At 66.4% G+C, this 230,686-nt stretch carries 168 protein-coding genes and 1 tRNA gene (2 of these 169 cut by a window edge); 80 read left to right on the forward strand and 89 right to left on the reverse strand.

Features of this window, described 5'->3' with window-relative positions:
• The 21 genes from VT03_RS13365 to VT03_RS13470 form a co-directional block, all read left to right on the forward strand.
• Positions 1 to 207, forward strand: partial view of a phage portal protein gene (locus VT03_RS13365; RefSeq protein WP_075093432.1) — the 3' portion only. 1,242 nt of this gene lie to the left of the window's left edge; 207 of the gene's 1,449 nt are visible here — the last part of the coding sequence; its start codon lies beyond the left edge, outside the window; its stop codon occupies positions 205 to 207.
• Positions 204 to 1,508: a hypothetical protein gene (locus VT03_RS13370; RefSeq protein ID WP_075093433.1), complete on the forward strand. Its 1,305-nt coding sequence runs from the start codon at positions 204 to 206 to the stop codon at positions 1,506 to 1,508. Before VT03_RS13365 ends, VT03_RS13370 begins: the two co-directional genes overlap by 4 nt.
• A 109-nt stretch (positions 1,509 to 1,617) precedes the next feature.
• Positions 1,618 to 2,571 carry a major capsid protein gene (locus tag VT03_RS13375; protein WP_156514474.1) on the forward strand — a complete coding sequence of 318 codons (954 nt, stop codon included), beginning with the start codon at positions 1,618 to 1,620 and terminating at the stop codon, positions 2,569 to 2,571.
• A gap of 99 nt (positions 2,572 to 2,670) precedes the next feature.
• Positions 2,671 to 3,066 (forward strand): hypothetical protein, encoded by a 396-nt coding sequence (locus VT03_RS13380; protein WP_075093435.1) that lies wholly within the window; start codon positions 2,671 to 2,673, stop codon positions 3,064 to 3,066.
• An 86-nt stretch (positions 3,067 to 3,152) separates the two neighbouring features.
• Entirely contained in the window at positions 3,153 to 3,512 is a 360-nt protein-coding gene (locus tag VT03_RS13385; protein ID WP_075093436.1) for a hypothetical protein, read from the forward strand.
• Positions 3,512 to 3,970, forward strand: coding sequence for a hypothetical protein (locus tag VT03_RS13390; RefSeq protein ID WP_075093437.1), 459 nt, complete (start codon positions 3,512 to 3,514; stop codon positions 3,968 to 3,970). The genes VT03_RS13385 and VT03_RS13390 overlap by 1 nt, the downstream gene beginning before the upstream one ends.
• Positions 3,967 to 4,485: a hypothetical protein gene (locus VT03_RS13395; RefSeq protein ID WP_075093438.1), complete on the forward strand. Its 519-nt coding sequence runs from the start codon at positions 3,967 to 3,969 to the stop codon at positions 4,483 to 4,485. Before VT03_RS13390 ends, VT03_RS13395 begins: the two co-directional genes overlap by 4 nt.
• An 18-nt stretch (positions 4,486 to 4,503) precedes the next feature.
• Positions 4,504 to 5,031, forward strand: a complete 528-nt coding sequence (locus tag VT03_RS13400; RefSeq protein ID WP_075093439.1) for a hypothetical protein — start codon at positions 4,504 to 4,506, stop codon at positions 5,029 to 5,031.
• A 107-nt stretch (positions 5,032 to 5,138) separates the two neighbouring features.
• Positions 5,139 to 5,849, forward strand: a complete 711-nt coding sequence (locus tag VT03_RS13405; RefSeq protein ID WP_075093440.1) for a hypothetical protein — start codon at positions 5,139 to 5,141, stop codon at positions 5,847 to 5,849.
• Between the two features lie 60 nt (positions 5,850 to 5,909).
• Positions 5,910 to 7,544, forward strand: coding sequence for a hypothetical protein (locus VT03_RS13410; protein ID WP_075093441.1), 1,635 nt, complete (start codon positions 5,910 to 5,912; stop codon positions 7,542 to 7,544).
• A gap of 47 nt (positions 7,545 to 7,591) precedes the next feature.
• The gene (locus VT03_RS13415) at positions 7,592 to 7,909 is read left to right on the forward strand and encodes a hypothetical protein (protein ID WP_075093442.1); all 318 of its coding nucleotides are present in this window, start codon (positions 7,592 to 7,594) and stop codon (positions 7,907 to 7,909) included.
• Positions 7,906 to 8,721, forward strand: a complete 816-nt coding sequence (locus tag VT03_RS13420) for a hypothetical protein (protein ID WP_075093443.1) — start codon at positions 7,906 to 7,908, stop codon at positions 8,719 to 8,721. The genes VT03_RS13415 and VT03_RS13420 overlap by 4 nt, the downstream gene beginning before the upstream one ends.
• Positions 8,722 to 8,724: 3 nt before the next feature.
• The gene (locus VT03_RS13425; RefSeq protein ID WP_075093444.1) at positions 8,725 to 9,588 is read left to right on the forward strand and encodes a hypothetical protein; all 864 of its coding nucleotides are present in this window, start codon (positions 8,725 to 8,727) and stop codon (positions 9,586 to 9,588) included.
• A 110-nt stretch (positions 9,589 to 9,698) separates the two neighbouring features.
• Positions 9,699 to 11,003, forward strand: a complete 1,305-nt coding sequence (locus VT03_RS13430) for a hypothetical protein (RefSeq protein ID WP_156514475.1) — start codon at positions 9,699 to 9,701, stop codon at positions 11,001 to 11,003.
• 70 nt (positions 11,004 to 11,073) lie between these two features.
• Positions 11,074 to 11,433, forward strand: coding sequence for a hypothetical protein (locus VT03_RS13435; RefSeq protein WP_075093446.1), 360 nt, complete (start codon positions 11,074 to 11,076; stop codon positions 11,431 to 11,433).
• Between the two features lie 238 nt (positions 11,434 to 11,671).
• Positions 11,672 to 12,217, forward strand: a complete 546-nt coding sequence (locus VT03_RS13445) for a hypothetical protein (protein ID WP_075093448.1) — start codon at positions 11,672 to 11,674, stop codon at positions 12,215 to 12,217.
• A 7-nt stretch (positions 12,218 to 12,224) separates the two neighbouring features.
• Positions 12,225 to 12,551, forward strand: coding sequence for a hypothetical protein (locus VT03_RS13450; protein ID WP_075093449.1), 327 nt, complete (start codon positions 12,225 to 12,227; stop codon positions 12,549 to 12,551).
• A gap of 13 nt (positions 12,552 to 12,564) precedes the next feature.
• Positions 12,565 to 13,260: a hypothetical protein gene (locus VT03_RS13455; protein ID WP_075093450.1), complete on the forward strand. Its 696-nt coding sequence runs from the start codon at positions 12,565 to 12,567 to the stop codon at positions 13,258 to 13,260.
• Positions 13,257 to 13,700 carry a hypothetical protein gene (locus tag VT03_RS13460; RefSeq protein WP_075093451.1) on the forward strand — a complete coding sequence of 148 codons (444 nt, stop codon included), beginning with the start codon at positions 13,257 to 13,259 and terminating at the stop codon, positions 13,698 to 13,700. Before VT03_RS13455 ends, VT03_RS13460 begins: the two co-directional genes overlap by 4 nt.
• A gap of 188 nt (positions 13,701 to 13,888) precedes the next feature.
• Entirely contained in the window at positions 13,889 to 14,254 is a 366-nt protein-coding gene (locus VT03_RS13465; protein WP_075093452.1) for a hypothetical protein, read from the forward strand.
• A gap of 624 nt (positions 14,255 to 14,878) precedes the next feature.
• Complete coding sequence (locus VT03_RS13470) at positions 14,879 to 15,073, forward strand: hypothetical protein (protein ID WP_075093453.1); 195 nt, start codon at positions 14,879 to 14,881, stop codon at positions 15,071 to 15,073.
• 90 nt (positions 15,074 to 15,163) lie between these two features.
• Here VT03_RS13470 and VT03_RS13475 read toward each other — a convergent pair whose 3' ends face one another.
• Entirely contained in the window at positions 15,164 to 15,493 is a 330-nt protein-coding gene (locus VT03_RS13475; protein WP_075093454.1) for a hypothetical protein, read from the reverse strand.
• A 19-nt stretch (positions 15,494 to 15,512) separates the two neighbouring features.
• Complete coding sequence (locus tag VT03_RS33465) at positions 15,513 to 15,692, reverse strand: hypothetical protein (protein WP_156514476.1); 180 nt, start codon at positions 15,690 to 15,692, stop codon at positions 15,513 to 15,515.
• 418 nt (positions 15,693 to 16,110) lie between these two features.
• Here VT03_RS33465 and VT03_RS13480 point away from each other — a divergent pair, with 418 nt between their 5' ends.
• Positions 16,111 to 16,929, forward strand: coding sequence for a tyrosine-type recombinase/integrase (locus VT03_RS13480; RefSeq protein ID WP_197489320.1), 819 nt, complete (start codon positions 16,111 to 16,113; stop codon positions 16,927 to 16,929).
• A gap of 14 nt (positions 16,930 to 16,943) precedes the next feature.
• Here the strand turns inward: VT03_RS13480 and VT03_RS13485 are convergent.
• The 18 genes from VT03_RS13485 to VT03_RS13570 all read right to left on the reverse strand — a co-directional run bounded on the left by VT03_RS13485 (position 16,944) and on the right by VT03_RS13570 (position 39,259).
• Positions 16,944 to 17,016, reverse strand: a tRNA-Ile gene (locus tag VT03_RS13485).
• A 441-nt stretch (positions 17,017 to 17,457) separates the two neighbouring features.
• Entirely contained in the window at positions 17,458 to 18,750 is a 1,293-nt protein-coding gene (locus VT03_RS13490; RefSeq protein ID WP_075093456.1) for a hypothetical protein, read from the reverse strand.
• A gap of 753 nt (positions 18,751 to 19,503) precedes the next feature.
• Positions 19,504 to 20,181: a PAQR family membrane homeostasis protein TrhA gene (gene trhA, locus VT03_RS13500; protein ID WP_075093458.1), complete on the reverse strand. Its 678-nt coding sequence runs from the start codon at positions 20,179 to 20,181 to the stop codon at positions 19,504 to 19,506.
• Between the two features lie 410 nt (positions 20,182 to 20,591).
• Entirely contained in the window at positions 20,592 to 21,002 is a 411-nt protein-coding gene (locus tag VT03_RS13505; RefSeq protein WP_156514477.1) for a hypothetical protein, read from the reverse strand.
• Between the two features lie 629 nt (positions 21,003 to 21,631).
• A complete protein-coding gene (locus VT03_RS13510; RefSeq protein ID WP_075093460.1) occupies positions 21,632 to 22,081 on the reverse strand; it encodes a DNA polymerase ligase N-terminal domain-containing protein in 450 nt (149 codons plus the stop codon).
• Complete coding sequence (ruvX, locus tag VT03_RS13515) at positions 22,078 to 22,590, reverse strand: Holliday junction resolvase RuvX (RefSeq protein ID WP_082846182.1); 513 nt, start codon at positions 22,588 to 22,590, stop codon at positions 22,078 to 22,080. The genes VT03_RS13510 and ruvX overlap by 4 nt, the downstream gene beginning before the upstream one ends.
• Before the next feature lie 110 nt (positions 22,591 to 22,700).
• Positions 22,701 to 23,201 carry a hypothetical protein gene (locus tag VT03_RS13520; protein WP_075093461.1) on the reverse strand — a complete coding sequence of 167 codons (501 nt, stop codon included), beginning with the start codon at positions 23,199 to 23,201 and terminating at the stop codon, positions 22,701 to 22,703.
• Positions 23,202 to 23,596: 395 nt separating this feature from the next.
• Positions 23,597 to 24,898, reverse strand: a complete 1,302-nt coding sequence (locus tag VT03_RS13525; RefSeq protein WP_075093462.1) for a nucleoside permease — start codon at positions 24,896 to 24,898, stop codon at positions 23,597 to 23,599.
• Positions 24,899 to 25,116: 218 nt separating this feature from the next.
• On the reverse strand, positions 25,117 to 25,506 hold the full coding sequence (locus tag VT03_RS33470) for a hypothetical protein (protein WP_156514478.1): 390 nt from the start codon (positions 25,504 to 25,506) through the stop codon (positions 25,117 to 25,119).
• Between the two features lie 389 nt (positions 25,507 to 25,895).
• Complete coding sequence (locus VT03_RS13530; protein WP_075093463.1) at positions 25,896 to 27,512, reverse strand: hypothetical protein; 1,617 nt, start codon at positions 27,510 to 27,512, stop codon at positions 25,896 to 25,898.
• A 60-nt stretch (positions 27,513 to 27,572) separates the two neighbouring features.
• Positions 27,573 to 28,505, reverse strand: coding sequence for an ABC transporter ATP-binding protein (locus tag VT03_RS13535; protein ID WP_075093464.1), 933 nt, complete (start codon positions 28,503 to 28,505; stop codon positions 27,573 to 27,575).
• Entirely contained in the window at positions 28,502 to 28,948 is a 447-nt protein-coding gene (locus VT03_RS13540; protein WP_075093465.1) for a GntR family transcriptional regulator, read from the reverse strand. Before VT03_RS13540 ends, VT03_RS13535 begins: the two co-directional genes overlap by 4 nt.
• A 470-nt stretch (positions 28,949 to 29,418) precedes the next feature.
• A complete protein-coding gene (locus VT03_RS13545; RefSeq protein WP_075093466.1) occupies positions 29,419 to 32,283 on the reverse strand; it encodes a hypothetical protein in 2,865 nt (954 codons plus the stop codon).
• On the reverse strand, positions 32,280 to 35,099 hold the full coding sequence (locus tag VT03_RS13550; protein WP_075093467.1) for a hypothetical protein: 2,820 nt from the start codon (positions 35,097 to 35,099) through the stop codon (positions 32,280 to 32,282). The genes VT03_RS13545 and VT03_RS13550 overlap by 4 nt, the downstream gene beginning before the upstream one ends.
• Complete coding sequence (locus VT03_RS13555) at positions 35,096 to 35,830, reverse strand: hypothetical protein (protein WP_075093468.1); 735 nt, start codon at positions 35,828 to 35,830, stop codon at positions 35,096 to 35,098. Before VT03_RS13555 ends, VT03_RS13550 begins: the two co-directional genes overlap by 4 nt.
• A complete protein-coding gene (locus VT03_RS13560) occupies positions 35,827 to 36,990 on the reverse strand; it encodes an AAA family ATPase (RefSeq protein ID WP_075093469.1) in 1,164 nt (387 codons plus the stop codon). Before VT03_RS13560 ends, VT03_RS13555 begins: the two co-directional genes overlap by 4 nt.
• Complete coding sequence (locus tag VT03_RS13565) at positions 36,980 to 37,663, reverse strand: hypothetical protein (RefSeq protein ID WP_075093470.1); 684 nt, start codon at positions 37,661 to 37,663, stop codon at positions 36,980 to 36,982. The genes VT03_RS13560 and VT03_RS13565 overlap by 11 nt, the downstream gene beginning before the upstream one ends.
• 255 nt (positions 37,664 to 37,918) lie before the next feature.
• Positions 37,919 to 39,259, reverse strand: coding sequence for an IS4 family transposase (locus VT03_RS13570; RefSeq protein ID WP_255378414.1), 1,341 nt, complete (start codon positions 39,257 to 39,259; stop codon positions 37,919 to 37,921).
• A 531-nt stretch (positions 39,260 to 39,790) separates the two neighbouring features.
• Between VT03_RS13570 and VT03_RS13575 the strand changes: the two genes are divergently transcribed.
• The 4 genes from VT03_RS13575 to VT03_RS13590 all read left to right on the forward strand — a co-directional run bounded on the left by VT03_RS13575 (position 39,791) and on the right by VT03_RS13590 (position 45,090).
• Positions 39,791 to 40,918, forward strand: coding sequence for an acetyl-CoA C-acyltransferase (locus tag VT03_RS13575; protein ID WP_075093472.1), 1,128 nt, complete (start codon positions 39,791 to 39,793; stop codon positions 40,916 to 40,918).
• A gap of 72 nt (positions 40,919 to 40,990) precedes the next feature.
• Positions 40,991 to 42,895 (forward strand): AMP-binding protein, encoded by a 1,905-nt coding sequence (locus tag VT03_RS13580; RefSeq protein WP_082846183.1) that lies wholly within the window; start codon positions 40,991 to 40,993, stop codon positions 42,893 to 42,895.
• Positions 42,892 to 43,662 (forward strand): 3-hydroxybutyrate dehydrogenase, encoded by a 771-nt coding sequence (locus tag VT03_RS13585; RefSeq protein WP_075093474.1) that lies wholly within the window; start codon positions 42,892 to 42,894, stop codon positions 43,660 to 43,662. Before VT03_RS13580 ends, VT03_RS13585 begins: the two co-directional genes overlap by 4 nt.
• Before the next feature lie 444 nt (positions 43,663 to 44,106).
• A complete protein-coding gene (locus tag VT03_RS13590) occupies positions 44,107 to 45,090 on the forward strand; it encodes an ROK family protein (protein WP_197489321.1) in 984 nt (327 codons plus the stop codon).
• A 319-nt stretch (positions 45,091 to 45,409) separates the two neighbouring features.
• Here the strand turns inward: VT03_RS13590 and VT03_RS13595 are convergent, their stop codons facing one another.
• Both VT03_RS13595 and VT03_RS13600 read right to left on the reverse strand, forming a co-directional pair.
• Entirely contained in the window at positions 45,410 to 47,122 is a 1,713-nt protein-coding gene (locus VT03_RS13595) for a serine/threonine protein kinase (protein WP_075093476.1), read from the reverse strand.
• 169 nt (positions 47,123 to 47,291) lie between these two features.
• A complete protein-coding gene (locus tag VT03_RS13600; protein ID WP_075093477.1) occupies positions 47,292 to 54,524 on the reverse strand; it encodes a WD40 repeat domain-containing protein in 7,233 nt (2,410 codons plus the stop codon).
• 525 nt (positions 54,525 to 55,049) lie between these two features.
• Here VT03_RS13600 and VT03_RS13605 point away from each other — a divergent pair.
• The 9 genes from VT03_RS13605 to VT03_RS13645 all read left to right on the forward strand — a co-directional run bounded on the left by VT03_RS13605 (position 55,050) and on the right by VT03_RS13645 (position 66,615).
• Positions 55,050 to 56,351, forward strand: a complete 1,302-nt coding sequence (locus tag VT03_RS13605; RefSeq protein WP_075093478.1) for an efflux RND transporter periplasmic adaptor subunit — start codon at positions 55,050 to 55,052, stop codon at positions 56,349 to 56,351.
• 167 nt (positions 56,352 to 56,518) lie between these two features.
• Positions 56,519 to 57,235, forward strand: coding sequence for an ABC transporter ATP-binding protein (locus tag VT03_RS13610; RefSeq protein ID WP_075093479.1), 717 nt, complete (start codon positions 56,519 to 56,521; stop codon positions 57,233 to 57,235).
• On the forward strand, positions 57,232 to 58,386 hold the full coding sequence (locus VT03_RS13615) for an ABC transporter permease (RefSeq protein ID WP_075093480.1): 1,155 nt from the start codon (positions 57,232 to 57,234) through the stop codon (positions 58,384 to 58,386). The genes VT03_RS13610 and VT03_RS13615 overlap by 4 nt, the downstream gene beginning before the upstream one ends.
• A gap of 123 nt (positions 58,387 to 58,509) precedes the next feature.
• Positions 58,510 to 59,673, forward strand: coding sequence for an ABC transporter permease (locus tag VT03_RS13620; protein WP_075093481.1), 1,164 nt, complete (start codon positions 58,510 to 58,512; stop codon positions 59,671 to 59,673).
• A gap of 400 nt (positions 59,674 to 60,073) precedes the next feature.
• Entirely contained in the window at positions 60,074 to 61,534 is a 1,461-nt protein-coding gene (locus tag VT03_RS13625; protein WP_075093482.1) for an Nramp family divalent metal transporter, read from the forward strand.
• Between the two features lie 567 nt (positions 61,535 to 62,101).
• Complete coding sequence (locus VT03_RS13630; protein WP_075093483.1) at positions 62,102 to 63,460, forward strand: flavin monoamine oxidase family protein; 1,359 nt, start codon at positions 62,102 to 62,104, stop codon at positions 63,458 to 63,460.
• A gap of 53 nt (positions 63,461 to 63,513) precedes the next feature.
• Positions 63,514 to 64,407, forward strand: a complete 894-nt coding sequence (locus VT03_RS13635; RefSeq protein ID WP_075093484.1) for a hypothetical protein — start codon at positions 63,514 to 63,516, stop codon at positions 64,405 to 64,407.
• A 3-nt stretch (positions 64,408 to 64,410) separates the two neighbouring features.
• On the forward strand, positions 64,411 to 65,487 hold the full coding sequence (locus VT03_RS13640) for a heparan-alpha-glucosaminide N-acetyltransferase domain-containing protein (RefSeq protein WP_075093485.1): 1,077 nt from the start codon (positions 64,411 to 64,413) through the stop codon (positions 65,485 to 65,487).
• A 381-nt stretch (positions 65,488 to 65,868) separates the two neighbouring features.
• On the forward strand, positions 65,869 to 66,615 hold the full coding sequence (locus VT03_RS13645) for a DUF1028 domain-containing protein (RefSeq protein WP_075093486.1): 747 nt from the start codon (positions 65,869 to 65,871) through the stop codon (positions 66,613 to 66,615).
• A gap of 397 nt (positions 66,616 to 67,012) precedes the next feature.
• Here the strand turns inward: VT03_RS13645 and VT03_RS13650 are convergent, their stop codons facing one another.
• The 8 genes from VT03_RS13650 to VT03_RS13685 form a co-directional block, all read right to left on the reverse strand.
• Positions 67,013 to 67,615 (reverse strand): hypothetical protein, encoded by a 603-nt coding sequence (locus VT03_RS13650; RefSeq protein ID WP_075093487.1) that lies wholly within the window; start codon positions 67,613 to 67,615, stop codon positions 67,013 to 67,015.
• A gap of 101 nt (positions 67,616 to 67,716) precedes the next feature.
• The gene (locus VT03_RS13655) at positions 67,717 to 68,235 is read right to left on the reverse strand and encodes a GAF domain-containing protein (protein ID WP_075093488.1); all 519 of its coding nucleotides are present in this window, start codon (positions 68,233 to 68,235) and stop codon (positions 67,717 to 67,719) included.
• 192 nt (positions 68,236 to 68,427) lie between these two features.
• A complete protein-coding gene (locus VT03_RS13660; protein WP_075093489.1) occupies positions 68,428 to 69,117 on the reverse strand; it encodes a response regulator in 690 nt (229 codons plus the stop codon).
• On the reverse strand, positions 69,114 to 69,797 hold the full coding sequence (gene phoU, locus VT03_RS13665; RefSeq protein ID WP_075093490.1) for a phosphate signaling complex protein PhoU: 684 nt from the start codon (positions 69,795 to 69,797) through the stop codon (positions 69,114 to 69,116). Before phoU ends, VT03_RS13660 begins: the two co-directional genes overlap by 4 nt.
• Positions 69,798 to 69,967: 170 nt before the next feature.
• Positions 69,968 to 70,783, reverse strand: coding sequence for a phosphate ABC transporter ATP-binding protein PstB (pstB, locus tag VT03_RS13670; protein ID WP_075093491.1), 816 nt, complete (start codon positions 70,781 to 70,783; stop codon positions 69,968 to 69,970).
• A 96-nt stretch (positions 70,784 to 70,879) separates the two neighbouring features.
• A complete protein-coding gene (locus VT03_RS13675; RefSeq protein WP_231870656.1) occupies positions 70,880 to 71,890 on the reverse strand; it encodes a PstA family ABC transporter permease in 1,011 nt (336 codons plus the stop codon).
• Positions 71,891 to 71,982: 92 nt separating this feature from the next.
• Positions 71,983 to 73,005, reverse strand: a complete 1,023-nt coding sequence (gene pstC, locus VT03_RS13680) for a phosphate ABC transporter permease subunit PstC (protein WP_082846186.1) — start codon at positions 73,003 to 73,005, stop codon at positions 71,983 to 71,985.
• 223 nt (positions 73,006 to 73,228) lie between these two features.
• Entirely contained in the window at positions 73,229 to 74,272 is a 1,044-nt protein-coding gene (locus VT03_RS13685; RefSeq protein ID WP_082846187.1) for a PstS family phosphate ABC transporter substrate-binding protein, read from the reverse strand.
• Positions 74,273 to 74,986: 714 nt separating this feature from the next.
• Between VT03_RS13685 and VT03_RS13690 the strand changes: the two genes are divergently transcribed.
• From VT03_RS13690 to VT03_RS13700, 3 genes are all read left to right on the forward strand, one after another.
• The gene (locus VT03_RS13690; protein WP_075093492.1) at positions 74,987 to 77,254 is read left to right on the forward strand and encodes a tetratricopeptide repeat protein; all 2,268 of its coding nucleotides are present in this window, start codon (positions 74,987 to 74,989) and stop codon (positions 77,252 to 77,254) included.
• 233 nt (positions 77,255 to 77,487) lie between these two features.
• Positions 77,488 to 78,090, forward strand: a complete 603-nt coding sequence (locus VT03_RS13695; protein ID WP_075093493.1) for an anthranilate synthase component II — start codon at positions 77,488 to 77,490, stop codon at positions 78,088 to 78,090.
• A gap of 454 nt (positions 78,091 to 78,544) precedes the next feature.
• A complete protein-coding gene (locus tag VT03_RS13700) occupies positions 78,545 to 79,213 on the forward strand; it encodes a hypothetical protein (RefSeq protein ID WP_075093494.1) in 669 nt (222 codons plus the stop codon).
• A 503-nt stretch (positions 79,214 to 79,716) separates the two neighbouring features.
• Here the strand turns inward: VT03_RS13700 and VT03_RS13705 are convergent.
• Together VT03_RS13705 and VT03_RS13710 are read right to left on the reverse strand one after the other, a co-directional pair.
• A complete protein-coding gene (locus VT03_RS13705; RefSeq protein WP_075093495.1) occupies positions 79,717 to 80,685 on the reverse strand; it encodes a hypothetical protein in 969 nt (322 codons plus the stop codon).
• Positions 80,686 to 80,824: 139 nt separating this feature from the next.
• Positions 80,825 to 81,307, reverse strand: a complete 483-nt coding sequence (locus VT03_RS13710) for a GNAT family N-acetyltransferase (protein WP_075093496.1) — start codon at positions 81,305 to 81,307, stop codon at positions 80,825 to 80,827.
• A gap of 313 nt (positions 81,308 to 81,620) precedes the next feature.
• Here VT03_RS13710 and VT03_RS13715 point away from each other — a divergent pair, with 313 nt between their 5' ends.
• The 8 genes from VT03_RS13715 (at position 81,621) to VT03_RS13750 (ending at position 94,194) form a co-directional block, all read left to right on the forward strand.
• Complete coding sequence (locus VT03_RS13715; RefSeq protein WP_082846188.1) at positions 81,621 to 83,321, forward strand: CocE/NonD family hydrolase; 1,701 nt, start codon at positions 81,621 to 81,623, stop codon at positions 83,319 to 83,321.
• 113 nt (positions 83,322 to 83,434) lie between these two features.
• Complete coding sequence (locus tag VT03_RS13720; RefSeq protein WP_075093497.1) at positions 83,435 to 84,358, forward strand: DUF1559 domain-containing protein; 924 nt, start codon at positions 83,435 to 83,437, stop codon at positions 84,356 to 84,358.
• The gene (locus tag VT03_RS13725) at positions 84,355 to 85,011 is read left to right on the forward strand and encodes a HEAT repeat domain-containing protein (protein ID WP_075093498.1); all 657 of its coding nucleotides are present in this window, start codon (positions 84,355 to 84,357) and stop codon (positions 85,009 to 85,011) included. Before VT03_RS13720 ends, VT03_RS13725 begins: the two co-directional genes overlap by 4 nt.
• A gap of 115 nt (positions 85,012 to 85,126) precedes the next feature.
• On the forward strand, positions 85,127 to 86,104 hold the full coding sequence (locus tag VT03_RS13730; RefSeq protein WP_075093499.1) for an alpha/beta hydrolase family protein: 978 nt from the start codon (positions 85,127 to 85,129) through the stop codon (positions 86,102 to 86,104).
• A gap of 65 nt (positions 86,105 to 86,169) precedes the next feature.
• Positions 86,170 to 88,113 carry a hypothetical protein gene (locus VT03_RS13735; RefSeq protein ID WP_075097109.1) on the forward strand — a complete coding sequence of 648 codons (1,944 nt, stop codon included), beginning with the start codon at positions 86,170 to 86,172 and terminating at the stop codon, positions 88,111 to 88,113.
• 462 nt (positions 88,114 to 88,575) lie between these two features.
• Entirely contained in the window at positions 88,576 to 91,458 is a 2,883-nt protein-coding gene (locus tag VT03_RS13740; protein WP_075093500.1) for a DUF1549 domain-containing protein, read from the forward strand.
• Between the two features lie 361 nt (positions 91,459 to 91,819).
• Positions 91,820 to 93,109 carry a DUF1501 domain-containing protein gene (locus VT03_RS13745; RefSeq protein ID WP_075093501.1) on the forward strand — a complete coding sequence of 430 codons (1,290 nt, stop codon included), beginning with the start codon at positions 91,820 to 91,822 and terminating at the stop codon, positions 93,107 to 93,109.
• Positions 93,110 to 93,174: 65 nt separating this feature from the next.
• Entirely contained in the window at positions 93,175 to 94,194 is a 1,020-nt protein-coding gene (locus tag VT03_RS13750; protein WP_075093502.1) for a WD40 repeat domain-containing protein, read from the forward strand.
• Positions 94,195 to 94,423: 229 nt separating this feature from the next.
• On the opposite strand, the gene VT03_RS13755 is transcribed toward VT03_RS13750, so the two are convergent.
• Entirely contained in the window at positions 94,424 to 98,215 is a 3,792-nt protein-coding gene (locus tag VT03_RS13755; RefSeq protein WP_075093503.1) for a hypothetical protein, read from the reverse strand.
• Positions 98,216 to 98,471: 256 nt separating this feature from the next.
• Between VT03_RS13755 and VT03_RS13760 the strand changes: the two genes are divergently transcribed.
• The 3 genes from VT03_RS13760 (at position 98,472) to VT03_RS13770 (ending at position 100,964) form a co-directional block, all read left to right on the forward strand.
• Positions 98,472 to 99,116 carry a DUF1080 domain-containing protein gene (locus VT03_RS13760; RefSeq protein ID WP_082846191.1) on the forward strand — a complete coding sequence of 215 codons (645 nt, stop codon included), beginning with the start codon at positions 98,472 to 98,474 and terminating at the stop codon, positions 99,114 to 99,116.
• Between the two features lie 111 nt (positions 99,117 to 99,227).
• On the forward strand, positions 99,228 to 100,565 hold the full coding sequence (locus VT03_RS13765; protein WP_075093504.1) for a Tad domain-containing protein: 1,338 nt from the start codon (positions 99,228 to 99,230) through the stop codon (positions 100,563 to 100,565).
• Between the two features lie 162 nt (positions 100,566 to 100,727).
• The gene (locus tag VT03_RS13770) at positions 100,728 to 100,964 is read left to right on the forward strand and encodes a hypothetical protein (protein WP_075093505.1); all 237 of its coding nucleotides are present in this window, start codon (positions 100,728 to 100,730) and stop codon (positions 100,962 to 100,964) included.
• A 20-nt stretch (positions 100,965 to 100,984) separates the two neighbouring features.
• On the opposite strand, the gene VT03_RS13775 is transcribed toward VT03_RS13770, so the two are convergent.
• The 5 genes from VT03_RS13775 to VT03_RS13795 all read right to left on the reverse strand — a co-directional run bounded on the left by VT03_RS13775 (position 100,985) and on the right by VT03_RS13795 (position 105,260).
• Complete coding sequence (locus VT03_RS13775) at positions 100,985 to 101,509, reverse strand: hypothetical protein (protein ID WP_075093506.1); 525 nt, start codon at positions 101,507 to 101,509, stop codon at positions 100,985 to 100,987.
• Between the two features lie 40 nt (positions 101,510 to 101,549).
• Positions 101,550 to 101,924, reverse strand: a complete 375-nt coding sequence (locus tag VT03_RS13780; protein WP_075093507.1) for a VOC family protein — start codon at positions 101,922 to 101,924, stop codon at positions 101,550 to 101,552.
• Positions 101,925 to 101,998: 74 nt separating this feature from the next.
• Positions 101,999 to 102,490 carry a hypothetical protein gene (locus tag VT03_RS13785; RefSeq protein WP_075093508.1) on the reverse strand — a complete coding sequence of 164 codons (492 nt, stop codon included), beginning with the start codon at positions 102,488 to 102,490 and terminating at the stop codon, positions 101,999 to 102,001.
• Between the two features lie 154 nt (positions 102,491 to 102,644).
• Positions 102,645 to 104,111: an Ig-like domain-containing protein gene (locus VT03_RS13790; RefSeq protein WP_075093509.1), complete on the reverse strand. Its 1,467-nt coding sequence runs from the start codon at positions 104,109 to 104,111 to the stop codon at positions 102,645 to 102,647.
• 120 nt (positions 104,112 to 104,231) lie between these two features.
• A complete protein-coding gene (locus tag VT03_RS13795) occupies positions 104,232 to 105,260 on the reverse strand; it encodes a DUF1559 domain-containing protein (protein ID WP_075093510.1) in 1,029 nt (342 codons plus the stop codon).
• Positions 105,261 to 105,933: 673 nt separating this feature from the next.
• Between VT03_RS13795 and VT03_RS13800 the strand changes: the two genes are divergently transcribed.
• Positions 105,934 to 108,351: a DNA translocase FtsK gene (locus VT03_RS13800; RefSeq protein ID WP_075093511.1), complete on the forward strand. Its 2,418-nt coding sequence runs from the start codon at positions 105,934 to 105,936 to the stop codon at positions 108,349 to 108,351.
• Positions 108,352 to 108,698: 347 nt separating this feature from the next.
• Here VT03_RS13800 and VT03_RS13805 read toward each other — a convergent pair whose 3' ends face one another.
• Positions 108,699 to 109,979, reverse strand: a complete 1,281-nt coding sequence (locus VT03_RS13805; protein ID WP_075093512.1) for a hypothetical protein — start codon at positions 109,977 to 109,979, stop codon at positions 108,699 to 108,701.
• 253 nt (positions 109,980 to 110,232) lie between these two features.
• Positions 110,233 to 111,279 carry a DUF1559 domain-containing protein gene (locus tag VT03_RS13810; RefSeq protein ID WP_075093513.1) on the reverse strand — a complete coding sequence of 349 codons (1,047 nt, stop codon included), beginning with the start codon at positions 111,277 to 111,279 and terminating at the stop codon, positions 110,233 to 110,235.
• A 521-nt stretch (positions 111,280 to 111,800) separates the two neighbouring features.
• Here VT03_RS13810 and kdsA point away from each other — a divergent pair.
• On the forward strand, positions 111,801 to 112,640 hold the full coding sequence (gene kdsA / locus VT03_RS13815; protein WP_075093514.1) for a 3-deoxy-8-phosphooctulonate synthase: 840 nt from the start codon (positions 111,801 to 111,803) through the stop codon (positions 112,638 to 112,640).
• A gap of 3 nt (positions 112,641 to 112,643) precedes the next feature.
• Here the strand turns inward: kdsA and VT03_RS13820 are convergent, their stop codons facing one another.
• The 10 genes from VT03_RS13820 to VT03_RS13865 form a co-directional block, all read right to left on the reverse strand.
• Positions 112,644 to 113,063: a dual specificity protein phosphatase family protein gene (locus VT03_RS13820; protein WP_075097111.1), complete on the reverse strand. Its 420-nt coding sequence runs from the start codon at positions 113,061 to 113,063 to the stop codon at positions 112,644 to 112,646.
• Between the two features lie 28 nt (positions 113,064 to 113,091).
• On the reverse strand, positions 113,092 to 113,556 hold the full coding sequence (locus VT03_RS13825) for a hypothetical protein (protein WP_075093515.1): 465 nt from the start codon (positions 113,554 to 113,556) through the stop codon (positions 113,092 to 113,094).
• Between the two features lie 67 nt (positions 113,557 to 113,623).
• Complete coding sequence (locus VT03_RS13830; protein ID WP_075093516.1) at positions 113,624 to 114,175, reverse strand: hypothetical protein; 552 nt, start codon at positions 114,173 to 114,175, stop codon at positions 113,624 to 113,626.
• 113 nt (positions 114,176 to 114,288) lie between these two features.
• Complete coding sequence (locus VT03_RS13835) at positions 114,289 to 115,185, reverse strand: hypothetical protein (protein WP_075093517.1); 897 nt, start codon at positions 115,183 to 115,185, stop codon at positions 114,289 to 114,291.
• A 122-nt stretch (positions 115,186 to 115,307) separates the two neighbouring features.
• Positions 115,308 to 115,949, reverse strand: a complete 642-nt coding sequence (locus tag VT03_RS13840) for a hypothetical protein (RefSeq protein WP_075093518.1) — start codon at positions 115,947 to 115,949, stop codon at positions 115,308 to 115,310.
• Between the two features lie 59 nt (positions 115,950 to 116,008).
• Positions 116,009 to 116,248 carry a hypothetical protein gene (locus tag VT03_RS13845; RefSeq protein ID WP_075093519.1) on the reverse strand — a complete coding sequence of 80 codons (240 nt, stop codon included), beginning with the start codon at positions 116,246 to 116,248 and terminating at the stop codon, positions 116,009 to 116,011.
• Positions 116,249 to 116,367: 119 nt separating this feature from the next.
• Complete coding sequence (locus VT03_RS13850) at positions 116,368 to 116,847, reverse strand: SRPBCC family protein (protein ID WP_075093520.1); 480 nt, start codon at positions 116,845 to 116,847, stop codon at positions 116,368 to 116,370.
• Between the two features lie 23 nt (positions 116,848 to 116,870).
• Positions 116,871 to 117,671, reverse strand: coding sequence for a hypothetical protein (locus tag VT03_RS13855; RefSeq protein WP_075093521.1), 801 nt, complete (start codon positions 117,669 to 117,671; stop codon positions 116,871 to 116,873).
• Positions 117,672 to 117,759: 88 nt separating this feature from the next.
• Complete coding sequence (locus tag VT03_RS13860; protein ID WP_075093522.1) at positions 117,760 to 119,202, reverse strand: right-handed parallel beta-helix repeat-containing protein; 1,443 nt, start codon at positions 119,200 to 119,202, stop codon at positions 117,760 to 117,762.
• A gap of 467 nt (positions 119,203 to 119,669) precedes the next feature.
• A complete protein-coding gene (locus tag VT03_RS13865) occupies positions 119,670 to 120,656 on the reverse strand; it encodes an ROK family protein (RefSeq protein ID WP_075093523.1) in 987 nt (328 codons plus the stop codon).
• Positions 120,657 to 121,108: 452 nt separating this feature from the next.
• On the opposite strand from VT03_RS13865, the gene VT03_RS13870 reads away from it, so the two are divergent.
• Positions 121,109 to 121,336 (forward strand): carbon storage regulator, encoded by a 228-nt coding sequence (locus VT03_RS13870; protein WP_075097112.1) that lies wholly within the window; start codon positions 121,109 to 121,111, stop codon positions 121,334 to 121,336.
• Positions 121,337 to 121,372: 36 nt separating this feature from the next.
• Here VT03_RS13870 and epmA read toward each other — a convergent pair whose 3' ends face one another.
• Both epmA and VT03_RS13880 read right to left on the reverse strand, forming a co-directional pair.
• The gene (epmA, locus tag VT03_RS13875) at positions 121,373 to 122,449 is read right to left on the reverse strand and encodes an EF-P lysine aminoacylase EpmA (RefSeq protein WP_231870657.1); all 1,077 of its coding nucleotides are present in this window, start codon (positions 122,447 to 122,449) and stop codon (positions 121,373 to 121,375) included.
• A 484-nt stretch (positions 122,450 to 122,933) separates the two neighbouring features.
• The gene (locus VT03_RS13880; RefSeq protein ID WP_082846194.1) at positions 122,934 to 123,815 is read right to left on the reverse strand and encodes a flagellar biosynthetic protein FliO; all 882 of its coding nucleotides are present in this window, start codon (positions 123,813 to 123,815) and stop codon (positions 122,934 to 122,936) included.
• A 371-nt stretch (positions 123,816 to 124,186) separates the two neighbouring features.
• Here VT03_RS13880 and VT03_RS13885 point away from each other — a divergent pair, with 371 nt between their 5' ends.
• Complete coding sequence (locus VT03_RS13885; RefSeq protein ID WP_075093525.1) at positions 124,187 to 125,179, forward strand: tetratricopeptide repeat protein; 993 nt, start codon at positions 124,187 to 124,189, stop codon at positions 125,177 to 125,179.
• Between the two features lie 83 nt (positions 125,180 to 125,262).
• On the opposite strand, the gene VT03_RS13890 is transcribed toward VT03_RS13885, so the two are convergent.
• Together VT03_RS13890 and VT03_RS13895 are read right to left on the reverse strand one after the other, a co-directional pair.
• Positions 125,263 to 126,063: a class I SAM-dependent methyltransferase gene (locus VT03_RS13890; protein WP_075093526.1), complete on the reverse strand. Its 801-nt coding sequence runs from the start codon at positions 126,061 to 126,063 to the stop codon at positions 125,263 to 125,265.
• A gap of 71 nt (positions 126,064 to 126,134) precedes the next feature.
• Entirely contained in the window at positions 126,135 to 126,842 is a 708-nt protein-coding gene (locus tag VT03_RS13895; protein WP_075097114.1) for a DNA alkylation repair protein, read from the reverse strand.
• 1,561 nt (positions 126,843 to 128,403) lie between these two features.
• On the opposite strand from VT03_RS13895, the gene VT03_RS13900 reads away from it, so the two are divergent.
• The 6 genes from VT03_RS13900 to VT03_RS13925 all read left to right on the forward strand — a co-directional run bounded on the left by VT03_RS13900 (position 128,404) and on the right by VT03_RS13925 (position 134,080).
• Positions 128,404 to 129,735: an acyltransferase family protein gene (locus VT03_RS13900; RefSeq protein WP_197489322.1), complete on the forward strand. Its 1,332-nt coding sequence runs from the start codon at positions 128,404 to 128,406 to the stop codon at positions 129,733 to 129,735.
• A gap of 179 nt (positions 129,736 to 129,914) precedes the next feature.
• Positions 129,915 to 130,646, forward strand: a complete 732-nt coding sequence (locus tag VT03_RS13905) for a hypothetical protein (RefSeq protein ID WP_075093527.1) — start codon at positions 129,915 to 129,917, stop codon at positions 130,644 to 130,646.
• Positions 130,647 to 130,742: 96 nt separating this feature from the next.
• On the forward strand, positions 130,743 to 131,252 hold the full coding sequence (locus VT03_RS13910) for a hypothetical protein (protein ID WP_075093528.1): 510 nt from the start codon (positions 130,743 to 130,745) through the stop codon (positions 131,250 to 131,252).
• 175 nt (positions 131,253 to 131,427) lie between these two features.
• Entirely contained in the window at positions 131,428 to 131,964 is a 537-nt protein-coding gene (locus tag VT03_RS13915) for a hypothetical protein (RefSeq protein WP_075093529.1), read from the forward strand.
• Positions 131,961 to 132,836, forward strand: coding sequence for an SMC-Scp complex subunit ScpB (locus tag VT03_RS13920; protein WP_075093530.1), 876 nt, complete (start codon positions 131,961 to 131,963; stop codon positions 132,834 to 132,836). Before VT03_RS13915 ends, VT03_RS13920 begins: the two co-directional genes overlap by 4 nt.
• A 512-nt stretch (positions 132,837 to 133,348) precedes the next feature.
• A complete protein-coding gene (locus tag VT03_RS13925; RefSeq protein WP_075093531.1) occupies positions 133,349 to 134,080 on the forward strand; it encodes a YebC/PmpR family DNA-binding transcriptional regulator in 732 nt (243 codons plus the stop codon).
• 554 nt (positions 134,081 to 134,634) lie between these two features.
• On the opposite strand, the gene dnaK is transcribed toward VT03_RS13925, so the two are convergent.
• From dnaK to VT03_RS13940, 3 genes are all read right to left on the reverse strand, one after another.
• A complete protein-coding gene (gene dnaK, locus VT03_RS13930; protein WP_075093532.1) occupies positions 134,635 to 136,545 on the reverse strand; it encodes a molecular chaperone DnaK in 1,911 nt (636 codons plus the stop codon).
• A gap of 302 nt (positions 136,546 to 136,847) precedes the next feature.
• Complete coding sequence (locus VT03_RS13935; protein WP_082846196.1) at positions 136,848 to 138,395, reverse strand: DUF2314 domain-containing protein; 1,548 nt, start codon at positions 138,393 to 138,395, stop codon at positions 136,848 to 136,850.
• Between the two features lie 160 nt (positions 138,396 to 138,555).
• The gene (locus VT03_RS13940; protein ID WP_082846197.1) at positions 138,556 to 139,533 is read right to left on the reverse strand and encodes a carbohydrate kinase family protein; all 978 of its coding nucleotides are present in this window, start codon (positions 139,531 to 139,533) and stop codon (positions 138,556 to 138,558) included.
• Between the two features lie 492 nt (positions 139,534 to 140,025).
• Here VT03_RS13940 and VT03_RS13945 point away from each other — a divergent pair, with 492 nt between their 5' ends.
• A complete protein-coding gene (locus VT03_RS13945) occupies positions 140,026 to 140,475 on the forward strand; it encodes a hypothetical protein (protein WP_156514480.1) in 450 nt (149 codons plus the stop codon).
• Positions 140,476 to 140,535: 60 nt separating this feature from the next.
• Here VT03_RS13945 and VT03_RS13950 read toward each other — a convergent pair whose 3' ends face one another.
• Positions 140,536 to 141,609 (reverse strand): bifunctional methionine sulfoxide reductase B/A protein, encoded by a 1,074-nt coding sequence (locus VT03_RS13950; protein WP_082846779.1) that lies wholly within the window; start codon positions 141,607 to 141,609, stop codon positions 140,536 to 140,538.
• A gap of 607 nt (positions 141,610 to 142,216) precedes the next feature.
• Between VT03_RS13950 and VT03_RS13955 the strand changes: the two genes are divergently transcribed.
• A complete protein-coding gene (locus VT03_RS13955; protein WP_075093535.1) occupies positions 142,217 to 142,669 on the forward strand; it encodes a DUF2784 domain-containing protein in 453 nt (150 codons plus the stop codon).
• On the opposite strand, the gene VT03_RS13960 is transcribed toward VT03_RS13955, so the two are convergent.
• Positions 142,666 to 143,607 (reverse strand): YihY/virulence factor BrkB family protein, encoded by a 942-nt coding sequence (locus VT03_RS13960; protein ID WP_075093536.1) that lies wholly within the window; start codon positions 143,605 to 143,607, stop codon positions 142,666 to 142,668. The two genes, VT03_RS13955 and VT03_RS13960, sit on opposite strands and share 4 nt — an antisense overlap.
• A gap of 396 nt (positions 143,608 to 144,003) precedes the next feature.
• Complete coding sequence (locus tag VT03_RS13965; protein ID WP_075093537.1) at positions 144,004 to 144,429, reverse strand: VOC family protein; 426 nt, start codon at positions 144,427 to 144,429, stop codon at positions 144,004 to 144,006.
• A 221-nt stretch (positions 144,430 to 144,650) separates the two neighbouring features.
• Here VT03_RS13965 and VT03_RS13970 point away from each other — a divergent pair, with 221 nt between their 5' ends.
• Complete coding sequence (locus VT03_RS13970; protein ID WP_156514481.1) at positions 144,651 to 146,138, forward strand: tetratricopeptide repeat protein; 1,488 nt, start codon at positions 144,651 to 144,653, stop codon at positions 146,136 to 146,138.
• A 101-nt stretch (positions 146,139 to 146,239) separates the two neighbouring features.
• On the opposite strand, the gene VT03_RS13975 is transcribed toward VT03_RS13970, so the two are convergent.
• Together VT03_RS13975 and VT03_RS13980 are read right to left on the reverse strand one after the other, a co-directional pair.
• Positions 146,240 to 147,142 carry a sugar phosphate isomerase/epimerase family protein gene (locus VT03_RS13975; protein ID WP_075093539.1) on the reverse strand — a complete coding sequence of 301 codons (903 nt, stop codon included), beginning with the start codon at positions 147,140 to 147,142 and terminating at the stop codon, positions 146,240 to 146,242.
• Between the two features lie 221 nt (positions 147,143 to 147,363).
• Entirely contained in the window at positions 147,364 to 148,314 is a 951-nt protein-coding gene (locus VT03_RS13980; protein ID WP_075093540.1) for a hypothetical protein, read from the reverse strand.
• 498 nt (positions 148,315 to 148,812) lie between these two features.
• Here VT03_RS13980 and VT03_RS13985 point away from each other — a divergent pair, with 498 nt between their 5' ends.
• The 6 genes from VT03_RS13985 to VT03_RS14015 all read left to right on the forward strand — a co-directional run bounded on the left by VT03_RS13985 (position 148,813) and on the right by VT03_RS14015 (position 157,891).
• Positions 148,813 to 149,781, forward strand: coding sequence for an alpha/beta hydrolase family protein (locus VT03_RS13985; protein WP_075093541.1), 969 nt, complete (start codon positions 148,813 to 148,815; stop codon positions 149,779 to 149,781).
• A 98-nt stretch (positions 149,782 to 149,879) separates the two neighbouring features.
• Positions 149,880 to 150,434: an exonuclease gene (locus tag VT03_RS13990; RefSeq protein WP_075093542.1), complete on the forward strand. Its 555-nt coding sequence runs from the start codon at positions 149,880 to 149,882 to the stop codon at positions 150,432 to 150,434.
• 350 nt (positions 150,435 to 150,784) lie between these two features.
• Positions 150,785 to 151,375: an RNA polymerase sigma factor gene (locus tag VT03_RS13995; protein ID WP_075093543.1), complete on the forward strand. Its 591-nt coding sequence runs from the start codon at positions 150,785 to 150,787 to the stop codon at positions 151,373 to 151,375.
• Complete coding sequence (locus tag VT03_RS14000) at positions 151,365 to 152,999, forward strand: serine/threonine-protein kinase (protein WP_075093544.1); 1,635 nt, start codon at positions 151,365 to 151,367, stop codon at positions 152,997 to 152,999. Before VT03_RS13995 ends, VT03_RS14000 begins: the two co-directional genes overlap by 11 nt.
• Positions 153,000 to 153,096: 97 nt before the next feature.
• Positions 153,097 to 153,876 (forward strand): hypothetical protein, encoded by a 780-nt coding sequence (locus tag VT03_RS14005; protein WP_075093545.1) that lies wholly within the window; start codon positions 153,097 to 153,099, stop codon positions 153,874 to 153,876.
• Between the two features lie 1,561 nt (positions 153,877 to 155,437).
• Positions 155,438 to 157,891 (forward strand): hypothetical protein, encoded by a 2,454-nt coding sequence (locus VT03_RS14015; RefSeq protein ID WP_156514482.1) that lies wholly within the window; start codon positions 155,438 to 155,440, stop codon positions 157,889 to 157,891.
• 455 nt (positions 157,892 to 158,346) lie between these two features.
• Here the strand turns inward: VT03_RS14015 and VT03_RS14020 are convergent, their stop codons facing one another.
• The 7 genes from VT03_RS14020 to VT03_RS34200 all read right to left on the reverse strand — a co-directional run bounded on the left by VT03_RS14020 (position 158,347) and on the right by VT03_RS34200 (position 182,282).
• Positions 158,347 to 161,007, reverse strand: coding sequence for a fused MFS/spermidine synthase (locus VT03_RS14020; protein WP_075093548.1), 2,661 nt, complete (start codon positions 161,005 to 161,007; stop codon positions 158,347 to 158,349).
• 484 nt (positions 161,008 to 161,491) lie between these two features.
• The gene (locus tag VT03_RS14025; RefSeq protein ID WP_156514483.1) at positions 161,492 to 175,582 is read right to left on the reverse strand and encodes a beta strand repeat-containing protein; all 14,091 of its coding nucleotides are present in this window, start codon (positions 175,580 to 175,582) and stop codon (positions 161,492 to 161,494) included.
• Positions 175,583 to 176,021: 439 nt separating this feature from the next.
• The gene (locus VT03_RS14030; protein ID WP_075093550.1) at positions 176,022 to 176,567 is read right to left on the reverse strand and encodes a flavoprotein; all 546 of its coding nucleotides are present in this window, start codon (positions 176,565 to 176,567) and stop codon (positions 176,022 to 176,024) included.
• The gene (locus VT03_RS14035; protein ID WP_075093551.1) at positions 176,567 to 178,171 is read right to left on the reverse strand and encodes an amidophosphoribosyltransferase; all 1,605 of its coding nucleotides are present in this window, start codon (positions 178,169 to 178,171) and stop codon (positions 176,567 to 176,569) included. The genes VT03_RS14030 and VT03_RS14035 overlap by 1 nt, the downstream gene beginning before the upstream one ends.
• 605 nt (positions 178,172 to 178,776) lie before the next feature.
• Positions 178,777 to 180,324, reverse strand: coding sequence for a hypothetical protein (locus VT03_RS14040; RefSeq protein ID WP_075093552.1), 1,548 nt, complete (start codon positions 180,322 to 180,324; stop codon positions 178,777 to 178,779).
• Positions 180,321 to 181,613, reverse strand: a complete 1,293-nt coding sequence (locus VT03_RS14045) for a hypothetical protein (protein ID WP_075093553.1) — start codon at positions 181,611 to 181,613, stop codon at positions 180,321 to 180,323. The genes VT03_RS14040 and VT03_RS14045 overlap by 4 nt, the downstream gene beginning before the upstream one ends.
• 306 nt (positions 181,614 to 181,919) lie before the next feature.
• Positions 181,920 to 182,282, reverse strand: coding sequence for a hypothetical protein (locus VT03_RS34200; protein ID WP_075093554.1), 363 nt, complete (start codon positions 182,280 to 182,282; stop codon positions 181,920 to 181,922).
• A 668-nt stretch (positions 182,283 to 182,950) separates the two neighbouring features.
• On the opposite strand from VT03_RS34200, the gene VT03_RS14055 reads away from it, so the two are divergent.
• The 3 genes from VT03_RS14055 to VT03_RS14065 all read left to right on the forward strand — a co-directional run bounded on the left by VT03_RS14055 (position 182,951) and on the right by VT03_RS14065 (position 191,711).
• Entirely contained in the window at positions 182,951 to 183,796 is an 846-nt protein-coding gene (locus VT03_RS14055; protein WP_075093555.1) for a hypothetical protein, read from the forward strand.
• 502 nt (positions 183,797 to 184,298) lie between these two features.
• Positions 184,299 to 184,862, forward strand: a complete 564-nt coding sequence (locus VT03_RS14060) for a sigma-70 family RNA polymerase sigma factor (RefSeq protein WP_075093556.1) — start codon at positions 184,299 to 184,301, stop codon at positions 184,860 to 184,862.
• A gap of 126 nt (positions 184,863 to 184,988) precedes the next feature.
• A complete protein-coding gene (locus VT03_RS14065) occupies positions 184,989 to 191,711 on the forward strand; it encodes a WD40 repeat domain-containing serine/threonine protein kinase (protein ID WP_075093557.1) in 6,723 nt (2,240 codons plus the stop codon).
• 337 nt (positions 191,712 to 192,048) lie between these two features.
• On the opposite strand, the gene VT03_RS14070 is transcribed toward VT03_RS14065, so the two are convergent.
• A complete protein-coding gene (locus VT03_RS14070) occupies positions 192,049 to 193,503 on the reverse strand; it encodes a DUF1501 domain-containing protein (protein WP_075093558.1) in 1,455 nt (484 codons plus the stop codon).
• 719 nt (positions 193,504 to 194,222) lie between these two features.
• Here VT03_RS14070 and VT03_RS14075 point away from each other — a divergent pair.
• Positions 194,223 to 194,756, forward strand: a complete 534-nt coding sequence (locus VT03_RS14075; RefSeq protein ID WP_075097118.1) for a GrpB family protein — start codon at positions 194,223 to 194,225, stop codon at positions 194,754 to 194,756.
• Positions 194,757 to 195,996: 1,240 nt separating this feature from the next.
• Here the strand turns inward: VT03_RS14075 and VT03_RS14085 are convergent.
• The 6 genes from VT03_RS14085 to VT03_RS14110 all read right to left on the reverse strand — a co-directional run bounded on the left by VT03_RS14085 (position 195,997) and on the right by VT03_RS14110 (position 204,751).
• Positions 195,997 to 196,449: a DUF488 family protein gene (locus tag VT03_RS14085; RefSeq protein ID WP_075093560.1), complete on the reverse strand. Its 453-nt coding sequence runs from the start codon at positions 196,447 to 196,449 to the stop codon at positions 195,997 to 195,999.
• Positions 196,449 to 197,063 (reverse strand): DUF488 family protein, encoded by a 615-nt coding sequence (locus VT03_RS14090; RefSeq protein WP_075093561.1) that lies wholly within the window; start codon positions 197,061 to 197,063, stop codon positions 196,449 to 196,451. The genes VT03_RS14085 and VT03_RS14090 overlap by 1 nt, the downstream gene beginning before the upstream one ends.
• Positions 197,064 to 197,093: 30 nt before the next feature.
• Positions 197,094 to 199,106 carry an ATP-binding protein gene (locus tag VT03_RS14095; RefSeq protein ID WP_197489323.1) on the reverse strand — a complete coding sequence of 671 codons (2,013 nt, stop codon included), beginning with the start codon at positions 199,104 to 199,106 and terminating at the stop codon, positions 197,094 to 197,096.
• Positions 199,107 to 199,507: 401 nt separating this feature from the next.
• A complete protein-coding gene (locus VT03_RS14100; protein WP_075093563.1) occupies positions 199,508 to 201,490 on the reverse strand; it encodes a DUF2075 domain-containing protein in 1,983 nt (660 codons plus the stop codon).
• A 124-nt stretch (positions 201,491 to 201,614) separates the two neighbouring features.
• Positions 201,615 to 203,585, reverse strand: coding sequence for a protein kinase domain-containing protein (locus tag VT03_RS14105; protein WP_075093564.1), 1,971 nt, complete (start codon positions 203,583 to 203,585; stop codon positions 201,615 to 201,617).
• A 251-nt stretch (positions 203,586 to 203,836) separates the two neighbouring features.
• Positions 203,837 to 204,751 (reverse strand): alpha/beta hydrolase, encoded by a 915-nt coding sequence (locus tag VT03_RS14110; protein ID WP_075093565.1) that lies wholly within the window; start codon positions 204,749 to 204,751, stop codon positions 203,837 to 203,839.
• A 153-nt stretch (positions 204,752 to 204,904) separates the two neighbouring features.
• On the opposite strand from VT03_RS14110, the gene VT03_RS14115 reads away from it, so the two are divergent.
• Positions 204,905 to 205,408 carry a DinB family protein gene (locus VT03_RS14115; protein WP_075093566.1) on the forward strand — a complete coding sequence of 168 codons (504 nt, stop codon included), beginning with the start codon at positions 204,905 to 204,907 and terminating at the stop codon, positions 205,406 to 205,408.
• Positions 205,409 to 205,449: 41 nt separating this feature from the next.
• On the forward strand, positions 205,450 to 205,887 hold the full coding sequence (locus tag VT03_RS14120; RefSeq protein WP_075093567.1) for a GNAT family N-acetyltransferase: 438 nt from the start codon (positions 205,450 to 205,452) through the stop codon (positions 205,885 to 205,887).
• Positions 205,888 to 206,012: 125 nt separating this feature from the next.
• Here the strand turns inward: VT03_RS14120 and VT03_RS14125 are convergent, their stop codons facing one another.
• Entirely contained in the window at positions 206,013 to 207,674 is a 1,662-nt protein-coding gene (locus tag VT03_RS14125; RefSeq protein ID WP_075093568.1) for a sulfatase-like hydrolase/transferase, read from the reverse strand.
• 458 nt (positions 207,675 to 208,132) lie between these two features.
• Complete coding sequence (locus VT03_RS14130; protein WP_156514485.1) at positions 208,133 to 209,383, reverse strand: hypothetical protein; 1,251 nt, start codon at positions 209,381 to 209,383, stop codon at positions 208,133 to 208,135.
• A gap of 271 nt (positions 209,384 to 209,654) precedes the next feature.
• Between VT03_RS14130 and VT03_RS14135 the strand changes: the two genes are divergently transcribed.
• The gene (locus tag VT03_RS14135; protein ID WP_075093569.1) at positions 209,655 to 209,954 is read left to right on the forward strand and encodes a hypothetical protein; all 300 of its coding nucleotides are present in this window, start codon (positions 209,655 to 209,657) and stop codon (positions 209,952 to 209,954) included.
• 58 nt (positions 209,955 to 210,012) lie between these two features.
• On the opposite strand, the gene VT03_RS14140 is transcribed toward VT03_RS14135, so the two are convergent.
• The 3 genes from VT03_RS14140 to VT03_RS14150 form a co-directional block, all read right to left on the reverse strand.
• Entirely contained in the window at positions 210,013 to 210,567 is a 555-nt protein-coding gene (locus tag VT03_RS14140) for a hypothetical protein (RefSeq protein WP_075093570.1), read from the reverse strand.
• A 514-nt stretch (positions 210,568 to 211,081) separates the two neighbouring features.
• Positions 211,082 to 211,510, reverse strand: a complete 429-nt coding sequence (locus VT03_RS14145) for a hypothetical protein (RefSeq protein WP_156514486.1) — start codon at positions 211,508 to 211,510, stop codon at positions 211,082 to 211,084.
• 130 nt (positions 211,511 to 211,640) lie between these two features.
• Positions 211,641 to 212,639: a DUF1559 domain-containing protein gene (locus VT03_RS14150; protein WP_075093572.1), complete on the reverse strand. Its 999-nt coding sequence runs from the start codon at positions 212,637 to 212,639 to the stop codon at positions 211,641 to 211,643.
• Between the two features lie 517 nt (positions 212,640 to 213,156).
• Here VT03_RS14150 and VT03_RS14155 point away from each other — a divergent pair.
• Positions 213,157 to 214,509: an efflux RND transporter periplasmic adaptor subunit gene (locus VT03_RS14155; protein ID WP_075093573.1), complete on the forward strand. Its 1,353-nt coding sequence runs from the start codon at positions 213,157 to 213,159 to the stop codon at positions 214,507 to 214,509.
• Positions 214,510 to 214,524: 15 nt separating this feature from the next.
• A complete protein-coding gene (locus VT03_RS14160; RefSeq protein ID WP_075093574.1) occupies positions 214,525 to 217,956 on the forward strand; it encodes an efflux RND transporter permease subunit in 3,432 nt (1,143 codons plus the stop codon).
• Between the two features lie 420 nt (positions 217,957 to 218,376).
• On the opposite strand, the gene VT03_RS14165 is transcribed toward VT03_RS14160, so the two are convergent.
• Together VT03_RS14165 and VT03_RS14170 are read right to left on the reverse strand one after the other, a co-directional pair.
• Entirely contained in the window at positions 218,377 to 218,835 is a 459-nt protein-coding gene (locus tag VT03_RS14165) for a hypothetical protein (RefSeq protein WP_075093575.1), read from the reverse strand.
• 413 nt (positions 218,836 to 219,248) lie between these two features.
• The gene (locus tag VT03_RS14170; RefSeq protein WP_197489324.1) at positions 219,249 to 220,211 is read right to left on the reverse strand and encodes a metallophosphoesterase family protein; all 963 of its coding nucleotides are present in this window, start codon (positions 220,209 to 220,211) and stop codon (positions 219,249 to 219,251) included.
• Positions 220,212 to 220,759: 548 nt separating this feature from the next.
• Here VT03_RS14170 and VT03_RS14175 point away from each other — a divergent pair.
• Entirely contained in the window at positions 220,760 to 221,659 is a 900-nt protein-coding gene (locus tag VT03_RS14175) for an alpha/beta hydrolase (protein ID WP_075093576.1), read from the forward strand.
• Positions 221,660 to 221,662: 3 nt separating this feature from the next.
• Here VT03_RS14175 and VT03_RS14180 read toward each other — a convergent pair whose 3' ends face one another.
• The gene (locus VT03_RS14180; protein ID WP_075093577.1) at positions 221,663 to 222,322 is read right to left on the reverse strand and encodes a hypothetical protein; all 660 of its coding nucleotides are present in this window, start codon (positions 222,320 to 222,322) and stop codon (positions 221,663 to 221,665) included.
• Positions 222,323 to 222,533: 211 nt separating this feature from the next.
• Here VT03_RS14180 and VT03_RS14185 point away from each other — a divergent pair, with 211 nt between their 5' ends.
• Positions 222,534 to 223,085, forward strand: coding sequence for a dihydrofolate reductase family protein (locus VT03_RS14185; RefSeq protein ID WP_075093578.1), 552 nt, complete (start codon positions 222,534 to 222,536; stop codon positions 223,083 to 223,085).
• 330 nt (positions 223,086 to 223,415) lie between these two features.
• Here the strand turns inward: VT03_RS14185 and rfbD are convergent, their stop codons facing one another.
• The 3 genes from rfbD to dxr are packed head-to-tail and all read right to left on the reverse strand — an operon-like array spanning position 223,416 to position 227,505.
• Entirely contained in the window at positions 223,416 to 224,285 is an 870-nt protein-coding gene (gene rfbD, locus VT03_RS14190) for a dTDP-4-dehydrorhamnose reductase (RefSeq protein ID WP_075093579.1), read from the reverse strand.
• Between the two features lie 41 nt (positions 224,286 to 224,326).
• Entirely contained in the window at positions 224,327 to 226,330 is a 2,004-nt protein-coding gene (gene rseP / locus VT03_RS14195) for an RIP metalloprotease RseP (RefSeq protein WP_231870684.1), read from the reverse strand.
• Positions 226,318 to 227,505, reverse strand: coding sequence for a 1-deoxy-D-xylulose-5-phosphate reductoisomerase (gene dxr, locus VT03_RS14200; protein WP_075093581.1), 1,188 nt, complete (start codon positions 227,503 to 227,505; stop codon positions 226,318 to 226,320). Before dxr ends, rseP begins: the two co-directional genes overlap by 13 nt.
• Before the next feature lie 564 nt (positions 227,506 to 228,069).
• Between dxr and VT03_RS14205 the strand changes: the two genes are divergently transcribed.
• Entirely contained in the window at positions 228,070 to 229,221 is a 1,152-nt protein-coding gene (locus VT03_RS14205) for an aldose 1-epimerase family protein (protein WP_075093582.1), read from the forward strand.
• Between the two features lie 27 nt (positions 229,222 to 229,248).
• Here VT03_RS14205 and VT03_RS14210 read toward each other — a convergent pair whose 3' ends face one another.
• Both VT03_RS14210 and VT03_RS14215 read right to left on the reverse strand, forming a co-directional pair.
• On the reverse strand, positions 229,249 to 229,698 hold the full coding sequence (locus VT03_RS14210) for a hypothetical protein (protein WP_156514487.1): 450 nt from the start codon (positions 229,696 to 229,698) through the stop codon (positions 229,249 to 229,251).
• Positions 229,699 to 229,806: 108 nt separating this feature from the next.
• Positions 229,807 to 230,686 carry the 3' portion of a DUF1559 domain-containing protein gene (locus VT03_RS14215; protein ID WP_075093584.1) on the reverse strand. The gene runs 86 nt beyond the window's last position, so 880 of the gene's 966 nt are visible here — the last part of the coding sequence; the start codon falls outside the window, past its right edge; it ends in the stop codon at positions 229,807 to 229,809.

The following is a 230,686-nucleotide window of genomic DNA, read 5'->3' on the forward strand; positions in this document are numbered from 1 at the left end:
GCCGCAATCTCCGGTGGCCTGGGCAACCCCCAGGAGACCTGCCGCGAGATGGGGGGCGAGTTCGAGCACAACATCGACCAGATGGCTGCCGCCCTCGAGTACGCCGACGAGAAGTTGTCCCGCTTCGGCGTCCGTCTCCGCTGGGACAACCCCACGCCAATCAACGTCCTGCCCGTCGCTGAGCCCGTGGAAGCTCCCGAGTCATGACCACCGCCATTCCCGCCCGACCGCTCAACTTTCACCGCGGATCCCTCGCCAAGGGCCTCGCGGCGGGCGAGCTGCCGCGCGTCGAGCGGGACGGGGGGAACCAGGGGGCGGGGCTGATCCGCGGTTTCTCGCTCATCTCCCGCGGCGAAGCCCTCGGCCATCGCTTCTGGATCGATCAGACGATGGTGGGACAGGTCCATAACGCGACTCTCGAGGCGGGTGACAAGGGCCTCAAGGTGCGATTCACGCACCCCAGCCTCTCCGCAGATGGCCTCGGCACGTATCTCGGCCGCGCCGTCCGTCGGACGAAGGCCGAGGACGAAGCCTACGTTGACCAGGCATTCGCCGATCTCCACTTCAGCAAGACCGCCCACACCGCTCCCGATGGCGATCTCGCGTCGTACGTCATGGACCTGGCGGAGAACGAGCCCGATCAGTTCGGAGCCAGCATCGTCTTCCTGCACGACGGTAAGGCGGAAGAGGAGTTTGCGCTCGCCCACGGAGCGTTCTGGGACGAGGACCCGTACTACGGCCCGTTCCTGAACTTTGCGAAGTTCCAGTCCCCCGACCCGCTCAACGTCAACAACTACCCGCATTGCCGGCTGGCCGATCTCCACGGCGCCGACGTCGTCGACGAGCCCGCCGCCAACCCCGGGGGACTGTTCCACCGGAAGGCCTCCGCCGCCCACGAGGCGAATGCCCTCGCGGCCTTCGCTCTCGGTCTCAAGGGGGCCGAGCGCCCCACCCTGACCTCTCTGAACATGGATCCCGATCGGGTCCAGTCGTTCGTTTCCCGTTTCCTGGATCAGAACGGGCTCGTTCTGGCCCGAAAGGATGACTCCATGTCCACCGCCGCTTCCTCGACTCCTGCTGCTCCGGCTCCCGCGGCGGCCCCGCCGGCCGTCACCCCGCTCGCTGCTGGCACGCTCCCCACGACGGCGCCGGCCGCCGAGAAGCCGGCCGATACGGCCCCAGTGATGATCACCCGCGACCAGCTCGGAGCCTGGACGGCGGAGTTCGGCGCCGAGAACGCGGTGAACTGGCTGGCAGCCGGCCACGACCTGGGCGAGGCCCGCCGGCTCCACAACGCCGCTCTCCAAGAGCAGCTCGCCGCCTCCCGCAACGAGACGAAGGAGCTTCAGGAGCGTCTCGCCTCGGCTCGCGTCGGGGAAAAGGACGCCCTCTCCGCCGACGCTGAGTCGGTCGACAAGGAGAAGCCTAAGGCCGATCCGGACGCGTCCGCTGTCGATCGCCTGACGGCGGCGAACGAGGCGCGGCTCAATCGGACTGCCAAGAAGTAACTGCCGCCCCCCAATTCACGAGAGAGCGGGATCCCCTGCCAGAGGCTTCCCCTCGGTTCGACTGACTCGCCTCTGGCTCTCCATCGCGTTCCCTTCCTGAGGTTTCTCCATGGCTCGCCCCACTCTTCTCGATATGGCCAAACTGCGGGCCGACGACGGCGTCGTCGATCTGCTCGACGAGGCCATGATCGACGCCCCCGAGCTCCGGTACATCACCGGCATGCCGATCGTCGGCAGCTCGTTCAAGTCCCTCGTCCGGATCAAGCTCCCCCGGGTCGGATTCTCGAACGCCAACAACGGCGTCGATCCCGGCAAGTCGGAGTACAAGCTGCAGCAGTTCGAGTGCTTCCCGATCACCCCGCGGTTCGAGGTCCACGACGTCGTGGCTGTCGAGCATCCGAAGGGAGTCGCCGGGGCCCTCGCCGACGAAGCGGTCGCCATGACGTCGGCCGTCTTGCAGCACTTCGCCCGCTGCCTCTACTACGGCTTGGCGTATGACCCGAAGGGCTTCCCTGGCCTTAACGAGCTGATTCCCGACCGCAACGTCATTGACGCCGGCGGGACGGGCGATGCCCAGCAGACGAGCGTCTACCTGTTCCGCGTCAGCGAGCAGGACCTGCAGTTCGTCTACGGTCACAACGGCTCGATCAAGATGGGCGATCCCCGTGAGGAGACGCTCACCGGAGCCAACGGCAAGCCCATGAACGGCTGGGTCCAGACCATGATGGCCCACCTGGGCCTTATGACCCGCACGCCGCGGACGATGGTCAAGATCAAGGGCGTCAGCCTCCTGCATCCGCTGACCGACGCCCACCTCGGCGACGCGATGACGCGTTTCCCCGCCGGCCGCGGCCCCTCGGGGATCTGGCTGAACCGGATCGGGATGGAATCGCTGGTCCAGTCCCGGACCACAGAGCTGCTCCCCCGCCCGGCGATGCCGTCGGACTGGAACGGCACTCCGTTCCGCCTGACCGAGGCGATCGTCACCGGCGAAGAGGGAGTCATCCCGTCCCAGGATGACGAAGTCGACCTGTCGTTCAAGAACAGCGTCGTCGCCGAGTAAGCCCCGCGGCCGCCGCCCACTTCTGCGGCGCGAGATCCGGACCGGGAGGAGCGGTTCTCCTCCCTTTTCTTTCGCTCACACTCCTCACCCGAGGCTTTCATGTTGACCCGCAAAGACGCCCTGTTGTCGGTGTCGAAGGCGCTGCCCAACGGGGCCGCGACCATCGCCTCCGACCCGATCGACCTCGGAAAGGGCCCCAAGCTCTCCGATGGCGAGCTCCTCCTCGAGATCCCGGCCCTCGCGACCGGCCTCCTGCCGGACACGCAGACCGTGACCTACACGATCGAGTCCTGTGCCGACGCGGCGTTCGGCTCGGGAGTCGTCTCCCACGCCCAGGGGACCGTTCAGACGGGTGCCGGCGGCGCCGGCGCGGCGGCCACGAAGGTCCGCCACAAGCCCGCCTCCACGTCCCACCGTTACTGGCGGGCGAAGGCGATCAAGACCGGGGCGGCCAACGCCTCGGCCGCGTCGCTGACCCTCTCCTATGTGACCTGAGACACGGCTTCGGGCCGCGGGCGTCCTCGGCTCTTGAATTCCGCAGCCGAGAACTCACCCCGCGGTCCGAAGCCTGAGCCCTTCCCATGCTCGACGACCTCCTGGACGACGTGTTCGACGCTCTCGACGAGATCGAGAGCGTCTGCATCACCTACCGCCGGGGGAACCAGTCCGTCGATCTGCGGGCGGTCGTCGGGGAAACCCGGTCGATCGACGACACCGGAAAGGGCCAGGTCATCACCAGCCGGACTCGGGATTACCTGATCCGGACCGATGCTCTGGTTCTGAATGGCGAGCAGGTCGAACCGCGGACGCTCGACAAGATCGAGCAGGAGATCAACGGCGTCGCAACGACTTGGACGGTCCGGAATGACGATGCCGGCGAGTGCTTCCGGTATTCGGACCGCAGCCGGCGACGGCTGCGGATCCACACGCAGGAACGGTAATGCCTTCCCCCCTCATCCAGCTCCGAACGGCCGTCGCCGCCGCTCTCGCCGCCCAGGCGGAGAGCTGGGGGACGGAGTTCAGTGCGCGGGGGGTCATCAAGCCGACGAAGCCGGCAAAGGACTGCGACGAGCTCGAGCTCCTGGTCTGGTTCGACTTCGAAGGGGAGTCCCGCGAGACCTTCAGCAAATCGCAGATCCTGGAGACGGCCCGGATCAACGTCTCGATCGTCCAGCGGTTCGAGGGTGACGAGGCCTTCAATGGGCTCGTCGAGTTCTCGGAGAAGGTGATCGCCCACAACCTCGGTCCGGTCATCGTCGGGGGGATCGCCTACAAGCACGTCCACCCGGAGAACGAATGGCTCCAGCGATTCAATCCGCACCTGGTCCAGCAGGAAGGGGACCAGGTCGGGGGTGAGTTCGTCGCAATCGTCGCCCTCCCGTTCAAGAGGGTCATATGACCGAGCCGGGAACACGCGTCCGCGCGGCGATCGGGAACGTCGAGTTCTTCAACGACCGTCTGGAGAAGAAGCTCGACGCGGGCATCTTCCGCGCGGGGAACCACTTCGGCGGCTCGGTCCGCCTGCGGGCCCGCCGATCGATCCGGAAACCTCGCCGGAAGCGGCAATCCGAGCTGACCGAACGGGAGCGCCGTCGGATCAAGCGGCTGGAGCGAGAGACGAACCTCGAGTTCGGCGAGCGGGTGACGCTCCCGTTCAAACCGTCGAACCCGAACGAGCCGCCGCGCTCCGCGTCGCGGATCCTCCCCGACTCCATTTACTACGCCTGGGACAACGACAAAGGGTCGGTGTTCTGTGGCCCGATCGCCTTCAACTCCCGCCCGGGCGAGGCGACGGGGGCCCTCGAGAAGGGGGGGATGAGCCGCGGGAAGTACGTCGAAGCCCGCCCGTTCATGAAACCCGCGTTCGACGCCGCCCTGGCCGATGGCCTCGGCCGATTCAGCAACATCCTTTAGCCATCGGAGTCCTCCGCCATGCCCTTTCCCACTTCCGCTCCGACCCGTGCCGCGGTCAATCTCGGCGCCGAGTCGAAGGCCTATCGCAATACCGGCACGCTCGAAGCCGCGGTCTTCAGTCCGATCGTCAACGCCTCCGACATGAAGGTCGGCGAAGAGGCCGAAGACATCACGATCACCCGGAAGGGGGCCGGGCGGAACAAGGAGCACATCGGCGGCGGGGACGACTTCCCGCTCGATTTCACGCTCCGGAACGTCCGGAAGACGGTCGCCGAATCGGCCGAGGTCCTCGCCTTCCTGGCGGCCAAGCGGACCCGCGCTCCGATGGACCTGCTCGTCCTAGACGGCGACATCGCCGATGCCGCGTCGGTCGGCTGGCGTGGCGATTGGACCATCCTCTCGGTCATGCGGGACGAGACCGACCATCAGGACGCGAAGTACACGATCAAGGCGGTCCCGGCTCCCTCTCTGACCAATCCCGTCCGCCTGGTCTACGCCGATGGCGAGGGGGCGGTCGTCGACTACGAGGATGACCTGGGAGCGTAATCACCGTCGGCCCCGCCGCTCTCCGGAGCCGCGTCGGCCGGTGCCGCCGTTTCCCATCATTGCTCGAGCGTCGCGGTTCGCCGCGACAGGATCCTTACGAGAGTCTTATGGAAACCCATCCCGCCCTGCGGTTCGTCGATCGTGTCGGCCGCCAGTGGCACACGATCATCACCGCTCGCGAGGTCCTGCATCTGGAGCGACTGCTCAAGATCAAGATCCTCGACCTGATCGACACGGACAGCGAGACCTCGAAGCGGCTCGGTTACGCCGACCGCCTGGAGCTGCTGCTCGAGCTGATCCGCCCCCAGATGGCGGACAAGGTCTGGAAGAAGATGATCGTCCGCACAGAGAACGGACGGCAGGTCCGGAAGACGAAGCGTGTCCGCGGCGTGCAGGACCTGGAGTTCCTCGAGTCGCTCGGCTCGGAGGAAGTCTGCCAGGCGTGGATCGCCCTCTACGCGGGACTCGTCCATTTTGCCCAGCCCTCACAGGAAACTCTGGACAACCTGCAGAGGGCCGCGACGTTCGTCCAGACGGGGCTGAAGGAAGCGAACGAGGCGGCGGAGGCGAGGATCACGGCGGTCTTGGAGAGAGCCGCGGAGGAGATTTCCACGACCGGATGGTCGGGCTCCTCTGGGAGTATGCCGCTCTCTGCCGAGTCGAACCGTGGCGATACACCCTCCGCGAGCTCCAGGAGCCGGCCCTCCACCGAGCTCGACAGTCTGGCGACAGCATTCGGCTCGCCCGCGGAGGTGTGCCGGGAACCGTCCCCGCGGGCCCCGCAGCTCCCACCCGACTCCGTGACCGGTTCTCCATGAAGGACCTCGCAGGCCTGACGCCGCGCCGTCCCAAGCCCTGACGTTCCTCCCCTTCCCCCCATGCCCTCCGCCGCAGACATCGTCGCCGGCCGCGCAGCAGTCGAACTCGTCATCGACCGCAGCCAGCTCAAAACCGGCCTCGCGGCGGCGTCGCAGGACGTGAAGAAGGGCGTCGCGGGATCCACCACGCAGCTCTCGGCGCCCGCCGGAGCGGAAACGGTTGTCCTGCAGAAGGGCGTCGCGGACGTCAACGCCCAGACCGTCATCATGAAGAAGGAGATCGCCGCGGCTCACGCCGAGACGGTCATCATGAAGACGAGTTTTGACGCGTCCGCCCGCTCGGCAGGCCAGGTCGCTTCGAGCTCGAGCCGAGCCAAGGCCGAGGTCCAGCAGGCGGGAACTGCGGCGAGCACGACCCTCACGACAGGGTTCGACCAGGCGGCCCGGGCAGTCCAGAACATCGACAGGAACATGCGGGCGATCCGGTCCGGCATGATCGTTCAATCCATTGGCGTCGGCTTTCAGGACTTCGTGACCGTTCTGGCCAACGGAGGGAACATTTCGACGGCGATCGGCGCGATCAGCAACAACCTGATTCAGATGGCCAGCCTGATGAATCCCCTCTACGGTGGCTGGGTTGCGATCGGGATTGCCATCGGGCAAGGAGCCCTGGCGCTCTACAAGATGTATACCGCATCGGAGAACGGAGCCGAGGCCGCCAAGCGGCACCGCAAGGAGCTCGAGCAGGTCGCCCAGGCAGCGAAGGAGGTGCAGACGAACTCCGATCGCCGCTTCGATGCCTCCACCAATGCGATGCGGGCCGTCGATGACCAGGAGGATGCCGACAAGAAGATCAAGGAGCTGCAGGAAGACGAGCAATGGGGAGAGTGGGAATACAAACAAAAGACTCTTGACGCGGAAGATGCCTGGAGACGGCGGAACGGCAACCCCAGCGAGGAGAACGAGGCCGCCTATAAGGCCGCGGTCGATTCCGCGAACAAGTCGCTCCGAAAGCTGATGGAGACTCGATCGGCACTGGAAGCGGTGCGCGAGCGTCGAGAGAACCTGCCAGCCAAATCCGATGAGAAGATCAAGAAGGAAAAGGACGAGGCCGACAAGAAGGCGAAGTCCGACGCCGAGTCGATCCGACAGCAGACACAGTCTCACTGGGACAAAGCAGATGCGGAGCTGAAGAAAGTCGAAGAGCTGCGGGAGAGAGGAGACCTGACCGAGACGGAGGCGCTCCATGCCAGGGTCAAGATCCGGAAGGATCGGGATGAAGGCATTCGGCGAGATGCGGAGGCCGCGCCGGTCTACTGGAACGACGATCTGGCCAAGAGGGCGATGGAGCAGGGCATCTCACTCCAGGAGGCCCGCAACCAGGAGGCCCGTGGGGTCAAGCCGATCATCGTCCGCGCCGACGATGCGTCCATGACCAAAGAAATGAAGGAGCGGGCCAAGGCCTTCAACGGTCAGGAATTCCTCGGCGAGGACGGTTCGACGCAGGTCTACCGCTACATCGACAAGCAAGCGGCGCAGGACCAGAAGACGATCCGCGGGACGTTCAGCGGTTCGGCGCTGGGAGGCCTCGGCGGGAGTGCCGATCGCCAGCTCAAGGCGTCGGAGGCGACCGCCAAGAACACGTCCAAGATGCTTCAGAAGCTGGACAAGGTCGCTGGCCCCACGTGGGCGTGAGGCACCTACAAGGATTTGCGTTCCTCCCTCCTCCTTTCCCCCGTTCCATGATCGACCTCGCTCAGATCGGACAGACGGCCGGCCTCCGCGGCGTCTTCAGCCACGACACCTTCGAGAAGGACGTCGCGGACCGGGGCGAATACGTCATCACGGTCCCGCTCCGAACCTACGTGGGGCGCGGCACGGAACGGAAGGCCGTCCTCTCTGTCGGGGCGAGTCCCAAGCGTCCCGGACGCTTCTACTTCGCGACCGATGACCGGTTCCACAACCTGCCGGGCTTCGGCTGCGTCTGGCCATCGCCGGCCGCCATCGAGCAGGTCTCCGCCGTTACGATCCGCCAGGCTCCCGGGGAGGAATCCGCGTGAGCTGGTCCGTCGATCTCCACCAGGAGGGCTATCAGCCGAGCCGGGAACGGACGACGGCGAAGTTCTACGTTCACGGCGACGCCGATGACGCCTTCGCCGCCTACGCCGCGATCGGTGGGGCGGTCGCCTATCTCCTCACCAACGGCCACTGGCTCCAGGGGATCGAACTGGGCCCGCAGCTCGGCTTCTCGGATGGGGAGTGGTGGTGGGAGGCGACGGTTACCTGGGGCGTGCAGTCGAGCGCCAATACGACGACCGAGCCCGGCGCCGTTCCCACGCTGCGCGTCAGCACCAAGGGGGGCCGGCAGCACATCACGCAGTCCCTCGAGACGGTCGGCCAGTTCGCCGCTCCGGGACAGGGGATCTGGAATCACAACGGCGCGATTGGCGTGACGCGGAACGGGATCGAGGGGGTCGACATCGTCGTTCCCGCCTTCTCCTGGTCGCTGTCGGTCCGGGTGCCGAGCTCCGCCGTCACGACGGCCTACGTGCTGATGCTCGAGGAGCTGACTGGCGGTGTGAACAACGACACCTTCTGGGGACGTCCCGCCGGCTCGGTTCGCTTCGACGGAGCGGACCTGCAGGTCCGGGGCGAAGAGACGGAGATTGAATTCTCGTTCTCATCCGAGCGGAACGTCGAAGACCGCACGATCGGTGACATCACCGGCATTGAAAAAGAGGGCTGGGACTACCTCTGGGTCGAGTACGAGGAGGAGAAGGACACGACCGAGTCCGTCATGGTGCAAAAGCCGATTGTCGTGCGGGTGGAGCGGGTCTCCCCGCGGGTCGATCTCAATCTCCTGGGGCTCTGAGCGATGCCGTTCGAACGCGTTTCTCCCGGGTCGCCGCAGCGGATCCCCGCGCGGGACTGGAACGGCCTGATGGACATGGCACGCGCCTTCTCGTCGGGAGCTCTGGATCCGCCGACGCAGAGAATGTCGGGATCCTGGGGGCCGCGGGTACGGAATGCCACCGGCTCCGACCTCCCGGTCGGCAGCGTCCTGGCGATCACCGGCTCTTATCTCGACCCGTCTCAGAACCTGGGGGAGTTCCAGCGGAAGATCGTTCTCGTCGGTTCCTTGCCAGACTCCGACGCCCACGCCGGCAAGTTCGTCATCACAAAGGACGCCATCCCGGCCAGCAAGATGGGCGAGTGCATCGTCATGGGGGTGGCCCCTGTCCTGGTCGACAACGGGGACGGAGATTTCGCTGACGTTGCCACGGGACAGACGAGCTATCTGGCCCGCGGAACCACGGGAGCGAAAGTTCTTTGGGCCGACGATACGGAGTACGAGGAGGATCGCTTCTGGGCCCTGGTCGCGATCGGGGGTGGCGAGGAGTGCGAGTGCGTCCACGAGCTGGCCACGGCGGGGAGTCCCTCCGGAGGCTCGATCGGCCTGACGTATACGATCCAGGGGACCGCCGGCAGCCTGGTCACCGTCAACCACAACCACTCCGCGACGACCATCCGGGACGCGATCGTCGCCGGGAACAGCTCCAAGCTGACGAACGACAATCTCAAGGTCTACGGCGGTCCGCTGCCAATGGTATCGGTCTACATCCGATTCACGGCGGACCTCTCCGGCCTGTTCATCCCGGTGCCGTCCGTTTCCAACGCGCTCACGGGAACGAACGTCTCCCCGAAGTACGGCATTTTCCAGACGCCGGGGTGGGCATAGTGGGCCTTTGCTGTCATTGCCGGCGCCAGCCTCCCGTCACCACGGGGACCAGCCTCTGGCTCTACGATGCGACGAACCGGGCCGTTGTCTGGCGGCGCGCCGATCCGATCGTGGGGACGCACCGCAACCGCTCCTACTCCGCGGCTTACGCCGGGGAGTCGGGGCTGTTAAGCGGGAAAGCGTTTGTGGAGAGCTATGTCCCCATTCCCGGCTTCGGCGGTTCGGTCACCGCAGGGCCGGTCACCCTGAGCCAGCTCGACTACAACTCCCTCCCGCTTTATGCGGAGGAGGAGCCGATCGTCACGACGTCGGCGAACGCATCGTTTTTCGCTGCTCAGGGCAAAGTCTGGCTCCGGGACGTGGGGCCGTACCCGGGCACGAAATACGGGTTGACGGGGACCGGCCAGAAGACGCAAAAGGGGTGGTATTCGTCCGGCGGCAGCGCTGGCATGGGGGCGGCGTCCTTCGGGTGCATTACCTACTTCGACCCGGACGCCGCGGGGGCGAACGAATGGTTTTCCGAAAGCCCTCGGTTCATCGCCGAGCAGCTCCGCTACGAAACGCCGATCGCGCCGAAATTCGAGGCGGGCGGGCTCACGGTCTGGTTCCTGCGGACGCGAGCGGAAGGCGGGGCCCTGACGCAGTCCTATTACGACCTCTGGAACGCTCGGTTCGTCCCGGGATTGGCGGAGACCACAGACCACGACATCACGCGGACCTGGCAGATTCACGTCGCAGACGCCGCCGGCCCGGGGAACGAGACGTCTTGCCCCTGGATTCACAACAACACGGTTTACCACTTCAAGTACGAGTCCGGGACCCTGCACCTGAAGTCCTATGACGCGTACACGGGAGACCCGGTCGGGGACGTCGAATGCGACATCCCCGCGGCGATCAACCGCGGCTACCACGGCGGCGACGCCATCTGGACCCGAACGCCGGACGGAGACACGCTGTGCGCCCTGCGGGACGACGGCTCGACGATCAGCCTATTCCCGATCCCGGCGGGGGACATGGCCACGGAGCTCATCCTGACCGTCGCTGGCAGCGGCGGCAGTCGGATCATGGACTTCCCGTGGATGCAGGTCTGCCCCAACGGGGACTTTCTGTACTGGGCCCAGCAGTCGGGCGGAACGTGGGATCTGGTCCGGGTGGACAAGGACTTTGGCGAGGAGCGGTGGCGAAAGTCCATCCCTTACACCACGGCGCCGGGCTACACGACCTGCATCGGGGACGACGTCTACACCAACCTGATGGTTTCGAGCTCGGAGCATTCGGCGACGCACCTCGACATCGACGGGACCGTTCTCTGGCAGAGCCGTCCGACCACGGGGAGCGCGAACAACTACACGCTCCAGGCCGCCACGCAGTCATTTAGCGCTTACGTCCTGATGGCGGGGCATCTGCCGGCCTGATCTTGCTCGATCGTCAGTGCGGCACTGACGGTGGGGTCTGAATCAGACCGTCCCCGTCCAAACCCTCGCCGTGGTCCCCGCAAAACGCAATCAACGCTGGCGCCGCGGCTCGACGAACCGCCGGACTCACATTCTCCGCCAGCGGAAGAATGGCCCGGTCATCGACCTCTCGAACGTCACGGCCGCCCGGATGCAGCTCCGGTCGACCGCCGACGAATCCGGCGAGCTCCATCTCGACCTCTCCCTGGCCAACGGCAAGATCGCCATCACGGCGCTCGAGGGGAAACTCGTCATCACGGCGGCCGCCGCCGACACCGCCGGCGAAGAGTGGACGAAGGCTTACTACGACCTGGTCCTCACGTACGCGAACGGGGATCGCCTCACCTGGCTCGAGGGGGTCATCACGCTCACGCCCGGAATCACGGAGTGAGGCCGGCCAATGAGCGACCTCTATCCCGCGAATGAGCCCCCGAGCCTCTCGATCGCCGGCGAGGAGCCCTGCGTCGTCGTCGAAGACGACCGAGATCTCGATCGACGAGGAGGAGACGCCGATCGTCCTCTACGCCGAGGAGGAACCGCTCGTCCTGGAATCGAATCCCCCGGGCCCGCCCGGAATCCAGGGCCCCCCTGGAAGCGGAGCCAATTGGAACACTTTGGAGTGGTAGCACATGGCTGAAGTCGCATTTCACAAAGTCGCGGTCCTGCCGGGCGTCCTGGAGGCCAACGCCTTCTACCTTGTCGAGAACGGGGATTACGCCGAGACCTACGTCACGGACTCGACGGGCGAGGCCCGCGCGGTCGGCAACACGGCGATGATCCAGGCGATCGCCCCCGTCGCGGACACGCTCCAGATCGTGGCCGACATCGCCGCCCGGGACGCCTTGACGCCGGCGAGCAACATCTTCGTTCTCGTCCAGGACGCCAGCGACGATCCGACCGTGGCGACCGGCGCCGCCCTCTATGTCTGGGACAACGTCGGGGCGGACTGGATCAAGGTGACGGAATACGAATCGCTCGACGTCGTCGTCGCCTGGTCCTCGATCACCGGCAAACCGAGCAGCTCTGTCGCGGATATCGACGACGCGGTCACGAAGAAACACGCGCACGCCAACATGTCGACGCTCAACGGTCTGTCGGACTCCGGAGGCGTCCTGCAGTACGGCGGGAACCCGGTCGACGCACGCAAAATCGACTGGGACACGCTGAACTGGTGAGGGTGCCGTGGCCGAGTTTCGCGCCTGCAAGGTCGTTTCGTCTCTGCCCGGGACGCTCGTCGCCAACACGCTCTATCTCGTGCGGATCGGGACCGGGTTCCGGCCCTACGTCACGAACAGCTCGGGGACGATCGTCGCGTACCCCCTGGACCCGATCGCCTGGTCGGAACTGACGGGCAAGCCGGCATTCGGGAATGCCTCTCTCGCGGGGGCGTCTCCGCTCCAGTGCGGACGGCTCACTCTCCAGAGCGGCGTCGCGGTGACGACGGCGGACGTGACGGGCCAAAGCACCATCTACTTCACGCCCTCGCGGGAACGTCTTCAGCATCTATGACGGATCCGATTGGGTGCCGTATGTCTTCCCGGAGCTGAGCCGGTCGATTTCCGGGCTCACGTCCGGGAAGAATTACGACGTGTTCGGCTACGTCTCGGGGGGCTCTCCGGTCATTGACTTGGCCCCAGCCTGGACGAGCGACACGGGCCGCTCCGCGGCGCTCTCGCTCCTCAACGGAGTCTATGTGAACACCTCATCCTTCACGCCGGTCATGGCCGGGGGGACCGTGGCGGCGAATCGCGGAACGCTGCTGGGGACGATCCGGACCACGGGGACGAACACGACGGAGGACAGCTACACGCGTCGTTTCGTCGCCAGCTTTCACCATCCGGTCGCGAAGCTCCTCTACCGAGCGGACGGGACGAGCCACACCTACACCTCCAACACGATCCGGGGGTGGAACAACGCCGGCACGCACACGGTGGAATGGGTTTCTCCCGTCCCGATGCACGGGGTCATCCTGAACTTTAGCGCCGGCATGTTCCCCAGCGCGGCCGGGTCGTTTACGGCGCGTGTCGGTCTGGCGAACGTGACGACCGCACAATTTGCGTCGGTCGACTTTTACACCGGTGCGCCGGTGTCCGCGGGGGCCGCCCTCCCAACGGACCCGGGGAACGGCTATCGGGTCTACTACGTCACGGAAGCGGCCACCGGGACGAACAACACGACGTTCTACAGCTACGTCGTTCACGGGCTGGTGATGGTATGAGCGACTTCCCAACGACGGTGACGATCACCGCAGAGAATCTCCAATTCACCGGCCGGGCGAACGATCTGTCCCGCCGGCTGGTCGAGGCCGGAGTCGAGTTCGTGGGGCTCTCGCGGGACCGGATCGACTTCGCCGACGGCGTCTCCCAAGAGGCGCAGGACCTGGCGAACGGGATTCTTGCTGCCTGGGACTGGGACGCGCCGCCCGTGCCGGTCGAAGTCTCTCCGCTGCAGGCGGCCCTGGCCCTGCAGGCATTCGGACGCCTGGCGGACGTCGAGGCCGCGGTCGCCGCGGGCGGCCAGCTCGCCCAACTCGCCTGGCAACGGGCCAGCGTCTTCCGCCGGGACTCCCAGCTCCTGGTCGAGATCGCAGCCGCCGTCCCGGGACTGGCGAACCAGCTCGACGACATCTTCATAGCGGCGGCGCAGATCGCGGTTTGAGATTCAGGCCCGGGCTCGCTTCAGCGCTCCGTTGAGGTCCGTCTGCAGCTGGACCAGCCGGCCGAGGTCATCGGCCGCGGTCGCTGCCAGAGCGATTGATTCCTCGGCCCTTTCACTAGAATCTGAAACAGCCGATTCGACTTTCGATCGGCCTCTGTCCACTCTCTGCACTTTCCATCTGCACATCCATGCAGGATCGCTCCGTCCGACCGCGACACCTCGTCATCGACAATCACGGTCGGCCCGGCATCGTCATCGCACGCCGTGCGGGTCAGCCGAGCCGCAAGTGGCTCGACGAACAGTTCGATGCGCGCATGCGGGATCCAGTCCATCACATCTGGTGGAACGTCATGCCGCTTGACGGCGGCCTCGTCGTGGTCCCCGAGGGCCTCCTGCAAGTCGAACGAGAAGCAACGCTTGCCGACACCCTTCAAGCCGTGGCCGGCGGGAACGAGTCAGCCGTCAAGACGCTGATCGACTTATTCCCGGAGCTGGCCGACTATGCCCGGTCGCTGGCTGCGGGCAACGCCCCACACATCAAGGCTGAGCGTTGACGTCACGGAAAGATTCAAACGGGCTTTGTTCAGGTGCCGAGCATTCCGACGCTGCAGAAGTCTCGCATCGAAAGCTGCGCTGGCCGAACCAGTGACAGGTTTTTCACCCGTCAGATCTGGTCACAGTCATCGGTCCGACTTGTGGTGTTTCCGTCGCTGCACGCAAGATGTTGGAAGCTGAACAAACGGTCTTGCATCGTCTCGCCTCAGCGGTATCGTTGGGACGTCGATTGGATTGCGACAGCGATGGACGCTGCCACTGGCTCTGCTGATGTTCAGAGCCCCGCTTGGACGGATGCCATTCCCTTTCACCGGAGGACTCCTCCAGAGTCGTCATGCGCTGCGTTTCCGTGAAACTGTCGAAGCCGATCGCCGATGAGCCCATCACTCATTGGCGGACCAACCCGCGTCTCTGCCGAGGACTCGCATTCCTCTCGGCATTTGAGAACGCTCTCCGTTCCCGTCAGCTCCTTCCCGCTTCTTGATCGGGTCCCGCTGACCCAACCTGTGGCGCTCGCTCGCGCCGCCGCCGTTCCCTGCTGACTTCCGCCTGTGTCTCGCCGCGCGCACTTTGCCCGCGGTGCCACCCTTGGGCCTCCGTGCGCCCACGTCTGGAGATCCGTCATGCCTCAGAAGATCGATTCCGCCGGTCAGCCTTACTTCGAAGGCGACAACATCCGCATCACGGCCCGGGATCTCGCCTGGATCCGGGAGACCACCTTCCCGCCGCCGGCCGTGCTTCCCAAGGAAGCGGAGATCCGCTCGCGCACGCTACCGGCCGCTCGCTACCACGTCATCCAGTTCGGAAAGCGAGCGTGAGCCGTGCAGATCTTAATGGCCATCATGCTGCTCGGCTTCAACCGCAGCGAACCACATCAGCCCGAAGTGCGCGTGTTGCTGCAGACGTCATCACTCAACGAGCCGCCCAAGCTGCCGACGATGTTCCGCTTCGTTGTCCGCGATGCTGGGGACGGCGGAGCTTCGCTTCCGCCCCTCCGTCAACGATTGGTTCTCGGCAATCTGCTTCAGATAGTCGACGCCGGCGGCAATCGTCATCAGGACGGACACGGAGAAGTAGAGCGCCCCTCCGCCAATCACGAGGGAGCCGACGAGGGTATAGATCGGCCCACCTTCGTACGTCCCATAACCAACCATCATCCCGCCGATGACCTCAGCGAGAATTGTGAGCATGATCGCCGTGCTCACCTTGTCCTGATAGTGCTCTTCGGACTCGTTCATGTTGGCCCCCGGGAAGACGTCATTTGGAAGGACGAGACTTCTGCGCCAGGAACGAATCGAGTGACCGGCGGATCCACTCGGCCAGATCCCGCTCGTCCTGCGCTGCGGCTTCGTTCCAGCTCGCGAGTTGTTCCGGGGTGCAACGCACGCCTACGAACTCGCTGTACGTCACCGGTCGTGATGCTCGTTTCTTCGCCATGTGCGGAGTTTTGCGCCGTTCAACCGCGTTTATCAACGAACCTTGACATGACGTTTAACAGGGATAATCTGCGTTTAACGCGACCGGCGTGCAGAGCCGCTCACGTTCTCAACAGATTCACCGGGCTTCGGCCCATCTCCACGCCCCGGCGTATGGAAGTCTGCACCTTCCTGCGCCGGGGCGTTCCCGTTCACAGGACATAGACTTCCGCGGCCTACCGCGGACGCGGTTCGCCCACGCGCAAAAATAAGGCCCGGCTGTGCTGCGAACACTGCCGGGCCGGGGTTGGTCAAAATCCAGCGAAGGAATTGGACCCATGAATGAGGGTAAGGATGAGGGTATGCGCCGTCAAGATGGACGGCCAAGGACGACTGCGGATTCACAGGTCCCCAACGGGTCACGCCTCCCGCAGTCTGGTGTGTGGTTCGACGATGAGCTGGCAAAGGTGTTTCGGGTTGAGACGCAGTCCCTCCGCGAGTGGGTCTATCGAAATGGGATTCCGCACATCCCCGCGTTCCGAGGAATTCTCGTCGATGTCGCAAAGGCCGGCGGACGGCCAGTGACTGGCGAGGAGTTCGATCGGCTGGTGAATGAGGCGACGGCGTCTGATGCAAACAAAGCTGTTGCGGCATCCAGAGTCCGATTCTTGAGAGGGCTCTGGTGGAGTGGACTTCGCCTGAATGAGGCGGTGCGGTTGGACTGGGAAGATGACCTACACCTCTGCGTAGACATGTCGGGCGAGAAGCCGACGTTTCGGATTCGTAGCGAAGCCGACAAGGGGCGGAAGAACCGCCGCTTTCCCATGGCGCCCGAGTTCGCTGAGATGCTTTTGGCTGTCCCGCCGTCCGAAAGAGTAGGGCGGGTTCTGACCTTCCTGAGCCACGGCAAACGACCGCTGGCGATGGATCGCATCACTCGAGCAATCTCTGGTTTCGGAACCGCCGCCGGCATCGTTGTCGGCCGCGACACCGAAGGGGAGCCGGTCTACGCATCCGCGCATGATCTGCGCCGCTCGTTTGGAACGCGCTGGGCAAAGCGAGTGCTCCCGCCGGTCCTCAAACTACTCATGCGTCACTCCAGCATCGCGACCACGATGACCTACTACGTGGACATCGACACCGACGAAGCAACGGCGGCGCTCTACGACGCAATCGCCAAGGAGGCGCGGCCTGGGGACAAAAGTGGGGACACATCCCCTCGCCCCAAGAATCGGCGTGCACGCAAGTCGTTGCAGTGACAGAGAGTTTGAAATAGGGCCGCCGGGATTCGAACCCAGAACCAAGGGATTATGAGTCCCCTGCTCTAACCGTTGAGCTACGGCCCCGTGCCGGAGCGGTAGGCGTCCGGGAGCGGGCGATCATATCGTGCCGGGGGAGGGAGCGACACTTGGGCGAAGCCGGTTCACTGGATGCTGACTCGAACCACGTCCCTGCCGGCACGACGTCGCTCGCTCAAACCCAACGTTCCACGGCAGTCTGGGGTCAAGGGGGTCTCACCCCCTTGCCGCCGGAGGCACTTCTATGAGGAACCGTGGTACGTAACAGGTGTCCCCTTTGTGGAGTCAGCTATGAGGACTCCCTCAATCCACACCGCTTGCTTTGGAAGCCCCGCGGGTTACGTGACGGGGCATACGACACGTGGTCCGCGCTTGGACACGTTCTCCTTCAGATATCTCTCGACGACCAGGCCTCCGGCGGGCAAAGGGGCGTTGCCCCTCTGCACTCCCCACCAGGGGGCCCCCTGGACCCTGGTTGGCCCAACAACCTCAACGTATCGAGAACTGCAACGTCTGACTGGCCGTCTTGCCCGTCATCTCATCCTCGACCATCAGCTTCAACAGGTACGGCCCCGGCGTCAGCGTCGCCGGCAACTGAATCTTGTAACTGTTGTAGAAGTCGGTCCGGGGCGAACGGCTCAGGTCCTCCGTCGGCTCGAAAGAGAGGCGCTCGATGACCTGGTTCTGCTGCGACAGCCGCACAATCTCCACGGTCGACTTGAGGACCGTGCGGAAGTGCCCGTCCGCCACCGGCTCGCTCCCGAAATTGCGAACCTCCGAATAGATCAGCACCGGAACGCCCGCTTCGAACTCGTCCCGCGGGAATCGCTCGAACGTCCCGAAACCGTCAATGCGATGACAGAAGGCGACGTTCTTGAGCTCCATACGGGCCGTCGCCTGCAGGTGCCGCGCGGCGGTCTGGAACTGCGCGGCGGTCAGGGCGGTCCGCTCCGCCGGATCGGGGACCCGCGCGCGATCGAAGTACGTATCGAGCCCCCACAGCACCGAGTTCCAGAACTCCTGGTCGACCGGATCGATCCCCGGGATCGGTTTCTGGGCCTCGCTGGCCTGACCCGCGACCAGTTGCAGCAACCGCAGGTGAATGTGCCGCCGAACGTAGTCACGCTGCTGGTCGGGGCTCCCATCCGGGACCTGTGCAAGCGCTTCCGCCTCGAACAGAGTGATGACCCGCCGCAACTCGTCCGTGGTGTAACTCGAATTCGGATCGCTGGAGATCCGTGCCGCCGCACCGTCGGGCAGCGTGCCCATCTCGCCCGCCGCTCCCGGTCCTCCTGCCGCAAGGCTCATCCGACCGGTCGCGGAAGTCTGAACGACTCGCTCGGACGCCGAAGGGAGGTTTCCGCCGTAGGGGGGCGGGGTCAGGATGCCGGACTCGGCAATCTGGCGGGAGGGAGGTTCCAGGGGCTCCGCGGGACGAGCCGCATCCACGGTCTTCTTCCGCCCGATGAACTTCGTCGGATCCCAGTCCGAGAGACGCGGGGGGAACATCGGATCCAGGCCGGGCAAGCGGTGCGTCGGGGACGCAGGCCGCGCCTCCTCGCGCTGGACCATCGCCGTTTCGTCGGCCGCCACGGGAGTGACACGGCGGTCGGCGGCCACAGGAGCGTCATGGACCGCGTGAGCCGAGGCGCCGGTCTCCGGCGCGCGGTCGCCGAACGGTGAATCGCGGTCGGGCTCGACGCCCGATGGCTCGGTTCGTTTTGAGGTCTCACGTGGATCGGCGGCGGCGAGATCGGATCGCCGAACGGGCGGCTCGTCCACTGCGTCTCGGCTCCACGGAACGGAGTCGCCGTTGTCGGGCGAAGTCGCTTCGGTATCGACGGCCGTTTCGGGACTGGAGGGGCCACGCCGCTCTTCAGCGCTCGCGAGACGGATCTCCGGGGCCGAGGAGGAAACCGATCGCGAGGGCTCAGGCGCCTCGATTCCCGAGGAGGAATCGCCCGCCGCTGCCGGAGCGTTTCCCGACGACGCGGAGACCACCGGACGAGCAGGGGGCTCGTTCCGAGGAGCGGAGGGAGTGGGGGAGGCGGAAGAGCGCGAGGAGCCGGCCGGTCGGCTCTGCGTGAGTCCCTCCCGCTCCGACGGCGCGATCTTCGGCCGAGAGCGGCTGCGGGAAGCGGGCGCCGCCGGTTCGCGTTCCGCATCCTGAAGGGGCGGCTCGTCCGGGGACCGTGCAAGCTCTTCCCGATCGGGAGCGGCAAAGGTCGGCTTCGGTCGGAATCCCCCCCATCGCGCGCCGCTCCACGACGTGCAACCGGCCGTCAGGACGACCAGCAGCACGGCCAGGCAGCATCGATGGAGATGCCGGCGCATGGAAAAACCTTGCTCGGAACGCAGTGGGGACAGGAGATCAGGAAGGGAACGGGGGGCGGGGCGGACGGGAAGTCCGAATTGGGCCGGAAGAGTAGCCCGGCTCCCCGATTCGCCACAAGACCGAGATCGGGCCGGCGATTCCGCGGCGCAGGGGGCCGCGGCCAGGGAAAAACCTCGGTCCCGGCCGACTCAGCAAAACGCTCAGGCCGAAGGGGGCGTGACGTTGACGACGTACCAGAAGTGGAAGAGGAAGTGGCACGCGCTCCCCGTGATCGTGGCGAAGTGCCAGATCGCGTGGAAATAGATCTTCCGATGGTCGTTCAGCAGGAAATAGAGGCCGCCGGTGTAGGCAAAGGCCCCGACCAGGACGAGCAGGAGGCCGTGCCAGTGGGTCACCACGTAGAGGTGCGGCAAGGCCAGCAGCGGCGCCCATCCCAGGAGGACGAACAGCAGAACCCCCATGGTGCGGTCCGCGTTCCGGATCCGCTGCACGACGCCATAGAGCGCGACGAGCCAAATGCCGACCAGGAGTGCCCAGCCGAACGGCGTTGCCATATGGACCAGGCCGAACGGCGTGAAGCTTCCCGCGGTCAGCAGGAAGATGCAGACCTGATCCAGCATGCGGTAGAACCGCCGCCGTTCCGGATGCTCAAAGCTGTGCGAGAGAGTCGATGCCAGGTAGAGGCCGACCAGCGAGGCGGCGTAGACCGTGGCTCCAACGATGTTCACCAGCCCGCCGCTCTCGAAGGCGCGAGGGATGAGAACCGAGGCGCCGACGCACGCCAGAACGCAGCCGAATCCGTGGGTCCACTGATTCAGCATTTCCGCGGTCAGAGGACGGACGTTCCCCTGCACCGGAATCGACGCCGCGTTCGCCATAACCCGGCCTCCTTGCCGGCCTTCCTACTACCCCGATCACGGGGCCTGAGTACGAGCATTCTCGCTCGTGAAGAGATCGTCTTCGAAAGCGCCCATTCCTGATAGGCGAGCCTGCGAAGGGGCGGGGAAAGCGAACTTTCGTCAGTCGCTTTTCACACGATCGGCGGAGTCTGCCGTCCTCCCGCGGTCCCAACCAGTGAACAAATGCTTTTCGGCCGTTTTTGTCGGCCGACGCGTCGTTCCTGGCGGCCCGAAAACGGAAAAGCCCCGTCGCATCGCTTCGGGGCTTTTTTTGGAAACGGGAGTCTGCGTTGACGAGGACGGCTCCTGCGACGGGCCAGGCCTCACGCCCCCGTTGCCGCCGCACCGCCCATCACCGCACCGCACCGGTTGCCGGTTCAGAACCCGGACTAGGCCTGCGGCTGATAGGTGTAGACACCCTTCTCGTCGACGCGGAACTCCGGCTTCTTGTAGAGATTGAGATAAACAATCATCCCAAAGTTCTTGGAGTTGCTCTTGTAGCCGCTCGCCGTGACTTTATCGACGAGCTCCTGCTTGGTGAGTCCCTTTTTATGCTTGGAAAGGATCTCGATCAGCAGCGATTTCAGCGACCGCTGGCCGCGAATCCGCTTGGTGCCGGTCGCCGCCGCTTTGCGGCCGCGCCCCCGCTTCCCTTCCAGCTTGCCGATCTGCTTGTCCAGATCGCGAAGTTCCGAAACCAAAGACTGCCGGCGGCTCGTGAGATCACTGAGCAGCGCCCGCTGCTTCTCCAGCACGTTCTCCAGCTCTGCGACCGACATCCGATTCAGGGCTCTTGTCATTCTCAGCTCGCTTTCGTCGAAAGAATTTCAGTCGACACGGTCCTGGCAAACCACACCCACGGCTTGCTCCGATCGATTCACGCGCGTGCGAATGATCGACCTCCCACACGTGATGTCCGTCAGCCCTGTTCTTCGACCAGACACCATCATGCGGTCACGTGCCTCTATCCATCGAACCGTATCTCCTATCCATGAGCATTGCAATCAATTGAATCGCCCTGTGGACCAGATTCTAAGAGTTCTATAGGGACATGATCATTGCGTTAGCGGCGACAACAAATGGCAAATAATTTGTCGAGAGATGGAGCCTCGCGACAGGGCTTTCGAACGAATACAGGGGCGCCCGCCAGTGTCGCATTCTGCATCAACAATCCCCCCACGGAAGGTTCGCCGCATGGAAAAAGCCAGCATCCGGCGAGTTCCGATGTTCGCCGGACTTCCTCGCGATCGACTTCGGGGTCCCTGTGGCTTCGACCGCTTGGCGCGACAGGCGGCCTCGTCCGGAAACTCGCCAGAAGCAGGACAGTCCGAACTGCGTGATATCGATAGCGTGTAGACGCAATGTCGGTTTCGTTATCCGGGCGACCTCACAAGAGCCGAACCATCGATCCGCCGACACCGGGGATTTCCTAGTCTGGGGCGTTGCCGAGGCATCTGATCTGAAACCGCCATTGCGGTCCGCCGATCCGCGTCAACTCGACTCTTTCCCAGCGCGAGCCGGCGTCCTCGGCCAGCGTCCCCTCCAGGAGAATCGCGTCGAGCACGATCAGGTCGGCACTCATCTCCGACACGCCAGCGATCCCGGCCGCGACTCTCCGGACCGCACCGCGTCCACCCGAGACCGGGCCTTCGTAGTCCAGATAGATGCGGCGGTGAGGAGCGATCTCTTCCGCCGTCATGACATCATGCTGGCAGGGATCGTTCGGGAGCCGCCACGTTTTCAGCGTCTCCCCGTCCTCGACCAGGAGGTCCCAGTGAAGGAGGGGATGGTCGTGAAGCAGGACTGCGAATCGCCGCGGCGTGGACTCCGACCGATTCGGTTCGATAGAGCGTTCGACCTGCCGGCCCCCGTCGCTCATGGAACGTCGTCCACGGAGTCGGGCGGGACCGGAGGGACGCGGCGACGGTCGATGTACGTCTGCAGGATGATCTGCGCTGCGAGCTTGTCGAGGAGCTGCTTCCGCTTCTGCCGGGTCACGTCCATCAGGATCAGCTGCTCCTCGACGACAGCCGAGGTGCAGCGCTCGTCCTGGTAGTCGATCGGAAGGCCGGTCAACTGCTGAATCCACGCCGCGAACTTTTGGGCCCGGTGCGAGGACTCGCTCGCCCCGCCCCCCATGTGCAGCGGAAGCCCCACGACGCAGCCGACGACGCGATACTCCCGCGCCAGCTGCTGCAGCCGCGCCCCGTCGAGCTTGTCCGAGCGTCGCGAGTAGTTTTCGAGCGGGCTGGCGATCGTCTGCTCGTCGTTCGAGACCGCGATCCCCAGCCGCTTCTGTCCGTAGTCGATCCCCAGCAGCCGCCCGGCGGTGAGAAGTGGGGGATTCCCTTCAACGGGGAGCGGAGGGCAATCGGATTCGCCGGGCATGGGGCGGAGGCCGCTCGTTGTGTGAGGTTGTGGTGACGGTTCTGGCGGACGGTGGCAGCGAGGAATGCGAGAGCGGGAGGTCAGGCATCCGGATCATCGCTTAATGACGATCATCCCGGCTGGGCGGCGGCTTCGCCAGATTGCGGAGCGCCGTATCGCTCGATGAGGGGGCGGTTCCGCTCCAGGAATGCGTCACGCCAATAGTAGGCATCGAGCAGTCCGTCGACGGGACGGTTCATCTGGAGATAGGCCGCGTAGATCGCTTCGATCGTCGCGAGCCCGGCGGCGGGGTCGTCGAAGACCTTCGACACCCGCGGATACGCCGTCTGCCACGGGCCGAGGCTGCGGACGGGGACATCCTGCCAGGCCCGTTCCATGTCGGCTGCCCATCGCCACGTTCCGTCGAGGACGACGAGGCCGGTCGCGGCATCCTCGGGGGTCAGTTCAGGCCCGCCGATGCCGAGCCGGACATAGCCGTCCAGCGGCTCCGTGCCACGCTCGGGGAACTTCCAGAAGACGAACCCTTCCCGGTCTCGGAGGGGCTCGACGGAGCACTTGGAGCGGTTTTCTTTCGGGTGGACGACGATGATTGTGGAGGGGGGGCGGGGCATTCGCCGATTGTGGCGAACCGGGTGGTTGAAGACGAGAGTCCTGCCGTCTCAAACCGTGTCCTTGCCGGCACGGCTCTCATAGCTCAAACCCAACGTATCACGGCAGCTGGGGTCAAGGGGCCAGAAAACAACACAGGCCCCCTTGCCGCTGGAGGCACTTCAACGAGGAACCGTGGTAAACAGCGGATGTCCCCTTTGTGGCACCAGCGTTGAGGACTCCCTTACATCACACCGCTCGCTTTGTAATCCCCGCGGATTGGTAAGGGGGCATACGGCACGTTGTCCGCGCTTGGACACGCTCTCCTTCAGACGTCTCTCGACGGCCAGGCCTCCGGCGGGCAAGGGGCATTCTGCCCCCTGCACCCCCTGACCAGGGGAGCCCTGGACCCGATACATCAGTGCGGCGCCGGCGCAGGCTCGCCTGCCGATGCAATCTCCTTCGGCGGATGGAACGCCACCGCCAACAGAACCGCCGCCACCACAGCCAACCCCACCGGCACCAGGAACAGCTTCTGGTAGTCAATCCCCGCTTCCGTCTTCCACTTGTCCATCAGCGGGACAAACAACCCCTTCGCAGCCAGATCCCCAATCCCCAGGATCAGCAGGTTGAACAACCCCTGAGCACTCGCCCGCACATCCTTCGGGAACGCGGCATCAATGAAGATGTAGACCGTCGCAAAGAAGAACGCGTAACACACCCCGTGCAGCACCTGGACCGCAACAATCAGCGGACCGTTCGTGGGGAAGAACGCAAAGATCGCATAGCGGGCCGCGTGCCCCAGAATCCCCACGATCATCGTCGTCCGCCAGCCCAGCTTGGCCAGCACCGTCCCCAGGACCGCCATCGTCAGGATCTCGGCAACCTGCCCGATACTCATGATCGGCATGATCTGCTCAGCACTGAACCCGACCTGCGCCAGGAAGCCGAAGGCGGTCACGAAGTACCCGTTGTGGATCGTGGCATCGATGAAGGTCACGATGAACAGGACCAGCAGGAACGGATTGGCCAGCAGGCTGAACGCCTTCTTCCAGGCCAGGGTGTCCTCGCCCGTCGCGGCCGGCTTGGGAGGCGTGTGCGGAAGCGTCATGCAGAAGGCGGCCAGAACGAACGAGGCGATGCCGGCCACAATGAACACGTAAGCTTCCGCGCTCGCCAGATCCGCGCCGGTCTTCCCCTTGAGGATGAAGTACAGCGGCCAGGCAGCCAGGATCCAGCCGATCGTCCCACCCATCCGGACCGGACCGAAGTCCTTCGTCGGGTTGTCGAGGTTGGCGAAGGCGAGCGAGTTCGCGACGGAGATCGTCGGCACGTAGAACAGGGAGTGGACCAGCATCAGGGCGAAGAACGGCCAGAAGGACTTCGCGAAGAACAGGCCGATCAGCGCCGCGCCCCCGACGAGATGGCTGAACGCCAGGAACTTCTCGGCGGAGAAATTGCGGTCGGCGAACTGGTTCGAGAAGAAGATCCCGATGACCGAGGCGATCGCAAAACAGCTTCCGATGCCGAACTGCTCCCAACCGCCGAACTGCTCCCAACCGCCGAACTTAAGGCCTTCCCCCCCCATCAGGTGAAACAGCGGCGGCAGCCAGGCTCCCCAGATGAAGAACTCGAGGAGCATCATGACGGTCAGTTTCGTCCGGATGCCGGGCTGCGAAGGGGAATGCGAATAGGGAAGTTCAGCGAGATCGGTCGCCATGAGAGGGGCTGTCCACGTCGTGCAGAGCCGGAAATTGCGGTCGACCGCGCGTGGGACCGCAACAAGATGGCGGCCAAGCTAACCCGGCCCCGGAGGGGAAGCAAGCGAAGCATCGGCCGGGACGATTCCGTCGGCCAGAGGGCCCCGGAAACGAAAACAGCCACCACATCAGGAGATGCGGTGGCCGTGGAATCGGATCGAAAGCGATCGACTCAGGATTAACGAGGCGGAGCGGGCTGCGGGGCGGCAGCCGGCGGAGCGCCGTTCTGGACTTCCGCCGGCGGCGGCGGAGCGTTCTCCGGTCCGGCCGGCCCCATCGGATGGCCGTATCCCATCGGTGCGCCGTTCGCCTGGAGGCCGCAGCCCCCTTCACAGGCGGACGAGCCGCAGGCCGAGGTGCCGCAAGCCGACGTGCCACAGGCCGAAGCCCCGCAGGCACCCGTTCCACAGGCGGAACCGCACTGGTTCCATCCGGTGTTGCAATGGCTGTGGCAGGCCGTCGCACAGTGCGTCCGGCAACAGCGGCGGCGGTGCCGCGCAGAGGCTTCATCCGTGCAGAAGAGGGACACCATCAGGGCGGCGGTCAGCACCGCGGCGGTTCGCATCATGTCAGTCACTCCCGGGTCTCGAACAAATGGGGTCGGTCAACGCACGCCGACAGGCGCTCCGTCACCGGGGTCTGCGACCACAGACCCGACCCGCCCCGGAACAAATGCCGTTCCATCCTGCGCAAAATGACAATCCCTCAGAACCCGCTCAGATTGACCTGAACAGGGAGGCCCAGCGAGCATCGCGGCACGGCTCATTCCGCGACAATTTGCAGGGGGAAGGGACGCTCTCAATCGCCTCGGAGCCGGAACTTCCGACGCATCTCGTCACTCGCGCGCTTCGCATTGATGAAGCCGAGAGATCGAAGGCTGCGCGGTGTTCCGCCAACGTGCGCCGCGTCCGCTCAGAGTGCGGCTCTGGGCCCGCTCCGCACACCTTCATGAGCGTGCTATTTCTTCAACATCGACAGCGGCCGATATCTGGTCAGCGCCCAGTACCCCGTCAGCAGGGACAGCACATAGATGCTGCCCACAAACCACATCAGTGTGGGATAGGACGGCGAGAGAGAGACCCAGGAAAACTCTGAGGGGTTCCGATCGAGAAAGTGGCTGTTGTTGTAGACCTCGATCGGGTCGAGGGCCGGCAGGAAGCTGCTGAGCGTGGACTGGATCGTGAAGGCCACGAACGTCAGAAATCCGGCGGCCAGCGGCTGGCGGATGAGGCACGTGAGCGCCGCCGCGAGCGAGAACATCATACCGTGAAAGGGGACCATCACGGCGATGTGCGGCCAGTTCATGCTGTAGTAGTTCCCCCAGTTGGGCGAGTTCCAGGCGAGGGCGATCGACGGCCCGTCGAGAACGAGCAGCGTCACGAGCAGTCCGGTCAGGAACTTGACGGCAAACAGCTTCCAGGGGGCGATCGGCCGCGTCCGCCAGAACTCACCGATCCGCGGATCGATGTCGCTGGCAAACAGCCCGGCCCCGACCACCACGGACCACAGGGCTCCTATGGCCCAGCTGGTCTGCGAGAGATTGTCGCGAAACATCATGTGCGGCTGAACGAAAGCGATAGACGCCATTCCCGCCGCGAACAGGAGGCCGGGGATTGCCATCGGCAGCGCGTGGCGCCCCGCGAGCCAGGCGAGCGAGAGCGTCGGCAGGGGGAGCGGTCCCAGCCGCGGCAGCCACACGGGGCGGGCACGATCCGATCGACCCGCCTCTCCGTCTCGCGTGAGCGGCCGGATCGCGGCATAGCGGCGCACGGCCCAGACGGCCAGAAGGAACTGAAGTCCGGCGTTGGCCGCGAGAGTCGAGAGGATCCCGGTTCCGAGATCGAGATCGGTGTACGAGGCTCCGCCGACCTCGCCGTATCCATAGTGAATGATCCGGGTCACCGGCAGGACCGCCATCACGATCTCCGCGAGTCGCTGCGGGAGGTGGCGACCGAACTCGGGACGGAGGGCCGTCATGAGGAACCACCCGACCATCAGGACCGCACCCGCATAGCCGGCCCGCGCTTCGGAGCGGACGAAGGTCCCCAGCGTCGTGGCCAGGAGGTACAGCATCGAGACGGACGCGATCCGGATCACCAGGACTTCACCCAGGAGAGCGATGGCGGGAAGCGGGGCGAGGACGCCGCGCTCCGGCATCCGGACATAGGGGGCGTCGAGATCCGTGGCGCGCAGCGGCGCCTGCTGGACCCATCCGCCGGCAAGGCACGCCGCAATGACGAGCCCGCCGATGAGCATGGGGGCGACGAGCACGACCCAGCCCCCCATGACCCGGACGCGGCCCCGGACGAGGGGCGAGACCGGAAGGCCGTCGGCAAAGCTCCGCGTTCGGTCGGTCATCTCGCCGAGCGATGTCCGCATCGCGACGAGAATGGCGGCGACTTCGAAGCCCGCCAGGACCCCGCTGTAGTTCGCGACGGCGGCGTGGAAACGATGCCCGAGCTCATAGATAACGGAGTGCATCGCCCCCAGCACGATCCACAGTGTCGCCAGGGCGAACTGCAGGCGGCGCTCGTGGACTTCCTTGAGGACCAGCGATCGAGTCAGGGGAGACACGGCGGACTCCGGGTTAGCGCGGGATGCGGCGGTCGCGAATCGAACCTCGGCGTTCGAGGGCTACACGGGAACGGCGGCGGGCTCAGCGGGCGCGCTGGGACGCGGCCAGTTCTGAGGACGGCCGATGACGAAGGCTTCGAAGATCTCGTCGAGACTCAGGTCCTGGACCTCGGCATCGATGCCGCCCGCCCGCAGGTCGCGGATCCAGGGCTCGGCGTCGTCGAGCGTGACCGCGATCCGCTCTCCGTGCCGCGCCACGTCGAGGACGCGCTCGGGAGGCAGGGCCTCGGCGGTCTCGAGCGCGGCCGCGGAGACAAGGACTCGCTTGACCGCGCGCTGCACCTCTTCCGTGGGACCGGTCCGCACCAGCCGGCCGTCGTCGAGGATCGCGACCGCGTCGGCGACCGCCTCGACCTCCGAGAGCAGGTGCGAGCTGTAGAGGACCGTCCGGCCTTCGGCCTGGAGGTGCTCGATCAGGTCGCGGTTGAATTCCTTGCGGGCGATCGGATCGAGCCCCAGGGCGGGGTCGTCGAGGATCATGAGCCGGGGGCGATGCGCCAGGGCGAGCGCGAGCCCGAGCCGGACCGACTGTCCTTTCGAGAGATGCCGGATCCGGACGTCGCTGGGGAGCTCGAACCGCCCGAGGAGCGAGCGGTAGTGCGCTTCGTCCCACGTCGGATAGAACGGCGCGAGGAACCGGCCGATCTCGAAGGCGGTCATCCAGCCGTACATCGACTGGTCTTCGGCGAGGTACCCGACCTTCTGCCGAACGACGATCGGCTCCCGGGCGGGATCGTGGCCGAGGATCTCGACGCGGCCTTTCCGCGGTTCGATCAGGCCCATCAGAGTCCGGATGAGGGTCGTCTTCCCTGCTCCGTTGCGTCCGAGGAGGGCGAGGGTCTGGCCGGCGGGGATCTCCAGCGAGACCCCTTCGAGGACCGGTTTGCGGCCATAGCCCTGATCGAGCCCTGCGATGCGAATGACGGCGCTCATGGTCCTTCCGCTCCCTTTTTCTGACGAGGTGTGGCGGTCTCTTCGGCGGTGCCGTTCTGCCGGACGCGTTTCACGGATTCGGCGAACAGGCGTCCCAGTTCCCGTTCGCCGATCCCAAGCATCAGGCCGCGGCGGGTGAGGGTGTCGAGTTCCTGCTGGAACTCCTGGTGGTGTTCGGCGAGCTGGGCGGCGGTCGCGCCGCGGCGGAGCGGCAGGACGTAGGTCCCGTCTCCGTGCCGCATCTCGACGAGCCCTTCGGCGGCGAGCCGTTCGTAGACCCGCACGACGGTGTTGACGTTGACGGCCAGTTCGCGGGCGAGCTGGCGGACGGAGGGGAGCGGGGTTTCGGCCGGGAGGGTGCCGGCGAGGATCTGTGCGCGGACTTGCGCGTCGATCTGTCGCGAGACCGGAACCGACGATCCACGCTCGATGCGAATCAGCATGTCGTCACCCAAAGTGTTCACAGTACTATAACAGTTCTGTTTCGTCCGAGTCAATAGGTGGCCGAAGATTACTGAGAGTACGGGTGCGTTCGCGGGATGGTGGTCAGTTGTGCCGATGGAAGATCAACCGGGGTCCAGGGGCTCGCCCCTGGTGGGGAGTGCAGAGGGGCAACGCCCCTTTGCCCGCCGGAGGCCTGGCCGTCGAGAGATGTCTGAAGGAGTATGTGTCCAAGCGCGGACAAGGTGTCGTATGCCCCCTCACCAACCCGCGGGGATTTCGAAGCGAGCCGTGAGTCCTCAACGCCGTTACCGCAAAGCGGACATCCGTTGTGTACCACGGTTCCTCATCGAAGCGCCTCCGGCGGCAAGGGGGTGAGACCCCCTTGACCCCGGCGGCCGTGGCATGTTGGGTCTGAGCGAGCACAGTCGGGCCGGCAAGGACGTGCTCTGAGGCACCGGAATCAGACCCGTTACTCCCGGACCGTCCAGAGCTTGAGTCCCTGCGGCGTGCAGCAGGCGAACTCGTTCGGCCGGTTGGTGTGGATCATGGCGACCGGGGAAAACGCGACGGTTCCCCGGCTCCCCACCTTGTAGCTGTCGTCGGAGATTGAGAGCGGCACGAACTCGCCGCCCCCTGCGGTCCTGGTCCACAGGATGAGGCGGCCGTCCCGGAGAAAGACGCCGACAGGATCCGACAGCCCCAGTTCCAGCGGACGGGGACGGACCGCTTCGCGCGGCTTCAGGTCGAACAGCCGCGCGCCATCGGCCCAGAGCGCGGCGAGTCGCGGGACCGTGTGCGGCACGGTGCCGGTGATCTGCGTAATCGGAGCGGGGAGTTCGAAGGACTCCTGTTCCATCACCGCGGTCGCACTCGGGCCGAACCACCGGATCGCGTAGAGAAGCCGTCCGTGGCTGACGTAGGCTCCGGACTCCCGAACGGTGATCGCGGTATGCTTGACGATCCGGCCGAAGTCTTCGACGCGCCAGTCCAGCTTCCGGGTGAGAACTGGAACTCCATGGCCGTATCCATCGCACACGCGGATCTCCGACTGACCACCGAGCGACCACGTTAAGCGCGCAAAGGAGTCGACCGCCAGGTCGCCGACCTTCGCGAACCAGCCGGGCGTTTCGACGCGGAAATCGGCCAGCTGCGCCGGGCGGAGAATCGGGGGATCGTGTATCCCGCCGCAGTAGGTCAGGTGCACGCGCAACTGCGTCACCTCCTCCACGGTCATCAGAATCCGCTGGCCCTGTCCCGTTCCCGGGGGGAAGTGCCATTCCACCGAATCCGCGGCCGCAGAAGAGTCCCACCGTCCGTGCTGGAAGAGCAGGACCGAGTTCTTGTCGGTCTCCATCCACCCGGCGACGAAGTAGTGGGTCATCGTCCCCTTGAGAACCTGCCACTCCACCCCCGGCCGCAGGGGGATGACCCGCTGCCGCTGGAACGGCGATGCGGACGATCGGGCGTCGAGCGGTTCGGTTCGCTTCTTCGCGGTGGGCCGGAACCGGCGGCAATCCCGTCCCAGGAGCCGGTCCGAGGGAACGAGTCGCTCCACGGCGCGCAGCGCGGCGTCGACGTCTCCAAAGCGGGTTTCGAGGGCGCGGGCGGCGACGACCTGGACGCTCTCCTTCGCGGCCGCCTGAACGGAGGGATCGGGGTACTGGAGGGCGGTGTCGGGGATCCGCTGGAGAACGATCGCCTGGGCCGTGAGCGGCAGGCTTTCGTCCGACAGAGAAGCCACCAGACGCCCCGCCGTGTCGTGACGGCCCATCTCGGCCAGCCAGTCGAGCGATTGCCGGAGGCACTTCTCCGCCTGAGCCGAACCGGGCCAGCCCGCCTCCAGGGTCTGCAGCGCTTCATCGCGAACGTGAACCTTCTCGTCGAGCAGATGCGCCGCCCCGAGGAAGTCCAGACGGACCCGGCACTCCGTTACGGCGACCCGGTACTCCGTTTCGGCTTCGTCGGGTTCGTCCAGCCGCGCGAACAGGTCCCCCGCCTCGACGTGCCGCTTCTGCTCCCGGTAGATCTCGATCGCTTCCCGCAGGTGCCCGCCCCGCTCCAGGCAACGGGCGGCATCGATCGGCCGGTTGAGCTTGTCGCGATAGAGGACCGCCGCCTCGCGATGGAACTTTCCGTTCTCCAGCGCCCCGGCGGCGCTCAGGTCGTCCCCCAGGAGCCGGGAGAAGATGTAGGCGGCGCGGCGGTAGCGGCCGAGCCGGATCTCGCGCTCGGCGGCGGCGCGGTACTTGGCCATCAGCGCCGCCTGGAGGTCGAAGGGGATGTTCCAGACGTCGACGGGCCCCCCGCTGCTCAACCCTCCGAGGGCGAAGTCGACGAGGTGGGAGAACAGGGCGAAGCCCGGCGGCGCGATCCCCCGACCGAGGTCGCCGGTCATCGGGATCGAGAACCGCAGGGCATCGTCCGGATCGACGTCGAACTTCCGGAGGAGCCGCTGGATCGCCTTGGCCCGTTCCGAAAGGATCCGCGGCGTCAGCATCGCGGCCGCCGCCGCCGCCGAGACCGCCATCCCGCCGATCCCCTGCCCCAGCTTCTGCAGCATCCGGCCGAGGAACCCGCCCCCCAGTCCCATCCCTCCCGCGCCGCCAACGCCTCCGGCCCCCTTTCCCGCCATCCCTCCCGCGGCTCCGGCAGCGGCCTGCAGTCCCTTGCCGATGAGCCGCGCCAGCGCAGTCAGCGCGAGGGCCGGCAACGCCACGAGGGGCCGCAGGTCCGGGAGGAGTGACCGGCCGGGGAGCTTTTCGAGGTCATTCCCGTTCTGGCCGATGTCGCCGCCGTTCTTGCCGAGGATGTCGTCCAGCGTCGGCGGGACCGCGATCTCGATTGAATGCAGCCGGGCCTGAACCGGAAGGGCCGGCACCGCGCGGGACCAGTCGGCCTCCCGCGGCTGGGGGGCGCGGACCAGATCGCGGGCGCGAAGCCGCTCCTCCCGCTCGATGCGGGTCAGCCCCAGGGCCGGATGCCAGACGAGCGCGGCTGCTTGCTCCGGAAGGAGCCCGGCCCATTCGCCATCGGCCACGGGCGGCTCAATCCGGCTCTCGACGGGAACCCAGACGTGGTCCGCCGCGCGGCCGTATCGCGGACCGGGGAGACCGTCGGGAAAGGACGTCCCCTCAGGAAGAACCGCGAGCGCCGCGCGGACCTGCCGATCGGCCCGGGAGACCGGCAGCAGAAGAAACTCGACGGCGTCGAGCGGCACCCCCGCGCGGTCGAGTCGGTCGAGCCACACACCCGCATCATCCCCCGGCAGCAGAACCGCGGCGGCGGCACGCTGGACCCGATCGGCCAGGACGATGTGGAGTTGAAGCGGGGTCATGTCAGGGAACGCAGAAAGGGACGCAGCAGGCTCTGCAGGATGTCGTGATCGGTCACGGTCTGGACGTTCGGGCCGAGGAAGTATTCGTCCCCCCACCGTCGCCCGTCCGCGCACCAGCCGGAGACGCGGGACTCGCTGAGGACCAGGGTGAACTCGGGAATGCCGGCATCCGACGACCGGCAGTGCAGCAGGCCGCGGGAATCGAGCGTGGCGGTGCTGCCGTCCGGCCAGCGGGCCTCCGAGAGCGTGAACCCGGATCCCGCGGGGGTTCGATCGGTCTCAAAGGGGCGCTGGTTCCCGGAATCGAAGCCGGCACTCGCCCGCTGCATGTGAAGCTGCGAGGGGGCGAGCAGGGGGGGCATGAAGACCATGCTGTGCCCCTTGACGGAGACGAGCGCCAGCCGTCCCTCGGAGACGCCGATCGAGCGGTACCGCTTGTAGAGCGTCCGCTGCGGAATCTGTCGCCAGTATCCGTCGTTGAGGATCTTGTAGGGATCGCGGGCCTGCTTGTCCGGGCGGCCCATCTGCACCTCGTGGCACTGGAGCGGATCGCTGAGCCGCAGGACGTACCGCCGGGCGTTGAGCGAGGCCCCGGGATTGAGGACCACGAGGGATCCGTCCGGATTGGCCGCTTCGATCCGCGTGTCGTGGGAGAGAGGGAGCGAGATCTTACCCAGCGGCTGGAATCGCCCCTTCTCGTCCGGCACATGGAGCAGGACCTCCCCCGTCGAACAGACACCGACGAGCCCGCCGCGGGCCGGAGAGTCGAACAGGCAGGCCGACCGGCCGACCGGACTGGCGGGGGACAACGGAATCCGGTCCCAGACGACGCGTCCCGCCATCGCGGACGCGACGTCCCACCCCTCCGGCGACTTGTAGAACCGGCCGTGCTTCCAGGTCGCTCCCGGCGGAACCTTGGACGTATGGAGAATCTTTCCGTTCCCCGGATGGACGAGGTCGACGTCGGCGTAGCGGAGGGAGAGCAGGCCGTGGTGCCAGGCGACGCCGAGGACAGTTTCGATCGGAAGCTGGAGCCTGACGATGTTGTCGAGGGCTCCCTGGCCGACGTGGACTTCGAGGTACGACAGCTCCGCGTGCCGGGCCCGTCCCACGACCATCTGGAGGATGGTCGAGCCGGAATTGTACTGCCACCACACCAGGTCGCCGGGGGGCATCCGCCGCGTCACCTCCCGCCCGCCGAACCGCCGCGCGCCGTTTGGTTCCCGTTCCCAGAACAGGAGCCGCTGGTCGCCAGTGAGGATCGCGTACCGCCGCGGGGCGTCATCTCCCTCGGAGAGGGGGATCAGGTTCCGCCAGTTCGCCAGGTCCGACGGCAGACGCAGGGGGAACTCGGCAAGCCGGAGGATCGCCGGGAGCGCGGCGCCGTGGTCGTCGTCGAGGAGCTTGGGAGCGGGCTGACTGCCGCGGGACTCGAACAGCACCGACAGGTCGAGCCGGGCGTGGCGAAGGGTCCGGATACCGCGGAGCGAGCGGGAGAGCAGTTGAAAGTCCCCCTCCCGCGTCACGAGCCCCGCGTAACAGACCGGGAGCTGCTCGGCGAGCGCGCGGCGGAAGGCGTGGTCGGCGTGGACCTCCTCGCTGGTCAGGACAATGACCTCCGCCTCGGCGGACGCCGGGAGCTTCGCGACTTCCGGCAACGCCGAGCCCGGATGGAGCCGCGGGTCGAGCGCCGCGAGATGCTCCTCGAGGCCGGCCCGGGTCGTGAGGTCGACCGGAACCAGCTTGTCCCCCGCGGCCCGGAAGACCCGCGCCGTCCCGTCCCGCTCAGCCATCGCGGCGAGCGCCAGGGCGGCCGCGGTGACGTAGACCCGCGGCACGCCCCACATCCGCAGGCCGCTGTCGAGGAGCAGGATCCGGTCGCGGGGCGGATGCGTGGGGGGCGTTTCCCGGCGAAGGTACAGCGCCTCGTTCAGCGCGATGCGGGTCATCAGCGTGTCGTCGTCGTGCGCGAGCTCGCTGAGGAGCAGCCGGTCGAGTGGACCGCGGTTCGAGATGTCCGAGACACCGCCGAGCGGCAGCTCCTCGGGCTCCGCAAGCGGCCGCGGGAGCGAGACGACGGCGGTGAGATTCTTCGCCAGCCGCATCAGTCCGGCGAACTCGTCGACCTTCAGCAGCTCCTCGATCAGCCGCGTCACGGTCGGGGTCTCGGCGGGCTCCTCCGGCTCGACTTCCTCGGTCGGAAGAGGCCGCGGCACGCGGTCGAGCCCGGTCCGCAGCCGCTGCCGGATCGTCTCCTCGTCGACGCGGCGGAGGCCGTCGCACAGGCCGCGAAGCTCGATGCTCCACTGCCCGATGCTCTTGAGGAGCGGGCTCGGCGACTCGTGGGCCCGCATCCACCCGGCCGAGTCAAGCAGCGCCAGAATCTCCCGGGCCTGCTCCGACGTCGTCCGCACCGGATGCCGTTCGAGAACGGTCTCGATCAGGCTCACCTTCCCGGCCAGCGACGTCCGCAGCGCCGCCGGAAGCTGGTAGACCTTCCCGAGCTGACGAACCGCGTCATCGTGCCACTTCCCGGCGATCGTCCGCAGCCGCAGCGAGAGCGCCCGCTCCAGCTCGACGAGCTGTCCGGAGTCGCTGGGCCACGTCTCGCGGCAGGCGGCCAGCGCCAGCACAACCATGTCGAGAGGCGGGAAGCCGCGAGACTCGAAGGGACGCAGGACCGCCTGGATCTCCTGGCGAAAGGCGATCGTTCCGCCGCCGGTCCATTCAATGGCATCCGGCTCGCCCGCCCAGCGCCAGAAGGCGTCTTCGCTGGGGGCGAGATAACGGAGCGTTTCCGCGCTGACGTCGCTCATCGCCCCTCCTCCCGGCCCACGGCGTGATCGCCTGAGAGCCGGATCGCAGCGCGGGAGGCGGCGGCGAAGTCCTCACCGCGCAGGCGTTCCCACGCTCCGTCCGGAGCAAAGAGCGCGACGTCCCTCGGAGCGAGATCCAGAAGTCGAGCAACCGCCGCCGAGGGGAGCCGGGGGATGAGCCGCCAGCCAGCCGGGAGCGCAATGCCGTCCTGCTCCACGTACGGAGCGGACGGCAACGGGGGAAGCGGCGTGCCGCAAACGAAAACCCGATCGCCCCCATCCCGCGCGAACCGCCACCGCTCAAGCCGCACCCGCGGCGCCCCAACGGCGTACCGGGACCAATCGGCCCACGAAAAGAGTGCCGCGTTCGGAGTCGTCTCAACGTCCGACCGCTCGCAGCGGAGCGTCGCCGGCCGCAGCCGCGTCCCGGAAAACGCGCTGACCGGAAGTTCGACCGGGACCGCATCGCGGAGGGCGATCCACTTCGCCGCCGGCAACGTGCCGGCGCTGAGAAGGTTCCCCTCGGGACGCAACGCGCCGTCCGGCCCGATGTCGAACCGCACCGCGTTCGGAAGAGCGAGAAACTTCAGACGATCCGCGTCCGGCAGGTCGACACCGCAGAGCCAGAGCACACCCTCGACTTCGGCGACCTCAACACCGGGAACGAGCCGGCACCCCCCCAACGCGGGGAGCGCGGCGCGATCGATCCGCAGGGCCCATGTCGCCTTCACGTCTCGACTCCAAACTTGGCCCACAGGTCCTTCACGCGGCCGCCGAGCTGCTCGCGGAGCGCCGCATCCGTGACCCACTCCGTCCGTCCCGCCAGGACACCGAGCTGGTCCCGCAGGTAGGACCGGTCCGCCTCCGCCACGTTCTCCTGCGCCACGCGACTGGCGATCCGGTCGAGATCCCGCGCGAGCGCCTCCGCATCGGGAGCGCTGTTGGAATGCGAGAGCCGATGCCGCGGACCGGGAGCGTCCTGTGAGTGCTGCTCGATCGACTGCTGGACGAGCGCCGCGATGACTTCCCGCTGCTCGTCGGTGTCCCACGTGTGCTTGAGGACCCACACGTCCGACGGCTGGGCATCGGTCCGGCCGCACATGACGGCGCTCGCGGCAATAAGCCGCTGATACTTCACGGCCCGCCGGTCCGAGATCGGGATCCCGGCATGCCGCAGCCGGTGGACCAGCTCCACGTAGCACGGCCGGACCTCCGCGACATTCACGAGCCGCACCAGCGCCTGAAGCTCCCGGATGTCATCGGCCGAGATCAGCGTCTCCTCGGCAACAGGATGCGCATCGAGGTTCCAGCCGGCATGCAGGACATCGTGAAGCTGTTCCTGAGGAACGTTGTCGCACGGAACCCGGACGAGGAACCGGTCGAAGAGCGCCTTGAGCGCGTCCTCCTCGGGAAGATGATTGCTCGCCCCGATCGCCATCAGGAGCGGCAGCTTGCGGGTCTCACGCCCGCGGCGGAAGACCCGCTCGTTCAAGACCATCAGCAGACTGTTGAGGATGGCGCTGTTGGCGTTGAGCAGCTCGTCGAGAAAGACCAGCGAGGCTTCGGGCAGCATCCCCTCGGTGTTCGTCACCAGGTCGCCGTCCCGGAGCTTGCGGATATCGAACGGCCCGAACAGCTCGTTGGGTTCGGTGAACCGCGTCAGCAGGTAGTCGAAGACCCGCCCATGCAGCCGCTGGCCCAGCCGGTGGACGAGCGCACTCTTGGCGGTCCCCGGCGGCCCGAGCAGGAACAGGTGCTCTCCGCCGGCGAGACAGACCCCCATCAGGTCGATGATCTCATCCTTCCCGACGAACTCCGACTTCATCGGGGCCAAGACGCTCTCCACCAGCCGCCGGGCAATCGCCAGCCGCCGTTCGGTTTCATCGGACATCGGGAACCGGCTCCTTGGTAGGTTCTTGGGCGGTGTGTTCCGGGGATTCCAGTGGGAGGTGCGAGACGAGTTCCGGGTGAGCCCCGCCGGCAATGCGAATCGCCTCCCGGATCCGCGCGTCCACCAGCCGCGAACGGTCGCCGGCCGAGACGATCCGGTCAACGTACAGACTTCTCAGACAGGGATCGTGAACAATCGGTTCGATCGAGCCAATCGAGTCCAGCGGCATCCCGACCGAAGAGAGCGGCCACGCCCGTCCCCAGCGAAGGAGAACCTGCCCCAGCGGATCCCCTTCCGAGGCCGCCTTGGCGAGACGGTACAGGTCGGGCAGGAACCGGAAGACGAGGTCGACGGAATAGAGAATCGGGACCAGGGTCGCCGGCGGGCCCCCCGAAGGCATCGGAGCATTCTCCGCCAGATCGCGGGAGACCACCTCCTCGCCGAGATGGCGGTGAGCGAAGCACTGCGACGCCCGGTAGAACTGCCCGACGGCCCAGGTCAGGGCGGGCAGATGGAGAGCGGGGGGCGTTCCGGCCAGGTGGAGGCGGTAGTCCTGCTCGAACACCGCAATCCACGCGACCGCCTCCTGGATCTCCTTCCGCGACGGCGCGTCGGCGGGGCCGATGCCTCCGCGGCCGGTGAGGAAGACGGATTCGAAGTAGGAGCGAACCAAGATCGCGTTCTGACCTGCTTATAAGGAGTTGTTCGTGCCGCGTTCTCGTCGGACGGACAGTCTTTGTACAACCGATCGTGCGACAGCCACCAGAGACGAGCTGGACACCAGTTCGTCTCTGGTGCATTTGCCGAATGGCGGTAAGGACCGAGGACGATTCCGGTATCTCAACCCCGTCCTCGCCGGCACGACGCCGACAGCTCAAACCCAACGTGCGACGGCAGCCGGGGTCAAGGGGGTCTCACCCAATGCTGTTCATGATCGGGCTTGTAACGTGGTCCGAAGTCGTTGGAGTTGTTGGAGATCTTCTCGGGTGGCCGGTTGGATTTTCGGGGGGCCGGGCGGCCTGTCCTGCTTCGGTCTCGGCCACCGGCGGATCTGTTTCGGGCCGACTCGACCGTCCCTGTCCACCACGGCCTGACAAAGCTGGTCCCGCAAGGACGGCATGCGGCGGACGGGGCGGCCGTGGACGACTCGACGAAGCAGACGGCGGACGGCGTCCCGAGCTTTGGCGGCAGACCAGTTCGCCGGATGCGATCCCGAGGCGATCAGTTCCCGAGCCGTCAGCAGTTGCAGTAGCCAACTCGCCAGGACATGCCAGGTCTGCTCCGCCAGCGCGCCCTCCGGCGTGCGGCTCCGCAGCGTCTGATGGCAGAGCGTCTGCTTGAGCGAGCGATAGTGCAGCTCCAGGCCCCAGCGGAGCCGGTAGATCTCGGCGGCGTCCTCGTCGGACAGCGCCCTCTCGTCGTGGATGTTCGTGACCAGCGAGACCGGTCGTTTCTGATCGTCGCGAACGACGATCAGTCGCAACACGACGGGCGGCTGGTCGCGGCAGCGGGTGGGCCACAGCGAGACCGTCTGGCCTTCGGTCTCGACCGCCCAATCCAAGTCAGGACCGTCCAGGCCGGTCAGGAGCCGGATGTTTCCTCCCACCCGCAGGACGAAGTCGTGCCGGTTCCGGGTGAGCCAGCGGCACAGCTCAAAACTGATGAAGCCGGCGTCGGCGGTCAGCAGGGAGCGGGGCGGCAGGTTGTCCCGCATGTCGTCCAGCTGTCGCCGCTCGCTCTGTGTCCCCGGCCCCAGACGGAAGTCCCATGGCAAGCCGGTTCCGATGTGCAGGAGTGTCGTCTGGAAGACCTGCGGCGTGGTCCCCTCCTTGCCGGCGCAGCCCAAGGCCTGTTCGTTGGGCGTCGTGCGAGGGGCTTCGAAGCGGGAGCCATCGACGCCGAAGACCGCCCATCCCCGGACTCGCCAGTCGTCCAGATGCTCGGCGACGAACTGTCGCAGGCGCAGGAGGATCGGATCTCGCATCCGGGGGAGACCACGAACGCGGGCGGCCAGGAACCCGGAGAGCGAGTCGCCGATGGTCCAGGCGGGAAAGACTTCGCGGAGGATGTCGCAGGCGGCATCGAACTGCTCGCGGAGGGTCACCTGGGGCTGCCAGCTCATGATGGTGGAGACCCAGAAGATCTTCAGCGGGGTCCAGCCGGTGTTGCCGTGCGAAGAGAACCGGCTGAACCACTGTGGGGGAAAGACCGTGGCGATCGCCTCAATGAATTCGTGACGATACGATCGCCGCTGTGGCTTCCAAGCCATCTTCGAGCCTCCGTGCATCGGGCCTGTGTCGTAGAACAACACAACCGATGACGAGGCTCGAAGTCTTTTGCAATCCCACAGTTAACGCCAGTTCCGAGACAGAGTCGCGAACGGCGTTGGGTCTCACCCCCTTGCCGCCGGAGGCATTTTCGTTGAGGAACCGTGGGACACAACGGACGACCGATTTGTGGGACCGGCGTTGAGTATTCCTCCCTCGCTTGGTGACCCCGCGGGTTGTTGAGGGGGCATCCGGCACGTTGTCCGCGCTTGGACACTCGCTCCTTCAGAAAGTTCGAGACGAGACGGGCCTCCGGCGGGCAAGGAGGCGTTGCCCCCTTGCATCCCCCACCAGGGGTGACCCCCTGGACCCCGGTTGGGCTGCACGCTGGATCATCCGTTCGCCCTTGCCCGACCACCATCCAGCGAACGCACCCGCCGGGCCAGCGACGCTAAGACACACATTGACTACCCTCCAACCACGTGGCCGCCCCTCCGTGATGACAGTTCAGGGCCTCACTCCCAAGCGAAACCATGTCAGACCGCGTCTGGATCGTCTCCGCCAAACGAACTCCCCAGGGACGCTTCCTCGGCGCCCTCGCCAAAAAGACCGCCGTCGACCTCGGCGTCGCCGCCGCCAAAGCCGCCCTCGCCACGATTGAACCCCAACACATCGAATCGGTCATCGTCGGCAACGTCTTGGGGGCCGGCCTCGGCATGAACGTCGCCCGCCAGATCGGAATCCACTCCGGAATCCCCATCGAGGTTCCCGCCTTCACCGTCAACATGATGTGCGCTTCCGGCATGCAGGCGGTCATCCTGGCGGTCCAAGCGATCCGGGCCAGAACCGCCCGCGTCGTCCTCTGCGGCGGAACAGAATCCATGTCCAACGCCCCATTCCTCCTGAATGGAGCCCGCTCCGGATGGAAGTTCGGAGACGGCACCCTGATCGATTCCATCCAGCGCGACGGCCTGACCGATGCCTTCAGCGGCGAAGCGATGGGCCTCATCGGAGAACGCATCGCGGCACAATATGCTGTCTCCCGCGAACAGCAGGACGAGTTCGCCGCCCGCAGCCAGCAGCGCTACGCCGAAGCCCTCGCCCAGGGCCGCTACCGCGATGAGATCGCGGCCATCGACGGCCTCGACCGCGACGAGCCCCCCCGCCCCGAAACGAACGCCGCCGGCCTCGCCAAACTCCGGCCCTCCTTCAAACCCGACGGTACGGTCACCGCCGGCAACGCCTCGGGCATCAACGACGGCGCCGCCATGCTCGTCGTTTGCGATCCCGAATGGGGACAGGCTCACGATCTGACGCCGCTCGCCGTCATCACCGCCACCGCCTCGGTCGGCTGCGACCCGGCGCTGATGGGGATGGGCCCGGTCTACGCCACGCGCAAGGTCTCCCGCTCACCCGCGGAGTTCGACCACGTCGAGCTCAACGAAGCCTTCGCCGCGCAAGCCGTCGCCTGCGCGAAAGAACTGGAGCTCTCGGACGACCGCGTCAACCCGGACGGCGGAGCGATCGCCCTTGGACACCCGATCGGTGCCTCCGGCGCCCGGCTCATCGTCCACCTCGCCCATCGTCGACCGAAGAAGGGACTCGCGACTCTGTGCGTCGGAGGGGGCCAGGGCTGCGCCGTCGTCGTCGAACAACCCTGATGCCTCCGCGTCCACTACCGTTGACGTTCCCGAATATTCCCGAGTGAATGGCTCTGATCGAGGGAGATTCGCATGACTGGTTCCGGTTCCCGCTCCGACTGTTCAACGCCAGTCGACCAACCCTGGTTCGCTTCGTCCGAAAGGCTGGCCGCGGCCAACCTGACCTGGCTCATGCGGCAGGCCGGCGCCGCGTCCTACGGCGATCTGCACAAATGGTCGACGAAGAACCGAGCCGACTACTGGCGTCTCGCGATCGAGCGGCTGGGCTTGAAGTTCGACCAGCCGTTCACAAGCGTGCTCGAAACGCCCCAAGGAGTCGAACACCCGCGGTGGCTCTCCGGAGCCCGGTACAACATCGTCGACAGTTGCTTTCAGGCGGACCCCGCCGCCCCGGCGATCGTCCACCAGGCGGAAGGGAAACCGCTCCAGACGATGACCTACGGTGAGCTGGAGGCTCTGACCAATCGCGTCGCCGCCAGCCTGACGCAGCACGGATTCCGCCCCGGGGACGCCATCGCCACGATCCTCCCGATGACGGCGGAGTCGGTCGCGATCTACCTCGGGATCATCAAAGCGGGCTGCGCGGTGGTGGGCATCCCGGAAAGCTTTCGCCCGCGGGAGATCGCGGCCCGGCTCCGGATTGCGGGCGCCGCCGGAGTCTTCACCCAGGACGTCCTCGTCCGCGGCGGAAAGACCTCACCGCTCTATGCGACGGTCCAGGAAGCCGACGCGCCGCGTGCGATCGTCCTCCCAGCGGACGACGCGGTCCGCGTTCCCCTCCGCGAGGGGGACCTCAGCTGGTCCGAATTCCTCTCCGACACCGCAACCTTCCCCACGGTGATGCGCGGCCCGGACGACCTCGTCAACGTCCTGTTCTCGTCTGGAACGACCGGCGAACCGAAGGCGATTCCCTGGACGCAGACAACCCCGATCAAGTGCGGCGCGGACGCGCACTTTCACCACGATGTCCATCCGGGAGACGTCGTGATCTGGCCGACGAGCCTCGGCTGGATGATGGGCCCCTGGCTGATCTTCGCCAGCCTGCTGAACCGGGCCGCGATCGGCCTCTACTGCGGCTCGCCGACAAGCCGGGAGTTCGGTCGCTTCGTCCAGGACTCGCGGGCCACGCTGCTCGGCGTCGTCCCGACGCTCGTGAAAGCCTGGCGAAACTCCGGATGCCTGGAGGGACTCGACTGGAGCTCGATCCAGCTCTTCAGCTCCACGGGGGAATGCTCGGTCGTCGAGGACATGCGGTGGCTGATGGACCTCGCGGGGGACAAGCCCGTGATCGAGTATTGCGGCGGGACGGAGATCGGCGGCGGCTACATCACGAACACGATCGCCCGCCCCTGCCTCGCCGGAACGTTCAACACGCCGGCCCTGGGACTCGATCTCGAGATCCTCGATGAAGAGGGCCGCAGCGCCTTCCTTGGCGAACTGTTTCTTGTCCCCCCGTCGATCGGCATCTCGACGACGCTCCTCAACAAGGACCATCACGACGTCTACTACGCCGACGTCCCGGCTGGCCCCGAGGGGCAGTTGCTCCGCCGGCACGGGGACATGGTCGAGCGGCTGGGGCCGAGTCACTGGCGGGTGCTCGGCCGCGCGGACGACACGATGAACCTGAGCGGCATCAAGATCAGCTCGGTGGAGATCGAGCAGGTCCTGCAGACGGTCCCCGGTGTCGACGACATCGCCGCCGTCGCGGTCTCGCCGGACGGCGGGCCGAGCCGGCTCATCGTCTTCGCCGTCGTCGAACCCGCGCTGCGCGATCGTCCGAAGGAACTGCTGGACTCGCTGCAGCAGGCCCTCCGCAGCGACCTGAATCCGCTGTTCAAGATTCACGATCTCGTCTGTCTGGATGTGCTGCCGCGGACCGCTTCGAACAAGCTCCTGCGTCGGACGTTGCGCGACGGGTATGTTCCCCGCGACCCCGCTTCTTCCACCTCGTCCTCTATCGAGGCGTCTCGCTCATGACGATTGCTCGAACGATCCTGATCACCGGCGCCGGCGGCGGCCTGGGCCGCGGCATGGCGCTGTACCTCGCCCGGCAGGGGCACACGATCGTCGCGACCGACCTGCGGAAGGAGGCGACGGACGACGTCGTCTCGCAGATCCGTGGGCACGGGGGGAAGGCTGACGGGTATGCGCTCAACGTCACCTCCTCCGACAGCATTCGGCAGCTGGTCGTGGATCTGGGCGATCAGCCGGTCGATGTCGTCGTCAACAATGCCGGGCTGCAGCATGTGGCGGGGGTTGAGGAGTTTCCGGAAGAGAAGTGGGATCTGCTGATCGATGTCCTGCTCACCGGTCCGTTCCTGCTCACGCGGGCGCTGCTTCCCGGCATGCGGGCTCGCGGGTTCGGGCGGGTGGTTCATATCGGGTCGATTCATTCGCTGATCGCGTCCCCTTTCAAGTCGGCCTATACGGCGGCGAAGCATGCGCTGCTGGGACTATCGAAGGTCCTGGCGCTGGAGACGGCCGGGCACGACATCACGAGCAACACGATCTGTCCGGCTTATGTGCGGACTCCTCTGGTCGAGGCGCAGATTGCGGCCCAGGCGAAGACGCGTGGGATTCCGGAGGAGGAGGTGATTCAGAAAATCATGCTCGCGCCGATGCCGAAGCACACGTTCATCACGGTGGAGGAGATTGCGGCGGCGGTGGAGTACCTGATCAGTCCGCTGGCGAGGAACGTCACCGGTCAGACGATCACGATCGACGGCGGCTGGACGGCGCAATAGAGCGCACTTGCCGGCACGACTCTCATAGCTCAAACCCGATGTGCGACGGCCGCTGGGGACAAGGGGGTCTCACCCCCTTGCCGCCGGAGGCGCTTCCATGAGGAACCGTGGTAAGCAACGGACGTCCGCTTTGTGGAGCCGACGGTGAGTCCTCAACGCTCGCTATGCAATCGCCGCGGGTTGGTGAGGGGGCATACGGCACGTTGTCCGCGTTTGGACACACCCTCCTTTAGACATCTCTCGACGGCCAGGCCTCCGGCGGGCAAAGGGCATTCTGCCCCCTGCACCCCCTGACCAGGGTGCCCCTGGACCCGGTGATTTCCAGTGGGGTGGCGGTGTTCTTGCTCAACAGTCATTGCGTCACAGACCGCCGACAACGATCCTTCTCCCCTGCCGCACGGAGACGGCCACAACACCGCGATGAACGCCGATAAGGAACCAATAATGACCAACGTGCTGGCCGGAGTGGACCTGGGTGGAACCAGCGTCAAAATCGCCCTCGCCCATCGCGAAGGGAGCTTCCTCACCGAAGGCTCCATCCCCACCGAATCCCACCGCGGCCCCGAACGGACCATCGAACGCATCGGCGACCACCTCCAGCAACTGGCCGAAAAACACCAGGTCAAAATCGCCGGCATCGGCGTCGGCGTCCCCGGCCTCGTCGACATCCACAAAGGGATCACCCGCTTCCTCCCCAACCTCGAATCCCACTGGCGGAACATCCCCGTCGCCGACCTGCTCACCACCCGCATGGGCTGCCCCGTCCGGATCCTCAACGACGTCCGCACCGCCACCCTGGCGGAGCTGAAGTTCGGCCACGGCAAAGGGGCGCAGGACATCTCCATGGTCTTCATGGCCCTCGGCACCGGAATCGGCGGCGGAGTCGTGATCGACGGTCAGCTCCGCCTTGGCACCCTGGGAGCGGCCGGCGAGATCGGCCACCAGACGATGCTCCCGGACGGCCCGCAGTGCGGCTGCGGCAACCACGGCTGCCTCGAAGTCCTGGCCAGCGGCCCCTCGATCTCGGCCGAAGGGGTGCGGCTGATGCGGATCGGCCGGGCTCCGACGCTTTACGATCTCGTTGAAGGGGACTCCGACCGGGTCAACACCAAGACGATGGCCCAGGCGGCCGAGAAGGACCCCAGCATCCACGAGGCCATCCTGCGGGCGGCAAAGTACGTCGGGATCGCGGTGGCCAATATCGTGATGGTGCTCCATCCCGAACTGATCGTGCTGGGAGGGGGCGTGGCCGAGATGGGGGCCTTGCTGGTCGATAATGTCCGGTCCGAGATGGAGCGGCGGATTGTCGGTGTGATCCCGCTGGAGACGATCCGTGTTGAGCGATCGCAGCTTGGCGATAAGGCCGGCGTGACGGGGGCAGTGGTTCTGGCAGGATTGGCCGCAGACTCAACCAGTCTGGGAACCTAAGCACCGGGGTCCAGGGGGTCACCCCTGGTGGGGAGTGCAGAGGGGCAACGCCCCTTTGCCCGCCGGAGGCCTGGCCGTCGGGAGATGTCTGAACGAGGGTGTGTCCAAACGCGGACACCGTGCCGGATGCCCCTATATCAACCCGCGGGGAGTCCAGAGCGAGCGGGGAGTCCTCAACGCCGGTCCCACAAAGAGGACGTCCGTTGTGTCTCACGGTTCCTCATGGAAGCGCCTCCGGCGGCAAGGGGTTGCCCCCTTGACCCCGGCTGCCGTAGCACGTTGGGTTTGAGCTATCGAGTCGTGCCGGCAAGGACACGAGTTACCGGATCTTGATCTGCTCGACACTCCGCTGCCCGTCCGAAACATCGAGCAGAATCGATAGGGTCTGCCCCGCCTGGATGTTCAGGCTGTGCTGCCGGACCTCCTTCCCTCCGCGGCGAACCACGACCTCGTGCCGCCCCGGCGGAAGCGCAAGGCTCACCGACCGCTGCACGGCATGCGGCGCACTGTCGACCAGCAGCTCGACCCCCTGCAGATCCCCCTGCAGGTCGAGACGGACCTGCCCCGTCGTCGGAGCGGCCGGCGTCTCGCTCGCGGCCGCCTGGGGCCGGGCCGCCCCCGGGCCGGGCGACCGCAGGACGCTGCTGATGACAAAACTCAGGATCGCCACGGCGGTCAACGCCGCGGCGGACGAGTACAGCACGGCCGGCGAGGGCCACCGCGATGGGGCGGCGACGACGGCCCGCTTCTTCTTTCTCGTCGGGACCTCCATGAACGTCGGCAGCGAATCCGACTTGGGACGAGGTCCCTCGTCCACCTCCTCGGCCGCTCCGGAATCGACTCCCAAGTCCGCGTTGCCGGAAACCGGGGGCCCCGACTCGGACGAACGGCTCGGCTCCTTCCGCTTCCGCTGAACCTGCGTGACTTCCACCTGCGTCGCCAGCTCCTCCAGCTGCGGATCGGGTGCGCTCCGCTTCCCGGCCGTGACCACCACCCCCGCCTCCTTTCGGTCGAGCTTTCCGCGGAGCGCCGTGATCGCCGCCACGACCTCCGACATCGACCCCAGCCGCTGCTCCGGATCCTTGACCATCATCCGGTCGAGCAGCTCCTGAACGGGGGGCGGGACCGTGACGCCGGCCGCCTCGAACTTCGGAACGGGCGCGGTCGTATGCTGCAGGATGATCTCGATCGGGTTCGCGCCGCTGTAGGGGCGGGTTCCGGTGATGAGATAGAAGAGCGTGCAGCCCAGGCTGTAGATGTCGGCCCGGCCGTCGAGATCCCGCCGCCCGCGGGCCTGCTCGGGAGCGATGTAGTCCACCGTCCCCATCACGATCCCGGTGCGGGTCAGGTCGGTGTTCTGGACCGCCGAGGAGGTCGGGGCGCTCAGGAGCGCGAGGCCCAGGTCCAGCACCTTCACCATCCCCTTGTCGCTGATGAGGATGTTCGACGGCTTGACGTCCCGGTGGACGATCCCCGAGGTGTGGGCGTAATCGAGCCCCAGGGCCGCCTGCCCGAGGATCTTGAGGGCCACCTGCGGCTTGAGCGGGCCGCGGTCCTTGATGAGCTGGCTGCAGTTGACCCCCCGGACCAGCTCCATCGCCAGGTACATCTTCCCCCCTTCGTCCCCGGCGTCGAACGCCTTGACGATGTTGGGGTGGTCGAGCTGGGCGATGATCCGCACCTCCCGCCAGAACCGCTGGATGGCGATCGGATCCTTCTCGATGTCCGGCGAGATGACCTTGAGCGCCACCAGCCGGTCCATGTGCCGGTGCCGGGCGCGGAAGATCACGCTCATCCCGCCGCGGCCCAGGATGTCGAGAATCAGGTACGGGCCGAAGCAGAGCGAATCGATCTGCTGCCGCTCGATCGCCTTCTCCTGGAAGTGCGTGAGATGCCCTTCACGGACGAGCCCCTGGAGAAAGGGAGAGACCTCCTGCGCGGAGGCCTTCTGGAGGGCGGCCTCGAGGACCGGCTGGGCGAGGAATCCACGCTCGACGAGCGTTGCGCCCAGGCTGGAGACACGGCTTGACATGCTATGAAGAGGTTTCCCGATGGAGGCCCGCCGCTCCCGGTTCCGTCGCAGAACCTGGAGTGTCCGCCGCGCCCGCGCAGCGTTCCGTTCTCGAACCTGTTTCGCTCTGACGAAACGGCCCGGCTTCGTTATCCCTGACCCAGAAAGGGACGCCACTGTCGGCGGCCCTCTATCCCTCCGCCGGTTTCTTGCCGCGGGCCTTCTGGATCTTCTGCTTGTTGTTGTCTCCGTAGCCTCGCATGCGGTTCGCATCCGGAAGCGAGAGCTTCCAGACCCGCAGCACGTTCTCCTCGCCCATCGAGCACAGGTACTCCCGCGACTTGGAGAACGAGAGCCCCACGACCGGACCGAGGTGCGGCCGGAACATGAACGGGCCCGTCCCGCTCGCCAGGTGCCACAGGGCCACGTTGCCCCCGTCGTCCCCGGTGGCGACCCAGCCGCCGTCGGCCGAGACCGCGATCTCGGGGCGTCCGAAATGGACCGCGTTGATTCCCATCTCGAAGACCCGCTGCATCTTCTTGACGTCGACAACCGTGATCGCCGAGTCGGTCCGCGCGGCCACGAGGTCCGTCCCCGTGATCGGCCAGCCGGCCCGCACGAAGTCCTCCTGGATGAGCGGGTGGTCCGCCTCCGTCCGGGTCAGCATCTTCCGCCCCTCCCAGGTGGAGAACTGCCACCGCTGCTGCGCGATCCGGCCGTAGGTGATGAACTTCTGATTGCTGTCGAGGAAGAAGATCCGGGTCGGACCGGCGAACGCCTCGGGAGTGATCCAGGTCCGGTCGTGAGGAACGGTCTCGAGCACCGCCAGCTCCTTGAGCGTGGAGGGCTCCAGCTCAACCACCCGGTGCCGCTGCCGCTCGCGGATCGAGGCGATCAGCCGGCTGCCGTCCGGCGCGAACGCCATCGCGGAGACGAACGACTCGAACCCCTCGATCTTGGGCTTCTGCTCCCGGAGGCCCTGCCCGTCGAGGAGCGTCAGGAGTTCGGACGTCCCACCGACCACCCCCGGGCGGGCGAGCGCGGCCCGTGGTTCCTTGGGATCGGCATGCAGCGCCAGCAGGCAGCCGCGGGCCACCTCGCGGTGCTCCCCCGTGATGAGGTCGAAGGTGAAGATGTCCGGAAGGGTGTAGAGCGTCGACTCATTGGGAGTCAGGTCGAGGAACCCGACATTGAGCGAGCGGACCTGCGTCCACCGCCGCAGCCGCACGCGGGTCGCCACGTCCCACGCCTCCACCACTCCCTGGCTGATCCGCAGCTTCGCCTGCTCGTACTCCCGGAGGATCTTCTGCCGCGTCGCGTCGTCGGTGTCGTCGGGAATCTGCGGGGGCGTCTCCTCCCGTCCCGGGATCCCGGGCTGGATCGAGAGGACAGTCTTCCCGTCCGACGTGATGCACATCTTGACGGGACGGAACGCCTGCGGGCTGAAATTGTAAGCGGTCTTGATCGCCACGACCTGCTGCGCGGCGAGCGGCGCGGAGAGCCGCTCCTCCCCGATCGTCAGGTCGAGCGAGACGGGAGTGCCGGTCCCTTCCCCCTCCGCCTGGACCTGGACGTTCTCGACCTCCAGGGCGGCCTCGCTCGCCTCCGGCAGGGCGTTGAGCCGGTCCAGGAGCGACGACGTCATCGCCCGCAGCTCCTCGCGTCGCGTGGGATCGCTCTCCTTGCGGAGGGCTCCCACGGTCTCGTTGAGCTGGGACCCGATCGACGTCCGCATTGCCGTCTGCGGAGTTGAGGTCCTGGGGCCGCTCGAACCGAACAGGCTGATCGGCCGGTGGTCGTTGGGATCGATCGGCGGAACTTCGGTCCGCCGCAGCGGGGCCGCCGGCTTGATGGCGATCGCGGCCGCCTGGGACGTACTGACCCGCGAAGGCGGGGGCGGGGCGAGCGGATCGGTCGATGTCGACTCCGTCTCCGCCGGAGCGGGCCGCGCGATCTGGGCGGAGCTGACCGCGGAGCGGGTCCACCGCCGGAGAGAACCGGTCGAGTCGTACGACACGATCATGTTCTCCGCCGCCGGACTGACGTGCAGGAGGACCGGAGGAGCCTCATGGCCGAGGTACTGCTCCTGCTCGAACCCGGTGACGAGGTCCCACACGCGGATGATCTTGTCGTCCGCCGACGTGACGAGCCGCTCCCCGGCAGGGGTCTGGGCGATCGTCCGGACCGGCGAGCCGTGGACCAGGAGCTTTGCCGCGGGGAGCGGTTCCCCCGGCTTCAGGTCCTTGACCGACCACGCCGCGGCGGAGCCGTCGAGCGAGCTGGCAAAGAGCCGCGTCCCGTCGTTCGAGAACTCGACCGCCGAGACGCTCCCCTTGAGCTCCTCGGAACGGGTCACCTCCGCGCCGTTGACCAGATTCCAGACCCGCACCGCCCCGTGCTCGTCTCCCGTGACGAGGTAGTCTCCGCGGGGGGAGAAGTTGACCGCCGTGACTCCCTTGTCACTCACGTGCAGGGAGCGGATCGAGTTCACCTCGGTCGTCACGAGCCGCCCCGTCTCGGTGACGATCAGGAGCGCGGAGGTGCCGGCGATGCGAAAGACCGACCGGGCCGGTTCACTCGAGAACGCCTGGCTGACGTCGCCGCTCGCCGTATCGAGCAGCACCACGAGGCCGGTGCGGGTGGCGACGATCGACTGGTCCTGGGCGGCTGACAGCCAGGAGATTTCGCCGTCGACGGATCGCTGCCAGATCGCCTTGCCCGACAGGACGTCGACCAGCGAGATGGTGGACTTCCCGGCCTGCAGCGGGGAGCTCGTGACGACCCGCGTCGGCACGCCGGCGATCGTCGCGGTCCGCTGCACCCCGCCGGCGAGCTCCGCCGCCGTCGTGAAGGTTCCGCTGACCACATCCCCCCGGACGATCCCGTTGGGGGTCCCGGCCGAGGCCAGGAAGACATCGGCCGTGCCGGAGACGCTGAACAGCGACTGGACGGTCTTGGCGGTGAACTCCAGCGTCCGGCGGGCGTTGATCGGAAGCCGAGCGATCGACTCCCCGAGGACCGCCGTGACGTGGTACGGGTCCGCGAACGCCAGCGGGTCGCAGTTCGATTCCGGCAGCTCGTCGAGGAGCAGCCGCGCCGCCATGTCGACGATCAGCCCCCCGCCTGCCGCGGAGGCCAGGACGATCCGCGACGACGAGCGGTCGACGACGAGCTTCTTGAACCGCCGGTCGATGGTCCACGCCTGCGGCTTGGGATCGACAGCCCGCCGGTCCCACACGGTCACTTCCCCCGACGCCCCGACGGCGTACAGCTTGTCTTCGGCCGACTGGAACAGCGAGACGATGCTCCCCCGCGTCCCGGAGAAGAGCATCTCCGTCCGCTGCGGGGCGGTCAGGACGAGGTGGACCGTCCGGTCCTTGCCGCTCCAGAGGACCGATTGCTCCCGTTCGGCCGAGATGGCGGTCACCTCGCCGGCGGGGACCTCCAGGAAGGCGACCTGCGGCAGGGAAAGCACCTCGGCGTCCGCGGAGCGGTGTACCACCGCCATCCGCTGCTCCCCCCCCTGGACCGCGATGCCGGAGACCGGGGAGGCCATCGGGACGCGGACCGTCAGTCCCGTCCCCTCGGCGATCAGGCAGGCCCCCTTGTCCGTTCCGACGGCGAGCGTCCGGGAGGCGGTGTCGAACGAGAGCGACGTGATCGGCTCGCCGACCGCCGCGACGCGGGTCCGCTGGCGGGTCTCCCAGTTCCAGGCCCAGATCTCGCCCGAGGCGAACCCCATCACGACCTGCGGCTTCGCCGGATCGCGGACGATCTCGACCGGCGCGGAGTTGAAGTTTGTTTCCGAGTTGAAGGACTGCGCCGCGACGTTGGCCCGGAACAGCTCCCCGGTGCTGGCGATGGCGAACTGCTGCCCCGCGGGTCCGCCGCAGACCTCTTTCCACTGGCGGTTCGCGTTGGTGGCGGTCCCCTGCTGGGCCGCGCGGGACTGGACGACAAGTTTCCCCTGGGTCCGGACGACCGGGCGGCCGTTCGACAGGGCGACGATGTCGCCGCTCGCCATCGCGTCCGCCGACTGCCCCCCCTGGATCAGGAGCGCCCCCTGGCTCGACACGGCGGCGATGTTCCGTCCCTGCTCGACGAGCCGCGTCACCGCCCCCTTCCACGGCGCGGCGATCGGTTCGAGCGTCTTCCCCTGCGACGGACGGCGCTGGAGCGCGCCGTCGGCCGCCAGGATCACCTGCCCGTCCGGCGTCGACGCGCAGGCCGAGAACGCCCCCTTGGCGGCATCCGGCTTCAGAAGCCCCGACGCGAGGTCGAGGACTTCCATCTCTCCTTCGCCGCGGCAGCAGAAGAGCAGGTTCTCGCCCGGGACAAGGCACAGGTCCGCGATGGCGGTCGGCGGACCGGGGATCCATCGCCGCAGCCGGACCGGGGCCATCCGGTCGCCATCCGCCGCGCGAACGAGCAGCCGGCCCGACGCCGGGTCGCCGCGGTGCAGGTTCTCGACCGTCCCGCCGAACGCGAGGGTCTCGAGCAGGACGCCCGCCGGGGAGTAGGTCTTGATCTTCCCGGAGGTCGTCAGGACCGCCAGCCGCTGGGCGTCGAGCCATTCCAGGTCCCGGACCTCTTCATCGGCCTCGAACGACTTGGCTCCCCCCTGATCATTCAGCAGCGTCATGTGGACCTGCCGCGGCTCGTCGCTCCAGGCGATGCGGCGGTCGTCGCCGCTGATCGCCGCCGCGACGACCTTGGCCGAGACATCCGCCACCTTGAGGTCGGCCCCCTTGCGGCTGAGGAGCAGCAGCGCCCCTTCGGGCGTCGTCAGGAGGGCATGCGCCCCGTTGGCCGAAAGCTGTGCGGACTTGATCGTCTTGACTTCGAGCGGCAGCCGGGCCGGCGACGACTTTCCGGGGGTCCAGATCTCGACCTGGCCGTCCGCCAGGACGGAGACCATCTCCAGTCCGCTCGGTCCGTCGGCGAGGGCGATCGCCAGCCGCTTGCTGGTCTTCTCGGTCTGCCGGCCGATGACGTTACCGGTCTCGACATTGCGGACTTCAACCGGCCCGTCGGTCCCCGCGATGGCAAGCGCGCGTCCGTCGGAGCTCCAGGCAATGTCGAGCGGCTCGCCGACCGGCTTCTTCCAGTCCCACACCCGGCTGTTCGACAGGCGGTCGAGAACCCGGACATCGCCGTTGTCGAGCAGGTACGCGCCGGACTTGTCGCCGGGGCTCGCGGCAAAGGCCCGCACGCCCGATTCGGGAGCGGTCCATTCGGCCTTCGCGCCGTCGGAGAGGTCGAAGACGCCGGCCCGCCCATCCGCGGTCCCGGCCAGAAGCTGGCGGCCGTCCGGAGAGAACCGCAGCGCCGTGACGTCGCCCGACTCCGGAGTATTGATCGTGATCCCCGAGGCCGCACCGGCGGGAAGAAGCCGGATCCCCTTCCCCTGGTCGGCGACCGCGATCGTCCCGTCCGCGGGGGACATCGCGAGCGCGGTGAACTTCGGTCCCTGGCTGGCGACGCTCGGGAGCGTCGTGCTCCCCTCGACGATCAGCAGGCGGTTCCCCTCGATGGCGGCGAGCCGGCCCCGCTGGGAGACGACCGACTGCGGCGTGATCTCCAGCTCGACCGGCTTGGAGTCGGTGCTGAGGACCTGGAGCTGTCCCCCCGCCAGGGCGGCGATCAGCGACTCCCCTTCCGCACTCCAGGCAAGGTCTTCCACCTTGGCGGCGGTCTCGGTCGACGTCACGTCGACCCAGCGGTCCCCCTGCCGGGACCAGACCGAGATCGTGTTCTCGGAGGCCGCCGCCACGCTCTCGCCGACGGGGGACGCGACAAGGACCCGCACGGCCCCGCTGACCGCCCCGACGGGACGGATGTTCCGGCCGGTCGACGCCTGCCACTCCAGCACGCGGCCGTCGCTCCCCGCCGTGACGAACGCGTCCTGACCGGGGAGCTGCGCGATCAGGTTCGCCGCCGGGGTCTTGAGCGACTGCGGCGCGGCCGAGGGGACGCGGACCGTGAAGGGCCGCCCCTCGAACGGCAGCGCGACGAGCGAGTCCCCCTCCGGCGAAAGGCTGATCTGCCGGATCCCCTTCCCCTCCAGCATGGCGTCGAACAGCCCCCGTCCCTGGACGGTGTGGGTGGCGGAGATCGCCCCTTCGCGGGAGATCGTGGCGATCACGTCTCCCCGTCCGCTGGCGACGGCGGCCGCCGGCCGCTCCCCGGACCGGGCAACGCTCCGGACCTCGCGCCCGCCAACGACGGAGAAGACCGCGATCCGGTCGGGATGAATGATGCTGACGAGATCGCTCCCGCCGACCGTGACCGCCCCGTCCCCGGCAAGCCGTTCGGACTTCGTGATCGTCTCCAGCGGGAACTGCCACGTCCGGAGCCGCTGGTCTTCACCGGCGGAGTAGACTTCGGAGCCATCCTCCCGGAATGCGAGCCCCCGCATCGCCGACCAGTGGGCCGGGATCTTGGAGATCAGCTTGCGGGCTTCGATGTCCCAGGTGAGGAGATTTCCCGCCTGGTCCCCGCCGACGAGGAACTTGAGGTCCTTGCTGAGGAGCAGGTGCAGGATCGGCTCGCGGCCCCCTTCGAGCTTCCCGAGCCGCTCCAGCTTCTCGACTCCCCAGATTCCGATGTCGCCGTTCTGGTCGCCGATGAACACGACGCGGCCGTCCGGGCTGAGGGCCGCGATCGTCGCTCCCTCCTGGTTCTCGAGCGAGGTCATCATCCGCGGCCGGGCGATGCGCCACAGCCGGACAATCCCGTCCGCCCCCGCCGAGGCGAGCTGGCCGGAGGGCGGATTCATCCGTAGCGCGAGCACCGGCCCCGAGTGCCCCAGCAGCGGGTTGAGGTCGCCGCCTCGCGTCGCCTGGGCGGCAAATTCATCGAGTCCCAGCTTCGGACGGGCCAGCGACCAGAGCTGGACCTCGCCCGACGCCGCGCCGGTCGCTCCCCACAGGCTGTCCGGGTCATAGGCGACGCTCGTGATCGGCGAGGGCTGCCGCGGGATCTGCCGCGCGATCTGGCCCGAGGCGACGTCGAACAGCTCGACCTGATCGGGAGCCGAGCCGATGCCGACGAGGACATTTCCCTGGTCGGTGAAGCTGACTCCAGGAGGCTCGAACGGCGGAGGAGGGGTTTTCTCGACCGGCGCGCCATCGGGGCCGACGGCCGCCGCCATCGGAGCGGCCCCGCCGGTCATCGGGGCGGCCGCAGCCGGAGCGGCGGCGGGCGCGGTGGCCGGCGCCGCGGCCGCCGCCGGCGCTTTGGGCCCGGTCGTGACGATCGTCGGCTGCGCGGGGGCCGCCGCAGGAGGAGCGGAGCCGCCACACCCTGTCAGCCCGGCCCCTGTCAGCACGCAGGCTCCCAGCACGCACGCCGTCCGCGCGAGACTCCACGGCGCCGCAGGAACGAACGGTCGGCGCGAGTCGAAGGGAGGAATCGATCGCATGCTGTCTCTCCTGCCTGTCTCGCGGGGCGGTCTCTCGGGGCTGTCTCGCGGGATTTTCGACGCTCTTCCGAACGACGAGCCCGGATCCGGCCAGTCACATCGCCGAGGACGGAAAAGAGGAGAAACCCGTCCGGTCTCCGCGGACGACGGCGCGCCAACGCCGCCCGCGCGATGCGCCCGCAGCGGCCGCTCAAGGCAGGCTCGGCTGGCGCCCCTCGTCCTTCCCTTCTCCGCCGGCTTCGAAGTTCCGGACTCCGAAGTCCCGTACGCTACCCGACGTTCGGCGCGATGAGCAGATAGGGCGATTTGCTTTAACGCGTTCTTTGCGCCGCACTTGCAGGACGCAAACAATCGAGAAAAACCGCATCGGAGTTCTCGATTGCGATGTCCTTCGGCGCGAGGGGCCGGATAAGAGAAGGTGCCGGAAATTGGGGCTCACATTGAGAGCCGACTATGGTATAAGGTTGTATAGTTAATGCCCGTCGACTCGTGGCCGGGCCGTCCGTGACTCCGCGCTCCCCGAGCATGACTCCGACTCCCGTCGCCGACCCAGAGAAGCCGAAGGACCCGCTCAAATCGCTCCGCATCCAGCGGCGCGAAGAGCCACCCCGGCGCTCGCGCGGCTTCCCGTTCGTGCGAACAATCCTGATCCTCCTCGTTCTGGGAGGCGTAGGGTTCGCGGCTTATGTCGTGACGCAGAAGCCGGAGATGTTCCGCACCGGGGAATGGATCCCGGACGCGATCCGGACCAAGACCGAGGTGCGGGTCGCGAAGGTCATGGTCGAGACCGGCCGGTCCGCGGACGCGCTGGTCGTCGCGACCGGGTATCTCGAATCGTTCCGGCAGGCGAACATCGGGGCCAAGGCGGCGGGACGCGTGGAGTCGATCGGCGTCGAAGAGGGAACGCTGGTCAAAGGGGGCGAGGTGATCGCCGTCCTCGACCACAAGGACCTTGACGCGGCGCTCGTCGGAGCCAAGGCGGCCCTCGACCGGGCGCAGGCCGAGCTCGGAGAGCAGGACGTCGAGATCGCCCGCAGTAAGAAGGAACGGGACCGGATCTTCCGGGTCCGCGAATCGGGCGGAACGACCGAGGCGGAATACGACCGGGTCGATTTCCAGCACCGTCTGGCGGTGGCCAAGCGGGAGACCATGCAGGCGGCGGTCACCCAGGCGCAGGCCCGCGTCCAGGAAAACGAGCAGATGAAGGAGAACATGGTCGTCCGCGCCCCGTTCGACGGGACGGTCATCTCCAAGAACGCGGAAGTCGGCGAGTCGATCCTCCCCGGCGGCATGGGGGAAGCGTCGGGCCGCGGCTCGGTCGTGACGATCGCCGACCTCGCCCGCCTCGAAGTCGAATGCGACGTGAAGGAAGGCTACATCGGCCGGGTGACGCAGGGCTCGCCGGCGGAAGTCGCGGTCGACGCCGTCCCGGATCGCCGCTACACGGGGCGGGTCCGCAAGGTGATCCCGATGGGAGACCGGGCCCGGGCCACGATCAAGGTCAAAGTCGAGATCACGAACGCCGACGAGCGTCTCTTCCCCGAGATGAGCGCCACCGTCTACTTCCTTCCCGAGCCGGGCGAGAAGCCGGTGGAAGCCCACACTCGCCGCGTCTTCTGCGATTCGACCGCCCTGGTGACCGTCGGGAAGGACGAGTTCGTCTGGAGTTTCGACGCGGAGGGCCGGGTCAAGCGGATCGACGTCGTGACCGGGGCCGCGAAAGACGGCCGAACCGAGATCATCGACGGCCTGTCCGGCGGGGAGCGCGTCATCCTCAGCCCGTCGTCCGAACTGCAGGCCGGTCAGCAGGTCAAGCTGCGGGAGTGAGTCCCGGGGCCGCCGCTGCGGTGGCCGCCCGCCGCTCGCCCCGCAGACAAGACAGGGGCCGACGGGCCGAGCCGGGGCCAACCGGCTCTTTGCCAGAGAAAACTTAACCGGTTGCGAACACGCCCGGTTCAAAATCGCGATCCGATTGTCCCTACCAGGAGTCGAGAGTGGCCGAGCCGATCGTCGTCATCAAGGATCTCTACAAGGAGTTTCGACGTGAGCAGATCAAGATCCCGGTCCTGATGGGAATCAACCTCGAGATGCAGCGGGGAGAGTTCCTCTCCCTGATGGGTCCCTCGGGCTCCGGCAAGTCGACCCTCCTCAATCTGATCGCCGGCCTCGACAAGCCGACGTCGGGAACGATCTCGGTCGTCGGCGAAGACCTCGGCCGTCTCTCGGAAGGGGATCTCGCCGGCTGGCGGTCGCGGCACATCGGCTTCATCTTCCAGCTCTACAACCTGATCCCGGTCCTGACGGCGTACGAGAACGTCGAGCTCCCGCTGACGCTGACCAACCTGAGCCGCCGGGAGCGGGACGAGCAGGTCAAGACGGCCCTCGGCGTCGTCGGCCTCGGCGAGCGGATGGACCACTACCCGCGGCAGCTCTCCGGCGGACAGGAGCAGCGGGTCTCGATCGCCCGCGCCATCGCGACCGACCCGACGCTCCTCGTCGCCGACGAACCGACCGGGGACCTCGACGCCAAGTCGGCGGGTGAGATCCTCGACCTCCTGGGCCGGCTCAATTCCGAGTTCGAGAAAACGATCATCATGGTGACCCACGACCCCCACGCCGCCGAGCGCGCCTCGCGGCAGCTCCACCTGGAGAAGGGGATCCTGGTCAGCGACATCGCCCAGGACCGGAAGGGAGCGGGAGCAGCCGTATGAAGTCCTTGAAATACATCTGGCGGAACGTCACCCGCAACAAGCTCCGGACCAGCCTGACGATCCTCTCGATCGGCTTCAGCCTGGCGCTCATGACCGTGCTGCACGGCTACATGGCGATGCAGAGCGCCTGGGGGGACGAGGCCAAAAAACATAACCGGATCGTCGTCCTCAACATCCAGGGGTTCTCCGGAAAGCTCCCGATCGCCAACGTCGACAAGGTGCGGGAGATCGAAGGGGTCAAGGCCGCGGTTCCCTATGCCTGGTACGGCGGGAACTACAAGGAAGAGCAGATGCCGTTCGCGCAGTTCGCGACGGACGCGAACTACGTCATGAAGGTCTGGGACGAGTTCAAGATCGCCCCGGAAGAGCTCAAGGCGTGGCAGGAGGACCGGCAGGGGTGCGTCGTCGACCGCAAGCTCGCCGAGAAGCGGGGCTGGAAAATCGGCGACCGCATTCCGGTCCAGGGGACCTTCTACCAGTACGACCTCGACCTCACGCTCCGCGGCATGTTCGACGCGCCGCAGTACACCGACACCCTCTGGTTCCACTGGAAGTATCTCGACGAGGGGCTGAAGTCCAACAACGCCCGCGGCTCGGGGAACGCCGGAACGATCTTCGCCAAGATCGCGAGCGCCGGCACGATCCCGGACGTCATCAAGACGATCGACAGCCAGTTCGCCAGCTCCGACAACCCGACCCGGACGCAGACCGAGGCGGCCTTCGCCCAGATGTTCACCGACATGATGGGGAACATTCAGGCCTACATTCAGAACATCGGCCTGGCGGTCGTGTTCTCGCTGTCGCTGGTCGCCGCCAACGCGATGGCGATGTCGATGCGGGAGCGGACCACCGAGATCGCCGTCCTTAAGGCGATCGGCTTTCCCCGGTCGCGGGTCCTGGGAATGATCCTCGGGGAATCGATCCTGATCGCCTTCCTCGGCGGCGTCTTCGGCGTGACCCTCGGCTGCGGGGCCATCGAAGGCCTGCACAACATCAGCGCCCAGTTCTTCCCGTTCGGCATCGCCGACATGGCCGGTCCGTGGATCCTGGTCCTGCTGGGAGTCGGCGCGGGCATCGGTCTCGTCAGCGGGATCGTCCCCGGAGTCCGGGCCGCCCAGCTCTCGGTCGTCGACGGCCTGCGGCGCGTGTGAGCGAGGGACGCGAGGAACGAGGAGCCTGTCGGAATCCGCGTCTCCGGACGCGATCCACCGCGACAGACTCCCGCCTCTCCCTTCCCTGATCCTGAATCCCAGATCCTTACTCCTCCCCTCCCCATGATCCCCGTCAAATACAACATCCGAAACCTCCGCGTTCGCTGGATGACGACCCTGATGACGGTCATCGGAACCGGAATGGTCGTCTGGGCGATGGTGCTGACGTTCGGCCTCACCGAGGGGCTGGAGCACGCGCTGCGGATCAGCGGTCACCCGCTGGAGCTGATCGTCCTCCGCAAGGGGGCGAACGACGAGACGAGCAGCACGCTCACGCAGCAGCAGGCGCTGCAGCTGGCGGCTCTCGACGGCATCGCCCGCGACGACGCCGGCAAGGTCCTGTGCGCCAACGAGTTCGTCACGATCCTGACGAAGCCCCGCCGCAACAACGGCGGAACGACGAACCTCATCGTCCGCGGGGTTCAGGACGTCAGCCGGGAGCTCCGTCCGGACTTCCGCATCGTGCAGGGGCGGGACATCAAGCCGGGGGTCAACGAAGCGATCACGAGCGAGAACATGGCCCGCCGGTTCGAGAACCTCGGCCTCGGCGAGAAGCTGGAGATCAACAAGGTCGACTTCCAGATCGTCGGCTATTTCGAAGCGGGGGGGAGTTCGGCCGAGTCCGAGGTCTGGACCGACGTCCGGGACATCGCCGGCGCCCGCCGCTCGGACGAAGGGATCTCCTCGGTGACACTCCGGGCGACGGACGCGAAGACGCTCGACGCGCTTCAGAAACTGATCGAGACCGACGACCAGTTCAAGCTCAAGGCGGTGACGGAGACGAAGTACTTCGAGGACCAGATGAGCGCCGCCATCGCGATCAAGTTCGTCGGGTTCTTCATCGCCTTCTTCCTGACGTTCGGGGCGATGTTCGCCGCCGCCAACACGATGTTCGCCGCGGTCGCCAGCCGCGCCCGCGAGATCGGCACGCTGCGGGCCATCGGCTTCCGCCGGGCCAGCATCCTGATCTCGTTCCTCTTTGAGTCGATCCTGCTCTGCCTGATGGGGGGACTGCTCGGCTGCCTGGCGACGCTCCCGTTCAACGGCCTGTCGACCGGCACGGCGAACTGGGCCACCTTCAGCGAGATCACGTTCGCCTTCCGTTTCGGCCCCAAGGTCATCCTGCAGGGGATGCTGATGGCCGCCGCGATGGGCCTCGTCGGCGGCCTCTTCCCCGCGATCCGCGCCGTGCGGATGAACATCGTGACCGCCCTCCGTGAGCAGTAGGCGAGGTGCGCGCGTCTGGAGATTCGATAGGTCGTCCGGACACGGGAGGGCGAAGCTCCTGCTGAGCCGCGCAGGTTCCTGACCGCATCCAATCCGTCCTCCTCCCTCGCGCCGGTGACGTTCTTAAGAAGCCGCGCGATCCACGACGGGCGTTTACCGCGCCGTGCCGAGATGGCCATCGGACGCTTCCGCCACCGCCGCGGCTCGGCCGGAGCCTCGCCCTCCCGAGCGTTCCGTTCCGAGAACGGGACGCGGCCCTCGCTTCCCCCTCCGGGCCCGCTGTGCTCAACTCCGAGTCTGCGTTGTTGGCTTCCCAGTTGGGGGCGGTGGCTCCTGACCGCGGCGGAGCCCGATCGAGGCCGTGGCGGTTTCCGTTCTCTGTTCCAGCGGCAGTTCTCCGATGAATGACTCATCGCGGAGTGAAGCGACCGTGGCGGTCGATCACGGGTGTCTTCCGGCGTGGCGGACCGCCGATCTGCCGGAGCCGCTCCCCTTCTCGCTCGGGAACATCTTCCGGACGATTGGTCCGGGGGCGATCCTGCTGGCGGGGGCGATCGGCGGCGGCGAGTGGATCGTCGGGCCGATGATGGCGGTGAAGTACGGGACAAGCATCCTGTGGATCGCGACGGTCTCGATCTTCCTGCAGTCCCTCTTCAACATGGAGGCGATCCGTTACACGCTCTTCACCGGCGAGCCGATCCTGACGGGGGTGATGCGGCTGAAACCCGGCCCGCGAATGTGGGCCCCGTTCTATATCGCGATCGGCGCCGCGCAGCTCGCGACCCCGGCGATCGCCGCCGCCTGCGCGACGGTCCTGTTCGCCGCCTTTGCCGGGCGGATGCCCGAGGCTGCCGACACCCCGTGGCTCCGCGGGATCGGGATCGTTGTGATTCTCGTGAGCGCCCTGATTCTGGTGAGCGGCAAGTCGATCGAGCACGTCCTTGAAAAAGCCTCCTGGGCGATGCTCGTGTTCATCTTCGTGTTCCTGCTCGCCGTCAACGTGTGGTGCGTGCCGGGGCCGGTGTGGGCCAACACGATGCGGGGCTTTCTCACCCCCGCTCCGTTGCCTAAGGGAATCGATTTCGCCCTGCTGGGGCTCTTCGCCGCGACGGCCGGGTCAGGCGGACTCGGAAACCTCGCGATCTCGAACTGGTTCCGCGACAAGGGATTCGGCATGGGCTCCCGCGTCGGCGGGATCAGCGGGGCGCTCTCGGAGGAGCAGTCCTCCCTGTCGCCGGTCGGCTATGTCTGCGAGCCGACGCCGGAGAACAGCCGCCGCTGGCGGACCTGGTGGGCTTATGCCCGGCTCGATCAGCAGCTCCTGTGGGGGCTGGGCTGCTTCTTCGGGATGTTCTTCAATGTGAACCTGGCGAAGGCGATCGTTCCGGTCGATGCGGAGGTTTCCGGCTATGCCGTGGGGGCGTTCCAGGCGCACTATCTGGCGCAGCAGTTCTGGTCGGGGCTATGGCTGCTGACGCTGCTGAACGGGTTCTGGATCCTGTTCTCGACGCACCTTGGAAACACTGACTGTCTCGTCCGGACGGCAACCGATGTGCTGTGGGCCGGGTCGCCGCGGATGCAGCGGTATTCGGCGAGCCGGGTTTATGCGGTGCTGCTGGCGATCCTGACCGCTTGGGCGCTGTTCGCGATCCATCTGGGGAGTGTGCTGGACCTGTTCAAGATCCTGGGGATTCTGGCGAGTCCGATCATGGCGATCGCGGCGATTCAGATTTTGCGGGTCAACACGCGGTTTCTTCCGCCGGAGATGCGTCCCGCGTGGTGGAGGAGGATCGCGCTGGTGTTGTGCACGGTCGCTTATGGCGGAATCTCGATCGCGCTGATGATCGACATGTTCGGTTGATCCGGGTCCAGGGGCACCCTGGTCAGGGAGTGCAGAGGGGCCTGTGTTGTTTTTTCGGCCCTTTGCCCGCCGGAGGCCCGTCTCGTCTCGATCTTTCTGAAGGAGCGAGTGCCCAACCGCGGACGACGCGCCGGATGCCCCCTCACCAACCCGCTGGGACTGCAAAGCGAGCAGTGGAGTCCTCAACGCCGGGGCCACAAAGGGGATGTCCGTTGTGTCCCACGGTTCCTCAACGAAAATGCCTCCGGCGGCAAGGGGGCGTGGCCCCCTTGACCCCGGCTGCCGTCGCACGTTGGGCTTGAGGTAGCAACGCCGTGCCGGCAAGGACACGGTCCGCGCATTCCACAAATGACGCCTTCGCAGTTTCTCCCACCCGACGGTATCCTCCCCACCAACGATCCGCCGTCCGGGCGGCAGATCGCGCCTGCGCCGCGCGTCCGCAACTCCCTCAAATCAGCGAACTTTCGTCCCAAATGAAGGTTCCGCGAAACCTTTCCCCGCCGGGACGGTTTCACCGGGACGCCGCGGCGACCGGCCCGCAGCGATACACACTGGTTCAGGTCATTCATGCGCGCGTGGCGGGTGGCAGTCGTCGGAGGAGGCCCGGGCGGCCTCTTCACCTCCTACTTCCTGCAAAACGCGGCCGACACCCCCGTCCGAATCACCCTCTTCGAGGCCAGCTCCCGCCTCGGCGGCAAAATCCTCACCCCCGAGTTCACGTCCGCCCGCGTCCGCTACGAGGCCGGCGCCGCCGAGTTCTACGACTACTCGATGTTCGAGGACGACCCCCTCAAAGACCTCATCGAGGAACTCGGCCTCCCCATCGCCCCCATGGGAGGCGCGGCGGTGATCATGAACAATCACCTCCTCGCCAACCTCGACGACATCCGCGACCGCTTCGGCGCCGACGCCTGCCGCGAACTCGTCGCCTTCGACAAGGCCGCCAAAGACCGCATCACCCCCCGCGAGTTCTACCACTCCGACTACCCCGACGGCGTCTCCGGCACCACCGACCTCCGCCGCTTCGACACCCTCCTCGACACCGTCCGGGCCCCCGACGCCCGGCACTACGTCGAAACCGCCATCCACAGCGACCTCGCGACCGAGCCGCGGCACACGAGCCTCAGCTACGGCCTCCAGAACTACCTCATGAACGACCCCGCCTACATGCTGCTCTACGGCATCGAAGGCGGAAACGAACGCCTCCCCCGCGAAATCGCCGCCCGCATCCAGGCGGACTTCCGCATGGAACACCGCGTCTCGCACATCGAACGCGTCGAAGGCGGACAACTCCGCGTCCGCTCCGTCACCGCCACCACCACGCACGAGGACGACTTCGATTTCGTCGTCGTCGCCCTCCCGCACAGCGCCCTCGAGTCGGTCACCTTCACCGGCGACCGCCTCCGCACCGCCATCGAGTCCCACCGCAACGACTACGACTTCCCCGCCCACTACCTGCGGATCACGATCCTGTTCCGCACCCCGTTCTGGCGGACCGTCCTCAACGACTCCTTCTGGATGCTCGACCGCTTCGGCGGCTGCTGCCTCTACGACGAATCCTCCCGCGAGCCCGGCGCCCGCTACGGCGTCCTCGGCTGGCTCCTCGGCGGACAGGCCGCCGTCGACCACAGCTCCCTCAGCGATGAGCAGCTCATTCGCGAAGCCCTGGATTCCCTCCCCGAGTTCCTCACCGGCGGCCGCGAAGAGTTCCTCGAAGGCCGCGTCCACCGCTGGACCGGCGCCGTCAACGCCATCCCGGGAGGGATCCGCCCGGTCTGCCTCGACCGCCGGCACCAGCCCGACCCCGTGGAACATCCGAACCTGTTCCTCGTCGGCGACTACCTGTACGACTCGACCCTCAATGGGGTCCTCGACTCCGCCGAGTACGTCTCCGACTGGATCGCCGCCCTGACCGCCTCCTCCTGACTCACCCGTCTCGCGTCGAGTCTTCCCTTCACCTCTGAGCAACAACCCGTTCCGTGTCTCCCACGTCCTCTTCTCCCGTCGCCGGCCTTCCTCCCGGCTCCGAAGTCCAGCGCGTCGCCTTCCTGACGGCCCCCCCGTCCGGACAACGCGTCCTGTTCGAGCTTCCCGCTCCCTTCCGCCGCCACGCGGTGCTGGAGACCGGATCGAGCAGCCCCTCCGCCGACATCCGGACCGTCCTCCTCGTCCCGTCGGACACGCCCGACGACGAAGGGCTCCTCGCGGCGATGCAGACCTGGGTCCGCGCGGACGCGGTCACGATCGCCTCGACCGGCCACTTCCTCACCCTCCAGGGCTCCCGAATCTTCTGGCACCACGACCGCTTCGCGATCCTGGCCCCCGCCGACCGCCTGGAGACGCTCCGAAACGCCCTCCTCGAAACCGCCTGGTACGACGGCGAACTGCAGACGATCGAGCGGGCCCTCGGCGACGCCTGGCCGGAGATGGAAGCCGACCTCCCGCTCAGCTTCGAGTTCGACCACGAAGCGGTCGCCCGCCGGCCGGAGCTCCGCGAGCGCTACCGCAAGACGCTCGTCCTGCGGGCCCGCCTCGCGCGCGTCGCCCCGCAGGTCCACTCCCCGCACGTCCATCCCGCCACGCTGGCCAGCCAAGTCGCCGAGCGCTACCGCGAGCGGACCCGCATGCTGCCGCGGCACGAGTTCCTCTCCGAGCAGATCGAGGTCTTCGAGCGGGTCTACGAGAACTGCAGCCAGCGGGCGAGCGACTTCATGCTGACCCGCTCCAGCAACACGCTGGAGTGGATCATCATCATTCTTCTGCTCATCCAGACGCTCCTGACGGTCGTCGACCTGCTCCCGGCAACCCCGGCGGCGGACACTGCCGCCCCGACGGTCCCGGCCGCCGCGACCGCGTCCGCCTCAGGACAGTGACCGATGCGCTATCCGTCGATCGATGTCCTGCGGACGCTCGCCATCTTCGTGATGGTCTTCGTCCACTTTTCGGAGAACCTCTCCGGCACGCTCCTGCCGATCGCGGGGCTCGGGGCGCCGCTGTTCGTCTTTCTCTCCGGCGTCAGCTACCGGCTATGGGTGGCGGGCCAGGTCGCCCGCGGCAAGAGCGACCTTGAGATCTCGAAGACCACGATCCGCCGCGGCCTGTTCGTGATCGGGACCGGCTTCGTCTTCAACATCCTGGTCTGGTTGCCCGAGGACACGTTCATCTGGGACGTCCTGACCTTCATCGGGACGGCGCTCCTGATCCTGAACGTCGCCCGCCGCCTCCCGCCGATCATCCCGGTCCTGATCGCGGCTGTCGCGATCGGAATCAGCCCCATCCTGCAACAACTCGTCGACTACCCGTCGTACTGGGTGAGCAAGTACTACGAGTACGACTTCACGCTCTCCGATCTCCTGACCGGCTTCCTCGTCGCCGGCTATTTTCCACTGTTCCCCTGGATCGCTTACTCGCTGATCGGCTACGTGACCGCCGCCGGCGTCTTCTCGGGCTCGGTCGCCTCGAAGGAACGCTCACTCCCCGTCGCACTGGCCGGCGGCGGACTGATGGCTCTCTCGGCAGCGGTCCTGGCCGTGCGGGCGTTCGTCCCGGCCACCACAACGCTCCTGGCGGGCTGGCGGATGTATCCCCCCTCGCTGGAGTACGTCGTCATGACGATCGGGATGGCGCTCCTGCTCCTGGCGGTGACACATCTCATGCTCGACCGGGGTGAAGAAACCTCGCAACGATCGAGCTTCCTGACGATCGCCAAAACCTTCAGCCGCTACTCACTGACGATCTACGTCCTGCACCACCTGGTCCACTTGTGGCCGCTGTGGATCTACGGCGCGACAGTGAGTGACGACCCGACCGAGTACTGGATGAAGGCGATGTCGTTCCCCGCCTCCATGGCCCTGGCGGTGCTGTTCCTGGGACTCTGCTACGCCCTCCTCCGCTGGCTCGGCCCGGACGAGCGGATCGGCATCGAATCCGCGATGCGCTGGCTCTGCGACTGATCCCCCCACGAGCCATCATCCGCCAGCCGCTTCTCTTCTCTGCGTCCTCTGTGCCTCTGTGTTTCAAACTCCTCCGGCTCTTTCGGAGGAAGGAAACACAGAGGCACAGAGAACACGGAGAGGACCCCGGGAGGGCGAGGCTCCAGCCGAGCCGCGGCGGTGGATGTCGCAACCGGTCCCGTCAGCTGAGCGCAAAGAAAGGCGTCTGGACCCACCGGCTCGGTAGATAGTGAGCCCGACGGCCACGCTACACTGCCGTCACCGTCTCGCTCGCCGTCCGACGTCCGCTCTCCCAAGGTGTCGCGCATGAGGCCAGTCGATCGCGTCTTCCCGTTGGCGTTTCTCCTATGCCTCACCGGCGCCGCCGCTGCGGACCCGCCAATGGCACTCATTCTGGACGAGCAGCCGCAGGAGATCACGGCCACCTTCTCGATCATCGCCGTCGATCCGGAGGCGGGGATCTGCGGCGCGGCGGTGGCGAGCAAGTACCCCGCCGTCGGCAAGGTTGTCCCGTATGTCCGGCCCGGTGTCGGCGTCTTCTGCACGCAGCACTATCACGTTCCCAAGTGGGGCGAGCCCGCGCTCGACCTGCTGGCCGAGGGACGGAAGCCGGAGAACGTCCTGACGGAACTGCTGAAGGACGATCCCGACGCCGAGCTCCGGCAGCTCGCGATCATGGACATGCAGGGCCGGGCCGCGGTCCATAACCCCACCGCAGCACCCGAGTCGAGCCGCTACTGGGCGGCGATGACCGGCCGGTACTACTGCTGCCAGGGGAACACGCTCACCGGCAGGAAGGTCGTCGTCGCGATGGCGGCCGCCTACGAGGAGACGCAGGGGAGCCTCGCCGACCGGCTGATGGCGGCGCTGATTGCCGCCGACTGTGCCGGAGGGGACCACCGCGGCCGTCTCGCGGCGGGCATCCGCGTCGCGAAGACTGGAGCCGCGGGGCCCGACGGTGCCGACTGGTTTTCCCTGCACGTCGATAAGAGTGACGACGCCGTGATCGAGCTGGCCGAGGAGTATGCCAAGCTCAATCACGAGGCGAAGGGGGAGTGGCGCGGCGGCAAGCCGCCGTTCCAGCATCCCTGCGCTGACCGCCCCATGCCGAAGCCGCCGCAGGACTGATCCTCCCGCCGGCACAGCTCCCATAGCTCAAACCCAATGTGCCACGGCAGCCGGGGTCAAGGGGGCAACCCCTTGCCGCCGGAGGCACTTCCATGAGGAACCGTGGGGCACAACGGACGTCCGCTTTGTGGGACCAGCGTTGAAGACTCCCTCACATCAGACAGCTTGCGTTGCAATCCCCGCGGGTTGGTGAGGGGGGCATACGGCACGGCGTCCGCGCTTGGACACGCTCTCCTTCAGACATCTCTCGACAGGCCAGGCCTCCGGCGGGCAAAGGGGATTCTCCCCTCTGCACTCCCTGACCAGGGTGCCCCTGGACCCGGTTCTTGTCAGTCGACTTCGGACCCGCCGCCGACAGCCGAGAGACGCACTGCGCCCCGTGCTCAGAGTATTGCGATCAATCGTCCAACGACGCCGAAGGCTTCGGAAGCAACGACGGATCATACTTCGACCCCGCCGACACCTGGATCATCGTGATCCGCACCTTCGTCGGAAAGAACTTCTCATGGTCCGCCCGCTTGTGAGCATGACCCGCCCCACCACTGTTGTCCTTGATCACCAGGTCCATCTGCTTGATCCCCTGATCCCAAAGGATCGAGTCGTTCTCCCAGAACGCCTTCATCGAGATGTCCTGCTCGTAAACCCCCTTCTCCTTGTAAACCACTGTCCCCGTGCACCCGTACCCGTTCTTCTGACCTTTGTTGGGGATGTAGCACAGCGACCACGTCGTCGGCTCCCCCCCAGCCGGCTTCTCAAGCACTTCCGTCCGGATATGCACCGTCCCATTCCGGTAGTCGACCGGCGAGACCCAGTTCTTCGGCCGATCCGGATTGAGCATCCCCTCTTTCACGTAGTAGTGCGACTTGCTCGGCTTCGAGTTGTCGGCATCTTCCTTCGTGTAGGTGAACGTCGTGTCGAAGAGCACGAACTGCTCAGCCCGGGCGGTACCGGCCAGGGTCAGCAAAGCGACAACACACGAAGCCATCCGGCGACCAATCATCGCGAAGTCTCCAGTTCCATAGAGGGGGCCTCCGGTCCGACTGCGTCGCAGACACCGGAGCGAGACGCCTCCGACTCTCGCCGAGCGTCTCGCCGCACAGCTTACCGCAACGCGTCGAGATTGCTCGCCGCCAGCAGGATCGCCCCCAGCCGCTCCAGCCCCGCGGCATCCTCCTGATCAAACCGCCCCAGCCGCGGGCTGTCGATATCCAGAACGCCGATCAACCGCCCCTCGTGGATCAGCGGGACCACGATCTCCGAATTCGAAGCCGAGTCACAGGCAATGTGTCCCGGAAAGGCATGAACGTCCGGCACCACCAGCGTCTCACGACGCGAAGCCGCCGCCCCGCACACCCCTCGATCAAGCGCAATCCGGACGCAAGCCGGCTTCCCCTGAAACGGCCCCAGAACCAGCTCGCCATCCTGCTGAAGACCGCCGCGGAGAAAATAGACCCCCGCCCAATTGATATCGGACAGCGAATGAAACAGCAGCGCCGCCGCATTGGCGCTATTGGCGATCGGATCCCGCTCCGAAGCCACGAGCACCGTCAGACTCTCGGCAAGGTGCCGGTACAGCTCAGGCTTGGTCAGACGGGAAAGAGTGTCGCTCAGTTCGAACATCGGACGTCACAGACATGGCGAGCGGGGGGCGTCAGCCCCCTGATCACGACGCTTCACTGCAAAGCGCCGCGTCCGGTCCACATTGACGCTGTCAGGGCGCCCAAGCAAGGACTCCCCGGTCCGCGGAAGAAGAACATACTCCGCGCGAGGATCAGGGGGCTGACGCCCCCCGCTCGCCGGAGCGCCAATAAGTCACGCCCGCGTCGGTTTGCACCGATACCCGATCCCGCGAACCGTCTCGATCAGATCCGCCTGACCTTCCAGCTTCTTCCGCAGCGCCCGGATGTGAACGTCGATCGTCCGCTCCATCGAGTTCGCGTCTTCACCCCGGCAGCAGTCCAGGAGTTCATTCCGGTTGAACGTCCGCCCCGGCTGACGGGCCAGCGTCCACAAGAGCCGGAACTCCGTCGGCGTCAGCATCAGTTCGTTGCCGCTGATCCGGACCACGTGGTTCGTCTTGTCGATTTCGACGTTGTCGACCACAAGCACTTCGGCCGGCTCATCCGACCCCTTGCGGCGAAGAAGAGCCTTCACCCGCTCGATCAGCGGCTTCACCCGGAAGGGTTTTGCCACGTAGTCGTCCGCCCCCATGTTGAAGCCGACGATCTCGTCGGTCTCGTCGCCTTTGGCGGTGAGCATCATCACCCGGACTTCCTTCGTCCGGGGATCGCTGCGGAGCCGGCGGCAGACCTGCAGGCCATCGAGGCCGGGAAGCATCAGGTCGAGAATGACCAGGTCGGGGATGGCGGTCTGGCACTTCTGGACGGCTTCGCGGCCGTCGGAAGCGGTGGTGACGTCAAAGTTTTCCTTGAGCAGGTTGTAGACGAGGACATCCACAATGGCCGGCTCGTCATCAACAACCAGGATGCGGGGTTTGGTCATGGTCCCGACGATTCGATTCGCTCGAGCTTCTTCCAGTGACGGATGATCTTCCCCTCGACAAGGTAGACCACGTCCTCGGCGATGTTTGTGGCGTGGTCCGCCACGCGTTCCACCTGCCGCACCGCCGAGAACAGGTGCAACAGGGCGTCGAGCCGATCCGGATGCCGGTGCATCTGGCCGATCAGGTCCGCCAGGAGCTGGGCGTTCATCTCATCGACCAGATCGTCTTCGTTACACACCTGGCGGGCGTTCACGCTGTCCAGCTCGACGTAACAGTCGATGCTCCGGTGCAGCATGTCGACCGCCTGTCCGGCCATCGTCATCAGGGCGTCCGGGACGACGACTTCGGGGGCGTCGAGAAGTCCGATCGCCCGTTCCGCGATGTTGACCGCCAGGTCCGCCACGCGTTCGAGCTCACCCGAAATCTTGAGCACCGCCGCAATCCGCCGGAGGTCGATCGCCACCGGCTGGTGCAGGGCGAGCAGCTTCAGGCAGTTGTCTTCGATCCGAACGTCCCACCGATCGATGTCCGTATCCTGAGCCGTCAGCTCGCGGGCTTCTTCGACCGCCGGCTTGGACAGCTGAGCCACCGCCCGGTGGATCATGTCCTCCACCCTCGCGCACATCGACAACAGGTCTTTGTGGAGGGCTTCGAGGTCGGTTTGCAGGTGGGCAGACATTCGGGAACTCCTGTCAACCGGCAGTCATCCAAACGTGACTTCAGCCGGCGTTGGTCCCCGAGTGCGGGGAGACCTTAACAATCCATTGTGAACACTCAGTTAATGGGCCGCAAAGACCACCGGCAGGAATCCTGCGGCCCTTCCGCGTCCGTCCCGGACGCGGCGCCGAATCATCCAAATCGGCCCGTGATATAGTCTTCCGTCTGCTTGTCGGAGGGATTCGTGAACATCTGCTGCGTGTCCCCCATCTCGACGAGCTTCCCCTGGTAGAAGAAGGCGGTCATGTCGCTGACCCGGGCCGCCTGCTGCATGTTGTGCGTCACGATCACGATCGTGTAGTTCTTCTTGAGGTCGAAGATCAGGTCCTCGATCCGCGACGTCGAGGCGGGGTCGAGGGCCGACGCCGGCTCGTCCATCAGCAGGACGTCGGGACTCGTGGCGAGCGCCCGGGCGATGCACAGCCGCTGCTGCTGTCCCCCCGAGAGGGCCATCGCGGAGTGGTTGAGACGGTTGCTGACTTCGTTCCAGAGGGCGGCCCGCTTGAGGCTCGACTCGACGATCTCGGCCAGCTTGCGGCGGTCCTTCTCGCCGGCGATCCGCGGCCCGTAGGCGACGTTGTCGAAGATCGACTTCGGGAACGGCGTCGACTTCTGGAAGACCATCCCGACCCGCTTGCGGAGCGACACCACGTCGATCTCCGGAGCGTAGATGTTGACCCCTTCGAGGATGATCTCGCCGGTGTGGCGGGTCCCTTCGATGATGTCGTTCATCCGGTTCAGCGTCCGGAGGAACGTGCTCTTCCCGCAGCCCGACGGCCCGATGAGCGCCGTGACGGACCGCTCGGGGACCTGCACGGAAATGTTGAACAGCGCCTGGCTGGCCCCGTAGTAGAAGTTGAGGTCCCGGGCCTCGAACTTGATGCCGCGATGCGTCCCGTCCCGTTCGTCGGAACGATTCTTGAGGACGCTCTGGAAGGAATTGGCCATGTCTTACGTCAAGGCGAAGGGGACGCGGGGGGTGCGGCTCAGGGTGTTCAGGTTGGAAGGTCGCCGGCGATGGACGTTCGCACGGGAGGGAACCGATTACCAGCGGGTGTGGCGCTGGAAGCGGTACCGGATGAAAATCGCCACTCCGTTCAGGACGACCAGCATCAGCAGCAGGACGATGATCGCCGCGGCCGCCACGTTGCCGAACTCCGGCTTGGACTGGCGGACCCAGTTGAAAATCTGGATCGGCAGGACGGTGTACTTGTCGAACGGCGCCTTGAGCAGCCCGGCCGGATTGTCCCGGATCGCCGCAAAGCCGTCGATATTCCCGGGCGAGAAGCGGACGAACGTCGCCGCCCCGATCAGGATCAGGGGAGCGGTTTCGCCGATCGCCCGGGACATCGCCAGGATCACCCCGGTCAGGATGCCGGGGAGTCCGGCCGGAAGGATCTGATGCCGGATCGTCTGCCACTTCGTCGCGCCGAGGGCCAGCGACGACTCCCGGAGCGACTTCGGGACCGCCCGCAGCGCTTCCTGCGTGGCGACGATGATCACGGGCAGGACCAGGAGCGCCATCGTCAGCGAGCCGGTCAGGACGCAGCGGCCGAACGGCAGCGGGATCTCGATCCCGATGAGCTTCACGCCCGTGACATGGTGTCCCGTCCAGCGGTCGATGAGACCTCCCTGTTCGAAGACCCCGAACATCCGGGCGAAGACCGAGAGTCCCAGAATGCCGAACACGACCGACGGCACCCCCGCCAGGTTGGCGATGTTGATCTGGATCAGCCGGGCCAGCCGGGAGTTCGACCCGTACTCTTCCAGGTAGACCCCTGCCCCGATCCCCATCGGGATGGCAAACAGGAAGGTCAGGAGGATCGTCCAGCCGGTCCCCCACAGCCCCGCGATGATGCCCGCCTTCTTGGGATCGAGCGCGGAGTCGTAGCTCGTCAGGAGCTGCCAGTCGAGCCAGCCCCACGCCATGTGGACGATGGCCCCGACGATCACGATCAGGAACGCGAAGCTCGACCAGGTGGCGATGACGCACGCCACGGTGAACATCCGCTCGATCGGCCGGACCTGGCGACGGACGCGCGCCCACTCAGGCACGGCAGCCGACGGCACCGCGGTCGTCATCACAGGCGGCAAAGCCGCCCGCGAGGGGGAGGAGGAGGGAGTCGGCGAAGAAGGAGAGGCCGCGTTCAATGGTAGACCTCCCGGTACTTCCGCATGACCCGCTGCGAGATGAGGTTCATCGTCAGCGTGATGCAGAACAGCGTCAGGGCCACGGCGAACAGGCTCTTGTATTCCACCGTCCCGGACGACGCCTCGCCGAGGCTCAGGTTGACCACGAAGGCGGTCATCGTCTGCATGCTCTTGAGGGGGTTGAGCCCCATCTCGGTCCCGTTCCCGCAGGCGATCGCCACGGCCATCGTCTCGCCAATGGCCCGCGAGATCGCCAAGAGGAAGGCGGCTACGATCCCGGAGAAGGCGGCCGGAACGACGACCTTCGTCGAGACGTCATATTTCGTCGCTCCCAGCGCGTAGCCCGCCTCGCGGAGGCTCTTGGGGACGGCGCGGAGGGCGTCTTCGGTCAGGGAGCAGACCATCGGCATGATCATGATGCCGACCACGATCCCGCCGCTCATGGCGTTGAACTGCTCCACATCCATCCCCAGGAGGCCCCCGAAGAACGGCTTGAGCAGGACCGGCGTCACGAACTTGAGGGCAAAGTACCCGTAGACCACCGTCGGAATGCCGGCCAGCATCTCGAGGATCGGCTTGACAATGTCCCGCATCCGCGGCGTGGAGTACTCGCTGAGATAGACCGCGCTCAGGATCCCGAAGGGGAGCCCGAACATCGCCGCGATCCCCGCCACCATGAAGGTCGCCCGGATGAGCGGCAGCACGCCGAAGTGCTTGTCGGCGAACTGCGGCGTCCAGCGGGTCTCGGTGAAGAACTCCTTCGGCGAGACGATCTGGAAGAACGACTTGCGGGTGAAGTGCCCGCCGTTCTCCTGGCCGAAGTACGGGATGACGGTCTCGTTCAGGAGGACCGCCACGATCCCCACCGTGACGGCGATGCTGATCGACGCACAGAGGATCAGGCCGATCTCGATCACCCGCTCCTTGAACCGCTCGAGGCGCGTCGCAAACGGGGCATCCTGCCGGAGGATCGACCGGGAGGGAGGCGCGGACGCGGGAGGAGAGGACGAATCGGCCATGCGAACGCGGATGCCGGCAACTCGGGGGAAGGGAGGGGGGAAACAGATCCAGTGAGTCGACGCGACTCGGTGGAACTCCAGGAACGGCCGTCCCGATCGACCGGGGGATCTCCCTCCCCCGCACACCTTCGGTCAGGGCCGCTCACTCGCCCAGGAGGAGAGTCCGCTCCTCGCCAGCACGCGGAGGGACCGCCCGGTCCCTCCCATGCCATTCCCACACAACTCAGTTCCCGGCCGCCTTGAGGGCCTCTTCGAGCGTCTTCACGACGCCGTCGAGTTCGGCCTTCGGCAACCGGACGTAACCGACTTCCGAGACGAGCTTCTGGCCCGCTTCGGAGAAGTAGTACCGCAGGAAGGCGGCGACTTCCTTCTTGGCCAGCGCCTTCTTGTTGATGCACAGGAAGAGCGAGCGGGAGAGCGGGCTGTACTTGCCGCTCTCGATGTTGGCGTCGGTCGGCTCGACCGCGGCCGCCGCGTCGCTTCCCTTGGCAACCGCGACCGCCTTGACCTTGTCCTTGTTCTCGACGAAGTAGGCGTAGCCGAAGTAGCCGAGGGCGTTCTTGTCGCCGGCGACTCCCTGGACCAGGAAGTTGTCGTCTTCGCTCGGCTGGTAGTCGGTCCGGCTGTTGCCGACCTTGCCGCAGATCACTTCCGTGAAGGTGTCGAACGTACCGGAGTCGGTCCCGGGTCCGAAGAGCTTGATTTCAGCGTCCGGCCACGCGGGATCGAGTTCGTTCCACTTCTTGACGGTGCTGCCGGTCTCCCACAGCTTCTTGAGCTGTTCAGTCGTGATCGCCTTGCACCAGTCGTTGGCCGGGTTGACGACGACCGACAGGCCATCGATCCCCACCTTGATCTCGAGGTACTCGATCCCCTTTTCCTTGCACTGAGCCTTTTCGGACTCGGAGATCGGCCGGGAGGCGTCGTTGATCTCCGTCGCCCCTTCGATGAACTTCTTGTAACCGCCGCCGGTGCCGGCGGTTCCGACCGGGACGCGGACGCCCGGCTGGATCTCGCTGAACTTTTCGGCGACCGCGGTCGTGATCGGGGCGACGGTGGAGGAGCCGTCGATGACGATTTCGCCCGTCAGCTTCTCATTGGAAGGGGCGGGGGCTCCGGCGGCCGGAGCGGCGGGGGTCATCGGCGAGGCGGCGGAGGGCTCCGAACCCGCCGGCTTGGGGGCGGGGGCGGTCTGTGTCTCGCAGCCGACGAGGAAGCCGCACAGCGAGAGCGCGAAGAGGCGGCGGAACAAGGAATTGCGAATCATCAATCTCTCCAGCAGGCGTCTCGGGAATGAAGTCGCGAGGACGCTATGGGCGTAATGTTAAGGAGTAGACCGGCCGATTGTTAAGAAATCGCGAACGGCTTTCTCGGTGACCGGAACCTGAGGATTTCCATGGAGATGCTGCTTGCCAGGCAGGCGGCGGGCTCACGGAAGCGGGAATCGCTTCCTGGCCGGCGCGGCTCGATAGCTCAAATCCATTGTGCGACGGCAGCCGGGGTCAAGGGGTTTCGACCCCTTGCCGCCGGAGGCACTCCTGTGAGGAACCGTGGTGAACAACGGACGTCCCCTTTGTGGAACCGGCGTTGAGAACTCCCCACTCGCCCTGCAATCCCCGCGGGTTGGTGAGGGGCATCCGGCACCGTGTCCGCGCCTGGACACTCACTCCTTCAGACGTCTCTCGACGGCCAGGCCTCCGGCGGGCAAAGGGCCAGAAAAACAACACAGGCCCCTCTGCACTCCCCACCAGGGTGCCCCTGGACCCGGTGAAAGAGTCACGTCGGCCAAGTGCCACTCCCCTTCGTTTAAACACCACCCTCGCCGGACGGGTACTGCTCCCTCAAACCCATCGTGCCACGGCCACCCGGTCCAGCAGGACGCTGGACCTGCACAACTTCGCCCCCGACTGATACCCTTGAACCCCCGGCCTCCGCTCGGACGCGGACCGGCGCAGACGCCGTAAGGCATAAGAGGTGTTGGATGACTTGTCCGCGACGCTTCGGGTTCACGCTCTCCCTCTCCCTCCTGACGGCGACGTCGCTCGCCGCGGCCGCACTCAAGCCGGGAGACGCCCCCCCGCCCATGCAGGTCGACGACCTCGCCCCCGCCCCCAAGGGATTCCGGCTCCAGGTCACTGACGACATCGCCGAGCCGTTCCAGCCCGCCACCCCGCCCACCTCGGAAGACGCCACCCGCCGGACCGCCCGCACCTGGTACATGGCGGGAGAAGTCCACTCCCACCGCCGCGAAATCGCCAAAGCGATCGAGTGCTATAAGAAGGCGGTCGCCCTCGACCCCAGCGCCATCCTGGTCTACGGCCCCCTCATCGGCCACCTGCACGACGAAGGCGAACCCGAAGAAGCCAAGAAGTACGCCTTCGAAGCGGCCGAGCGCGACCCCCGCGGCCTGCGCTTCGTCTGGATCCTCGCCGGCGCCAACCTCCGCCAGCCGGAAGTCGCCATCGAGCTGCTGGAAAAGGGCCTGACCCTCAAGACCGTCCAGCCCGGCACCGCTGACTACCTCACGATGCAGCGGGACCTGGGGACCCTCTACCGCAGCAAGCAGAACTTCGAGGAATCGGCCAAGCGGTTCGAAGTCGTCTTCCAGGCCTACAAGGCCCCGGACAAGCTCTCCGCCACCGAAAAGGAGCGGGTCTTCAAAGAGCCGGGGAAGATGCTCGAGGAGTTCGGCGAAGTCTTCCTCGCCGCCAAGAAGCCCGACCTCGCGGTCGAGGCCTTCACCGCCGCCTCCAACCTCGTCCAGGGCTCCAAGGCGGTCCACAGCTACAACCTCGCCCTCGTCTTCCGCGAAACCGGCAAACCCGAAGAGGCGCTGAAGCAGCTCGACGAGTACTTCAACGCCCAGCTCCAGAACAAAGGCCGCGCCGCCTACGACCTCCTCAAGGAACTCCTCAAGGAGCTGAAGCGGAGCGACGAGTTCCTCAGCCGCCTGGAAGACCTCCGCAAGAAGGATCCCCAGAACCCCGGCCTGCGGTACTACGTCGCCGAGCAGTACGCCGAGCTCAAGGAGTTCGCCAAGGCCGAAGCGCTGTTCACCGAAGGCCAGACCGACGTCCGCGACCCGCGGGCCCTCGTCGGCCTGATCCCGGTCTACGCCGGGATGAAGAACACCGAGAAGCTGCTGGAAACGGTCAGCAAGGCCTACGCCGTCGTCCCGCAGTCCGATTCCGAAGAGCTGCTGAACCAGCTCGAGCCGGAAATGAAGAGCCTCGCCATGCGGCTCAAGTCGGAGATCGAGGACCTCGGCAAAAACGTCGAGGCGATGGACAGCCTCGTCGCCCTCGGCCGCAAGCTGTCGGAAGGCGAAGACCCCAAGATCGACTTCGTCCAGGCCTACCTCCTGGGCCGGATCACCGCCGGCGCGAAGCGGACGCCGGACGCCATCTTCTTCTATGAGCTCGCGATCTCGATGCGGAACGACCCGCCGGGCGCCCTCTACCGCGAGCTCGCCCAGCACCTGATGGACGAGGAGAACTACAAGGAAGCGATCCGCGTCCTGAACGGCGCCCTCAAGCACGAGTCGGACGCCCTCAAGGACGAGCGCTGGACCTTCCAGTACTTCCTCTCCTTCGCCTACGAGTTCAGCGGCGAGACCCAGGAAGCCCTCCGGGTCATCCGCGACGCCCAGGCGAACGAGCCCCGCAACCCGCAGGTCCGGCTCCAGGAAGGGTGGGTCTTCTCCCACTCGGAGCAATGGGACGAGGCGATCAAGATCTACACCGCCGTCCTCAAGGACTTCGCCCGGGACAAGCGGACCAAGGACTCCGCCCGGTTCAGCCTCTCCAACGCCTACACCCAGAAGGGGGACAAGGCCAAGGGAGAAGAGGTCCTGGAAGAGGTCCTCAAGGAAGACCCGGACAACACGCAGGCCAACAACGACCTCGCCTACCTCTGGTCCGAGCAGGGGAAGAACCTTGAGAAGTCCCGCGCGATGGTCGAGAAGGCCCTCAAGGCGGAGCCGGAAAACCCGGCCTACCTCGACACGCTCGGCTGGGTCCTCTATCAGATCGGCGACTACGAAGCGGCCCTCAAGCCGCTGCTCACCGCCTCGGAGATGCCCCGCGGCCAGGATCCCACGATCTACGACCACCTCGGCGACATCTACGACAAGCTCAACAAGAAAGAAGAAGCCACGAAGGCCTGGTCCAAGGGCCTCGAGCTCGAAGAGAAGAAAGTCCGCCAGGACAAGAAGATGCTCGACAAACTCCGCAAGAAGCTGGGGAAGTGAGCGGGCGGACGAGGGACGGGAGACAAGGGTCCAGGGACCAGGAACGAGCGAGCCCCCCCTCGCTCGCGCCGCCCCACACTAGCCCGAAGCGCCAGCGAGGGATTTTTCCCTTGACGCTCCGCCCTCAACTCGACCGGGGCCAGTGGACGCCCCTCGCGGAACAACAATCGAAGGGCCGCATTCCGTCCCTTCTGACTGACACTTGATACCTGCCACCTGATACTTCCCCACCGATGCTCTTCGTTCTCGATAACTACGACTCCTTCACCTACAACCTCGTGCAGCGGTTTGGTGAGATCGATCCGTCGCTGGAGATCCGGGTCGCCCGCAACGACCAGATCACCATCGACGAAATCGCCGCCCTCAACCCCGAGCGGATCGTGATCTCCCCCGGCCCCTGCTCGCCGTCGGAAGCGGGCCTCTCCAAGCAGGTCATCGAGCACTTCGGCCGCCTCGGCGTCCCGGTCCTGGGTGTCTGTCTCGGCCACCAGTGCATGGGGGAGGTCTACGGCGCCCAGGTCCTGCGGGCCAAGCGGCTGATGCACGGCAAAACGTCGATGATCCACCACGACGGCCAAGGCGTCTTCGCCGGCCTCCCCAACCCCTTCGAGGCGACCCGCTACCACAGCCTCGTCATCCCCGAAGAAACGCTCCAACCCGAGCTCATCGCCTGCGCCTGGACCCGCGACGCCGACCACCCCACGGAGATCATGGGCGTCCGCCACCGCGACTACCCGGTCCACGGAGTCCAGTTCCACCCCGAGAGTTTTCTCTCGCCGTCGGGCGTCGATCTGCTCCGCAACTTTTTGAAGATCGCCCCGATGGTCCCCGCGTGAGCTTCGGTGACGACGGGGCCACGTCTTACTCTTTGCTCAAACACCGCGCCCGGCGGACGGGCGTTCTGAGCGCAATCCAACATCAATCGCCCGCTGGGGGGGGCAGGGGTGTGTCGTGGGTCATAGGTCCCTGCCCGCCGGAGGCGCTCCGATGAGGAGCTGTGCAGACAGCCAGTGTCCGGACGCGGACCGGTACGCGAGTACTCCCCCCTCCCCATCGTCGCGAGCGGGGCAATGAGAACCGAGCCCGGTCCGCTCACAGAGATGGTGCAAGCTGGATCGGGCGGCTTCATACGCAATCCGCCCCTTCTCGCCACGCCTTCCGTACAGTCCTCGGGGTGTGCCGCACGCCCGAAAAATTGCGCTTTTCGCTCTGAAGACTGAGATCTGAACAAGTTCGAGCCCCGTTTAGGCAGACGACCGTGTGCTGCCTCCTCACTGTGGATCCGGAAGCATGGACATTACCACTACTGCCTTGATCACCGTCGTCGCACCCGTGGCAAGGGACCTGTTACCCAAGCTCTTGGGGAAGCCGTGTGAGGTGGCCGGAGAATTGCTCGCGGATGAGATTTACTATTGGAAGTGGGTCCACAGGCTCCAGATCATCGAACGTGCGCAACGACGCTTGAAAGCGAGCGGAGTTGCCCCGAAGGCGTTGCCCAAGGGCTTCATGTTGCCGTTTCTAGAAGATGCCGGGAACGTAGAAGAAGAAAGCTTGCAGGAGCTATGGGCAGGACTGCTTGAGTCCGCCGTCAAGGACACGAATGTGCCCATTCCGCGATATGAGCAAACCTTGCGATCGTTGAGTCGAGATGAGGCCGCAATTCTCCTAGATGTTGCGAGCAAGGGGCCACTCCAGCTTTGGCCCAAGGGCGCGGGGCACAACCCGTGGCGAAAGCCTCACCCGATCTGGATTCAAGTCGATTGGAATAATGGTCGTAAGAGTTTCTGCGAGCGAACTGGCGTCACTCCCGAACTGGTCGAGGACTATTTGGATCACCTCGAAACCCTCGATTTGCTTGATATTACTGATAATTTTCACCTCGTGCTAAGCCCTTGGGGGTACGAGTTTGTCAAGAAATGCAGCCCAGATCTGGCTGTCAGCTATCCGTTTGGATTCTGACGTCAATTGCGGCAGGGTGGCCGGGGCGCCGTTGGACGTGTAACAACATCGAGATGGCCACGCAGAATGGGCTGTGCGGAAATTCCATCGCCACTCGCCCCGGCGAGCGTTGCCGAGCTTCTTGTGTCGTCAGGGTGGCACAGTCTTGTGTGGCCATGTGGGAGGTCAAGCTGCACGCCCCTGGGGGCTTTGCGAAAGAGCGTGGCCGCGGCGGGAGCTGTGGTCGTAGCGATGCGAAGTCCCACAACCGAACGTTGCCGGTCGGGTGGCACGTCCCTGGAGGCTTTGCGCAAGGGCGTGGCCGCAAACGAATGAGTCCCCCGCTTGTGAGGTCTCCTGTCGGCCTACGACGCCAGTCGTGGCTTGAACCGTTCCTCATCGAAGCGCCTCCGGCGGCCAGGGCTGCCCGCCCTGGACCCGGTGCTCTGTCCCAATGTTCCCTCGCGACCGCCCTCCGGATCCGCCCGCGGCCCCACCTGGATCATGTTCCCCACGCCGTCCCCTCACGGGCGACCCGATTCAACCTCCGGCACAGGAAGAGTTGTCTCGGACTCCTCTGCTCCGCGAGCTTTGTTCTGCAAATCAGCCTCGCGCAGACCTGCTCCCCCCGGCGTCTCCAGATCCCGAAAGAGGCTGATGGGACACATGGGATGCCGATCGGCCATGGTCACTCGGCCGGTCGTGCGGTTGGACAGGATCGTCTCACCCTCCGCGGTCCGCTGGTTGACCCGGATCTCGTAGGCCTTCGGGCACCAGATCCCCGGTTCGACCTCGGTCAACTCGCGGGCCTCGGCCTCCTCCACCAGAAACGCCCCCCTGTCGCTCAAGGCATAACTTGCGACCTTGACCGGCAGGAAATTGCGATCGGTCGCCAGCCACACAAGCCGATAGCTCTCTGGCCGCCCTCTCCGGGCCATGTCGCATCGCAGCCGTACGCAGGCGAGATCGCCGATCGCTTCCGTGCCATCGACGATGACCTTCAGGTCGCTGCCACGTTGCGTCTTCGCCTGGACGAGCTGTTTGGAGAGGCGGAAGTTTCCGATCCCCGATCGTCCGAACAAAACGGTATGTGGGAGAACTTGCCCGAAAAAAGGCTGATAACCGGCGCGCGTGCTCGACCGACCGTCGGAAACGGTGCGGGTGTCGGTCCCATCGAACCCGCCAAGCTGGACGTGCCGGACTGGCGTACCGTCCACCGTGACCCCGGTGGTGTGAGCGGACGCGAAGATCAGCCCCTCCTGATAGACGCAGCGGACAGTCGTCTGCTGCGAGCGGACGAGACTTCCCCGAAGCGTCGGGTCTTGCTTCACGAGGTCGTACTGCCGGTCGACGCGCAGATCGAGGTCGCTGAACAAAGCCTCGTTGGCCGCAATCTTCGAGATGACCTCAGCCAGTTTTGGCAGGTCCGCCCCCCGCGCGATCTTGGTCGAGAAAAAGACCGTGCACAGGCAGAAGATCAGGGCCGGCGACATTCGCGCCGAAGCGGCACCGCTTGACCTCGATCGACCGAGCATGACTTGCCCCTGCTGACGCCGGAACACCGATCCCGACATCCTCCTTCACCGTGCCCACCAGATCCAGGCACCCGCCCTACAGAGCCCGCGCCCGGACTCACCCCACAGCGTCCGGCACATACTCCCACCGCCAGACCAGCCCATCCTCAGGATCGATCACGTCCCCGGTCTTCCGAAACCCGCACTTCGTCAAAACCCGCGTCGAAGCGTTCGGCTCCGGCAGCGTGTGAGCGAACACAGTCGTCACTCGCCCGCTCGCGAGGGCAAAGCGGGTCAACCCTGCGGCCGTCTCGGTCGCGTACCCCTGCCCCCGGTACTCGGCATCAATCCCGTAAGCGATCTCGACACTCCCATCGGTGGGGGGCGTCCGGAACCCTCCGGTGCCAACGGCCACGCCGGTCTCCCGCAGGACCGCCTGAAACCCAAAGACCCAGGGATCGGGAACCTCCGTCGCCTGGACCCGCGCCAGCCAGTCGGGAGAAACCTGGGCCCGATCCGCCGGATCCATCGCGGCGACCATCGCCAGAAGCCCCTCACGAGTGTGGGGAACGAGCTGGATTGATCCGGTTCCATCATCCATACGCGGGGTCTCTCTCGATCGGTCCAGGGACCGGCGCGCAAGGAAGCCTCCGCTCCCCGATCGCCGCAGCAGCCTCCTGGACCCCAATCTAAAGCAACGGTTCGCGAATCCGAAAAGAGTTCCGCTCAGAACGCGGCCGGAAACAAGGCGGGCCAACCCAGCGAGACTCCCGCCGGGGCATCAACCCCCAACCCGCCCCTCTACCTTCCGCCTTCCGCCTCAAGTCTTCCCCCTCCCCCGCACGCGTGAGACTTCCCCGCCCGCCCCCTATCCTTCACCCGCGCCCGCGAAGTCGTCTCCCGGAGTGACCTCAATGAACCAACGCTGGTGGTGTGGGCTGGCCTGCCTCGTCCTCTCTCTCTTCGTCGCGACCGCCCCTGCTCCCGCCCCGGCGGCCGACGAACCGCTCGACCTCGGCGGCGTCCGCGAGGAACACGCCCTCCTCCCGATGCGGGACGGCACCCGCCTCTCCGCCTACCTCTACTTTCCCGCCGGCGAAGGCCCCTGGCCCGTCCTCTACGAACAGCGCTACGCCGACCTCCGCGGCAAAGGGACACGAGAAGCCTACGCCCGCCTCGCCCGGGCCGGCTTGGTCGTCTGTGCCGAGAACTTTCGAGGGGCCGGCCAGTCCGAAGGGACCTGGGTCGGCTATCGGGCCCTCGGCTGGGGCGAACTCCAGGACGGCTACGACTCCGTCGAGTGGCTCGCCAAACAGCCCTGGTCCACGGGCAAGATCGGAACCTTCGGCAGCTCCCAGGCGGGCTTCGCCCAGAACTTTCTCGCCGTGACGCGGCCGCCGCACCTCGTGGCGCAGTACATGATCGACACCGGCCTCAGCCTGTTTCACGAAGGCTACCGCATTGGCGGCGCCTGGCGTCCCGAGCGGTTCAAGCTCATGGGTTCCGTCTGCCGCGAACCGGCCCACAACCTCGCCGTCCTCGACGAATGGCTCCGCCACCCGACCTACGACGACTACTGGCAGCAGGAGGACTGCGCCCGCCACATCGACAAGATGGACGTCCCCTGCTTCACGATCGGCAGCTGGTTCGACTTCATGAACATCGGCTCGATCGAGAGCTACCGCGGCCGCCAGCACCGCGCCGGCCCGGGCTCCCGCGGCCGCCAGCAGCTCCTCATCGGCCCCTGGCTCCACGGCGGCTACCTGGGGAAGAACACCGGCAAAGTCAGCGAGCTCCAGTTTCCGGACAACGCGAAGTTCGATGCCGAGCAGCACCTGATCCGCTGGTTCGACTACTGGCTGAAAGGCCGCGACAACCAGGTCGAGCGCGACCCCGCGGTCCGCTACTACGTCATGGGAGCGGTCGGCGAGCCGGGCGCCCCGGGGAACGTCTGGCGGGAAACGAGCGACTGGCCCGTGAGCGCGACGGCCACCCCCTACTACCTGCACGCCGACAAGACCCTCACGACCCGTTCCCCGGAATCGGCGGACGCCGCGGTGACCTTCAAAGCCGACCCGCTCCACCCCGCGGAGATCCCCAACAAGCGGGGCTTTCCGGGAGCGGCCGACGCGCGAACCTTTGAAGAGCAGGGCGAAGTCCGGACCTTCACGACCGAAGTCCTCACGCAGCCGGTCGAGTGGACGGGCCTTGTTAAGGCCGAGCTGTTCGTGACGACCACGGCCCGCGACACGGACTTCATCGTCCGGGTCTCGGACGTCTACCCCGACGGCCGGTCGATCCTCCTCGTCGACTACATCCGCCGGGGCCGCTACCGCGACGGCTACGAGCAGGAGGTCTTCTTCGAACCGGGGAAGGTGGCCAAGGTTGCCTTCGACGTCGGCTGGCTGAGCCAGGTCTTCGCGGCGGGCCATCGGATCCGGGTGACGGTCGCCAGCACCGGCGCCCCGTTCTACGAGCCGAATCCGAACACCGGAAAGCCGATGACGCTCGACATGCCGGCCGACGCCGTCACGGCGACGAACACGGTGCTGGTGAACGGGCAGCACGCCTCCCGGGTGATCGCTCCGCTGCGGACCGCCGGAGACCGGCCGTAGTCCGCGCGCTGCCGCGTCCAAACGTGCCGGCGGAAGAACGCGCCCGTCCCGTTGACGCTCCGTCCCCGCCGCGGACAATCTCCCTGAGGAGATCTCCGCACGGAGCCGGCCCCATGTCGCTGTCACGGAATCAGACCGGCTTCACGCTGATCGAGCTGCTCGTCTCGATCGCCATCATCGCCATCCTGGTGGCGCTACTGCTCCCCGCCGTCCAGCAGGCCCGCGAGGCCGCCCGGCAGTCGCAGTGCCGCAACAACCTCAAGCAGCACGGCATCGCCCTGCACAACTACCTGGGAACCCACCAGGTCTTCCCCCCCTCGAGCACGAGCGACGTCGAGCAGGGGGGCTGGATCATGAACCCGCTGAGCCGCCACCTCCACAGCTGGGTGGCGTTCACGCTCCCCTACCAGGACGCCGGCGGCGTCTACAACGGCATGGATTTCAACGTCTCCGCCCTGCACCCGAGCAACCTCAAGTCCGCCGCCGCCCAGCTCCCGGTCTTCCGCTGCCCCTCCTACTCCGGCTCCAAGGTGAGCCGCGACGACGACTACACCCGGTTCGGCCCGGACTACGCGATCACCAATTACCTCGCCATGGGGTCGACGACCGCCGGCATCATCTACGGAGGGAACACGGGCCTCTACGTCCCGGACGGGATCCTCTACCCGCTCTCCTCGACCTCGGCCAGGGACGTCACGGACGGGATGTCGAACACGCTGATCGTGGTCGAGTCGCGGGAGGAGGCCCACGCCGTGTGGGCCGACGGCGGAGTGATGTCGGTCGTGGCGATGCGGTACGACGACGCGGCCTCCCCTCTCTACGCCGGTCCGGAACTGGCCCTCAACTACACGCCGTACTTCGAGTACATCGATCCGCTGGTCCTGTGGGGCCCCTCCAGCCAGCACGCGGGGGGCGGCATGCACCTCTTCGCCGACGGCAGCGTCCGGTTCATCTCGCAGTACATCGGCGTCCCGGTCTATCTGGCGATCACGACCAAGGGGGGCGCCGAAAAGATCGGCGCGGAGGCGGTCCCATGACCCGCCGCATCCTGCGATCGATGCCGGTCCGATGCGGCGTGCTCGGCCTCGCGCTGCTCCTTCTCACCGGCTGCGGCGAGGGGACGACGGACCGCCTGCTCCGCGAGCTCCAGTCAACGGACGCCGCCGTCCGACAGAAAGCGGCCCAGGCGGTCGCCGAGCGAAAGCTCACCGATCCACGCCTGACCGCCGCTCTGCATCGGTCGACCGAAGACCCTGCCGCGGAAGTCCGCCGCTGGAGCTGCCGCGCGCTGGGTGCGATCGGCGACTCCACCGCCATCCCGGTCCTGGAAGCGGGAACGAAGGACAAGGAGACCCCGGTCCGCCGCGCGGCCGCCCTCGCCCTGCTGACGCTCGCTCCCGACAACGGCCCCGCCCGGCAGGAACTGACCGAAGCGATCCGATCGGGAGACGGCGGCGTGATCGTGCTGCTGACCACGTGGCAGCCCCCTCCCGCCTGGGCGGTCCCGACGCTCCTCGACCTCCTGCGGGATCGCCGGCCGGGAATCCGCCGCCTCGCGGTCGAAGCTTTGGCGGCACTCGGCGGCGGCCAGCCGGAGGTCGTGGCGGCGCTGCGGAAGCTGGAGAAAGACCCGGACGACCGGGTCCGGGAGTCGGTGGCCCGGGCCCTCCTGCCCGCTGCCTCTCGATGAGGATCGGCCGCCGCTCCCGTCGCGACTCCGACAGCCGCGCGGCCCGGCGGGACGCTGGTCCTCCCCAACCGATCTCATCACACTCGCCCCATCAGGATCCGGGACAGGAGAGCTTATGAGCCGCGCGTGCTGCATCGGAATGGTCTGGCTGCTGGGGGTCCTGGGAGCCATCGCCCTCCCGGACACGGCTCAAGCGGTCGTCATCCCTCTCACGGAAGCGAAGGTCGTCAGCACCGTCGACCAGACGCCCCAGCCGATCCGCTACTACGCCCCCGGACAGACCACAACGACCGTCCCGCTCCTCGTCTCCCTCCACAGCTGGAGCGGCGACTACCACCAGGACCACTCGAAGTACGTCGAGGAGGCCGGTACCCGCGGCTGGGCGTTCGTCGAACCGAACTTCCGCGGGAAGAACGATCACCCCGAAGCGTGCGGCTCCCCGATCGCCCGGCAGGACATCCTCGACGCCATCGACTGGATGATCCAGAACCACCGCGTGAACCCCAAGCAGGTCTATGTCGTCGGCGAGTCGGGCGGGGGAATGATGACCCTCCTGATGGCGGGCTATCACCCGGAACGGTTCGCCGCCGCGAGCGCCTGGGTCCCGATCTCCGACCTCGCCGAGTGGGAGCGGTTCCACTTCAAGAACGGCCAGCCGGACAACTACGCCAAGCAAACCGTCCAGTGCTGCGGCGGCCGCCCGGGGGCGAGCGAGGCGGTCGATGCCGAGTACAAACAGCGGTCGGCCCTCACGGTCCTGCACCGCGTCGGCGCGCTGCCGCTGGACATCAATGCCGGCGTGACCGACGGCAAGACCGGGTCGGTCCCGTTCCAGCATTCGCTGCGGGCCTTCAACGTCGTGGCTAAGGCCCATGGCACGAACGAGATCCCCGAAGGCGAAATGGACGAACTCTGGAAGGACGGCTGCCTGGCAAAGCCGGGACCGCAGGACGAAGCGGAGGACGCCACGTACGGCCGCAAGATCTTCCTCCGCCGGAGCTCAAACGCCGCCCGCGTCACGATCTTCGACGGCGGACACGAAGGACTCCCGAAGGCAGCCTGCGCCTGGCTGGCGAAACAGCCCGCCCGCTGAGTGAAGACTCCGTAGAGCCGAGTCCCCCGCGCTCCTTGCTGGACCTCCGTCCCACGGCTGACACCATGCCGACCTTCCGCGCCTTGACCCGCCGCCTGTTCCTCCAGGCGGCCGCTCTGTGGGCCGCCTTCCGCGGCACAAATCGCGGCGCGGCGGCCGTGGAGACCAGGACTAACCCGGCCCGGCCGTTCTCGGACGAGTTCCCGAACCTCGACTCGCTGGCGGTCGGGGACTGGTGGAAGAAGCCCGCCCCCCGCGGCCCGAATCCGCCCCCCGCGATGGACGTCCCGCGGAACGAAGTCGTCGCGTTCGCTCTCTACACGCACGACCGCGACGTCCTCAAGCTGACCGTCCAGCTCTTTCCCCTGAAGCCTGACGAGTCCCGTGAGGTCCGGCTGGAGCTGGAACAGGACAGTCAGTGGCGCGAGGCGGCCCGGGCGGAGGTCCTGTTCCCCGGATGGAGCGCCCACTTCCGCCTGGCGAAGTGGGACAACACGCAGGAGGTCCGCTACCGCGTCCGCCACGGCGAGACGGCCCTGTTCGAAGGGACGATCCGCCGCGACCCGGTCGACAAGGACGAGATCGTCGTCGCCAACATGTCGTGCAACTCGAGCCGCACCGGAGGGGGCCGGGCCGAGATCGTCGACCACCTCCGCGCCCAGGACCCGGATCTCCTGTTCTTCGCCGGGGACCAGACCTATCGCCACACCGAGCACACCGCGGGGTGGATCGAGTTTGGCCTTCAGTTCCGGGACGTCCTGCGGGACCGGCCGACGGTCACGATCCCGGACGATCACGATGTGGGCCATCCGAACCTGTGGGGGGAGAACGGCAAGCGGTCGGTCGAGAAGGCGAACGCCGACGGCGGCTACTTCTATCCGGTGGAGTACGTAAACCTCGTCCAGCGGCAGCAGACGTGGCACCTTCCCGATCCGGTCGACCCCGCACCGGTCGAGCGGGGGATCACGGTCTATTTCACGCGGCTGCGGGTCGCCGGGATCGATTTCGCGATCCTGGAGGACCGGAAGTTCAAGACCGGACCGCAGGGAAAGATCCCGCAGCAGGGACCGCGGCCGGACCACATCAACGACCCGACTTACGATCCGAAGTCGATCGACCTGCCGGGACTCGAGCTGCTGGGCGATCGCCAGCTGAAGTTTCTCCGGAACTGGGGCGAAGACTGGTCCGGGGTGGAGATGAAATGCGTCCTCTCGCAGACGGCGTTCTGTGGCGCGGTCCACATGCACGGGAAGCGGACCGATCGGCTCCTGGCGGACCTCGACTGCAACGGCTGGCCGCAGACGGGGCGGGACAAGGCGCTCGAAGAATTGCGGCGAGCCCAGGCGGTCCATCTGTGCGGCGACCAGCATCTGGCGGTTGTGGTGAAGCACGGGATCGGCGAGTTCGGCGACGGGCCGTACGGGTTCACGAGTCCGGCACTCGTCAACACGATCTACGGACGGTGGTGGCATCCGGAGAACGAGCAGGCGGGGCCGAATCCGGTCGCCGGTTCGCCGCTGCCGTGGACCGGGGATTTCCGGGACGGATTGGGGAACCGGATCTCGATGCTGGCCTATGCGAACCCGGAGGAGATCGCCGACGAGAAGCGCCGTGCGGACGGGTATGGTCTCGTGCGGTTCCGGAAGTCGACGCGGGAGATCGTGTTCGAGTGCTGGCCGCGGTTTGCGGGGGCGGAGGGAGGGCCCGCGCAGTTCCCCGGGTGGCCGATCACGGTGAAGGCGAGCGACAACGATGGCCGCCGTCCGACGCACTGGTTGCCGGAGCTCGTCTTCAACGGGTCAGTAAACCCGGTGGTGCAGGTGCGGGACGTGGCGACGGACGTTCCCCTCTATACGGTTCGGATCAGCGGATCGCGGTTTCAGCCGGGGGTGTTTGGGGCGGGGACGTATGTTGTCCGGGTGGGTGGCGAGGGGCCGGAGAAGGAAGTGCATCGGGGAGCGGCGGTGGCCGATCGGGAGCAGGCCGGGCGGCAGTCGGTTTCGTTCTGAAGAGCGGTCGTTCAAACAGCGCGCTGGCCGGCACGGCACTGCTACCTCAAACCCAACGTGCGACGGCAGCCGGGGTCAAGGGGGCAACCCCTTGCCGCCGGAGGCACTCCTGTGAGGAACCGTGGGACACAACGGACGTTCCCTTTGTGGAACCGGTGTTGAAGACTCCCCGCGGGTTGGTGAGGGGGGCATACGACACCTCGCCCGCGCTTGGACACTCACTCCTTCAGACATCTCTCGACGAGAGGGCCTCCGGCGGGCAAAGGGGCGTTGCCCCTCTGCACTCCCCACCAGGGGTCCCCCCTGGACCCTGGTATGTATCTGCTCATTTGAACACGCACCCCAAACACGCGAATTGACGCTCCTGAAATCGCAAACTATGTTCATCAGATGCGGCTTATGCGTTTGCCCCCTCCCCATTCCCACCTTGGGCGGCAAACACCTCCTTCGGAGAACCCCACCTTGGCGCCCATCCGCCACGTTTTCCGCCGTCGCCTGCCCGCCCTGACCATCGCCCTGGCTCTCCTCAGCCTCGCCGCGCCGGTCTTCGCCCAGGCCACCCTCCACGAACAGATCGACACGGCCCTCGCCGGAACCGCCACCGGCCCCGCGTCCCCGCTGGTCAGCGACCACGAGTACGTCCGCCGGATCTACCTCGACCTCACCGGCGTCCCCCCCACGCTCGACCAGACCAAGACCTTCGTCGCCGACCCCAACCCCGCCAAACGCACGGCGATCGTCGACCAGCTCCTCGCCGGCCCCGCCTTTCCCCGGCACATGGCCCAGGTTTTCGACGTCCTGCTCATGGAGCGGCGGGGCAACACCCACATCCCGCAGGACGACTGGCACGCCTACCTCTTCGAGTCTTTCAAGACCAACAAGCCGCTCCACCTCCTGGCCCGCGAAATCCTCTCGGCCGACGGAGCCACTCCCGCCCTCCGGGCCGCCGCACGGTTCTACCTCGACCGCAAAGGAGAACCGAACCTCCTGACACGCGACGTGAGCCGCATCTTCTTCGGCCGCGACCTCCAGTGCGCCCAGTGCCACGACCACCCGCTGATCGACGACTACCACCAGCTCGACTACCAGAGCCTCCTGGCCTGCCTCAACCCCGGCGTCCTCGTGACGATCAAAGAGGGTGACAAATCGGTCGCCTACTACGGCGAACAGGCGGGACAGGAGTTCCAGTACGAGTCCGTCTTCATCAAGGGGACCAAGCACCTCGCCCGCCCCCGGCTCGTCCTCGGGCCGGCGATCGCCGACCCCGTCTTCCCGGTCGGCGAGGAGTACACGGTCCGCCCCGCCGACAACGTCCGGCCGGTCCCCAAGTTCAGCCTCCGGCAGCAGCTCGCGAACCTCGCCACCGACGGAACCTACCGCCCCTTCAACGAGAACATGGCGAACCGCCTGTGGGCCCACATGATGGGACGGGGGCTCGTCCAGCCGGTCGACCTGCACCACTCGGACAACCCGCCGCTCCACCCGGAGCTGATGAAGCAGCTCGGCGAACGGCTGGCGGCGATGAACTTCGACACCCGGGCCTTCCTGCGGGAGCTCGCCCTGACCCAGGTCTACCAGCGCTCGCTCGACGTGACGGCGGACCTCCTGGCCGCCTCGACCGCGATGGCGCCGAAGGTCGCAGAGCTCGAAAGCACCGTCCAGGCCGCGAAAGCCGCGGAGTCCGCGGCGGACGCCGCCTATGAGAAAGCCCTCACGGAGCGGGACGCCGCCGAAGCGGCGCTCCTCCCGGTCGCGAACGAGCGGGAACAGGCGAAGGCCAAAGCCAAAGAGAGCCTCAAGAAGTTCGACGCCGCCCAGAAGGCGATGCAGGACGCCGAGGCCCAGGTCGCCGCCAAGCAGGGGGTGATCCAGTCGATCACCGATGCCGTGGTGAAGACCAAGGAGGTCGTCGCCAAGCTGCCGCAGGACCAGGAGCTGATCGCGGCCAATCAGAAGTTCATCGACCGGCTGACCCAGGTCACGGCGGAGCTCCCGCCGCTCCAGAAGTCGGTCGAAGAGAAGACCGCCGCCATGCAGGCCCCGGCGGCGGAACTGACCACCGAGCGGACCGCGGTTGCCGCCGTCGACACCCGCCTCGCCCCGTCGCTGCAGGACCTCTCGGCCAAGGAGGTCACCCTCTACGCCGCCCGGCAGCAGCAGATCGCCGCCGCCACTTCGGCCGCGGCGCTGGAGCGGCAGCTCGGGACGGTGAAGTCGCTCGCCGGAATGAAACCCAAGGCCGACCAGGCAGTCGTTCTCGCCCAGTCGATCCCGCAGAAGGAAGCCGAGGTCCTCACGGCTCAGAAGACGGCCGACGAGTACGCCCCGACCGTCACGCAGCGGCAGGCGGAGGTCCAGGGGGCGGACCTGGTCGTCACGACGACCGGACAGGCCCTCGCCGTCTTGCAGGCGGAGCAGCAGAAGCAGACCGAGATCGCCTCGGCCGTTGCGCTGGCGGCAACGCAGGCGGAGGCGGCCCGGGTCAAGCTCTCGCAGGACCCCGTCCTGACCGAGGCGGCCCAGAAGCTCAAGGCCCGCTCCGACGAGCTCCAGCAGGGGCTTGCCGCGATCCAGACGCAGGTGCAGACAGCCCAGACGGCGCTCGCCAAAGCCCAGGAACAGAAGACGGCGGCCGAAGCGACTCTCAAGGGGGCCAACGATGAGATGGCCAAGCGTCAGCAGGCAACCGCCACCGCCCAGGGGGCCGTTACCGCCGCCAAGGCGGAAGCGGACCAGGCGCAGGCTGGACTCGCCGCACTTCGCACCGAGCTCGTCGACCGCTGGTCGAGCGACCTCACCGCCGCGCCGCTGAAGCCGCTCTCGCCGGAGCAGCTCTGCTGGAGCATCCTGCAGGTGACCGGCGTTTACGACCGCTACTGGAAGACCGAGGAAGCGGAGCTGGCCAAGACCGCTCCCATGACCCCCGAAGCCCAGCAGGACCCGGCCCAGGTCCAGGCGCGGCAGATCGCGATCGAGCAGCGGACGTGGGACAAGCTCAAGGGGACGGTCGGCTCGTTCGTCGCCGTCTACGGCGCCGCGGCGGGTCAGCCGCAGGGAGACTTCTTCGCCACCGTCGACCAGGCCCTCTTCGCCGCCAACGCGGGCGTCGTCACGAGCTGGGTCTCGCCCGCGGGAGGCAACGTTACCGAGCGGATGATGAACCAGGCCGATCCGGCGCAGGCCGCCAGCGACCTGTACCTGACGCTGCTCACCCGCGACCCGACTCCCGAAGAGATCCAGGACGTCACGAACTACCTCGCCCCCCGCGCGGCCGACAAAGCGGTCGCGGTTCAGGAACTCGCGTGGGCGATCCTCACGTCCGCCGAGTTCCGGTTCGGGCATTGAGGGAAGTTGTTGTCAGTTGTCAGTCATCCGTTGTTAGTGGTCAGTGATCAGGAACCATTCGTCGGTGCCGATTCGTTGTCAGCAGCGATTTGCCCCAGTCCCGACAGGGACGAAAGAAAATAGCCCACCCTTTCAAGGGTGGGGATCAGAGCCCGAACTCAATCGAGTCCCGTCAGGGACGGCAGAACCTCCCGCGAAGTCCTTCAACGATTCAACACGAGACCGCCCGTCGGGTCTTTCGTCCCTGACGGGACTACCGAACGGAATCACGAAGCCCCGCCCCCGTTGAAACGGGGGGCGATTTTCGGTCGTCCCTGACGGGACTTCATACATCTCGCCCCATCCCTCCCCGAGACCTCCCATGAAAGCTCACTACGCCTGCCAGTCCGATGAGCACCGTGTGGCGCGCCGCCAGTTCCTGGGGGATCTCGTCGCCGGGACGTCGGCCGTCGTCGGGGGACTCGGTCTCCTGGCCCGTCCCGCCGCCGCGGAGCAGCTGGCGAAGGCCCAGAAGCGGATCCTCGTCGTCAACATGCACGGCGGGCTGAGCCAGCTCGAAAGCTGGGACCCCAAGCCGGGGGCCGACACCGGCGGGCCGTTCCGGGCCATCGCCACCTCGGTCCCAGGGATCCACATCAGCGAGCTGCTGCCGATGACCGCGCAGCAGATGCATCACATGTGTCTCATCCGCGGCGTCAACACCGCCGAGGACGACCACGGCAAGGGGGCCTACATGATGATGACGGGGCGACGTCAGTCCCCCGCCTCCGACTTCCCCCAGCTCGGCGCGGTCGCGGCCAAGGCCCTCTGCCCGGAAACGAGCTCGCTCCCCGGCCACATCGTGGTCACGCCGGGCGGCGGAGGAGGCCGCGGGAACGACTCCGCCTATCTCGGCCCCCGGTACTCAAGCATCGCGATGGGGAACGGCAACCCGCCGCAGAACACGACCCGCCCGGCCAACATTACCGACCAGATGGACGCGGCCCGCAACGACTTCCGCCGGAAGGTCAACGACCGGTTCCTGAACCGCCGCCGCAGCGCCGTGACCGACGCCTACACCTACTCGTACGAGCAGGCCCAGCAGCTCATGGCGCAGCGGGAGGTGTTCGACGTCACGAAGGAGCCGGCCGAGGATGTCGAGCGGTACGGCAAGCACGACTTCGGCCGGCACTGCCTGCTCGCCCGCCGGCTCCTGGAGAAGGGGATCACCTTCGTCCAGGTCTCGCACTCGAACTACGACTCGCACCACGAGAACTTCAACTTCCACATCGAGCAGCTCGGTGAATGGGACCGTTCCTTCGCCACGCTGATCGGGGACCTCGCCGCGCGGGGGATGCTCGACAGCACGCTCGTCGTCGTCCTCTCGGAGTTCGGCCGGACGCCGGGAATCAATCAGGCCTTCGGGCGGGACCACTGGTCAAAGGCGTGGTCGGTGGCTCTCGCCGGGACCGGGATCAAGCGGGGCTCGGTCTTCGGCAAGACGAACGCCAACGGCACGGAAGTCTCGGAGGGACAGGTCGATCACGGCCAGCTGTTCCACACCTACCTGCAGGCGTGCGGCGTCGACACGACCGGCTCCTTCGACATCAACGGCCGAGCGATGCCGATCGCCGATCCCGCCGTGCAGGTCATCAAGGACGTGCTGGCGTAAAGCGATCCACCGGTCTCCAAACGGCCTTTCCCCACCTGGCCCCTGGCACCTAACCCCTCCCTCTCATGCTCGACGTCAAACAAGCCCACGTCGCCACGCAGTTTGGACACGACCGGCCGATGATCGCGTGCCGGTTCGATCCGCTGGGGCGGTATGTCTTCGCCGGGGCGCAGGATCACAACCTGATCCGGTTCACGCTCGGCGAGGCGGACGGCAAGAAGCAGCTCTTCGCCGGGGCTCACGAGTCGTGGGTCATGGCGATCGCCTTCTCCAAGGACGGCGGGCAGGTCATCTCCGGCGGCGGGGATGGCCGGATCGTGTGGTGGGAGACGGCGGCCACCGGGACGGAGGCCGCCGCGCCGAAGCCGCTCCGCACGGTCGAGGCCCACAAGGGGTGGATCCGGGCGCTGGCGGTGAGTCCGGACGGGCAGTTCCTGGCGACGGGGGGGAACGACCTCGTCGTCCGGAGCTGGAAGATGGCGGACGGGACGCTGGTCCGTGAGCTGCCGGGGCATGAGAAGCACGTCTACTCGCTGGAGTTCCACCCGGGAGGGCAGTTCCTGCTGTCGGCGGACCTGGCCTGTTATGTGAAGCAGTGGGATCTGGCGACGGGGCAGGCGGCGCGGACCTTTGATGGCAAGACGCTGCGGTATTACGACGCCGGGTTCCTGGCGGATTACGGGGGGATTCGGGGGATGGCGGTCAGCGGGAACAGTGAGTTCCTGGTGGCGTGCGGACTGCATAAATGCACGAATGCGTTTGCCGGGGTGAATGAGCCGCACGCCATGCTGTTCCGCTGGGACAATCAGGAGGTGGTGCGGTCGTTCATTGCCGATGGGATTCCGAACGGTCTGCTGTGGCGGATCCGGTTCCTGTCAGACGGGACGGCGATGGCGGTGTCTGGCGGAGCGTCGGGGGGGCATCTGCTGTTCTGGAAGGCGGATGCGGACAAGGATTTTCATCGGTTGGGTCTGCCGGGTCTGGCGCGGGATCTGGACCTGCATCCGGATGGACTGCAGGTGGCGACGGCCCATTTCGACCATCAGATCCGCATCGTGAAGCTGATAGCCAAGGCGCCGGCATAAGCCGTTCTTGCCGGCACAGCGTCGCCGGCTCAAACCCAATGTGCGACGGCCGCCGGGGTCAAGGGGGTCTCACCCCCTTGCCGCCGGAGGCGCTTCTATGCGGAACCGTGGTACACAACGGGCGTCCGCCTTGTGGGACGGTGCTCCACGGGCCAGGCCTCCGGCGGGCAAAGGGGCGTTGCCCCTCTGCACTCCCCACCAGGGTGCCCCTGGACCCGGTGAAAAGCAGTCAGGCTTGGCCTTTGCGACGGCTCGCCTTCTTGACAGCCTTCTTTGGCACGGCCTCCACCGGCGGCGGCGCCTCCACACTCACCACCGCACTCCGCGGCGTAATCCGATGAAACAACCGGTCCGCAATCTGCCGGACCGCCGCCGAATACTGCTCAATATCCCGCCCCAGATCCTTCGTATCATTAAACAGCTTCATCCGCCGCACGAGGAACTCATACTCGTCCGACTCCGCCGACGGCACCGTCAGGTCCCGCGCATCCCCCCGCACAATCCGCAGCGCATCAATCAGCCGCCGAAGAAACCGATACGCATCGCGAAGCTCGATCCGCTCCGCCGTCGTCAAGATCCCCGCCTGCTCCAGCTCCTTCATCACCTCGCGGGTATTGGTCACCCGCAGGTTCGGAAACTCCGCGCCGTAAGTGATCTGCAGCCCCTGAACGAGATACTCGATATCCACCAGCCCCCCGGGACTGAGCTTGGCATTGAACGTCCCGGGAGTGACGTGCTGAGTAATCTGCTTCTGCCGCATGGCCCGCATCGCCGCCACATCGAACGGCGCACCGGTGTAGATCAGCCGGTCGCGGACCGCCACAACCTGCTCCGCAAACTCCGGCGACCCGCCGATCGGCCGCAGCCGGACCAGCGCCTGCCGCTCGAACGGCCACGCCGGCCCCGCCGGCCCAAAGTACCGCTCGAACGTCTCCACCGACACCGCCAGGCTCCCCGCGCGGCCATACGGACGCAGCCGCAGATCGATCTCGAAGATCCCCTGCCGACGCGCATCGATCGCCTTCCGGAACATGTCGATCAGCCGGTCAAAGAACTCCGTGTTGCCGGTCGGACTCGCTCCGTCGGTCTGCCCGTCGTGCTCATACAGGAACAGCAGCTCGATGTCGGAAGCGAACCCCAGCTCCCGCCCGCCACACTTCCCGAGCGCACAGACACAGAACCGGCACTCCTCCCCCCCCGCAGTCCGCGGCAGACCATGCGCGGCAGTCAGCTCCTCGAGCGAGATCCGGACCGCCGCGTTCACGACCGTTTCGGCGATGTCGGTCAGCTCGCGGGAGAACAGCGCAAAGTGCGGCTGGGCGTTCGTGATGTGCCGCAGGTCGACCCGCAGCATCTCGCGGTCCTTGAACAGATTCAGCGCCGCCCGCCGGGCCTCGAAGGTCTCCGCCGCCGCCAGCTGCGCGTCGAGCTCGCGAGTGAGGTCATCGAGCGTCTTCCGCTGCTTGAGAGCGGTCACGTCGGTGACGACCGGGAACAGGTTCCGGTGCTGGAGCTTGAGAAAGTCGGCCCAAAGGAACTCGCTCATCCCCATCAGCCGCGAGAGCGTCTCCAGCACCTCCGGCTGGTGGAGTGAAGCGAGCGAATCGAGCCAGTCGGGCTGTTCGAAGAGCTGCGCCAGGAACTCCCGGAAGTGCAGGAGGGCGGTCTCGGGATTGGGGCACTGCGGCAGCAGGTGCGTGAAGTGCTTGATGAGCACCACCGCCGCCCGCAGCTCGTTGATCCGCTTGAAGTCGAGGATCTTCTGCCCGTGGCGGTCCGTCACGTAGAGCGTGTCGTGGATCTGGTTCCGCTGCGACTGGATGATGACCTTCTGGATCGAGATCTCGGTCAGCGCCAGCGCGTTCGTCAGCTCGTAGAGGAAGCCCGGCGTATCCTCTGCCCGGATGTGGAGGACGGTCGCGTCGGGGGCGGCGTTGTTGTCGATCGTGATGCTGACCGGCAGCAGCGTCCGGCCGTCGACCCCCGCCGGATCGATCGACTGCGCCACGCGGCGGGCCAGCCGCGCCGGGATGTCCTGGGCATGCTCCCCCCGCATCCGCTGCAGAAGATCCTGCAGCTCCTGCTCATAGCGTGTCCAGATCTCCGGCGGCGGGTTCGGGTTCGAGGGCCGGACCAGGAAGACGTTGATGAACTTCCGCCGCCGCCGGACGGTCGGAGGCATGCCGGGGCTGCTCATGAGCCGCTCGGGAATCTCGGCCCCGGTCAGGACGAAGCCCGACTGGATGTCGATCCCGTGGACCACCATCAGCCCGCACATGACCGACAGCTCCCCGAGCTGGTCGTACCCCACGAGCGTCAGCTCCCACAGCCCCTCGGTTCGGGGGGTGGCGCGGACCCGGACGATCCGGTCGTCCCTCAGCTCCTGGAGCATCTCCAGGTGCCGCCGGGTCTGCTCCGGCGAATAGACGTCCTGATAGGAGGCGGCCGCGTCCCCCAGATGCAGGTTCACCGAAGCCGGCACGTTCCGGACCGGCGAGGCCGTCGCCTCCTTCCGGTCGAGGATGTACTTCTCGAAGATCCCGCGGATCGCCCGGCAGTGCCCTTCGAAGTGCTGCAGGAACCCCGCCGCGCCGGCGAAGTCGAGCCGGCCCGCCAGATAGGCCAGCTCGCGGGGATTGTCCGGGAGTGCGTGCTCCGCCTGGTTGTGCAGGAGCTGCAGGGCATGCTCGACCGTCCGCAGGAAGACGTACCCGCCGGAGAGCTGCCGGTATTCGTCGGCCTGGATGAAGTCGAACTCCGCCAGCCGGATCAGCCCGTCGAGCGTCCCCTTGCTGCGGAGGCGGCGTTCCCGGCCGCCGTAGGCGAGCTGCAGGTACTGGGTCAGGAACTCGACGTCGCGGATGCTCCCCTTCCCCCCTTTGACCTGCCCCCACAGCCGGCCGCTCCGTTCCAGCGCGGTCTCGATCCCCGCCTTCATGTCCCGGACGCTCTCGCGGACCTCGTCGGGCTCCACGTCGAAGATGATGTCGTCGATCTTGTTGAGGGCCTTGTAGCCCAGCATCAGGTTCCCGGCGATGGGCCGCGCCTTGAGCAGCGCCTGCTTCTCCCAGAGCTGCCCGTTCTTCTTGAGGTAGTCGAGGTACGACGCGACCGTGCAGACGAGCGGGCCGGACTTCCCCCACGGCCGCAGCCGCATGTCGACGCGGTACATGAACCCGAGGGCCGTCGCCTCGGTCATGGCCCGGATCAGCTTCTGCCCGATCCCCCAGTACCGCTCCGCCTCCTTCTCGCACAGGAAGACGAAGTCGAGGTCCGAGCTGTAGTTCAGCTCCTCGCCCCCGAGCTTGCCGAACGCCAGGACGACGAAGTCCTCCGCCGCGATCCCGGTCTCCTTGCGGATGAACCCCAGGCAGACCTGCGTCATCGCGTCCGCCAGCAGGGCAAGCTGCAGCGTGACCGCCTTGAGGTCCATCAGGCCGAAGGTGTCGCAGGCGGCCAGCCGCAGCGTCTCCCACTGCTGGAACCGCCGGACCGCCATCAGCCGCTCGTCGTAGGTCCCGCACGGCTCGGCCGCCTTCCTGGCCTCTTCGGCAAAGCGCTCGCGGCTCTTGATCTCCGGCAGCCGCTGGTGCTGCGTCAGCCGGTCGAGGTAGCCGGGGTTCCGCAGCAGGATCTCGGTCAGGAACTGGCTCCCGACGAACAGCTTCACCAGGATCTCGACCGACCGCGGCTGGTCCGCCAGCTTGCGGTAGAGCGCCAGCCGGTCCGGCTCCTGGAAGACGAACCGCTCGAAGTTGATGAGCGAACTGTCGGCCGAGGCGGCGTCGGTGAAGGCGTAGAGCAGCGGCAGGAGCAGGCGGACGAACTCCCCCCGCTCGTTCTCCCCGGCGGCGAGTTTGCGGAGCCGCCGCAGCGCCTGCGGAGGCTGCTCGAACCCGACCGGCGCCAGGAAGGCGAGCGCCTCCTCGTCGGACATCCCGTCGCCGCCCCCCCCGCCCCCGTCGGCGACGAACCGCTGCAGGGCGTCTTCGGCGAACAGCGGACGATCGGACGAAGGCATTGGGAGAAGGACTGGGGACTAGGGTCGAACAACTCGGGGCGGGAAACGGATGGCGGAGAACTGACGACTGACAACTGTGAACCAAGGACCCGGCCATCATTGAAAGTTGCCTCGCAATTGCAACTCCGGCGCGTCCCGGTCAAATTCTTGTGGAATCCACTGCGGCGGCGTGCTGGAGTGGATTCGGCGCGCGGCTTCGCCAGAAGGCCGCGGCCCGGTCTTTCGGTTGTCGATCTAGAGAGAAAGCAGGTGTCTCGTGTCGCGTAAGACGTTGGCCGCGCTCGCGCTGGTCGCATTCGGATTCACTGCCCCCGTGACGGTCCCGGCGGCGGACAAGGTCGAAGAGGGCTTCAAGGTGATCTTCGACGGCAAGAGCCTCGACGGCTGGAAGATCAACGAGAAGAAGGAGACCTGGACCCTCAAGGACGGCATGCTGATCGCCAAGGGGGACCGAAGCCACATCTTCTACGTCGGCGACGACAAGCCGTTCAAGAACTTCGAGCTCAAGGTCGACTGCAAGGCCGAGAACAACAGCAACGGCGGGATCTACTTCCACACGAAGTTCCAGGAAGAGGGCTGGCCGAAGTACGGCTTCGAGGCCCAGGTCAACAACTCCTACAACTCCGATCCGCGGAAGTCCGGAAGCCTCTACGCCGTCTCCGATGTCAAGGAGCAGCACATTCCGGACGGCGAGTGGTGGACCGAGACGATCACCGTCAAGGACAAGCACGTCACGATCAAGCTCAACGACAAGGTCGTGGTCGACTACGAAGAGCCGGCCGACAAGGTCGCGGGGAACGACTTCACCCGCAAGATCGACAGCGGCACCTTCGCCCTCCAGGGGCACGATCCCGGCAGCACCGTGTACTACAAGAACATCCGCGTGAAGCGGCTGGACTAGAGCTTTCAGCGGTCAGCCGTCCGCTTTCAGCGGGAGCCGGCGCGCCGTTCCGCGGCGTTGCCCCTTCTTGCTGATTGCTGCCGGCTGATAGCTGACCGCTCAGCGCACTCGATGCAAACCCGATCCCGCATTCATCGCTCGTCCTCCCTCCACGCTCGGCATCGGAGCCGCGGCGGCATCCTCTTCCTCGTCTCCCTCTTCGTGATGCTGGGGATGACGATGCTGCTGGTGGCGATCATCAACATCGCCCGGCAGATCGACGACAAGGTCCGCCGCCAGAACGCCGCCGACGCCGCGACCCGCTCCGGGGCCGGAATGCTGGCCCGCGGGATGAACCAGGTCGCCTTCGCCAACCACCTGGAGGGGGACGTCTTCGCCCTCGCCGCGCTGACCTACGGCCTGGAGGGGATCGACGATCCCTACGCCCGGCAGTACGCGCCGCTGCGGCCGCTCTTCGAACAGATCCTCGCCGAGCGGGCGGTCGGCGAGTACCGCTTCGACGTCCTCCAGCAGACCCCGCTCCTCGCGCAGCAGACCGCGGGCGAGATCTCGCGGCGGCACGGCCTTCCGAACGGCGCCGGAGGAGGGGGCCCGACCGGGTCCACCTCGACGCTCAACGCCCTGCTGTGGACGAACCAGCTCGTCGTCATCGGAAACGACCCGAGCCTGGAGACCGGCTACGCCACCCGGACGCTGCCGGTCATCGACCTGGAACGGGATCTCCCTCCCCAGGACGCTGGCGTGCCGCTCGATCCGACGATCGCCGCGCTCCAGCAGGACGCGGTCGACGAGCGGAACCGGATGGCCCGCGGGGCGCTTTCGGCCTGGCTGGCCGAGATCCGGTACTACTACTACCGGATGGACCCGCTCAATCCTCCGCCGATGCCGCCGCAGATCCGCGACCGTTCCCGGGAGCGGCTGCGGCAACTGCTCGAAGACGAGTACCCGACGAACAACATCCCCGCCATGTTCCGGCCGGACAACGGCAACCCGCTGACGAGCGGAAACGACCCGCGGTACTTCGAGTACGTCGGGATCGTCTATGGACAGCACCGGGCCGAGGAGGGGACGGCGCTCTTCCAGAGTCCTCTCCGCCGCACGTCGAATCCCCTCGCCTACGCCCAGGCCCGGGTCTTCGTCCCCAAGAGACGCGAGCAGTTCCGGAATCTCTCCTACACCGGAACCAACGGAACGCTCGTGGAGGAGATCGGGTGGGAGGTCTACTACACGAGCCTGGGGGGGAGCCGCAGCGGCCCCTATCCCAACACGGACGACTGGCCGCAGGACTGGAACACGTTCACGCAGAACTGGACGGTGCAGCTCGTCCCCGCCACCTCGCAGGCGGTCCCGGTCCTGCTGCAGACCCCTCCGCCGGGCGTCCAGGGATTCCAGATGCCGAACCTGACCGGCACCGACTGGCAGCAGTTCAACCTGCTCAATACGCACTGAGAGTTTTCAGTCTTCCGTTGTCAGTTTTCCGTCGCAACGCGTCCGGATTGACACTGACGACTGAAAACGGACAACTCACCGCGACGGCTATTCGTCGAAGTTCCGAGGGCCATCCTGCCGATCCAAACAGCAAGGTCGATCGTTCAGGGAGGAATGACCCCGATGCTGCGCAGGATGGGTAATCTGGGGGTCGCCGTCCTCACGGTCGCCACTCTGGCGGGCTGCCAGTGCTGCTTCGTCACGGAGCACTACAACGACCTCGTCGACCATGTGAACGACTGTCCCGTGCGGATGGACTGGGCCTACTTCTCCAAGCTCGACCTGACACGGATCAACCGCCTCGACGGCATCCAGTGCCGCTGCGGGCGTCCCGCCTGCACGGACTGCCCGGTCTACTGAACGGCCCTTCCGCTACGCCGTCAGATCCGGAGCGGCTGCTTGAGGGTGTAGCCCAGCCGGCGGTCCCAGCGGCGCTCTTTCTCTTCTTCCGGCGCCAGACGGAGCGCCATGTCGGCCCACTCCACGGCCGCCTCGAAGTGACCGCAGTTGGCCAGTGCCGCGGCCATCACCGCGTACGCGGTCCAGTCGCCGCGGTCGCTCAGCGCAAACCCCTTGGAGGCGTAGTACAGCCCGAGCCTCCGGGACCGATACCACCAGTCGTCGCAGCAGGAGTAGAAGGTGCTGACCGTGAGCACTACGGACGCGGCGTCCGGCTCGCGCCGCAGCTCGTCCAGGAACCAGCGGCGGGCCCTCCGGTAGTCCCCGATCCGCCAGCGGGCCATCCCCAGGTACATCCGCGTCGCGCAGTGATCGTCCCCCTGGGCGATCCAGGACTCGGTGGTCTCGATCACCCGCCGGTAGTCGCCGCACTCCAGCATCTGGTGCAGCGCGGCCCAGACCTCGTCGTCCCCGGAATCCTCTTCTGATCCCGTGCCTGTCGTCATAAGTCTCCCGTCTCGCTCAGGCCGGGACGGGGCGAGGGCCTCATCCGCCGGACGGAGCAACGCGGAAATGCGGATTGCGGATCACACCGAAGACGTTGCCGAACGGGTCGCGGACCGTGGCGACGATGATCCCCTCCCCCACGTCCATGGGGGCCGAGTGCTCCGTCGCCCCGAGCTGCTGGAGCCGCGCCACCGTCGCCGCGACGTCCTCAACCCCCCAGTAGGCCACGACATTCTCGACCGGCCCGGCCGCGGGGGCATTGGCCTGAAGCCCCAGCTCATAGCCTCCGACGTTGAAGCCGACATAGAACGGCTGATCGAAGTACGGGCCGAACCCGAGCGCCTGGGTGTACCACTCCGTCGCCCGCGTGAGGTCGCCCACCTGATAGATCGTCGTCCGCAGTCCCTGAAACATCGCTCTCCTCTCCTGTGGCTCGTTGTCCCGGAACGTCGGCCCCGCGCCCCGGCGGGCCCGCGGCCCTCGCGTATTCAAACCGCCGACTTGCGGATCGTCTGCAGCAGCGGATGACCGGCGGGGCAGTGCTGATCCACGCAGTCCCGCAGTCCGTCGGTGTCGTCCGTCGAAAGCGGGAGCCAGAGCGCCGGGGCTCCCGGGGCCAGCAGGCGGGCGTAGGGGAAGCCGAACAGGTGGATCGCCGACACGCCGGTGATCTCGTCCCACTTCATCCGCCGCCGCCGGCCCCAGCGGTCGAAGCCGACGACCCCCTCGGGGCCGACTTCGTAGCGGTACAGCCACCAGAACGGCAGCGCTATCGTCATGGCCAGGACGGTGACCATCAGCGGGAGCAGAACGAGCAGTTCGTAGAGCTGGGCCCCCAGGGAGATCGCCAGGACCTCCAGGATCACGAGCGCCGGGAACGCGATCGACTGCACGAAGTCCGGGTAGTTCATCCGGAACTCGACGCAGCGGAACGAGTAGCGGATGACGCCGTCGAGTTCTCGGATATGGGCGGTCGACATGTCGCTAGACTCCCTCCTGTTCAGTCTATTTACGTCGGATCGGGGTCGCGGTGCAAATCCTTTGCCGACGGATTCGCGATGGAATCCGAGCGAACCGGTCGTCACCGCGCCCGCGCGGAACAGACCGCCGCCGAGGCCCCCCGCCGGCGATCCCCTACTTCCCTGTTCCCGACTTCATGACGACGTCGAACTGAGGATTGGCCCCCTCGACGACGTCGAACGTGTTCTTCGATTCGCGGCCCCAGGCGGTCGGGACCTTGTTCTTCCCCTTTTCGTCCATCATCGGCTGGACCGAGACCCGGTTCGTCCCCAGGAACGTGCCGGACACGGTGTCGACGTAGGTCAGCGAATAACGCCCGTCGGCGTCCGTGAGCCCCGTCGCGGTCCGCAGGGGCAGCCCCCGGGAGACCTTATCCCGCTTGTACTCCCGCTTCTCCGGAGCAAAGTAGACCGTCGCCCCCGACACTGGCTTTCCATCCAGCGTCACAACGCCGCTCACCTGCCCCAGCGGCGGGACTTCGAGCTTCGGCTGGTTGAGGTACCAGTAAAGTCCTGTGCTGAACCCGAGGGACACTACGAGGAGCGACCACCGCCGCCAGCCGACGGCCCGGATCGCCTTGCGGATGTCGATCGGCTCGCGCTTCGCCTCCTGCGGCAGCTTGACCATCGTCGGCTGCGCGGAGGGCATGTCGGCCAGATTGGGATCGGCGACGACCGCCGGTGCGACGGCCGCCAGCGTGGCGCCAGCGGCGGCCGCGGCAGCCGACGCGGGAGGAGCGGTCGAGGCCCTGGTCCCCCACCGCCGCGGAGCCGGGGGAGCGCCGGGACCGGGAGGTCCCTTGGGAGCTTCCGGCGGGGGAGCCTCCGCCTTGGCCTTCTCGGCCATCAGGAAGTCCGCGGGATCGAAGTTGGGATCCCCCTCCGGAGCCGGTACGGCGGCCGCGGGGGCTTCCGCAACGGCCGCGACAGCAGGATCCGATTTCTTGGCGGCCGGGGCGCTCTTGGCCGGAGAGGGGGCGGGGACGGCGGCCTTCTTCGGCTTCCCCTCCATCAGGAAGTCGGCGGGGTCGAAGTCGGCCTTCTTCTCCGCCGCGGGGGCGGCCGCCGCAGTTCCGGCCGGTGCGGCTGCCGCTGCCGCAGGTTTGGCCGCGGGCTTCTTGGGGCCGTCTCCCATGAGGACGTCGGTCGGATCGAAGTCCTCGTTCTTCTTCTCCGGTGCCGCGGCCTTCGCCGGCGCCTTCTTGGGGCCGCCGGCCATCAGAACGTCCGTCGGATCGAACTCATCCGCCGGAGGCTTGGGGGGCGCCGCGGCAGCGGGAGCTGCGGCCGGAGCGCTCGCGACCGGAGTCGCCGTCGACGGAGCCGGCGGAGCTTCCGGCCCCTTGGCGGCCGCCGCGGCCGGAGCCGATGCCGCCGCAACAACCGGGACCGCGCCCGATGTCCCCACATCGTCCGGCCTGGAGATGATGTTCGGCTGAGAGTCGCTCGTCGACGCCGCCGTCGACGGGCTGGGGACGATGAACTTCGTCTTGCAGGTCGGGCACTTGTTCGGCGTCCCCGCCAGATCATCGTTGATCTTCAGGAGCTGACCGCATTTGACGCAGTTGTATCGAATGGTCATGTCGAGCTCGTTGAGAGCGGGCCAAAGGTCTATGGACTCGAGACGAGAGACCAGGGAGAAGAGTGGAGAAACGTCGGCGTCTGATCCCTAGTCTCTAGACCCTGGTCCCTCGTCCCGCCTTCAATCCGGCAACCGGACCGGGACGCCGCCGTTGGCGGAGCCGAGCTCGCGCCACGTGCTGAGGCTGATGTTGAAACTGACCGCCCGGGCGCTACCGTCCGCCAGGCAGACGTTGACGATGCCGGGATGGGAACTGTCCGCTTCGTCGAAGTGGCCCGGCTCTCCCCCGGTCGGAGGGGCGGGGACCAGGCCGCGGCTGAACACGACCCCGGTGTGCGGCAGGAGCCGGCAGCTCATCAGCGTCGCCGGACCGCCCCACGCCCAGCCGTCGCTGCTGATCTGACTCTCCGGGCCGGCTGAATCCGTCAGCCGCCGTTCGCAGATCAGCATCGTCTGCGAAGCTCCGTCGCCGATGTCCTCCAGCCGGATCCGCGAGTTGACGCCGAAGATCCCGGCGTTGAGCGGGTCCTGATTATACGGCGACCAGCCGTCGCCGCCCGCCGTCGCCGCGACCTGCTCGGGGCTCAGGACGTACGTGGCCCGGGTCTTGTCGTCGAACACGATCCCGGAACCCGCGCACCCGGCGTAGTCGTTCCCCCCGCCGGTCCAGTCCGCCGCGACCCGCTGGACGTTCCCGTAGACCGCCGGCGAAAGGTTCGTCCGCCGCGACGGGCAGTAGAGCCCGGCGATCTCGACGGAGGCCGCCTGGGCATTCCCCAGGACGTTCTGCTTGAAGTTCCAGGACTTGTGCAGGGCCGCCTGCTCGATGTGCGGAAGGACCTGGACGATCCAGCTCGTCCCCTGTCCGCCGGGCGTCGGCTTGATCGCCTCGGCCGGGTCGGCGCAGAAGCCGGGAGCGACGTTCGTCAGGAACTTGCTGTTGAGCTGGCCGGGGGGAAAGACTTTGTGGGTGGTCTGGTAGGTGTGGACCCCCGCTCCCAGGCGGCGGAGATTGTCGAGGCAGGTGGTCTGCCGGGCTGCCTCGCGGGCCCGGTTGACGGCCGGGAGCGCGATGGCGGCCACGATCGCCAGCACCGCGAGGGCGATGACGAATTCCACGAGCGAGAATCCTTCGCGCTGCACGTTCATCCGAACCTCGCCCGCGACTGCGGGCCTTCGTGTTTGCACCGACGCTCGACGGGACAGGATGCCAGAACTGGCGGGGTCGAGCGGCAAAGCCCGATCTTGCGGGGTGCAGGGAAGGAAAGTCAACCGATGACCGCGTTCTCGCCGACACGACTCTGCTCGCTCAAACCCGACGTGCCATGGCAGCCGGGGGTCAAGGGGGCACTCCTGTGAGGAACCGCGGGACACAACGGACGTCCGCTTTGTGGAACCGGCGTTGAGAATTCACTGCTCGCGTCGCAATCCCGCGGGTTGGTGAGGGGGCATACGGCACGGTGTCCACGCTTGGACACGATCCCCTTCAGACATCTCTCGACGGCCAGGCCTCCGGCGGGCAAAGGGGCGTTGCCCCTCTGCACTCCCCACCAGGGGTGACCCCCTGGACCCCGATCTTGAGGCCATCTGGCAGCCGCGTTTCAGAATCCACTGCCACCCGGCACACGATCGTCATTCACCGCCAGGTTTGCCGGACACTCACATCGCGTGCCGCCCGCTCGTCCCGCCCCCATTGGAAAACTCCCCGACGGAATCGCCCTCGATTCCCCGACTTCCCCAAGACAGCTTTCACCCGAGTGATACCCTTGCGCGGAGCGCGGAAGGCAGGGAGGCAAGCGCGCCCACCCCTGCGGACCGCGCCATGTTGGACTTCAGCCGCGTCAAAACCGACCTCTTCGCCCTCGCGCTGTTTGCCGCGGTCTGCTTCTCCGCGCTCAGCCTCTACAGCTTCGACCCCGCCGACTTCCCCTCCACGCAGGTCTGGCCGCAAAACCCGCAGATCCAGAACCTCTGCGGAGAGAAGGGAGCCGCCGTCGCCCTCGGTCTCCTCACCGCCTTCGGCACCGGCGCCTGGGCCCTCGTCGCCGCCCTGTTCCTCTTCAACCTCCGCCTCTTCTGCCGCGAGAACGTCAGCGACCTCCTCCTCCGCGTCCTCGGCATCGTCATGATGGCGGCCGCCTGCTCCATCGCCTTCCAGCTCCTCATGCCGACCCTCGGCCGCGGACCGGTCGTCGGCAGCGGCGGCTACGTCGGAGCCTGGAGCCGCGCCTGGATGCTGGAGCATCTCTCGACCGCCGGCTCCCTCATCGTCGCCGTCACGATCTTCGCCGCCGGCCTCATGCTCGCCGCCGACCGGCTGTTCCTCCGCGTCGCCTACACGGTCACGATTGCCCCGCTCGTCCTCGTCCTCAGCCCGATCCTCACCCGCCGCGCCCGGACCGTCGAAGACGCTCCGCTCATCGAATCTCCCAAACCGGCCGCCGAAGCGGTCATCCCCGTCCCCGCCCCCGAACCCGTCGCGCCCCCCGAGCCGGAACCGCTCGACGAGGAACCCGAAGAACCGGAACCGCTCCCGGTCTCCGTCGCGCCGCCGGTCGAGCCCGAACCCGCGGCCCCGTCGAGCCCCGGCCCGATCCGGTCGCTCCTCTCGCTCTTCGCGCCGGGCCTGGCCCCGGTCGCCGAGGCTGAGCCGGTCGAGGAAGCGGTCACGCTCCCGATCACGACGCCGTCCGGGTTCAAGATCAACCCGCCGGTCGCCTGCCCGGTCAGCGTTCCGCAGTCCGCCACGTCGCACGAACTCCCGCCGATCGACCTCCTCGAAGAGGGGGAAGAGTTCCCATTTGAACTGCTCGCCGAGAAGGCCCAGCAGTCCGCCGCCGTCCTGGAGAAGACGTTCACGCAGTTCGGCCTGAACGTGAAGGTCACCGAGATCAGCACCGGTCCCGTGGTCACGCTCTTCGAGCTCGACCTCGAGCCGGGCCTCCGTGTCGCCAAGGTCGTCGCCCTGCAGGACGACCTCGCGATCGCGCTCCGCGTCCCGGCGGTCCGCGTCGTCTCGCCAATCCCCGGCAAGAACACGGTTGGCGTCGAAGTCCCGAACTCCAAGCGAGTCATGGTCCGGATGCGGGACCTGATGGAGTCCGGCGGCGAAGCGCTCGAGAAGATCCGGATTCCGCTGTTCCTCGGTCAGGACGTCACCGGCCGCGCGCTCGTGGTCGACATGGCCAAGATGCCGCACCTGCTCATCGCCGGGCGGACGGGAACCGGGAAGAGCGTGTGTCTCAACACGCTCATCCTTTCGATGCTGCTGACGCGCACGCCCGACGAAGTGCGGCTGCTGATGATCGACCCCAAGATGGTCGAGCTCAGCCCGTACACGCGGCTGCCGCACCTGATGCACCCCGTCATCACCGACATGAAGAAGGCCGAGGCGGTCCTCGCCTGGGCGGTCGACAAGATGGAGGAGCGGTACGACCTGCTGGCCCGCGTCGGGGTACGGCATATCGACAATTACAACAAGATGGGCCGCGAGAAGGTCCTCGACCGGCTGGGAATCTCGCCCAACGATCCGGAAGCGGCCGACATCCCGGAGAAGATCCCGTTCATTGTGATCATCGCCGACGAAATGGCGGACATGATCATGACCTCAGGCAAGGACGTCGAAGGGCACATCATCCGTCTCGCGCAGAAGTCGCGGGCGGTCGGGATCCACCTCGTCCTGGCGACCCAGAAGCCGACGGTCGACGTCATCACCGGCCTGATCAAGTCGAACCTGCCGGCGCGGATCGCGTTCCAGGTGGCGAGCAAGAACGACAGCCGCGTCGTGCTGGACGAGAACGGTGCCGAGCGGCTGCTCGGGCACGGGGACATGCTGTATCTCGCACCTGGGACCAGCGCGCTGACGCGGGCCCAGGGGACCTATGTCAGTGACGAGGAGGTGAACTCGGTCATCGAGTTCTTTGCCGATCAGCCGACGCAGTATTCTGCCGAGATTGAGCAGGCGACGTCCCGGGCCGAGGAATCGGATGAGGACGAGGAGGGACCGCGGGTCCGTGATCCGAAGTATGATCAGGCGGTCGAGATTGTGATTCGTGAGGGGCGTGGGAGCTGTTCGTTGTTGCAGCGGACGATGGGTCTGGGATACGGCCGGGCGTCGCGGATGATCGACCACATGGCGGCGGATGGGATTGTGGGGCATCACAATGGGTCGAAGCATCGGGATGTTGTGATGACGCTGGAGGAGTGGCATCAGAGGAAGAACGAGCTCGATGACGAATAGGCCGGTTGCTGATTGAGCCGGGTCCAGGGGCACCCTGGTGGGGGGATGCAAGGGGGGCGACGCCCCTCTTGCCCGCCGGAGGCCTGGCCGTCGAGAGATGTCTGAAGGAGTGAGTGTCCAAACGCGGACACCGTGTCGGATGCCCCCTCACCAACCCGCGGGGATTGCAGGGCGAGCGTGGAGTAATCAACGCCGGTACCACACAGGGGTCGTCCGTTGTGCCCCACGGTTCCTCGTGGAAGTGCCTCCGGCGGCAAGGGGGTGAGACCCCCTTGACCCCGGCTGCCGTCGCACGTTGGGTTTGAGCTATCAGCGCCGCGCCGGCAAGGACGCGGTTCGTCAGCCATTCACGAACCGGCGCCGACCAACTCCCCCGTCAACATCCCCAGAAACCGCTCCGTCGCCGCATACGACAACCCGCGCCCATCCCCCCGCGACGACAACGTGAGCGTCCCCCCATAACCGATCGCCACCACAGTATTGTGCGTCAACGGCCGCCGCGGCGGCGCACAAGCCAGCGACGTCACCCGCAACCCCGCCGTCTCCCACACACCATCGCGCGTCGGCAACCGATCTGAGAAGACGGACGCCACGTCCCCGATGTTCGAAAGCACCGCCGTCGCAAAGCACTTCGTCGGCGGCAGTAGCCACCGCGTCAGCCGCAGCCGCTGGAACCGGTTGATCATCTTCAGCACGTTGACAATCTGCAGCCGGTGCCGACGAAGAAAATCGAGCTCCTCGTGGACCTTCGCGTCCAGGTCCGGCCGGCGGATCGCCTCGGCCGTCCGCGCGAGGAACTTGTAGCTGATCTTGTTACAGGCTGGCAGATCCCGGTCCTCAGCAGTCCGACGGCTGATCGGAATGATGAGCCGGTAGAGATCCCGCGGATCGACCGGCCCATGCTCCTCCTGCCACCGCAGAACCGTCCGCAGCATCGCACACGCCAGCCGGTCGTTGATCGTCATCCCGACGGCCCGCGACCGGGCCTGAAGCTCCTGAAACTCCTCCGCCGTCAGCGTCCGGATGCAGTGCCCCGGCGGCGTCACCGGCACCGGATTGCCCACCGCACCGGCCAGCGGCTTCGGCCGAGCCTTGTGAAGGATTTTCCGGACCTTCTCCATCCGCTCGGCAAAGGAGTGCGGAGACCGCACTCCCGCGAGGTCAGCCCGACTCCGCAGACGATCCAGGTCCGGCGGCGGCAACTCGGGAGGCACATCGCCGCCGCTCCCTTTCGCCCGTCCATAGGCATTCAGCCAGTCAACCACAAAGGCCACCATCCCGAGCGCATCCGCGCACGCGTGATGAACAAACAGCAGGATCCGCGACGTCTCTCCGCGGGTCTCAATCGCCGCCCGACACCCGGGCGAAGCAGTCAGGTCGAGGAACTCGTCGCCCTGCGGAACGAGATGCCGATTCGGATCGGTCACGACGGCCAGCGGCGGCAACGTCGCAACCGGCTCCCACAGCGGCGACCGCCCCCAGCGGGGAACGATCCGCGCCGCCATCAACGGATGCCGGGCATAAGCCGCCGGCAGCGCCGCGGCGAGACAATCGAGATCGACCGCCCCCGCCAGCCCGACCTCCAGATAGCTCACCATCGGATGCGACCGCGACTCATCGGTCAGCATGTAATGCTCAAACCCACTCGCCACCAGCGTCCCGCTGGACCGGGTGGCCGTCGCACGATGGGTTGCGCTAAGGGAGTCCATTCGGCGGGAACGGTGTCAGAGCGAAGGGACGGGAGGGCGAAGCTCCTGCTGAGCCGCGAGCGGGTCAACGACGAGCGATGCGGAACGTGACTCCCCGTTGGAGTCCGCCAGGACACGCTAAAGCGCGAACTCCCGCTCGTCCACCCGCCGCGGCAGGAGAAGGTCACGGCGATCACGGACCGGGAATGTCCACGGTCTCGCCCCCGGTGGCGGTCAGGAGGGCTTTGAGCACCGCGGGATCGGTGTTCGAGCCCAGGAAGCGGACCGCTCCGTCCCCCATCACGTATTGAGCGCCGCCGGAATGGTAGGAGGACATGACTCCGTTGGATCGCCCGGGCTCGTTCCCAGGGAGGTTGATTCCGATCGGCACCTCGTTGAGGTCCGCGTCGCGAGGTTCCGTCCAGACGATCTCCAGTCCACACCCCTCCATGACGGCGATCGTGTAGGACGTGCCGTCGAAGACTTCCTGCATGTGCCGGCCTCGACCGCGAATCAGGAACGTGTCCGGGCCATCGGGAGCAACGTAGGCCGAGTAGAACCGGCGTTCCGAGTCGGTCGGCTGCGGATTGGACGGGCAGGAGTAGACCCGCGCGGTCGTCTCCCGGGCGATCTCCGTGTTGGCCGGTGAGTTCCAGTCTTCGTCGTCCCGATAGCGACGGCGCAGCGGCTCGTGGTCGATGAAGGGAAGCAACTCGACGCGCCAGGAGCGCGGATGGGTCATCTCGTTTGAAGCGAGCGCCGGCAAGTGCCGGTATCGGAATTCGTAGTTGTGGAGCGCGAGTCCGATCTGTTTGAGATTGTTCTTGCAGACACTGCGGCGACTTGGTGTCGGGGCTTCCGAGACAACCGAATGAAAGGCCCATGTGAGGAAGGTGATGCACGAGATCATCATCAGTCCCCCGATGGTCTGAATCAAGGAGAGTGGGTGGTCCGCGCGAAGGCGACGCCAGGTCGTGCAGGCCACTCCGGTCAATCCCATCGCAATCAACAGGGGTTTGGCGAGTGAGTTTAGTTCGAGAATCCCGGCCCCCATGAGGATGACGGCGGTCCACAGAATGAACTGCGACGGTGTCACGGGACGGCGGTTCTGCCAGAGCAGCAGCGTGAGAAGCGCGACGAAGATGACGACGAGGTGCCCGCCGGAGGCCGTGAACCAAGCGTAAAGTCGCTCGATGAGGTGGCCGAGCGACTCGGGTGGGGGAAACGGAAACTCGTTCATGTGTCGCTGGCCCTCAATCAACAGCCACGGTCCCTTCACGTCTTTATACGACAGAGGCAGCCGCACCGATAACGCTGTTTTCAGCACGTGCCCGAACGTCGTACAGAGCGTCCCCCTTAGCCGGGGTCCAGGGGCACCCTGGTGGGGAGTGCAGAGGGGCAACGCCCCTTTGCCCGCCGGAGGCCGTCTCGCCGGGAGATGTCTGAAGGAGAGCGTGTCCAAGCGCGGACAACGTGCCGGATGCCCCCTCACCAACCCGCGGGGATTCCAGAGCGAGCGGTGAGTCCTCAACGCCGGTGAGACAAAGGGGACATCCGCTGTGTCCCACGGTTCCTCACGGAAGCGCCTCCGGCGGCAAGGGGGTGAGACCCCCTTGACCCCGGCTGCCGTCGCACGTTGGGATTGCGCAGTCACGTCGTGCCAGCCAGAACGCTGTTCCGGCCCACGAGATACGCGGCCCCACCCAATTCCACTATCATCCCCGCCGAAGGAGTTTCTCAAAACACTCAGGAGGAGATCGCGTGTCCTACCGTACCGTTCCCGTCGGCCCCTATCGCTGCGGACCGCTCGAACCGCTGCTCTTCATCATCGGGCCGTGCGTGATCGAGAACGAAGAACTCATCACCCGCGTCAGCGGCGAACTCGCCGAGCTGAAACAGAAACGCAACCTCCAGCTCGTCTTCAAAGCCAGCTACGACAAAGCCAACCGCACCAGCATCGACAGCTTCCGCGGCCCCGGCCTCGAAAAGGGCCTCGAAATCCTCGCCCGCGTCACCGAGCGGACCGGACTCCCCGTCACCTCCGACATCCACGGCCCCGAACAGGCCGCCCCCGCCGCCCGCGTCCTCAAGATCCTCCAGATCCCCGCCTTCCTCGCCCGCCAGACCGACCTCGTCATCGCCTGCGCCGAAGCGGCCCGCGAACACGGCGCCGCGGTCAACGTCAAAAAACCGCAGTTCGTCGCCCCCGAAGACGTCGTCCACGCCGTCAAGAAGTGCGAGCAGGCCGGCAACCCGAACGTCATGCTCACCGAACGCGGCACCATGTTCGGCTACGGACGGCTCATCAACGACATGCAGTCGATCCCCGTCATGCAGTCCCTCGGTTGCCCGGTCATCTTCGATGCCACCCACAGCGTCCAGCGCCCCGGCGGCAGCACCACCGGCGGCAACCGCGCCATGGTCCCCATCCTCGCCCGCGCCGCGGTCGCGGGAGGCTGCGACGGCGTCTTCCTCGAAGCCCACCCCGATCCCGACAAAGCCCTCAGCGACGGCCCGAACCAGGTCCGCCTCACCGACGTCCCCAAACTCGTCGACCAGCTCGTCCGCCTGCGGGACCTGGCCCTGGAGTGGAAGGCCTGACCCTCAGTCGCCGCGCAGCTGACTCTGAATCGACAGGGCGAGTGCCGGAGACACGTCGCACGGCCCCACCTCGGCGATCCGCTTCAGCGCGGCCTCAAAGGAGACCGAGCCGACTTCGGCGAGCGCCGCGGCACCGACGGCCACCGATCGGCTCATTCCGGCGCTGCAGCACACAAGGCAACGTCGGTTGGCCTCCAGTCCCTGCACAACCGTCCTGACGGCAAGGTCCAGCCGCCAGGGAGGATTGCCGGCATCATCCGAGAGCGGGATCCGACAGTAAACGAGGTCGCGCGGCAGCGATGGAATCGGCTCGTTATCCGCCAGATCGATGATGATCTCAACTTCCACCTCATAGAGGACATGCGGGGCCCGCAGGTCGCCCGCATTGCCGATCCATAAGCTGGTTTCCGGAATATGCCGCACGAGGTAGCTCCGTTCGGGAGTCGTCGGCTCATTGTGGCCGTACAGACCGACCCGCTCCAAGCTGCAGCCGGTCGGCGAACTCGTCGAAGGTCGCCGCCATCTCCACCCACTCATTCGGTCCGTCGTGTGCCGACCACTTGAGCCGCAGCATGCGCGGCGCGGTCGGGTTCCGGCTGTAGTCGAGTAGGATGGGAGAGTCGGACCCCAATCCGAAGTCCCCGATCCCAATGCAGGCCGCGGGTTGGATCTGCTCGAGCGCGCCGTATTTGCGGTAGAAGGTCTCCCCCGGATCGGCCACGACCTTCGCGATCGTCGAGAACGGTGGAGGCCAGAAAAAGATCGTCGATTCCACGGGAACCAGCCGCTGGACAAGATCCGGCGACGCAAGAGGATGGCTGTTCTGCCAGTTCGTTTCGTCCAGCGTCCGTGGCCAGACCCCGGCCTCGATCAACGCCACCAGACGCACCGGAAGAGTCAGGTTCCCGACACGCATGCGATCCCTCTTCCCCCCGGACCGGTCGACCGGTCCGGCGCGGCGATGCGGCGCGAACCGGCCGGACTCACCGTACGGAATCGGTCTGTGAGCCGCGAGAGGCCCGCGCCGCCGCGAACTCGCGGTCCATCGCCAGGGTCCGTTCGACCACCGGGTTCCACGGAGCGGGCCACTTCGACCACCACTGCAGACGCCACTCCGAGGAGAGATCCCCGTAGACCGCAAGCTGGTACCGCGTTCCATCAAGTCCCCCTCCGCCGCTGAGATCCGGCGCCAGCGGGAGGCTTGTGGAGATGAGATCCCCGAACAATCCGGCCAGTCGCTCGGAGGAGAAGGAGACCCGGTCGTAGCCGATCAGCTGCGGCTCCCACTCCTCTGAGACCACGGCAGACGCGTACAGCGCCCAGTCACCGCTCTGGCGGACTTCCCAGGCGCGTCCCGGCTCGAAGGAGGGACAGACCACGATCTGAAGCCGCCGCATCCCGAGCCCGACGGCAAACAGCGAATGATCAATTCGCCGCGGTTCAGAACAGGCTCGACTCCACTCGGCCGCGTCCGTCTGCGATCGCCAGCGCGCCTCTTCGAGACGCTTCCGTTCTTTGCTGCTGCAATTGCCCATGACATCTGACGTCGAACAACGGGAGGAGAAAAGGGGGAAGGGGAGCGGCGGGGTGGCGGGAGAGTCCTGCTCGCGAGACTCCCGCACTCGCGAACAGCGGTCCGATGGGAGACTCACGGTCGATCGGCCGGCTTCTCGTCCGGAAGCTCGTCGATCGTCCGGGCGCGGTAACAGGTGTAGGTCTTGTCCGGCGTCTGAAGCAGCGTGTAGTTGTTTTTGATCTCCACCTTCCGCTGCGGGTCATCGAGTGACGACCAGAGCGGCTTGTCGTTGTACCGGACAATGAGGTCCCGGTCGGAGAACCGCAGCGCCGCCGCCTGCCAGGGGGACCCGCCGCCGACATCCGGCATCGTCCTCAGCTCGATCAGGAGAATCGCCTCCGGGTCCGTTCCGGCCGAGCTCACCATCGCAAAGAGGGCTCCCTGACGGATCGGGCCCTTCTCCGGCTGGTACTGAAAGAGGGGCGTCGGCAGCAGCCGCAGCTCCCACACCTGCCCTTCGCCGTTCCGGCTCTCCGCAGAGAAACGCCGCGCCAGCTGCCGCATCTGCGTCAATCGCGCGGAAGCAGTCTCGGCCGGAGCAGGAGCCTCTTCACATGAACTGAGGACGATTCCTGCCTCGGGAGCCCACTTGTACTGACTGTTCGTCGGCGTCACCGGATAGAGCCGACGGGGCGAGAGCGTGTGAAACTCGTGGATCAGGGCCCGCCGCCCCGGCTGATCGGCGGCAATCGAGAAGATCGTGCCGATGGCCTCGGGCCGGCCCTCGGCGGTCCAGACGAACAGATGCCCGTGCTGCTGCTTCTGACTCGCCTGGTTCGTCCAACTGAAGATCGGCTTCGTCCGCAGCTCAAGCGGCCGGGTCTGTTCCTTGTCGAGGAACATGCGGTACGACTCCGCCTCCCGGGTATGCAGATGCAGGAGCGCCCCCGCGGCCGGTTCCGCCGCCGCGGAGCGGATCAGGATCCCGCCGATCAGCACTGCCATCGCCCACTCGATCCGGCTCATCATGTCGGAGCTCCCTGGAAACTACAGACAGTGTGTCTATTTTTGACGCGGGCGGCAAGGGGGATCCGCAAAAGAGGACTTCCACCCCTTCGAAACGTGTTCAATGTGCCGACGGGGAGTCGGACTCAGGTCGATAGGAAGGAGTGCCTGCCGAGGAGCGTCCGAAGGGAGTCGACGGAGACCCCGTGCTGCCTGGAAATCGCGACCGCGTTCTGACTCACCGCCGCGAGACCGGTGACGTCCATATCGGGGACGAGACCTCCGATCATCTTCTGCTCGACGGCGGCGTAGGACTCCGGGAACGGAATGCTCATCCACTCGCTCTGGTGCTCGAGCGGAGACCGCACGATGAAGGTCGGCCAGCCCGGAAACCGGAGGCCGTCGACGTCGCAGCCGTAGAACTCGCACCATCCGAGCTTCGCCTGGGAGAAGTCGCACCGCTCCACGGCACCGGGCGCGCCGCGGGAGGCGGGAAGGCCGCGGGGACCGAACTGGCAGTTGTCGATCTCCCCCACGAAGCGGCATCCGCGGAGGACGGTGTGGCTCCACGAGAAGCCTTTGAACGGCTTTCGAAAGACGAACTCGCAGTCGATGAACGTCCCTTCGTGAAAGACCACGCCGCGGGCCGGTCCGTGGAGAACGAGACGGCACCGCGTCAGCGTGGAACCGTGCGAGACGTAGTCGACAAAGCGTCCCCGGACGAGGTCGATCGTCTCACCGTCGAGATGCTGCCCGAGGATCCTGGTGTTGGCGGACGGATCGGTCATGGCGTCGGCTCCCACAAGGCGCCGAGTTCCGCGGAGCCATCGGGCGGCGCGGAGGAGCCCTATTGGCCGGGGAGCGAGACGTACCGGACGACGAGCCATGCGGCGAGCCCGATTGTGTAAGCGGAGCAGAGGAGCGCACCGGCGACCGCCAGCGTCCGGGGCGTCCCCTTCGTCTCGCGGGTCTGCGAGACCGCGGCCATCGAAAGAAGCGGAGAGAACGGAAGAACCCAGAAGGCCGCGAGACTCAGCAGCGGCAACAGCGCGGGATGACAGCGAAGCGGGCGGAGAGGCGCGTTCACGAGATCAGGTTCCGGAGAGGGAGAAGACCTGGGCCGACGATCCGTGGATTCATCTTACTGCCGCCCCCACGGCGTCACGAAGCGAAATCTCTTTCGGAGCGGCCGAACAGCACGATGCATCAGCTCGAGGCGGGAGCGTTTCCTCCGCGTTCGACGAACGCCGCCAGCTTTCCGAGAGATTCCCGCCAGCCCAGTTCGTTGTCGGCGGGGGAGACTCCCGTCGGAACGTTGTCGTGGACCGCGAAGAGTTCCGTACCGCCGTCGACATCGGAGAGCGTCATCGTGACGGTCATCGCTCCCTGCATCGCCGGGTTGTCCGTCTCGAACTCCGTGACTTCGACGACCTGCTCATTCGGGACCAGCTTCGCGAACCGGCCATGGTAGGTATCGGTGTGCGATGTCGTCTTGCCGGTGCCGGTCGGAGCGTCGTAGGTCAGGGAGATCCGGTACGCACCTCCCTCCCACGGCTCAAACACGTGGACGTGGCAGGTCATTCCAAGCGGCACTTTCCATCGGGCGATCGCCTCGCGATCGATCAGGGCCCGATAGACGGCGGCGCGGGGAGCATGGATGTGGCGGCGGATCTGCGTGGACGGCATGTCGGGGGTTCTCGCGTGACGTTTCAGGCGGGCCGCAGAAGGGCAGTCGGCGCATAGAGAGCTTCGGCATCGAGATCAGACGGATCGAGTTCGCCAAGCTGGATCGCCAGGCTCGCCAGTCCCAGGGCCGGCAGGCACAGGTACGTGCTGCAGTCGGTCCAGCGGTCGCGGGCCCTGGCCATCCTGGTGTGGAAGGCGAGCAGCGTCTCGATCTCTCCCGCGGCATCCCCGCCGGTGGCGATTGTCACGATCGTCGCGGCGGTCTGCTTGTCCAGCTGCGATCCCTTGCGGACCTCGAGCTTGCGGGCCTCTCCGGCGGCCCGCTTGCGATCCTCCTGTACAAGGGCATTCAGCGCTTCCGAGATCGTCTGCTCATTGGTCGTGCAGACTTCCGACTGGGGAGCGACGAGCGAGGCTCCCGGCTTCGATCCCGCCAGGGTGACGAGCGCCCGAGTCTCGGGCAGGCCTTGAACGACCAGGCTCGTCAGGACCGCCTGAAAGCTGTCGCGGGAGGTGTAGCCATCCTCAACGACCGTCTCTTCCGGGAGCGGCTTGCCGTCCTTGTACGGCGTGCGGAAGTAGTGCGACGTACCGCGACGGGAGAAGACTTCGCGATAGGCGGGCACCGACTTCTCGAGGGCGCTGCGGCATTCCGTCAGCGGGGAGGCGAGTGCATAGGCCAGGCCCGCCAGTCGGCCGAGATCGTGGGCGTGAAAGAGCCACTCGCTCTGCCTCGCGGTCTCGCTCGCGAACGCGGCGATGCGCGACGCGACGTCGTCGTAGTGCGTCCGGCAATCGCCTTCGAGAAGATAGGAGAGCCGCATGACGTTCACCGGTTCCGGTGGCGCTGCCGACGCCGCATTGGCCATCACTCTGCGGCCGGGGCAGCGGAGAATCAACCCGGCCCCCGGGTCAGGGAACGCTGCCGAACGCCCCGGGGAACAGGACCGTCTCCGCCGGACGCCGCTGTGCCGGGCGAGTCGGCGTGGGCGGTTCGATCGTCAGGACGTGCGGCGAGGGAAGGCCGGTCGCCGGGCGCGGCTGGCGGGCCGCGGCGTTGGCACGAAGGCGGAAGTCGAGTCCCGCGAGGTTGACGAAGCCGGGATCGGTTGCGGCCTCCGTCCCCTTCTTGCCGATCAGCGTGTCGTTGTCGGTCACACTCCCCTGAATATCGCCGTGGCACTTCTTCCAGCCCTCCTTGAACCAGTTCCCCTGGAGGTGGGCGTCCCCGGTCTCATCGAGGATCGAGAGCATCCGTCCTTCGGCCTCGACGTAGACGATGTTGTTCTGAGCCTCGACCCGCTGGCGGTTCGTCGAGAGCCGGAACAGGCAGGTCTTCTCCTTGCGGAAGGAGACGACGGTGTTGTTGCAGAACCAGAGCGGTCCTTGGCGGTTGTTGGCCGGGATCCCGCTGTCGCCGCCAAAGTGGACGATCTGGTTGTTGTCCTTCCCCTCGTACTCGACGAGGACGTTCCCGTAGACAAACGCCGAGTCGTACTCCGCCTTGCCGCGGAGGTGTTCCCCTTCCTGGGCATCGACGAGGTCGAGCTGCCGGTTCCCCCCTTCGATCCAGTTGTAGCGGACGACGAGTCCGGCGGAGCGGTCCTTGAGTGCGGTCCCGCCCGCCCCTTTGACGAGCGGGCCGAAGCGGCAGGTCTGGAACGTGATCCCTTCGGTTTCGGTGTAGGAGTTGTGTTCGAGGATGCTGCCGGCGACGCCGTTGTCGTGGATGTGGCAGCCTTCGACGAGGATCGACTTGGTGTCGTGGCTGGAGAGGAAGCCGTTGCCGCAGTGGTGGAAGCGGCAGTTGCGGAAGACGAGGTTCTCCCCTTTCTCGACGTAGATCGCGGAGGCGTTGCCGGCGTACTCCGTGAGCCCGTCGCGGCCGAGGAAGAAGACGTCGTGGCGGGCGTTCGTGATTTCCAGGTTTTCGATGGTGATCCAGGCGGGCATCGTGTCGTCGGGGTGGTTGGCGCCGCCGATCTTGATGACGCCGCGTTTTTCGCTCCAGAAGTTGAGTCCCGGGGGTGTGACGGCGTTCTCGCCGTCGAGGATCGGGCGTTCGCCGTTGGGTCCGAGGATGCCGCGGATGATGATGGGCTCCGCCTGGGTTCCACGGCGGCAGAGGACGAATTTGTTCCGGTACGGTTCGGGGCGGGCGACGATTTCGACGATGTCGCCTGGGAGGAGGCGGTCCCAGGGGACTTGGGCGAGTGAGGTCCGGGTCTCGGCGGGGCCGATGCGGTAGGTCTCGGCGCGGGCTGAGGGAAGGGGGCTGGCGAGGAGGGCGGCCAGTCCGGCGAGGAGTGTCCACAGGCGGGCTGGGGCTTGTTGGCGGGGGGGCGACCCGTTCATGGCTGGCTCCGGCGCGAAGGAGGGGGTGTGCGGGAACTCAGATGGGCCCGAAGCGTTGGCGACGGGGTGAGGAGAAGGTTAGGGAGTCATCCACCGCAGGTCTGCGCTCAGCCTCAGCCTCCCCCTCTTCACCGGGTCCAGGGGCACCCTGGTGGGGAGTGCAGAGGGGCCTGTGTTGTTTTTCTGGCCCTTTGCCCGCCGGAGGCCGTCTCGTCGAGAGATGTCAGAAGGAGTGCGTGTCCAAGCGCGAACACCGTGTCGGATGCCCCCTCACCAACCCGCGGGGAGTGCGGAGCGAGCGTGGAATCTTCAACGCCGATACCACAAAGCGGACGCCCGTTGTGTCCCACGGTTACGCTACGAAAATGCCTCCGGCGGCAAGGGGGTGAGACCCCCTTGACCCCAGGCTGCCGTCGCACGTTGGGTTTGAGCTATCAGCGCTCTGCCGGCAAGGACGGTGTTCGCGCCTACGAGAACGCCTTCATCGCACACGCCGCGGCCCCAATGAACCCCGCATCCCCCCCCAGAACGGCGTAATCAATGATCGTCCGCTCCGCCGGAATCGGGAACGCCCGCGCCTTCACCTCTTCCTTCACCTTCGCCAGGAACCGCCGACCCAACTCGCTCCCATGCTGGTCAAACGTCATCGCCCCGCCAAACAACACCATCGCCGGGTTGAGAATGTGCATGATGTTCACCGTCCCGATCGCCAGATACCGGGCCGTCTCCATAATCAGCCTGTCCGCCAGCTCATCCCCCTGCTTCGCCTCATCCGCAATGATGATCGGCGTGATCGTCTCCCCACCCGCTTCACGATCCCGCAACGTCGACCGGGCGCCCGACGCCAGCGCCTCCCGACAACGACGGAGAAGCCCCCGCGCCCCGGCATACAGCTCCAGCGAGCCATGGATCCCGAACTCCGACCGCGGCCCCCCCTCCTGCTGGATAATCATGTGACCGCATTCCGCCGCATGCGAATGCGCCCCCTCCCACACCCGGCCGTTCAAAACGATCCCGCCACCGATCCCCGTGCCGAGGGTCCAGAACATCACGCTGTCGACCCCGCGGGCCCGCCCCAGCCACGCCTCTCCCATCGCGGCGGCATTGGCATCATTCTGCAGCACCGCCGGAAGCCCGAACCGCTCGCTGACGAGCTGAACAATGGGGAGGTTGTCCCACCCGGGAAGATTGAACGGATGGAAAATAACCCCGGCCGGGATATCCATCGTTCCCGGAGCGGCGAGCCCGATCCCGGCGATCCGCTCCCGCGAGCGGCTCTCGGCGATGATCCGGTCAATGATCGCGTAAAGGTGGATCAGCCCTTCGTCCCGACCGCAGTCCAGGCAGACCGGATAGATCGTGTTCGTCAGAACCGTGCCGTCCGCGGAGACCACCCCGGCCTTGATCGTCGTTCCGCCAATATCGATGCCCACATAGCACGCCTGATCGCTCACCGGGACCTCCGCTTGACCGCAAAAGTATAGGAGGCCCCCTGCGGGGAAAGCAGTCTCCACGGGCACCGGCCAGAGATCAGTCCCTCACGGGCACGCACCCCCTGCTTCACGTTGCAAGTTGGAGCGAATCGCCTACTGCAGGAATGCGCGACACGCGTCCGCCCACACATCAGGTCCAATCCATACGTGGCAGGCGTTGAATCAGCGTGAACGAGAAGAGACCAAATTTTGACCGAAGAAAAAATGGGCCCCGGAATCCCAAAATCAAGGATTTGACGCAACATACGGAATTCACGACGCTTGTTGCAGATCCTGCAATTCGTGGATTGTGAGTTCCACGAAAAGATGTTGCGGCACGGGGAATGCATCGGCACAATATGCCGGTCCGACGCATGGAAGGACTGTGGGTGCTAGAGAGCCACCTGCTTCTGCTCTCGTTCAAGGAGGATGTCATGCTGGTTTTGACGCGCAAGGCTGGGGAATCGATCATTATCGATGGCGACATCGTCATCAAGGTTTCGCAGGTTCAGGGGAACCGCGTGAAGCTCTGCATCGATGCTCCCAAGAGCCATCGGATCGTGCGTTCTGAACTCGACGCGGAAGACGCGCCGAAGGCCCTGCCCCGGTTCGCGGCTCGGACTGAGTCGGACCTGCGAGCGGTGCCGGCACATGCGAAGTGAAGCGGGAGACGCTGCGGACGGGGAGAGCACGCGTTCTCAAGCCCGTCCGAACGGGAAGGCCGTGACACTTGCGAGCCGTTCTGTTCCCACCAGCCACATCAGGAGTCGGTCGAATCCCAAGGCCACTCCCGAGCACGGTGGGAGTCCGCGCGCCATTGCGCTGAGAAGCCGGCTCTCTGTCGGAAGTGTCTCCCTTCCGGACTGCGTTCTCAGGGTCGACTGCCGCTGCATCCGTCGGCGCAGCTCGTCCGCATCCGTAAGTTCGTGATAGCCGTTGCACATCTCGATGCCGTCGAGATACAGCTCAAACCGCTCCGCCACGGCGGTGGCCCCCTCTCCCCGCACTTTCGCCAGGGCTGACTGCGAAGCGGGGAAGTCGTAGAGGTAGACCGTTCCGAGAGTCTGCAGATAGGGCTCGACCCGTTCCGCCAGGATGAGATTCAGCCATCCGTCGCGGTCGTCGGGCGCCAGGCTTTGCGGGACCGAGATTTCCAGACGTCGCGCCAGCGCTATGAGCTGCGGCGTTTCCGCTTCCAGGACCCGCTCGCCGGTCGCCTGTTCGAATGCGTCGTCGTAGGCCAGCTTGGGGAAGGGATTGTCCGGGAGCCGCCGCGCCCGATCGGGCCGCAGTTCGGCCGCAGCTCGGACGAGCTGTTCCGTGAACGCCATCTGCGCATGGTGGTCGTCGCCGATGCGGTACCACTCGACCATCGTGAACTCGGGGTTGTGGCGTTCTCCGTATTCTCCGCGGCGGAAGGAGCGGGTCACTTCGTAGATTGCGTCCGCGCCGGCGGCGAGGAGCCGCTTCATGGCGAACTCGGGGGACGTCTGGAGGTAGAAGCTTTCTCCGTTGGGGCCGATGCGGGGGAGTTCGAAGGGGTCGATCCAGGCGTCGACGCAGATATCGCGGGAGAGGAGGGGAGTCTGGACTTCCCAGTAGCCGCGGGAGTCGAACGTATCGCGGACGCGGCGGAGGACGGCGGCCCGGAAGCGGAGGGTGTCGATGTCGGCGGTCGGGAGGTCGTCGTCGGTGGGGGTCATGAAGGCGGAGGAGGCCAAGGACGGAAGCGGCTGCTCACCGTATTCCAACAGACGCCCGGCGAGAACTCTCACGCGCACCTTTGTTCCACTGCTCGAACCACGTCCTTGCCGGCACAGCTATGCCACCTCAAACCCAACGTGCGACGGCAGCCTGGGGTCAAGGGGCCAAAGAAACAACACAGGCCCCCTTGCCGCCGGAGGCACTTCCATGAGGAACCGCGGCACACGACGGACGTCCGCTTTGTGGGACCGGCGATGAGGACTCACCGCTCGCTTCGCAATCCCCGCGGGTTGGTGAGGGGGCATCCGATACGCTGTCCGCGCTTGGACACACACTCCTTCAGACATCTCTCGACGGCCAGGCCTCCGGCGGGCAAGAGGCATTCTGCCCCCTGCACCCCCTGACCAGGGTGTCCCTGGACCCGATGAGGGCCAATGATCCTGAGTTGCGCCGCTCTACCTTCCGCCTTCAGCCTGAACCCCTTCCGCCTCCCTCGCAGGGCCCCTTGCATCCCCCACCAGGGTACCCCTGGACACGGTATGGGACGGCAGCTGGCTAACCCTGCTGATCGACGCCCGATCGCGCGACCGATGCCTCATTCCCACCAGACGTCGACCGGTTCCGGCGGAACAGATTCCGCGCCTCCCCACCCGACACCTCCGACAACGACATCAACTGACTGACCCGCTCCGGATCATCAATCTCACTGAGCGTCTGAAGACCCTGCGGCGTATGCCCCAGGATCAACAGCCGCGTTCCGACCCGGACAATATGCAGCGTCGTCTGCGGCGCAAGCGTCCGCGATCCGACATGCTCCAGAAGACCATCAGGAAGACCCGTCCGCGCAGGAAGCGTCTGCCGACGCACACCCCACGCCGCCACATAACCCGCCACCGCCAACCCCAGAACCAGCCCGCCATAGTAAGCGACCGTCCCCCAACCACTGGACGTCGCCGGCTCCGGTGCACGCTCGGCAACCCTCCGGGGACGGGGAGACGAAGGCCGATCCGGCGCGGTCAACGAGTCGTAGTCGACCACATCCGCCGCGGCCGCCGACTGCTTCGCAACCTCGGGCTCCGTCTGTGCGGGAAGAGCCGCCTCTCCAGCCACCGGGACCGTAGACCGTCCCGGAAAATCGATCTCGATCCCGCCGTTGGTCGTGAGACTGACCGGCCGGTTCGACGACTGGGCCGGCTGCGACGGGACACCTGCCCCCGCGGCGCTGTCCGGACGTCGGACCGCATCGCCGGGGGCCTGATAGAACGGACTGCTGACGCGCGGAACGGACTCGCGTGCCGCCGGCGCCGGCTCATCGAACAGGCTCATCCCCCGCATGGGCGCCACCGGATCAGCCGGCAGCGACGATCCCGAAGCGAAGGAGACGAGCACCGCCGCGGCAGACGCGACGCGGCGAAACAATCGATGGGCGGCAGTCATAGAGCCTCCCCCTGAACGGTCGAGCGACCCGGCAAGCCGAAGGGACAAAAGGGGGCGAGGTATACCGGCAACCGGAAAAACAGGTCAATGGGGAAGAGAGGCGGAAGACCGAGGGCTGAAGGCGGAAGGTCGAGGGGACGTGGCGAAGCCGCGGGAACTGCGGAGCCGGGGCGAGGAACGGCCACCTGACGATGCGACCTCAATCACCCGAACTGTCCCCTCGACCTTCCGCCTTCCGCCTCAAGCCTTCCGCCTCGCCCTCCACCGGCAGTTCCTGCCGCTCCGCGGATCATCCTCACGACCGTCCTTGTCGAACGTCGATACCTATTCGGAGGATGTCTCGAGTCGTACGACTCATTCTGGGAGGCAGGATGTCTCGTGTTGCCGCAATCTGGCTGCTGACTCTCGCGGTGACGGGGTGCGCCCACACCGCGCGGATCACGGTTTGGCAGCCAGCCTCGGCAGACTCGCGGGAACTCGGCCAGGTCGTCGTCATGCCGTTCACCGGCCAGAACGGCGATGTCGTCTCCGCCAGCCTCACCTCGCGGCTCGAGCGGGGAAGCGTCTACCAGATCGTCGACCGCACCGACCTGCCGATGGTCGCGCAGGTCTCGCTCAGCGAGAAAGCCCCCGGCGAATACGAGCAGCAGGCACTCGCCGCCGCCCGCAAGACCCACGTCGACGGCCTGATCTTCGGGCACGTCTTCCTCTACGAATGCGAAGTCCGCTCGGTCGCCAACGGCGAAGTCCTCCCGACGCGGCGGTTCGGTCCCGAACGGATGTTCGGCAACTCGCCCTACCAGGAACGCGAGACCGATTGGATGATCGGCACAGTCGGGGTCGAATACCGGCTCCTCGATGCCAAGACCGGCGAAGAGCGGGCCTCCGGACGGGTCGTCCGCGACTTCCGCGAGCCCAAGGGACGGAAGGAACTCCCCGCGCAGGACACCGTCCTGGCGAAGCTCGTCGAAGAGTGCCTCGACGACGTCGAGCAGCACCTCACCCCGCACAAGCAGACCGCCCAGGTGAAGCTCGCCACGTGCGACTGGAAGCTCCACGGCCGCCCCGAAGTCCGACAGGGCTGCACCGCCGCCGAGAAGGGGAAGTGGCGGGAGGCCGAAGAGCACTGGAACGAGGCGCTCAAGGTCGATCCCCAGAACCACGCCGCCCTCTACAACCTCGGCATCGCCGCCGCCAACCGCCAGGACTACGACCGGGCGGAAGAGCTCATCATGGAAGCGATCCGGACGACGCACTGCGATTGCTACGAGACGGGCCTCTCGCAGATCCGCCGCTACCGCGAAGACTACGAGAAGGCCCAGGTCCAGCGCTCCCAGGACGTCGTGACCGCCAGCGCGCAGTGACGCGCTCGGACATGGTCCACCGGTCCGCCCTCTTCTCTTCGGACGCCGGAATCTCTGTCGGCGCAGACCGGCGAAACAGTGCTTCACCCTGCCACATTGGCAAACGCGCGCCGCAGGACCTGCACCGTCGACTGAAACTCGACCTCTCCGGTCGTCGATCCCATCCGTTTCCGCAGCGCCGACTCCAGTCCCGCCGCGATCTCGTCCGGCCCCTCTGGCCCCGCCTCGATCGCCGCCGTGATGTTGCTCTGCGACATGAGGAACTCGACAAGCTGAGTCGCTGACAGCGGCACCGGGTGGCTGAAGGCATCGGAAGCCACGACCTCGAAGCCAGCCGCATCGATCCCCGCACTCACCGACGCCGCTGCCGCGCGGCGCGGAGGACTGGGATACCGCGTGAGATAGGTCCCGCGGATCCACGGCTCGACCGCCGGACAATCGTGGACCCGCCCGCCGAAGGCGGTGTTGTAGATCGCCAGCCATCCGCCGGGCTTCAGGACGCGGTGGCTTTCGGCCAGGAACCGCGGCTGATCGAACCAGTGGAACGCCAGCCCCGTCGTCACGAGCTCAAAGGCCCCGGACGCCACAGGGAGCGCCTCGGCACGACCGCGGAGGTAGGGAATCGATCCCTCCCGCCGCGCGAGTCCGAGCATTTCCGCGGAGAGGTCGACGCCGATCACCTCGGTCGCGACCGCCGCCACGGCCCGGGAGGACTGACCGGTGCCGCAGCCGACATCCAGCACCGCCCCGAATCGCTCCCGTCCGGTGATCCGCTGGATCCGCTCGACAATGACCGGGTGAACAAAAGGACGTCCCCGGAGATACCGGGCGGCGGCGTCCCCGGACAGAAAATGACGCGTCAGCGAGGGAGGCGGGCTGTTCATCGGCGTGGAAGACACGATCGGCCGTGAAGCGGTTCTGCGAAACGGTGGCGGTGGGCTCGCCGCCAGCCCGTTCAGCACCGCGCCTGCTTCTTCTTCCTGCCGATCGTCCCGCGCGCCTCGACCTTCCCGATCATCTCGGCGATCGAAGGGACCTTGCACTCGGTCTCCCCCATGTCGACCTCGACCTTGCCGATCGACTTCGCGGCGGCCAGCGCGTGGTCCGTGAGTTCGGGAACGTACACCCCAACGCACGCGACGAAGCTGTTCATGCAGTACCGGACTCGATTCGCCTGCGAATGAATCGATTCGGCCACGCGGTCGACGAGGCTCTGGAGTTCCTCCGTATCGAGCGTCTCGTTTGGAGCGATCGAGACGCACGCGGAGAGCGTCGACCAGCCGGTGGCGGCGACCGCTTCCTTGCGGGACTCGATCCACTTCCGTCCCAGCGCCCATCCGTGCGGCGTCTCGGCCGCGACCGGCGCGACGGTGCACTCGCTGACCATGTGCCACGTGGCCCCCTTGAGCCACGCCTCGAGATCCTTCTTCGTCATCGCGGCTTCATCGGCGATGAGTCCCGCGAGATACATCGCGTCCGAGTTCCCGGTGGCGAACAGTTCGTTCGCCAATCCGCGGCTCTTGCCGATCCGCTTGCGGAGCGGCTGCATGTCTCCGATGCGAACGCCGAAGAGCGGCTCCGGCGCGCCGTGCCGCATGAGAGTCTTCTTCGTCTGCGCCGTTCCGAGGCGCTCCAGCTCCGAAAGAACTTCCGCGCACGTCATCATGGCCGGCACCCTGACGAGAGAAGCGCGATGCGGCCGTGATGAGTGCGCCGCCGATCGCAGTCGCGATGATATCGCGCGGTGAAGTCCATCGCCCGCGCGAGACGACAGAGCATGAGTCCCCCTCATGTCGCGCGTCTCGTGATCATCGCGCGGCGCTGTCTCGCGGGGAGAAGACAACGGCAACAAGAGAGGTCATCACACCTCCGCGACTCGCTCCCGCATGCGCCTTCGCGAGGCCCGATCGCAATGCCCAATCGCAAGGTCAGAGGAAGCCCTTCGGGAGAGAGGAACTCGCGGTCTCCAGGCCGCTCCGCGCGCTGCCGAGACCCTCGCTTCGCCCCTTCCATTCGCCCCCGTCAACAGCCGTCCGGAGGCATCCGCCGCTGCATCGCCGCCCGCTCGGCGCCTTGGATTTTCCCAAGGAAAACGCACGGTTTTGAGGTCCGCGCAAAAAAGAAGCGGCTGGGTTTGACCCCAGCCGCTTGGCTCATCGCTGGTAAGGCGATTACTTCTTGGCAGCCTTCTTCGGAGCGGCCTTCTTAGCGGCCTTCTTCGGAGCGGTCTTCTTCGGGGCTGCCTTCTTCGCTGCTGCTTTCTTGGCCATCGTAACTCCTCCTTCCAAGAGTTCCGTGTTCGTGGTCTTCAACCGCTGCTACCGGGCGAAATCGGTTGTCGTCCACTTTCTGTTGTTCGACTCACCTCCATTGGTGAGTCGCCTGTGCCCGCGAGTCACGTGTCGTTCTCGATCATCGATCACAACCGTTGACTTACGACCACAGAAACCTGAGCGACATGGTAAGCAAAGCTCTGAGTCATGCAACCCATTTTTCCGCACTTTGATCATTGACGACACAACTTTGATCGCGCTCATCGCGCATCGATGCGCGCGATGCGCTCAGCGCGCGTGACTCATCGCGCTGAAGAGCGCGCGCGATCAGCGCATGAGGTCATCATGCGCGATGAGCAGAGCGCATGAGAGACGCGCAGAGAGACCGCGCGCGAGGCTTCACACCTTCGCGCCGCGCTCCGCGCGCATGCTTCCATCCTCCTTCGCGCTGCTGCCTCGCTGACATCGCAAGCGCTGTCGATGAGCATGTCGTTCTGGCAGCTTCATGCCTCTTGAAGCGAGCGCGCATGCGCCGACACGAGTGATGCCGAGAGTCTCTGAGGCGTCCTCTCATCAAACGTCGGATGCGATCCATGGCCCTCGCGCGCAGACGACGCGCATCGCATCCCATCATCGCTCGACATCGTCCGATCGAGCCGCGCGACGGCCGCTTCCACCGCGCCGTTTCCCGTCGTCCATCGCTTCTCTCTGTGCTCTGCTGCGGTCTCTGTGGTCCAATATCTCTCATCGCCTCGCGGCCTCCGAACTTGGCGGGAAGCGGTCGGACGCGAGGCGGCGGCGAACTCATCTACTGTCCCTCGCGGGTCTCCGACTACCATGTCCAGTGCTGCTTCGAACGATCCGCCACCGCCCCTGCCCCCACACGCTCCCGACGTTTTCCGCCCGCGCCCTCAGTCCCGCCCCGACGACACCTACAAGATCCTCCCTCCCATGGCCGGAAAGCCCCCCGTCTCCCCCTCCTCATCCGCACCTGCATCCTCGGCCCCGGGGAGCCCGCCGGCCGCCGGCGCCGCCCCGGCCGTCAAGAAGCCGACCGCTCCGCCGGCCGCCAAGTCCCCCGGCGCGGCGCCCGCCACGCCGGCCATCCCCGGCCCGCCGGTCCCGCGCCTCAAGTCGATCGACGCCTATCGCGGCTTCGTCATGTTCCTGATGCTGGCCGAAGTCCTGCACCTGGGAGTCGTGGCGGCCAAGTTCCCCGAGAACCAGGTCCTGGCAACGCTCGCCCAGCACCAGAAGCACGCGGCCTGGACCGGCTGCACGCTGCATGACCTTATCCAGCCGTCGTTCTCCTTTATTGTCGGACTGGCGCTGCCGTTCTCGCTCCTGAGCCGGGCCTCCCTGGCGCAGTCGCGGTTCCGGCTCGTCTTCCACGCCTTGTGGCGGTCGGTCGTGCTGGTCCTGCTGGGGATCTTTCTGCGGTCGATCCGCTCCCCGATGACCAACTTCACGTTCGAGGACACGCTCACGCAGATCGGATTGGGATACACGTTCCTCTTCCTCATCGCGCTGCGGCCGATGCGCGACCAGTGGATCCTGCTCGTGCTCATCCTCGTTGGCTACTTCGGGGCGTTCGCGGCGTATCCGGTCCCCGGAGAGGGCTTCGACCCCGCGGCGCTCGGCATCCCGAACGACTACCAGCAGTTCACCGGCTTCGCCGCGCACTGGAACAAGCACACGAACCTGGCGGCCCACTTCGACCGCTGGTTCCTGAATCTCTTCCCGCGGCCGGAGCCCTTCACGGTCAACCAGGGGGGCTACTGCACGCTGAGCTTCATCCCGACGCTGGGAACGATGATCCTCGGCCTGATCGCCGGGGGGATCCTCAAGAGCGACCGGACCAATGGCCGGAAGGTCCTGTGGTTCCTGGTCGCCGGCGGGATCATGATGGGGATCGGCTACGCGCTCGGGCACTTCCAGATCTGTCCGGTCGTGAAGAAGATCTGGACGCCGAGCTGGACCCTCTTCAGCGGCGGCTGGTGCTTCCTGCTGCTGACCTTCTTCTTCATGGTGATCGACTGGGCGAAGTTTGCGTTCTGGTCGTTCCCGCTGCGGGTGATCGGGATGAACTCGATCGCCGCCTACTGCATGGACTGGCTGTTCCTCGGGTTCATCGGCACGGCTCTCGTCCGGCACTTCGGCTCGGACGTGTTCCTCAAGGCGGGCGAGGAGTGGCAGCCGCTCCTCTTCGGCGGAGCGCAGCTCCTCGTGATCTGGCTCCTGCTCCTGTGGCTGTACCGCAACAAGGCGTTCCTGCGGATTTGACAACGGACTCCCACAGGCGATATCCCAACACCCGTTCGCGGAATCTCATGGCAAGGAGACCGCTGATCTCGTCGAGCGGGCCAGGCTCTCGAACCTTCGCTTGGATCGGCCGTCGGGTCGCGGTCGCTTTTTGAACGGCCGCACGGTCATGGACCGAGGGAGCCGAGGAAGGACGTCCGGTGGAAATCGTTCTGGACTGCGCGTGCGGAGGGAAGCTGGCGGTTCACGAGGGACAGGCCGGGCTGCGTCTCCCCTGTCCCCAGTGCCGGGAAGAGGTGCGGGTCCCCTCCCTCGGCGACTTGCGAAAGAGGAACGGCGTCGTCCCCACGACGAACCCCGTGTTCGAAATCGCCGCCAGGCTCCGGTCCGGAGAACTCCCGCTGCGGGAATGCGCCGGATGCGCGGCTCCAGCGCAGTGGGAAGTCCCGCTGGTCGCGGAGTGCGAGCGGGCCTCCGTGGAGTCGAACGAGGTTCATTGGATCTGGCTGCTCTTCGCCCCCAGGCTCTTCTTCTGGATGCCGGGGTGGGGAGTCCGGGCGACCACGCGCGAATATGGGCGGGACACCGTGGTGAAGACGCCGATCACCCTGTGCGACTCCTGTTGCCATCAGCGCCCCTCGGAGCCGGGTGAATGGGGCGCCACGCTCTCCCGGGCCTGTTTCACCGGCGGCTTGTTCGCCTGCCTCTTCTGGCTTCCCGCCGGAGCAGGCCTGATCGGAGTCGCGTTCCTGCTGGCAACGTGGCAGCACCGGCGGATGCGAGCTTTCCGCCGCCGCCTGTCGAAGTGGTTCGGCACGGTCCCGGCCTACACCGAGCTGCGGAAAGAGTACCCCAGGCTGGTTCTGCACCTGGGAGCCGACCCGCGACCGCTGGCCCAATCGGTCTTGTCCCCTTCGTTGCGGCTGGGATAACTTTTCCGTCGAGGCGATCGCTCGCTTCCCGCGCCTCAGAGGACGATCCGCTGTCTGCCGGATCAGGCTGAGTAAATGTGAACAGGAGGTTCACGCATGCTCCAGGAACTGGCTCTCGCGGCGGCGGCCTGGTCCGCAGCCGCACTCGACAACGCGTGGTTCGCACTGGAGGCGTACTGTTTCGTCGAAGAGCACGTCGTCACAGACAGGCGATCTCTCGAGGATGAATCGATCCCCGTTGGCGATCTCATGCCGGGACAGCGGATCGCCGTCCGGGTGGCGGACCGCGAGGGGCGTCCGCAGTATCTGATGGGCTGCGTCGAGGAGGTCGTCGACGAACGGATCGTCCTCAGCCGGTCGGTTTCCCATGACGTCGAGGTGCTGTTTCACTCCCCGTCCTGGTCCGAGGGGCTTCCTTATATCGGAGAGCACTGGGGCACCTATTGGACGCGGCACACGTTGGAGTACCAGGGGGTGAGTGTCGTTCCGGTCGCTGCCGTGCGGCGGATCGACGAGGACGGCTTTCCGGACTGGATCGCGTTGGGCGAGATGCCTCAGAAGCTCGGCATCGGCGGACCTCCCAACGCCTGGTATCTGGATCGCTAGATGGGACTCGGGACCTCGGCGGTTGGTTCGCTGAAGTGCCGCTCGGGACGGCGAGTCGTCCCCGTCCTCAACCGATCTTGTCCCCCTGGACCTCCCCGGGGTAACGTCCCGCCGTTTTCGGACCGGAGGTCGCTCCGCGCTCGAGTCCCGCCGACGTGAACAGGAGGTTCACCGCATGCTTCAGGAACTGGCACTCGCCGCGGCCGCCTGGTCCGCAGCCGCGCTCGACAACGCGTGGTTTGCGATTCACCTGCAGCTGGTCGTCGAAGAGCGGATCGCCGACCGTCCTCCGGCGATCGACGGCGAACCGATTGCCGTCGACGAGATCGCTCCCGGACAACGGATCTCGATCCGGATCAGCGACGACGGAGCCCCCGCGCGATTCCTGACGGGCCGCGTCGAAGAGGTTGGCGACGAGCAGATCGTCCTCAGCCAGACGATCACGCAGGAGGTCCAGCTCCAGTTTCGACCGGCGTCCTGGGCGGCGCCGTTCCCCTACCTCCGCGACCATTGGGGAGGCTTCTTTGTTCGTGAGACACTCGTCTATCAGGGGGGCAGCGTGATTCCGTTCTCCGAAGCCCGCCGCGTCGAAGCGGCGCGGTTCCCCGATTGGAACACCGCCGGTTCTCTCCCCTATCAGGTCGTCTCCAAGATCTTCAACCGCCCGACCTGGTACCTCGACACGGAATCGCTGACGGCCGGAACACGATGACGATGGATCCCCAGGAGAGCGCCGACCTTCCCTTCCGTGCGGTGATCCGCAGCGGGGACGGAGAGCCATCGGACACCGAGGCGATGGCGGAGGATCTCTCGACCGAAGAGAACTTCGACGTCTCGCAGGATGAGCTCGAAGCGGCCTACCTCCGCGCGATGGAGATCACCGAAGCGGCCGAGGCGGTCGTCGGAGAGTCGCTCGTTCCCAGCGAGATCACAGACGAGGACGATCCTCTGCCGACTGGAAACGCCGAGGCGTTCATTCCGAGTGACCTCCCGCGAACGACACTCGATGACGAAACGGTCGACGAAGTCGAGAACGCGGCGGTCTCCGAAGCGGCGCGGCCGGCGCTGACGTCCCGGCAGGTCCTCGAAGCGCTGCTCTTCGTCGGAGGTTCCGCCCTGACGACCAAGCGGCTCGTCGAGATCCTCGGAGACGGCTTCACGACCGAGCAGGTCGAAGGGCTCGTCGAGGAGCTCAACTCGCAGTACGCCGCCGAGAACCGCCCCTATTCGATCCAGTGGGGGGACTCGGGCTATCAGTTCCAGCTCCGTCCGGAGTTCGAAAAGGTCCGCCACCGCGTCTACGGCCTCGGCCCCAAAGAGGTCAAACTCTCCCAGGAAGCGCTCGAGGTCCTGGCGTTCGTCGCCTACCAGCAGCCGGTCCGCAAGGCGGACCTGGAGGCGACCGAGCGGAAGAACATCCTCGGCATCGTCCGCCAGCTCATCCGCCGCGAGCTCGTCGAGCTCCGACGCTCCGACGCCGCGCCGGACGACCCGACGTACCACACGACCTCCCGCTTCCTGGAGCTCTTCAGCCTCCAGTCGCTCGACGACCTGCCGTTCCCGGCGGACTTCGCGTTCAAGTAGGGAGCGCGACTCAGCGGAGTGCCCCTTCCCACCGGTCCGCGCTCGCGCGTCGGATGCCCACGATGGCTCCTGGCGACACGGGCCTCCGGCGGGCGAAGGGGTCAAAAAAGACAATACAGGCCCCTTTGCTTGCCCCACCAGGGTGCCCCTCGCCCCGGTGAGGCCGCCATGTCGGACCGCTCGCCTGCGAACGCACGCTCGCAGGCCGCGAGATGGCGGCATGGACTCGCTCCAGAGGGGTGACGGGCGTTAGACTTACGCTTGCGAATCCGCTCCTGGCCGACTGCCCGGAAGCGTTCGTCCCAATTCACCCCGCAAGGCCTCTGACGTTCCACTCATGGAAGGACGTTCGTCGCCTGAGCCCCACGCGACCAGAATCGACACCCCTCAGACCCTGAGCCCTCGCGCCGACTTCGCCGGGGCGGGCCTGACCGGATGTGAGGCACGGCCCCATCGGACTCGCACTCCGAAGGCCGCGTCGATTCCGCCACACGACGAAAACGAGAACTGTCATGGGAAGAAACTTCGAGAATCGCAAGCACGCGATCTTCAAGACGGCGGCTCAGAAGTCCAAGCTCTACTCCCGGTACGGGAAGCAGCTGTACGTCATCGCCAAGAACGGCGTCCCGGATCCCGAAGGGAACCCGGCCCTGCGGAGCATGATCGAGAAGGCGAAGCGGGATCAGGTTCCGGCCCACGTCATCGACAAAGCGATCCAGAAGGCCCGCGGCGCCGGGGGTGAAGACTTCGTCGCCGCCCGCTACGAAGGCTATGGACCGGGGGGCTCGATGGTGATCATCGACTGCCTGACCGACAACAGCCAGCGGACGATCGCCGAGATCCGCAACTGCTTCACCAAGACCGACTCCAAGATCGGAGCGGCGGGGTCCGCGGCCCTGTGGTTCGACCACGTGGCGATCCTCTCCTACAAGGGGGACAACGAGGACCAGGCCCTCGAGGCGATGTTGAACGCCGACGTCAACGTGGAAGACGTGGAGGCCAAGGACGGGCACGTGACGATCTTTACCCCGCCGAGCGAGTTCTATAAGGCCAAGACCGCGCTGCAGGCGGCGGTTCCCGGCGTGGAGCTGGAGGTGCAGGAGATCACGTTCCTGGCGCAGTCGCAGAAGACGCTGAGTGCGGACGACCAGGTGGTCTTCGACAAGCTCCTGGGGATGCTGAACGATTGTGACGACGTGCAGGACGTGTATCACAACGTGGACATGCCGGCCGAAGCCTCCTGAGGCCGATATCCCGGAAGGGAGCGTGCGACGAACGGGCAGGGCCGTTTGCGGTTTTGCCGGCGCGGCCGCCCTGGTGTTCATGCCAAGATCGGGCCACACCGAAGACGAACGGCATCGGCTGGCGATCACCCGCCAGGACCATCTACCCCGAAGGGGTTTCGTCCGATAGCCCCGGGTTGCCCGCCATGCGGGCTACCCTGGGTTCGGACATCGACGCCGTACCAACCCCACCGGGGTTGCGGCAAAACAACGACCGTCCGGCAGAACGCTGTCGGAGTACGTGGCGGGGTTTCCGGGAGGGCGAAGCTCCTGCTGAGCCGCGCAGGTTCGCAAACGCGTTTCCTCCGTCGCCTCGACCTTCCGTCGCCTCCCACCGGAGGGAACGGCCTCCGCCACGACGGCTCCCCCTCAGGCGGCGATCGAGGACCTCCTCCACCGACGCGGCTCGGCTGGAGCCTCGCCCTCCCGTGGGACAGAAACGAAAAAGCCCTCGCCGAGATCGGCGAGGGCTTTCTCTTTGTCATCCCGGGAAAGGGACGTCTTCGCTGTGAGGACTACTTCTTCTCGAACTCGGCGTCGATGACGTTGTCGTCCTTCGGGCCGGCTCCGGCGTCCGGTCCGGGGGCTCCGCCGGGAGCGGCGCCGCCGGCCCCCTGAGCTTCGTACATGTGCTTGCTCAGGGCGTGCGTCGCCTGCTCCAGGCTTTCGACGGCGCTGTTGATGGCGCCGACGTCTTCGCCCTTCACCGTCTCACGCACCTTGGCGACCGCCGACTCGATGCCACCCTTGGCACCGGCATCGAGCTTGTCCTGATGCTCCTTGAGGAGCTTCTCGGTCTGGTAGGCGAGATGCTCCCCCTTGTTGCGGGCTTCGGCCAGATCGCGCTTGGCCTTGTCGGCACTGGCGTTCTGCTCCGCTTCCCGCTGCATCTTCTCGATCTGGTCTTTCGAAAGACCGCTCGACTGCTTGATCTCGACCTTGTGCTCCTTGCCGGTCCCCTTGTCCTTGGCCTTCACGCTCAGGATGCCGTTGACGTCGATGTCGAAGGTGACTTCGATCTGCGGCACGCCCCGCGGAGCCAGCGGGATCCCTTCCAGGTTGAACTGGTCGAGCAAGCGGTTGTCGTTCGCCATCTGCCGCTCGCCCTGGAAGACCCGGACGGTGACGGCGGTCTGGTTGTCGCTGGCGGTCGAGAAGACCTGGGACTTGCTCGTTGGAATCGTCGAGTTCCGCTCGACGAGGGCGGTCATGATCCCCCCTTCGGTTTCGATGCCGAGGGAGAGCGGCGTGACGTCGAGGAGGACCACGTCCTTCACGTCCCCGCCGATGATCGCACCTTGAACGGCGGCGCCGATCGAGACGACTTCGTCCGGGTTGACCCCCTTGTGCGGCTCCTTGCCGCCGAAGATCTTCTTGACGAGTTCGGCCACCATCGGGACGCGGGTCGAACCGCCGACCAGGACCACTTCGTCGATCTGGCTGGGGCTGAGCTTGGCGTCCTTGAGGGCCTGTTCGACCGGCCGGCGGCACCGCTCAACGAGCGGGTCGATCAGCTTCTCGAACTGGGCGCGGGTGATGTTCATCTGGAGGTGCTTGGCCCCCGAGGCGTCCGCCGTGATGAACGGCAGGTTGATCTCGGAGTTCTGGGCGCTCGACAGCTCCTTCTTCGCCTTCTCCGCCGCTTCGCGAAGCCGCTGGAGGGCCATGGCGTCCTTGCGGAGGTCCATGCCGTTCGACTTCTTGAAGTCCTCGGCGATGAAGTTGATCAGGACTTCGTCGAAATCGTCCCCCCCGAGGTGCGTGTCCCCGTTGGTGGCGAGCACTTCGACCGAGCCTTCTTCGACTTCCAGCACCGAGACGTCGAACGTCCCCCCGCCGAGGTCGAAGACGCAGATCTTCTCGTCCTTCTTCTTCTCGAGGCCGTACGCCAGCGCGGCCGCCGTCGGCTCGTTGATGATGCGGACGACGTCGAGACCGGCGACCTGGCCGGCGTCCTTGGTCGCCTGCCGCTGGGCGTCGTTGAAGTAGGCCGGGACCGTGACGACCGCCTTCAGGACCTTGTGGCCGAGGTAGTTCTCGGCGGCGTCCTTGAGCTTCATCAGGACGCGGGCGGAGACTTCGGGCGGGGTGTACTGGCGGCCGTTGATATCGACCTTCACGTACTCCTCGCGTCCGCCGACGACCTTATAGGGAACGATCTTCTCTTCCGACTCGACTTCGCTGTGCCGGCGGCCCATGAAGCGCTTGATGGAGTAGATCGTATTCTTGGGGTTCGTGACCGCCTGCCGCTTGGCGGGCTCGCCGACGAGGATGTCCCCCTTTTCCGTGAAGGCGACCACGCTGGGGGTGGTCGGATACCCTTCCTGGTTGGGGATGACCTTGACTTCCCCCCCTTCCATGACGGAGACGACGGAGTTGGTCGTCCCCAGGTCGATACCAATGATCTTTTCGCCGGAGACGGCCATGGTGTTGGTTCCTTGGGATGAGCTGTGAATGGGAAGTTGGCCGCCCCCGACAGCGGGAACGGACAACGGTTGTGGTTGTGGAGTTTACGGTCCGGTGACCGGCAGGTTTCGAGACCGTATCCGGGCCAATTGCAAAGGCCGCGCCGAACTGGGACAGGCCGCGTGAAACCTTAGCAACTCAAGGGTTTTGTGCTGCGGCTGCGTCCGACGCCAGTTCTGGAGTGCCAACGTGGCAGCGTGGCATTCCGCCTGAGACTTCGAGGCCGATGCCGAAGTGGCAGCTCCCCGCCGATGGCGGTCGGTCAGGGCTTCTGCTGCTGCCGGGCGATGACCTCACCGGTCTCGTTCCCCTCGACCGTCCCGTTCGGCAGGCGGCGGATGTAGTCGAAGATCTTCGCTTCCGAGACCTGGACCTTCTGGCCGGCGTGCAGGTCGGGGATCGAGTGGGGCTCGTTCATGAGGAGCCCCGAGATCGCATCCCCCTTCCAGCGGGTCACTTCGACCCACATCCACTCCTGACTGTCGTCCGGCGTCGCGAACGGCGCCTTCAGCAGAAGCGTTTCGCCCGGCTCGAGCCCCTTGTTGAACGCCGTCCGGAGCGCGGGGAGCTTCTTCCGGGCGCGGGCGCTGGCCGCCTCCAGTTCGGCGTCGTCGTGCGCGACCTTCGTGACGCTGTCGGAGGAACCGAAGGTCTTCGACACAACCGCTTCGTGCCGGGCGTGCGGGTCCGGTCCCGTCCCGCGGTCAAAGGTGAGCTCGATCAGCCGGTTCTTCGGGTCCCCTTCTTCCCAGGTCCCTTTCTTGAGCGTCAGGAGAGCGACGCCGGTGGCGTTCTCGAGCAGGTGAGGCAGGTGCTCCTCCCGGACCTGGGGGTTCCGGATCGACTTCAGGTCGAGGTCGAACTCGCCCGGCTTGGCGATCACGGCCCCTTCGGCGAGCGCCTGGGCGAAGAGGTTGAGGAGATGTCCCGTGTTGCGGGAGAGCGACCACGAGAAGTTGTCGACGACGAGATCGGGGAGGCCGAACTTGGTCATCCCGAGCGTGATGGCCCGGATGAACTCGTCCTTCTTGTAAGCGTGGATGACGGTGTGCTTCGACAGGTCCGGAACGTCGCCGGTCCAGGCCGCCAGCCGTTCGCTCCAGGCGGCGGGGGCAAAGACCTCCCGGGTCTCTTCGTCCCAGATCAGCCCGCCGGTGGCGTTCGCCAGGTCGGCCACCAGGCCCTGCGCCTCCTTGAGGCCGTTCCAGACATGCCGTCCGGAGTAGGAGAACTCGAGGATCAGCGCCTGCTCGGACTCCATGAGCTGATCCGCCTGCTCGGAACTCAGCCCATGGCCGAAGCGGGCGAGCAGGTCGGGATCGGGCGGGGCATATTCGGCCTGGACGTCCGGCTCGATCCGGGCCGCAACGGAGGGGACCGACACCGCGGTCGATGCGGCGGGAGCGTCGGCATCCGCCGGCTTCTCATCCGCGGTCCGTTCACGCAGGGTGAAGAACCGGTAGCGTCCCGCCAGCAGCGACTTCAGCTCCGCGAGCGGATCCTTCGTCGGCTTCGGCAGGTAGTAGATGGCGAACTCGTATTCGATCCGCTCCGCCCTCTGGTCTCCGACGGGCCGGTCAGCGGCCGGGATCGTGGAGGAAGGGACCGCCCGGTTGTCGGTGGCGGCCGCTTCGCCGCTCGACGCCGCCGCCGACGGAGCAGCAAGTGGCGGGGGAGGGGGCGGCGGCGCCGGAACGGACGAACCGGAGCAGGATGACAAGGCCGAGGAGAGCAGCATCAGGCCGAGGAGCCCCTTCGGGCCGAGCGAGCGGTTTCGGGATGCGGACGGCCGTCCTGTCCAACGCCTCATGACTCAGCCCCCTACGTCTCAAGGGCGCGTCGAGCGCGGGCGCGACCGGCCCGGGCCCCTCCCTTGTGCGTGAGAGTGTACCACGGCGTCCGGAACCCGGCACTCGGACGCTCTGGGCCCGTCTCCTCCGAAGCCCGGCGCCGACAAACCGCGGCGAGGTTCAAGCCAGCGCCGGCTCCCGGATGGAGCACTCGAACGGATAGCGGGCGACGAACGCCTCCAGCTCCTCACTGTTGAAGACGCCGGTCGTGGCTCCCATCGAGCGGACGCAGCTTGCTCCCATCGCCGCGCCGTACTGGACGCAGCGGCGGACGTCGGTCTCTCCCTTCAGCAGGCCGTAGATGTAGCCGGCCGCGAAGGCGTCGCCCCCGCCGGTGCCGTCGACCTGCTCGACCTGGTAGGCCCCTGCTTCGTAGAGCGATTCGCCGCACGAGACGAGGGACCCCTTGCGGCCGCGGGTGATGACGATCACCCGGGCTCCCGAGTCGTGCAGCGAGCGGACCTGGCGGAGCGGGTCGGTCTCGCCGGTGATCATCCGCGCTTCGTCGGTGTTGGGGAGGAAGATGTCGGTGTAGGGGAGGACCGGGCGGAGCATTTCGCCGACGTCGGCTCCTTCGCGGATCACGACGTCGAGCAGCGTCTTGACCCCCAGTTCCTGGGCCCGGGCGAAGAGGCGGCCGACGTTCTCTCCCGAGAGGGCGGGGTTGAGGACGAAGCCGCCGATGACGAGGACTTTGCAGCGGCGGAGGAGGTCGTCGCTGACTTCGAGGCCGGTCAGTTCGGCGTTGGCTCCGACGGTGTGGATGAACCGGCGGTCGTCGCCGGCGACGTTGACGATGAGGGTGCCGGCGGTCTGGGCGGTGCTGGAGACGACCATCTCGGAGCAGTCGACGTGGCGCTCTTCGAGGAAGTCGCGGCAGAAGCGGCCGAGGACGTCGTCGCCGACGCGGCCGACGAGGGAGGTCTTGAGGCCGAGTTTGGCGAGGTCGACCGCGGTGTTGGCTGCGCAGCCGCCGATGGTGAGTTCGAGGCGCTCGGTTGTGACGAGTGCTCCGGCGGGGGGGAACTGAGGGATTGGTGCGCAGACGTGGTCCGCGACCACGAGACCAACGCAGACCACATCGACGTTCGACATCATGCCGGACCTTTTGATTTCGGCCTTGGGTGATACAGCGCAGCATCTCCGAAAGCAGTCCGCCCAACCTATCCGGGGGCCGGAGGAACGGGAAGCGACTTTTACCGGGTCCAAGGTCTCCTGGTCAGGGGGTGCAGGGGGCCCAGAAAAACAACACAGGCCCCTTGCCCGCCGGAGGCCTGTCTCGTCGAGAGATATCTGAAGGAGTCCGTATCCAAGCGCGGACACCTTGTCGCATGCCCTCTCACCAATCCGCGGGGAGTGCAAAGCGAGCTGTGCGGTGTGAGGGAGTCCTCAGCGCCGGTTACACAACGGGGACGTCCGTTGCGTACCCCGATTCCTCATGGAAGCGCCTCCGGCGGCAAGGGGGCCTGTGTTGTTTCTTTGGCCCCTTGCCCCCATTGGCCGTGGCACGTTGGGTTTGAGCTATCAAGCCGTGCCGGCGGGCGCGCGGAATTGATCGCGGCGAGCGGGCGTGGCAGACTACCTGCCATCGTGGGACGTTCCCCCTTCTACCACGCCAAGGGTCATGCGATGCGGCTGCTCTTCCTCTGCGCTCTGGCCTGCTTTCTGTCCGTCGCCCCCCTCCCGACCCCCTGCTTCGCCGACGGAGGAAAGTTCGAAGGAGCCCTGTGGCGCTACACGATCTCGTCGGCCGGAATGAAGGATGACGTTCGGGAAGGAGCGTTCCGGATCGACGGAAAGAAGATCTTTCAGCCGCACGGCGGGAAACCGACCGAGGTCGGAAGCATCGACGCGCCGAAGTTCCTTCCGAAGAAAGGGGACAAGATCCCCGTGACCTTCGAGAAGCTGCGGAGCAAGGACGGCAATATGCTGGCCCTGAAGGGGAACATCGAGTTCATCGAACTCGGCGAAGTGAAGGGCCGCCTGATCGATGGCGAAGGACGCCACTGGAACTTCCGGGCCACGCGGTTCCAAGAATAGCCGCGGCTCCGCACGATCGCGCCGATCTCCGGCAGCCCTCCCTCACCTCGCACGGCGTCCTCAGGCGTCAATCGCCTTGACGTCCTTGCGGATCAGGTCCGGATGCTTCTCCCGGATCTTGCAGACCTTCGGCGTCGAGACCCCGGCAATGTAAGGCTGCCCCGGGTTCTGCCGGGCGTAGTCCTGGTGATACTCCTCGGCCGGATAGAACGCCGTCAGCGGCTCGAGCGTAGTGACGATCCGCTTCGGAAAGCGGCGCGAGGCGTTCAGCTCCGCAATCTTCTTTTCGGCAGTCTCGCGCTGGTGCTCGTCGCGAAGGAAGATCGCGGAGCGGTACTGCGTGCCGATATCGGCCCCTTGCCGGTTCAGCTCCGTCGGGTCGTGGGCATCAAAGAAGACGTCCAGGAGCTTCTCGTAGGAGATGACCGTGGGGTCGTACGAAACGCGGATCGCTTCGGCGTGACCGGTCGTGCCGGTGCAGACCGCCTTGTAGTTCGCGGTGTCGGCACCGCCGCCGATGTAGCCGCTTTCGACATCGGTCACCCCCGCGAGCTGTTCGAACGCCGCCTCCGTGCACCAGAAGCATCCTCCCGCCAGGATCGCCTGGGCAACGATCATCGTTTCGGCCGACGAGAGCTGTTCGAAGTCCGAGCCCTCCGCCGCGGGATCGGCCAGCGAGGCGAGCTGATCGGCGGGGGTAAAGGTGAGCGACTCGGAGTTGAGGCAGTGCCGCCGGCCGGTCGGGAGGGGGCCGTCCTCAAAGACGTGGCCAAGGTGGCCGTCGCAGCGGGCACAGTTGATCTCGACCCGCCGCATGCCGTGGGTGTTGTCGACCCGTTCGGTGACGTTGTGGGGGGCGATCGGCTGGAAGAAGCTGGGCCAGCCGGTCCGCGAATTGAACTTGTGATCGGAGGCGAACAGCGGAAGGTCGCAGCCGGCGCAGCTGTAGACGCCGTCCTGTTTGTTGTCGAGGAGCGTGCCGCAGAAGGCGCGCTCCGTCCCCTGCTGGCGCAGGATCCGGAACTGCTCGGGCGTCAGCCGCGACTTCCACTCCGCGTCGCTCAGTTCGACGCGCGGGGAGTTGACCGGACCGACCAGTTCGCCGGCCGCGTTGAAGACATGGACCTGCGGCATCGGAATCTTCCTCTCAAAAACCGTCTCATCGGACGCGTGCATTGTAGGAAGTTGTGTTCGAATTTCGTGTGAAATTCGCTGTCACCTTCCTGTCGTGGGAAGGGTGTTGAGAGCGGCGGCGTGAACCGCCTGCGGTTTGCCGAACGGGGGAGTTGCCGGAAGAGAGTGGGCGCGGGAAGAAGATTGGACACCTCGCCGAGTTGGGTTTTCGTAACCACGTCCTTGCCGGCACGGCGTTGCAGCTCAAACCCAACGTGCCACGGCAGCCGGGGTCAAGGGGCCAAAGAAGCAACACAGGCCCCCTTGCCGCCGGAGGCATTTTCGTCGCGGAACCGTGGGACACGACGGAAGTCCCCTTTGTGCTACCGGCGCTGAGGATCACCGCTCGCCCTGAAGACGCCGTGGGTTGGTGAGGGGGCATACGGCACCATGTCCGCGCTTGGGCACTCGCTCCTTCAGACATCTCTCGACGAGACGGCCTCCGGCGGGCAAAGGGGCGTTGCCCCTCTGCACTCCCCACCAGGGTGCCCCTGGACCCGGTGAACTGCGATCGCTGTTTTGGCGATGTGGCGGGAATATTCGGCAGCTTCCCCCGGTCAAACACCACATGACCGAAACCCTCTTTCGCCTCGCAGCCGACGCCATCGTCACCATCCACGTGGCCTACGTCGCCTTCGTCGTCCTCGGACTCGCGGCGATCTGGTGGGGGATCGCCCGACAACGCCCCTGGGCCCGAAACCCCCTCCTCCGATACCTCCACCTGACGATGATCCTGATCGTCGTCGCCGAGGCATGGGCCGGCATCACCTGCCCCCTCACCACCTGGGAACAGTGGCTCCGCGACCACTCGGGCGGCTCGAGCTACCGTGGCGACTTCATCGCCACCTGCCTCCACGACCTCCTGTTCATCGACGCTCCCCTATGGGCGTTCACCGCGGCCTACTCGCTCTTCGGACTGCTGGTCCTGGGAACATTCGTCGTCGCCCCGCCACGAAGGTTGAGGGCAACGAACACACCGTCGACGGACGCACCCTCGCTCCCAAAGAACTCGGCGGACTAGCGCGCCGACGGCGCCGGGTTGTGCCTTGGGATTCCGGCCTGCTCCCGGGCCTCTTCGGTCACCGGGACCGCGTTCTCCGAAGGAACGATGTGGCATCCGTAATGGTTGGCATAGACCTGCGTCAGCTCCGCCCCGAAGAACAGGATCTGGGCCGAGTAATAGACCCAGACCAGCAGCACGACGAACGATCCCGCCACGCCGTACGACGACGACAGGGCACTGTGCCCCAGGTACATCCCGATGGCTCCCTTCCCGAGCCCGAACAGGACTGCCGTCACGATCGCTCCCAGCCAGACGTCCTTCCAGGCCATCCGGACGTCCGGCAACAGCTTGAACATCAGGGCGAACAGGACCGCAATGACCGCCGTCGAGACGATGGCATTGATGATCCCGCCAATGACTTCCGCCTGCCCAAAGAACGGATTCAGGTAACCGCTCGCAAAGGAGAGCCCCGCACTGATCGCCAGCGAAACGAGAAGCAGGAACGCGACTCCCATCACCATCGCAAAGGAGAGAAAGCGATCGTGAACAAAGCCCCAGACTCCGCGTCCCGGCTTGGGCTCGACCTCCCAGATCGTGTTGAGGCTCACCTGAAGCTGCCCGAAGACGCCCGAGGCTCCAAAGAGAAGCGTGGCCAGGCTCAGGACTGTTGCCACCATTCCGGACTTGGAGTCGTCGGCGCTGTCGATCATCGCCTGAACCGCCTCGGTCCCCTGCGCTCCGATCAGCGACTGCGCCTGATGCTCGATCTCCAGCCGCGCCGAGGCGTCATCGCCAAAGATCGCCGCCGCAATCCGTAGAAGCAGCACCAGCAGCGGAGCGATCGAGAGAGCGGTGTAGAACGCCAGGGCCGCGCCGAGCTGCGGAGCCCGGTCTTCGTTCCATTCGGCGACCGTCTGCTTCAGCAGGGACCACGTTGATGAGAGTGGACTCGACATGGGCTGGCCGACAACAGGCTGGTGATCGGATCGGCAGGTCCTCTCTCCGGCCGCGGGCGGGGGTCAGGTCCCGCGGCGGATCGACACGCCCCGCTCCTGAAAGCAACTTGTGTTCCCGCGTCGCGCGGGACGACCGCCAGGGGCGACGCGGGGTGCATTCCCCGATTGGTGTTCGCCAATCCTGGCCACCGGGTCCAGGGGCACCCTGGTGGGGAGTGCAGAGGGGCAACGCCCCTTTGCCCGCCGGAGGCCCTCTCGTCGAGAGATGTCTGAAGGAGTGAGTGTCCAAGTGCGGACGACGTGCCGTATGCCCCCACACCAACCCGCCGGGATTCCAAAGCGAGCGGTGAGTCCTCAACGCCGGCACCCCAAAGAGAATCGTGAGCGCGGATCGTTTCAGCGAGTCGACCAGGGGTTATAGGTCCCGACGTTCCAGAGATGTCCTTCGGGATCGAAGAAGCTGCAGCCCCGGCCGTACTCCTCGGTCTTGAGCGGGAGGGCGACCCTGGCTCCGGCCGCCACCGCGCGCTGATGGACGGCGTCCGCGTCGGGGACGATGACGAAGACCGACTGAGTCTCAACCCCGCCGATCTCGTCCGGCTGACGGATCAGGCGGCCGTATTCGGAGTCCTTCACGGTGCCGATCATGATCATCCCGCCCCCCAGCTTGAGCTCGGCGTGGGCGATCGTTTTGTCGGGACCTTCGTAGACCTGGTGCAGCTCAAAGCCGATGACGCGGCACAGCCAGTCGATCGCGCCGCGGGCGTCCCGGTACATGAGGCAGGAAATGACAGTCGAGGGCCCGGGAGCTGCGGAGGACATGAGTCGGGTTCCTGCTGTGAGTGGGTGAGTGAATGGCGAACGGACGGCCGTGCGGCAGGGTATCACGCCGCGGTTCCAGGCGAGGAGCGAACGGCGGACCGGCGCCCGTCCGAGAGACCACGGGGCCCGCCAGTCTGGCGGCACAGCATCGGCGGCCTAGAATGTGCGTCACCGGCGGCTCTTGAGCGGTCGGCCTTTCGCCATTCATGTGGAGAACGTCCGTGATCGCCCGCTCTCTCGTCCTGCTGGGTTTTCTGTCTGCCGCATCCTCACTCCCGGCCCAGCCGACGAGTCCTCCCACGCCCGGCCTCGGTCCTGCGGCTCCCGCGGCCCCCGCGGCCGATGGTGCGCCGGCCGCTCCCGGGGCAGTGCCGGTGACGGAAGAGAAGGACAAGCTCAAGACGCAGGCGGACGAGGCGTACCGCAAGCAGGACTACACGAAGGCGATCGAGATCCTCGACCAGATCCTCAAGGAGACTCCGAACGACCACGTCGCCCTCTATCTGCGGGCGAGCGCCAAGGTCGAGCTGGGGGCGGACGAGGGGAAGGCGGAGCTGATCCGGAACGGGATCACGGACTCGATTAACGCCGTCAAGGCGGAAGGGAAGTCGCGGCCGGACTACTACCTCCCGTACTTCTACGGGATGTCGCAGCTCTCTGCCCTCGAGAACACGCTGGAGCATGCGCGTTCGGCCCGCGGGGTGGCGGACGGAATGCTGAAGCAGCCTCTCCAGGGGCCCGAGCGGTCGCAGATCCTGTATCAGCGGGCGCTCCTGAGCCTGCAGATGAAGGAGCCGGTTCCCGCGAAGGCGGACCTGGAGGAGTCGGTGAAGCTCGTGGCAGACAACATGGCCGCCTGGATGGCGCTGGCCGACGTCACGGCGCGGCAGGACGGGGTGGACAAGGGGCTCGAGGTCTTCCGGCAGGCGATCGAAAAGCATCCGAGCGACGCGATGCTCCTCAACAACCGGGGGATGTTCCTGCAGTCGCAGGGTCGGGACAGCGAAGCGGTCGCCGACTTCACGCGGGCGTATGAGATCGATCCCAAGTTCACCGTCGCCCTCGCCAACCGGGGGTTGTCGCTCCTGAACCAGTCGCAGTTCGAGGCGGCGGAGGCGGACCTGACGAAGGCGATGGAAGGGGGGCAGCTCGACCGGGGGATCCTGAGCCTGCGGTCGGCGGTGCGGATGAACCTCAACCGGCTGGACGACGCGATCCGCGACAGCGAAGCAGGGGTGAAGCTGGAGCCGGAGAACCCGCTGGCCCATGCGGACCTGGGGTTCGCGCAGTTCGCCGCCAAGGACTATGCCGGGGCGCTCAAGTCGCTCGATGAAGCGCAGCGGCTGGGGAAGGAACTACCGTTCCTCCTGCCGTGGCGGTACGCGGCGGCCAAGGCGGCGGGGGCGCCGATCCCGGCCGACGCGGACGCGGCGATCAAGAAGGGGAAGGAGCAGCGGAACTGGTTCGAGTCGCTGACCGCCTACCAGGCGGGGCAGATCACGGAGGCGGATCTCAAGCAGTTGATCGACGCCGCGCCGGAGCCGTATCGCGATCCTCAGAAGTGTGAGGCGAACTGTTTCATCGGGCTCAAGGCCGTGGCCGCCGGGAACAGGGAGGCGGCAAAGCGGGCGTTCCAGCAGTCGCTGACGAGCAAGGCAACGTCGCTGTCGGCGTACCGCGTCGCGCGGGCGATGGTGAGCGGGCTGTAGAGGTCACTCGTCCGGCTCTCGGAAACAGAGACGTGCAGAAACGATCAGGGGCAGGTCATCGCGACCTGCCCCTGTCTGTTTGATCAGCCTGGACCGGAGCCTCAGAAAGAAGCCCGGACGGTCTTGAGGCAGAGCTCGACGTCGGCGATCGGGTTCTCGGCGTTCTCCTCGTACTCGATCGCGACGCAGTACTTGTAGTCCTGGGCGCGGAGCACCTTGAGGCAGCCCTTCACGTCGAGCTCCCCTTCACCAAGGACCGTGAACAGCTTCCCTTCGCGCTTCAGCTGATCGACGCGTCCCTTCGGCAGCCCTTTGGACGCCTTCTCCTGCTCGGCGGCGTCGCGGATCGTCCGGACGTCCTTGAGGTGGACGCCGAAGACCCGCTTGTTGAAGCGTTCCAGGATCTCGACCGGGTTCTCGTCGCTGCGGAGGTAGTGGCCGGTGTCGACGCAGGCCCCGATCTTGGGGTGGCGATCCTTGATGACCTTCTCGACGTCGGACGCCTTGTCGTAGCGGTGGCCGGGGCCATGGTTGTGGATCCCGATGGCGACGTCGTACTCGGCAACGAGCTTGTCGAGGAGGTCGAACGTCTTGTTGTCCGGCTTGGGGTCGGCGCTGATCGACATGAGGCCCATTGCCTTGGCGAACTCGAACGCTTCGCGGGCCTTGGTTTCGTTCTCGTCGAAGCCGAGGACGCCGTAGGCGAGCAGCGTGATGCCGGCGTCGTTGAGCTGCTTGCGGGAGGCGGCGAGGGCGGCGGGAACCGTCGTCATCGGGACGTGCTTGGGGTACGACTCCCAGAAGTGGATGCCGAGCTTCTTGCTGTGTTCGATGGCCTGCTCGACGTCGAAGTTGCGGAGGGTGTAGCTCTGCAGTCCGACCTTAAGGCCGTGGTATGGGTCGGCTTCAGCCCCCCAGGTGAGGCTGGGGCAGGCGGCCAGGGCGCTGGCGGCGGAGAGCTGACGGAGGAAGTGTCGGCGGGACACGGGAGCGGTGAACGGCATCGGTTTCTCCTCGGCGCGGGAATGAGATGCCTGACGATATCGGGGTTCGGGTCTGGTCGCCATTGTGCGTTCGGCGGGGTCGGTCCTCGCGCACCTGAAGCCGCGCCCATTCCCCTCCTTCCTCGGACCGCGCGCCCGCCGGAGCGACTCACGCCAGCTCAATCCCATCGTTCCACGGCCACCAGGTCCAGGGGCCCCGCCCCTGGTCGCGCCTGGCCTGGCTATTTGCGGCGGGTGGAGCGGACCTTGGCGGCGATCCGGGAGAGGATCTGCTGGGCGCGGTTCTCGCCGTCACGCGATGCCGAGGCGGACGCGTTCTGCATGGCGAGGAGGAGTGTCTGGCAGGTCTTGCGGTAGGTCTCGATCTCGCTGCGGATGACCGCCAGTTGAGGCGAGGCTTTGCGGGGGAGGACGATCTCCTCGTAGGACTGGACGATCTGGGTGCGGCGGCCGGCGGCGCTGGTGACGCCGATGTCGTGTTCGCGGATGTAGCGGGCGACCTGGCCGGCGCCGTCGCGGAGCCAGCGGCGGGCGTCCTGCCACTCCTTCTTGTCGTTGTTGTCGGCGGCGAGGCGTTCTTCGGCGCTGAGGTCGCGGTTGAGGGACTGCAGGCGTCCCTGCTGGGAGCCGAGTTGTTTGCGGATGCCGGCGAGTTGCGACTCGAGGAGTTCGATGGCCTGCCAGTCGGATTCGATCGCCTGGAAGGTGCGTTCGAGGTCGGAGCCGGCGGGAACAGTCTGCTGGTTCGAGGTGGTGGGGAAAACCGGCGCCGCCATGGGGGCGGGGATCGGCATGGGAGCGAAGGCTGGCGACGGGACGGGTGCGTAGTTGGGGGCGAAAGCTCGCAGGCGGAGGATGACGGTGGGGTCCGGGTGTTGAGGCGAGAGGGGGAGCGGCTGATCGAGGGCCGGGACCTCGGCGCCGCCGGAGGCGAGGAGCATGCCGCCGATGTTCCAGGATTCGATGTCGGCCGGTTGGCCGCCGAGGGCGGTGAGGATGCGTCGGAGGGTGAGGTAGGGGCCGAGTGAGGCGACGACGGGCGGGGGGATGCGGACGATGACGTCGAGGGGTGCGGAGGCGGGGCGGACCCAGGCCCAGAGGGTGGCTTGTGGGAGGTCGGGGGGAGCAGCGGGTTCCCAGGTGGGAGACGGGGGGCGGAAGAGGAGAGCCATGGGGAGGGGGAACGGGGCGGGCGGAGAGGCAAAGCGTTGATTGTGACGGCTGGGGTTGGGAAGTCCCACTGTGAAGCAGAAACCCAAGGGACGTCCTTGCCGGCACGGCTCCCATAGCTCAAACCCAACGTGCTCCGGCGGCCTGGGGTCAAGGGGGCCTCGCCCCCTTGCCGCCGGAGGCACTTTCATGAGGAACCGTGGCAAGCAACGGACGTCCGCTTTGTGACACCAGCGTTGAGAACTCAACGCTCGCCTTGGAATCCCCGCAGGTTGGTGACGGGGCATACGACACGGTGTCCGCGCTTGGACACGATCTCCTTCAGAGATCTCTCGACGGCCAGGCCTCCGGCGGGCAAAGGGGATTCTCCCCTCTGCACTCCCTGACCAGGGTGCCCCTGGACCCGGATAGATGACGACGTTGAACTGGATTCGGCGATACCATCCCGTTCCAGCGGTGTTGAGTCTCCTATCGCCTCTTCTGTCCCGCGAACTGCCGCCATGATCCTCCGCCTCCTGACCCTCCTGACCCTCCTCTCCACCTCCGCACCCCTGCGGGCCGAGTACGACCCCCTCAAAGTCGACTCCACCACCCGCGAAACCAAAGACTTCACGATCGCCGACTCCACCCGCTCGCGCGAAATCCCCATCCGCGTCTACCTCCCCAAAGAACCCAAACCCGCCCCCGTCATCCTCTTCAGCCACGGCCTCGGCGGCGCACGCACCAACAACGCCTACCTCGGCCAACACTGGGCCCAGCGGGGCTACATCGCCGTCTTCCTCCAACACGCCGGCAGCGACGAAAACGTCTGGCGCGAAGCCCGCCTCGGCGAACGACTCTCCACACTCCGCGAAGCCGCCAGCCCCAAGAACTTCCTCCTCCGCAACGAGGACGTCCGCGTCACTCTCGACCAGCTCGACCAGTGGAACACCGACAAGACACACCCGCTGTCCGGCCGGCTCGACCTCAAGCACGTCGGGATGTCCGGCCACTCCTTCGGGGCCGTCACGACCCAGGCGGTCAGCGGCCAGACACCCGTCATCGGCAAAGGCTTCACCGACGACCGGATCCGGGCTGCCGTCATGATGAGCCCCAGCGGACCGCGGCGCGGAGACCCGCAGAAGGCGTTCGGCAGAGTGAAGATCCCCTGGATGCTCCTGACCGGAACGGAAGACGATTCCCCGATCGGCGACACGACTCCGGAATCGCGCCTCGAAGTCTTCCCCGGACTCCCTCCCGGCGGAAAGTACGAACTGGTCCTCAACGGCGCACAGCACTCGGCGTTCTCCGAGCGAGCCCTGCCGGGAGACATGAAGAAGCGAAACCCCAACCACCACCGCGCGATCCTGGCAATGACGACCGCCTTCTGGGACGCCTACCTCAAGGACGACGCCGCGGCCAAGGCATGGCTCGACGGCCCGGACGCCAAAAGCGTCCTGGAGAAGGAAGACCGCTGGCAGCGGAAGTGATTCGCCGGCGCCATCGAAGGACGGCCATTCTGCGATGAGGTACGCTCCGAGCGTCGTGCGATCTTTCGACGAAGTCGCGACACTCCGGAGCCCTTTCGATGGCGGAAATCTACGTCAGCACGGACGTCGAGGCGGACGGCCCGATCCCCGGTCCGCATTCGATGCTCAGCTTTGCCTCCGCGGCGTACCTGGCGGACAAGACCCTCGTCGGCACGTTCGAAGCGAATCTCACGCTCCTCCCGGAGGCGGTCGGCGATCCGCGGACGATGGCGTGGTGGGAAACGCAGCCGGAGGCGTGGGCCGCCTGCCGGAAGGATCCCGGCGATCCGCAGGAGGTGATGCCGCGGTATGTCCGGTGGCTCAAGGGGCTCCCGGGCCGTCCGGTCTTCGTTGGCTACCCGGCGGCTTATGACTTCCTGTTCGTCTACTGGTATCTGATCCGCTTCGCTGGCGAGAGCCCGTTCTCGCACTCCGCGCTCGATATCAAGACGTATGCGATGGCGGTTCTTGGCAAGGAGTACCGTGAGTCCGTGAAGCGGAACATGCCGCGGAGCTGGTTCGACGACCTGCCGCATACGCATGTCGCTCTCGACGACGCCCTCGGCCAGGGGGCCCTGTTCTGCAACATGCTGGCCCACGCGCGGCAGTCATAGGATGGGCCAAGCTCTGCCGACCGGCGGGGTGTGAGACCCAACCGGTCCGAAGTCTCGGGGATTCGAAGCCTTCGGATTTTGAAACACAGAGGCACGGAGAACACAGAGGAAGGGAGCCACGGATGAACACAGATGGACACAGATAAAGGCAGGAGCGCGGGGCTCACAGCCCTGTCGGTGCTGCCTCTAAATTCGTACCGATGATCGCCGATCCCGAGGCTTGTCCTTCTCTGCGCCCTCTGTGCCTCTGTGTTTCAAATGTCTTGAGCCCGTCGCTCCCGCCGGCCATCCTCGATTTCTCTGAAAGATTCTCCCCTCTCGTTCGTGTATACAGGGCAAGGGAGAGGTTCATGCCGCGTGTTCCGGAAACCCGAGCCAGCCTGATTCTGCGACTGCCGTCGCGGGCCGATGCCGACGCCTGGCGAGAGTTCGTCTCGCTGTATGAGCCGTTCGTCCTTCGGTTTGCGCGGCGGAGCGGACTGCAGGACGCCGACGCCCGCGAACTCGTCCAGGATGTCCTGGTCTCCGTCGTCCAGGCGGTCGGCCGATGGCAGGTCGATCCCGAACGAGCCCGGTTCCGAACCTGGCTCTTCCGGATCGCCCGCAACCGCCTGCTCGACGTCCTGGCCCAACGAGAGCGGCAGAAGATCCGCGCAGGCTCGAGCGGACTGGTCGACCGGAGCCACGCGGACAGGCTCGTCGAGCAGGCCGCGCGGGCCCACCGGGAGGAACTGTTCCGCTGGGCCGCCGGCCGCGTGAAGACGCAGTTCCGCGAGGAGACCTGGCAGGCGTTCTGGCGGACGAGTGTTGAAGGCGAGTCGGTCGCGGAAGTCGCGCGGTCACTGGGACTCACGGAAGGAGCCGTCTATATCGCCCGGAGTCGGGTCATCGCCCGCTTCCGGGAGGAACTCAAGCCCCTGGAGGAGGACCATGCTCTGTAACGACGCGCGGCTCCGCGCCCTCCTGACCGTCGACGAAAGCAGCGGCCTGTTCCGCGACGTTTCGAAACACGTGGAAACCTGCCCGCGGTGCCGGGAGCGACTCCTCGAACTGTCCGGCGATGAATCCCTCGTGCTGGAGGCGTGCGAGACGCTCCGCGGCGAAGGGGAAGTCACCGACGCCGATCTTGGCCTTTCCTCCTCGGTGCTGGTGGCGATCGACTCCCTTCAGGGAGGGGACGTCCCGATCGACTTCGAGACGGTCTCGCTCGACTTCCTCGCCCCGGCGTCGCACCCCGAGATGCTCGGACGGCTCGGCCGGTACGAGATCGAGAAGGTCATCGGGACCGGCGGCATGGGTGTCGTCCTCAAGGCGTACGACACCGAGCTCCACCGCGTCGTGGCGGTGAAGGTCCTGCTGCCGCACCTGGCGAACAGCGGCGCGGCCCGGCGGCGGTTCTCGCGGGAGGCGCAGGCCGCGGCGGCGGTCGTCCACGAGCACGTCATCCCGATCTACAACGTCGAGGCCGAAGGAGACATCCCGTACCTCGTCATGCAGTACGTCCCCGGACAGTCGCTGCAGGCCCGCGTCGATGAACACGGTCCGCTCGGAGTCGCCGAGGTCCTGAGAATCGCGCGGCAGGCGGCCGCGGGACTCGCGGCGGCCCACGACCAGGGGGTCGTCCACCGCGACGTGAAGCCGGCCAACCTGCTCCTCGAAGAATCAGTCGACCGGGTTCTGATCTCGGACTTCGGGCTCGCCCGGACCGTGGACGATGCCACGCTGACCCGGACCGGGATCGTGGCCGGCACGCCGCACTACATGTCTCCCGAGCAGGCGGGAGGGGAGGTGGTGGACCACCGCACCGACCTCTTCAGCCTGGGGAGCGTCCTGTACTTCATGTGCACCGGGCGGCCGCCCTTCCGGGCCGACTCCCCGATGGCGGTCCTGAACCGGATCTGCCACGAGCCGCATCGGCCGGTCGACGAAGTCAACCCGCTCATCCCGCTTGAGCTGGCGGAGCTGATCGAGCGGCTCCTCGCCAAGCCGGCCGCGGCCCGGTTCGCGTCGGCGCGGGACGTCGAGCAGCAGGCGGCCCGGCTGCTGACTGCGCTCCAGCAAGGGGGCCGGCTGCGCCGCCGAGGTCTGTGGCGGAGATGGTCGCGCGTTGCCCGCCGGGGACGCGAGGCGGCGCGGCTGTTCCTCCTGGGTGGCCTGTGTCTTCTGCTGGGGATCGGCGTCAGCCGGTGGATGGGAACGCCGGTGCGGGAAGCGGCCCCGCAGCCGCCTCCCGCCGGTTCCGCGCCCATTGCCGCCCGATCACCCGAGCCCACTCCCGAAGCAGCCGTGCCGGACTCCACGAACTGGGCCGCCGTCCGCGCGCTCCTCGAACAGGACACGTTCGACGCAGACCTTCGGACCGCACAGCAGCAACTGGATCAGGCCGAGCGAACAGACGACGCAGCCACCGATCAGCGGGCCGATCACGATCCCTGGGAGCTTGAACTTCAGGCGGTCGAATCGCTCCTGGAGAACCTGTCTCCCCTCCGGAAGCCACCCGATCCTCAACGAGCGAACAGCAATCCCGCCGTCCCGGACGCCGGAGCACAGCCCCAGGCGAACTGAGCCGGCGGGCGGCCATCGAACACGTCATCCCCTCACCGCGCCGGCCCACGCCGGCGGCTCTTCTGACCACTCTCCCCTTCTTGGAAACGGATCCGCCATGTCGACTTCCCTTCGAAAGCTTCAGATCGCGACGGTCGTGCTCGCCGGTTCGGCCGGCTGGGTCTGGTCGCAGGACCTGTCGTTGCCGACCGCGGCGCCCGCCACGGCGACGCCGGCTCCGGTCACTGCGGGCCGCCCCCCCGTCGCCGTGCCGCAGTCGGTGGACCTGATCAGAGCGAATCCGCTTCCCGTGTCCGAACCGTTCGCTCAGGTGAATCCGGCTGGCGAGGCGGGTGTTCGGAACGAGTTCCGGGTCGCTCCGCTGCAGGACCATCTCATCTTCAACGCCAAGGTCTCGCAGCCGGTCTATCGCGTCATCCCCAAGACCCGGACGGTGGTGGAGTACATCACCGTGCAGGTCTCGGACGACGAGCGAGCGGAAGGGGTCGAGCTCAACACGGTGATCGAGACACTGAAGTCCAGCGGTTCCCAGGAGGAGAAGGACGCCGCGGCCAAGACGCTCTCAGACCTTCTCGCGAAGCAGTTCAACCGGGACCTGGAGCGCCGCGAGAAGGAGGTCGCGGAGTTGGAGGAGCGGGTCAAGAAGCTGCGGGAGCAGGTGACGAAGCGGAAGGAGGCGAAGGACGACATCATTAAGCTGCGGCTGACGACGATCACGAATGAAGCGGCCGGTCTGGGTTTCCCGGCGACCGGGGAGCGTGGTCCGCGGGAGTTCGGAGGAGACGTTCAATACTTCAATACGACGCCGGCGTATGGGGTTCCCAGTGCCGCGCCGGTTCCCGGTCCCGGTCCGACTTATACGCCGCTGTCCCGATGAGGCCGCGTCTCGTCCCGGCGCCGCCCAGACTGGGGTCCAGGGGGTACCCCTGGTGGGGGATGCAAGGGGGCAACGCCCCTTTGCCCGCCGGAGGCCTGGCCGTCGAGAGATGTCTGAAGGAGCCCGTGTCCAAGCGCGGACACCGTGCCGTATGCCCCCCCACCAACACGCTGGGATTCCAGGGCGAGCGGTGAGTTCTCGACGCCGGTTCCACAAAGCGGACGTCCGTTGCTCACCACGGTTCCTCAACGAAAATGCCTCCGGCGGCAAGGGGGCGTGGCCCCCTTGACCCCAGGCTGCCGTGGCACGTTGGGTTTGACGCAGCACAGCTGTGCCGGCAACGGCGCAACGCCCACCCGCGTCCACCATTCGATTGCTTTTCCTAGAACGGCGTGCGAGCCTGTCCGCCATCGGTCACTCGACCGATTTCCGGCAGTCGCTGGCCAGAGAGTCAAGGGTTAAGGCCAGCGGCCGGTGCGTTCGCTCCCGCACTGAGATCACGGCATGGCCAAGTCGCGCAAGAAGTCGGCGAAGTCCGAAGGGAATCCGCAGGTCGCCATCGGCATCATCGGCGGCATCGCAGCCCTCGCCGCAGCAGCCTACTTTCTCGGGGGACAGGGCCAACCCGCCGCCCCCCCGCCCGCTCCCGTCCCCGTCGTGCAGACGGCCCCCCCGGACACCCTCTCCGAATTCCCCTCAACAATCCCGGGACGCGCGGCCGTCCCCCCCAGTCCGCTCACCGGGGCAAACGTCCCGGCCATGCGGCCCGCTCCGGCCGCGACGCCTCCGGGCGTCGCTCCGCCGTCCGGCGTGGCTTCGCCGGCGCGCGCGATGCCGGCCGCTCGCCCCGAGGCCCAGGTCGCCGCCAATGACGCCCCCGCGGAAGGGGCGGGCCGGATCCGGCCCAGGCAGCGGCCCACTCAGGCAGTTGAGGTCCAGGCCCAGGCCGGCATGGAGCAGGACCTCGACCGGGACCCCCGGTCGACCGCGCTGGCCGGCTACGCCGCCACACTGAAGCTGACCGGCGTGGGCTACAACGCCGAGCGGAAGGGAGACTGGAACGTCGAGCCCGATCCGCTCCCCGCCGGCCTCCCGGAGAACAAGCAGGCCCAGAAGCTCAAAGCGAAGATCAATACGTTCCCCGCGAGCTGGGATGAGATGGGGGTCCTGTTCCCCGTCGTCCCCAGTCCGTTCGTCATCGTCGGCGGCAACTCGGGCCGGGACGCCTTCCGCGAGGTCTTCAACCTCGGAACCGCCAAGTCCTCGGGGCAGATCAAAGGACTGGATTTCCGCCCCGAGGTCCACGCCCTCAGCCCGGACGGCAAGTACTACGCGGCGGTCATCCAGGGGGAGCCGCTGTGGATCGACATCTGGGACATCCCCAAGAAGACGGCGCTCGAGCACCTGCCGGCAGTCCCGGAGGACTCGCTGCCAAAGCCCGCCGCCCCCCGCCGCCCCCCCCGCTCCTCCCGGGAACGACGCCATCAAGATCGGCCCTCAGCGGCCGGTCGCGCCCCCCCGCGTCCCCCAGGTCCAGGTGCCGGACGAACTCGAAGCCCGGATGCTCGCGTTCCCGCGGGCGGACCGGCTGCTCGTCGGCTCCAAGGTGCGGCTGCAGATGTGGTCGCTCCCCGACCGCCAGCCGGTCTCCGACATCGACCTCTTCGATCCGTTCGCCGTGGCCGCAAGGCACCGCGCCCGGTTCTCGTTCACCCGCGGCGAGTCCGTGACCCACATGGCGTTCAGCCCCGGCGGGCGGTACGGCGCGCTCCTCTACGAGGGAGACGAGATGCGGTATGAGCTGCAGATCCTCGAGCTCGAGACGGGCAAGACCGCGGGAGCCTTCGAGCTCCAGAAGCGAAAGGACGATTTCTGGAGCAAGTCCACGTTCCATGGACTCTCGTTCTCCCCCGCCGGGACCGAGCTGGCGGCGCTGTTCGAGACCGACAAGGGGTGCCGGATCCTGATCTGGGACCTGAAGTCGGGGGAGATCGTCGACTGGATCCCGTTCGGGCTCGACCAGAAGCCCCGTTGGGGGACCCCCTACACGCCGATCCAGTGGTTCCCGGACGGACAGCGGCTCCTTGTCGACGGCACGCAGGTGATCGACCGGAAGATCGACTCGTGGGTCTTCTCCGTCCCGGAGAGCCGCAGCCGCAGCCCCCATTCCCGCCGGATCGTCAACGGCGACACGCTCACCGTCGTCGACGACAGCGCGGCGTTCAACGCCGGCCTCATCGGCTATCGGCTCGATCTCGACCTGTTCGACAAGGCGGCCGGCCTCGTGGCCGTGGGAGGGAGCGCTATCGACACCGTCCTTCCTCCGGTGACGAAGGTCGGAGACCAGAAGATCGTCGATCGCACGGAGCAGGTCGCCGTCCCCTGGAGCGTGGAGGCGGACCCCGGACCGAAGCTGGCGGAGACCCTCAACGACGCGAGCGCCAAGGTCCCCGAAGTCAACGTCTTCACGGAGGTCCGCAACTCGCGGGTCGACGCCTCGCGGGTCTTCTTCGGCCTGTCGAGCGCGATGTCCGACGCCCGCAATCCGCCCCGCGTCGAGATCGTCGATCTCCTCAAGCGGAAGACCATGAAGCCGCTCACGCCGGGCTACCCGTTCAAGCTCCTCGCCTGCAGCCCCGCCGGCCGGCGGGTCGCCATCCGGCCGGCAGCCAGGAAGCCGACGGGCCGGGTCGAGATCTACGACGCCGAGACCGGGGCCCCGGTCTGCAGCTGGCGGCCGTATGACGAGGCGCGGGCCGAGGCGACGCGGAAGGATCTCCACAGCGCGATGTTCCTGGACGAGGACCACGTCGGCACGCTCTCCGAGGAGGGACGGTTCGTCGTCTGGGAGATCCCGGCCTGCAAGCCGCTCTACTCGCGGGACCTCTCGATGATCCTCATGCCGACCGCCAGTCCCGGAGGCCGGTACCTGGCCTTCGTCTATGAGGACGCCGTCGAGCTCTGCGAGTCCCTGACGGGGACTCTCAAAGGGGAGTTCCTGACCGGCAACCCGGCCGTCGGGATCAGCTTCCATCCGGACGGCAACAAGATGGCGGCGGTGCTGGAAGCGGTCGGCAACCGCTACATGGTCAGCGTCGACCTCGCCACCGGGGCGCTCTCGCCGACGTACGTCATCCCGGGGCTCGTCAGCGATCAGACGACGAGCCGCGAGCGGGCCGCCGCCGCCCCGGGACCAAAGACGCCCGCGCAAGGCCCCGGGGCCGCGGTGAACCAGTACCCGGAGCAGGTGGCGCTCCAGTGGTGCGGGCCGAAGCGGGTCCTGATCGACCACGCGCAGCTCTTCGACTTCGAGTCGCGGCGCGTCGTCTGGACCTACACGAAGCGGCAGATGCTGGTCTGGCTCGACGCGGGGGACGGCCGGCTGTGGTACGCGACCTACCCCAGCTTCGAGTGGGCCAACCGCAAGCCGACTCTCGCCTCCCGGCTCTTTGCCCTCTCCCTCCCGCATGACGAGGCGGAAGAGGAGATCGCCCGCGGAGTCCAGACCCCCGTGCGGCTCGTGCTGAAGCCGGGCGGGAAGATCCGGCTGGGCTCCGGCGTGACCGGAAACGCCGCGGTCCGCGACCATGTCGTCAAGGAGTTTGCCCGGCTGCAGATCGTCGCCGCGGACGATGCCGACGTGACGCTCGACTTCGCCACCGCGAGCACCACGGGCCCGGCGGTCCGGTACATCGGAGGCGGGGGAGAGCAGACGCTGCAGATCCGGACCGTGACGCTGAAGGCGACGATCACGAGCGGCGGGGCGACCCACTGGGAGACGAGCTACAGCAGTTCAAACAACGCCGGGTTCATGGCCTTCTTCGATCCCAAGGTCGGCCTCCAGGCGACGCAGGACCGGCAGCTCGATCGGGGGGTCGCCAACATGCCGTACCGGTTCCGGGCGCCGGCCTATGTCATCCACCGCGACGATCAGAACGGATTCGGGACGACGGAGCTGACGGACCAGGGGGCAGTCTCCCGCGCGGGAGGGACCGGCATGACGGCGGTACCGTGAGAGCCGCCGCCGAGTCGAAGGCTCAGCCTTGTTGGGTCGTCGTCTGAACAACAGAGATCAGGAGAGCAGTGAGAAGGCCGGCCTCCGGGGTGATCGAACGGGCGTTCTGAACGCTGAAAGCGTTCAACACCCCAGCCTGGGGCAACGCCCCAGGAATGACGCCCCCAGCGGCCCCAAGCCCTGAAGGGGCGTCACAACAACCGGCGCTGTTGCGCCTCGTCCGGGCTGGCCGGTCAAACCCGCGGTCCACTTTCTCCGCGCTCGAGAAGCAGAAGGATTTGAAACACAGAGGCGCAGAGGACACAGAGGTGTTTCGCGGGTGAGTGTTCAGACTTGCGGGAGAAGAAGGGAGCCACGGATCAACACAGATCAGATCCGCGAGGCGGACCTGACTGACCATCCGCACCTTCTCTTCTCCGTGTCCTCTGCGCCTCTGTGTTTCAAAATCCTGCCCCCTACGGCGACTTGCCGGTCGCCCCGCCCTTGGCCTGCCACTCGCGGAGCGTCTGGAGGTTCTGCCGCGCCCCGTCGAGGCTCGGCTTGATCGCCAGGGCCCGCTCATAGTGCCCGATCGCCTCGTCCAGTTTCCCCCGCTGGGCCAGGAGATTGCCGAGACTGTTGTGCGCCTCCGCGTTCCGGGGATCGAGCTCGAGCGCCCGCCGGATGTGCTTCTCCGCCCGCCGCCGGTCGGAGGCTGTCAGGAGCATGCCGAGGTTGTTGTGCGCCTCGGAATGGACGTCGTCGATCTCGATCGCCTGGAGATACGCCCGCATCGCGTCGGCCGTGTTTCGACCCCGCCGCAGCACGTTCCCCAGGTGGATCCAGGTCGGGGCGCTCCGGGGCTCCGCTTCGAGCGCCCGCCGGAAGGCCGCCTCGGCCGCCGGCAGGTCCCCGCGGCCGAGCGCCGCCAGTCCCTCGTCGACGTCCCGCTGCGCGCCGGAGTCTCCCCACAGCAGCCGGAAGTCCTGGGCCTTGAGGACCGACGCCAGGCTGCCGAAGTCGTCGGTCCAGCGGACGACCGGCGTGCGGGCGAGCGACGGAGCGTCCCGGAAGGCGGCATCCGCGAACGCCCCCTTCGCTGGCGACAGCAGCGCCCACAACGAATCGGTCTCCTGTACGAGGTCGGCCCGCGTCGCCACGAGCCGGGACTCGAGCCCCCACTCCTGCACCGCCGCGGCGACGACCGGCACCAGATCGAGGTGCCGGTTCGAGACGTGGACCGCCAGGATGCCGTCCGGCGCGAGATGGTCGAGATAGAGGCCGAACGCCTCGCGGGTCAGCAGGTGGATCGGGACGGCGTCGCCGGAGAAGGCGTCGACCGCCAGGATGTCGAACCGCCGGCTCGTCCCGCGGTCGCGTTCCCGTTCGAGCGCCAGCCGCGCGTCCCCCAGGATGACCTCGGGCTCCGCGGGAGCGTCGGCGAGGAACGAGAACTCCTCGCGGGCGATCCGCACCACGTCCGGATCGAGTTCGTAGCAGGCGAACTCGTCCCCCGCCTTCGCGTAGGCGGCCAGCGTCCCGATCCCCAGGCCGACGACGCCGACCCGCCGCGGCCGGTCCGCGCGGTGCATCCGCATGGCGAGCCCCACGCCCGATCGCTCCCCGTAGTAGGCGGTCGGAACCCGCCGCTGGCCGGCGTCGAGCAGTTGCCGCCCGTGGACGATCCGGCCGTGCCGGAACTGGCGGGCTCCCTGGTCTTCGGCGACCCGCAGCACGCCGAAGAAATTCCGCACGGCGAGGACGGAGCCCTGCCGCTCGCGGGCCGCCGCCGTCCCCAGCCCGACCGCCAGGAGGACGAGAGCGGCCCAAGCCCCGCGCCGCTCCCAGGCCCCGGCGGCCGCGCTCGGGCCCCTTTCCGCGGGGAGGACCAGCACGAGTCCGAGCGCCGCCAGGAGGGCAACGTGGAGCTCATAGTAGGAGTCGAAGATCCGCGGCGCAACGAGGCTCACGAACGTCCCCCCCGCCGCTCCCGCGAGCGCGAGGACGAGGTAGAAGAGCGTGAGATGTCCGGCCGCCGGAACACGGCGGCTCAGCTCTCCGTGGCAGAGCATCGCGCCGCAGAAGAGCCCTCCGAAGAAGACGCACGCCTGCGGAAGGATGGGAACGTTCTCTCCCAGGAGGAGCGTCCCGGTCATGAGGAACGCCATGACCGCGAAGGCGGAGAGGTAGAGCCGCCGTGAGTACCACCGCCGGCTCTCGAAGCAGAGGATGAAGGAGAGGAGATAGAGCGAGAGCGGCACGAGCCACAGGAAGGGGACCGGCGCGATGTCGGCGCAGACCTGGTTCGTCGTCGCCAGCATCAGGACCGACGGGACCATCCCGAGCGCGAACCAGAGGGCCATCTCCCGCAGCCCCGGTGCGGGAGCGGCCGTTGCGGCAGGGGTAAGGGTCGATTCCGCGGCGGGGAGCGCCGCCGGTGCCCGTCGCCAGGCCGCGACCGCGAGGCCCCCGCACAGGAGGGAGAACGCCGCGTAGCCTGCCGACCACAGGGCCGACTGCCGCGCGATCGGGAGGAACGGTTCGACGAGGAACGGGTAGCTCAGGAGCGCGAGGAGCGACCCGGCGTTCGAGACGGCGTAGAGGCGATAGGCCGAGGCTCCCTGTCCGAGCCGCGCGAACCACGCCTGGACGAGGGGTCCCGTCGTCGAGAGGACGAAGAACGGTCCGCCGACGCTCGCGAGGAGGATCCGCACGACCTGCGTCCACGGCTCCTCGCTGCCGGTCGGCTTCCAGGCGGCGCCGGGGAGGATCGGCAGGAGCGCGAACCCGCCGGCCAGGAGCGCCAGATGCAGGAGGGCCTGTCCCGCGGGAGGGAGCCACCGCGTCACGAGGTGGGCGTAGGCGTATCCGGCGAGGAGCAGCCACTGGAAGACGAGCATCGCGGCGGTCCAGACACCGGGGCTGCCGCCGAACCAGGGGAGCAGCACTTTGCCGATGAGGGGCTGGACCTGGAAGAGGAGGAGCGCGCTGAGAAACGCGGTCGCCGTGAAGGAGACCGCGAGCCACCCTGGCAGCGGCGCGGGGGCGGGGGCGATCGGAACCGGGGCCGATGAGGGGGCGCTCGGGAGGGGGGTGTCGACGGAAGCGGAGTCCGTCCGTTCGGGGGCCAAGACCATCGCGGACAACCGCCTGTGCTACGCGCCTGGGGAGCGAAACGGGGCGAGATTGTCGAAGCGGGTCCGGGGAGAATCAACGGCCGCTCGGCGGGGCGAAGCGTGCCGCGGCGTCATTTCATCGAAACTTCCCGGACCGTTCACAGAAGCGGGCGACACGCCTCAAACCACGTCCTTGCCGGCACGACGTGATAGCTCAAACCCAACGTGCGACGGCGGTCTGGGGTCAAGGGGGCCACGCCCCCTTGCCGCCGGAGGCACTTCCATGAGGAACCGTGGGACACAACGGACGTTCGCTTTGTGGGGCCGGCGCTGAGGACTCGCCGCTCGCCCTGCAACCGCAGCGGGTTGGTGAGGGGGCATACGGCACGGTGTCCGCGTTTGAACACGGTCTCCTTCAGACAGTTCCCGGCGAGACGGCCTCCGGCGGGCAAGAGGGGCGTTGCCCCTCTGCACTCCCCACCAGGGTGCCCCTGGACCCGGTGCCTTACATCAAACCCAGATTCCGCAGACGACGACCGACCCACGCCAGAAGCGTCTCCTTCTCCCCAGCCGGACGCAACGGAATCGAAGCCCCCGCCCCATCCTCAAACAGCTCCGCCTTCGGAGGCGGCGGAGGCACCGCCGGCGCCCCATCGAGATCCCCCATCCCCTGCGGACCACCCATCCCGGACTGGCTCGTCGGCGGACGGTCCTGCGTCGTCTCGCGTCCCGTGTCGGGGACGCCACCCTTGAGCGTGACGACCGTGATCGGAAGCGGACGCCCATCCCCCTCCTGAACAAAGATCCGGAACGTCCCCGAGTCCAGCTCGCGATAGAGAGCCGGGAAGTCCGCCAGGAACTCCGCCGCCTGCTCGTCGCTGAACACGATCTGCCGGATGTTCCCGTCCTGGTCCCGCAGCGGCTTCCCGTCGCGGCCCAGAAGCTGAGCCACGATCCGCCGACCGCCCAGGTTCACCAGCTCCTCCTGCGGCGGCGCCTGGTCCACCGAGGTCGTTCCGCCGTTCGTCACGTTCGTCGTCGTCAACTCCGCGTCGGCCACGATCTGCCGCGGCGTCTCCAGCTCCGGCACCTCGATCGAAAGGTCGTAGACGATCGTCGTCTGCAGACCGTCCCCGGGGACCGCGTTGACCGCCTCCTGCGTGTTCACGTCCACCTCCACGCCGGCCACCGTGAACGTGATGTTGGCGTCGTTCAGGACCGTCACCGTCACGGGGATCGGAGCGGCCGGGTTCCCCGCGTCGGGGTTGCCCGTATAGGTGTGGAAGAAGGACTCGTTCCCCGGGTTCACGCGGTTGTAGACGTCGACCGTCCCGTCCCCCCACACGATGATGATCGTGAAGGTCTGCTCGTCCGCCAGCGGATCGGCCTGATCGCGGCCGAAGTCGAAGTTGATCTCCGCCTCCCCCTGGGCCGTCACCTGGTAGGCGACAAAGTTGTCGAACCGCGGGATGACGTCGACCACCTGCCCCGTGCTGCTCGTCACGAGCGTGCCGGTGTCCATCGTGATCCCGTACGTCGTGCTCCCCGCCACGTCCCCCGTCCCCGCCGCGACCTGGATCATCCGGCCCAGCACCTCGGGGCCGGCGGCGGGAACCGAGTCCCGCACGAAGACGTCCCCCGTCGCCACGATGTCGACCATGGCATTCGGAGCGATGAGGCTCGCCGCCAGCTCGACATCCCCCAGGATCCCGCCCGGCGTCGGATCGGGAGTCGCCGTGACCGTTGAGAGCCGGACGACGCCAAAGTTCCCTCCGGCGTAGGTCGCGTTCGAAACGATCCCCGCGTTGACGAAGATCTTGCCGTTGTGGACGACCTCGATGTTGTTCGCCCCCGTGCTGCCGTTCGTCAGCCCCGCCACGGTCTGCGTCCCGAAGACGTTCGTGTACGAGACCGACGTGATGTTGAGCTGGCCGCCGCCCTGACTCGAGAGCAACAGGTCGCCGCTGTTCGTCCGCGCCGCGAGGTTCGTGACCACGATCTCAAGCGGGTTCCCGTTCCCGATCCCCGTGTTGGCAGTCAGGGCCGTCGAGGCGGAGCGGATGTCGAGACCGCCGTTGACGTCGCTGTCGAAGATCTGCCCCAGCACGGCGTCGACCTTGACCAGGGTATCGGAGTCCATGAAGGCGATCCCGACATCCCCCAGGGCCGAGACCACGACGCGTCCGGCGGCGGCGTCGATCACCGAGCCGTCGGTCATCAGGACCGACCCGCCGCGGGCCGTCACGCCGATGTCCTGCGAGCCGAAGTTCACGAGGTAGGAGCCGGCTGCCATCGTGACGTTGGCGGCGGCGTCGACGAGCACCTGGCCGGTCGAGGAAGCAACCCCCGCCGATCCGGCGAGGTTCACCGATCCGGTCCGGGCGATGAGCGAGGCGTCCTGCGCCCCGGTCGTCGAAACGAGCGACCCAACCCCCAAGTCGACGTTCGTGAACCCGTCGAGGCTGATCCGGCCCCCCGTCGAGCCGATGAAGGTCGACGCCCCGACCAGCACTCCGCCAGTCCGGGCCGTGACGGCGATCTCCTGCGTCCCGGTATTGGTGACCTGGACCCCGGTTCCGGTCACGACGTTCCCCGCGGCATCCAGGGCGACACGTCCCGTCCCGGCGCTCACGACCGTCGCGTTGCCCAGGCCGATCGACCCGCCGCGGGCGGTCACGAGAAGATCCTGCGAACCGGCCGTGGCAACCCGCGAAGAGTTCCCGATGTCCACACCGGCCGCGGAGTCAATCACAATCCGGCCGCCAGTCGAACTGATGAGCGACGACGATCCGACCGAGATTCCGCCGGTCCGTGCGATCACGGCAATTTCCTGCGTCCCGGTGTTCGTGACCTGGACTCCGGTTCCGGCGACGACGTTCCCCGCCGCATCCAGGGCGACGCGTCCCGTCCCCGCGCTCACGACCGTCGAGTTCCCGAGCCCGATCGATCCGCCGCGGGCTGTCACGAGAATGTCCTGCGAACCGGCCGTGGCAACCCGCGAAGAGCTCCCGATATCCACGCCGGCCGCCGCGTCGACCACAATCCGGCCGCCGGTCGAGCTGATCAGCGACGACGATCCGAACGACACTCCGCCGGTCTGGGCGGTCACGGCGATCTCCTGCGTCCCGGTATTGGTGACCTGGACGCTCGTCCCGGCCACGACGCTCCCCGCCGCCGTCAGAGCGACGCGTCCCGTCCCGGCGCTCACGACGGTCGAGTTCCCCAGCCCGATCGACCCGCCGCGGGCCGTCACGAGAATGTCCTGGGAGCCGGTGTTGGCGACCTGCACACCGGCGGCCAGGCCGACGCTCGTTGCCGCATCGACCACGATCCGTCCCGCGCCCGCCAGGATCGAGGCCCCCGTGCCGACCGCGATGTTGGCCGACTTCGAGGTGACGCTGATGGCCCCCCCCGCCGAAAGGATCTGGGCCAGCGAACCGATCGCGACCGTCGAGGCCGCCTCCACGTTGATGTTGCCGCCCGTCGACTGGAGCGTGCTGCTGATGTCCATCGTGATCGTGCCGAGCGAGACGAGGCCGATCAGCGCGTTCTTCGTCGAGATCGTCCCTTCGACCGTGATATCGGTCGCGGCGTTGAGCTCGACCGGACCGCTCGAGACCCCTGGAGAGACCGTGGCGATCGTCGTGCCGGCGTTGTCCACGAGGATCCGGTTCGTCGTGACGTTCATCCCCCCCGCGCCGGAGAGGGTCACGTCGTCCCGGAACGTCGTCGTCCCGGTCCCGCTCACCTGGGTCCAGGTCTGGGCCGCGACCGTCCCCTGCACGGTGACGTCGTTGGCCGAACTGATCCGGACATCCTGAAGCTCGGCCGAGCCGATGTTGCCGCTGAACAGGATGTCGCCAACGCTGCCGGAGGCGAGCGTCAGGTCCTGCCCGCCGGCGGTCGCCCCCTGGAGCAGTCCGGTGAAGGTGATGTTGTTCCCGGCCGGAGCGAGGCCGCCGCCGGTCGTGTCGATCGAAACGCTCTGGAGGAGCGTCGTCGTGCCGTCATAGGTCGCGGTCCCGCCGCGGGAGCTGAGGCTCCCTCCCCCCGGAGACGACGGGTTGCCGAGGAAAATGTTCTCCGCCTGGTAGATCAGGTTTCCCTGCGAGGCGATCGGGACATCCGGATTGACGAAGCCGAGCGTGAGGTTCGCCTCCTGGCGGATCTCGTCGGCGCCGCTTCCCCCCGTGATCGAGACCGACGGCGTAAAGCCGGCGTCGACCGACTCGATCGTCACGAAGTCATCGCCCCCCCCGGCATCGATCGTGAGCTGCCGGGCCGCATTGGCGAGCGCGTTCCCGTTCACCGCCGCGTCGTCGAGGATCGTCATCGAGTCCGAGCCGCTGCCGAGCTTCAGGCTGATGTCCGCGAAGCTGCTGTAGTCCATCCGGCCACCGAGGCCGAACAGCGACTCGGTCTGGACGAATTCGAGCGACTTCGTGCCGAAGGTCGTCCCGGCAATCGCCGTCGTTCCGTCGACGGGAGTCGTCTCGTAACCGAAGGTCGACTGCGCGGAGTCGAACCCGAACGTCCCCGTATCGGCGTCGATCACCCGGAGGCGGTATTCGAGCTTGTCTCCCGCCGCCGGATCGAAGCCCGGCAGAGCGGAGAGCGGAATCGCGATCTCGTAGGCGGCCGCCCCCGAGGTCCCCGGAACGGTCGTGACGTACGGGCTGTTCTGGTCGACGGTCAGGAGGAGGTTGCCGTCGGTGTCGTAGAGGTCGATCACCACGCCGCCGAAGTCGCCGTTCGCCTGGTCGGGACCGGCGGGATAGGACTGGATCAGGGCGTAGAGGTTGGAATCGTCCCAGGCAAACTGGGCCTTCGTCCCCGTGACGTCGGCCTCGCCGGGCGCCCCGTAGAGATAGAGGTTCTGGACCTGATCCGCCGTGAGGGCGGTGCTGAGGATCGTGAAGTCCGCCAGCTTCCCTTCGTAAGACTGGTCCTGCGGCGTCGTCGAGGCGTCGCCGCCGATCACCAGGTCGCCGGTCGAATTGGCGACCGAGGTCCACTCGGTGGCGAGGTTGTTGATCAGGTAGCCGTCGTCCTGGCCGTTGAGGTAGATGTGGGCCTCGGGACCGCCGGCGGCATTGAAGTCGTACGTGATCGTGACGTGCGTCCACGCGCCGGGCGTGATCTGGCTGCTGCTGACGATGACGTTCGTCGTGTCGTCCGAGCCGTTCTCGTTCGGCGAGAAGTAGAGGTGGCCGTAGAGGTCCGCGTTCGAGAACGCGTCCCCGCCGTCGTTCTTCCAGTAGATCCCGATCTCGAACTGCTCGCCCGAGTCTTCGAGGAGGATCGAGGTTCCGGCGGTGTTTGTGTTGCTGACGATCTCCCCTTCCGGATTGATCCAGAACGAGATCGTCCCCTGCGACTTGTCGATCGTGACGTCGTCGCTCGTATCGGCCGGGCTGCCGGTGCGGATCGTGTCCTGGTCGCCGTCGAACTCGGCGTAGTTCAGCGTCTCGCCGGTTCCAGGCCGGACCGGACCCGGCTCCAGCGGGTTCGCGTCGCCGTCGACGATCTCGGCCCCCTCGGTCACCTGGCCGACATACAGGGTGATGTCGGTCCCGCCGTCGCCGGCCACGACCGTCGTCCCGACGACGTTGTCCATCGACCAGTAGGCGACGAGCGATCCCCCCTGGCTCACGTCCCGAAGGTTGGCGTAGGTCCCCTGCGCGTCTCCGACGCTCGACTCCCGGATCGCCAGCAGCTCGGTGTCGCTGAGGACGGTGTTGAAGAACGCGACGTCGTCCATCTTCCCGTCGAACGGCCGGTCCTCAGCCCGGTTCTGACCGAGCTCGAAGAGGGCGTTCACGGTGTCGAGCGGCGTGTCCCACTCGGCCAGCTCGTTGCTGCCGAACCCGGCCCGGTACTCGACCTCCCCGCCGCTCAGGGTCTGGGTGTTCTCGTCGTACTCATACAGGTAGATGTGGGCTTCCTGGTTGGTGCCGCCGCTGTAGTCCCAGGTGTACTGGATCACGTACCAGCTGCCCGACGTCACGGTCAGGCTGCTGTTGGCTCCGCTCTGGAGGATCAGCGAGTCGTCCGAGGAATCGGTCTTGTTGAGGTAGGCGTAGACTTCGCCCCCGCCGTTGGGGCGGTACTCGAACTCCATCCCGCTGCCGGGGAAGGTGCTGTCCGACTGGACGAACGTGTTGCGGCGGGTCGTGTCGTCCATGTAGACCCAGAAGCTCAGCGTCCCGGTCTCGCCGATGTCGAAGTCGGCGTCGCCGGTGAAGGTCGCCACGTCGTCGATGCCGTCGAACTCCAGGGCCCCGCCGAAGTGTCCCCCCTCGGGCTGGGCGCTGTTCTGCTGCGTCGTGAACTGCGGCCCCTGCGTGGTGTCGAGCAGGCTCCCGTCGTAGTCGTTCTCGGAGGCATCGTCGGTGACGATCGAGCCCGGGGCCTCGTTGAACTGCCACCGCAGGACGACGATCGAGGTGTCGTCCGGCCGCGCTCCGGTGTCGAGCGCCGCCGGGATGCTGTCCCACTCGCCGGGGAGGATCGAGCCGTCCGCCTGCGGCGAGTCCTCGCCCGCGACGTTCGCCGCCGAGCCGCCCGTCGGGGCCGCTTCGCCGCCGATCGTCGTCTCGGTCATGGTGAAGGTGTCGCCGGTCGTGTCCGCCTCGTCGTTGATGAACAGCCGGTCATTGAACCGCGTCTCGTCCGCGTCGTTCCGGCCGCCGTTGACGGTCAACTGAAACGTGACGAAGTCGACCGACCCCGCCGTCGCGCTCCCGTCGTTGCCGATGTAGAACGTGTCGGCTCCGTCGCCCCCGTTGAACGTCGTCACCGCGTCGTAGGCGGCGTCGGGAGCGAAGAACGCCAGCGTGTCGTCCCCCCCGCCGAGGTTGACGGTCAGGGTCTCGCGGGCGTTGCGGAACTCGACAGAGACGAAGGTCGTCGCCCCGACATCGAGCAGCGCGCTGTAGCCCGCCTTCGGGTCGTCCGTGAGCTGGACCTGATCGGCGGCGCCGGTCAGGTTGAACGTCCGGTGGGCCGCGTCGAGGTCGTCGACGATCGGGGCTTCGAGCCCCGTGTACTGGACTGTCGAGCGGCGGAGCGAGCCGTCGGTCGCGTTGACCTTGTCGATCTCGATCCGGCCCGCCGAGCCGCTGAGAGCGGTATGGATCACGGACTCGACGACCGCGTCCAGGATCGAAAGCTGGTCCTGACCGGCGCCGCCGTTGAAGACGATCCCCTGTCCGTCGACCAGCCCTTCCGACGGGATCGCGTCTCCCCCCCCCTGGTCGATCGTGAGCGTGTCGTCCCCGTCCGAGCCGTTGACTTCGATCGAGTGCAGGAGGCCCACGTCGCCGCGGAAGACCACGCCGGCGTCCGCCCCGGACGCATTGACCGAGACCTCGACGAGGCTTCCGACCCGCTGGACGACGAAGTCGTCGCCAACGAGGTCCTGTCCCGGATCGCCGGTCGCCGAGTCGGCGCTGATCTTCACGTTGAGAAGCCCCGTGGCCACAGGCTCCGGGGTCCCGTCATCGGCGATCTGCGGACTGAGCCCGAACGACTCGACACCCGTGATCGTGACGTTCCGGAACGCCCCCGTCAGGGTCCCGGTCCCCGGGTCGGTCAGAGTGAGCGTCGACTCGGAGGGGAGATTCAGTTCCAGCCGGTCGCCGGGGTTCGCGGGATCATCGGGGTCGCCCGGCAGGTTCGGGTTGCCGGCGTTGATGACGATCTCGGTCTCGGTGCTCGGCGTCAGGTCGATCCGGTCGGAGTTCCCGCCGGTGTTGACCGTCACGCGGTTGAGGTCCTCATAGTGGATCGGAATGAAGCCCCGGACGTCGACCTGGCTGCCGTCGACGACCACGGTGTCGGAGCGGCCGGCGGTCGGCGGTTGCTCGAGCGCGTGGAGGACGCCGACGTAGATCGGATCGGGGTCGTAGGTCGAGGCGCCATACTGGCTGAAGCTGGCGAGAGCGCCCGGATCGGGACGGTAGGAGCTCGTCGCCCCGCCGTCCTCGGGGATCACGACCCCGACGCCGGACGAGTCCTCCATCCGGTCGGCGTCGATCAGGTTCGCGATCCGGATGGCGTCGATCGTTTCCCCGTCCGCCAGGCCGAAGTCGCTCAGGTCGTAGGCGGTCAGGAACGCCTGGCCGGAGGCGGAGAAGTCGCTGGCCGGGATATAGATCCACTCGGACCAGCCGTTGTTCTCGGTCGAGGTCGTGCTGTGGACCTGGACCATCATCCCTTCCGGAACTCCCGTCGATCCGGACTCGTAGACCACAAAGTCGACGCCGGTCTCGTTGGCCAGCGTCTGGCCGCCGGACCACGTGAGCTGGATCACGCTGCGGTCGCTGTTCCCCTGATTCCCCCCCGGCATGTTGAGCAGCCGCGAGGTGGTGGTCGGCGTGGTCGATTGCGTCGAGAGGTTGCCGACCGAGAGGGTCCCGTCGAACACCGCTCCGGTCGTGACCGCCGTAAAGGTGAGCGCGCTGCTTCCGGTGGCGAAGGCCCCGTTGTCGACGAGGGCCCCGTCGCCGTCGGGAACCGGCGCCCCGGGAGCCGCCCCGCCGGTCAGGTTCGTCAGGACGTCGGGCGTCGAGGCCTGGTTGATCGTGTAGTTCGTCAGGGTGAACCCGTTCGCCTTGAACTCCACGGGGTCGGGAGCGGGGGCGTCGGACTCGGTGTTGACGATGAGCTGGTCCAGGCCGCCGCCGTCGCCGATGACCTCGATCTGCGGATCGGACCCGGCCAGGACGAAGTTCCGCTCGATCGTGACGGTGTCGTCCTGCGTGGAACGGAGATCGACGACCAGCGACTCGATCTGGGTCACGCGGACCGTGGTCGTGGTCGAGCCGTAGACGGCGCTGACCTCGTTGTTCTCGAGCGTGATCGACGTCGCCTCACCCGGAGCGCTGACGATCGTCAGTTCGTCGTCCGCCGCGGGGTCTCCCCCCTCGATCGTGATCGTTTCGGGAAGGCCGGTGGTCCCCAGTTCGACGGTGATCTGGTCCACGCCGCCGCGGGTGTCGACCGTCAGCTCGTCAAAGCCGGTGTGGGTGATCGTCGGCCGCTGGGTCCCTTCGGTCTTCACCTCGATCGTGTTCCCAGTGACCGTCACCTCGTCGCTGCGGGTGTTCGAGGGGGCGTCGAGTGGATGGAGCGAGCCGACGTAGAGCGGGTCGGCGTCGAAGGTCGCATTGCCGTAGAAGGTGAAGCTCGCCAGCGGGCCCGGATCGGCGAAGACGTTGCTCGTATCGCCGTTGTCATTGACGATCACGAACCCCTGGCCGACGTAGGTCCCGCTGCCGACCGTCGTCTCGACCCCTTCGCCCTCGATGCGGTCGGACGCGTTGAGCGTCGCGATCCGGATCGCGCTGATCGTGGCGCCGTCCCCCAGCCCGAAGTCGGTCAGGTCGAAGCCGGTCGCAAAGGCGCCGGCGTTGCCGGTCCCGCCGTAGGCCGCGCGGCTGTCGGCTGCCTCGTACCGCCACTTCGTCCAGTAGCCTCCGCCGCCGTTGCCGTCGTCCTCGACATAGACCTGGACCATGTAGGCATCGGGCCCGGTCGGGTTCGACGACGCCTCGTAGACCACGAAGTCGTCGCCGCTCTCGTTGGAGAGGGTCCGGTTCCCCGACCAGCTGAGCTCGATCGCGGAGCGGACCTCGGTCCCGACATTGCCGGCCGGGAGGTTGATCGCCTTGGCCTCATTGTTGTTGAGCCCATCGAGCTGGTTGCCGAGCGTCAGGCTCCCGTCGAAGTCCGCGGGGTTGTCCGGGAACGAGGCGGCGCCGGTCGGGCTGCCGGCGTTGGCGGTGATGACCACGCCGTAGCCGCCGTCGAGCGTCCCCGTCGGGACGATCGAGACGACATCGGGCGTATCGGTCTCGGCGAAGGTGAACCCGGCGAAGCTGAAGACCGGATCGGCCGTCGGAGCGTCGACCAGATTGACCGTGAGAGTGTTGTCCGCGCCGCTGCCGCCGTTGATCGTGAGTGAGCCGGTCGGATTGACGAACGAGACCACCTCGGCGTTCTGCGAGTCGATCGTGCTCAGGCCGACCGAGGCGTAATCGAGGACCACGTCGTCCTGGGCCGTGCCGTAGTTGAAGGTCCGGTTGACGGCGGAGAGGGTGTCGGTGATCGGCTCCAGCCCGCTGTAGCCGATCGTGACCGTCGCAGCGCCGGTCGTGGCGGTCACCGAGCCCGACGAGGCGCTCCCGAAGGTGTGGACGACCGAGCTGTACGTCAGGGTCGTGTCCTGCAGGACGAGGCTGTCGCCGCTCCCGGAGGTCGGCGCGCCGCCGTTGTAGCTGATCGCCCGCGGCGAGCCGCCCGCCAGCGTCACGGCGTCGGTGATGTCGACCGTCAGTGTGTCGGTCCCCGCGCCGGTGTTGACGATGATCTGGCCGGAGAACGAGGTGAACGGGACGTAGATCGTGCTCGACTCATTCCCCACCGCGCCGGCGACCGAGGTCGAGAGGACGCGGGAGGTGTCGGTGATCTCGATCCCCGGGCCGCCCGGCCCGTTTACGAAGCGGATGACGAGGTCGTCGTTCGTCGCCGAGCCGATGTCGGTGATGACGAGGTCGTTGCCGACGAGCGCCACGGAGGTGTCGGCGGTCACCGGCAGCAGGGCAACGTCGTTGCCGTTGTACGTGTAGGTGATCGTGTACCGCCGTCCGCCGACGAGGACCTCGTCCCCCTCCGCCAGCCCGGCGAACGTTCCGGTCACGGTGCCGGATCCCGCCTTGTCGATCAGGACAAACGGCCCGGCGTCGATCGGGGCCGACCCGTTCACGACGAGCGTCGCCCCGTTCAGGTTGACGGTCGCAGTCGTGCTGGTGACCGCAAGCTGGTCGTAATCGGTCCCGGGAGTCGTCCCGCCGGTGACGTTCACGACGAACTGCGACCCGGACGAGAGCGTGGTGTTGCCCGCGGTCTTCGTGATCTTGCCGGTCCCGCCGGCGGCTGGAGAGACGACGCCCCCCGTGTTGACCGTCAGGGCCCCGGTGATCGTTCCCGCGGCGGCCAGCGTGCCGTTGCCGTTCACCGTCACGGCGGCGAGGGTTCCGGTCGAGGTGACGAGCCCGCCGCTGTTGATCGTGACCGCTCCCGCGACCGCCCCGCCCCCTCCCAGCGTCGCCCCGTTGTTGACCGCGACCGCCGTGTTGGCCAGGGCCCCCGCGACGAGGAGCGTTCCGGCATTGATCGTCGTCGCGCCGGTGTAGGTGTTGGTCCCCGAGAGAACGAGCGTCCCCAGCCCCTCCTTGGTGAGCCCCCCGGAGGAGGAGACGATGGCCGAGATCTCGAGGTCCGTGCTCGCCGCGCCGTCGACGACGGTCACGGTCCGGATGACACCGGTCCCGAGCGCGAGCCGTCCGGCGATCGTCGCCCCCACGGCCCCCGTGCCGGCGACCGTGTGGGTGATCCCGCCCGTTCCCGGAGCGAGGAGCGTCAGCGTTCCGCTCCCCGACGACGTGACGAGCGAACCCGAGCTGCTGCCGCTCTGGACGCCGAGGGCGAAGATCGTCTCGTTGAAGGTCGAGAGGTTGAAGACCCCCGCCGCACCGACGTTGATGGTGGTCGAATTGTTGATCCGGTCCGAGCTTCCCAGGACGAAGGTCCCGGAGACGAACGTGATCGTCCCGCTCCCCGCGCTGAGGCCGCCGGTGGCGATCGTCACGCTGTCCGCTTCCACCAGGAACTGGTTCGCGTTCCCGCTTGTCGAAGTCGTGAGCGACGTGGCCGCCAGCCGCAGCGGATCGGCCGCGGATCCGATCCCCCCCGAGCCGGCGGTCAGCGACACCGCGCCGGCGGCGAGGTCGGTTCCGGAGGCGTCGGCCGTGATCGCTCCCGCGGCGCCGGTCGTCAGCGTCGCGCTCCCGGTCGTCGTCAGGCTTCCGGTCGTGAAGGCGATGTTCCCGCCCGTCGTGAGCGTCAGGTTCTGGGCGCCGAGATCGACCGCCGAGACGACGGAGATGTTCCCGGTCGCCGCGCTTCCGATCGCCAGCCCCCCCGCCGAGCTGATGAGGTTCAGTTCCGTCTGCGTGAGACCGAGGACGGTCGGCGAGTCGGCCCCGCCGATTTCGATCGCCCGGTTGGCGGTCGTCGTCAGCAGCGTCGTGGCGAGTGCGCTCGAAATCGATCCCGAGATCGCCATCTGGTCGGCGGTCAGCGTCACCGAGCCGAGCGCCCCGGTCGCCCGGATGTCGGCAGCAGCAAGCGTGTTGTTGACCGTCAGGAGCCCCGCATCGACGTTGACCGCCACCGCCCCGCTCGGTCCCCCGCTGATCCCCGAAACGCCGTCCACGTCCGCCACGGTCAGGCCGTTCGACTCGCGGAACGTCACCCCGGCCGAGGTGGTCGCGATCGCCACGTTCGTGACCGAGTTCGCATTGGTCCCGAGCGCCACCGCTCCGTTGGCCGAGATCGCGAGATTGCCGACCGTGATGGCGCCGCTTCCGGTCGTACTGATTCCCGCGCGGGACGTGAGGCTCAGCGTGGCGATATTGTCCGGCGTGATCGCGTCCGTGATCGTGAACGCGCCGCCGGTGGTCCCGCCGATCCGGAGCGTCCCCGCCAGAACCCGGTCGAGCTCCGCGTTCGAGACGTTGAGCGATGTCCCGGGATCGGTCTCGCCGAGAAACACCGCCCGGCTCGCGGTGATCGGGGCGATCGTCACCGTCCCGCCGACGCCGGACTGGAGCGTCTCCTGCAGGTCGAGCGTGTTGACCGACAGCGTGATGTCCCCGCTCGTGGCGGTCTTTCCCGAGAGGACCATCGTCGTGGCGGAGAGCGAGACCCCCGTCGTCGAGGCGATGTCCTGGACCTGCGCGGTGTTGTCGAGCGTGAGCGTCCCGGCCGTGACCGAGATGTCGATGTTGCCGTTTCCGGTCCGCAGGCCGGCGACGCCGTCGACGGTCGAAATCGTAAGCGTGTTCGAATCGCGGAAGCTGACATTGCCCGTCGTCGTCGCGATCGCGAGGGAGCCGACGTTGTTGGCGGCGGTCGCCAGCGCGACGTCGCCGCCGGCCGTGACCGCCAGCGAGTTCTCCGTGAGCGTCCCCGCGGCGGTCTGCGTGACCGTGCCGCCCGAGGTGAGGTGCAGCTGCGTCGTCCCCGACGGCGCGATGGCGGCCGAGACCACGATCGAGCCGGTCGCGTTGTTTCCGATCTGGATCTGGGCGGCGGTGACGCGGTTGATCTCCGCGCTGGTCAGGCCCAGGACTCCCGCGGAGTCGGCGGCGCCGAGATTGATCTGCTGGTTGGCCGAGAACTGCTGGAGGGTCGCGTTCCCGGTCGTCGAGAGCGCCCCGGCCGAGAGGTTGATGTTGTTGGAAGCCAGAACCAGCCCACCGGAACCGGCGCTGACGACGACCCCGGCGTTCGTGACCGCCAGGCTACTCGCCGCGGTCAGGCTGATCGCCCCGGTCCCTGAGGTCGTGAGATCGGAGTTTGCGGTCCCCAGCGTGATCGAGTCCGCCACGACCGCGAGCGAGTGGTTGACGGCCAGCGTGATGGCGGCATTGTCCGTGAACGCCCCGCCGGTCTGGAGGAGGAGGTTGTTGGAATGGCTGATCGTAGTGGCGATCGTCATCGCCCCCGAGCTCGCGTCGCCGATCAGGACCTGCGCCGCCGTGACGCGGTCGAGCTCCAAGTCTGTCAGCCCCAGCGGTCCGCCGACCACCGTGTCGTCCGTCCCGATCGTGATCGCCCGGCCGGCGGTGAGCTGATGCAGCTCGACCTGCCCCGTCGCCGTCAGCGTGCTTCCGAGGTTGAGGTCGATGTCGTTCGCCTCGAACTCCGCATCCACGGTCGTGATGGCGGCGTTCGACGTGATCGCTCCCGCCGAGACCGTCAGGTCCCCGTCGATGTCGATCGTCCCCGAGAGACTCGCGGTCCCCCAGCCGGTGATGTCGAGGTCCTCGGCGCCGGCATCATCGACCGCCGTCCCGTTGAACGAGAACGCCCCGCTCCCCGGCCCGATGATCGACAGCGAGCTGTCCCCGGCGAGATCGGCGTCGATGTCGAGGTTGCCATTGAGCGTGAACTGAGAGGCCTGCCACGTCACGTCCCCGGTGGTGAAGACGTTCCCGTTGAGGTTGACCTGCAGCGACGCATACGAGTCCTCGGCGAGATTGATCGTCTCCGCCGTGATGGTGACATTGCCCGACGGCCCGGCCACGTTGTCCAGGAGATCGACGGTGTCGCTTCCGGCCCCCCCGTTGACCGTCAGCGCGATCCCGGGGAGCAGCGGCGTGATGAGGTGGTCGTTCCCGAGGCTGAACTGGGCGCTGATCCCGGTGACGGACCCCAGGCTCACGGAATCGGCCCCGCCGCCAGCCCCGCCGATGGCGACCTTCACTCCCAGGTCGTGGTCGAAAACCGAAAGCTGGTTGAGAGTCGTGTCAAACTGAACCTCGACGTTGTCGTTGAGATTGGCCCCGCTGTCGTCGGTGATCGTCAGAACCCCGCCCGTCAGCACGGCGGACAAACCGGCGGAAAGGAGACGGCGGTCCTCGAGCGTCTCGATCGCGAGTTGCGGAAAGGCATCACTCCAACCCGGGCGGCGTGGTCCGAACGCCACACGGTCCAGGGCCGATACAAATCGCTGAATCAGTCTCATGGCTTCCCCTGAAGCTGCTGTCTCGCCCGAGCACCCTCTGCCCGGCCCCGCACTCTCAGACGATGGTCCTCTGAACTCGCACCACCGCCGCGGCTTATGGCGATCCGTCGCCCGCTATCCCTCGACAAACGCCCCCTCGGGAGAGTCCGTTCCCCACCGTGACCGCCGCCGCCCGCACAGCCGCCTCCGAGAAGAAGCACGCGCAATGCCGTGCCGCCCATTCCACCGTCGCCCCCCGGTCGGAGCAATCGAAACAACCGGAATCGACGAAAAAGTCAGCGAATTCGTCGATCGGAGCGAATTTCTCCCGCGTCCGCGGACATTGTCGCTGGCCTGGGCGCAATCGTCGACGCGTAGCGATGCAGCGGAGAGTGCTTCGTGCCGCCTCAGGCCCCTGAAAGTCCGACCGTTCGGCCGCTCGCCGAGAGTCGCACGCCATTCAGAGGACGTGCAGCAGCCGCCGGGCTTCGGCGAGAAGATCCGCGGGCTCAGCCATCCGGCCGGGACCAATCGCTCCGCAGCTCAGCCAGCCGTCCGCCGGGCCCACGACGGTCGCCCCGTCCGCCCGGAGCTGGGCCACGTTCCGCTGCACCGGGGGTTTGACCCACATCTCGTTGTTCATCGCCGGCGCGAGCAGGACCGGGCAGGTGACCGTCAGCGCCGTCAGCGACACGAGGTCATCCGCGTGGCCCTGGGCGAGCTTCGCCAGCATGTCGGCCGTCGCCGGGGCGATGATGTAGAGATCCGCCTTCCGGCCGAGACCGATGTGCTCGCCGATGAAGTGCTCCGTCGGCTGAAACGTGTCCGTCCGCACGGGCCGGCCGGTGAGCGCCTCGAAGGTGGTCCGGCCGACGAACTTCTCGGCGGCGGCGGTCATGACGACCGTCACCCCGGCCTTCTGCTGGACGAGCTTGCTCGCCAGGTCCGCGACCTTATAGGCCGCCACCCCGCCGCAGACGCCGATGAGGATCTCTTTGCCTTGCATCACGTCCGGGCCGGCGTCAGCAGTTCCGTATCCGCCGATTCGACGAGCCGGCCGCCGGTGCAGCCGATCCCCGATGGGAGGCAGTTCTCGAGATTGAGCTGGTACAGCTTGCGGCCGGCGTCCGTCGGGTACTGCCCCGTGATGCAGGCTTCGCAGAGCGACGAGCCGGGGAGCTGGACCGATTCCGAGATCGCCGACATCGGGAGGTAGCGGAGCGTATCGGCCCCGAGTTCGGCCGCCATTTCGGCCTCGGCCTCCGGCGTCAGCGTGCCGTTCTTGACGTACTTGGGGGCGAAGAGCTGCGAGACGTCCGACATGTCGATCCCGTAGAAGCACGGGGCGATGATCGGCGGGCAGGCGACGCGGACGTGGACTTCCCGGGCTCCGCCGCGTTCGCGGATCTGCGAGATCAGGGTCCGCATCGTCGTCGAGCGGACGATCGTGTCCTCGACGAGGAACACCCGCCGTCCCTGGAGGACTTCGCGGAGCGGCGTGTACTTGGCCTTCGCCTTGTCGGCCCGGTTGTTCCCTTCGATGAAGGTCCGGCCGACGTAGCGGTTGCGGATCAGCCCTTCGACGCTGGGGATCCGGAGCTCATAGGCCATCGAGTCGGCGGCCGCCTTGGCGGTGTCCGGCACGGGGACGACGATCGTCGTCTCGTCGAGCGGGACCTTCTCCTGGTGGGCGAGCTTTTCGCCCAGGACCTTGCGGGTGAGGTAGACGCTGCGGTCGTCGAGCGTGCTGGCGACGTTGGCGAAGTAGATCCACTCGAAGAAGCAGTGGGCCCGGCGGGGGCTGGGGGCGAACTCCTCGACCCGCATCTGGCCGTCCTGGATGATGACGGCGTGGCCGGGAAGGAGGCTGTGGATCGACTCCTCCTTGAAGCCCATGTTGGCGAGGGCGACGCTCTCGCTGGCGGCGACGAACAGGCCGTCTTCTTCGGCGTAGCAGAGGGGTCGGAAGCCGAGGGGGTCGCGGGCGACGAACATCCCGCCGAGGGCGTCGAGGTAGACGATGTTATAGGAGCCGTCGAGCTTTACGCTCAGGTTCCGCAGCAGGGAGACGTAGTCGGGCTTCGACTGCCGGGAGATTTCCTGCCCGATGAGGTGCATCAGGGTTTCGGTGTCGGTCTCGCGGGCCAGATGAAAATCCCCCTGCGAGAGGATTTCCTTGCGGAGGTCGAGGTAGTTGGCGAGCTGGCCGTTGAAGCCGAAGGAGAACCACTTCCGTTTTTCGATGTGGTGTCGTTCGAAGGGTTGGGCGTAGCTCTTGTCGTCCTTGCCGCAGGTGGCGTAGCGGACGTGGCCGATGGCGGCGATCCCCTCGTTTTCCTTCATGATCGCCTCCGCCTTGGCCGTGTGGTTGAGGCGGAAGACTTCGGTCACCGTCCCCACGTTGCGGTGGGTGTCGATGATCTGAGCGCGGGCGGGGTTGAAGGAGGTCATCCCGGCGGCGAGCTGGCCGCGGTTCTGGATGTCCAGAAGGATGCGTGGGATGAGACGTGAGACAACGTTCCGTCCCCCCTTGGGAGCGAGCGTGCTCGTCTCGCGCGTGGGAAGGTGGTAGACAGCGGCAACGCCGCACTCGTGAAAGAGGTCTGCCATCAGGTTCGGGTCTCGCGGGAACCGAGACGAGCGGAGGACGGGGCGGGCGGGGGGGCGACCACCATGATACCCCTGTGGACCCTGAATACCAGCAGAGAGTCCCGGGTTCCGGGATGGTGCGGAGGGTGGTTTCCGCACCTGCTGCGGGTGTCGCGGGTTGCGCCGATTGGGTGGTGCGGGGCCGTTGCCAACTGTGGGACGCGGGGTGTTTGGAAAGTTGGCGGAGTTGACCGGTCGAAGGCGGGTTTGCCGCCGCCCGGACCCCGTCCTTGCCGGCACGGCTGGGCTCGCTCAAACCCATCGGGCGACGGCAGCCTGGGGTCAAGGGGGCCACGCCCCCTTGCCGCCGGAGGCATTTTCGTTGAGGAACCGTGGCACACAACGGACGACCGCTTTGGGGATTCGGCGTTGAGAACTCCCCGCTCGCCCTGACATCCGCGCGGAATAGATCAGGGGCATCCGACGCCGCGTCCGCGTTTGGGCACGCCCTCCTTCAGAAATCGCCCGATGGCCAGGCCTCCGGCGGGCAAGAGGGGCCAAGAAAACAACACAGGCCCCTCTGCACTCCCCACCAGGGTGCCCCCGGCCCCGGTTCTTGCCCCGGACTACTGGCCGCCCTTCCCACGCAAACTGATGATCTTCGAAACACGCGGCGGCGACGTCTCCAAACGCTTCCCCTCGAACTCCACCGAAATCCCCTCCACCTTATACGTCCACCACTCCTTCACCCCCGCACCCGAAATCATCCGCACCAGCTCGTCCGGCTCACTGCCCAACGCCGACTTCACATGCCGCGGCAACATCCCCACCATCACCCGCCCCCCCTGCACCGCCTCATAAAACGGGTCCGCACTCGGCGGCGGAACATCCTCCTTGGGAATCCACCGCCCCTCGTGCTGCACATAACCCAGCTTCCGGAACCGATCCGCCACAATCCCCAGGTTCGGGGCCGCCCGCTCCGCATCCTGGTAGTACTTCACCGCCGACACCCGGTCGTCCAGAAGCGCCAGCGATTCATCCCCCAACTCGATCAGGCCGTTCACCCCGTCCTTCATCAGACGCCGCTCACGCGAGGCAAGCCACAGCCGCCGGAGCTCCTTCCCCCGGGCATCCATCACCTCGTCCAGCCCCTTGGCAAACGCCAGCATCTCCTGCCGCGGCATCGTCCCCGCCGTCTTCAGGCGGAACGCAATCTCCTTGTCCCGGTACTGCCGCGCCTCCATCGCCAGTTCCGGCACCTGCGCCAGCTTCCCCGCGATCTCGACTCCGTTCCGCCCCTGCGGATCGGCATCCCGCTCGATCCAGTCACGATAAACGTCGACGTACAGCGCCCGGTGCAGCTTGGGACGCAGGTTCGGATTGACCGTCCGGTAGGTCTCGACCGCGTTCGCCCGGTACTGCTCGCGAAGCGCCGCGTCCTCGGCCGCCAGCGGAACCTCGGAACCCGCCAGATCCCGCCCGATGCGGCTCAGCACGTCGGCCAGGTTCCCCTTCGGGACCTTGAGCGTCTGCTCGTACTCGGTCCGGAACGCCTCGTGGGTCATCCGCATCCGCAGGTCCGCGCTCAGCTTCCAGCGGTCGACCTTGGCCAGCAGAGCCCGGATCCCCTTGGTGTCGCGGGGCATGAGCTGCCCGTACTCCGTCTCCAGTCCGTTCTGATAGAGGTCGCGCGCCTGCTCGCGAAGCTCCGCGTCGTCATACTTCGCCGCCCGGGCCATCCCCCACTCAGCCACTTCATACCACTGCTCGGGCTTCGTCGTGTTCAGCTTCGACCGCCGCTCCCGGAGCAGTTCCTGGTCGCTCGGCAGGGGCTTGAGCTCCCGGACGATGAAGTAGTAGCGGTCGTTCCCCGCTTCCTTCAGGATCGTCCCGACCACCTCGTACCGGTTCGTCTTGGGATCGCGGGTCAGGACCGTCTCGGAACGGAACTGCAGGTCGCTCCCCAGCACCGTCAGCAGCCGGGGGCCGAACAGCTTGACCCGGACCTCGACCCGGAAATCGGTCCCGAGGAGCTTGGGCCAGTTGTCCTTGATGGCCATCAGGTCCTCGGTCCCCATCAGCTCGACGGCCCGCGCTGCCGAGGGGACCGCCAGGGAGACCACGACGGCGAGAAGCAGCGGACGCCACGCCGCGGGGACCAGTCTGCGGTTCATGTCGTCTGCTCCGGAGCAGGGGCGTCCGCGGGGGACGCGGGGGCGTCGGGATCACCCGCGGGCGGGGCCGGGGTCTCCAGGCCGAGCGATTCCCGCTGCCGCTGGAGGGCCGCTTCAGTGCTCCGGCTGGGGCGGTAGTCGTCCGAGAACGTCATCCCCGCCGCCTCGTAGGCGTCGAGGTCGGTCCAGAGGATCGAAGTCTCCTGATTGAAGCGGACGATCCAACGGCCGACCGTGTCCTTCCGGCTCTCCCGCTCCCACGTGACCGACTCCAGCTGCACGCCGATGATGACGGTCCGCGGCTGTTCGGTGAGAGGAAACTTCTCAAGGGCGGGGAACGTCGCCAGGACGACGGGCCGGCCGGTCTCCGTCGGCACCGACCATTCGAGGTAGGTCGTCAGCGTATCCCGCTTGGGATCGAGCTTGAGCCGTCGGGCGGGGAGCTCAAGGATCAGCCACCGGTCGTAGTACTTGGAGTGAAAGTCCGCCGGCCAGAGGTGGACGTTGTCCGGCAGAGTCCGGTCCGCCTCGGCCACGATCTCAATCAGGGAGGCGGGGGCCAGAAGTCCCATCGCGACCGTCTCGCTGCGGTACTGGCGGATGCGGGTCGCCTCGGCGTCGTGCCGGTCCAGGATGTCGGCGGCGTCGGCGGCCTGTTCGAGGTGGGGCTTGGCGTCGAGCCACTTCTGCTGGCTCACCGCGGCCATCCCCAGCTCCGCCTGCTCCTTATAAGTCACGAGGGCGTGCTCGTAGTTCTGCGAGCGGATCGCGAAGTACCCCGTGAAGACCAGCACGAGTCCGACCGCCGCGAAGATGAAGTGATACGGGCGGAGGAGGCGCTGCGGCGGGCGGGGGGGCTCGGGACGCGGCGGCGGCTCCAGTTCCTTCTTCTTCTTCGGTTTGCGGGCCTTCCGTTCCGCTTCGTCGTCGAGAACGACCACGTCATCAAGAACGGACTGGACCGGCGCCAACCCCGGCCGGGCGTCGCTCTCCTGCGATTCGGAGCGGGGCCCCTTGGTCGGTGGTGGCTCCTCCTCGGCAGCGGCCCCGGACGCCGGTGCGGCGGCGGCCGCCGCGGAAGAGGCAGCCGCCATCTTGGGCGGCGGATAAACGTCGCGGGGGAGGACGAAGAGGGAGGTCCCGCAGTCCCGGCAGACGATCCGCTGGGGCGAGCGCTTGCGAAGGCCGGCGTGTCGGACGCCGCACTCGCACTCCATTTCGAAGGGGCGCGGAGTCTCGTCGCCCGGTCCTTTGAAGACGTTCGTCGCTTTGGAGAACCAGTTGCTCATCGGGCGACGGGTGGAGGACGCGGGGAGACGCTCAGAGACGGCCACCAAGTTTATCCGTCGCTCGCGCCACGGGCGAGGGCGCCCGCCCGGCGTCCCGCGCACTCGACGGCCACCACCGCGCCGCGGGAGGGCGAGGCTCCCGCCGAGCCGCGAACGGTTCACCCCGCTCCGCCGCTCCATCACGCGATCGCCATCGCGCCAGACAACACCGCGGCCGCCGAAAAGAGACGACGACACTCCGCCAGGACGTCCGCACCCGCAAACGCCCTGTCGCAAGCACACTCGGCGAACGCTGCGTCGCCCCGGCTACTTCTTCTTCGCCGCCTTCTTCTTGGCCGCGGTCTTTTTCGCGACCGCCTTCTTCGCCGGGGCTTTCTTCTTGGCGGTCTTCTTCGCGGCGGTCAGCTTCTTGGCGACCGCCTTCCTCGCCCCGGTCACCTTCTTCATGACGGTCGCGGCCGCCTTCTGAATCCTGGCCCCGCTCGGAAGGTCCTCCGGAGACATATCCGCGGCCCGCATGGCGGCGGCTCCGCCCACCACCGCCCCGACGGCGGCGCTTACGGGACCCAGCAGGGCTCCCGCCGCGGCCCCGGCGGCCGCTCCCCCCACCATCGCCAGCCCGGTCTTGGCATCCGCCTTCTTTCCCGACGCAGCTTTCTTCGGACTCATTGCAGACTCCCTCATGGATTCGGATCGTGAAACCCGTCAACGGACCCTCAGCGTGGATGCAATGATAGTGCCAATCGGTTCAACACCGAATGAGGCCACCGCTCCATTTCACTCGAATCACCAGCCAGGCCGCCCCCGTCGCGCGAGACCTCGAGCCGATCCACCGGACGACGCCATCCCGCCCCCATCGCTACCATGGCCCCACCCCTTCCGCGGAGACCGCCCATGCGCCCGACCGCTCTTCTGACCGCGCTCGCCACGGTCTCCCTCGCCGTCCTCCTTACCCTGCCGGCGACCGCCCAGGACAACTCCCCGTCCGCCGCGCCGGTCCCGCTCCGCGTCGAGCTTCTCGCCGCTCACAAGGGCTTCGACGGCACCTCCTGCTGGGTCCACGCCCGGGCCGGAGCCATTCCTCCCGGCGAGCCCGGCAACGACGGGCCGACGCCGCTCGTCGTCATGACCATGCAGAAGCTCCTCCTCAGCGGCTCGGACGTCTTCTACGCCCTCAACGACCTCCGTTCCACGGACGCCGGCCAGACCTGGACACCCCCGTCGAGCAAGCCGTCTTTGCCCGCCAGACCATACCGGCCGCCTCCGCCCCCGCCACTCCGCTTCCGACCGGGGCCGAGGTCGCCCCGCATCTCCTCCAGGCGGGGGACGAGACGACGGTGTGCGACTTCACACCGCAGTGGCACGCCGGCAGCCGCGCCCTCCTGGGAACGGGCCAGACGGTGTGGTATCGGGACAACAAGGTCCTCGCCGTCCGACCGCGAAGCGTGGCCTACGCGGTCTACGACGCCCCGGGTCGATCCTGGAACGCGTGGAAGACGCTTCCGCTGCCGGACGAGCCGCAGTACCAGAACGCGGGGGCCGGCTCCGGTCAGCGGTGCGACCTCGAGAACGGGGAGATCCTGCTCGGCGTCTATCACGCCGTGCCGGGGGGCAAGCCGTACAGCACGACGGTCTTCCGCTGCCGGTTCGACGGCCGGGAGTTGCGGGCGGTGGAGCACGGTCCGCCGCTGACGGTGAACATCAAGCGGGGCCTGTACGAGCCCTCGCTGGCGCGGTGCGGGGGCCGGTTCTACCTGACGCTGCGGAACGACGACCGGGGCTACGTCGCGGTCTCGGAGGATGGTCTCCGTTACGGCGAACCGCGTCCCTGGAGGTATGACGACGGCGCGGAGATCGGCAACTACAACACGCAGCAGCACTGGCTGACGCTGGGTGAGGAGTTGTACCTCGTCTACACGCGTCGTGGAGCGGAGAACGACCATGTCTTCCGGCACCGGGCCCCGCTGTTCCTGGCCCAGGTTGACCGCACGCGCCTGTGCCTCATCCGCGAGACGGAGCGGGTTTTGATCCCGCAGCGGGGTGCCGGTCTGGGGAACTTCGGCGTCTGCCAGATCAGTCCCACGGAGTCCTGGGTGATCGCGTCGGAATGGATGCAGCCGAAGGGGTCGGAGAAGCACGGCAGTGATAACAGTGTGTGGATCGCGAAGGTCGCCAGGCGATAACCCGCCCGTTGGAACAACGTCCCCGCCGGCACAGCTCCCGCTCGCTCAAACCCAACGTGCGACGGCACCTGGGGGTCAAGGGGGGTCTCACCCCCCTTGCCGCCGGAGGCGCTTCCATGAGGAACCGTGGTAAACAACGGACGTCCCCTTTGTGGAACCGGCGTCGAGAACTCCCCGCTCGCCCTGCACTTCGCGCGAATTTGAGATAAGGGCCATACGGCACCCAGTCCGCGTCTGCACACCCCCTCCTTCAGACATCTCCCGACGGCCAGGCCTCCGGCGGGCAAAGGGGCCAAGAAAACAACACAGGTCCCCTCTGCACTCCCTGACCAGGGTGCCCCTGGACCCGGATAGGGACAAGTGATCCTGCGTTGCGCCGCTCTACCTTCCGCCTTCAGCCTGAACCCCTTCCGCCTCCCCCACACTCCCCCTCTGCACTCCCCACCAGGGTCCCCCTGGACCCGGTCGAGGCACAGTGCTGCAATTCCCCTAGACTCCCACCATGAGCGACGTCACCCGCATCCTCCTCGCAATCGAACACGGCGATCAGAACGCCGCCGAACAACTCCTCCCACTCGTCTACCAGGAACTCCGCAAACTCGCCGCCGCCAAACTGGTCCAGGAAAAACTCGGCCAGACCCTCCAACCAACCGCACTCGTCCACGAAGCCTACCTCCGCCTCGTCGACGGCCCACAGCCGCAGCGATGGAACGGCCGCGGCCACTTCTTCGGCGCCGCCGCCGAAGCCATGCGGCGGATCCTGATTGAGAACGCGCGCAGGAAGCAAAGCCTGAAACGGGCCCACACGCTCGAAGACTTCGACCTGGGAGAAATCGCCGACGAGCCGGCCACCGGCGGCGAAGACAATCTGCTGAAGCTCGACGAAGCCCTTTCGCGATTCGAACAGCAATGGCCCGACAAAGCCAAGCTGGTCAAGCTCCGCTACTTCGCGGGACTGACGACCCCCGAAGCGGCCCACGTCCTCGGAATCTCCATCAGAACCGCCGAACGAACGTGGACTTACGCCAAGGCCTGGCTGCTCGACGCCGTGCGAAATTCGCCCTGACGACGTGACCGCCGGTCCAATTCCGGGCACGATAACGCGGCAGCATCAAAAAGGGTGGCGGACCGGCAACCGGTTTCTCGCACTGTCTTGCAGACAACCGTTCCGCTTCGCATCAAGGGCTCATTGATGGACGAACAGAGCATTTTTCTGAATGCGCTGGAGAAAGAGACACCCGAGGCCCGGGCCGCATGGCTGGCCCAGGCCTGCGGTGCGGACCTGCGGCTCAAGGCCCGGATCGAGGCTCTCCTCGCCAGCCACGAGCAGGCAAGCCGCTTCCTGGAACAGCCCCCCGCGGCTTTTCAGGAGACCGTCGTCCACGAGAACCGGGATGCGGACCGGGCGAGCGCCCTGGAAGGGGGGCTGACCGCCACCTTCGTGGAAGGGGAGGCGGTCGTCATCGGTCCGGCGGGTCACAGCGTCTTCCAGTCGTTGGGGCGGGGAGGAAACTTCCCCCGCGTCGCCCTGCGGGAGGCGGCGGAGAACGGGACCGACCCCATCGTCCGTCCCCAGTCGCCGGAGATGCCGCAGAAAGACGCGGACAGCCGGTATCAGCTGCAGGGGGAGATCGCCCGGGGCGGAATGGGCGCGGTCCTGAAGGGACGGGACACGGACCTTGGACGCGACCTGGCGATCAAGGTCCTGCTCGACTCGCACAAGAACAAGCCCGAGATCGTGCAGCGGTTCATCGAAGAAGCGCAGATCGGCGGCCAGTTGCAGCATCCCGGAATCGCTCCGGTCTATGAACTCGGGCAGTTCTCCGATCGCCGCCCGTTCTTCAGCATGAAGCTGGTCAAAGGAGAGACCCTCTCGAAGATCCTGGCGCAGCGGAAGAGCCCCGCCGAAGACCGCGGCCGCTTCCTGGGGATCTTCGAACACGTCTGCCAGACGATGGCCTACGCGCACAGCCGCGGGGTCATTCACCGGGACCTGAAGCCCGCCAACATCATGGTCGGCGCATTCGGCGAAGTGCAGGTGATGGACTGGGGACTCGCCAAGGTCCTCCCGTCCGGCGGCGTGGCCGACGAACGGATGTCGCAGACCCGGAGTTCCGAGCACAGCGTCGTCCAGACCCTCCGCAGCCGGGGAGGGGGCGGGGACAAGACGCCGGAACCGGTCGGCTCGTTCGGATCGCAGACCCAGATCGGCAGCGTGATGGGGACTCCGGCCTACATGCCCCCCGAGCAGGCTCTGGGAGAGATCGACAACCTCGACGAGAGGGCGGACGTCTTCGGCCTGGGGGCCATCCTGTGCGAGGTGCTGACGGGCCGTCCCCCGTACATCGGCGATGACGGAACCCACGTCTTCCGCCTGGCGACACGCGGCAAACTGGAGGGCTGCTTCGCGCGGCTCGATGCCTGCGGCGCGGATGCGGAACTGATCGCCCTCGCCAAACAGTGTCTCGAGCTGGAACCGAAAGACCGGCCGCGCGACGCCGGCGTTCTCGCGAACCATGTGACCACCTACCTGACCTCCGTGGAAGCGCGGCTGCGGGCGGTCGAGATCGACCGGGCGGCGGCCGCGGCCCGGGCCGAAGAGGCCCTGCTGACCGCCCGGGAACATCAGGCCGCCGCGAGTGCCGAGCGCCGCGCGCGGCGTCTGCAGCTGGGGCTCGCCAGCGTCATCCTTTTTGTGACGACCTTCGGAGGGATTTCGGCGGTCTGGACCGCGGTCGTCCAGCACCACCTGCGACAGAACGCCGAAGCGGCCGAACAGGCGGCCAACACCGCGCGAGAAGCGGAGAGCCGGCAACTCGTCCGCGCCGAACAGGAGCGAGTCCGGGCGGAAAGCGAACAGAAACGGGCCGAGTCGGAGAAGAGACGGTCGGACAACATGCTGGCCGACATGCAGACCGAACGCGGCCTCCGCGCCGGCAGCGAAGGACAGACTGCGGCCGCCGCCATGTGGTTCGCCCACGCCGCCACGATCACGCCTCACGACCCGGATCGACAGCAGGCGAACCGCCTGCGGGCCCGCAGCTGGATGAACCAGGCCATGATGCCGGTGGCCCGTTTGACGCTCCCCGAAGGGGACGCATCGCGTCTGGCGTTCCAGCCGAGCGGTCCCTTCCTGCTGGCGCTCAAAGAGGGAAGCCTGCGCGTCTGGGACTGGCGCAACGGGGTCACGGTCCCCTGGAGCGATCCCCTCATCGACGTCACCGACGCCGACTGGTCTCCGGACGGCCGACAGGTGGCCCTCGCGTTCGGGCCGGCGGAAGTGCGCCTCCTCGAGTCGATCAGCGGAAAGGAACTCGGCCGCCTTCGCCCGGCGGAACACGTCTCGGTCGTCCGCTGGTCGCCGGACGGAAAGCGGTTGGCGCTCGGTTCCCGGAAAACGCAGGTCTGGAATCTCGAAGCCGAACCGCGCAAAGAAACCGAATGGCCGCACCCCGGCGTCGTCTACGGTCTGAACTTCAATCGCTCCGGCAGCCAGGTGGTGACCGCCTGCGAGGACAACCTGGCCCGCGTCTTCTCCGTCGCCAATACCGCTTCGACCAGGCCGGTGCTTCCTCCTCTGGAACATACCCCCTTCTTCCGGAACATGTGGTCCCTCCCGGTCTTTTGCGATCAGGACCGCAAGCTGGTCACGATCCTGAAAGAGGGGCGGACACCCGGGCTGTGGACTCTCGCGGCGGCGGGAACCGTCGCCAACCCATGGAAACTGGGGCCGGACTTCGACCGCGCGCTGGATGTCAGCCCCGATGGACGCTGGATCGCCGCGGCCGGTGTCGCTCAGTGCGCGCTCGTCGGCGTCGACGGGACCGTCGTCAATCTGCCGCACCGCAATCACCTCCATCACGCCGTGTTCAATCCGACTGGCCGCTCCCTGGTCACCCTGAGCTACGAGGGGATCGCGCGGGTGTGGCCGATGGACATGCTGAAGGAAAAGCAAAGTCCCGCCCCTTCCGTCATTCCCCAGCAGAACACCTATGCGCATGGCTGGTTCTCGCCGGACGGGGTGGCGCTGGCGATCGCCTCGAACGGTCAGGTGGTCGTCTGGGAGCAGGCGCCGGAGTCGGCACTGGTCGGACGTGTCGACTGGCAGGGATACGTCTGGCACCCGCGGATCAGCTTCGACGGCCGGTTCGTCACCCCCGGCGTCCTGCACGAGACCTCGTTCAACCCCAAGGCTCGCGGCGGACTGCTGTCGGTCGCCAGCATGGCCGACGGTCAGCCAGCCGGCCCCCCGATCCTGCTCCCCGGACTCCTGTATGACTCGTGCATCAGTTCGGACAACCGGTCCGTCGCGGCGGCCATCGTGAAGGGCTCAACCGCGCTCCTGGGGGTCTTCGACATCGCCACCGGCGAACCGCTCTTTCCCGCGGTTCCGCTCCCCGCTCTCCCGGCGAGCATCGACGCTCATCCCCATCAGCCGGAAGTGGCAGTCCTGTGCCAGGACGGCCAGCTGCTGCTGATCGATGCGAGGAACGGGCAGACGCGGCAGGCGCTCAACCATGACGGACATCATGCTGGGGCGATCTGGTCGCGCGTCCGCTACTCGCCCGATGGCGAAGCCCTCGTTTCCGTCATCACGGACAACCTGGTCTCCGTTCGCGAGTCCGCGACCGGCGCGCTGCGCTTTCCCGCCCTGAAGCCCGTGTCGCAGGGCGGTCCCTGTCGCACGATCGCGTTCTCGAAGGACAGCCGGCTGCTCGTCACCGGAGTCTGCGGCAAGAACATGGCCCAGGTGTGGGACCTGCAGACCGGCCAGAAGCGGGGGCGCGAGATGCCGCATGGCGGCGACTTCTACGGGTTGTGGTCCGTCGACTTCAGCCCCGACGGCCAGCGGGTCGTGACCGGGCACAAGGATGGTCGCGTGCGGATCTGGGACTGGCAGACGGGACAGATAATCGGCACCCCCATGCAGCATGCCGATGAGGTGTTCCACGCGACCTTCACGCCGGACGGACGCTACGTGCTGGCCGGCCCGCGCCGCAGCACGCTGCACATCTGGGACCCGGCCAGCGGCAAGCTGGCCGTGGCGCCGGTCCCGGAACTGGTCCCCAGCCGCGGCTCGACAACCCATGTCAGCCTCTTCGGCCACCGGGCCGTGGTCTCCGAAGAGGGACGGTGCTCGATCCTGGATCTGACCGAGTTGCTGAAGCCCCCCGTCGAGAGCGTCCCGTCGCTCTTGAACCGGGCGGAACTCGCCTCGAACCTCCACCAGCCGAACGGCGAGCAACTGCCTCTCGATCTGGAACAATGGAACACTCGGTGGGACGCCTACATCCGGACCCGCGAAGCCCCGGATCAGACGGCGGCATCCCTGGCGAAGGCCCTCGATGACGCGCAGTTGGAATCGCAGCGGCGGGTGATCATCGCCCGCGCCCTGCGACTGAATCTCCTCGACTCGCTGGTGCCGTTGCGGCCGAACGATGCGCGACTGCATCTCGACTACCTCGCCGAGATGACGAAGCGCGGCCGCAGCACTCGCGCGATGGTGTCGGCCGCCATCGCGGCGGTGAACTCGGTCCTTCGGACGACACCGGACGACCAGTCCCTGCAGCGCGAACTGGCTCGGCTGCGGATTCTGGAACTGGAGCCGACGAAGTGGACCGCTCTCGATCCCGTCGAGCTTCGCGCGACCTCCGGGTCTCCCTTCACAAAGCAGCCGGATGGGTCGATCCTGGCGGAAGGAAAGCCGGCCCCAAAGGATGAGTACACCCTCGTCGGGCCCAGCCCGCTGCCGCAGGTCGCGGCCCTGCGGCTGGAGGCATTGCCGCATCCCGGCCTCCCCGTGAGGGGCAGCGGACACGACTTCAAGGGGAACTTCTGCCTGTCGGAAGTGACGCTGGGGTTGCGGCGGAGCGATGGCCAGACCGCCCCGCTGAAGTTTCGCCTCGCGGCCAGTGACTACGTCCGTCCGCTGGACGTCCACACGCACGCCCCGGACGGCCCGTGGGGCGCGATCGACGGTCGCCCGTCGACGCGGTGGGACGTCTACCCTCCCGTGACGCAGCCGCACTGGCTGATCCTGGAACTGGACACCCCGTGCGAAGTCCAGACGGGCGAGCAGCTCGTCGTGAGCCTGCAGTTCCTGACCTCGTGGGGGGAGGCACGCCTGGGTCGGTTTCGGCTCTCCGTCAGCGATGAGCCAAGGGCCGTCGAGAAGCAGATTCTGACCAGTGCCGTTCAGACCAGTATCCTCAGCCGCGATGAGGCTCTCAGCGCGCTCGACCTGGTCCACAGGAAAGATGCCGCCGTCATCGAACGACTGGGAGCCCCCGACAGGGCGGAGTCCCTCACGCTCGCCGAAGAGCTGCTGCTCGCGCAGGCCTGTTTCCGGGAGGGGAAGACGGACCTGGCGGAGGCGACGGGCAAGCGTGTGCTGGAGCGCGGGGTCCACGGGATCCCGCACCGCGAGCTCTGGTCCCTCTACGTGGATGTGGTCACGCGCGCCAGCGGCATCGCGGCCTCGGACCTGCCGCTCGATCCGACGAACGAGGAGGTCGCCCTCGCCCGCTGGAACCAGGAGATTCATGCCGCACCAACTGCAGACAAGTACCGCGCCCGGGCGGTCCTGCTGACCCGGCTGCGGCAGTGGAGCCAGGCGGTCCCGGACTTCCTCAGCGAAGTGCCGCTCCGCGCGCGGGAGGCCGCCCGCGTCTCGTGGATGCGGGCCGGTCTGTGTCACCTGATGGCGGGTGACGAAGCGGGTTATCGCCAGCATTGCGCCCTCCTGTTGAAGGAGTACCAGAACTCCACGAACCTCGATGAACGCGAAACCCTCGTGAAGCTCGGCCTCCTTCTCCCGGGGGCTCTGCCGGTCTCCGACCTGCCGATCGACGGACTCCATCAGTCGCTGAAGACCTACATGCCGACCTACCGATCGCATCCGTGGGCGGCGGCCATGTGCGGACTGGCGGCGCTGCGAGCCGGAGACACCCCCAAGGCGCTCGAATGGCTGGACAAGGTCGAGTCTCCGCCCCCGCCGCTCGTCTCCCACATCCTGCTGATTCGAGCCCTGGCCGAAGAGGAGCAGGGGCATCACGAAGCCGCCGTGAAGGCGCTCACCGCGGCCGAGGCGTTGATTCCCGCGGAGCTGGAGCTGGCCGGTTCCCCGCTCGGTCCCGGCGAGGAACCGCTCTCGGAGAAGGCGGTGGACCAGGACGCCCTGCTCTCCGAACTTCTACGGCGGGAAGCCTCGCAGCGGATTCGCGGGACAGTCCGGCGGCTCCCCTCCGGGCAATCGCTCGAAGCCGAGCTCGCGAGCCTCGCGCTCGCCGGCCGGTGGCCAGAGGCGACGCTGACCGCCCTGCAGATTCTCGACCAGGATCCCACCTCCCGCTTCAACATCACCCGGGTCGCGGCGCTCCAGGGGCTCACCGGAGACACCGACGGCTACCGCAAGCTGTGCTCGAGGGTGGTGGAGCAGTTTGCGGACACCACCCGTTTTGAAGTCGCGGACACCGTCTGCAAAATCACCCTGCTGCTTCCGGACTCGCCGCATCGGGACCGTCTGCCGGTCAAGGTGCTGCGGGAGGCCCTGGAGCGGGAGACATCGGGTGACTTCCCCAAGTGGGGCTGGGCCGGCCTGGGGCTGGTCGAGTACCGGGATCGCCGCTTCCAGGAGGCGATTGCCTGCTGTGAGAAGTCGCACGTGGCGAGTCTGCGGGAGGGTGCTCCGGCGGCGCTGGCGTTCGTCATCGAGGCGATGTCGTGGCACGAACTCAAGGAGGCTGCCAAAGCGAAGGAGGCTCTCGCCAGGGCGACGGCAATTCTCGAAGCCGGCCGCGTCCGGGAAGGAGCCACGAAGCCAGCCGCGCCTCCCACGACAATCGAATACGACCTCCTCGTCGCAGAGGTCCTGTGTCGCGAAGCCGAGAAGCTGATCGAAGCCCCGCCGCGCTAAACCGGCACCTCTAACAACGTCCCCGCCGGCACAGCCCCCGCTCGCTCAAACCCAACGTGCGACGGCCGCTGGGGTCAAGGGGGTCTCACCCCCTTGCCGCCGGAGGCCTCTTCCCTGAGGAACCGTGGCACACCACGGGCACCCCCTTTGTGCAACCGGCGCCGAAAACTCCCCACCCGCCCTGACATCCTCGCCGGTTAGATAAGGGCCATCCGGCACCCAGTCCGCGTTTGCACACACCCTCCTTCAGACATCCCACGACGGTCAGGCCTCCGGCGGGCAAAGGGGCGTTGCCCCTCTGCACTCCCCACCAGGGGTTACCCCCTGGACCCCGGTTCTACAGGATCTCCTCAATCACCCGGCCACGACTCAACGGATGCGGACGACCCTGCGCATCCAATACCTCCGTCTCCGGCAAAAATCCCAAACAATGAAACATCGTCGCATGCAAATCCCGCGGCTCCACACGCCCCGCCAACGGAAACGCCGCCTGACCATCCGACCGCCCATGCACCACGCCCCCCCGCACTCCTCCCCCCGCCAACGCCACGGAAAAACAATGACCCCAATGATCCCGACCCGCCCGCGCATTGAACTTCGGCGTATGCCCAAACTCACCCACCCACAACACCAGCGTCTCGTCCAGTAACCCCCGCTCGGCAAGATCACTCAACAAAGCGGAATACGCCTGATCCATCCAGGGCATCAGGAACCGCTTCAAGAGATCGTTGTGCCGGTCATGCGTGTCCCACCCGCCCCCATTCGGCTCCCCATCCACACGGCACCAGTTCACCTGAATCAGAGAAACCCCCGCCTCCACCAACCGCCGAGCCAGCAGCACGCTCTGCGCCCACCGCGTCCGCCCATACCGATCCCGCGTCGCCTCACTCTCCAGCGAAAGATCAAACGCCCTCCGGACCCCCGACCCCACCAGCAGCTCCAACGCCTGCTCCGACTGCCGGCTGAAGTCCGCCGCCGCCGCAGACCCATCCACCCCGTCGAGATGAGGATGCAGCTGCTCCAGCAACGAAAGCCGCTTCTGCAGCCGCCCCGCCGGAATCTCCGAAGGCAACGACAGGTCCGGCACGTTGAACCCCGCCTGCGATGGATCGCACGTCAGCAGCCACGGGTCGTACTTCGGCCCCAGGATCCCCCCCGTCTGACCGGGCCACACCACCTCCCCCACGTTCGCAATCCGGTTCGGAATCGTGATCGCGGGAGGAATCCCCAGCCGCTCCTCGCGACGGACGTACTTGTTCGCCGCCCCCCAGTGCGGAGCCAGGTTGGGGGCCTTGGACACCGCGTTCTCGGAGCTCGGCGGCACATGCGGCACGCCGGTCATCATGTGGTACCCGCTGGAGGAATGGGCGTTGTCCCCCGTCACCATCGCCCGCAGGACCGCAATCTTGTCGGTCAGCTCCGCCGTCCGCGGCATCAGCTCGCCAATCTCCAGCCCCGGCGTCCGGGTCGAAATCGTCCCAAAGCCCCCCCGGATCTCCTCCGGCGCCTCCGGCTTCGGATCCCACGTCTCGTGCTGCGGCGGCCCGCCCCCCAGGAAAATGACAATGACCGACTTCGCCCGCCCGAACGAGCCCGCCACCCGCGGCGCCACCTCGACCCCCGCCCCGACCTTCACTCCCGCCCGACCATCCCGACGACTCCCCCCCGCCGCTCCGGCCCCGGCCCCCGCCGCCATTCCCGTCAGCCCGGGCAGACCGAGCGCCCCCAGCTCAATCCCCCCGACCCGCAACCACTCGCGACGCGACCAACCGGGCTGCTGAAAACCGAGCATGCCATCGTTCCCTGTCGAATTCCGGGCCAGTCCCGGACCACTATCGAGTCCCGTCCGCACCAGAACGGTCCGCCCTCTCCCATTCGCAACCCCACACCAGCCCGAAGCGCCAGCGAGGGAAACCCCCAAGCGCCTCCGGCCACTCAGACGCAAACAGGCGAGCCGAAACGGCAAAACGAAAGCATACCCCAGCCACCGAGCAAACGCATCAGCAATCCGTGATGCATTCCCGCACGGGCGGCCCAGCGGACCACCGAGACACCTCCAGCTCGATCCCCCCCGGGAGGGCGAGGCTCCCGCCGAGCCGCAATCCAGGACCGACCCCCGTAGCCCCAGACCGCCCCAAATCGAAGGCCCGCGGCCTCCACGCCAACGGCATCCAACACTCCAAGCTCAGTCTGGCCCCCCCACACCAGCCCGAAGCGCAAGCGAGGGACAACGTCTGAACTCCCGCACTCGCACTTCGAGCCAGTGCGACCTGGACCGCGTCCGGCGCCGGTCCTCAAACAGCCCCGGGCCTCCACGCCAACGGCGTGAAACAACGCTAGCCTGGGGCAACGCCCCAGGTGGACCGCCCACAGGATCGACAAGCCCTGAAGGGGCGCAACAACGATCCGAAGACGGTCTTTCGCGCTACGCTCGGGATCTCCGGGACTCGCAAATGGACCACGAAACGCTCCCGGCTAACCGCCCGCCCGTCCCCCCGTCACCATCCCTCCGTGCCCCCCGAAAGCCGCTACACCTTCACCGACTACTCCCCCGACTGGCCATCCGCCTTCGAGCGGGAGTCCGCGCGCCTCCGCTCGCTCCTGGCGGACGAGCTCGTCGAAATCCACCACTTCGGCAGCACCTCCGTCCCCGGCCTCGCCGCCAAGCCCATCATCGACATCCTCCCCCTCGTCCGCCGCCTCGCCGCCGTCGACGAACTGACCCCCAAGCTCCAGGCCACCGGCTACCGCGCCTGGGGCGAATACGGCCTCCCCGGCCGCCGCTTCTTCACCCGCGACCACGAAGGTTTTCGCAGTCACAACATCCACATCTACGAAACCGGCTCCCCCGGCGTCGAGCGCCACCTGGCCTTCAGCGCGTACCTACGACACCACGAAGCCGCCCGCCAGGAGTACGAAGCCCTGAAACGCGAAGTCTACGCCCGCCACCCGGCGGACATCGTGGCATACAACGACGGGAAGGATGCCCTGATCAAGCGGCTGGAGGTCGTGGCGGTGGAGTGGTGGCGACGAAGAAGCCGCTGACTTCCCGGCTCGCGCCCCTTCCGCAGCCCGGGTGGCACTGCTGGTGCTCTGACCAGCAGTGCTCCGTTCAAGTTGGATGTCCAATCACTGCTGGCCCAAAGCTGCCAGCAGCGGCACCCGGCGCTCATCAAGCGGCTGGAGGTCGTGGCCGTGGATTGGTGGCCGCGGAGAAACCCGTGGCTCTTTTGGTCGTGCGCCCTGCGCAGCCGAGCCGCGTTGTGAGACAACGCAAAGACGGCGTCCCTGTCCGACTCTTTCCCCCGTTGTCCGAAACCGGATGCCATTCTGCTCCCCGCCAATGGCAAATGTGCGGCTCAAGTCGAATTCGATCTTGGGAGTGGCTTACTACCGCCAAGGCAGCTCGCCGAATCGACTGCTGGCGAACGTCAATGCGATATCTTGGGTGGCCACCAAGCCCGCGTCCCTTTTGATAGCGACCGCGTCACCCCAACTGCCCATTTCAGTGGCACGCCCAATCCACTGCTGGTACAGTTGGCAGCATCGCAATCTAGTAGGGCCACAAAATGACTCGCGAAATCATCGTTACAGATCTCACAAGATTCACAAACGGCAACATTGTCTGCACTGCAGGGGTCGATTCTGCAACCGGGATGTGCATCCGCCCAATGCCTTACCTGCCGACATCAGAATGCGTGCGTCTGAATATTCTTCCCGGAGCAAAGCTGACCGGAAACTTTACTCTATCTCAAGAGTGCAGTGGTCCTCACCAAGAAGACCACAATTACGACAAGCTCACATTTCACGGCCCGTCGACATCTGACGAATTCAAAATGGCACTGCGGGCCTCTCTATTCTCTAGTGTTTCAGAAGGATTTGAGGTCGACCTGCCCCCCGGGCAAAAGTGCCTTCCACCGAAACATATTGGGCCGCGGTCTATAATAACCGTTTCAGTTGCCCCAAGACACATCCAAATTATTGACGACGCCTACAAGGCGGGCAAGATAAAATTGAACTTCACGGACAACTCAGGCCAAGAATTTCGATTCCTACCAATTACTGATCTAGGGTTCCACAATTACGCCAGCGACGCAAAGCGGAAAACGTCACTTGACACAGTAAACAGCCTCATTCACACCCAGAAAGAAGTTTACGTACGAATCGGACTTTCTCGCGTGTACACAGCCCCGAACGGAGTCGAAGGATACTGGCTCCAGGCAAATGGAATCTACACGTTCCCCGAATTCAACGAACAAATCCGAAGCTACCGCTAATTTAATTGTCATCGCAGATGTCGAACCGAGAAGTCTTTCCAGTGCCCCTGGAGATACTCTGCCACAAGTCTGCGATGACAGTGATGTGGCGTATCTTCGCTGCAAAGCAAGCAGGAAGCGTCGAACAGTTCTCGCGGCAACACCTCCTCAATGCGGCGATCCCGCATCAACTGCAAAAACTGCAGTTCATAAGCGGCCCACGAGATCCTCTTCTTCTTGTACGCATCAAGCATACCTTCAAGCGGGGCTAGATCCAAGAGATGGCTGTACTCAATACCTGCCAAATCTTTCAAAAAAAAGCGTAAATCGTCACGCTTCGCAAACCCCGCCAACTGCGAAATATTATTCAACCTGACATCTATCAGCCTCTTTACGCCGGCGTCTCGAAGTGAGTTGAAAAAGTGCTCGGCACTCTTCTTGGTAAACCCAATAGTCCACAACCTGCGTTCTACAACTGTCATTACTCGGTCCCTTCCGCCCTCATGTCTTGGCTTGCGTACGCAATACGGTCGGCCTGCAAATCATAGGCACGCTCAATCAAGTCGTCCACAGGAACGAACAGATCCCGCTCCGCAATGCCTACCGCCTTCAATAGACGGCGTTCCGCCTGCGCGTTCGACTCCACGGTGTCCTGATTAATAATATGCCGAATCTCGATATCCAAGCCGCGCAGCTCACGAGACACAAGAATCATACGGTGACAGGTGATCGGATCACGCTCCGCACACAACAACGCGATGCGATAGCCTTCGAGCCCTCGACAAACGCGATCCATGCCACTTCGGAAGAGTGGTAGCTCACGAATCCGATCGTACCTCGCCTGTCCGCCCACGTAGCAAGACTGTTCGACGCGCCGTGCCCCCAGCTCCTTGCCCAGAAATACGTACTGAATTGCGCATTCCCGCAAGTGGCTTGAGAGCTCAGCCTGACAGAACTGCTGTAGTCGGCTGGATGGCTTCGACCGAACGTCTACCACTGCCGTGACATCATTCTTCCACAATAGCGAAACAAACTCACCCAAAGACCGAGTAGAGTGGCCTACGGTAAACAGTACTTGCCTACTTGAGTTTTGCATCGCCTTCAATTTCACGATACGTTTTGCAAATCACTTCCCAGGCGGCTTGAATTGCTTCTTGGAAACCGAATAGGCGCCTTGCGGAAGAAACTCCTTGTACGTCTCCTGCGACCGCTCCAGGGCTTGCTCAACACCCACACTGTGGTTCAACCACTTCCTCAGATGCTCGTGCCTCCCTTCGGCACTTTGAATCACAGCACTCCAAGGCATAGCTCGAATCTCGAACGGCTCATCGCGAGGACTAAGTGTCGTCCATCGAGGCAAATGTGTTTGATTCGCCCGCGAGTGAATGCCTTTATCAAGATCGTCGCTAATCACGACAAAAACCCAACGAGTTCTATGCTTGTCAGCAAAAGGAGAGTGGACGATTGCCTGGGCATAGTCTTCAATCTGCTGATGCTCTTTATGGCCAACCAGAACACCGGGCCGCTTAATCTCTACGACCAGAAATTCGTACTCATCGGGACGACGCTCCTTGAACTGACGCCAGAGCATGAAATCAGGTATACGATTTAAGCTCTCCGGGGTCTTTTCTTTCTTCTTGTTGTACTGGGAAATCATCTCGCGGCAGTCGGTGTCTGTGACAGTTTGCTGCAGAGCGTCACGGCGGAGTATTCCGACATGCCGCTCAAGAACCGTCTTCATGTCTTCATCATCTGTGCCAATTGCATATTCTTCCCCAAAAAGCCAAGTGTTCGGCAAAAGTAATTTTTGCAGCTCTGTTCGCTCGCGGATCGTTCTCTCAAATGGATCCAAATACACAACCGCTTTGAATAGCTTGAGAAATTCAAGGCGTTGTGCCACCCTATGCGCCGCATCCACTATCTTCGACAGCGGCATGTCATCAAGCAGCGCCGCGAACCGTTTTGCATCGTGATTCGGCAATCTCAAGACTTCGCGAATAATTCGCCCAACATTGGACGGATTGCGACTCACCCCTTCCTTTATCATTCGAAGTAGTAACTTGCGGCCGTCGACCTCCATTCCGTCGTTAAAGCTTGGCAAATTTCTGCTAACATTGACAGCACAAACATCAAACACTCGCCGTTCGATTGTCTCGATACCAGAAGATGGCCTGTTCCTGTATGGATAGCTGCCCTCGTCTTTCAATTTCTGAATCGCATCGGAAGCGCGGTGCTTACGGAGCCGCTGGTAGTAACTGCGAATCTTAGAGGTAATGCGTTTCGCGATATTTTTTCGATCAGCGTCTTGAGACGCCTCAAATGTTTGAAGAAGATTCTCGTTGTGAAGCTCATCAAACAGACAACTTTCAACAAAAATCGTGCCTTCGTCGCCTGATCGATGAAAATTGTCGCTTAGACGGTGCAACGATATTCCAGACGATCCACAAAGGAATACCTCTCGATGATGCTGAGGAGTGTTCCAGTGAAACGCGCGTATCGTGACGTCGTAAGACTTCCCGCCGTGACCGACTTCAAGATGACAGATTGTCCTCTTATTTTTCAGGGCCTTGGTGGGATCAATACGTATTCCGTTAAAATGAAGCTCCCTTTCCGGGTGAACAAGGAGCGAGGGCGCGAAGCGCGCCGCTATCTCAGCGCGGGCGCCTTGCGAGAATATCTCTGTGAACGTTTTCCGAATATCCGTGATTGTTACGTGGCAACCCGATGCCGCAATCTTGTCATCTTCACATTCGTCCCCTAGATAGAACGGATCTCCCCGGCCACTTGTGCCTGTTATTTCGTAAGAGCGAAAGCGCTTACCCGTCTTGTAGGCGAACTTCCAAACCACGGTCCGACCAACTGCCATCGCTTTGTGACGGCCCTGGCCAAGTCGACCATGGAGTGGCAGTCCCGTCCGGGAAGTGCGATCAACCTTGCTGCTTTCGCCCAGATTCTGAAAGGCAGTGGCCGCGTTGTCGTACTCCAGACCTCGCCCGTTATCGACAACTTCTAGTTTCGTCAGCTCATCGAGTTTGCCGCGGCTCAACCGTACATCGACAACGATTGCCTCTTCATCAAAGGCATTCCAGATGAGTTCTTCGAGGGCCTCGTAGATGGACGCCTGCGACAGACGATTCACAAAGTCTGACTTGGGATGGAGTTTTAGACGCCGGCCCATCATGGTCGCCTAGAAAAGAAGGGGAGGTCATCTTCGCATGTGAACAGGTGTACCACAGATGTTCATTCGCGGCAAGAAATCTGAGGTGGCACAGCTCGGGCCGCACACTCTGGCGGCGGGGTGGCACTGTCGATCCTGCGTGGCACGGCCCTGCGAGCCGTGGCAAGTTACGTTGGACGTCGCCCTCACGGTTTGATCGTAGGGGAAAGGGGATCCCTCAACATCCCTCCCTAAGTCGGCCACCGTCCGTTTCCAACGGTTCGACATGGAAGTGCCTCCGGCGGCCAGGGGTCGAAACCCCTGGACCCCAGCGGGCGATTGACGTTGGGTTGCGCAGCGGACAGCCGTCCGCCGGCACGTCATCAGAGCTCCGGGAACCCAATCCCCCGCAAATAGCCAAACGTCCCGTCATAGAACTCCGCATTCCGCGTCGGGTCCGCCGCATCCCCTTCCGGAACAACCACGACCATCCCCTGCCGAGCCCGGGTCAGCAGGACCCGGTAAGCGTTCTTCTGATGCGCCTGCCGCTCCCCCTTGTGAATCCGCTGCCACCGATTCCCGACAAACGACCAGTGCCCCCACCCGGCCCCCGTCCGCCGAAAATCCGCGTCCCACGTCACGCACGTCCAATCGAGCTCCAGCCCCTGCACCTGAAACTCCGTGACCACGTCTTCAAGGTAGTACGACGAACGGACATCGTCCTTCCCACCCAGAAACCAGTGCACCGGATCCACCGCCGTCCGGACATCGATCGCATGCGGCTTGAGCCGCTGCGCCTCCGAAGAAACGACAATCCCATACCGCTCTGACCCGCGGGCCCGCTCCCGCAGCCAGTCCTTCGCCCGGGCCAGATCCCGCGTCAGAACGATCGGAAACCGCTCCCGGACCTCCTCCAAAGTCCGCCGCGCCCCATCGAGATCCAGATCCAGCACCTGCTTCACCAGCCGCGACACATTCTCCGACCGGAATGACCGCATCGAAACCGAGAGGTGCAGATCCTCCTTGAGCGACACAAACAGCTTCGGACGAATCGCCTCAATCTGCTCCGCCGCGGCGTACTCGCTGTCGGTCAGGTGCCCGGAGACATAGACCCGCCAATGCGGGAACGCCCGCTCAACCGACGCCAGCCACTCCCCGATCCCCGCCTCACCCGTATTGATCTCCTGCCCACCCCCGACCAGGCAGACAATCACCGCCCAGTCCGAATGCCGGTCCATGCTGGAGATCAGGAACTCAGGCTCCGAGTGAGCAAACGCCGCAATCCCCTTTTTCCGCTTCATGAAGCTCGCGGTCTGCTCCAGATTCCAGGCCCGCTGAGCCTCGTCAAAGATCGCCACATGCTCAATCGGCGGCCGCTCCTGATCCCGCAGACACTCGTCCCGGAAGTGGTGGACGTCCTGGATGAACATCTTCACTTCGCTGGCCGCCTGCCCCTTCTTGATCGTCCGCCCCTGCTCCCGCTCGCTCCGCACCTTATCCCGCGTCAGAGCCTCCCGCAGGATCTTGACCAGCGGCCCATTCCCCGACAGGAACACGCTGTGAAGCGCGTCCTCCTTGTCGATGTGAGTCGTAGCCACGTCGAGCCCCACCAGCGTCTTCCCCGCTCCCGGAACGCCAGTCACAAAACAGATCGCCTTCTGCGACTTCTCCCGCGCCTCCTGAATGATCTCCGCGATCGTGTTCGTCGTCGAAGTGAGGTTCTTCGCCCCCGCATCACTTCGAGAGATCTCCACGACCGAGTGCCCGCGATAGAGCGCCGTCGCCGCCTCAATGATGGTCGGAGTCGGACAATACCGCCCCGTCTCCCACGCGGTCGCCACAATCTCCGGCCCGCGAGCAAAGTCCAGCACCCGCTGCATCCCAACCGCCAGCGTCTCCCGATTGCACCGCAGCGGCTCCAGCAACCGGTCCCTGTGGCTCGCGACCTCCAGCCCCGCCGGATCCGCAGCCGCCTCGGTCGCCACCAGAATCGGCGCAATCACCAGCGTATGACTCGGCTCATGAAAGTTCTTGAGGTCCAGAGCGTAGTCGCACACCTGATCGACAGCCTGCGCCGGATACTTCGCCTCTCCCACCTTGAACTCAATAACAAACAGCACCCCACCCGCCAGCACCACGGCATCCACCCGCCGCCCCAGCCGGGGGATCGAATACTCAAAGTAAAGATGCCCGGAGACCCCCAGCCGCGCAAACGCCTCCTTCAGGATCGCGATCTGCTCCACCCAGGCATCCCGCTGCTCCACCGTCAGTGGAAACGAGTTGGCCATGGCGATCGCGCCCACAACTTCATCGGTCCCCCGCAGGCAAAACCCGGCGATCGTGTCGGCAAAGTAGAAACGACTCAACGGTCGAACATTCATCGATCGGCCCAAACCACCTTTTCTCGCGCAACCCACACCAGCGCGGCCCAGCCAGGTTGGCAAACGACGCCCGAACGGGCAACCACAAGAAGCCTGTACTGCATCGACTTCACTTGGGGTCGGCCGGCGGCGTCGCCTCAATGACGCCGCCGTCCCAGACGATCTTGCACTGCGGCAACAGGGCCGCGAGCCGGCGGACGCCCGCTTCCGTCACCCGGGTCTTGTCCAGCGTGAGATAGGTCAGCGTCTTCATCCCCTTCACGTGCTCCAGCCCCGCATCGCTGACCTGGGTCCCTCCCAGCCAGAGCGCGTGCGCATGCGTGCAGCTCACGAGATGGGCCACCCCGGCATCGGTGATCGGGTTGTTGGCCAGGTAGAGTTCCGTCAGGCAGTGGGCCGACGGGGCGTTCTTGACCCAGGCGAGCCCTTCGTCATCGAGCCGCGTCCCACACAAGTCGAGCAGCCACAACCCGCGACAGCCCAGGAACCGGGCCGTGTCCCGGTTGGCCAGGACCGGGTTCTCCGCCAGCCAGATATTGACGACAAAGAGGGGCCCATTCGGAAGCTCGCTCCCCCGCTTGTACTCCTTCCCGTCGCCCAGGACGACTTTGCCTCCGATCGACATCACGAACTCGGCAATCTCGCGTTCCGCCTTGTCACCCAGGGGATCGCCCACCGGATTCATCGGTTCGTTGCCCGTGACATTCATCGCGGCCTCGGCCGGGACCGGTGCGATGGCAACAGTGGCCGGTCCTTTCTCTCCCGAGGCAGCGGCTCCCGTCGGAGCGACACCGGACACTCCCGAACCCTGGACCACCTTCGGAGGCGTCGACGTCCCCGCCCCGTTCCCGCGACTGAGGACGATCCCCGCCAGCAGAAGGAGGGCCGCGGATCCGAGAATCGCAGCGAGCAGCAGCCTCTTCCGCCGCGCCGCCAGCGGCGGACCGGCCGCGGCCCGGGACACGGGCCGCGTCTCGGCCGCCTCCTGCATCTCACGGAAGAGGCTCGTCAGCTTCGTATCGACCGGCAGGCTGGCGACAGTCTCGGCGAGTTCCGGCGCAACACCGGCCACCTGCGGGCGGCTTTCGAGGTCGGCAATCACCTCCGCCATCGACTGGTAGCGCTCCTCGACCTTCTTGGCCACCATCCGCCGGAACACGGACTCGACCGCCTCGGAAATCTCGGGACGCAACGCGCGGAGCGAGGGAATCGGCTCTTCCCGATGAGCCAGGAGGCGGGCCATGAGCGTGTCGCCGCCGTAGGCGGCCGTTCCGGTCAGCAGGTAATACAGCGTGCAGCCGAGGCTGTAGATATCGGCCCGGGCGTCGGCGAGCTTGGTGTTTAGTGCCTGCTCGGGGGCCATGTAGTCGACGGTCCCCATGACCGTGCCGGTGTGCGTGAGCTCCGCCTGCCGTGACGCATCGCCGTGAATCCGCGCCAGCCCCATGTCGAGGATCTTGACGGTCCCCTTCTGGTCCAGCAGCAGGTTGGCCGGCTTGATGTCCCGGTGGACGATCCCTTCCGCATGGGCCGCCGCCAGACCCCGGGCCGCCTGCAGGACAAAGCCCACCGCTTGATCGACCGCCAGCGGCCCGTCCCGTTTCGTGAGGGCCGCCAGGTCCCGCCCCTCGACATATTCCATCACCAGCAGATGGACGCCGTTCACCTCGTCCGCGTCGTAGGCGGTGACAATGTGGGGATGATTAAGCCGGGCCGCCGCCGTGACTTCCCGCTCAAAGCGGGCCACGGTGGCCGGATCCTTCATGAGGTTCTCCGGCAGGATCTTGACCGCCACGATCCGCTTCATGCGGCGATGTTCCGCCTTGAAGACCTGCCCCATCCCCCCGGCCCCGATCCGCTCCAGGATCGTGTAGTTCCCCAGAACGAGGGCCTTTCCCTTGCCGCGGGCGATCTCCTCGACCTGAAACTTCGTCAGCCGCTTCTGTCGCACCAGCTCGCGCGCCAGCTCCTCGGCGTCCTGAGGATTTCGATGAGGGGGCAAAAACTCCTGGATCGTCTCCTGCGGCAGAACCCCGCTCCCCGCGAGCAGCTCAACGAAACGCTCGATCGAAAGCGGCATGGTCCCCTGCCTCGCACCTGCATCGCCCGCCCTTCTGAACGCTCAGCTCTCCCCGATTCTTGTGGCTGCCACCCTCGTTTTCCAGTGCGGCCCTGCGGCCGGGTCGCAGCGGAGCGAAGCCCCCACCTCCGTCCCGCCCTCCAGTTGCACAAGAATTCTCCTTGCTCATGCATCGGCGATGCAATCAACCTTCATAGCGCCGGGTGCTCCCCCCTGTGAAATTTGTGATATCCAGGCAGGCGCAAACCCCTTCACTTTTTCAGCAGGTACTTCTCAAAAAACGCATTCGCCTCCGCCCCGACATTCGCCCCCTCATCACTGTGCCGCACGGTGCACTCCACCTCCAACTCGTCCATCCGCTCCTTGAGCTTCAGCCCGAAGTTGATGTGATGAATCCCCGTCCCCGGCCGAGCATCCGCCGCCACCGGCCCCCGCGGTTCGTTGTAAAACGCATAGACCGGCGGATCGTCCTTCGTGAGATAGGTGATCGGCGACATCTCCCGGAACTTCGCTCGCGCCCCCTCGGTCTCGATCTCGCTCGTCTTGATCCCATAGAAGCCCTCCAGCGCCGGATGCCGCGCCGCCGCATCACCCACCCACTCCCGGATGACATGCGGGTCATACGAACTTTGTGCCCCCATCACCGCCATACAGCTCAGCCGCGTCGACTGCCGCAGCACAGGATCGGGATCCTCCGGCTTCGCCAGATCGTCATGAAACCCGATCCACAGCGAAGTCCCCGCCCCCGCCGAACCCCCGATCGCCCCGATCCGCTCCGGATCGATGTTCCACTCCTTCGCATGCAGCCGCGCAAACTGAATGGCCCGCGCACAGTCCATGAAATGCGTCGGAGCCGCCACCTCCGGCGAGAGGCGATAGTGAATCGCCATCAGCGAAATCTTCTTCTCGAGCAGCCGGAACAGGGTCGCCGGAATCGACGACTTGTCCCCCGCATGAAAACCCCCGCCGTGGATGTAGACCACCAGCGGCGTCGGCGTATCGGACTCCGCCTGCCACAGGTCAAACACCTGCCGCGCATGCGGCCCGTAGTGAGCATCCGCCATCTGCGGAGCGATCTTCTTCGCCCCCGCCCGCTGCGCCAGCACCGGACCACCCGCCAGAAACACCGCCGCCAGAAACGCCACAACCAAGACCGAGCGCCGCATCAACCACCCTCCCGACCCAAACCCCGTCAAAGGCAAAGCGAGCTCACAGTGTAGCAACCGCCAACCCGCCCGGCCGTCCCGTGCATTGACAGTCCCCGCCCCACCTGATGATCTGACGCCAGACATTCCGTCCCTCGTCACCAGGAACCTCCCATGAGCTTCGGACAGACCCTGCTTCCCGAATTCGACCAGGAGATGGCCGGCACGCGCAAAGTCCTGGAGCGGATCCCGGACGACAAGCTCGACTGGAAGGCCCACCCGAAGTCGAACACGATCCGCTGGGTCGGCACGCACCTCGCCACCATCCCCAGCTGGACCGGCTACACCCTCCACCAGGATTCGCTCGACGTGAATCCCCCCGGCGGCCCGGAGCTCAAGACCACCCCCGCCGCCTCCCGCCAGGAGATCCTCGACCGCTTCGACCAGAACGTCGCCCAGGCCCGCAAAGACATCGAGACCACCGCCGACGCCGAGTTCATGAAGCCGTGGACCCTCATCAACAACGGCACCAGGATCTTCACCCTCCCCAAAGCGGCCGTCCTGCGGTCATTCGTCCTGAACCACATCATCCACCACCGGGCCCACCTTTGCGTCTACCTCCGCCTCAACGACATCCCCGTCCCCGGCCTCTACGGCCCCTCCGGCGATGAAGACTGAAACGAGGCGACCATCCCCGCCCAGCGAGCCCCCCAGAGCCCATGACCTCCCGCGTCGTCTCCGAAGTCGAACACGGTTCGCCCCTCTACCGCGAGTGCGTCGCGCTCCGGCTGGCGGTCCTCCGCACCCCGCTCGGCCTCTCCTTCACGGAGGACGAACTCCAGCGTGAGTCTGCCAGCCTCCACCTCGTCTGCCACGACGGGCAAAACCTCGTCGGCTGCCTCGTCCTGGTCCCGCTCGCAGACGGCGAGATCAAGATGCGGCAGGTCGCCGTCGCCCCCGAAACCCAGGGCCGCGGCATCGGCCGCTCCCTCGTCGACGCCTCCGAAACGCTCGCCCGCCACCGCGGCTTCACCCTCATGACCCTCCACGCCCGCACCACCGCCGTCCCGTTCTACGAACGGCTGGGGTACGAGACCGTCGGCGACGAGTTCGAGGAGGTTACCGTTCCCCACCGGGCGATGCAGAAGCGGCTGTGAGGCCGCAGTCCGACGAGGGCAAGCCGATCGACGCTTGAACCGTTCCTCAACAGACGTGCCTCCGGCGGCAAGGGCTCGCCGCCCTTGACCCGCGGCTCTGGCTGGCGAGTCCTCGGACGCTGCGATCAGCGCTGCCGCGGCGACCTTGGCAAGAACTCCTCCCGGCTGACACGGCCATTCCCGTCCGTATCCCGCAGCTTGAAGAACCGCTCCGCCTCCGCCGGCTCCCGCCCCTTCCCGAACTCCTCCGGCGTCAGATCCCCACTCTTGTCCACATCCAGCCGTCCAAACTGCGCCGCCCGGTTCGCCTCCGAGTTCGCCCCACCACCACTCCCGGCCCCCGCCCCCGCTCCCTCGGGCGCCCCCGTCGCCGGAAGCGGAAGATAGTCGCAGTCCAGAATCATCTTCTCCGCGAGAGCCAACCGCAGCTCCCGCTCGACCGACGCCAGCCCCGGCGTGCCCACGAGGTTCTTGAGCTCCGAAGGATCCGCCTCCAGGTCATACAGCTCGTACACCGGCCGCGGGGTCGTGAAGTACGTCGCCGTCAGCTCCGCCGGAAGCGTCCCCGCCTCCTGCGCCGCCCTGGTCTGCGTCCATCCGGCCCCACCCGCAGAGTCGACCGGCGCATAGGGAATCCAAGGCGTGCAGTTGTAAATGAACTTGTACCGGTCACTCCGGACCGCCCGCGACAGGTCATAGCCGCTGTTGCTCATCCCCACGGTCACCGGCGCCGACCCATGCGGCCCCCGCTCCACGAACACATGCTTGCGAGGAGCATGCTCCTCCCCTTTCAGCAGCGGCAGAAAGCTGATCCCCGACATCTTCGGGTGCGGCTTCACCCCCGCCGCCGCCAGCAGCGTCGGAGCCAGGTCCTCCCCGCTCAACAGCTCCCGCGACTCCCCGCCCGCCTTCACGCTCCCCGGCCACCGGACGATCAGCGGGACATTGGAACCCGGGTCATACAGCGACCCCTTCCCATGCGGCAGCGCGGCACCATTGTCCCCCGCAAAGACGATCAGCGTGTTCTCCAGAAGCTTCCGCTGCGCCAGCACGTCCAGAACCCCGGCCACCGTCCGGTCCAACCGGTTCACCTCGCCGCAGTAATCCGCGAACTGCTCCCGCATCCCCGGCAGGTCCGGCCAGTGCGCCGGCAGCTTCAACTGGGCCGGATCAGGCCGCAGCTCCGCCGGAGGATCCCAGACATGGTGCGGATCGCTGAAGTTGGCCCACAGGAAGAACGGCTTATCGGCCGGCTTCCCCTCGAGAAAGGTCTCCACCGTCGCCGCCACCTGCCCGTCGGGACAGTTGTTCAGAAAGTCGACCCGATCCGCGAAGGTCTTGAGACCATGCTTCTCAAGGATCGCCGCAATGTCTCCCCCGGCCCGGCCTCCGCCGGGCCCGTCGAGGTGAAAGCTTCGCCCGCAGACGCCGGTGTAGTACCCGGCCTGCTCCCGCAGCAGTTCCGGGAGGGTGACTTCCTCGCGGGGCAACGGGGAGGAGAACCGCGTCATCCGCGTCGCCACCGGCGACCGCCCCGTCATCAGCGCCGCCCGCGATGGCACGCACTGCGGGCAGGCGGTAAAGAACCGATGGAACTTCATCCCTTCCGCCGCCAGCCGGTCGAGCGTCGGCGTCTTGACGTTCGGATCTCCGTAGCAGCTCAGGTAGGGATAACTGTGGTCGTCGCTGAGGAGCAGAAGGATGTTCGGCGCAGCGGCCGATGCGACGGACGCCATTGCCGCGCCGACGGCAACAACGAAAACGGACAGGACTCGGAACAAGCGCATGAGAGACTCCCGGATCGAGGTTCGCGGCGGCGACCTGCAGGGTATCGGTCTCCACGACGTTTCGGAATCGGCCCGGCGTCCGGGGCCGTGACTGAGCCACAGCATGAGTTACGCGGCAGAGCCATCTCGCCGCTCTGCAGGCTCCGGGTCAGAAGAGGCGGGAAACGCAGAGACACAGAGGACACGGAGAGGAAAGAGGCAGAGGCGGGATCGGGGGGCGGTGGGGATCGCCTCACTGCCTTCTCTCTGTGTCCATCCGTGTTCATCTGTGGCTCCCACGCTCTTCCGAAAACCCTTGCGAACGCCGGTTCTCCTGCCGTCCCTCTCCGTGTCTCTGTGTTTCAAAAACCCGAAGTCTGATGAACCGCAACGACATCGGCGCGGCTGAGCTGCGGACCTGCCCCTGGAAGGCGACGCGCGCCGTTCCCCGCACGGCGCACCCGTCAATCTTTGGCTCGCTAGCGGTCGATGCGAACCTTCGGCCGCGCCCGTTTGAACTCGGCACAGCCCGCGTCACTCACCGCCGTCTGGTCGAGGCTGACCGTCTTCAGGTTCGGAAGCCTCATCAACTCCTCCAGACACGTGTCGGTGACCTTCGTTCGCCCCAGATCCAGATACCACATCCCGCTCAGCGACGCGACCTCCCGCACCCCGGCGTCCGTCACCCCCGTTCCCCGCAGTCCCAGGACTCCGAGGCCGTCCAGCTCCGACAGTTTCACCAGGCCCGCGTCCGTGATGGCCGTCAACGACAGATCGAGTACGGTCAGCGTTCGGAACTGTCCCACCACGTTCAGCCCGATATCGGTGACGCGCGTGTTGGCGAGATTGAGGTCGGTGAGATGCTTCAGTTCGCGTAGCTCCTCCAGCCCCGCGTCCGTCAGTTGAGCGTTGCGGAAGTCGAGGACTTCGATGTTCACGAGGCGCCGCAGTTCCTTGACGCCGACATCGGTGATCAGGTGATTGCAGAGGTTGAGCCGCTTCAACGGCGTCAGATCGCCGACCGCTTTCATCCCCTCGTCGGTGACCTGCGTCTTCACCAGGCCCAAAGCGGTCAGGCTCGGAAGGTGTCGAAGTTCCTTGAGTCCGTCGTCCGTAATCCGGGTGTGTGTCAGCAGAAGATTGGCCAGAGTTCGAGATCCCCGGAGAGCGGCGAGCCCGGCATCGGTCGTTTGAGTCCCATAGAGATCGAGCGTCGTCAGGCGAGGGAGCGTCGCAATCTTCTTCAACCCGGCATCGCTGACCTGCGTCTCGCCGAGGGTCAGGACCTCCAGCTGCTCCAGCGTCAGGATTCCGGCCAGTCCCTCGTCCGACAGGTCAGAACCGTTGAGCGCGAGGGTCCGAAGCTTTGTGAAGGCAGCCAGATGTTGAAATCCCGCGTCGCCGATCCGGGTGGCTCGCAGATTGAGCGCGGTCAGGTCCTGGCACGCGGTCAGCTCCTTCAAACCCGACTCGGTGATCGCCGTGCTCCACAGATTCACCTCCTGCAGGCCCTCAATCGATGTCAGGAGATGAACGTACCGGTCGCTGAATCGCCGGCTCCCCTGGAGCGACACTCCGATGACCCGCCCGCTCAGGGGATCACGGGTCAGCTTCGCCCCCAGCAACGCCAACGTTTTCGGAGCTCTCGCGGCCTCGCTCTCCTCCTGCCCGATCGCAGCTTGAGCGACAAAGACCGTCAGCAGGGCTCCCCAGAGGATACGTACGGACACAATCGGCCCTCCAAGACTCCACCGCGCCGTCGCCTCGTTCAGGAGCGAGGCCCTTGCTGATGATTCTCCAGGGAGCTCGCAGAGGCAGCAAGAAACTTCATTCGCCAAACAGCCGTGAAGCCTTCTGCGCCGCTCACCGGGGTCCGGCGTTTGCAGCCAAGAGCAATCGGAAAGCCAGTTTCACCTTGGCCTCGAGATCGGTGCAGGGCAGCAGAAGCTGCAACCTTCTGTTGATGCAAACCGACTGCGAGGCCGATCCAGGGAGCCCGCCATGTCCGTCCCAACCCAGGAAGTCCTTGTCCGAGTCAACATTGCCCGCATGATCGCCAACGCCAAGGCCGCCGGAACGCCGCTCGACGATGCCGGCGCCCGGGACCGCCTCACCTCGTGGGGCTTCCGCCACTTCGGCCAGTTCTGGCGAGGAGACGAGGCCGCCCTGGCCCATCTCCATCCCGAGGAGGTCGATCAGGTCGACCCCGTCGAGGAAACGCTGAATGGTGACGACGGCGGGACGTTCGCCCAGAACCATCTCGGCCCCGGCGCCACGGAGTGGAAGGGCCCGCTCGAGTAGACGGATTGGTCGCTCGGTCCCGCGCCGACTCCGCTGTGCCGCTCCGGGCACCTTGAGATCACGTTCCCTTGTCCGGCGGATCGGGCGCCAACAGGAACTTTCCCTTGGGGGGGCTGACCGCCTTCCGGCCCAGATACACCTTCCCCGGAGTCGGCTCTTCGTCGATCTTCAGATCGAACTCCAACGCGGTCGCGCCCGGCCCGAGCGAAAAGTCGAACCCATCCTCACCCGTGCTGGTCCGGAACTCGAACGCAATCCGGTCCCGCGCGGCGTTCAGCTTTCCGACGTCCTGAATGTTTCTCTTGCCCCGCTTGCGTGTTTCCAGGTCTCCAAAGTTGGCAAGCTCCGTGACCTTGCCGTCCCGGACTGTGATCGTCCCGCGAAACGTCGCCTGATCGGCTGACGATCTCGTCCGGAGATGCCACTGGCCATCGGCATGCCAGATCAGGTACCGCGGTCCCTGCGCCTTCTTGGGGCCCAGGACCGGCCGGCCGACGGGATCGACCTGCAGGACATTCGCCTTCGCGTCATCGGGCTTCTCCTCCGGGCTCGCCGGGGAGCTAATCAAGAGCAGAGCCAGACAGACCGCCGCGTGCAGCCGGAAGCAGGACATTGGCCTTCTCCCGCGAGGAAGGAACCCGCACGGAATTATGGAGCGAGCATGGCTGCGCGAGCAATAGAGGTGGCGGCAGTCGGCTCCTTGCGGTGGCTTCGCCGATTGGTCGCGCCTGGTCGGCCGGGTCTTCTGCACACGCCACGATTTCATCGGTCGACCGGGGGTCCAGGAGCCTCACCCCTCTCTTGTCGGATACCGCCGTCAGGAGCAAGTGCCAGGCGCGGACAACGTGTGGCATGCCCCTCAGTCATCAACGGGGGTTGCGTCGCAGGCGGTGTGTTTTGAGGGAGTCTTCGCCACTGGTTCCCGAAGGCGGACGTCCTTCGTGGACCACGGTTCCTCAGGGAAGTGTCTCCGGCGGCCAGGGGCCGTACTGTGACTTTGGGGCCTTTGACACCGGCGGCCGTCGCACGTTGGGGGCGAGCAAGGGGAGCTGCGCCGGCAAGGACGCGGTCCGCGGTCGACCCGCGCACGGTCCGGCAAACAGGCCTGCTCATCGCGCCGGGAGCCCCTACGGCTTGAGATCGAAGGCGATCTCTCGTCCTTCCGCCGGAACACTCAGCTTGAGCGGGCTCTTTTCCGGAGACTGGAACTTCCGATCGATCGGCGGAATCTTTGCTGCCGGAGCATTCTCTCCCGGAATCGGACTCGAAAGCGGCGGCAACACGGTCACGGTGTAGTCCCCCAGGACAACCCCGGGGATTCGCGCCGTTCCCGTGTGATCGAGCGCTCCGCCTCCCCCTTCGCCCGTCTCCAGGTTATTGAGATCGACGTCGCCCGCTGTCACCGGCTGCCCGCCAAACATCACCTTCACGACGACGTCGGCCCGGCTCTTTCCTGAGTGCGGGACATGCTGTCCGCAACCCGCCGCCCCAATCACCAGTCCACCCAGGGCGACGATCACCCTCCGCCGGAACACCCACGCCGTTCGTCTCCCCATCTCGCTCATCCCATTCTCTCTCAGGCCATCCGCGCTGAGGCCCGCGGCCGGTCTTCGGATCGGCAGAAGGACCTCGACATCTCGCCGCCCGAACAACTCGCTGAAAACCGACGACACACGGACAACGCTCTCAGAACTCGCCGGGGATCGCGCCGTCGTCGATCGACGAGATCTTCAGCAGTGTCGGCATGTGCAGGCTTTCCGAGAGGAAGTGGACCGAGCCATCGGCGAACAGGGCCTCGATTCCACCGGTGTGATACGAGTTCAGAATGTAGTTGGCCTCGTAAGGGCTGTTGGCGCTCGACGGAGCCCCCTGCAGCCAGTAGCTGTTGATCGGATGCCGGACCGTCGTCAGGCCCCCGGTGTAGCCGCTGCTCGAGGTGATCGCGCTGACGGGGGTCGCGCCGTCCCAGGTGGTTCCGCCATCGCTGCGGACCATGGTGTTCGCGACGATTCCGTACCATCCGCCGAGCGCATTCGACGAGTTCTCCGTCCCATTCACCTGTCCCGACTGTTCGCCGACCAGCATTGCGTTGGACGAGCCGTCCTTGAAGTCGCGAAGCGACTTGGCCCGGAATCCGATCAGTCCTCCGTTCTCGCAGTAGTAGCCCCCCTGCACCTGACCGGCGGTGCACACGGTCGCGGTCCGGGGCGTCGCGGCCGGGTCCGGATAGGCTCCCGCGATCCCCACGTAGTCCATGAGCATGCTTCCGCCGGCATAGCTCGTGATCGTGGCATTGGGGCTTGAGTAGCCGTTCGGACTCGACGGGCAGACGAAGATCGGAACCTTCAGCGTCGCCAGGATCGGCTGCAGGCTGACGTGGCCGTAGAAGCTGCCGGCGGAGAAGTCGACCCGGTCGTAGCCCGCCTTCTGATCGATGAACGGAAGGATCCGGACGAACCAGTTCGCGCCGCGCTGGCCTCCCGTGGCTCCGATCGGAAAGGCCCCGTTCTGCTCTTCATAGTTGAACAGGGCCAGCCCCACCTGCTTCATGTTGTTCCGGCACTGCGACTGCCGCGCCGCTTCCCGCGCCTGCTGCACCGCCGGAAGCAGGATCGCCACCAGCACCGCAATGATCGCAATGACGACGAGCAACTCGATCAACGTAAACCCTCGACGAACTCGCATCTTGAACCTTTGCACTCGGAAGAACGGACGTGGAACGTGGGGACGAGAGAGCGAGCCTCCCTCCGGACCGGGCTGATGCGCCGTAGTCCGGAACCAGGTCCAGCAGGTTGGCAAACAGGAGGAAAATCCAGGCGGGAAACTTGGTGGGAAAGTCGTGGCGGGATGCCGACACTTTCAACAGTCGTTGCGACGACAGTACGCACGCCCGAGCGAGATCAGCATGCAAATCCAGGCCAAAGACTGGCGAAGGGCAGGAGAGCAAAGGACGGGCCACCCGGCTCGGTCTTCACGAGGCGCCCGCCCGCGCCGCCGCGATCCGGCTCCGGGTCACGCCGTTCTTCAACGGAGCAGGTGGTGAAGAAAGTGCCCGCGGTGCGCTCCGGGGGCAAAGGAGGGATGTGTTACGATTCCACAAACAGCTCCCCGCTCTGCGATGCGCCTGCTCGGGGCGGGAGCCGATCTGCGTGCGTTTCGCCGACAACCGTCCTGCCTGCGAAGCTTCCCCAGGGTTCGCTCCATGCCCCACGCTCTCCTGTTGCTCGCCCTGATGGCATTGGCCTCGGCGCTCGCCGGGTGCGGTTCCGCCGCCGGCAGTCTCCCGCCGCCGCAGCCCCCCAAGGTCACCGTCGCGACGCCGCTGTCGCGCGAAGTCCGCGACGTCGATGAATACACGGGACGGATCGAAGCCCCCGAGACCGTCGAAGTCCGGGCCCGCGTCTCCGGGTATCTCCAGGAGATCTATTTCCAGGAGGGGGACATCGTCAAAAAGGGGCAGGACCTGTTCCTGATCGATCCCCGCACCTACTCGGCCACGTTCGACCAGGCCAAGGCGCGGATCAAGCTCTACGAGTCCAAGTACGAGTTCGCCAAGTCCTCCCGCGCCCGCAGCGAGCGGCTTCTCAAGAGCGGAGCTGGAACGCAGGAGACCTACGAGAGCGACGTCGCGACTGAAGGGGAATCGCTCGCCGCGATCGAGTCCGCGAAGGCCGATGCCGAGGTCGCCCGTCTCAACGTCGAGTTCACCAAGATCCAGGCCGAGATCGGGGGCCGGATCGACCGGGCGTTCGTCACGCGGGGAAACCTGATCCAGTCCGGCGCCGGGGCCCCGGCCCTGACCCGGATCGTCTCCGTCGATCCGATGTACGTCTATTTCAATCCGGATGAGCTCGCCTTCCTCCGCTACACGCAGCGGCGGATCGCCAGCGACGGCCAGATGGAGGCGCAGCCGGTCCGCGAACGAAACATCGAGACGACGATCGTCCTCGCCGACGGGTCGGTGTACCCGGAGAAAGGGAAGGTCGACTTCGCCTCGAACATCGTCGATCCCTCGACCGGAACGATCCAGGTCCGGGCGGTCTTCCCCAACCCGCACCGGGCCCTCACGCCGGGGCTGTTCGTTCGCCTGCGGATCGCCTCGGAGCAGGGGTATCCGGCGCTCCTCGTTCCGGAACGGGCCCTCAACACCGACCAGAGCGACAAGTTCGTCTATATCGTCGACGACAAGGGACTCGCCCAGCGGAAGAACGTCGTCCTCGGAACGAAGCACGGCCGGCTGCGGGTCATCAAGGAGGGACTGGCCGTCGCCGACAAGGTGATCATCAGTGGGGGCCTGCTGGTCCGTCCCGAGGAAAAGGTCCAGCCGACCGACGGGACGATCGAGGACACCACGAACGACGCCATCCCGGCCGAAAGAAGCGCCCCGTCCTCCGACGACGCTCCCAGGCCGCCGGCCGCGAACGCCAAAGCTCCCTCAACTCCCGCGGCGCCGGCCAGCCCTCCTGGTCCTTCCGCTCCGCCGGCCTCTCCCGAGCCCTCTCCGCCGTCCCGCTCCGACGCGCCGAAGTCCACGACCGAATCGAACGCCCGCTGATCTGGAGAACGCACCGTGCTGGCTCGTTTCTTCATCGACCGGCCCATCTTCGCCTGGGTCCTGTCGATCGTCATCGTCCTGGCCGGCGTGATCTGCAACTACATCCTGCCGATCGCGCAGTACCCCGAGATCGCGCCTCCGACCGTGCAGGTCACCTGCGTCTACCCCGGCGCGAGCGCCGCGGTCGTGCAGGACACCGTCGCCGCTCCGATCGAGCAGCAGGTGGTCGGGGTTGAGAACGCCCTCTATATGGCGTCGCAGTCCGCCAGCGACGGCAGCTACACGCTGACGGTCACGTTCTCGCTGGGGACGGACCTCAACATGGCGCAGGTCCTGGTGCAGAACCGCGTCGCCCAGGCGCTGCCGCTCCTGCCGGACATCGTCCAGCAGACCGGAGTCACGACGAAGAAGAAGTCCCCCAACATTCTCCTGGCGGTGGCGCTCTTCTCGGAGAACGACCCCAAGACGAAGAAGCCGCACTACGAGCAGCTCTACATCAGCAACTACGCCACGATCCAGGTCCGCGACGAGCTGGCCCGGCTGGAAGGGGTGGGGGACGTCACGATCCTGGGCCAGCAGGACTACAGCATGCGGGTGTGGCTGAACCCGGACCAGCTGGCGACCCGCGACCTGACCGCCGGCGATGTGGTCAAAGCCCTGCAGGAGCAGAACGTCCAGGTGGCCGCCGGCCAGATCGGCCAGCCCCCCGTCCCGGCCGGTCTCGACTTCCAGCTCACGATGACGACGCTCGGCCGGCTCACGGAGCCCGAGCAGTTCGAGGAGATCGTCATCAAGTCCGGAGACAACGGGCAGATCACGCGGCTCAAGGACGTGGCCCGGGTCGAGCTCGGGGCCAAGAACATGAACACGAGCTGCCGCGTCGACGGCCAGCCGGCGGCGAGCCTCGCAGTCTGGCAGCTCCCCGGGAGCAATGCCCTCGACACCGCCGACCGGGTCAAGACCCGCATGCGGGAGCTCGAGCGCCGCTTCCCGCCCGGGCTCCAGTTCCGGATCGACTACGACACGACCCCGTTCATCCGCGAGTCGGTGGCGGAGGTCTTCAAGACCCTGCGGGACGCCGTGATCCTGGTGGCGATCGTCGTCCTCCTGTTCCTGCAGGACTGGAAGGCGCTTGTCCTGCCGATGATCGACGTCGGGGTCTCGCTCGTCGGGACGTTCGCCGTCATGTCACTGATGGGTTTTTCCCTCAACAACCTGACGCTGTTCGGCCTCGTGCTGGCGATCGGGATCGTGGTCGACGACGCGATCGTGGTCCTCGAAAACATCGAGCGTTGGATCGGCATGGGCTACAAGGTCCGCGACGCGACCATCAATGCGATGAACGAGATCACCGGTCCGATCATCGCGATCACGCTCGTCCTCAGCTCCGTGTTCCTGCCAAGCGCCTTCCTGGGCGGGATCACGGGCCAGTTCTTCCGGCAGTTCGCGCTGACAATCGCGGCCTCGATGGTCATCTCGGCGATCAACGCCATGACGATGACCCCCGCGCGGGCCACGTCGGTCTTCCGCGATCCCAAGCCGGGCGAGGAGGCGCACGACCACCGCGAGGCCCTGCCGTGGTGGGGGATCATGATCCTCGCCGGACTGCTGACTGCCTGGATCGGCCAGACGTTCTTCGGCGCGTGGCTCGGCCTGGCGGGGGAGCACGGCGCGGGAGAGACGACCACCGCATCGCTCCGGCAGTGGGCGATCTGGACCACGCTGCTCGTCCCCGGTCTGATCATCGGGTTTGCCCTGGCGCACCCGGTCAACAAGAGCCTCAAGATCGCGTTCGGTGGCTTCAACAAGGTGTTCGACGCCGTGACCGCCGGTTACGGCCGCACGATCCAGGGGTTGCTGCGGCTGAGCTTCATCGTCCTCTTTGTCTACGCCGGTCTGCTGGGGCTGACGGGCTTCGGCATGACGCGGATTCCGACCGGATTCATCCCGAACCAGGACAAGGGGTATCTGCTGCTCGACGTCCAGCTCGCCGACGCCGCGTCGCTGGAGCGGACGGACGAGGTGATGCATCAGATCGAGAAGATCGCCCTCGAGACTCCCGGCGTCGGGCACATCCTGGACGTGAGCGGCCAGTCGTTCATCCTCAACGCGATCTCCTCCAACTACGGCGGGGGCTTCATGATCCTGAAGCCGTTCCACGAGCGTCATGGAGCCGAGCAGCGGGCGGACGCGATCGCGATGCGGCTGCGGCAGGAGTTCAGCAAGATTCCCGACGCCCGGATCTCGGTCTTCGGCGCTCCGCCCGTCGACGGCCTCGGGAACGCCAGCGGCTTCAAGCTGATGGTCGAGGACCGGGGGGACAACGGCTTCGAGGCGCTGCAGGCCCAGGCGGACAGGCTGGCGGACGAAGCCCGCCGTCTGCCGGGGATGATCCTGGTCTACAACAGTTTCCGGGCGAACACGCCGCAGCTCTATATCGATGTCGACCGCACCAAGTGCAAGTCGATGGGGGTCGAGCTCAACCAGGTGTTCAGTGCTCTCCAGGTCTACATGGGGGGCTACTACGTCAACGACATCAACCGTTTCGGCCGGACGTGGCAGGTCAACGCCCAGGCGGAGGCGGAGTTCCGGATCGATGCCGACACGGTGCGGCGGCTCAAGGTGCTGAACCGCGCCGGTCAGGCGGTCCCGCTTGGGGCGATCGCGAAGATCGAAGACTCGACGGGGCCGGTGCTGATCAACCGCTTCAACACCTATCCGGCCGCGGTGGTCAACGGGGTGAACTCGCCGCTCGTCAGTACCGGGCAGGTGCTGAAGAACATGGAGTCGCTCAGTGCGCGGCAGTTGCCGGTCTCGATGGTGCCGGAGTGGACGGAGATCTCGTTCCTGCAGCAGCAGTCGGCCAAGCTGACGAGTTTCCGGGACGTGTTGCAGAACCCGATCTCGGCGCTCGTCGGGGCGATCGTGCTGGTCTATTTGATCCTCGCGGCGCAGTACGAGAGCTGGACGTTGCCGTGGACGATCATTCTCGTGGTGCCGATGTGCGTGCTGTGTGCGTTGATCGGGATCGCGATCATGCACATGGACATGAACATCTTTGTGCAGATCGGGTTCGTGGTGCTGGTCGGCCTGGCGTGCAAGAACGCGATTCTGGTGGTCGAGTTTGCGAAGGAGCGGATGGAGAAGGATGGGCTGGGGCTGAAGGAGGCGACGGTTCAGGCGAGTACGGTCCGGCTGCGTCCGATCGTGATGACGTCGTTCGCGTTCATCCTGGGGGTGTTGCCGCTGGTCGTGGCGACGGGGGCCGGGGCGGAGATGCGGAAGACGCTGGGTGTGGCGGTGTTCTCAGGGATGTTGGGCGTGACGATGTTCGGAATCTTTTTGACGCCGGTCTTCTTCTATGTCGTGGAGAGGTTCCTGGGTCAGCCGGTGCGCGGGATGCCGAAGGATGGCGAAGCGCCTGCACCGCCGACCGAGCATCACTAACAGCGTAGAGAAGAAGTCCCCCCCTCACCGGGTCCAGGGGGTACCCTGGTGGGGAGTGCAGAGGGGCAACGCCCCCTTTGCCCGCCGGAGGCCGTCTCGTCGAGAGATGTCTGAAGGAGTACGTGTCCAAACGCGGACAACGTGTCGGATGCCCCCCTCACCAACCCGCGAGGACTACAGACCGAGCGGTGAGTCCTCAGCGCCGGTTCCACAAAGGGGTCGTCCGTCGCTTACCAAGGTTCCTCACAGGAGTGCCTCCGGCGGCAAGGGGGCGAGGCCCCCTTGACCCCGGCTGCCGTCGCACGTTGGGTTTGAGCTGTCGACGCCGTGCCGGCAAGGACGATTTCGACCCATGAAACAGAAACGCCCCGATCCTGCGATCGGGGCGTTGCACTGGTCCAACCTCACCAACTCCAACCACTACCGGAACCGATCATGGTCAAACCGCGACCGATCATTCCGCCACCAGTCGTTGCTGTTGTTGTTGAAGTTGCTGTTGTTCCCGAAGTGCGACCACGACCCGCGGTAATCGTTCGAACGGTAGTCGTTCGAGTAGTTCGGATGATGAACACCCGAGTTCCAGTACCAGTCGTTCGAAGCCGTCCCGTACGGGTACTGCGGACGATACGCCGAGTTGTTGATCGTCGACGGACCGTAGCAGCCACCCACACCGATCCCGTTGTACGAGTTCCCGTACACCGGAGTCGTCCCCCACTGCGTCCCGTAAACCGGAGCCGGAGCCACGGTCGAGTAAACACTGGTCGTCATCGGGACATACGGGCTGTACAGCGTCGGAACCTGAGCGTTCGATTCACCAACCCCCACCGCCACGGCAGCCAGGGTCACGAAAGCGGAACGGAGGAGAAGAGAAGCGTTCATGGGAAGAGATCCTTTCTTGGAACCCATTCGAACCCGCCGGAGTCGCTGCGAACTGCAGAGGTGACCAGCGTCGTTTCGGGTTGCTGTCAGCGGTCATTCCCGCGTTGACGTGGAATCAGAAAAGCACCACCCGTGCCACAAACGTGGAATCGATTTGAGACAGCCCACCGTCGGCACCTTCCGCCGGACCGACCGTCGACCGCAGGAATCGTTCGGAGTTTGACGCCCGCCCCGCGCGAAAACTGGCATCGAATTGAGAACAGCGGCGCCGCACCCGTCTTGCAGGAACTGCACTCGGGATTTCAAAACACATCTCGGAACAAGGTCGCCATCAGCAGCGCCAGAGACGAGGACTGCGAAAGTCCCCCTCGAGGGCCCCCGTTCAGGGACCGCTCGCAGGCTTCACGGCCCGTTCAAGCCAGGACAATCGAGCGCGGCGAGACTTCCGGCCGGACAATGCCCGCGTCATGCGACTGCGGCGTCGCCCCCACATCCCACGGACTCCCGCCCAGCCAGGCGGTCTTCATCCCTTCAACGGTCAACGCCCCCTTGGCCAGATCCAGCGTCACCACAGCCCACAGCGGGCCTTCATAGGGGCAGGTGGACTGCAGGTAAGGGGACTTCTCGTGGGCCGCTTCACCGTAGCTGCGGTGGTTGTACTTGGCCCCCATCCAGTAATACGACGCGCTGTTCACCTGGATGTGATGGACGCCGTCGATCGGCCGGTGATAGTCCTGATGCAGATGACCGGAGAAGACGGCCAGGACGTTCGGCCGAGCCCCTCCTTCCCCCTTCAGGATCCGCCCGATCTCGGCAAAGTTGTCGACCCCCGACGGACCGTCGAGCGGCTGATGGATCAGGATCACGACGGGCCGCGCGTCGGCCGACAGTTCCTTCCGGAGCCACTCCGCCTGCTCCTGACCGACAAACCGCTTGTAGCCCTGGCTCGTCCCGCCGGGATCGTTGCCATCCAGGACGATGAACTTCACGCCCCCCTGCTGGAAGGCGTAGTAGCGATGCGGCATCCCGTAATACCGGACCGTCTGTTCCCGCGTGAACCCGCCGTCCATGTCGTGGTTGCCGAGGACGTGGTACTTCGGCCCCTGAAACCGTTCCCACACCTCGTAGAAGCCGCGGTTGGCCTCCTTGGGGATGCAGAAGTCGCCGAGCTGCGCGATGAAGTCGACCTCCGCGCGGGTCATCGCGTCCACGAAAGCCCCAAGACGAGCGGAGGCGTCGGGGATGATGTCCTGGTGGACGTCCGTAATGAGTCCAAACCGCAGCGGCTTCTTTGCCGCGTCCTGGGCCAGCGCTGGAATCGTCGTCAGGAGAGGGACGGCGGACAGCGTGGTGAGGAATTCGCGGCGATTCAGCATGGGACGGTTCCAGGGTCTCCGGGAGCCGGCGATTCTGACGTCGGAGGTCTCTGCGGAGAAGACCGCGAGAGGTAACGGCTGGCTCAAACCGCGTCCTTGCCGGCACGACTCCGTTTGCTCAAACCCATTGTGCGACGGCAGCCTGGGGTCAAGGGGCCAAAGAAACAACACAGGCCCCCTTGCCGCCGGAGGCACTTCCATGAGGAACCGTGGTAAGCAACGGATGTCCCCTTTGTGGGACCCGCGTTGAGAACTCCCCGCTCGTTCTGCCATCCCCGCGGGTTGGTGAGGGGGCACACGGCACGGTGTCCGCGTTTGGACACGTGCTCCTTCAGACAACTCCCGACGGCCAGGCCTCCGGCGGGCAAAGGGGCGTTGCCCCCTTGCATCCCCCACAAGGGTGCCCCTGGACCCGGTTTAACCAGGCGAACGGATTGGCCCTACGCGCATCACTCCGCGAACGCACCGCTTGACCCCGCCGGATCCCGCACTGCACACTCCGACCAATCGAGGACGCCTCGCCCCGTTCCCGCATACCGGACTCCTTCATGCGCCTGAACCTTCTGATCGCCGGACTGCTTGTCGCCCTCTGCGTCTCGGCCTCCCCGGACATCGCCCGCGGTGAAGAACCGCTCCGGATCGATCTCTGGAACGGCGAGGCGGCGCTCGGCAACGGCCAGACCGAAAAGACGAACGTCTGGCTCACGGTCTACCGCCCGGAAAAGCCCAACGGCACCGCCCTCGTCATCTGCCCGGGGGGCGGATACGGCGGCCACGCCATCCAGGCGGAAGGACACGGCATCGCGGCATGGCTCAACAAGCACGGCGTCACCGGCGCCGTACTGCAATACCGCCTCCCCGCCGGACGCCACGCCGTCCCGCTCCTCGACACGCAGCGCGCGATCCGGACGGTCCGGTCACATGCCGAGGAATGGAAGATCGACCCGGCCAAGGTCGGCATCATCGGCTTCTCCGCCGGCGGCCATCTCGCCTCGACCGCCGAGACCCACTTTGACGAAGGCGATCCGAAGGCGACCGACCCCAGCGACCGCGCCAGCTCCCGCCCGGACTTCGCGATCCTGGTCTATCCGGTGATCTCGATGGGAGAGAAAGGCCACGCCGGTTCGCGAAAGAACCTTCTCGGAGCCGAGCCAGCCGCCAGCCTGATCGACCTCTACTCCAACGAGAAGCAGGTGACGGACAAGACGCCGCCGACATTCCTCGCCCACCCTCTCGACGACAAGGTCGTTCCGGCCGACAACAGCCGCCTCTTCTACGAGGCCCTTCTGGCGCACAAGGTCCCGGCGGAGTACCTCGAACTCCCCTCCGGCGGCCACGGACTCAACGGCTACAAGGGCCCGATGTGGGACGCCTGGCAGGAGAAGTCGCTCGCCTGGCTGGCGACGCGGGGCTTCCTGCCGCAGGCCGCGGCCCAAAGCGGCCAGTAAACCTCAAACGAGCTCCCCGGCGGAGGCGAGTGCCTCGCGGAGCAGCGAGTGGTCGTGAGGATCGAGCGACATCGGAACGCCCGCGTTCTGATGGACGTGCCGAACCGAATGGGTCACTCCGTCCAGAAACGCCGGTGGCGCGGTGTTCGACAGCAGGAACGCTGAGTAACGGTCCGGCACGTAAAGCTGGAAGCCGTCCGGGAAGAGCTTCAGGAGACCGTCGTAGCAGAGGAGCCGGCTGGGACCGAGACCGTCGTCGTGAAGCAGCGCAACCGCCCCGAGAGCCCCCTCCTCCGTGCGGGAGGCCCGGCTCCAGGGCTGACGATCGAAGTCAGCCCGCAGCGCTTCGCGGGAGGACGTTCGCCAGTCGATCCCCTCCGCCGTCAGCCGCGCGGCTGCATCGTCCGTGAGATACTGCATCGTGTTCTCGGGACACAGATAGGCCCAGGTCAGCGACACCGGCAGCGCCGGGAAGTGATGGTACGGACCGATCCACCACCCTTTGTCGAAGATCGAGCTGGGAATCAGGACCGGCCGCAGATCGCAGAGCGGGAGGCCGCCGGTCCCCTCCTGGAGATTCCGGACCAGCTGGTCGAGCTGCGCCCGCTGGGCCGCTTCGGCCGGACTCGCGCCGAACAGCAGTTCCCGAATGCGTCGGAACATCGTTTCAGCCCTTGTCATCGGCCTCACGCGGCTGCCGCGGACGCCGTCGTCTGGTTTCTTGCCCGTGGATCCGGGCCGACAACACGTTGCACCGAAAACGTGTGCTACGATGATCTTCGAGGCCCCCTCCGGCGGGCAAGCCCTGGTAAATCGAAGAGCTTCGCGTCCCGCGTCCGCGCGCTCTTTTTCCTCTCGATTTCATTCTGACACCATGTCGCTTCGATGCTCCGTCTTCATCGCCGTCAGCCTCGATGGGTTCATCTCCCGGAAAGACGGCAGCATCGACTGGCTCGACAAGGCGAACCTCACGGTCCCTTCGGGGGAGGACTTCGGCTACCACGCGTTCTTCGGGACTGTCGACGCGCTCGTCATGGGGCGGGGGACGTTCGACACGGTCATCGCCTTCCCGGAGTGGTTCTATAAGGAGAAGCCGGTCATCGTCCTCAGCAAGACGATGGCCGCGCTCCCGGCGGCGGCTCCCTCCACGGTGAGCCTGTCGGGGGAGGCTCCGGAGGAACTCGTGGCGCGGCTGGCCAAGGAGGGGATGACCCGTCTCTACATCGACGGGGGGCTGACGATCCAGTCGTTCCTGGCGGCGGGGCTGATCGACGACTTTACGATTACGACGATTCCGGTCGTGATCGGCAGTGGTCGTCCACTGTTCAGCGACTCCGGCACCGAGCAGTGGCTGGAGCATGTCTCGACGCAGGCCTACCCGTGCGGCTTCGTCCAGAGCCGCTACCGGGTTTTGCGACCGTCTTAGACAACCAAGCCCATTCCACCTGGGTCCAGGGGCACCCTGGTGGGGAGTGCAGAGGGGCCTGTGTTGTTCTTTTGGCCCTTTGCCCGCCGGAGGCTTGGCCGTCGAGAGATGTCTGAAGGAGTCCGTGTCCAAACGCGGACACCATGCCGTATGCCCCCTCACCAACCCGCGGGGATTCCAAAGCGGGCGTCCGTTGCTTACCACGGTTCCTCATAGAAGTGCCTCCGGCGGCAAGGGGTTGCCCCCTTGACCCCAGTGGCCGTCGCATGATGGGCTTGAGCAAACAGAGCTGTGCCGGCGAGGCCGCGGTTCGAGCTTGCGCGCCGCCCCTCAGTTCTGACCCCTCTCATCCCCCAGCCCCGCGACATACTCCGCCAGAGCCTCCTGCCACGAACGCAGCGTCAGCCCGGTCGCTTCCTCGATCCTCGAGCACTCCAGCGCACTGAACGCGGGACGTCGTGCAGGCGTGGGATATTCGGCGGTCTCGATCGGCACGACGGGAGTCGCGAGGCCGGCCAGCCGAATCGCTTCATCGGCGACCGCATACCAGGAGCACTCGCCGGAATTCGTGGCGTGATAGAGACCGTACGCCGCCGTCGGCAACAGCGCCGCGGTGATCCGGGCAACGTCGCGGGTGAAGGTCGGCGTGCAGATCTGATCCGCCACCACCCGGACCTCCGGACGCTCCCTGGCCAACCGGAGCATCGTCTTGACGAAGTTCCCCTTAGCCTTCGTGGCCGCCTGCCCGTAGAGCCCGCAGGTGCGGATCACGAAGTGCCGCGGACAGTGCATCCGGACAAGGTGCTCGCCCGCCAGCTTGGAGGCCCCGTAGACGTTCACGGGAGCGGGGACCGAGCTCTCGAGCCAGCCCCGGCGAAGGAGCGAGACCTCGCCGCCAAAGACGTAGTCGGTGCTGAAATGGACCAGCGTCCAGTCCTTGGCTCCGCACAAGCGGGCCAGGTTACGGGCCCCGAGGGCGTTCACCGCAAAGGCCCGCTCCGGCTCCGACTCCGCCTTGTCGACAAGGTTGTAGGCGGCCGTGTTGATGACGACGTCCGGACGGATCCCGTCCAGGACCGTCGCCACCGCGTCGGGCTGTGTGATATCGAGATCGGCGCGGGTCAGCGGAACGAGATCGGGGAACAGCGGGGCGAGGTCCGTCGCCAGTTGCCCCCCTGCTCCAATGAGTGCCACGCGCATGTCGGCAGACCCTCAAGACCAGGGGAGCCTCGGAACCGCCGTCACTTCTTCCCGCCGAACAGGTCGATGCCGAGGACGAACAGCATCAGGCTAACGATGAAGATCAGCCCGATGTACGTCGCCCCGATCACAATCCGTTCGCTCGGCTTGCGTCCCGTGATCCCCTCGTACAGCAGGAACAGCATGTGTCCGCCGTCGAGGAGGGGGATCGGAAGGAAGTTGATGACCGCCAGGTTCACGCTGATGAGGCCGAGGAACTTGATGAAGTGGATCAGGCTGTCTTCGGCGACCGAGTAGCCGATCTTGGCAATCCCCACAGGACCGCTGAGCTTGAACAGCGACAGGTCTCCGCGGATCAGGGCCCCCAGGGTGCGGAAGACTTCCATGATCCGCTTGCGGGTCTCGCGGGCGCCGAGCTCGATCGACTCGCCGACCGTTTCCCCCTTGAGGAGGAACATTTCGGGGAGCCGTCCCCCCAGGCCCCGCATCGTCGGGAGGAACCAGTCCGGCTCGCTGGCGGGCTCGAGCGTGACGGCGGTCTTCTCGCCCGTCTCGGTCCGGACCGTCAGCCGCACCTTGCGGGAAGACGCCGCATCCTGCATCAGCCAGAAGGCCGAGGGAATCCGGGTCCCGTCGCCGTTCTTGAGGGCCACCTTCTCTTCGCCGCCGAGCAGGTCGTTGCGGGAACCTTCGACCGGCAGGAAGACGATCTCGTCGATGCTCTGCTTTTCCTTGATCCCCGCCTTGGCGGCCGGGCTGTCCGGCGCCACGGAGAGAATCTTGGGGAGGATCTGGCAGGCCAGCCCGAGGGCGGGAATGCTCAGCGGGTCCCCCTCCCCGGTCTTGTCTCCCTCGCCCGGAGGTTCGCTCCAGGGGGCGAAGTCCTCGGGAACAATCTGCAGCTCGATGGTTTCCGGCGGACCGCCGCTCGGCTCGCGGCTGATCGTCAGCGCGACTGGCTGGCCGTGGTGGTCGGAGAAGTAGTCCGGGAGGCGGAAGGGATCGATCTCGGAGCCGACGATCTGGCCGTCGACCTTCGTGATCCGGTCCCCCTTCTGGATCCCGGCCTTCGTGGCGGGAGAATTCAGCCGGACGGCGCCGACCTTGCCGATGTCGAGGCGGATCCCGAGGGTCCGGAAGTTCATCGGCTTGAGGGTCAGGGTCTCTTCGGCCTTGGAGTCCCCGCGGCGGACGGTCACCGCCAGCGTCTCACCCCGCTGCTGGCGGAGGACGCGGTTCAGGTCGTTCGCCGTCTTCAGCGGCGTCCCGGAGATCGAGACGATCGTGTCGCCCGGCTTGAAACCCGCCTCGTCGGCCGGGGAGCCGGGGTTCGTGAGCGAGTCCTTGCTCCCCTCGCGGAGGCGGCCGAGCTCGAGGCCCGGCGCGAATCCCATTCCGAGGAGCCGGTTGTAGCCGTTCCAGTGCGGCTCGGCGGTGAACTCGAACCGCTGGCCGTCCGCATGCGTGCCGATGACGTGGAGCGGTCCGTGGCCGAGGAGGGTCTCCTTGAGGATGTCCTCGAACTCGATCGTCTTCTGGTCGTTGATCGAATAGATCGTGTCCCCTTCGCGGACGCCGTTGACCCAGGCGGGGAGCCCGGTCTGCACGTAGCCGATGCGGGGAGGGATGGAGTCGTGACCGGCGCCGAAGACGATGGCGAAGAACATCGTCCCGGTGATGATGTTCATGATGACGCCGGCGGAGATGATCGCCATCCGCTGCCAGACGTTCTTGGCGGTGTAGGACCGCGGATCGACCGCCTTGTCGGCGTCGGTCATTTCGCTGGGGTCGATGTCATCCTGCCCCAGCATCTTGACGTAGCCGCCAAAGGGGATGGCGGAGAGGGCGTACTCGGTCTCGCCGTACTTCTTCTTCAGCAGAATGGGGCCGAACCCGATGCTGAACCGCTCGACGAGAACGTTGCACCACTTGGCGACCGCAAAGTGGCCGAGCTCGTGAAAGAAGATCACGAGGCCGAGCCCGATGGCGACCGTCAGGATGGTGATGAGCTTTTCAGGAGCCAGGATCAGGCTCAGGGCGAACACTTCCAACGGAACATCTCCTCTCGTGCCCAGGCATCGAGCCGCAGGAGCTCTTCCAGTGTGGGCGACGGGCTATACGAATGGGCGTTCAGGATGTCCCGGCAGGCGCGGGCGATGTCCGTGAAGGCCAGTTCCCTTTTCAGAAACCGGTCGACGGCCGCTTCATTGGCGGCGTTGAGGACGGCTCCGCAGGTCCCCCCGCGGCGGGCGACTTCAAATCCCAGCGCGAGAGCAGGGAATCTTTGCAGATCGGGCGGTTCGAAGTGAAGACCGAACGATTTCGTCAGGTCGAGCCGGGGGCTGACCCCTTCCCACCGCTCCGGCCACGTGAGGGCGTACTGGATCGGGAGCTTCATGTCGGGCGGGGAGAGCTGCGCCAGGACCGATCCATCCCGGTACTCGACCATGGAGTGGACGACCGACTGCGGGTGGACGACGACGTCGATCTCGTCGGCCGAGAGGTCGAACAGCCAGCGGGCCTCGATGACTTCGAGGGCCTTGTTCATCATCGTCGCCGAGTCGACGGTGATCTTGGGGCCCATGTTCCAGGTCGGATGGGCGAGGGCGTCTTCGCGGGTCGCCGTCCTGATTTTTTCCAGGGGCCAGGTGCGGAACGGTCCGCCGCTGGCAGTGAGGATGACGCGTTTCACGTCCTGCCGGCGGCCGCATTCGAGGGCCTGGAAGACGGCATTGTGCTCGCTGTCGACGGGGAGGAGTTTGCGAGGGGGGCAGGTCCCCGGGGGAACCGCGGCCGAGGCCGGGGCGTTCACGAGGCCCATGACGAGCGGCCCGGCGACGACGAGGGTCTCCTTGTTCGCCAGAGCGACCGGTTTTCCCGCTTCGAGGGCGGCGATCGTTCCGCGGAGGCCGGCGGCGCCGACGATCCCGGAGAGGACGATGTCCGCCTCGGCCATGGCGGCGATGCGGGCGACGGCGTCGGGGCCGAATTCGAGGATTGTTTCGCGGGGGAAAGCGCCGGCGGGGACCTGGGAGCGTTGGGATTCGTCGCTGAGGGCGGCCCGGAGGGGGCGGAATTCCTGGCAGGCCTTGGCGAGGTCTTCCCAGCGGGCGTGGGCGGTCATCCCGACGATGGCGAGCTTGTCGGGATGCGCGCGAACCACTGCCTGACAGCTCACTCCGATCGAGCCGGTCGCTCCCAGGACAGCAATCCGTTTCATGGTGAATCCAAGCAGGCCGAGGCCCCCATCCGTGGGGAAACGACCGATTCTAGGTAGCGAGGCGGAATGACACAAGTTGTTGTGAGGTGGATGGATGCTTCGGAGCGGAGGAGGATCGTGACGCCCGATCCCGGCCCTTCGAACCCCGTCCTCGCCGGCACGACTCCCGTAGCTCAAACCCAACGTGCCACGGCCGCTAGGGTCAAGGGGCCAGAAAACGACACAGGCCCCCTTGCCGCCGGAGGCACTTCCCTGAGGAACCGTGGGACACAACGGGCGTCCGCTTTGTGGAACACTCCCTGCTCGTTCTGAGATCCCCGCGGGTTGGTGAGGGGGCATCCGGCACGGTGTCCGCGCTTGGACACGTGCTCCTTCAGACAGTTTCCGACGGCCAGGCCTCCGGCGGGCAATGGGCATTCTGCCCCCTGCACCCCCTGACCAGGGTGCCCCTGGACCCGGTAGGTGGCAGCTTTGACGCTGGTCGCCAGAGGAACATGTTCCAGCTATGGTGCGGGCCGTGCCCCCCGATCGTCACCCGACCGACTCAATGGACGCCGCTCGCCCATGACCATCGCCCACCACGCCCGCCTCCAGTCCTCGGACGCCGAAATCCGCTTTCAGTTCGCCGCTCCCCAGGGAGGAATCACCGGGACACGCCTCCTCAACGGCTCCTCAGCCGGAATCGACCTCGTCGAACTCGACACCGGCGCTCTCAAAGTCTGGGTCATCCCCACCCGCGGCATGGGGATCTGGCGAGCCGAACTCAACGGCATCCCGGTCGAATGGAAATCTCCGGTCCGCCAACTCGTCCACCCGCGGCTCGTCAACCTCCAGGCCCGCAACGGCCTCGGATGGCTCGACGGATTCAACGAGCTGATGTGCCGCTGCGGCCTCTCGTCCAACGGCCCGCCGGGCGGAGACACCGGAGCCCGCAGCCCGATCGAGTCCGACCTGACCCTCCACGGCCGGATCGCCAACACCCCCGCCCACGACGTCGACGTCCGCATCGAAGGCGACCGGCTGATCTGCGAAGGGACCGTCTCCGAATCGACGCTCTTCGGCCCGCAACTCCACCTGCGGACCCGGATCGAAGCGACGCTCGGCTCACAGACGTTCGAAGTGATCGACGAGATCACCAACAGCGGCTCGACCGTCACGGAGCTGGAACTGCTCTATCACACAAACATCGGCCGGCCGTTCCTGGAAGAAGGCTCGACGATCACCATCCCCCACCGCCAGGTCGTTCCGCGGGATGCCCGAGCCGCCGAAGGGATCGACACCTACCCCACCTGCCTCGGTCCGACCGCCGGCTACGCGGAACAAGCCTACTTCTACGAACCGATCGCCGGCCACGACGGACGGACGATGGCGCTCCTCCGGAACGCCGCGGGGGACCGGGGCTTCTCGGTCGACTTCGCGCTGTCGGAGCTGCCGCACTTCGTCGTCTGGAAATGCACGCAGCCGGAAGCGGATGGGTACGTCGTCGGCCTGGAGCCCGCCACGAACTTCCCCAATCACAAAGGCTTCGAGCGGACGAACGGCCGCGTGATCGCCCTCTCGCCGGGGGCCACGCACCGGACGAGCCTCAAGTACGGCGTCTACGGCTCCGCCGACTCGGTCCGCCGCGTCGAGCAGTCGATCGCCGCGATCCAGGGCTCGACGACGCCGATCGTCCACCGCACCCCGCAGCGGGGATGGTCCGCAGCGGGGGAATAGGCCGAAGGTTGAAGAGACTGCCGTCGCCTACTTCGTCGTCAGGCTGAAGGGGAATTCGTTCTTCCCCGACTCCTTCACTTCGATCGTCAGCTCGGTCTTCGCGTTGTACTTCGCCGGAACCGCCTCCTGGTAAACGTTGGAGGGGTTCTCCGCGCTGACGGGGTCGCCCTGGATCCCGCCGTATTTCCCCTGCTTGTCGGAGACCATCTGCATCGAGCTGATCGAGACCTTCTTCGCGCCGATCGTCGACTGGACGACGTACTCCCCCTTCCGGATCTCACCGGCATAGGACTGCTGAACGCCGGCCGGATCGCTGAAGACGATCTGCCCCTCGGAGACCGGCGTTCCGTCGAGAGTCACGACGCCGCTGACCGGAACCTTGAGCGGCCCCGACTTCCGGCTGCAGCCGGTCAGGGCCAGCGCGACACACACTCCGGCGAGCATCACTCGCACACCTGCCCCGGTCCGCCCAGCCATCGCGTCGCTCTCCTGTTCCGATGTTCGTCGATCGTGGTGGAAGGGGCGCCGTCCATTCTCCGTCCGCACCGGTGCCGCCGCCCGCCCCAGGCGGCAGCCCAAGGCATCTCAGAAGTCCCCGATCCGCTCCTGGCCGGCCCGCGTCGCGATCCCTTTCCAGAGCGAGAGGTCGATGTTCTCGGAGACAAAGCGGGTCGCACCGTCGGCCAGCAGGACGTTCACGCCCCCCTCATGCATGCTGCGGGCATGGACCCCCGCGTCCGTCCCGGTCCCGCCGACCGTCACGCACGGAGCGAGGGCGTAGGTCGTCGTCAGGCAGGTGTGGACTCGCTCGGCAACGCTCGAGTTCGGGTTCTGCGCGGCGTTGAACACGGGCCCGCCCCAGTAGCCGTTCCAGTACTGTCCGGCCCCGCCGTACTCGAGGCCCGAGCCGCGGGAGAGCCCCTCGCTCCCCATCATGGTGTTGCTCGTGCCGTCGACGACATCACGGATGCGGGTCGCCGATTGAAAGTAGAACATGCCGTTCTGCGGGCCGACGTGGCTGGCGGCCCCGTAGGTCCCCAGCGTCGTCGAGCCGCTGCACATGACGTAGCTCCCCTTGAAGCCGTCCGCATGGCTGGGGCCGATGATCGATCCCGAGTTCGGATCGGAGGGGCACATGAAGCTGGCGACCTTCAGCCGGCGAAGGGCTTCCGGAGCGCGGTAGATCTCGTTGTCGCCGCCGACGGGAGTCCCGGCGGACATCATCTGGCCGAGTTGCAGGTAGATATTCCGCTGGTCGATATACGGGAGGGTCTGGTGGAACCAACCGCTCCCGCGGGCCCCGCGGCCGCCGGTCGAGGAGTAGTCGAGCCCGGCGAAGATCCCGCACGGGAAGACGTCGAAGGTCTCGTGGTAGCTGTGCATCGCCACCCCGATCTGCTTGAGGTTGTTCTTGCACTGCGTCTGCCGGGCCGCCTCCCGGGCCTGCTGGACCGCGGGAAGGAGG

The sequence above is a fragment of the Planctomyces sp. SH-PL14 genome, assembly GCF_001610835.1.
Taxonomy (GTDB): Bacteria; Planctomycetota; Planctomycetia; order Planctomycetales; family Planctomycetaceae; genus Planctomyces_A.

What these genes read in the sequence shown, in the direction of transcription:
- phoU (WP_075093490.1), bottom strand. Translation starts at nt 69,797, where the DNA reads ATGTCTGCCCACCTGCAAACCGACCTCGAAGCCCTCCACAAAGACCTG.
- VT03_RS13505 (WP_156514477.1), bottom strand. Translation starts at nt 21,002, where the DNA reads ATGACAAGAGCCCTGAATCGGATGTCGGTCGCAGAGCTGGAGAACGTG.
- VT03_RS13445 (WP_075093448.1), top strand. Translation starts at nt 11,672, where the DNA reads ATGGCTGAAGTCGCATTTCACAAAGTCGCGGTCCTGCCGGGCGTCCTG.
- VT03_RS13690 (WP_075093492.1), top strand. Translation starts at nt 74,987, where the DNA reads ATGACTTGTCCGCGACGCTTCGGGTTCACGCTCTCCCTCTCCCTCCTG.
- VT03_RS13410 (WP_075093441.1), top strand. Translation starts at nt 5,910, where the DNA reads ATGCCCTCCGCCGCAGACATCGTCGCCGGCCGCGCAGCAGTCGAACTC.
- VT03_RS13770 (WP_075093505.1), top strand. Translation starts at nt 100,728, where the DNA reads ATGCTGCGCAGGATGGGTAATCTGGGGGTCGCCGTCCTCACGGTCGCC.
- VT03_RS13800 (WP_075093511.1), top strand. Translation starts at nt 105,934, where the DNA reads ATGTTGGACTTCAGCCGCGTCAAAACCGACCTCTTCGCCCTCGCGCTG.
- VT03_RS13585 (WP_075093474.1), top strand. Translation starts at nt 42,892, where the DNA reads ATGACGATTGCTCGAACGATCCTGATCACCGGCGCCGGCGGCGGCCTG.
- VT03_RS13790 (WP_075093509.1), bottom strand. Translation starts at nt 104,111, where the DNA reads ATGACCATTCGATACAACTGCGTCAAATGCGGTCAGCTCCTGAAGATC.
- VT03_RS13645 (WP_075093486.1), top strand. Translation starts at nt 65,869, where the DNA reads ATGGCACTCATTCTGGACGAGCAGCCGCAGGAGATCACGGCCACCTTC.
- VT03_RS13370 (WP_075093433.1), top strand. Translation starts at nt 204, where the DNA reads ATGACCACCGCCATTCCCGCCCGACCGCTCAACTTTCACCGCGGATCC.
- VT03_RS13900 (WP_197489322.1), top strand. Translation starts at nt 128,404, where the DNA reads ATGGCCGGAAAGCCCCCCGTCTCCCCCTCCTCATCCGCACCTGCATCC.
- VT03_RS13710 (WP_075093496.1), bottom strand. Translation starts at nt 81,307, where the DNA reads ATGGATGATGGAACCGGATCAATCCAGCTCGTTCCCCACACTCGTGAG.
- VT03_RS13605 (WP_075093478.1), top strand. Translation starts at nt 55,050, where the DNA reads ATGACTCCGACTCCCGTCGCCGACCCAGAGAAGCCGAAGGACCCGCTC.
- VT03_RS13715 (WP_082846188.1), top strand. Translation starts at nt 81,621, where the DNA reads ATGAACCAACGCTGGTGGTGTGGGCTGGCCTGCCTCGTCCTCTCTCTC.
- VT03_RS13535 (WP_075093464.1), bottom strand. Translation starts at nt 28,505, where the DNA reads ATGAGCGCCGTCATTCGCATCGCAGGGCTCGATCAGGGCTATGGCCGC.
- VT03_RS13985 (WP_075093541.1), top strand. Translation starts at nt 148,813, where the DNA reads ATGATCCTCCGCCTCCTGACCCTCCTGACCCTCCTCTCCACCTCCGCA.
- VT03_RS13590 (WP_197489321.1), top strand. Translation starts at nt 44,107, where the DNA reads ATGACCAACGTGCTGGCCGGAGTGGACCTGGGTGGAACCAGCGTCAAA.
- VT03_RS14035 (WP_075093551.1), bottom strand. Translation starts at nt 178,171, where the DNA reads ATGGCAGACCTCTTTCACGAGTGCGGCGTTGCCGCTGTCTACCACCTT.
- VT03_RS13630 (WP_075093483.1), top strand. Translation starts at nt 62,102, where the DNA reads ATGCGCGCGTGGCGGGTGGCAGTCGTCGGAGGAGGCCCGGGCGGCCTC.
- VT03_RS13750 (WP_075093502.1), top strand. Translation starts at nt 93,175, where the DNA reads ATGCTCGACGTCAAACAAGCCCACGTCGCCACGCAGTTTGGACACGAC.
- VT03_RS13795 (WP_075093510.1), bottom strand. Translation starts at nt 105,260, where the DNA reads ATGAACGTGCAGCGCGAAGGATTCTCGCTCGTGGAATTCGTCATCGCC.
- VT03_RS13700 (WP_075093494.1), top strand. Translation starts at nt 78,545, where the DNA reads ATGGACATTACCACTACTGCCTTGATCACCGTCGTCGCACCCGTGGCA.
- VT03_RS13620 (WP_075093481.1), top strand. Translation starts at nt 58,510, where the DNA reads ATGATCCCCGTCAAATACAACATCCGAAACCTCCGCGTTCGCTGGATG.
- VT03_RS13595 (WP_075093476.1), bottom strand. Translation starts at nt 47,122, where the DNA reads ATGTCAAGCCGTGTCTCCAGCCTGGGCGCAACGCTCGTCGAGCGTGGA.
- VT03_RS14210 (WP_156514487.1), bottom strand. Translation starts at nt 229,698, where the DNA reads ATGGCTGGGCGGACCGGGGCAGGTGTGCGAGTGATGCTCGCCGGAGTG.
- VT03_RS13545 (WP_075093466.1), bottom strand. Translation starts at nt 32,283, where the DNA reads ATGACCCCGCTTCAACTCCACATCGTCCTGGCCGATCGGGTCCAGCGT.
- VT03_RS14020 (WP_075093548.1), bottom strand. Translation starts at nt 161,007, where the DNA reads ATGGTCTTGGCCCCCGAACGGACGGACTCCGCTTCCGTCGACACCCCC.
- VT03_RS13415 (WP_075093442.1), top strand. Translation starts at nt 7,592, where the DNA reads ATGATCGACCTCGCTCAGATCGGACAGACGGCCGGCCTCCGCGGCGTC.
- VT03_RS14120 (WP_075093567.1), top strand. Translation starts at nt 205,450, where the DNA reads ATGACCTCCCGCGTCGTCTCCGAAGTCGAACACGGTTCGCCCCTCTAC.
- VT03_RS13765 (WP_075093504.1), top strand. Translation starts at nt 99,228, where the DNA reads ATGCAAACCCGATCCCGCATTCATCGCTCGTCCTCCCTCCACGCTCGG.
- VT03_RS34200 (WP_075093554.1), bottom strand. Translation starts at nt 182,282, where the DNA reads ATGAGTCCGAAGAAAGCTGCGTCGGGAAAGAAGGCGGATGCCAAGACC.
- VT03_RS33470 (WP_156514478.1), bottom strand. Translation starts at nt 25,506, where the DNA reads ATGATGCGAACCGCCGCGGTGCTGACCGCCGCCCTGATGGTGTCCCTC.
- VT03_RS14155 (WP_075093573.1), top strand. Translation starts at nt 213,157, where the DNA reads ATGCCCCACGCTCTCCTGTTGCTCGCCCTGATGGCATTGGCCTCGGCG.
- VT03_RS13810 (WP_075093513.1), bottom strand. Translation starts at nt 111,279, where the DNA reads ATGAACGAGTTTCCGTTTCCCCCACCCGAGTCGCTCGGCCACCTCATC.
- VT03_RS13950 (WP_082846779.1), bottom strand. Translation starts at nt 141,609, where the DNA reads ATGCCGCAGGTCCATGTCTTCAACGCGGCCGGCGAACTGGTCGGTCCG.
- VT03_RS13835 (WP_075093517.1), bottom strand. Translation starts at nt 115,185, where the DNA reads ATGATGAGCCGGATCGAGTGGGCGATGGCAGTGCTGATCGGCGGGATC.
- VT03_RS13550 (WP_075093467.1), bottom strand. Translation starts at nt 35,099, where the DNA reads ATGAGCGACGTCAGCGCGGAAACGCTCCGTTATCTCGCCCCCAGCGAA.
- VT03_RS13460 (WP_075093451.1), top strand. Translation starts at nt 13,257, where the DNA reads ATGAGCGACTTCCCAACGACGGTGACGATCACCGCAGAGAATCTCCAA.
- VT03_RS14015 (WP_156514482.1), top strand. Translation starts at nt 155,438, where the DNA reads ATGCTCGCGTTCCCGCGGGCGGACCGGCTGCTCGTCGGCTCCAAGGTG.
- VT03_RS13570 (WP_255378414.1), bottom strand. Translation starts at nt 39,259, where the DNA reads ATGGCTTGGAAGCCACAGCGGCGATCGTATCGTCACGAATTCATTGAG.
- VT03_RS13735 (WP_075097109.1), top strand. Translation starts at nt 86,170, where the DNA reads ATGCCGACCTTCCGCGCCTTGACCCGCCGCCTGTTCCTCCAGGCGGCC.
- VT03_RS13395 (WP_075093438.1), top strand. Translation starts at nt 3,967, where the DNA reads ATGACCGAGCCGGGAACACGCGTCCGCGCGGCGATCGGGAACGTCGAG.
- pstC (WP_082846186.1), bottom strand. Translation starts at nt 73,005, where the DNA reads ATGGCCGATTCGTCCTCTCCTCCCGCGTCCGCGCCTCCCTCCCGGTCG.
- VT03_RS13990 (WP_075093542.1), top strand. Translation starts at nt 149,880, where the DNA reads ATGGCGGAAATCTACGTCAGCACGGACGTCGAGGCGGACGGCCCGATC.
- VT03_RS13915 (WP_075093529.1), top strand. Translation starts at nt 131,428, where the DNA reads ATGCTTCAGGAACTGGCACTCGCCGCGGCCGCCTGGTCCGCAGCCGCG.
- VT03_RS14180 (WP_075093577.1), bottom strand. Translation starts at nt 222,322, where the DNA reads ATGTTCCGACGCATTCGGGAACTGCTGTTCGGCGCGAGTCCGGCCGAA.
- VT03_RS13880 (WP_082846194.1), bottom strand. Translation starts at nt 123,815, where the DNA reads ATGACTGCCGCCCATCGATTGTTTCGCCGCGTCGCGTCTGCCGCGGCG.
- VT03_RS13380 (WP_075093435.1), top strand. Translation starts at nt 2,671, where the DNA reads ATGTTGACCCGCAAAGACGCCCTGTTGTCGGTGTCGAAGGCGCTGCCC.
- VT03_RS13575 (WP_075093472.1), top strand. Translation starts at nt 39,791, where the DNA reads ATGTCAGACCGCGTCTGGATCGTCTCCGCCAAACGAACTCCCCAGGGA.
- VT03_RS14185 (WP_075093578.1), top strand. Translation starts at nt 222,534, where the DNA reads ATGTCGCTTCGATGCTCCGTCTTCATCGCCGTCAGCCTCGATGGGTTC.
- VT03_RS14070 (WP_075093558.1), bottom strand. Translation starts at nt 193,503, where the DNA reads ATGCTCGGTTTTCAGCAGCCCGGTTGGTCGCGTCGCGAGTGGTTGCGG.
- VT03_RS13995 (WP_075093543.1), top strand. Translation starts at nt 150,785, where the DNA reads ATGCCGCGTGTTCCGGAAACCCGAGCCAGCCTGATTCTGCGACTGCCG.
- VT03_RS14085 (WP_075093560.1), bottom strand. Translation starts at nt 196,449, where the DNA reads ATGACAGTTGTAGAACGCAGGTTGTGGACTATTGGGTTTACCAAGAAG.
- VT03_RS13775 (WP_075093506.1), bottom strand. Translation starts at nt 101,509, where the DNA reads ATGACGACAGGCACGGGATCAGAAGAGGATTCCGGGGACGACGAGGTC.
- VT03_RS14145 (WP_156514486.1), bottom strand. Translation starts at nt 211,510, where the DNA reads ATGGGGAGACGAACGGCGTGGGTGTTCCGGCGGAGGGTGATCGTCGCC.
- VT03_RS13510 (WP_075093460.1), bottom strand. Translation starts at nt 22,081, where the DNA reads ATGAGCGACGGGGGCCGGCAGGTCGAACGCTCTATCGAACCGAATCGG.
- VT03_RS13910 (WP_075093528.1), top strand. Translation starts at nt 130,743, where the DNA reads ATGCTCCAGGAACTGGCTCTCGCGGCGGCGGCCTGGTCCGCAGCCGCA.
- VT03_RS13660 (WP_075093489.1), bottom strand. Translation starts at nt 69,117, where the DNA reads ATGACCAAACCCCGCATCCTGGTTGTTGATGACGAGCCGGCCATTGTG.
- VT03_RS13785 (WP_075093508.1), bottom strand. Translation starts at nt 102,490, where the DNA reads ATGTCGACCGCCCATATCCGAGAACTCGACGGCGTCATCCGCTACTCG.
- VT03_RS13405 (WP_075093440.1), top strand. Translation starts at nt 5,139, where the DNA reads ATGGAAACCCATCCCGCCCTGCGGTTCGTCGATCGTGTCGGCCGCCAG.
- VT03_RS13825 (WP_075093515.1), bottom strand. Translation starts at nt 113,556, where the DNA reads ATGCGTGTCGGGAACCTGACTCTTCCGGTGCGTCTGGTGGCGTTGATC.
- VT03_RS33465 (WP_156514476.1), bottom strand. Translation starts at nt 15,692, where the DNA reads ATGGCGAAGAAACGAGCATCACGACCGGTGACGTACAGCGAGTTCGTA.
- VT03_RS13425 (WP_075093444.1), top strand. Translation starts at nt 8,725, where the DNA reads ATGCCGTTCGAACGCGTTTCTCCCGGGTCGCCGCAGCGGATCCCCGCG.
- VT03_RS13745 (WP_075093501.1), top strand. Translation starts at nt 91,820, where the DNA reads ATGAAAGCTCACTACGCCTGCCAGTCCGATGAGCACCGTGTGGCGCGC.
- VT03_RS13975 (WP_075093539.1), bottom strand. Translation starts at nt 147,142, where the DNA reads ATGCCGTTCACCGCTCCCGTGTCCCGCCGACACTTCCTCCGTCAGCTC.
- ruvX (WP_082846182.1), bottom strand. Translation starts at nt 22,590, where the DNA reads ATGCCCGGCGAATCCGATTGCCCTCCGCTCCCCGTTGAAGGGAATCCC.
- VT03_RS14170 (WP_197489324.1), bottom strand. Translation starts at nt 220,211, where the DNA reads ATGCTGAATCGCCGCGAATTCCTCACCACGCTGTCCGCCGTCCCTCTC.
- VT03_RS13705 (WP_075093495.1), bottom strand. Translation starts at nt 80,685, where the DNA reads ATGTCGCCGGCCCTGATCTTCTGCCTGTGCACGGTCTTTTTCTCGACC.
- VT03_RS14030 (WP_075093550.1), bottom strand. Translation starts at nt 176,567, where the DNA reads ATGCAAGGCAAAGAGATCCTCATCGGCGTCTGCGGCGGGGTGGCGGCC.
- VT03_RS13960 (WP_075093536.1), bottom strand. Translation starts at nt 143,607, where the DNA reads ATGTCGAGTCCACTCTCATCAACGTGGTCCCTGCTGAAGCAGACGGTC.
- VT03_RS14125 (WP_075093568.1), bottom strand. Translation starts at nt 207,674, where the DNA reads ATGCGCTTGTTCCGAGTCCTGTCCGTTTTCGTTGTTGCCGTCGGCGCG.
- VT03_RS13615 (WP_075093480.1), top strand. Translation starts at nt 57,232, where the DNA reads ATGAAGTCCTTGAAATACATCTGGCGGAACGTCACCCGCAACAAGCTC.
- VT03_RS13465 (WP_075093452.1), top strand. Translation starts at nt 13,889, where the DNA reads ATGCAGGATCGCTCCGTCCGACCGCGACACCTCGTCATCGACAATCAC.
- VT03_RS13860 (WP_075093522.1), bottom strand. Translation starts at nt 119,202, where the DNA reads ATGAACGGGTCGCCCCCCCGCCAACAAGCCCCAGCCCGCCTGTGGACA.
- VT03_RS13385 (WP_075093436.1), top strand. Translation starts at nt 3,153, where the DNA reads ATGCTCGACGACCTCCTGGACGACGTGTTCGACGCTCTCGACGAGATC.
- dxr (WP_075093581.1), bottom strand. Translation starts at nt 227,505, where the DNA reads ATGAAACGGATTGCTGTCCTGGGAGCGACCGGCTCGATCGGAGTGAGC.
- VT03_RS14060 (WP_075093556.1), top strand. Translation starts at nt 184,299, where the DNA reads ATGAGCGACGTCACCCGCATCCTCCTCGCAATCGAACACGGCGATCAG.
- VT03_RS13580 (WP_082846183.1), top strand. Translation starts at nt 40,991, where the DNA reads ATGACTGGTTCCGGTTCCCGCTCCGACTGTTCAACGCCAGTCGACCAA.
- trhA (WP_075093458.1), bottom strand. Translation starts at nt 20,181, where the DNA reads ATGGCGAACGCGGCGTCGATTCCGGTGCAGGGGAACGTCCGTCCTCTG.
- VT03_RS13855 (WP_075093521.1), bottom strand. Translation starts at nt 117,671, where the DNA reads ATGCGGCTCTCCTATCTTCTCGAAGGCGATTGCCGGACGCACTACGAC.
- VT03_RS13540 (WP_075093465.1), bottom strand. Translation starts at nt 28,948, where the DNA reads ATGCTGATTCGCATCGAGCGTGGATCGTCGGTTCCGGTCTCGCGACAG.
- VT03_RS13850 (WP_075093520.1), bottom strand. Translation starts at nt 116,847, where the DNA reads ATGCCGTCCACGCAGATCCGCCGCCACATCCATGCTCCCCGCGCCGCC.
- VT03_RS14140 (WP_075093570.1), bottom strand. Translation starts at nt 210,567, where the DNA reads ATGTCCTGCTTCCGGCTGCACGCGGCGGTCTGTCTGGCTCTGCTCTTG.
- VT03_RS13625 (WP_075093482.1), top strand. Translation starts at nt 60,074, where the DNA reads ATGAATGACTCATCGCGGAGTGAAGCGACCGTGGCGGTCGATCACGGG.
- VT03_RS13885 (WP_075093525.1), top strand. Translation starts at nt 124,187, where the DNA reads ATGTCTCGTGTTGCCGCAATCTGGCTGCTGACTCTCGCGGTGACGGGG.
- VT03_RS13520 (WP_075093461.1), bottom strand. Translation starts at nt 23,201, where the DNA reads ATGCCCCGCCCCCCCTCCACAATCATCGTCGTCCACCCGAAAGAAAAC.
- VT03_RS13980 (WP_075093540.1), bottom strand. Translation starts at nt 148,314, where the DNA reads ATGGCTCTCCTCTTCCGCCCCCCGTCTCCCACCTGGGAACCCGCTGCT.
- VT03_RS13470 (WP_075093453.1), top strand. Translation starts at nt 14,879, where the DNA reads ATGCCTCAGAAGATCGATTCCGCCGGTCAGCCTTACTTCGAAGGCGAC.
- VT03_RS14025 (WP_156514483.1), bottom strand. Translation starts at nt 175,582, where the DNA reads ATGAGACTGATTCAGCGATTTGTATCGGCCCTGGACCGTGTGGCGTTC.
- VT03_RS14135 (WP_075093569.1), top strand. Translation starts at nt 209,655, where the DNA reads ATGTCCGTCCCAACCCAGGAAGTCCTTGTCCGAGTCAACATTGCCCGC.
- VT03_RS13655 (WP_075093488.1), bottom strand. Translation starts at nt 68,235, where the DNA reads ATGTTCGAACTGAGCGACACTCTTTCCCGTCTGACCAAGCCTGAGCTG.
- VT03_RS13955 (WP_075093535.1), top strand. Translation starts at nt 142,217, where the DNA reads ATGACCGAAACCCTCTTTCGCCTCGCAGCCGACGCCATCGTCACCATC.
- VT03_RS13640 (WP_075093485.1), top strand. Translation starts at nt 64,411, where the DNA reads ATGCGCTATCCGTCGATCGATGTCCTGCGGACGCTCGCCATCTTCGTG.
- VT03_RS13940 (WP_082846197.1), bottom strand. Translation starts at nt 139,533, where the DNA reads ATGATGTCGAACGTCGATGTGGTCTGCGTTGGTCTCGTGGTCGCGGAC.
- VT03_RS13390 (WP_075093437.1), top strand. Translation starts at nt 3,512, where the DNA reads ATGCCTTCCCCCCTCATCCAGCTCCGAACGGCCGTCGCCGCCGCTCTC.
- VT03_RS14040 (WP_075093552.1), bottom strand. Translation starts at nt 180,324, where the DNA reads ATGAACCGCAGACTGGTCCCCGCGGCGTGGCGTCCGCTGCTTCTCGCC.
- VT03_RS13720 (WP_075093497.1), top strand. Translation starts at nt 83,435, where the DNA reads ATGTCGCTGTCACGGAATCAGACCGGCTTCACGCTGATCGAGCTGCTC.
- VT03_RS13650 (WP_075093487.1), bottom strand. Translation starts at nt 67,615, where the DNA reads ATGATTGGTCGCCGGATGGCTTCGTGTGTTGTCGCTTTGCTGACCCTG.
- VT03_RS14065 (WP_075093557.1), top strand. Translation starts at nt 184,989, where the DNA reads ATGGACGAACAGAGCATTTTTCTGAATGCGCTGGAGAAAGAGACACCC.
- VT03_RS14115 (WP_075093566.1), top strand. Translation starts at nt 204,905, where the DNA reads ATGAGCTTCGGACAGACCCTGCTTCCCGAATTCGACCAGGAGATGGCC.
- VT03_RS13400 (WP_075093439.1), top strand. Translation starts at nt 4,504, where the DNA reads ATGCCCTTTCCCACTTCCGCTCCGACCCGTGCCGCGGTCAATCTCGGC.
- VT03_RS13685 (WP_082846187.1), bottom strand. Translation starts at nt 74,272, where the DNA reads ATGATTCGCAATTCCTTGTTCCGCCGCCTCTTCGCGCTCTCGCTGTGC.
- VT03_RS13870 (WP_075097112.1), top strand. Translation starts at nt 121,109, where the DNA reads ATGCTGGTTTTGACGCGCAAGGCTGGGGAATCGATCATTATCGATGGC.
- VT03_RS14205 (WP_075093582.1), top strand. Translation starts at nt 228,070, where the DNA reads ATGACCATCGCCCACCACGCCCGCCTCCAGTCCTCGGACGCCGAAATC.
- VT03_RS13965 (WP_075093537.1), bottom strand. Translation starts at nt 144,429, where the DNA reads ATGTCCTCCGCAGCTCCCGGGCCCTCGACTGTCATTTCCTGCCTCATG.
- VT03_RS13600 (WP_075093477.1), bottom strand. Translation starts at nt 54,524, where the DNA reads ATGCGATCGATTCCTCCCTTCGACTCGCGCCGACCGTTCGTTCCTGCG.
- VT03_RS14005 (WP_075093545.1), top strand. Translation starts at nt 153,097, where the DNA reads ATGTCGACTTCCCTTCGAAAGCTTCAGATCGCGACGGTCGTGCTCGCC.
- VT03_RS13525 (WP_075093462.1), bottom strand. Translation starts at nt 24,898, where the DNA reads ATGGCGACCGATCTCGCTGAACTTCCCTATTCGCATTCCCCTTCGCAG.
- dnaK (WP_075093532.1), bottom strand. Translation starts at nt 136,545, where the DNA reads ATGGCCGTCTCCGGCGAAAAGATCATTGGTATCGACCTGGGGACGACC.
- VT03_RS13805 (WP_075093512.1), bottom strand. Translation starts at nt 109,979, where the DNA reads ATGCTGACCGATGAGTCGCGGTCGCATCCGATGGTGAGCTATCTGGAG.
- VT03_RS13375 (WP_156514474.1), top strand. Translation starts at nt 1,618, where the DNA reads ATGGCTCGCCCCACTCTTCTCGATATGGCCAAACTGCGGGCCGACGAC.
- VT03_RS13935 (WP_082846196.1), bottom strand. Translation starts at nt 138,395, where the DNA reads ATGAGGCGTTGGACAGGACGGCCGTCCGCATCCCGAAACCGCTCGCTC.
- VT03_RS14165 (WP_075093575.1), bottom strand. Translation starts at nt 218,835, where the DNA reads ATGAACGCTTCTCTTCTCCTCCGTTCCGCTTTCGTGACCCTGGCTGCC.
- VT03_RS13755 (WP_075093503.1), bottom strand. Translation starts at nt 98,215, where the DNA reads ATGCCTTCGTCCGATCGTCCGCTGTTCGCCGAAGACGCCCTGCAGCGG.
- VT03_RS13925 (WP_075093531.1), top strand. Translation starts at nt 133,349, where the DNA reads ATGGGAAGAAACTTCGAGAATCGCAAGCACGCGATCTTCAAGACGGCG.
- VT03_RS14090 (WP_075093561.1), bottom strand. Translation starts at nt 197,063, where the DNA reads ATGCAAAACTCAAGTAGGCAAGTACTGTTTACCGTAGGCCACTCTACT.
- VT03_RS13730 (WP_075093499.1), top strand. Translation starts at nt 85,127, where the DNA reads ATGAGCCGCGCGTGCTGCATCGGAATGGTCTGGCTGCTGGGGGTCCTG.
- VT03_RS13840 (WP_075093518.1), bottom strand. Translation starts at nt 115,949, where the DNA reads ATGACCGATCCGTCCGCCAACACCAGGATCCTCGGGCAGCATCTCGAC.
- VT03_RS13560 (WP_075093469.1), bottom strand. Translation starts at nt 36,990, where the DNA reads ATGTCCGATGAAACCGAACGGCGGCTGGCGATTGCCCGGCGGCTGGTG.
- VT03_RS13780 (WP_075093507.1), bottom strand. Translation starts at nt 101,924, where the DNA reads ATGTTTCAGGGACTGCGGACGACGATCTATCAGGTGGGCGACCTCACG.
- VT03_RS14000 (WP_075093544.1), top strand. Translation starts at nt 151,365, where the DNA reads ATGCTCTGTAACGACGCGCGGCTCCGCGCCCTCCTGACCGTCGACGAA.
- VT03_RS13890 (WP_075093526.1), bottom strand. Translation starts at nt 126,063, where the DNA reads ATGAACAGCCCGCCTCCCTCGCTGACGCGTCATTTTCTGTCCGGGGAC.
- VT03_RS14175 (WP_075093576.1), top strand. Translation starts at nt 220,760, where the DNA reads ATGCGCCTGAACCTTCTGATCGCCGGACTGCTTGTCGCCCTCTGCGTC.
- VT03_RS14110 (WP_075093565.1), bottom strand. Translation starts at nt 204,751, where the DNA reads ATGCGGCGCTCGGTCTTGGTTGTGGCGTTTCTGGCGGCGGTGTTTCTG.
- VT03_RS14150 (WP_075093572.1), bottom strand. Translation starts at nt 212,639, where the DNA reads ATGCGAGTTCGTCGAGGGTTTACGTTGATCGAGTTGCTCGTCGTCATT.
- VT03_RS13695 (WP_075093493.1), top strand. Translation starts at nt 77,488, where the DNA reads ATGCTCTTCGTTCTCGATAACTACGACTCCTTCACCTACAACCTCGTG.
- VT03_RS14045 (WP_075093553.1), bottom strand. Translation starts at nt 181,613, where the DNA reads ATGAGCAACTGGTTCTCCAAAGCGACGAACGTCTTCAAAGGACCGGGC.
- rfbD (WP_075093579.1), bottom strand. Translation starts at nt 224,285, where the DNA reads ATGCGCGTGGCACTCATTGGAGCAGGGGGGCAACTGGCGACGGACCTC.
- pstB (WP_075093491.1), bottom strand. Translation starts at nt 70,783, where the DNA reads ATGGCCAATTCCTTCCAGAGCGTCCTCAAGAATCGTTCCGACGAACGG.
- VT03_RS13920 (WP_075093530.1), top strand. Translation starts at nt 131,961, where the DNA reads ATGACGATGGATCCCCAGGAGAGCGCCGACCTTCCCTTCCGTGCGGTG.
- VT03_RS13895 (WP_075097114.1), bottom strand. Translation starts at nt 126,842, where the DNA reads ATGACGTGCGCGGAAGTTCTTTCGGAGCTGGAGCGCCTCGGAACGGCG.
- VT03_RS13475 (WP_075093454.1), bottom strand. Translation starts at nt 15,493, where the DNA reads ATGAACGAGTCCGAAGAGCACTATCAGGACAAGGTGAGCACGGCGATC.
- VT03_RS13725 (WP_075093498.1), top strand. Translation starts at nt 84,355, where the DNA reads ATGACCCGCCGCATCCTGCGATCGATGCCGGTCCGATGCGGCGTGCTC.
- VT03_RS13830 (WP_075093516.1), bottom strand. Translation starts at nt 114,175, where the DNA reads ATGGGCAATTGCAGCAGCAAAGAACGGAAGCGTCTCGAAGAGGCGCGC.
- VT03_RS14105 (WP_075093564.1), bottom strand. Translation starts at nt 203,585, where the DNA reads ATGCCGCTTTCGATCGAGCGTTTCGTTGAGCTGCTCGCGGGGAGCGGG.